This is a genomic window from Asticcacaulis taihuensis (assembly GCF_900100255.1).
GTDB classification, from domain to species: domain Bacteria; phylum Pseudomonadota; class Alphaproteobacteria; order Caulobacterales; family Caulobacteraceae; genus Asticcacaulis; species Asticcacaulis taihuensis.
Window position 1 is genome coordinate 173,015 of sequence record NZ_FMTS01000001.1, and the last position, 229,584, is coordinate 402,598.

Genomic DNA, 229,584 nt, shown 5'->3' on the forward strand with positions numbered 1-229,584 from the left:
TCCCGTCATCGATCATCAAGGCGATGGCTGATAACGAAATCCTGCAGATCGTCATTTTTGCCGTGTTTGTCGGCACGGCCATATCCATGCTGGAAAAGAAGTCGCCGCGCGTCATGGAACTGGCCGAGGAAGCCTCGGCCATCATGCTCAAGGTGACCGAGATCGTCATGAAGTTCGCACCCTTCGCCATCTTCGGCGCCCTGGCCAAGACGGTCAGTGAGCAGGGGCTACCGATCCTGGTCACCTACGCCAAGTTCATGGCGGGATTTTACGGCGCGATGGGCGTTCTGTGGGCGCTGCTGATTGTGATTGGTTTCCTGTTCCTTGGCGGCCGGATGCTGCGCGTTCTGGGTGTTATCCGCGAACCGACCCTGCTGGCCTTCTCGACCGCCAGTTCCGAGGCCGCGTATCCCAAATTGCTGGCCGGCCTGCCCACGGTCGGGATCTCACGCAAGATCGTGTCGTTCGTCCTGCCGCTGGGCTATTCCTTCAATCTCGACGGCTCGATGATCTATTGCACCTTCGCCACACTGTTCATTGCTCAGGCATACGGCGTGCATTTCACTACGGCGCAGATCATCATGATGCTGTTCCTCCTGCTGATCACTTCCAAGGGCATTGCCGGTGTGCCGCGCGCCTCGCTGGTGGTCATCATGGCGACCCTGGCCTATTTCGGCCTGCCCGCGGAATGGATTGCCCTGGTTCTGGGCGTCGATCACCTGCTCGATATGGGGCGCTCGGCCACCAATGTTCTGGGCAACAGTGTCGCTTCAGCCGTCATTGCCAAGTGGGAAAAGCAACTGGATGTCGAGGAACCGTTAAGGCTTTAAGTGCTCTTGTCAAAATGGGGTTCCGGCGGGGGCGCGGCCGTAAAGCGGTAAAGCGGCTTGTTCAGATTTCTGGGCGTCAGGCTGTCGCGGTCCACCCATTGTGTCGCCTGCATCTGCCACTTGCCGAACCCGTCTTTTCCGATATCCGCCTTAAAGTAATAGGCGAAACTGTCATAGGGATTTGAACTGTTGGGCCCTTCATTGTGCCAGCAGGTGGCGGTGAAATGCGTGGCGTCCTGCCAGACCATGCCGGTGCAATGGGCGGGAAAAATCACCACATCGCGGATATGCGGCCAGTCGGCCAGGGCGAGCGAGCCCTGTGTCAGGTCGGCACGGTCGAAGCCTGAGGCCAGCACGCGCCCGTCGGGGGAGGCTGAGGCTTCTTCACGGACGATATATTTATCGCTGTTGGGCAACACCAGATAGGTGTTTTCCGAATTGGCGAAATGACAGGTCACGCCGGCCACCGGATAGAGCGCACCATCCTTTCCGCGCAGCTTCATGACACCGGTCAGGAAGTAGCGCTGGCAGCCCTTCGGGTCATTCATGTAGGTGGTGACGGCTTCACCCTTGTGGAAGATCGTCAGTTCGCGGTCATGGCGCAGGGCCAGGCCGGGATTGGCGGCAATCAGCGCCGCCTCAACCGCCATGGTACGCTTTTCCTGTTCCGATCCCTCGAAGGTGGGATCGATGCCTTCGGCCCGCTGAGGTGTGGCCCTGTGGCAGCCGGCCAGAGTGAAGATAAGGACGAATGACAGAACAAGACGCAAACAAACCTCCCGGATTGCGTCGCAAACCTGAACGGAATTTTGCAAAAAATCAGGCTGGAACTCGCAGGCGGGGAGGTTGAAGCCCATAATCATAAAATTCCCACACGAGCCACATTTCCCCGACATAAAAGTTGACCTCGCCCGCAATCATGCCATAAGGGCACATCTTTTGGCGCCCGTGCCTTCGCAGGGGCGCTTTGTCGCTATTATTAACCGCCCGTGCGGGCCTGACGCGAGGTCAGGGGCCAAACCGGCATAAGGTAACTGATCGATGCAAGTCGTTGAAAAACTGAATGAAGGCCTGAGCCGCGTCCTCGAAGTCACCATCGCCAAGGGCGATCTGACACAAAAGCTGGACGCCAAGATCGCGGAAATCACCCCCAAGATGAACATCAAGGGCTTCCGTCCGGGCAAGGTGCCGCAGGCCCACGTCCGCAAGATGTACGGCAAGGAACTTATGGGCGAAATCATTCAGGAAACCCTGAACGCCACGACCGAGCAGGCGATGAAGGATGCCAATATCCGTCCCGCCAGCCAGCCGGAATTGAAGCCGATCGGCGATATCGAAGGTGTCATCGAAGGCAAGTCGGACCTGGCCTATGAAATCGCCGTCGAAATGATGCCGATCTTCACGCCGATCGAGCCGGCCTCGATTGAACTGACCCGCCCGGTCTATGAGCCGACCGACGCCGATATCGACGAGGCCCTGAAGACCGTTGTCGCTGGTTCGAAGCAGTTCGAAGCCAAGACCGGCAAGTCGGTCAAGGCCACCGATGGTGACAAGCTGATCATCGATTTCGTCGGCAAGCTGGGCGATGAAGTGTTTGAAGGCGGTTCGGCCGAAGGCGCGGAACTGATTATCGGTTCGGGCCAGTTCATTCCGGGCTTCGAAGAGCAACTGATCGGCGCCAAGAAGGGCGAAGTGAAGACGCTCAACGTCACCTTCCCGGAAAACTATGGCGCGAAGAACCTGGCCGGCAAGGCCGCGACCTTCGAGACCACCGTCCAGGACATCCTGGCGCCGAAGGAAGGCGAAGCCGATGACGAGCTGGCCAAGAGCCTCGGCCTCGAAAGCCTGCAAGCCCTGAAGGACATCCTGAAGACGCAACTGCAACAGCAGTACGGCCAGGCGTCGCGCTTCAAGATGAAGCGTGCCCTGCTGGACGTGCTTGACGAAAAACACAGCTTCGAACTGCCGAAGCGTATGCTGGAAGCCGAATTCAACGGCATCTGGCAACAGGTCGAACAGGACAAGGCCAATGGCCAGCTCGCCGAGGAAGATGCCGGCAAGTCCGAGCAGGAACTGAAGGACGAGTACATGAAGATCGCCGAACGCCGGGTGCGTCTGGGCCTCGTGCTCGCCGAAATCGGCACCCGCCAGAATGTCCAGGTCACCGACCAGGAAGTCAACCAGGCGATCATGCAGGAAGCCCGTAACTACCCGGGCCAGGAGCGCCAGGTGTTCGAGTTCTACACCAAGAACCCCGGCGCGGCCGCTCAGATCCGCGCGCCGATCTACGAAGAAAAGGTCTGTGACCTGATCTTCTCGCTGGCCAAGGTTACCGACACGCCGATCAGCAAGGAAGACCTGTTGAAGGAAGAGGAAGAAGCGTAAGCTTTTTCTTTGAAAGTGAATTGAGAAGAGGCTCCGTAAGGGGCCTCTTTTTTTGTGTCTAGCCTCTGGTCAGGCACGTAATCTGTGAGATAAAGATACGGTGCCGGACTCAGCTGGCTTCAGGGGGAAACTTCCATGCGTAAGACACTTATCGCGCTCGTATGCGGCGCCATGCTCATTGCCATGCCGGCTATCTGCCAGGCCCAGGCGGCCGAACCGGCGCCGTCTGCGGAAAAAGTCGCTCTGGTGAAACGGTATTTCAATGCCATTCATTTCGAACAGATGATGACGGGCATCGTCAACCAGATAACGCCGGCCATGATGGCTCAGGTCCGTAAGTCGCATCCGGAACTGACCGATACGGAATTCCAGGCGGCGACCGACGCCATTACGGAAAGCACTGGCGATTTCATCAAGAAGATGACCGATGCCTCGATACCGGTTTATGCCGATATCTTTACGGTCGAGGAATTGACCAAGATGGATGAGTTTTATGAAACACCTGTTGGTCAGTCGATCATGGCCAAGGTGCCGGAAGCGTCGCAAAAACTCATGCCGACCGTTATGGCCCTGATGCCCGATTTCCAGGCCGATGTACAAAAGCGCCTGTGCGCCAAGATCGACTGCTCGGCTAAAAAGGCCAATAAGCCGGCCTGATATAATCCACTTTGATTTTTGATACCCGGCTGCGACATGCTGTCTTCCCCAAAAGGAGGACAACATGTCGACAGCCAGACAAACCACCAACAATCCCAGCGCCGATAAGCGCGCGGCGCCGACGGATACAGCCCATCGTTCGCAATGCGACGATCCGGCGGAAGACGATAACATCCAAGAAGGGCGCCTGCCCAAATCGCAATCCGGGCGTCCGCACAGGCAGGGGCAGGGCGTGGATGAGACGGGGAGGGACAGCAAGGCGCCGCACAGCCCGTCCTGACCCGTTAATCGCCACTTGAAATCCTGTGGGTAAATTGCCAAGTTGAGTCACGGCTGGGACGCATCCACTTACGGTTAAGAACTTTAGCCCTATATCTGCGGTCAGCTTCGATATTTATTCCAGATAAGGATTCGTGATGCGCGACCCCGTAGACCACCTGACCATGAACCTTGTGCCCATGGTCGTCGAGCAATCCAGCCGGGGAGAGCGTTCCTACGACATCTTCTCGCGTATGCTGAAAGAACGCATCATCTTCCTGACCGGCCCGTTTGAAGACGGCATGGCCAGCCTGATCTGCGCCCAACTCCTGTTCCTTGAGTCGGAAAACCCGAAGAAGGAAATCTCGATGTACATCAATTCGCCCGGTGGTCAGGTGACCTCTGCCCTGGCGATCTATGACACGATGCAATACATCAAGTCGCCGGTTTCAACCGTCTGCATGGGCATGGCCGCTTCGGCCGGTTCGCTCATCTTGCAGGCCGGTGAGGCTGGCCAGCGTATCTCGCTGCCTAATTCGAAGATCATGGTCCACCAGCCATCGGGTGGTGCGCGTGGCATGGCTTCGGATATTGAGATCCAGGCTGAGGACATGCGCAAGACCAAGAAGCTGCTCAACGAAATCTACGTCAAGCACACGGGCCAATCCTACGACACCATCGAAAAGACCCTGGACCGCGACCGTTATATGACGGCCGAGGAAGCCAAGGAATTCGGCCTGATCGACCACGTTTATGAAAAGCGTGCCGATGCCGAAAAGGAAGCGTCGTAAGTCTTTCGGCTTTTGAAATGCAAGTGGGCGTCCGGAGCGATTCGGGCGCCCGCTTTTTTATGGCCTTTGTTTGAAAACGCGGTAGTGCCCCTGGCGCGCCGCCGCCAGCATCTCAGTATCGCCCGCGGTATCGCCATAGGCCGCTTCAAGATCGAGCGCCTCGCCGAAGGCTTCGCGCAGGCGGCACATCTTTTCCATGCCCCGGCAGTTCAGCCCGGTCAGTTCAGGCATCAAAGTACCACGTTCGGAGAATTTCAGCCGCGTGCCGATGACGCGATCAGCGCCGATCAGGCGACCAAAGGGGGCGACCAACAATTCCGGGGACGCGGTGACGATAACGCGGGTGCGGTCGGGCAGGTCATGGGCTTGCCAGGCCGCCAGCGCATCTGGCCGAAACAGTCTCTTGCCGGTCTTGGTGACGAATGCCTTCACCAGAATTTCAAGCTCTCTTTGAGAAATGTCACCTAACAGGCTGTATAATAAGCGCGCTTTCAAGGCGCCGCGATCTCTCGTCTTCACGTAGTCGATAAGCATGTTCGGCTTGAACGCAAGGGTGCTTGCTATCTGCAAGTTACCTCTGGTGGCTTGCAGAAAGGCGATAAAGCTGTCGGTATATGTCAGGGTGCCGTCAAAATCGAAGGCGATTATTTTTTTCGGATCGGGCGTGGCCTTTACGTCGCGCTTTGCGGAACTTACGGTTTTTCCTGCGATTTTTTTCAACATGGACGGCAAAAACTTTCAAAGACTGCCAGCACGGCTTTCAATATCTATCGCTTATCCCATATAAAGATAGTTAAGCGAGGCGTAGCGGGTGTTGGCCGGTTGAGGCGTGGTCTAAACTGTGCATAAATGCGTATCGATACGTTGGATATAAGGGGTATCTGTGCCAAAATCAGCCTTTGTTAAGGGCTGCGGCTATAGGATACCCTGTAATTTGGGCCGGCGACTCATGTTATGCGAGTCGTTCAGCACCGGCCACTTGAGGTGAAGAAGCATATGACCAAAGCCGCGACGGGCGACAGCAAAAGCACTCTGTATTGTTCTTTCTGCGGAAAGAGCCAGCATGAAGTGCGCAAACTTATTGCCGGCCCCACCGTGTTTATCTGCGATGAATGCGTTGAGCTGTGCATGGACATTATCCGCGAAGAGCACAAGATCGCCTTCGTGAAATCGAAGGACGGCGTGCCGACGCCGAAGGAAATCCGCGAAGTGCTCGATGATTATGTCATCGGCCAGAGCCAGGCGAAGAAGGTTCTGTCGGTCGCGGTCCACAATCACTACAAGCGCCTGAACCACGCCCAAAAGGGCAATGATGTCGAACTGGCGAAGTCCAACATCATGCTGATTGGCCCGACTGGTTCCGGCAAGACCCTGCTGGCCCAGACCCTGGCCCGCATTATCGATGTGCCGTTCACCATGGCCGATGCCACCACCCTGACCGAAGCCGGTTATGTCGGTGAGGACGTCGAAAACATCATCCTGAAGCTGCTCCAGGCCGCCGATTATAATGTCGAACGCGCCCAGCGCGGCATCGTCTATATCGATGAAGTCGACAAGATTTCGCGTAAAAGCGACAATCCCTCGATCACCCGAGACGTGTCGGGCGAAGGCGTCCAGCAGGCGCTGCTCAAGATTATGGAAGGCACGGTCGCTTCCGTGCCGCCGCAGGGCGGCCGCAAGCATCCTCAGCAGGAATTCCTGCAGGTGGATACGACCAACATCCTGTTCATCTGCGGCGGCGCTTTCGCCGGCCTGGAAAAGATCATTTCCGGCCGCGGCAAGGGCACCTCGATCGGCTTCGGCGCTTCGGTGAAAGACCCGGAAGATCGCCGCACCGGCGAAATCCTGCGCAATGTCGAGCCGGATGACCTGATGAAGTTCGGCCTGATCCCGGAATTTATCGGCCGTCTGCCGGTTCTGGCGACGCTGGAAGACCTCGACGAGGTGACCCTCGTCAAGATTTTGACCGAGCCGAAGAACGCCCTGATCAAGCAGTATCAGCGCCTGTTCGAGATGGAAAACGTCACGCTGAACTTCACCGAGGAAGCCCTGCTGGGTGTCGCCCGTCGTGCCATCCAGCGCAAGACCGGCGCGCGCGGTCTCCGCTCGATCCTCGAAGGCATCCTGCTGGAGACCATGTACGAGTTGCCAACCATGCAGGGCGTCGAGGAAGTGGTCATTAATGGTGAAGTCATTGAAGAACGCGCCCAGCCGCTTCTGATCTATGCTGAAAAACGCAGTGGTGGAGCCGCTTAAGGCTCGTTTTCAATGTGCAATTAAAAGCGCGGCTCTGGAAACGGAGCCGCGCTTTTAATTTATCATCCCACTATCGTGGCACGGTCCATGACGCTGCCTTGAATCTGCGATAATCTATCCCACATTCACTTCAAGGCGCCTGATCGGGGCGGCGAGGGGACTTATCCCCCGCATATTCCCGCAAATGACGCGTTTTATTTTAAGACTCGGTTGAGCATGAGAGCCTGGGGTTTAGACTAAGGCATCCGGCGGCATTGAGTCTGTGAAGGAGTACCCATGCTAGATGTATTGACCATCCCTGTGCTGCCATTGCGCGATATCGTGGTGTTCCCGCACATGGTCGTGCCCTTGTTTGTCGGCCGTGAGAAATCCGTGCAGGCGCTGGACGAGGTCATGAAGGGCGACAAGCAGATCCTGCTCGCCACGCAAAAAAATTCCGGTGATGATGATCCCGATGTCGACGCCATCTATGAAATCGGTGTGCTGGCCAATGTGCTGCAACTGCTGAAGCTGCCGGACGGCACCGTCAAGGTGCTGGTCGAGGGCAAGACCCGTGCGCGCATCAAGCGCTTCGTCTCGACCGATGCCTATTACGAAGCCGAAGCCTATCCGCTGGAGGCGCAACTGGCCGAAGGTCCGGATGCCGAGGCGCTGCAACGCGCCGTGGCCGAGCAGTTCGAGAACTATATCAAGCTCAACAAGAAGATTCCGCCAGAATCGCTTAACGCCATCGCCGAAATCACCGATGCCGATATTCTCGCCGATTCCATTGCCGCGCACCTGGTCGTCAAGATCCAGGACAAGCAGGCCCTGCTGGAACAACTTTCGGTCAGCAAGCGACTGGAAAAGATCTATGCCCTGATGGAAGGCGAAATCTCCGTCCTTCAGGTCGAGAAGAAAATTCGTTCGCGCGTCAAGCGCCAGATGGAGAAGACCCAGCGCGAATATTACCTGAATGAGCAGATGAAGGCCATTCAGCGTGAACTCGGCGAACAGGACGAGGGCAAGGACGAACTGGCCGATCTCGAAAAGAAGATCAAGGGCACCAAGCTTTCCAAGGAAGCCCGCACCAAGGCCATGGCCGAGCTGAACAAGCTGCGCCACATGAGCCCGATGTCGGCCGAAAGCACGGTCGTGCGCAACTATCTCGACTGGCTGCTGTCGATCCCCTGGGGCGCCGCCAAGCCGAAGGCCATCGACCTGCAAAAGGCCGAGGATATTCTCGAAGCCGATCACTACGGCCTGGAAAAGGTCAAGGAACGTATCCTTGAGCACTTGGCTGTGCAGGCGCGCATGGGCACGCTGAAGGGACCGATCCTGTGTCTCGTCGGCCCTCCGGGTGTCGGCAAGACCTCGCTCGGAAAGTCGATTGCCAAGGCGACCGGTCGTGAGTTTGTGCGCATCAGCCTGGGCGGTGTGCGTGATGAATCGGAGATCCGCGGTCACCGCCGGACCTATATCGGCTCCATGCCTGGCAAGATCATCCAGAACATGAAGAAGGTGAAGTCCACCAATGCCTTCTTCCTGCTCGATGAAATCGACAAGATGGGCAATGACTGGCGCGGCGACCCCGCTTCGGCCCTGCTTGAAGTGTTGGATCCGGCGCAGAACTCGACCTTTGCCGACCATTATCTCGAAGTCGATTACGACCTCTCCAAGATTATGTTCGTCACGACCGCTAACTCACTGAACATGCCGCAGCCACTGCTGGACCGGATGGAGATCATCCGTATCCCTGGCTATACCGAGGACGAAAAGGTCGAGATCGCCAAGCGCCACGTCCTGCCGAACCTGATGAAGGAGCATGGCCTGACAGCGGCGGAGTTCGTGGTGCCGGAAACAGCGATCCGTGACCTGATCCGCTACTACACACGGGAAGCCGGTGTGCGGTCTCTGGAACGCGAGCTGGGCAATCTGGCGCGCAAGACTATCCGTGATCTTGCCAAAAAAGACGAAAATGGTGAAAAGGTCGCATCGATCACCATCGATGACGACCGCCTTGCAAAGTACGCCGGCGTCAAGAAGTTCCATTATGGTGCCACGGACGAGGTCGATCAGGTCGGTATCGTTACCGGCCTGGCTTGGACGGAATTTGGCGGGGATATCCTCACCATCGAGGCCATCAAGATGCCGGGCAAGGGCCTGATGAAGGTCACTGGCAATCTGAAAGACGTCATGAAGGAATCCGTTTCGGCGGCCAATTCCTACGTCAAGGCGCTGGCGCCGAAGTTCGGCATCCTGCCGCCGGTCTTCGACAAGACCGATGTCCACGTCCACGTTCCGGAAGGCGCCACGCCCAAGGATGGCCCGTCGGCCGGTGTCGCCATGGCGGTGGCCATGGTGTCGGTCCTGACCGGCATCCCGGTACGGAAGGATCTGGCCATGACAGGTGAAATCACCCTGCGCGGTCGTGTCCTGCCGATCGGTGGCCTGAAGGAAAAGCTGCTGGCGGCCCTGCGCTCCGGCATAAAGACCGTGCTGATTCCGAAGGAAAACGAGAAGGATCTGATCGATCTGCCGGCCAATGTAAAATCCGGCCTGGAGATCATTCCGGTATCTTTGGTGGAGGAGGCGCTCAAGCACGCGCTGACCAAGCCGCTTACTCCAGTGGAATGGATCGAGCCGGTGATCGCCGCCACGGCGGTTACGCCGCCGGCGGATGATACGGATGCCGCCACGGCGCATTGACGGTCGCTCACGAACCTGGAAAGACACCCTGCCGGCATTTGTCGGCAGGGTTTTCTTTTGATTGGGATGAGCCGATTTGCCCAGGGCAGGGCGCTCCGAATGCCTAAAGAATCAGTTCCCTTATCCACAAGGCATTTGCGTTAATTTCCGCGAAAAAACTGTACTGCCTGGTCTTATTTTCTCCCACAGGCTGGGGATAGGTCTTCAAAAGGGCGTGAAAACGCTCAAACCCTTTAAAAAACACGGTTTGCACCGCAATAAACGGCATTTATTGCTTTGACGGGCGTACGTTTTTGTAGTCTCTATCGGCTTCACCCGTTAACGACTCACGGTTTGAGCCGGCAGCGTTAGAGGGTAAGCTTAGCAACTGACCCCAAGACGGGTAAGGGAGAGAGATTTATGACGAAAGCTGAACTCGTGGCCGCCATCGCCGATCAGGCCGGTCTGACCAAGGATCAAGCCAAGAAGGCGCTCGACGCTTTCACTGACAGTGTTGTGGCCGCCCTGAAGAAGAATGACGATGTGCGCCTCGTGGGCTTCGGCACCTTCCTCGCCGTCAAGCGCGAAGCCGGCACCGCCCGCAATCCGCGCACCGGCGAAACCGTCCAGCGTCCGGCTTCGGTCACGGCGCGTTTCCGCGTCGGTGAGGGCCTCAAGGGCGCCCTGAACGGCTAATGCCTGCGGTCCCTTGCAGGGACCGTTCGCTCGATATTTAAGAGGCGTTTTCGTATTTGGTGAATTAAATCATCGGATGCGGAAACGCCTCTTGACTTATGGGGGCAGGCTTGGCACATCGGGCGCTTCCTGGAAGGGGCGATTAGCTCAGCTGGCAGAGCGGCTCGTTTACACCGAGTAGGTCGGCGGTTCGATCCCGTCATCGCCCACCAGGCTTTCCCGCACATATGTGGTTTTAAGGCTCGGCGCCGCCTTTGTGCTCATTCTGGGCGGCCTGCCAAATTTCCCTGGCAGCGTCCAGGTTCATCCAGGCTATGCCCAGACCAACGATCAGATCCGGCCAGGCGGAGGGCCACACCAGGGTCATGACGCCGGCGCCCATAATGGCAATATTGGCAACCGCATCGTTTCTGGCCGACAGAAACGCTGCCTTGGTCAGACTGCCTTTATGATGGCGAAACTTCGCCAGCAGGTAGGCGCAGCCCAGATTGACCACCAAGGCGCCCAGGCCGGTGGCTGACAGCAGCCACGGCGCAGGTGGCGTGAAGGTCTGGAACTTGCTCCATGCCGTCCAGAGAAATGCCGCCGCAGGAAAGAGCAGAACCAGGGCCAGCACCATTCCAGTGCGCGCACGCAAACGGGCGGACCATCCCAGGGCCAGGGCAATCAGGAAATTGACCGAAGCGTCCTCGAAGAAATCAGCGCTGTCGGCAAACAGCGAGACAGAGCCAATTTTCTGCGCCATGAAGAATTCAATGACGAAATAGGCCAGGTTGGCGATCGCCACGATTATAACGGCCATCCTGACAGCCTTGGTCTGCGCGTCATCCATTCCCGTGATCCGCATATTCAATCCCGGCAGGTGGCCGGATGGTTCCAGCAATGTCAAGATTTGAGGGTGGACAACGGTAACAAGCTGGGGTGAATATTTATCGCATAATAAATATTATGGGAAATATAGTGATATATATGGCTAATCGAGCTTCATCCTAAGCCCTTACGCCATCCTTATGCGGCGGCCGAGCCTTAAACACATACACTTTATCTGCAAGCCAATAGCCTTAAACTGCCAGCGCTGATCCGCGCCACGTTTTGCGTTTGTATGGAGTTTTATCATGGCCACCACGATCTCAGCTCACTTTGAACCGACCACCGACAATTTTGGTCGCCTGACGCTCAAGGCACATCGTAACGTCAAGGCGTTGCCACAGAATCTTCTGATCGTCCTGGCATTTTTCAGCGTGCTTATTCTGGCATTGACCGGTCTGGCTCTGGCTGACAGCGCCATGTTCGAGCCTCATCAGTCCGGCGTGACCTATTATGGGGGCGTTCCGCTCGATTACGACTGATCATTCACTTAAAGTGAAACCTTAACTTCCATCTGGTCGTAGGCAGGCTCGACGCCCGCCGGCAGGATCGCCCTCAGCGCTTCGTAATCCATATCCTGATGCAAGTTGGTGAGTATGGCGCGCTCAGGGTTGACGCGCGCAATCCACTCCAGCGTTTTCTCCAGATGGGAGTGCGTCGGATGCGGCTTGTATCGCAGCGCGTCGACAATCCAAACCTTCAAACCCTTCAAGATTTCAAAGCTTTCTTCAGGCAAATCCGACACATCACTGGAATAGGCTATATCGCTAATCCGGTAACCAACAGACCGGATGGGGCCGTGAGCCTGGTCGAAGGTGATGACCGGTAAATCCCCCCCCTCACCAGAAATTGACCACACCTGACCATGCGCCGGCAGGCGCCGTGGCTCACAAACCGGCGGATAGCCCAGATTTCCTTCAAAAACATAGCCGAAACGCCGGGTAAGGGTCGCGTAGGTCGCCTCATCCATATAACCGTCGATCGGTCGGTTGCGAGCAAAGGTAAAGGCGCGCATGTCGTCCAGGCCATGCGTCTGATCGGCATGATCGTGCGTCCACAGGATGGTGTCGATATGTGGCACGCTGGCGCGGATCATCTGTTCGCGGAAATCCGGCGCCGTATCGATCACTACTGAAGTCAGACCATCCCCCTCCGAAAGCCCAAACCAGGCCGAACAGCGCGAGCGTTTGTTTTTCGGGTTCGCTGGGTCACAGGCACCCCAATAACCATCCACACGCGGCACACCAGTCGAGCAACCCGATCCCAATATCCTGACTGTCAGGGTTTTGGCCATCAGCGGGGTATCCGATCGAACAGGCTGAAGAAGGCATCATGCGTCCGCGCCCTCACCTCATCAAGGCTCCAGCCACGGATTTCTCCCAGCTTGTCATAGATATGCGTTACGAAGGCCGGCTCATTCCGGCGGCCGCGCATGGGAATGGGCGCCAGGTAAGGGCAATCGGTTTCGATGATGATTTTATCGGCCGGCATATCACGGATTATATCACGGACATCCTGCGCCTGTTTGAATGTGGCGATGCCGGAGACGGAGAACCAGGCACCCATTTCCGCGCAGATTTTAGCCAGTTCCGCGCCGCTGGTATAGCAGTGCAGCAGCAGCTTGAACGGCCCTTCGGCATGAGCTTCCACCAGGATCTGCCCCATCACATCATCGGCTTCGCGTGTATGGACTACCAGCGGCAGGCCGCTTTCGCGCGCGGCGGCGATATGGACTTTAAAAACCTGCGCCTGTATGTCGCGCGGGCTGAAATCGTAATGGAAATCCAGGCCGCATTCGCCGATACCGACCACTTTCGGGCGCTCAGCCAGGTCCAGAAGAGTTCGTACACTCAGGGCCGGATTTTCCCGCGCCTCGTGCGGATGCGTGCCGACCGTCGCCCAGATATCTTCATTATCCGCAGCGACCTTATAAACGGTGTCAAAATTGGACACGCGATCGCAAATATTGACCATCAGGTCCACGCCGGCCACGCGGGCGCGATCGATCACTTCCGCCTGGTCCTCGGCGAACTGCGGGGCGTGCAGATTGACGTGTGAATCTATAAATCGATAGTCGGTCACTACTGATATATTACCTTAGGAAAGCGTCGCCAATTCATTGTAAACAGACCAAAAATAATCCCCACGATCCAGGTTGACGGCCTCAACCTCGCCGACCGCCTGATTGAGACGCGACCACAGTTGCGAATAATTTTGCCCCTTTTGCGGCGTCTCCGTGCTGAGAGCCCGTTCGTGCAGGCGATCGGTCAGGCACATCATGAAGGTGGCGAACTTGCGCGCGCCATCGTTTTTTGCCGAAGACGATTTGAACATGGCGGCGGCCTGCATCAGCTCAGAACGTGGCGGCAGCGGCTTTTCCAGCAGTTTGCCGGCGAAGGCATCCATTTCCAGCGCCCCCTCCTCCATCAGGCTCAACGCCCGGCCCGGCGCGCCATGCGCCAGCCGGACCAGCCGCCCGATAGCCTCTTCATCGATATCGGCACGCTTGCGCAGAAACGCCTCTACCGCCTGATCGGTCCACGGGAGAAAGGTCAGTCTGCGGCAGCGCGAGCGAATAGTCGGCAGCAAACGCCCCGGCGAGTGCGAGATCAGGAAGAGAATACCCTTATGCGGCGGTTCTTCAAGAATCTTCAATAAGGCATTGGCTGAATTGACATTCAGATCATCAACCGAGTCGATAATGCAGACCCGATAGGCCGAACGCGACGGGGCTTTCGAGAAGAATTCACCAATCTCACGCACCGCATCAACGCTGATATTCTTCTTCAGTTTGCTCTCGCCCATCTCGCGTTCGAGGACCAGCAGGTCAGGATGCGAGCCGGCGGTAATCAGCCGCACATCGGCATCATCCGGCGACATGCCGAGCGTCCCGAAGCGTGGATCGCGGTCGTGTCCCATCAGGAAGCGGGCACAGCGGAAGGCAAAGCTCGCCTTGCCCAAGCCCTGCGGCCCGCACAGCAGCCAGGCGTGGTGCAGACGATTTTTCTGGTAGGCCGAGGCAAACGCCTGATCCGGTCCTTCGGCCTGCTCGAAGGCAAAACTCTCGCGTGGATGCGTTAGTGTCAGAGGTTCTGGCATCAGGCACCCCGCAATTCCGGAAAGCTCGTCTGAACCAGAGCCCAGATATCGGCAGCAATCGGTTCAATACCGCGGTCGGCGTCGATCACCCCATAACGGTCCGGCATCTGGCCGGCGCGCGCCAGAAAGCCGGCGCGCAGGCGTTCATGAAAGCTCAAGCCCTTCGACTCAAAGCGGTTTTCGGCATCGCCACGGGCGTCTGCGCGCTTCAAACCGGCCTCGACCGGCATGTCCATAACAACCACCAGATCCGGCTGGGTGGGGCCGACCACGACTTCATCCACCTGCTCAATAAAGGCCGGCGCCACCCCGCCGCCGGCGCCCTGATAGGCGCGCGACGAATCAGCGAAGCGGTCACAGACCACCCAGGCGCCGCGCTGCAGGGCCGGACGGATGACCTTTTCCAGATGATCGGCGCGGGCAGCATACATCATCAAAAGTTCGCTGACCGGCGACCAGCGCGTGGCGTCACCGCGCACCAGCAGGTCACGCAGGGCTTCCGCCCCAGGAGATCCGCCGGGCTCACGCGTCTGCACAACTTCGAGGCCCAGAGCGCGCAGTTTCGCCACCAGGGCCTTGACCTGTGTGGACTTGCCGGCGCCCTCACCGCCTTCAAAGGTGATGAAGCGCCCGCTATGATGGGGGGGATGTTCGGATGATGTGTTCACGCAGGCAGATAGACCGTCTTTTGGCGCAATTCTCAAGTCCAAAAAGCGGCAAGACGCCCTTAATCGTCATGAACCAGTATCGCCCCGGTAAAGCCGGCGCTGATGGCTTCCTGACGGCGCCTTTCGGCCGCCGCCGCGCCCTTGAAGGGGCCAGTATAGACGATATAGAGGCTGTCGCGTGTATCGATGCGGGCATCGGCCAGCCGATCCTGCGCGCGCTGGGCATTGTCGCGCTGTGAATAGGCCCCGACCTGCACGATATAGCGCTGATTGTCATCCGCTGCCTGTGACGGCGCGGCAGCATAGACCGGCGCCGGTCCGAGGCGCTCGGCAGGACCAAGCCAGGTGATCCTGACGCGGGCCGTGCCGGACGTATAGACGCCCAGGGCCTTGGCGGCGCCGCGCGACAGGTCCATGACGCGCCCCTCGACGAACGGCCCGCGATCATTGACCCGGACGCGGATCGTCTTGCCATTATCGAGATTGGTGACCTCGGCGATGCTCGGCAGCGGAAAGGTCTTGTGGGCCGCGGTTATGGCGTCGGGCGAGAAATATTCACCGTCGGCCGTAGTGGCGTTGGGAGATTCGCCGCCATACCATGAGGCAATGCCGGTTTCGGTGTGGCCGGCGTCAGGAATGCGCGGATAATAGGTCTTGCCGCGCACCGTATAGGGCCGCGAGGTGCCGGAATTATATTGCGGCTCACGGGCGATCCTTGGTCCCTCGCCGGACACATTGGGGCGCGTGGTGGCGCAGGCGGCCAATAGCAGCATGAATACAAGGGGTAACAGCCTTGTACTTAATGTGCGGAATGAGCTTTCTCGCTCGAACATGGGCCTGATCTCGGCTGGGATACGATTACAGATATCACTCTGCACCCAATTTGCGAAATCTTGGTTAAGGTGCATTAGGCATATGGATTGGGAATGCGAAAAAATCGCTGGAAGGACTTGGCACATCTGTGGAAGCCTGTGATTGTGCCGTTTCCCGTGCGGACAGGCGGCCGATTGGTCAAGGCAGTGTCTTGAAACCGGAGCGTAAGCGAACGGTTCGGCGAAGCCAAAACCGCCATCGCCCAAAGGGCGATATCCGTAGATTTTTCGATAAAATGACGCGTCAGGACTTGGCACAAGTTCGGAAGCCCGCGACTGCGCCGTTCCCTCGTGCGGACAGGTGGCCGAGTGGTTTAAGGCAGCGTCTTGAAACCGGAGCGTAAGCGAACGGTTCGGCGAAGCCAAAACCGCCATCTGCCGAAGGACGATATCCTGTCGATTTTTCAATAAAATGACACTTCAGGACTTGGCACGACTTCGGAAGCCCGTTGCAAGCGCCGTTCTCTCGTGCGGACAGGTGGCCGAGTGGTTTAAGGCAGTGTCTTGAAACCGGAGCGTAAGCGAACGGTTCGGCGAAGCCAAAACCGCCATCGTCCGAAGGACGATATCCTGTCGATTTTTCAATAAAATGGCATCTCAGGACTTGGCACAACTCCGGAAGCCCGTTACAAGCGCCGTTCTCTCGTGCGGACAGGTGGCCGAGTGGTTTAAGGCAGCGGTCTTGAAAACCGCCGTAGGTGGAAGCCTACCGTGGGTTCGAATCCCACCTTGTCCGCCATTACTAAAAAAGCCGGCCCTCTTGGGCTGGCTTTTTTAGTAATGCAGGTGGGGACTTGAGCCCACGGATAAAGCGGGTTCGAAAACCGAGCGAAGCGAAGGTTTCGGCGTAGCGAAGCGCAGCCAATCCCACCTTGTCCGCCAATTTTCCATTAAAATACAGACGGGTAATAGAGTCGCCCTTCGGGGCAGCGGTCGGTGACCACAAGTTTGTAGCGGATTTTCAGCGGCCGATTAGATACTTACTCGGTCATCAGGTTGGGCTTAATGAATTCGCGGATGATCTTTTTGAGATCGATGCCAATGCCAGCGACATTTGGCTCAAGTATTAACGTATCAAATGCCCTATCAAATGGCTTTGCCTTAATTTCACGAGCAACCTTGAAGTCAGATAACTCTTTTTTAGCTTTAATATCTTTAAAACTGACACTGATGAGATTGACTACACCAGTCTCAGTTTTGCAAAATTTTTTCAGTGGAAGCAAAATTAGCTTCATATTGTCGCTATAGTTGCCACGAACATTACTATCAAATTTGAATTCCGGACCATCGGAAGATTCTCTAAATTTGGCCAGGTGTTCATTTGTGATCAAGATAGCCGGGAGAACGTCCTCACCTTCGAGACCATTGACTTTGTGCCAAGAGAAAACCTCGTTGCTAAAATGGCCGAGGTCGGTGCCGCGAAGCACCACCGATCCAGATCGTGATGACAAGTCTGCTATTCGATTGAAGTTGTTCTCAAGCGCTCGAGCTAAAGGTTCGTCCCATCCATAATCGAGAAGATAGATATAGTAGTCCCGCTGTATATTCCCCGGCAGATCTTCAAGCGAATGAATGTGTAATCCCATGCGTCAGACTCAGCTATATAGTTGCAACAATGTCAGCAATGGCTCCCGATAGGGTCTTGTCGCCAAGGCATAGTCTCCGAGCGGAAGGAAGACGCCCCTTACGCTGTCAATGTTAGTTTAACGACGAACGCCCTACCCCACCACCAGCGGGCGTCTCATCGACAACTTCCTGACCGTATGCGTCTTGGAGATCATCACCAGGCTTTCTGTGGTCAGGAACACTTCCCCGCGCGCGGTGGTTTCCTTCTGCACACCGCGCAGTAAGGCCCCATGCGTCACGCCGGTGGCGATAAAGACCGCGTCCGAACTGACCAGGTCATTCAGTGTATATTTGCGGTCAAAATCCGTCAGGCCCAGACGCGCGGCGCGTTCTTTCTCGTCGCCATTGCGGAAGACCAGACGCCCCTGAAACTGCCCGCCGACGCATTTCAGCGCGGCGCACGCCAGAACGCCTTCGGGCGCGCCGCCCTGCCCCAGATAGATGTCTATACCCGTTTCCGGCTGGGCGGTATGAATGACGCCGGCGACATCGCCATCGGTGATCAGGTGGACGCGGGCGCCGGCCTTGCGCAAGCTCGTGATGATACCGTCATGGCGCGGGCGATCGAGCACACAGGCGACGATTTCCGACACATCCACCCCCTTCGCCCTGGCCAGCGAACGGACATTTTCTTCCGGCGTCCAGTCGAGGTCGACCACGCCTTCGGCATAGCCCGGCCCGATGGCCAGCTTGTCCATATAGGTATCCGGCGCGTGCAGCAGCCCGCCGCGCGGCGCAAAGGCGATGACGGCCAGGGCATTGGCCATGGCCTTGGCGGCCAGGGTGGTGCCTTCCAGCGGATCGAGGGCGATATCGATGGCCGGGCCTTTGCCGGTGCCGACCGTTTCGCCAATGTAGAGCATGGGGGCTTCATCGCGCTCGCCCTCGCCGATGACGATGCGGCCGTCCATCTCGATGGAATTGAGCGCGGTGCGCATGGCGTCGACGGCGGCCTGATCAGCGGCTTTTTCATCGCCGCGGCCGATCTGGGCGAAGCAGGCGATGGCGGCTTCTTCGGCGACGCGGACGATATCAAGGCTCAGGTCAAAGTCCGTGGCATGGCCGCGCCGGGTGTCCTTGGCGAAATCAGCGGTTTCTGGCATTGCGTTTCTTCTGTAAACGGGGCCGGCCCGTAAAGCCGGCCATTATATTGTTATTTTATGACGGGCGGCGGCGCGGCGCGCTTGCGCAGGTCTTCAGCCAGGGCATTGATCTGCGCCGGCGTGGTGGTCTGGGCCTCGATCGGCGCCGTGTGGGCCGGATCGATACGGCCGCGTGCATCCGCCGCGAAAGTCTCCGGCACGGTGTCGTCCCAGACCAAGGCGTCAGTTTCGGTTTTGAGTTGCTGCCGCTTGGCCAGGGTATCGGTCACGGCCGCCTGAAACTCTGCGGGTGTGGTGATATTTGTGGGCGGCACGGGAAATTCCGACCATTTCGGCATGGAATTGATATCGGCCTGAGGCGTCGTCTCAGTGGCCGTCTGCGCCAGCAGGTGAGTCGGGGCCAGAAGCAGGGCAAGCATGGCCAGCGGAGCGGACATATGATGCGCAGATGTGAATTTCAAAGGGATGCTCTCCGCTCTGGCGCCTGAATAACAGCCGATATGGCAACACAATTTGGGCGTGTCCGAAATCTGGCGCAAAATACCGGCAGGAGCATGGCCAAGACAAGCGAAATATAAATTTAGTTGTCTTGACGGGAGCCTTGCGGCACGGCCAGTCTGTATCCGGATGACTGATTGGGGACGCCGCCTATGACCAAGACACCGCGCAAGACCGCTGCCTCTGCTCCTTCGCCAGAAAAGCCGGCAGCAAAGACCAGCGCCAAAACGCGCCCGGCCGCCAAAAAAACCGCGGCGCCCAAGGCAAAGGCGGCTGCCAAGCCGAAATCTGCGCCAAAACCGGAGCCGGTCAGAACGCCCGACCCCGCCCCTAAGCCTGCGGAAATACCTGCGGCACCGCCTTTCGATTCGGAAACCCTTCGCAGGATGGAGGAACTGTCGGTCAATATCGCCAAGGCGGCCATGACCGCCCAAAGCGCCCTGGCCAAGACGGTCTTTGCCCAGCCGGAGGCCACGGGTGCGACGGCTGATCCGTTCCAGGTCGGGCCGGCCATGACCGAGGTGATGGGGGCGCTGGCGGCGAAACCCGACAAGCTGGTGGAGGCGCAGAGCGAACTCCTGACCGGTTATATGGAATTGTGGGGCAAGGTGACCCGCCGTACGCTCGGCACGGAGGCGGCGCCTGGCAAGCCGGCGGACAAACGCTTCGCCGATCCGCACTGGCAGGAACACGTCATGTTCGACATGATGAAGCAGTCCTACCTGCTGTCCTCGAACTGGATCAATAAGCTGATCTCCAGCGCCGAGGGCGTCGATCCTATGGTCAAGCGCCGGGCGGAGTTTTTCACCAAGCTGCTGACCGATGCCATGTCACCGGCCAACTTCCTGTTCTCCAACCCCGCAGCGCTGAAGACCCTGGTCGAGACCAGCGGTGAAAGCCTGGTCAAGGGCATGGAGCGTTTTGCCGATGACCTGGCGCGTGGCGATGGCAAGCTGAAGATCAGCCAGGCGGATACGGACAGTTTCGTGGTGGGGCGCAATGTGGCCACCACGCCGGGCAAGGTGATCTATCGCGGTAAATATTTCGAACTGCTGCAATACAGCCCGACCACGGAACAGGTGCGCGAAATCCCCCTGCTCATTTTCCCGCCGTGGATCAACAAGTTCTATATCCTCGACCTCCAGGCCAAGAATTCACTGATCAAGTGGCTGGTGGACCAGGGCTTTTCGGTCTTCCTGGTCGCCTGGGTCAATCCCGACGCCTCGATGAAGGATACCACCTTCGAGGACTATATGTTCGGCGGCATCTATGAAGCCGTACAAAAGGTCATCGAGCAGACCGGCGCGCCGTCGGTCAATGCGGTCGGTTACTGCATCGGCGGCACCCTGCTTGGCTGCGCCCTCGCCCATATGGCCGCCACCGGCGACAAGACGATTTCCGCCGCCACATTCTTCACCGCCCAACATGATTTCTCCGAAGCCGGAGACCTCTTGCTGTTTACAAGTGAAAGCTGGCTGAAGGAGCTGGAACGGCAGATGGATGCGGCCGGCGGGGTGCTGCCCGGTTCGGCCATGGCCGATACCTTCAATTCCTTGCGCGCCAATGACCTGATCTGGTCGTTCTTCGTGAATAACTACCTGCTGGGCAAGGAACTGACGCCGTTCGATCTTCTGTGTTGGAACGCGGATCAGACGCGGATGCCCAAGGCGCTGCATATGTTTTACTTGCGCAAGTTCTATGGCGAGAACGCCCTGACCAATGGCAAGCTGACCCTGGCCGGTGTCGATATCGACCTGAAAAAGGTGACCATACCGATCTACGAACAGGCCGGGCGTGAAGACCACATCGCGCCGCCCGGGTCGGTCTACAAGGGTTCCAAACTGTTCGGCGGACCGGTCACCTTCATGCTGGCCGGTTCAGGTCATATCGCCGGCGTGGTCAATCATCCGGACGCCAATAAATACATGCACTGGCTCAATGACGCCCATCCCGATACGCTGGAGGACTGGATCGAGGGGGCGGTTGAACATGCCGGTTCCTGGTGGCCACACTGGGCCGCCTGGCTGAATGAGCGTTCCGGCAAGATGATTGACGCCCGCGATCCGGTCAAAGGCAAGTTCAAGCCACTGATGGATGCGCCGGGCAGTTATGTTCTGGTCAAGTCGTGATGTTTCGCCTGTGGCGCTAAATGATAACCGTATACGCCGTTCTGGTGTGTGCCGCGAAAATTTCCTTGATTTTGAACGCCAGAAATCAATATTGATTTTGGTATGCCTGCCGTAATTTAGCAAAATAATTCAGTGGTTAATAAAGGTATTTGCAGGTCACGGATCAATTGCATCAATGCGTGATTTTCAATTATCAATATTGATTTTCATCTGTTTCATCCACGAAAATGGAAAGGCCGCTCACCATACAGGCGAGCGGCCTAAAATCCCTGTTTGAGCGAGGGCCTCAGGTCCGAAGGATAATGGTTTCGACGATCGGACGGCGCCCCCATATAGCCTGAGCTGCCTTCTTGACGATCCGAGCCACGACAATCTCGACGCTTTCGTCCTCATCGCGCGCCTCAACCGGCATGGCCTTGATCGCTTTTTCCACGCTCTGGCAAATGGCTTCCAATTGGTCAGAGATGACGTCGTCATCCTCATAGGCCAGGCCAAGTCCCCTCACCTCGACAATCGAGGCCAGGCGGTTCTTGCTATCGAGCGCGAAGGCGACAAACATCATGCCATTATGGGCGGCGTGGCGGCGTTCGCGCAGGGCATCGGAGGCTTCCGGCACCAGATGGCCGCCATCGACGAACAGCCGGCCCGACGGCACTTCGTCGACAATCTCGGCCAGTCCAGGCGCCAGGCGTACCATCTCGCCATTATGCGGCGTGATCTGTTCATCCGCCCCGCATTCCGCAGCCAGGGCTGCATGTTTCAGCAGGTGTCGGCGCTCACCGTGGGTTGGCACGGCGATACGCGGGCGCGCGAGGGCATACATTTCCTTGAGTTCGTCACGGCACGGGTGGCCGGAGACGTGGATGCCGGGATGGTCGCGCTCGGTGTGTATCTCGACACCCAGGTCCGACAGGCGGTTTTGCAGGCTGCGGATAGAAATCTCATTGCCGGGAATGACGCGCGAGGAAAAGACGCAGGCGTCGCCTTCCTTGAGCTTGACCAGCGGGTGATTCCCGTCTGCGATGCGCGACAAGGCCGCGCGCGGCTCACCTTGCGAACCCGTGCAGAGATAGAGCACCTCATTGGCTTTCAGGTGCTGAGCCTCACCTTCAGTCACCGGTTCGGGGATGCCGGCCAGCAAGCCAACATGGCGGGCCGCGGCGGTAATGCGGTGCATCGAACGGCCAACCAGACAGACCTTGCGCCCGGCTTCCATGGCGGCGCGCATGACGGAATCGACCCGCGCCACATTCGAGGCGAAACAGGCGACGGCGACTCGCTTCTTAAGGCTTTTGATAACGCGGGTCAGTTCGACGCGCACATCGTCCTCGGAACCGGCGCGGCCCTCGACGAAAACATTGGTCGAGTCGCAGACCATGGCCAGCAGGCCCTCGTCGCCCAGTTTGCGGATGGCGGGAATATCGGTGGCGGCACCGGTGATGGGGGCTTCATCGAACTTCCAGTCACCGGTATGGAAAACCGTGCCGAGATCCGTGCGGATAGCCAGGCCGTTCGGCTCAGCGATAGAATGGGTTAGCGTAATATAATCAATGTCAAACGGCCCCAACTTGACATTACCATTCAACGGCACCTCGGTCAGGTCGCAATCATCGACGCCGGCTTCACGCAGCTTTTCGCGCACCAGATAGGCGGTGAAAGGTGTGGCGAAGACAGGCGCCTTGATCTTGTCCCACAGCCAGCCCAGCGCGCCGATATGGTCTTCATGCGCGTGCGTCAGGACGATGCCCAGGATGGTCTCGCCAATCAGGAATTCCGGATCAGGCACGATCACCTCGATGCCAGGCGTCGTCAGGTCGCCGAAGGTGACGCCGACATCGACAATGATCCACTGGCGGTTATCGGCGGGACCAAACCCGTACAGGTTCAGGTTCATGCCGATTTCGTTCGAACCGCCCAACGGGAGGAACACCAGTTCGTTTTGCTTCTTTTTCATTTACAGCCAATCAGGATGCGGCGCGTGCCAGCGTCCGCTTATAGATTTCGAGCAGCCCGCGCAGCGTCAGGTCGTGGTCAAAATGGTCGATGCTGTCTGTAGCACCTTCAAACAGAGAAGCCACCCCACCGGTGGCGATAACCGTCATCTTTTGCCCATATTCGGCTGTGATAGACGCGATCATGTATTCGATCAGGCCGATATAGCCCCAGAAAATGCCGGACTGCATGGCGCTGACCGTATCCTTGCCTATCCTTTTGGCCGGCTTCTCGATGGCAATGCGCGGCAGCTTGGCGGCCGCCTGGTGCAGCGCCTGGAGTGACAGATTGATGCCGGGAGCGATGGCACCGCCTTCATAGCCGCCATCCGCCGCCACGACATCGAAGGTCGTCGCCGTACCGGAATCGATGATGATCAGCGGCCCGTCATAGGCGATATGGCCGCCGACGGCATTGACCAGACGATCGGCGCCGGCTTCGCGCGGCTTGTCGATGCGGATATCGATGGCGAGATGGGTATTTTCACCAATAACATAAGGGTGGCGGTTGAAATATCGATGGGCCAGCTTGCGCAGATTGAAAAGCGACTGCGGCACGACCGAGGAAATAATGCAGTCATCAATCGATTTGAAATCCAGCCCCTGCATCTGCATCAACTGGTATAGCCAGGCGGCATATTCATCAGCGGTCCTGGTGCTTTCCGTGGCCACCCGCCACTGCGCAATCCAATCCGTGCCATTGTGAATGGCAAACAGGGTATTGGTATTGCCTTGCTCAATGGCCAGGAGCATTAAATCACATCCCCGTAGGTGATATCGCCGCCGGTCACCGTATGGACCTGACCGTCCGCTGCTTCGATCTGCAGGCCGCCAAAATCATCCAGTCCGATGATGCGGCCGGACAGCGATACGCCGTCCTGTGTGACGCTGACAAGACGATCGCGGCCATAGGCGCGCTTCAGCCAGGCTTTGGCGATATCGCTAAAATCCTTGCTGCGCCAGAGGTCAAGCACGCCATCCAGATGGCCGTTCAGCTTGTGCAGCAGCGCCACGGCGTCGAGGTTCTTGGCCTCGGGGCTGATTTCCTTCAGGGCCACCGTCAGGTAACCTTCCAGGATCGGCGCCACCCGCAGGTTCATGCCGATGCCGATGACGACGCCGAGATGATCCGGCTTGTCGGTGGCTTCGGTCTGCACCAGGATGCCGCACAGCTTGCGGCCGCGATGCAGGATATCGTTGGGCCACTTGATCCGCATGGCCTGATCCGTATCGGGTATGATCGGCCGCAGCATTTCGTACACCGCCAGGGCGGTTACGAAGGACAGTTGCGGCACCCGGCGCACATCGATTTCCATGACTTCCCAGCGGGAGGCCATGAAATTGCCCTTGGTGCCAACCCAGCTCTTGCCGTGACGGCCGGTTCCCTTGGTCTGCTCCTTCGCCAGTATCCAGCCGGGTCCGGACCGCCCGGCCCGCAGACGGGCAAGGCTCAGTTCCTGAGTAGACGGTAGTGAATCGAATATCTCGAAATCGGCCAATGATTCAGCCTAACTGCCGAAGCCCTGCGCTGCCGACTGGGCCAGCGGATAGACATAGACCAGGAAAACGATCACGACCGGGAAGGAGAAGGCCGCCGCCGCATAGGCGATCCAGCGGGTTTCCAGCGGGGATTTGTCCATGTCGCCGGCCGGCACATCGAACCACATCAGTTTAAGGATACGCAGGTAGTAGAAGGCGGCCACGACCGAAGCAACGAGACCCGCCGCTGCGAATTGCCAGAGTCCCGAAGTGATGGCGGCGCCGAAAACAAAGTACTTCGCCCAGAACCCGCTGAACGGCGGCATCCCCAGAACCGACAGACACAGGATCGTCAGGACGATCGTCATCGGCATATTGGTTTTCGAAAGGCCCGCCAGACTGTCGATACGGGTCACGGGCTCGCCCTTGCGGCTGAGCGCCATCTGGACGGTGAAGAGGCCGAGCGTATCAACCATGTAGAGGACGAAGAAGATCAGCAGGGCTGGAATTCCGACCGCACCAGCAGCAATGGCCAGAAGGGCATAGCCCATATTGGCGATCGACGAGTAGGCCAGCAGTCGCTTGATGTCCTTCTGCATCAGGCCACCCAGAGCGCCGATGACGAAGGACAGCACAGCCAGGACCAGCACCACCTGGCGCCATTGGTCCGCCTGCGCCGCGAAACCGGTTTGCAGGACGCGGGCGAACAGCACCATGGCGGCGAATTTCGGCGCACCGGCGAAGAAGGCCACGATCGGGGTCGGGGCGCCTTCATAGACGTCCGGCGTCCACATATGGAAGGGCGCGGCGGATACCTTGAAGGCCAGCCCGCAGATCACGAAGACCAGGCCGAAGATCAGGCCGACATTGAGGTTGGTCGTGGCCGATTGCGCGATGTCATGGAAGTTCATTGAACCGGCGAAACCATAGACCAGTGAAGCGCCATAAAGCAGCAGGCCGGACGACAGGGCGCCGAGGACGAAATACTTCAGGCCGGCTTCCGACGATTTGGCGTCATCACGACGGAAGGCCGCAAGCACATAAAGCGCCAGGGATTGCAGTTCGAGACCGACATAGAGCGAGATCAGATCACCGGCGGAAACCATAAGGCTCATGCCCAGCGCCGCCAGCAGGATCAGGATCGGCAGTTCGAAGCGACCGGCGCCGACACGATCAAAATAGCCCTGCCCCAGCACGATGATGAAGACGGCGGCGATATAGATAGCGACCTTGGCGAATAGCGCCACGCCATCGACGATGAAGGAGCCACCGAAAGCCGCCCCCTGATGCCCGAAGGCGGCGGCGAAGGCGGCGGCAATCAGGGCAACGCCGCACAGGGCGCTGACTGAGATCATGCCCTTGTCACCGCGGAAGGCACCAAAAACCAGGATCAGCAGGGAACTGACCGCGAGGATCGTTTCCGGAAGTCCCAGGTGAAGAGCGAGATTGAAATCCATAATGTGTCTCGTCCTTTATCCGCCAATGACCGTCTGATAGGTCGCAACGACCGCATCAACGCTGGCAGTGGTAATGTCAAAAACGAAGGCCGGATAAACGCCCAGCGCAATCGTGCCCAGGATCAGCGGCGTGAAGATGATAATCTCGCGCACCGACAGGTCCGGGTATTTCTTGAGTTCGGCATTATGCACCTCCCCGAACATCACGCGCTTGTAAAGCGTCAGCGCGTAGACGGCCGAGAAGATCACGCCGGTGGTCGCCACAAAGGCCACCCAGGTGCCCCACTTGTAGGCGCCGGTCATGGTGGTGATTTCACCGATGAAGCCGGAAGTGCCTGGCAGGCCGACATTGGCCATGGTGAACAGCAGGAACACGAAGGCATAGTGCGGCATCAGCTTGGTCAGGCCGCCGTAGAAGGCGATTTCACGCGTATGCCAGCGATCATAGACAACGCCGACACAGAGGAAGAGCGCGCCGGAAATGACACCGTGGCTGATCATCTGGTAGACCGCGCCCTGCACGCCCAGGGCGTTGCCGGCGAAGATACCCATGGTCACGAAGCCCATGTGGGCGACCGAGGAATAGGCGATCAGCTTCTTGATATCTGTCTGGCGGAAGGCGATCAGCGAGGTCACGACGATGGCGATGACCGACAGGACCATGACCAGCGGCGCGAACATTTCGGACGCATACGGGAACATCGGCAGGTTGAAGCGGATGAAACCGTAGCCGCCGAGCTTCAGCAGGATACCGGCCAGCATGACGGAGCCAGCGGTCGGCGCCTGAACGTGGGCGTCGGGTAGCCAGGTGTGGACCGGCCACATCGGCATCTTGACCGCGAACGAGGCGAAGAAGGCGAACCACAGGAAGGGCTGGACCTCACGGGCAAAGGCAAAGTGCGACAGGGTCGGAATATCTGCGGTGCCGGCCGTGCTGACCATATACAGCATGGCCGCCAGCATCAGAACGGAGCCCAGGAGCGTATAGAGGAAGAACTTGTAGGAGGCGTAGATACGGTCCTTACCGCCCCAGATCCCGATGATGAGGAACATCGGCACCAGTCCACCTTCAAAGAAGATGTAGAAGAGGAACAGGTCAAGCGAGGTGAAGACGCCGATGACCAGGGTTTCGAGCAGCAGGAAGGCGATCATGTATTCGGTGATGCGTTCCTTGATCGAGTCCCACGACGCCAGGATACACAAGGGCATCAGGAAGGCGGTCAGGAGGACGAACAGGATCGAAATGCCATCAACGCCCATATGGTAGGAGATCGGCCCAAACCACTGATAATGTTCTTCAAACTGATAGCCGGGTGTGGCGCGGTTGAAGCCCGCGACCATCACGACGGACAGGACGAGCGTAATCAGCGTGGTCCACAGGCTGATCCATTTGGCGTTCTTGGCGATGACAGCCTCATCGTCTTTACGCGCCATGGCGCGCAGGATCATGATCACCACGGCCCCGAACAGGGGGAAGAAGGTAGTGAGGCTGAGCAGGTTGGGGATAGCGGGTATCATTTTAAAATCCATCTCCCCTTAGTGGACCAGCCAGAAGACATAGGTCAGCAGACCCACGACACCGAGGAACATAGCGAACGCATAGTGATAGACATAACCGGTCTGGGTCTTGACCAGATTCTTGGCCGACTTCAACGCCGTCCAGGCGGCGCCGTTCGGCCCCAGATTATCGATGATCTTTATATCGAGCACCTTCCAGAAGAAATCGCCCAGGATCTTGGTGAGTTTCACGAAGGTCGCCTGGTAGACCTCATCGAAATACCACTTGTGATACAGGAAGTTGTAGACCGGGCCATCCTTGGCGGCCATCTGCTTCGGCAGGTTCGGCCGGGCGATATAGTAGTACCAGGCCAGAAGCATACCGAGCAGGGTCACGGCCAGCGGTGCCAGCTTGACCCACATCTCTTCGATTTCGTGGGCTTCGTGCATGATGTGGTTGGTCGGGCCGGTAAAGATGGCATGGCCCCAGAACTCTTGAGCGTGCTCACCGATGAAGTACGGCGCGAAGCCGACACCAGCGAAAACCGCACCGACCGCCAGGAGGCAGATCGGAACCAGCATGACCCACGGACTTTCATGCGGCTTATGATCATGACCATGACCGTGATGATCATCGTGACCGTGGTCATCGTGCGCCGGCTCGGAGGCATCATGACCATCGATCACTTCATGATGGTGATCATGGCCATGAGCCTCATTGTGCTCCCAATGCTTCTTGCCATGGAAGGTCATGGCGATCAGACGCCACGAATAGAAGGAGGTCAGCAGAGCGGCAGCGATGCCCATGCAGAAGGCGAACATGCCCTGCGGGGTGTTATGTGCAGCCCAGGCGGACTCGATGATGGCGTCCTTCGAGAAGAAGCCGGCGAAACCGAATTGGGTCTCCGGGATGCCAAGGCCGGTGATGGCGATGGTGCCGATGGTCATGACACCGTAGGTGATCGGCAGATATTTCCACAGACCGCCCATCTTGCGCATGTCCTGCTCGTGGTGCATCCCGTGGATCACCGAACCGGCGCCCAGGAACAGCAGGGCCTTGAAGAAGGCGTGCGTGAAAAGGTGGAACATGGCGGCCTGATAGGCCCCTACCCCCGCCGCGAAGAACATGTAGCCGAGCTGCGAACAGGTCGAATAGGCGATAACGCGCTTGATGTCGTTCTGCGTGAAACCGATCGAAGCGGCGAAGATGGCCGTGATAGCGCCGATATATGCGACGATCATCTTGGCGACCGGGGCGTACTCGAACAGCGGTGATAGCAGACACACCATATAGACACCGGCGGTGACCATGGTGGCGGCGTGGATCAGGGCCGAAACCGGCGTCGGACCTTCCATGGCGTCCGGCAGCCAGGTGTGCAGGAAGAACTGCGCCGACTTGCCCATGGCGCCGATGAACAGCAGGAAGGCGGCAAGGTCGAGCGCCGAGAACGACTGGCCGAGGAATTCCCAGGTCTGGCCCTGGTGGGCCGCGATCATCGGGAACAGTTCATGGAAGTTGATCGTGCCGAACTGCCAGTAGACCGTCATGATGCCGAGCGCGAAACCGAAGTCACCGACGCGGTTGACGACGAACGCCTTGATGGCCGCCGAGGAAGCGCTTTCCTTCTGGAACCAGAAGCCGATCAGCAGGTAGGAAGCCAGGCCGACCCCTTCCCAGCCGAAGAACAACTGCATGAAGTCGGCGGCGGTCACCAGCATCAGCATGGCGAAGGTGAACAGAGACAGATAGGCGAAGAAGCGCGGGCGCGATGGGTCTTCGCTCATATAGCCCCAGCTATAGAGGTGAACCAGCGAAGACACCGAGGTCACCACGATCAGCATGGTCGATGACAGGGCGTCTATGCGGATTGACCAGGCCGAATGGAAGGTGCCGATATTGATGAACGGCAGGACGGTGACGGTGAAATCTTCCATCCCTCCCCAGGTGTGCTGGATGAAGGTGAACCAGCTCAGGGCACAGGCCACGAAGAGCAAACCGGTGGTGATGGCCTGCGACGGGATATTGCCCAGCCAGCGGCCGAAGCCGCCGACAATGGCCGCGCCGACGATGGGCGCGAATACCGCAAGTGTCACCACAGTGGACATATCGGAAAGCATGATGCTGCTTATCCTTTCATCATGCTGGCGTCATCGACGGCGATATCGCCGCGATTACGGAAGAAGGTAACGAGGATGGCGAGACCGACGGCGGCTTCGGCCGCGGCGACGGTCAGGACGAACATGGCCATGATCTGCCCCTGCACATTATGCAGATACGACGAGAAGGCCACGAAATTGATGTTGGTCGACAGCAGGATCAGCTCTAGCGACATCAGGATGATGATGATGTTGCGGCGATTGAGGAAAATCCCCAGCACACCGATGGTGAACAGGATAGCCGAAACCGTGAGATAATGGACGAGATCTATAGTCATTCCGAAATACCTTCTCCGGTTTTGACAGGCACGATTTCGACCGCATCCTTGCGGCGGCGCGTGACCTGGCTGAAAATATCCTGACGCTTGACGTTCGGGCGAGTACGCAGCGTCAGCACGATGGCGCCCACCATGGCGACCAGAAGCACAAATCCGGCGGCTTCGAACAGATAGATATAGGTGGAATAGAGCGCGTGGCCGATCATCTTGATGTTCGGTTCGGCGGCTGTTGCCACCAGAGGCTGATTGCCGGCGGCGGCGCCCTTGGTCGCCACGGCGATGCTGATGGCGACCAGTTCGCCCATCAGCACAAGCCCAACCACAAGCCCGATCGGCAGGTAATTGGCGAATCCCTGACGCAGTTTCACGAAGTCCACATCCAGCATCATGACGACGAAGAGGAACAGGACGGCCACGGCGCCGACATAGACGACGACCAGTAGCATGGCAAGGAACTCGGCGCCCAGCAGAATGAACAGGCCGGCCGACGAGAAGAAGGCCAGGATGAGGTACAGCACGCTGTGTACCGGGTTCTTGGCGGTGATGACCATCAGGCCGGAAGCCAGGGTCACCAGGGCCAGAAGATAAAAGGCGATAGCGATTACAGTCATGTCTCTCTTTGCCTCTTAACGATACGGCGCGTCGAGTTCGAGCGCTTTGGCGATTTCGCGTTCCCAGCGGTCGCCGTTGGCCAGAAGCCGTTGCTTGTCGTACAGGAGTTCTTCGCGGGTGTCGGTCGAGAATTCAAAATTCGGTCCTTCGACGATGGCGTCGACCGGGCAGGCTTCCTGGCACAGGCCGCAATAGATGCACTTCACCATGTCGATGTCGTAGCGAGTGGTGCGGCGGCTGCCGTCGGCGCGTGGTTCGGCCTCGATGGTGATGGCCTGGGCCGGGCAGATGGCTTCGCACAGCTTGCAGGCGATGCAGCGTTCTTCGCCGTTTTCATAGCGGCGCAGGGCGTGTTCGCCGCGAAAGCGCGGGCTGAGAGGCCCCTTCTCGAACGGATAGTTGATCGTGGCCTTGTGCTTGAACATGTATTTCACGGCCAGGCCGGTGGCCCCGACGAAATCGAGAAGCAAGGCGCCCTTAATGCCTGAAACGAGACGGGAAATCATAAGGCACCTCCATATACGCGGTAACCGGCGATAATAATGACAGCAACCAGTGACAGCGGCAGGAAGACCTTCCAGCCCAGGCGCATCAACTGGTCATAGCGATAGCGCGGCACGATGGCCTTGGCGATGGCGAACATCAGGAACCAGAACACCACCTTGACGATGAAGGTCAGCAGGCTGATCAGGATATACGGCAGGCCGTCGTGTGCCAGCGGCAGCGGCACTGGGAATTCCCAGCCGCCGAAGAACAGGATCGAGATCATGGCGCACATCAGTACGATGTTGGCATATTCGCCGATCATGAACAAAAGATACGGCGTCGACGAATATTCGACCTGATAGCCGGCCACCAGTTCCGACTCCGCGTCCGGCAGGTCGAACGGCGGGCGGTTGGTTTCGGCCAGGGCCGAGATATAGAACATCACCATCATACCGAACATGACCGGCAGCTTGATGATGCCGAGGCCTAGCTGCCCGCCGCCGCCGAAGACGTTCCAGTTCCAGATTCCGCCGCCTTGGTGGGTGACGATGTCGGACAGGTTCATCGAACCGGTCAGCAGGATGACGGTGACGATGATGAAGCCGATCGAGACTTCATAGGACACCATCTGCGCCGCCGAGCGCAGGCCGCCGAGGAAGGGATATTTGGAGTTCGATGCCCAGCCACCCATGATGATGCCGTAGACGCCGAGCGACGAAATGCCGAGCAGGTACAGTATGCCGACATTGATGTTCATGACCACCCAGCCCGGCGCGAACGGAATGACCGCCCAGGCCAGGAAGGCAATGACGAAGGTCAGTAGCGGCGCCAGCAGGAAGATCGCCTTGTCGGCGCCGGCCGGAATGATGACTTCCTTGAACAGGAACTTGAAGAAGTCGGCGAAGGACTGCATCAGACCGAACGGCCCAACGACATTGGGCCCCTTGCGCATCTGCACGCCAGCCCACACCTTGCGGTCGCCCCACAGCAGGAAGGCCAGGGACACCATGACGCCCATGATGACCGCCAGGGTCTCCCCTACCGTAATAATCGTCCAGCCCCAGCCAGATGCCCAGAAATTATCCATCATCATATAGTCCTTACTCAGCCGCCACGCTCAGCGGCGCCTTGCGGGCCGCGGAACATTCCGCCATGGCCACGGAGGCGCGGGCGATGGGGTTGGTCAGATAAAAATCGGTAATGTGCGAAACGAACGGACGGTCGCTGATTTCGCCCTTCGCGCCGATCGCTTTCACATCGAAAGCCTTCGGTGCCGGGCGGACATCGATGCGACCAAAGACCGGATGATCGGTTATCAGCTTTTCACGCAGGGCGTTCAGATTGTCATACGGCAGGGTGTGCCCGACATAACCCGACAGCGCACGAATAATCGCCCAGTCTTCCTTAGCCTCCCCCTTCGGGAAGACGCAGCGCTCAGCGATCTGCACGCGGCCTTCCAGATTGGTATAGATGCCTGACTTCTCTGTATAGGCGGCGCCCGGCAGGATGACATCGGCGGCCGCGGCCCCGGCGTCGCCATGTGAGCCAATATAGACGACGAAGGTCTTGTCGAGATTGCGCGTGTCGATTTCATCGGCGCCCAGCAGGACCAGCAGGTCGACCCCGCCGTTCAGCATGGCCGTCGCGTCCTGGGCCTCGCCCACCGGCACGAAGCCGAGATCCAGGCCGGCGACACGCGAGGCGGCGGTATGAACGATGTTGAAACCATTCCAGCCGTCCTTCACCACATCATAATCGTCGGCGATGATGGCGATTTCCTTGAGGATGGCCGCACCATCAGCCCCCGAAAGCACATTGGTGCCCACCAGAATGGCCGGCTTCTGGGCGTTTTTCAGCACATCGCGGAAGGCGTGCTTCTTGAGGTCTTTCAGCGCCTTCGGACCGGCGCCGATATGGGCATAGTCATAGGTCAGGTCGACCGGCTGGCCGATCACAGCTACCTGCACCTTGCCCTTGAGCCACGACTTGCGGATACGGGCATTGATCAGGGAGGCTTCGGCGCGCAGGTCGGTGCCGATCAGCAGGATCGCGTCGGCCTCTTCCAAGCCGGCGATGCCGGTATTGAACAGCCAGGATTCGCGCGGCGTCGATTGCGTCACTGGACCGATCTTGGCGCCTTCCTGACGGCAGTCGAGATTAGTGACACCCAGGCCGTAGAACAGGTCTTTCGTCGCCTTCATGGCCTCGGCATCGATCAGATCACCGGCGATGACGCCGATCCTGGAGGTGTCAGTCGCTTTTATTTTGCCAGCGACTGTTGAAAGCGCTTCATCCCACGACACGGCAACCAGCTTGCCGCCCTTGCGCACAAAGGGCTTGTCAAGGCGCTGGCGCGACAGACCATCGACCGCATAGCGCGATTTGTCGGTCAGCCACTCCTCGTTGATCTCTTCCTTGAGACGCGGCAGGGCGCGCAGAACGGCCGGACCACGGTTGTCGATGCGGATATGGGCGCCCAGGGCGTCATGCACGTCGATGGTCTCGGTCTTGGTCAGTTCCCACGGACGGTAGTTGAACGACCATGGGCGGTGCGTCAGGGCGCCGACCGGACACAGGTCATTGACATTGCCGGACAGTTCCGATGACACCGACTGTTCGAGATAGGAGGTGATCTCGGCGTTTTCACCACGCGAAATCATGCCCATCTCGGTGACACCGGCCACTTCCGTGGTGAAACGGACGCAGCGCGTGCACTGGATACAGCGCGTCATGAAGGTCTTGATCGTTGGACCGAGGTTCTTTTCCTCGACGGCGCGCTTGTTTTCATCGTAGCGCGAAGATCCCTTGCCATATGCAACTGACTGGTCCTGCAGGTCGCATTCGCCGCCCTGGTCGCAGATCGGGCAATCGAGCGGGTGATTGATCAGCAGGAACTCCATCACGCCTTCGCGGGCCTTCTTGACCATCGGCGTATTGGTGAAAATTTCCTGACCTTCGGCCGCCGGCAGGGCGCACGACGCCTGCGGCTTCGGCGGTCCCGGCTTGACCTCGACGAGGCACATGCGGCAGTTGCCGGCGATCGACAGGCGCTCGTGATAGCAGAAACGGGGAATTTCCTCGCCCGCCAGTTCCGCCACCTGCAGCACGGTCATGCCGGGGTCGAACTCGACCTCCACACCATTGACTTTTGCCTTAGCCATGCCTGTTATACCTCAACAATTGATAATAAATCACGGAATTTAATCAGGTTCTTTAGAACCATGACTTGTTGCCCGCGACATAGTCTTCGTAAAAACTCTGGTCGGATTTGACCAGATAGATGATGGTCTCGATAAAGGCGACCAGCCCCATGATGAGCGGCGGGATACCGATCAGGATCCACCCGATCGTGCCGCACACCAACATGATGATCCCGGCGGTCGTCTTGCCGAGATAGAACTTATGCACCCCGAACATGCCGAGGAAGAAGGCCAGAAGCGCCGCCACATACTTGTTGCGCTCGCCCATCGCCGTCATGATGACATAGATGCTGACCGCCGTGTCGCCCGACGCCTCGAAATCGACCGTGGAGCCGGCCGGGACAAAGACCGTATCGCCCATCAGATCGCTGACGCTGAAGGTGTAGCGCTTGCCGTCATCACCGCTGATGAGGCCCGTCGATCCGTTGAATGAGAGTACCTTGCCCCGCATAAGCCCCTACTCCGCTGCCATCGTATGGCCGGCAAAATTGCTCTTGCGCGACCGGTAAAGCGCGATGCGTTCCTCGATTTCCGGACGGAAGTGGCGGATCAGGCCCTGGATCGGCCAGGCCGCCGCGTCACCGAGGGCGCAGATGGTATGGCCTTCGATCTGGGTGGTCACTTCCAGCAGGGTGTCGATTTCCGACGGATCGGCATCGCCCTTCACCATGCGCTCCATGACGCGCCACATCCAGCCGGTGCCTTCGCGGCACGGCGTACACTGGCCGCAGGATTCGTGCTTGTAGAAATAGCTCAGGCGGGCAATGGCGCGGATCAGGTCGGTCGACTTGTCCATAACAATGACCGCCGCCGTCCCTAAGCCCGACTTCAGGTTGCGCAGGGTGTCGAAATCCATCGGCAGGTTTTCACACTGCTCGGCCGTGATCATCGGCACCGAAGACCCGCCGGGGATGACGGCCTTCAGGTTGTCCCAGCCGCCACGAATGCCGCCGCAGTGATCCTCGATCAACTGGCGGAATGGGATCGACATGGCCTCTTCGATATTGCAAGGCTTGTTGACGTGGCCGGAGACACAGAACAGCTTGGTGCCGGTATTATTCGGCGCCCCGAACGAGGCAAACCAGGCCGCGCCACGGCGCAGGATGGTGCCGACCACGGCGATCGATTCGACGTTGTTGACGGTCGTCGGGCAGCCATAAAGACCGGAACCGGCCGGGAACGGCGGCTTCAGGCGCGGCTGGCCCTTCTTGCCTTCCAGCGATTCCAGCAGGGCCGTTTCCTCGCCGCAGATATAGGCGCCGGCGCCATGGTGGATATAGACGTCGAAATCCCAGCCATGGATGTTGTTCTTGCCGATCAGCTTCGCCTCGTAAGCCTGCTTCACGGCGGCTTCCATGCGCTCGCGTTCCTGCACATATTCACCGCGCAGGTAGATGTAACAGGCATGGGCCTGCATGGCGAAGGAAGCGATCAGGCAGCCTTCGATCAGCAGGTGCGGATCATGGCGCATGATCTCGCGGTCCTTGCAGGTGCCGGGCTCGGATTCGTCGGCATTAACCACCAGGTAATGCGGGCGATCCTTGACTTCCTTCGGCATGAAGGACCACTTCAGGCCGGTTGAGAAACCGGCGCCACCGCGGCCACGCAGGCCGGAATTCTTGACATTGGTGATGATCCACTCAGCGCCATACGAAAGAATATCCTTGGTCGCGTTCCAGCAGCCGCGCTGCTTTGCGCCCTCCAGGCCCCAGTCATGGAAACCGTAGAGATTGGTGAAAATGCGGTCTTTATCTTCGAGAATGCCAACCATGATTACGCTTTCACCTCAGGTTTGGGCGCTTCTGTACCGGGCGCATTCGGAATCTTGATCTTCTTCGCGGCCGAGCCGTCATAAAGCTTTGGATCGGTAAGCGACGTCACGCCGCCCAGCGGTTCGGACGTGTGGCGGCCGTTATAGGGGCCCGGCTTCGGCGATTTACCGGCGGCAAAATCGTCGATGATCTGGGCCAGGTTTTCAGGCGTCAGGTCTTCGTAATAGTAGTCGTTGATCTGGGCCATCGGGGCATTGCAGCAGGCACCCAGGCACTCGACTTCCTGCCAGGTGAACTTGCCGTCGGCCGACAGCTTGTCCTTGGGTCCGATCTTGTCCTTGCACACCTTGATCAGGGCGTCGGAGCCACGCAGCATACAGGGCGTGGTACCGCAAACCTGGATCAGGGCGGCCGAACCGACCGGCTCCAACATGAACATGGTGTAGAAGGTAGCGACTTCGAAGACGCGGATCTGCGGCATCCCCAGCAGCTTGGCAATGGCGGTGATGGCGGGTTCGGAAACCCAGCCTTCCTGCTTCTGCACCAGCCACAGAATCGGGATCACCGCGCTCTGGCGGCGGCTTTCAGGATATTTGGCAATCCACCAGTTGGCCTTTTCCAGCGTTTCCGCTGAGAAGGTGAAACTGGCCGGTTGCTCCTTGGCGAGACGACGAACGGACATCAGGCCCCTCTACACGAATAAACAGGCAGCGCTTTACACCCGCAGCCCAGGAATGACAGTTTAATTTTTAACGGTTTCACAGAAATCACTGCGTCACCCCATCAGCGACGGCACGGGCCTTTGCGCGGGCGCCATCAATACGCGCGCCGATCTCCCTGATGTGCGGCAGGAACCGCGCCAGCCGGCGGAAAACAAACACGGACAGATAGAGCGCGTACAGATACGGCGACGAGGTGAGTTCCGGGTGGAAACGGTAGATGTAGTAGCGGATCGCCACCATCACGACAGCGAATGGCAACCAGATCGAACCGTACCGGATCACTTCGTCACGCAGGAAACCCGACGAGCCGCCTGGATGATAAGGCCAGGCACTCTTGCTCATCAGCCAGCGCACCAGGATGACGGCCGATATGATCACCACCACGAACAGCAGCGGGAAAAACGCCCACATGGCCGGATGGGCGTGGAAAAGAGCGGCTTGCTGAGCCTGTTGTGCGGCGTATGCGTTCATTTCTGCATGGCCTCATAACGAGCGTTACGCGCCGCGCGCACACGGTTTTGCGCCGCCGCAACCATGGGCAGCCGGCGGGCGCCCAGCAAACCGACCACCGCGATCCCCAGAAGGACAAAGCGGGCCGTATCGCTTTCCAGTTCGGGCCTGAACTGGACAAGCAGCGTAAACCCCAGGACGCAAACCAGCATGGGGATGACCGGCAGGAACAGATAAAGGAGCATGTCCATGACATATCCTCTGGCGCCACCGGGATGGTAGGGCCAGCTTGGACGCGACATGAACAGGCTCAAGGCCAGCATGGCGACCAGCAATCCTGCGGCGATCAGTACGCCGGTCAGCGGGGCATCGCTCATCGGTCGATTTCCCCGAAGACGATGTCGAGCGAACCCAGGATGGCGGAGACGTCGGCCAGCAGGTGGCCGCGATTCAGCCAGTCCATGGCCTGGAGGTGGGGGAAGCCCGGCGCGCGGATCTTGCAACGGTAAGGCTTGTTGGTACCGTCGGAGACCAGGTAAACGCCAAATTCGCCTTTCGGCGCTTCGACGCAGGCATAGACCTCGCCTTCCGGCGTCTTGAAGCCTTCGGTATAGAGCTTGAAGTGATGGATCAGAGCTTCCATCGAATTCTTCATTTCGGCGCGGCGCGGCGGCGTCACCTTGTGGTCGGTCGAAAGAACCGGACCAGGCGTTACCTTAAGCTTGTCAATGCATTGCAGCATGATCTTCACAGACTGGCGCATCTCTTCGACGCGGCAGAGATAACGATCCCAGCAATCACCGTTCTTGCCGAGCGGAATATCGAATTCCAGCTCGTCATAGCACTCGTAGGGCTGCGACTTGCGCAGATCCCAGGCCACGCCCGAACCGCGCAACATGACGCCGGTAAAGCCCCAGTCGAACGCCTGCTCTTTCGACACCACGCCGATATCGACATTGCGCTGTTTGAAGATGCGGTTTTCGGTGATCAGGGTTTCGATATCGTCGAGCGCCGGCAGATATTCCTTGTTGCACCAGTCGGCAATATCCTCAATCAGTTCCGGCGGCAGATCCTGGTGGACGCCGCCCGGACGGAAATAGTTGGCGTGCAGGCGGGCGCCGCAGGCCCGCTCATAAAACACCATTAGCTTTTCACGATGCTCGAAACCCCAGATTGGTGGCGTCAGCGCGCCGACGTCCATGGCCTGGGTCGTGGTGTTCATGATGTGCGACAGGATGCGGCCGATTTCGGAATAGAGAACGCGGATCAACTGGCCGCGCTTCGGCACTTCAAGACCCAGCAGCTTTTCGATGGCCAGGCAGAAAGCGTGTTCCTGGTTCATCGGCGCCACGTAATCGAGGCGGTCGAAATAGGGCACGTTTTGCAGATAGGTACGCGATTCCATCAGCTTTTCGGTGCCGCGATGCAGCAGGCCGATATGGGGATCGACGCGTTCGACCATTTCACCGTCAAGATCGAGCACAAGGCGCAGCACACCGTGCGCCGCGGGATGCTGCGGGCCGAAATTGATCGTGAACTTGCGATCATCATCGCCCTTGTTCACAAAAGGCTCTACACCGTCTGCCATGAAATCAAACCCTTATCCGTAACTCTTAATGCCAGGCCAGAGCCTAGACCTTCGCCTTCTCGTCGCCCGGCAGCACATATTGCGCACCTTCCCACGGCGACAGGAAGTCGAACTTGCGATATTCCTGAGTGAGCTTTACCGGCTCATAGATCACGCGTTTCTGTTCTTCGTCGTAACGCACCTCGACATGGCCCGTCATCGGGAAGTCCTTGCGCAGCGGATGGCCCTGGAAGCCATAATCCGTCAGCAAACGGCGCAGGTCGGGGTGATTCGAGAACAACATGCCGTACATGTCGAAGGCTTCGCGCTCATACCAGTCGGCATTCGGATAGACCGAACGGATCGACGGCACCGGCAGCACCTCGTCCGTCTGCAACTTGACGCGCAGACGGATGTTCTGCGTCAGCGACAGCAGATGGTAGACCACATCGAAACGCAGCGCCCGCTTGGGATAGTCAGCGCCGCAGACATCGATCAACTGGTGGAAGCGGTAAGGCGCCTGCTTCAGCTTCGCCATGATCTCGACGATTCGTTCACGATCGACCGTGAGGGTCAGCTCACCAAATGCGATAACCGATTCGACAATGGCTTCCTTGAAATCAGCCTGGGCCTTTTCCGCGAGCGCCTGTAGTTTTTCCAAAGACATATGTGCCCCTCCCCTTAGCGACGGATGCTGCCGGTACGGCGGATCTTCTTCTGCAATTGCAGAAGACCGTACAGAAGCGCCTCGGCCGAAGGCGGACAACCGGGAACATAGACATCCACCGGCACGATGCGATCGCAGCCCCGCACCACGCTGTAGCTGTAATGATAATAGCCGCCGCCATTGGCGCAGGAACCCATGGAGAGCACATAGCGCGGATCGGGCATCTGGTCATAGACCTTGCGCAGCGCCGGGGCCATCTTGTTGGTCAGGGTGCCGGCCACGATCATCAGGTCGGACTGGCGCGGTGAGGCGCGCGGGGCCATGCCGAATCGTTCCATGTCATAGCGCGGCATGGACGCCTGCATCATTTCGACGGCGCAGCACGCCAAGCCGAAGGTCATCCACATCAGCGAGCCGGTACGGGCCCAGGTGATGACATCGTCAGCCGAGGCCACCAGGAAGCCCTTCTGATCCAGTTCCGCCGAGACCTGCTCGAAGAACTTGTCATGGACCGCGGGATCATAGCCTTCAACCGAAGACCGACCAGCAGATCCGGCAGGAATGATTACTCCCATTCCAGGGCTCCTTTTTTCCACACATATATATAGCCGAGACCCAGTTCGACCAGGAAGGTTACCATCGACCAGAAGGCGACGTGCATTCCGCCATTGGGCATGTCGAACAACGACACCGCCCACGGGAACAGGAACGAGGCTTCCAGATCGAAGATGATGAAGAGGATGGACACCAGATAGAACCGGACGTCGAATTTCTGGCGGGCCGAATCGAACGCATTGAAGCCGCATTCATAGGCCGACAGCTTTTCGGTATCCGGCGCCTTGGGCGCGATCACCAGCGCGCCGATCATGAAGCCAAGGCCCAGAACGGTGGCTACGCCTATAAAGATGATGACGGGAAGATATTGCAGTAGAAATGCGTTCATCAGGTCACCTAACCCCTCACTATTAAACACGGGCCGCATGTCAGGCGCTTTTAGCAGGCGCATTTGGCAAGCGCATCCGGCCACGATATTAACTATCGCCCCAGACTCAGTCAGTAGGCTATTAGACCACTCTGCTCAAAGCTTCAAACCATTGCGGTGCGAAAAAATCACCTTTTGCCCAGTTTCTTTCACTTTTTCGCCTCCTTACACGTACAATGAAAATCAGTCGCACTTAACGATCTTCAAGTCATAAAGTTATCCAGTGATTTGGCTCAGGCGTGACCATTTTTTTCTGTTTTACGTGTTGACACCCCCTTGCCCGCCGAACTACTAAGCGCACCTCTTCGAGCGATGGCGGTGAAGCTGTCACGGTGAAGATACAAGGGAATGCGGGTGTAGCTCAGTTGGTTAGAGTGTCGGCCTGTCACGCCGAAGGTCGCGGGTTCGAGCCCCGTCACTCGCGCCACCCCTGCTTTGGATTTAAGCAACGGGTGGCACCGCATTTTCTCTGTCTTCAATATTTTCCGGAAATTCTCCTTTGGTCGGCGCAACCCACAATGCGCGGCCTGTGAATGACTGCGCTTTTGTTGTTGACACCCCGTCCCACCCGAACTACTAAGCGCGTCTTCTCAACGGACAACTTCATTGCACGTCGGGATTAGGGAATGCGGGTGTAGCTCAGTTGGTTAGAGTGTCGGCCTGTCACGCCGAAGGTCGCGGGTTCGAGCCCCGTCACTCGCGCCACCCCTGCTTTGGTTAAGCAACGGGTGGCACCGCATTTTCCCTGCTTTTTACTCTCCACGTTATCGTGCTTTTCACACGCCGTGGCGCGTTTGCGCCATGTCCGTTTTGCCTGCACACAAGGCGGTGTCGGACATAATTAAGCCCTCTTTATTTCCAAATTTGCGACACCACTGAAACGCGGATTGCTGATCCGAAGCAATTGGTGTGCGCCAAATGGCGTTTGCCACCTTTTCGACGGTAAAAATAAAGGTTAAGAGGTGAGCCTGGGTTTCACGAACGACATATATGAAGGCCGCGGGATTACCGGACAGTTTCCAATAGCGGGCCTCACCTCCATCCACTCTATATAAAGCATCCCAGGGAAGCTTATCCAAATGCGCAAACACAAACTACTGACCGCAACCGCCCTCACCCTGAGCCTGGGCCTTGTTGCCCTTGCGGGGGCAGGCGGTCAGGCTTTTGCCGCCACCACGATTTCCACGGCCACCACGACACCGGTCAAGACCTCCGTGACGGGCGATCTTACGGTATCAACGACCGGATCAATCGCCGTGACCTCGGGTAATGCCATAACGGTTGATTCGAATAATTCGGTCACGCTCAACGGCAAGATCGACATGCTGAAGTCGGCCGATGGCTCGACCGGCATCCTGGTTGATGGCGGCCATACGGGCAATCTGACGATTGGCGCAAATATTACCGTGACCGACGCGTATATAGGGCAGGACACCAATGTTGACGCAAATGGAAAGCCGGCACCGGATGGCATTCTAGAAGCGCCTTTCTCCGATAATAATACCCGATATGGCATTCATTCAACCGGCACTACGCCTTTCATTGGCAATGTATCCGTCACCAGTGCCAGCACTATCACGGTTGACGGCATAAATTCATACGGAATTCGTTTTGAGAACAAAGTCCAGGGTGATTTCACCATGGGCGGCACCATTACCATGAATGGTGACAACAGTGCTGCGATTTCCCTGGAAAACGGTGCCACAGGCAATGTCTATCTGAGTGGTAAGGCCACAAGCAATGGTAAGGATTCCAGCATTGTAAAGCTGGCGGGTGATTTTGGCGGCAATGTCATCATAGACGGCACCTATACGTCTTCATCCTATGCCACGGTAAACAGCCTGTCGGCCGATGCCCTCAAGGTCGTTCTGGCCACGCCGGCCGATCTTTATCAGTCCGGCCCGCTTGTTAGTATCGAAGGTAATCTGGCACATGGCCTCCTGATCGGCTCGACCATAACAGTCGATACCACCGACGCCAATAAGAGTAATACCGACCAGGACGGCAACGGCATCGTGGATGCCAACCAGCAGACCGCCAACCTGACAAACTATGGTGCCGCACCAGCGCTTCGTATCGGCTCCGCCACGAGCGATATCACGCTGGGTGGCCTTGTCTTCAATTCGTCGGCCCTGCCCGCCAATAAACCGGCGATCAATTACGGCCTGTGGGTGCGCGGCAGCATTTCCGGTTTGGGTGTTTATCAGGATGTCGACAATGTCGCCGTTCAACTGGGCGGTACCGGCCACGCGGTGAATATCGCCAACGGCATAGGAATCGCCGGCACGGTGTCTTCGACAGCCTATGGCGGTGACGCCACAGCGCTGTCGGTCCAGAGCGGTCTGACGACGCCCCTGCTTGATGTCGCGGGTGTGATTCGCGGCACGGCCTCTTCGGCCACGACACTGGCCAGCACCGATGCCGACGGCACCAAGCATTACACGACGGTGGGCGACACAACCGCCCGCGGCGTTGACATCCTGGCCGGCGCCAGCCTGCCCATCATTAATGTCAAGGCCGGCGGTGGCATCTATGCAGCAGCCACAGGCTCGACCGAACATGCCGTCGCTATCCGTGACCTTTCCGGCACCCTGACGGAAATCAATAACAACAATATCATCAGCGCCTCTATCTCACCTACAGACGACAATGTCGACGGCACCGCCGATGCGCTGGTCAACCGTCCCATCGCCATCGATGTCCGCGCCAATACGTCCGGCGTGACCATCACACAGACGGATACCGCCCCCACGGACAGCGACGCCGACAAGGCTATTCCCATGCCCTATATCCTGGGCGATATACTGCTGGGATCTGGCAACGATTCGATCACCTCGAATGGCGGGTTGATTTCCGGCAATATCGATTTCGGCGCCGGTGCCAACACCTTCAAGCTGGATGGCACTGCCACCTACCTTGGGAAGATGAGCGGTTCCGGCACCGTGGCGCTGGATATTGCCAAGGGCGCGCTCTACCTGGCGCCTGGCTCAGCGCTCAGCCTGACCAATCTTCATGTGGGGGCGGAAAGCACACTGGCCCTGACCCTGGATACCGATCACCCGATCGTGCCGATCTTCACCAACAGCGGTGACGCTGTTTTTGACGACGGCGCGTCGATAAGTCTCGCACTGAATAAACTGATCGTCGCGCCCACCGTCTTCACGGTGATGACCGCGTCGAACATTGATCTGGGCACGCTCGATTCGGCCAATTTGGATGGCAAGATTCCTTATCTCTATCATGCCGACCTGACGACGAATGCCGGCGACACCACGCTCTATGCCAATTTCCGCCTGAAGAACCAGGAAGAGGCCCAGTATTCGGACAACCAGTACGCCGCCCTCTCCCCCGTGCTTTCAGCCGTGTCGCAGGATACGGCGGCCACCAGCATCCTAATGTCACAACTGACGAAGGCAGGCTTCGACCAGATCTACAACCAGTATCTGCCGGATTATTCGGGTGAAAACCTGCTCAGCCTCGCCACGGGTGCGGCGTCGCTGAACCGGACCCTCAGCAGCCTGACACTTGTGCCGGATAATAACGAAGGCCAGTGGTGGCTTCAGGAGTACGGCTACCAGGTCAAGCGCAAGTATGGCGAGACGGCCGGCTTCAAATCTACCGGTTTCAGCTTTGCCGGCGGCCGCGAACGCGAAGTCTATGGCAACCAGATGCTCGGCCTGTATCTGGCCTACACCTCTGGATCACCGCTCGATACCTTCGCCATTGCCGGCGAAAAAATGGTCAATTCCGACGTGACCCTGGGTGGCTACTGGCGTATCCGTACCGGCGGGCTGAAGGCATGGGCCCACGTCGGCGCCGGCTATACGTCTTTCGAGACCACGCGGAACATCCTGGCGACCAACGGCACCACCAATATCAACCACATTGCGGCTGCCAAGTGGAGCGGTTACTCCTACAGCGGCGGCGCTGGCGCTTCGTATGAAGTCAAGGCCGGCCGGCTCAGCTTCACCCCGCAACTGCTGACGGACTACTATGCGCTTCGGGAAGAGGCTCACGATGAAACCGGCGGCGGCGATTACTATGACCTGTCCATCGCCGATCGTGACAGCCATCTGATGACGGCAAGTGCGCTGTTCAATGTCAGCTACAACAAGTTCTTCGCCAAGCCGGAAATCTGGTTCGGCTACAAGCAAAACGTATCGGCGCAGATCGCCGACACCATCGCCAACTTCAAAGGCGCCACGCCCTTCACTCTGACTGGCGGCGATATCGAAGGCGGCGGCCCGGTTGCCGGCTTCCGTATTTCGGCCGACAACCAGTACAGCTATTTCTCGCTGGAAGGCGAATACGAAAAGAAGGACGATTACACCAACTATTCGGTCTCGCTGCGGACACGCTTCCAGTTCTGATCGGGCATAAATTGCAAAATGAAAGCCGTCGCGGATATTCGCGGCGGCTTTTCTTATACGGGCTTGCCATTTCTAGCGTTTTGAGCACATTCAGACCTGACTGGAGACGCGCAATGGCTGAAGAGATCGCACATGTGTCTGATACCGCCTTCTGGGTCGCCTGGTATCGCTGGCTGGAAACCCAGCGCAAGGATGCCCTCTTCCACGATCCGCTCGCAGGCAAGCTGGTCGGCGAGCGCGGCAGGCAACTGGCGCGCCATATGGGCATCGAACGCGCCATGGCCTGGTCGATGGCGCTGCGGACGCACATCATCGACAACTATATTGTCGAAGCCATTGCCGTCGGTGTCGACTGTGTTGTCAATCTCGGCGCGGGACTGGATACGCGCCCCTATCGGCTGGCACTGCCGCCAGACTTGCTGTGGATCGAAGTCGATTTCGCCAACATCGTCACCTTCAAGAACGAAACCCTTGCCACTGATCAGCCGCTTTGCCGGCTTGAACGTATCGCCTGCGATTTGTCACAAGATGCAGGCCGCGAGGCCCTGCTGGCAGATGTGAATACCCGCGGGCGCAATATACTGGTCCTGACCGAAGGCGTCATACCCTACCTGACGAATGAGGCGGTGGCCGCCCTGGCGAAAAATCTGCATGAACAGAGCCACATAAACCATTGGATCACCGATTATTTTTCTCCCTTCTTCCTGAGGCTGGCTGCGCGCGGTGCTATCGTCAAGCAGTTGCAGAAAAACGCCCCCTTCCGTTTCAATCCGGGCCCCGCTCCCGATGACTGGCCGCGTTTCTTTGCCACTAATGGATGGCAGATAGAGGCCATGCGCTTTATCGGTGAGGAAGGCCGCAAGCTGAGCCGCGATCTCCCCGCGAACTGGTTTATGCGCATGATGATGCGTTACGCCAGCGAAGACCGCCTGCGTCCTTACCGCCGGATGAACGGTTATGCCCTGCTGAAAAAGGGCCATGAAATGGTGCCGATAGATATTTAAGTATTCGCCAAAAATATCTGATTTTGTGGAAAAAATAATCACAAGGTCGCAATTTATTAACGTCCAGTTAAGGGAATAAGCCTTAACTATATTAGCATTTTATCCGACCGGTATTCTCGCCGTCGTTACTCATACAGATTGCAATGGTATGGCCTGAATAAGGCGCAGCCATACCTGGTATGGCCAATGAGCAGCATATTACTAATTTCAATTTTCATTAAGCTGCGGTATGCCTGTCCTATAGCTGTGTAAACAGCAGAAAACAGGGAGACAAAACGAATGGCACAATTTTCACGTCGCACGCTGATGGGCGCAGGTATGGGAACGCTGGGGCTGGCGCTCGCCGGGTGCGCGCTCGCCAAGGGAGAACCAGCGGCAGCTTCCGTGGGCTTCGTCACGGTCGATGGCATCCATTTCAAGCTGAATGGCGAAACCTACCGCTATGTCGGCGCCAACATCTGGTACGGCGCGTATCTGGGATCTGCGGCCAATTTTGGTGACCGCGCCCGCCTCATTAAGGAACTGGACGATCTCAAGGCTTTAGGCGTCACCAACCTGCGTGTGCTGGGATCTTCCGAACTGTCGCCGCTGATCAATTCGCTTGACCCCGCCTTTTCCAACAAGCCCGGCGACTATAATGCCGACCTGTTGACCGGTCTTGATTTCCTGCTGGCGGAAATGGCCAAACGCGACATGAAGGCCGTCCTTTACCTGACCAACTTCTGGGAATGGTCGGGTGGTATGGTCACCTATCAATACTGGACCAATGGCGGCACCTACATCAACATGAATGACCCGGCTCATCCCTGGCCGGCATTCGCCGATTTTTCTGCGCAGTTCTATGCCAGTGGCGCCGCAAAGGATGCCTATTACGCCTATATCAAAATGCTGCTCGGCCGGACCAATTCGATCACCGGCAAGGCCTACAAAGACGATGCCACGGTCATGGCCTGGCAGTTATCGAACGAGCCGCGCCCCGGCGGCAGTGAAGCCGCCATCAAGGCACATATCGAAGATTATTACGGCTGGATAAGCGAAAGCGCGGCCCTCATCCGCTCCCTGGCGCCGAACCATCTCGTTTCCCTTGGCCACGAGGGGCTTATGGGCGCCAACGGCAGTGAGGACATTGTCATCAAGGCGCACGAACATATCGATTACCTGACGGCGCATATCTGGCCACAAAACTGGAGCTGGGTCGACAAGGACGATCTCGGTGGCAGTTTCGATGCCGGCGCCGCCAAGGTCCAGGCCTATATCGACGCCCATATCGCTATCGCCAAAAAGATCAACAAGCCCCTGGTTTTCGAAGAGTTCGGCTTCCCGCGTGATAATATCAGCTATGATGCTGGCACCCCCACCACCTACAAGGACCGCTTCTATGGCCTGATCTACAAGGCCGTGGAAGACGCTATCGCCCACAACACGCCCGTGGCTGGTTCCAATTTCTGGGCCTGGGGTGGCGCTGGCCGAGCCCTGCATCCGGATCACCACATGCTACGCGGCGAAACCGCCTATGTCGGCGACCCGCCCCACGAACCGCAGGGCTGGTACAGCGTCTTCAACACCGACACCTCGACGCAAAACCTGATCAGGGCCCATGCCGCCAATCTGCGTAACATCAAGAGCGCGTCATAACCAATTGCAATAAATATAAAAATGGCCGCGCCACGTTAATAGGGGAGAACGCGGCGCGGCCAAGGTTTATCAGAAGAGGCCGTTCTGATAATCCGTGAATGTCTGTTTGCCAGCATATGCCGGAAGCGCCTTCGCCACACCGGCGAAAAGGCCTGCACTTTATAGTGGCCTCATGTAGATATGAATCCGTACGGATCAGTCTTGTTGAATGCCCTATAGTCGGTTACGGGTGTTGCCGGAAGATACGCTTCTCGCATCACAGAGTTGCAATATATGGAACAGATACGGCTGGACTTCGACGACCTGAAAGCGTTTTTCGTTGTGGCGGAAACCGGCAGCTTCGCCCGTGCGGCCGAGCGCCTGGAAACATCGAAATCGATTATTTCGCGGCGTGTCGCGCGGCTTGAGACTACACTTTCGGCGCGCCTGCTTCACAGAACAGCGCGCGGCACCCACCTTACGGAGGGCGGCGCGCTGTATTACGAGCAGGCCCGGCAGGCCATGTCGCAGCTTGAATTTGCCGGCGAAAACCTGGCGGAGTCGAACGCCGACCTCTCCGGCCCCATCAGGCTCACCGGGCCTGTGTTTTTCGGCCATGAATACCTCGAACCGGTCCTGGCGGAATTCGCCAGGCAGTATCCTAAGATCGAACTGGATGTCGACTTCAGTGATGACAAGCTCGACCTGCACAGCGAGGGCCTCGATATCGCTGTCCGCGCCGGTCAGTTGAATGATTCCAATCTGACGGTCCGCCGCCTGTGCCAGTCCGGCCGCGTCGTTGTGGCCAGCCCCGCCTACCTGGCGCAAATGCCGCCACTGCAAAGCCCTGCGGACCTCGATCAGCACATTATCCTGCATTACAACGGCACCCACACCCAGGATCTCTGGCGTTTTCACCACAACGGCCGAACGCACTCCCTCAAGGTCAGGCCGCATCTGCGTTCAAACAGCCCTGGTATGCTGCTGTCGGCCGTCAAGGCGGGGGTCGGCATCATGGTCATGCCTGTCTATGTCGCCGGCGCCGCGATACAGTCGGGCGAAGTGGAGGAGGTGCTGGCCGATTATGACTGGGGCCTAACCGAAATCAGCCTGATCCTGCCGCACGGCAAAAACACCACGCGCCGTGTCCGGAGCCTGGTCGATTTTCTGCTTCTGAAATTTCACAATAAATTCAGCTAAGCGAAGGGGCTTGACAGTCATCTCAAGGCTTGCGACTTTGAAACTGCGGTAATCCTTGCCGCTATAAATGGGGGGAAATCTCATGTCTTTTTCAAACCCTTTACGGGTGAAAGCAATTGTGCGTGGCGCTATCCTGCTGGCGCTTGGCCTGTCAGTAACCGGCTGCGCCACCATCACACGCGGTACGCATGATGTGTTTGTCGTTGAAACCGATCCAATCGGCGCCAGTGTCACGACAACCAATGGCTTTACCTGCAAAGCCACGCCTTGCAGTCTCAAGATGTCGCGGAAATCTGATTTCGACGTCACGATAAGCAAGCCTGGCTACAAGACCTGGACAGGTCACGTCACCAACAAGGTGGCTGGTGGTGGCGGCGCGGCCATGGCTGGCAATGTGCTTGTCGGCGGTATCATCGGCGCTGTGGTTGATGGCAATAACGGTTCCATGCTCGATCTCGTGCCCAACCCGCTGGTTGTCAAGCTTGAAGCCGGTGAAGATGCACCCGCTTCGGGCAGTGCAACCGGGGTTGGAAACTAAAGGAGTACCGTCTTCGGTCAACGGGCCGAAGGCGGCTTTACCTGCGCACCCGGCGGCTGCGGCTGTTCTATCGCGCCCGCCTCGCCCGAAGCCCCGCCGATACCCGGCACCACGGCAACCTGGTAATCCGGCGGGGTCCGAAACCATTTCGGGTCTTGTCTGGACATTGACAGATCAACCACCTCAAAAAGGGCGTCACGCCGCCCCTTTTGCGTCATTTGCAGAATGATATTATCGCTGCTGGCGCAGACCATGCCTGACTGGTTCAGATAGCCGGAAAATTCAATCAACCGGCATGGATGCCCCCTCACAAATGACGCACCGACCACCTTGAGCATCGCTTGTCGCGCCAGAACTGACAGATCGAGCGGCAGCGGAACAATGCCCTCCGCCCGACCGAGCGGAAAGACCAGGGCCAGCCGGTTCTGACCCGTTGCAGTCAGGCTGATCAGCACGCCCTTTTCCCGATCGGCAATATAGGACTGCGGCACGCCGCCCGCCGTCAGATCGACACGCGTTTTCATGCCTGACTGGCGGATATTCAAGGGCGTCGCAAATCCGGCCACCTTTACCTTGGCGTACAGGTCAGCGTGCGTTCCCGCGTCAGGCCCGGAGATCGCCTGCGCCTGAACCGCTGGCACCAAGGTCAGCGTGAAACCTGCCATTGCCGCTGCGAACCAGGGCCTCAGGGCTTTTGTCATATTCCGACTCCCAACACACGGTGACTTATGGCAAGATTCGGCAATGAAACCTATCCTGAGCCCGGCACCTCCACCTGCAAAAGACGGCTTTGTCGTGATAGATGCCCGCGGACATCGCTGCCCGGTTCCGACCCTGAAGCTCCGTCGAAAAATGGAGGCATTGCAAGACGAGGCCGGCTTTATTCTGTGGGCAAATGACCCAATGGCACAGATCGACGTTCCTCATTTCTGCAATCAGAACAATTATGTACTGATTTCAACCGAAGTAGTGGATGAGGCATGGCTTTTCACGATTGCGCGCGCCGGACGGTAGCCCGATGTGTTACAATAATGTTTACTGTTCCTCTTTAAGAATCGCGTACCCTGAATGACACCGCCCGTCCGCCGCACCCGCTCAACAGGAGCTGATATCTTGACCCTCCAGGCGCGTTTGCTGCTGATAAGCCGTGATGACGCCTGGTTACAGGCGATGGGTGACGAACTGGATCGCCTGGGTTTGCGCACCCTCAGCGCGACGGAGGTCGAAGCGGGCTGCGTGGCCCTGAGCGACATGCCAATTGAAGCGGTCATTATCCATGAAACCGGCAGCAACGAACGGCCGGATGCCGTAAGTCCACTGCGCGCCGCCGCCTGGCCGCGCCGGATTCCCGTGATCATGATGCGCAATGACGACCAGCATCAGGTTCCGGATGGCTGGGACATGGTGCTGACGCGTGATGCCCATCCGCAGCAGATACTGGTCAGCGTCGAGCACCTGGTCCGCGCCTGTGTCGCCGAAGAGGAATATGACACCCGTCGAGAAACTTTTAACGTTGACCTGCAACCCCTTGATGTCATTCTGCAAAATCAAGAACCGCTTGCCGTGCTTTCGATCGGCCAGCCGGAACCGGAATACCTAGCCATCACACACAGCCTGCGTGAACAGGGCGTGGAGGTCACCGCGGCCCTGTCGTCCTACAGCGCCTTTGACTACCTGCACGACAAGACCTTCGACGCCGTTCTGTTGTGGGGGGGCGCGCAGCCGGCTGAATCCCTGTCGATCGCCGCCGGAATGCGCCGCAATACGCGGCTTTACCACACACCGGTCCTTCTGCGCCTGAACAGGCTGATCGAGCTTGATGTGGGCGACGCCTTCATGCGCGGCGTCAACGACATCGCCAATCCTAAGGCGCACATTGCCGAGGTGACGGATCGTCTGGTACGTCTGGCCCGCACGCACCGCCGCCAGTTGACCATCCGCAGGACGCTTGAGGCCATGCGCCATAATGCGCAGATGGATAAGGGCACGGGCCTTTTTGGCCGCGACCTGTTTGCCGCCCATCTGGCCCGCCTGTCAAAAGCGGCTGGAGAGCGTCATCGCACGCTCAGCATCTGCGTGCTGAAGATCGCTGAAACCCCCGAAGTCACCCGCGCGCGTTCGCGCGGAATGCTCGATAAGGCCGTGCCGCAAATCGGCTCCATGGTGGCGCGCCTGGTGCGCGCCGAAGATACGGCGGGCCGACTTTCAAATGATGTTTTCGCCATCGCCCTGCCTGCCACCTCGGCCATTTCCGCCCATAATGTCGGCGAACGGATATCCGCGGTCGTCAGTTGTACCGCCTTCGATTCCGGCCAGGGAAAGCCGCCCTATGTCGTGGAGTTCATCGTTGGCGCCGCACAAATTCAGCCCGGCGAACCGGCGGCCGAGGCCCTGATGCGCGCCGCCGCCAAGGTCGGAAATCCGAACCGAGAAGCAGTTTAGGCTTCCGCGGCGAGCCGGGCCAGGTCCTTCATGATCCGCTCGGCCGCCGCCAATCGCTCGGCTGCGTCCGGCCACTCTCCCTTGACAAGCAGTTTCTGATCCGGCCGCAGTTTCCAGTCATTCGGCCGGGACTGGATATGCCTGATAAGTCCCATCGGGTTATTGAAGCTGTCATTACGGAAGGTGATGACCGCACCCTTGGGGCCGACATCCAGCTTTGAAACGTTAGATTCCCGACACAAACCCTTGATTCCGACCACTTTTAATAGCTGTTCCGCTTCTTCAGGTATCGGGCCAAACCGGTCGATCAGTTCCGACGCCAGGGCCTCGCGGTCGGCCAGCTTTTCGGCCTCCGATACCCGGCGATAGAGCGACAGCCGGATATTGAGCTCCGGAATATAGCTTTCGGGAATCATCACCGCAGCACCGGCATTGATCTGTGGCGACCAGCTTCGCGCATCCGTCAGGCTGTCGGCACTGCGTTCGCGCAGTTCCGCCACGGCGTCTTCCAGCATCTGCTGATAGAGCTCCACGCCGATTTCGCGGATATGACCCGATTGCTCATGACCGAGCAGATTGCCGCCGCCACGGATATCGAGATCGTGGCTGGCAAGCTGGAATCCGGCTCCGAGATTATCCAGTGACTGCAATACCTTGAGGCGCTTTTCTGAAGCCACACTTAAGGTCTTGTGCTGCGGCGTCGTCAGATAGGCATAGGCGCGGGTCTTGGAACGCCCCACACGGCCACGTATCTGATAAAGCTGCGCCAGGCCGAACATGTCGGCGCGATGCACGATCAGCGTATTGGCGGTCGGCACATCCAGACCGGATTCCACAATGGTGGTGGAGAGCAGCACGTCGTACTGCCCCTCGTAAAAGGCCGTCATCACGTCTTCCAGCGCCGTCGGCGCCAGTTGTCCGTGACCGATGACGAACTTCACTTCCGGCACCTGGACGCGCAGGAAATCGGCCACGTCGGGCAGATCGCTGAGGCGCGGCACCACATAATATACCTGGCCGCCGCGATACTTTTCCCGCAGCAGGGCTTCACGCAATGCCACCGGATCGTAAGGCAGCACATAGGTACGCACGGCAATGCGGTCGACCGGCGGCGTGGCGATGATCGACATGTCACGGATGCCGGAAAGTGCCATTTGCAGGGTGCGCGGTATCGGCGTGGCTGAAAGCGCCAGCATGTGGACATCGGCGCGGAAGGTCTTAAGTTTTTCCTTGTGCTTGACGCCGAAATGCTGCTCTTCATCAACAATTACAAGGCCCAGATCGCTGAACTTTACCTGATCCGAGAGAAGTGCGTGGGTGCCGATCACCACTTCGATCTCGCCCTTTTTCAGGCTTTCGCGGGTTTCGTCCGCCTCCTTGCGACTCACCAGGCGCGAAAGCTGGCGCACGCGGATCGGCCAGCCCTGGAAGCGCTGGGTGAAGGTCTTGAAATGCTGCCGCGCAAGCAGGGTCGTCGGGCAGACAATCGCCACCTGCTGGCCGGACATGGCCACCACGAAAGCCGCACGCAAGGCCACCTCGGTCTTGCCGAACCCAACATCGCCGCAGATAAGCCGGTCCATCGGCTGGCCCTTGCCAAGATCTTCCAGCACATCGGCGATAGCGTTAAGCTGGTCGTCGGTCTCCTCATACGGAAACTGGGCGCAGAACTCATCGTAAAGTCCCGCAGGCGGATCGATGGTCTGGCCCTGCTTCATGGCCCGCGCGGCGGCAAGCTGGATCAGGCCGTCGGCCATCTCGCGCAGACGTTCCTTTGCCCTGGCCTTGCGCGCCTGCCAACTGGCCGAACCCAGTCGATCGAGTTGCGCGCTGTCGCTGTCCGCGCCATAGCGCGTCAGCAGGTCTATATTCTCAACCGGCAGGTAAAGCTTGGCATCATTGGCATATTGCAGGTCCAGGCAATCATGCGGCGCGCCGGCCACATCGAGCGTCTTCAGGCCCTCGTAACGTCCGATACCGTGTTCGATATGGACAACCAGATCGCCTGGCGAAAGGGCTGATGCTTCAGCCAAAAAATTCTGCGCTCTGCGTCGTTTACGCGGACGTGCTAACCTGTCGCCTAAAATATCCGTCTCGGAAATTACCGCCAGGGACTCGGTTTCGAAACCATGATCGAGTGGCAGGACCGCGCGCTGGATCGGCTTGACCTTGGTGCCGGCCACGCCAAAACTTTGCGCATCGGCCCAATCGGTTGCCAGACGCAGGGAGGTTAACCCATGATCGGCCAGCATGACGCCCAGACGGTCGGACGACCCATCGGTCCAGGACGCGAACAAAACGCGCTTTCCCTGTTTGGCCAGGGCCTTTGCGTGATCCGTAACCGCAGTGAAGAGATTGGTCGAATCGAGCAGGCGTTCCTGACCGAAGTTACGGCCCGGACGTCCGCCCAGATCGATGGTGTCGGCGCCTTCCCGCTGGAAGGGCTCAAAGCGCCGCACACGCTGACTGGCCAGGGCGGCCTTCCAATGCGTTTCGTCGAGATAGAGCCGCGCAGGCGGCAGGGCACGGTAGGCGGAACCGCCCTTCTCCTTTGTCGCTTCCGCGCGCAGCTCATAGGCATCCTGAACGCTTGCGGCGCGCTCGGCAAAGGCGTTTTCCGCCAACGCATCCAGCATCAGCAAGGTGCTGGGCGGCAGATAATCGAACACGCTGTCCAGGCCATCATAAAACAGCGGCAACAGGTGCTCTATCCCCTGTCGGCGGATGCCGGAAGACAGGGCGGTATACAGCGGATCGTCGCCCGCCGCACCGAAGGTTTCGAGATAATGCTGACGAAATCGGCTGATGCTGGCCTCGTCCATGCGGACTTCTGAAACCGCTGTAAAATCCAGACCGGTGATCTGTTTCAGCGAACGCTGGCTTTCCGTATCAAAGCTGCGAATCGATTCCAGCGTATCGCCAAAGAAGTCGAGCCGAACCGGCTCCTCATGACTGGGCGAAAAAACATCAAGCAGGCCGCCGCGCACGGCGAACTCGCCTTTTTCCGACACGGTCGAAACGCGATTATAGCCATGCTTGAGAAAATAGGCTTCGAGATCGTGGATATCGATTGTCTGGCCAGGCCTGAGCGACAGCCGCCCTTCCCTGATAACGCTGAGGGGTGGCACCTTCTGCATCATGGCCGCAGCCGTCGTCAGGAGCAGGACCGGGGCGGCTGGTGGCTTGGTCTTGTATTCCGCCAGCCGTGACAGGGCATACATACGCTGGGCGATAATGCCAGGCGTCGGGCTCATGCGATCATAAGGCAGGCAGTCCCAGGCCGGAAAACTTAATATCTCAAGGCCGGGTGCGAAAAATTTCAGCGCCTCGATAACCCCGCTCATGCGCGCGAAATCCCGCGCCACGAAGACACTCAAACCTTCGCCACGCGCCAGATCAGCCGTGATCAGGCTGTCAAATCCTTCCGGCGCGCCGCTTAAGGTCAGCGGCGCTTCAGAACGCGAAATCTGGGACAAATCGGCCATGCGCTGTTAAATCTTTGTGTAAGCTGTCTTATAATAGACATTGAGTTTATTCATGATTGCCGATTGAAACTCTTTTGGCGTCGGATCACGTTCAATAATCCAACCGTAGAGGTCCTGGTCCGGCACTTCGAGCAGGATTTCAAAAATATCCAGGTCTTCGTCACTCATTTCCGGCAGCATGTCGTCGGCGAAGTTACCCAGGATGATGTCTGCTTCCTTGAAACCCCGGCGCCAGGCCCGAAAGGACAGCTTTCTGAGGCGCGCTTCCCGCATTTCCGATTCTGTCACAGTAAACGCTCCTCAAACCTAAAGTGGCCCTTCTCATAAAGCATTTTTGGTGCTTGATAAGCCCATGCGACCAGAAATTTTGTTTCCCTACTATGCGCCGGTGACCAGCCTGAAGGGCGTCGGCCCCAAGCTGGCGCCTGCCTTGAGCGCGCATGTCGGTGAGCATGTTCGTGACCTGGCCTTTTTCCTGCCATCCGGTCTAATAAAAAGGCCATTGCTAACGCTGGCTGAAGCAAGGATTGGTGAAATCCAGACCGTGCGGGTCAGAATCGGTGGCTATCCGCCGTCCCCCGACAAGGCGCCCCAGCGCATCGACGTGTTTGACGAGACTGGCCGCCTGCAACTGGTCTACTTCCATCGCATACGCGGCTTCGAGGCCCAGCATCCGGTTGGCGCTGAGCGTCTGATCAGCGGACGGATCGAAAAATTCGGCCAGCACCTCCAGATGTCCCATCCGGACTATATCGTCGATGAAGCCCGCGCCGAGGAAATTCCCGCCTGCGAACCGATCTATCCGGCCACGCTGGATCTGTCGTCACGCATGATCCGTAAGTTCATCCAGACCGCATTGACCACCCTTCCCGATCTACCGGAATGGCAGGATAAAGCTATATTAGACAAATATATATGGCCGACATTTAACCAGGCACTAAAAGCCGCGCACATACCGCAAAGCGAACTTGATTTTTCGCCAGATTCCAAAACCCGGCAACGCCTGGCCTATGATGAAGCCCTGGCGCATCAACTCGCGCTCAAGAGCCGGAAACTTCACCGTCAGAATACACCGGCGCGGGTGGTTGATTTTCATCGTCTCTCCGATCGGGCGCTTGCCGCCCTGCCTTTCGCCCTGACCGGTGCCCAAGTGCGCGCCCTACAGGATATCCGTGCGGACCTGCGCTCCGGCCACCGCATGAACCGGCTGGTGCAGGGCGATGTCGGCGCCGGCAAGACGCTGGTTGCGCTCCTGGCTATGATCGACCTCGCTGAAGGCGGCTTCCAGAGTGTGCTCATGGCGCCGACCGAAATCCTTGCCCGTCAGCACTATGAAAAAAGCCTGCCAATCCTGAATGATATCGGCATTACCTCAATCATTATGACAGGCCGCGACAAGGGGCGGCTGCGCGAGGAAAAGCGGGCTGTCGTCGCCAGCGGCGAAGCCATGATTGTCTTTGGCACCCATGCGGTTTTCCAGGAAGGGGTCGATTTTCAATCCCTGCAACTGGCGGTCATTGACGAACAGCATCGTTTTGGCGTTGGTCAGCGACAGAGGCTGTTTTCCAAAGGCGATTCCGTCCATTACCTGTCCATGTCGGCCACCCCGATCCCCCGAACATTGGCCCTGACGCAGTATGGCGAGGCCGATCTCAGCATTCTCGATGAAAAGCCCGCCGGCCGCCAGCCGATCCATACGGCGGTCCTGCCGCGGCAACGCCTGCCCGATGTCATTGCCCGCCTGCGCAGCGCCATCGAATCCGGTTCGCAAGCCTATTGGATTTGCCCGCTGGTCGAGGATACTGCCGAATCGGACCTGATCGCTGTCGAACTTCGCCACCGCGAACTGGCTGAAGACCTTGGCATGGAAATCGGCCTGGTTCACGGTCGTATGCCTTCCGAAGAGAAAGACGCCGTCATCAGCCGCTTTGCCGCCGGCGACATCCGCATTCTGTGCGCCACCACGGTGGTGGAGGTCGGCATCGATGTGCCGACGGCATCGATCATCATCATTGAACAGGCCGAGCGTTTCGGTCTGGCGCAGCTCCACCAGTTACGCGGTCGGGTCGGACGGGGCCGCGACAAGAGCGCCTGTATCCTGCTCTACGATACGCCGCTGTCCAAAAATGCCCAGGCCCGGCTGGAACTGCTGCGCGACACCGAGGATGGTTTCAAAATCGCCGAAATGGACTGGAAACTGCGCGGCGAAGGCGACATTCTGGGCGCCAAACAGTCCGGCTTTCCCGATTATCACTTCGTCGATCCGGTGGCCCATACTGGTTTGATCGCTATGGCAGCCCGCGATGCGGTCTATATTCTGCAACACATGGAGTCCCTGCCAGAGATGCGCCGCAGGGCGATTGACGTTCTGCGGCAATTGTTCGACTGGCGCGCCGAAACCCCCGACAAGCAGGATTAAACTGGCGGCGGCGTAGCCTCAAAGAGCTGCCAGCGCGTTTGAATATCCGCCTGAAGATCACCATAGAAAAGATTGTAAGAATTGACCTTTCTTTGATCTTCCCACGTCCCGTCATCCTTGAAGGACGGCGATTTCGGCTTATCGACAAATAACAAGCCCCCCAGACAATGCGCCGAAATCTTGCGAACGCTCAGGGCCGGTTCTGTGCCCCATTCCAGTCCCGTCGCATTGGTCGCGCCCTGGGAATGACGTGCATCCACCTCGTCATCGGTGGCAGTCCCATTCAGGGGATTAACGCAGACCCCTTTGCGCGAGCCCATGGGCTGCAAGGTTTCCCCCTGCCAATAGACGGCCTTTTGCAAAACCTGCAAGGCCACATCCGGCCGGCCCGAATTGATACTGACATAGCTGACAATGCAGCCGACCTGGCGGCGTGACAGGCAGGCCGGTGTCGGGGCAGTCACACCAAACTGGCTTTCCGGCACAAGCGTCTCCAGAAAATAGGCCGTAACCAGTTGCGACTTTAGTTCAGGATCGTTCGCCACCACATCGCGGACGAGACGCGACGCCAGAACACCGCCTTGTTCCAGGCCGACAATGACGAAACCGCGACCACCCCGGCGCACCTTGAGGAATTCGGTAAAGGCCGCGCTCACATCACGATAGGCAAACTGACGCGCCTCACGCGAATCTTCCTTCAGGTTCAACTGGGTAAACAGGCTGCCCTGCCGGTATTTCGGCGCATAGACATTGCCCATGATGGCGAAGGGGGCGGCATAGTTCGGCAGTTGCACGCGCTGCACCTCGGCCTTGATGGCATTGCTCGTGGTCGAGCCCAGCCACTGATCGCCGCCATTATAGCTGGTGCCATGAACGAAAAAGACATCCACCTTGCGTGGATCGGCATAGTAATGGGCCGGATTGAGATACCAGCCATCCCCCTTGGTATAGTCTGGCGCGGCCGGCGGATGATATATCTGGAAGGGAATCTTGGGATCGAGATAGTTGCGATGAATGTCGTTCTGCAAATACAGGAAGGCCAGCGCCAGAAAGCCGCCGACAAGAAGGCCGATCAACAGGCTGAGCCTGCGTTTCTGTAAAATCTGTTTCCACATTCCATTATGAACTTAAGAGGAGACGCTTTCAAAACAAAGGCCGCATCCGCCCGTCCGGTTCACTTTTTGTGACCCCGGATAACAGATCAATCTTTGGCCGGCTTATAAAGCGCGTTGGGCCAGCGCTTATGCACCCAGAACCATTCCTCTGGATTATCGCGCACCGCCTGTTCGATAAAAGCGCTTATCTTGCGAACAGTTGTTTCAATATCCTGAGCCTTGTGCCCGGTGTCATCTACTTCAATCGGCTCATGCACCGTGACATGAAAACGCGCCTTATGCAGCCGACGGATCGTCAGGGGTTGCAAGACCGTACCGAAACGCTGGGCCAGCCGCGTCGGACCAGGTGCTGTTTCGGCGATATGCCCGAAGAAGGGCGTCGGCACACCGCGGTTGAACTTCTGGTCGTTCATCAGGCCGACCGATTCGCCTTTTTGCAGGGCGATTAGTAATTCCTTGGCGCCATCCCCGCCCTTGGGCGCAAACATGGTCACGCCATAGGCCGCGCGCCCGGCCCGGATGCGGGCATCAACATAAGGGTTATTGGCGGCACGGTAGGTGATCATATAGGGCACTTTCGCCGCCAGGATCGCCGCGTTCATGACCTCCCAGTTCGACAGATGGCCGGAAATGAATATCACCGGCTTACCGCTGGCAGCGATGGCTTCCAACCGTTCGAAGCCTTCAATTTCGATACGCGATGGATCACGGACGATCCGGTCCATGATGGCAAATTCGCCGGCCATGGTGCGGCCGGTATTTTCCCATTGCCGCGTGATCAGGCGCTTGCGCTCCGCTTTGTCCATCTCAGGAAAAGCCAGTTCCAGATTACGCCTTACTGTCTTCTGCACCGGAGTCAGCGGCCCCAGGGTCTTGAGCAGCCAGCCCCCGAAATCCGAGGCCGTATCCACCGGCAAGGCGCGGGTAAAGGCCGCAAAGGCGTCGTAAAGCAGGGCCTCCAGGCGCCAGACAATATCCTGCATGAAGGCGGGCTTGTCCGTCATCAGGCCGCGTCCTTCACGGCTTTCTGCGCCGAAAGAATCTTGCGCAGGCGGTTCAGCCGCGCTTCCGCCGCCAGATGGCTGCTGTAAAGGCCATCCCACCCGCCAGTAAAATGCGCGCGAAAAATGAAATACCGAAGGAAAACGAATGGATACTCGAAGGGCAGCCGCAACCAGATCGCCCAGGCCGGCTTTTTCAACACCTTGGCTTGAAGATTGGTATAGGAATCGAGCTTGGCGCGGATATGTTCGTAAGAACGCGCCGAAAAATGCATGACCGCGCCATGCAACTGCCCCACCGGTTCTGCCTTGGTATCAACCGTATCGTGGACCAGGCTCTCACGGAAGCGCACAACGCGCCGGTCATACAGCCTTACATAGTTATGGTAATCCGCCCACAGGCGCGGCTTTGTCTTGCCGGGATAGACATTCCTGATTCTGAACCTGTAGGCGTTGAGTTTGGGGCCAGCGGCCATCAGCGCCCTGATTTCGTTAAAAAGCGCCGGCGTGACGATTTCGTCGGCATCCAGATTGAGAATCCAGTCGTATGACGCACAGTCTTCACTGTATCGCTTTTGCGGTCCGTAACCTGGCCAGTCGTGATGGATGACGCGGGCGCCGAGCTTTTCGGCAACCGCCACCGTATCGTCGGTCGACCCGCTGTCAATGACCACCACTTCGCTCACCAGCCCCTGAACCGCACGGATACAATCACCAATACGGTCGCCTTCGTTTCGGGCGATAATACAGCAGCTTAAGGGTGTTGGTTCAATTGCGTCCATGCTACCTCTTGTGCCCAAGACCTCCAGAACAGGCAAGCCTTCCTTTTCCCCATGACAGAAAAACACGCCCCAGCCGCACCGGTTATCCTCTGGTTTCGCTTTGATCTGCGATTGCACGATCACGCTGGCGTTCTTGCGGCGCTTGAAAGCGGCCGGCCTGTTCTGCCCCTATATATATGGGATGAAGATGTGGCGACACGCCCCATGGGTGCAGCCTCAAAATGGTGGCTGCACCGATCGCTGGAAGCCCTGGATGCGGACCTTCGGAAACAAGGTTCGCGGCTGATTATCGAGCGCGGCAACAGTCAGATTATTCTGGCATCTCTTTCCAGAGAATTCGGCGTAAAAACAATATACTGTTCGAAGACTTTTGATCCGAAAAATGAACAATATGATGAGGAACTGGCGGACGAACTGGCGGCGGCGGGCCTCGAATTGAAGCGGCTGAACACCACGCTTCTGTCTTCTCCCGGAGCCCTCAGCACGCAGGGCGGCACACCTTTTCGCGTCTTCACCCCTTTCTATAAAGCCCTTCTGGCATCCGGCGCCTGCGATATCGCCCCCTTGCCCAGTCTGCCGGAAACTCTCTGGCCAAAGCCTGCGGAATGGCCAGCCTCGCTGACCGTTGCCGATCTGGGGCTTCAACCGAAGTTCACGCCTTCCGGAAAAGACTGGTCAAAGGGCTTCAGCCGCTTCAGGCCCGGAGAGGCGGGCGCGCGTGGCGCGCTCAGGCATTTTCTTAAAAACCATCTACAATCCTATGAAATAAATCGGGATCGCCCGGATCTGGATATAACATCCCACCTGTCCCCCCATTTGCGATTCGGCGAAATCAGCCCACAACGGATACTGTTTGAAACTGAAAGAGCCGCCGATGCGGATCATCGTTTGCAGGCCGGCGCCGCCAAGTTTCGTGCCGAACTCGCCTGGCGGGAATTCTCCTATAGCTTGCTCACCCAGCAACCCCGCCTGCATGAAATCAATTTCCGTCGTGACTTTGATCGGTTCGACTGGCGGCAGGACGACAGACAATTTCGTGCCTGGTGTCGTGGCGAAACCGGTTACGAACTGGTCGATGCCGGTATGAGAGAACTCTGGCAGACTGGCTACATGCACAATCGCGTGCGCATGGTGGCGGCATCCTTTCTCGTCAAACACCTGCTGATCGACTGGCGTCGCGGCGAGCAGTGGTTCTGGGACTGCCTTCTGGATGCAGATCCAGCAAATAACCCGGCGAGTTGGCAATGGGTTGCCGGTTCCGGCGCCGACGCCGCCCCTTACTTCCGCATTTTCAATCCGATCACCCAGGCTGAGAAATTTGATCCCAAAGGTGACTATCGTGGCCGCTATATACAGGGCTATACACATCTTTGCACAGGCACAAATAACAGCAGGAAACAGGCAGAACTGTTTGATAAACAGGACAAGGCCTCAAATTACCCACAACCGATTGTCGACCATGCGCAGGCCCGCGACCGTGCTCTGGAAACTTACAAGAATCGCGCAGCCTATGAGGAGTACCAGTCATGACCACACAGATTGAACCGCAGGATTTGGCGAAACTGGTGGATGACGGTGCTGTCAAAATTCTGGATGGGAGTTGGGCGCTGGATGGTACCGACATGCGGGCGCTTTACAGGGCCAATCATATTCCCGGTGCGCAATTCTTTGATCTGGATGCCATCGCCGATCACAGCACGCCCTTGCCTCACATGGCGCCCTCACCTGACCAGTTTGCTGCGGCTGTCGGACAGATGGGCATTTCGGAAACCGACCATGTCGTTATTTATGACCGGCAGGGCCTTTTCTCTGCCGCGCGGGTCTGGTGGACTTTCAGGCTGATGGGGCACGAAAAAGTGCAGGTTCTGCGTGGTGGACTGCCGGCGTGGCAGGCGGGTGGCTTCCCCGTCACGAACCAGGTTTCCGCTCCCATTCCAACCACTTATGCAACCAGGCATATTGTGGAAAATATTATAAATATAAGCGACTTACAGAGTGCAATTAAAACTAATGACAGCCTGATCCTGGATGCGCGGCCAAAGGCTCGTTTTGAAAGCACAGCCCCCGAACCGCGCGCTGGTCTGCGCTCAGGCCACATGCCAGGCAGCCGCAGCCTGCCGTTTGGCGAACTCGTGAGCGACGGCGCACTGAAACCACGAAATGAACTGGAGATAATTTTCCACTCCTATGGCGTCAGCGATGCTAAGCCAATTGTCACGACATGCGGTTCCGGTGTCACCGCGGCCATCATCAGTATGGCCCTGTTTGAGGCGGGCCATACCTCTGCGCGACTCTATGATGGTTCATGGGCGGAATGGGGCCAGGAAGGCCTGGATACGCCGATCGTGATTGGGCCTTGAAGACCGGCGCCTGAACAGGGCGTGGCGACTCCGACAGGGCTCGAACCTGTAACCGTCCGCTTAGAAGGCGGATGCTCTATCCAGTTGAGCTACGGAGCCTCAAAAGCAGGAATGCGCTAGTGCGTCCAGCTTTGTCTGCGGCCGAAAGCAAAATTGTCGGCATAGGCCTTTATGATCTTCGGCGGCGCTTCCGGTTCGATCAGGCGGAAGGGAATGCCATGATGCTCGGCAAAGGCCATGGCCTGGTCCTTGGTCTCGAAGGTCAGGCGCACCTGGGCATCGGTATCGGCAGATGACGACCAGCCCATCAGCGGATCAGGCGTGCGGGCGGATTTCGGTTCAAACTCCAGTATCCAGTCATGGGTCTTGCCACGGCCGGATTGCATGGCGGTCTTGGCGGGTTTGAAAATACGCGCGAACATCGTTGTCTCCTGGATACGCTAGGATTCGCTCATCCTTACGTATCTGTCTGTTACTACCAAACGCAGCCAGCGGTAAAGAGGAAAGGCAAGACATTTAAAAAGCCGACCCCAGAAGGAGCCGGCTTTTTAAATGGTCGGGGCGAGAGGATTCGAACCTCCGGCCTCCTGCTCCCGAAGCAGGCGCGCTACCAGGCTGCGCTACGCCCCGACTAAATCTAACTCACCAACACAGGCCCCTTGCATGGCACCGATGTGCTGGTCGGGGCGAGAGGATTCGAACCTCCGACCTGCTGCACCCAAAACAGCTGCGCTACCAGGCTGCGCTACACCCCGTTGCCCTGCCAATAACCAAGGTCACCGGCCGAGAGGCGCGCTTCATGCCATTTTCACCAGAGCTCCGCAAGCCCTCCAGACATGAAAAAACGCCAAGTTGCTGACTTTTATTGATTTCACCTTATAGCCCAAGGAAAAAGGCGTGGATAACCGAAACCTCATCCCCCTGGACGGCAATAAAAAACGCGAACAGCCTGAACTGTCCGCGCCTCTTTGAATACGATTCATGACGACAGCTTAGACAAATGCCCTGGGATGAACCTCGGTAACCACAAGTCCCTTAGGCCCCTCGCCGAAGCGCACCATGATGGTATCGCCCTGCTGGACATCTTCCAAGCCGTAGCGGCGCAAGGTCTCGATATGGATAAAGATATCGGTGGGATCATCGCCGCGCACCACAAAGCCATAGCCCTTGGTGCGGTTGAACCACTTGATAGTCGCAGCCTCAAGATCGCCCACGCGCACACTGTCATTGACAGCGCGCGAAGCCCGCGGCGCCTGAATATCCGAACGGATGGGTGAAGACGCACCTTCAGCTACGGCTTCCAGATTATCGATCTCGATAACCTGCCAGCCCTTGGCCCGCTTGGCGATCTTGCAGGTGATCCTGGCGCCTTCATGCGCGCTGTCACGCCCCATGTCGCGCAGGCTCGAAATGTGAAGCAGGACATCGCGCATACTGGTCAGCGTCGAATCCTGCGGAACAATGAAGCCATATCCCTTCGCGGCATCAAACCATTTCACATGACCTGAAATCGTTACTAATTCGTCGGCTTCGGTTTTGCTGTTGTAATCAAACAAACTCATCTATCCTCACCCATGTCGCCATGAACTTATCAAGTGACACTCATTATAATAACACGGATATCTCAATTTGGGAGGCAAAAAAGAGAATATATTCGTATGAATTGAGAAAATACGCCAAAAAATCGCTTTAGGCGAGTGTAATTGTGATCACGCGAGCGGCTGAGACCGTTACCAATTGGTAATTATCTGTGGATAAGTCGAAAGGTGGCCATCAACCCAGGGCAAAAGGTTACCGATAAGGGGAAAATCTGGCCGCTTGAATGGCAGTCCCTAGGGGAGTCGAACCCCTCTTTTCAGGTTGAAAACCTGACGTCCTAACCGATAGACGAAGGGACCGCGTTCAAGAGGTGCGCTAGGTAACCGTTCTTATTTCGGGATGCAAGCGCTATTTTCATTTTTTTCCTGTGCAGGCATACAGTCCGGCTGTCAGGCCAGGGCGATGTCCTCGATTTCAAGCTGAACCCCTCGCCGGCCCATATAGTCATCGGCCTTTAGCCTTCCCACCACATGGATCAGCCCGACCGGGCGCAAAAGCGCGTCACCGATCGCCGTGCCCTCGGCGCGCCACATGATGCCTTTCAGCTTTGCGCCGCCGTCATCGCTCAACTCAAAACGGATATGCCCGCCCTTCATGGCCTGGGCAAAACCGACACGGATGCCGGCGAAAGCCAGCACCGGCTCGGGGTTGCCCTGGCCGAAAGGCGCCAACAGGTCAAAGCGGTCATAGAGCGCGCGCGATGCCGCCTTCACGCTCAAAATGGCATCGATCTCAACAGCCTCGATCTGGTCGGCCTCCGACACGTGGGTCGTCACATAGTCATTGATGAAACGACGAAGCTCACCGATCCGCTCACGCTCCACGCTCAGGCCCGCCGCCATGGCATGGCCGCCGCCGGAAAGCAGAATGCCGGTCTCGAAAGCCGCGCCAACCGCTTCGCCGAGATTAACACCCGCCTGCGAACGACCAGAGCCCTTCCCCATGCCGCTGACCGGATCAATGCCTATAATAATGACTGGCTTATGCCAACGTTCGCGCAACCGCCCGGCCACGATGCCAATCACGCCGGGATGCCAGTCTTCGCGGGCGATGACAATGACCGGATCGTCGCTCGGCCAAAGCCCCTGCGCTTCCGCCGTCTGCATAGCCTGGTCAAGCACCTCAGCCTCGATATCCCGACGCGTGCGATTCAGTTCATCCAACTCGTGCGCGAGAGCAGCGGCTTCTTCGACATCGTCAGTCGACAACAGCCGGACGCCGAGGTCCGAGCGCCCGACCCGACCGCCGGCATTGATCCGCGGGCCGATAACAAAGCCGGAATGGAAGGTGCTCATCAGATTGACCGCCGCGCTCTTGTCGCCGGCCACCTCCATAAGCGCCTTGATGCCGGCATTCTTTAGTTGCGACATCACCTTCAGCCCTTGTGCAGCCAGGGCGCGGTTGAAACCGGTCAGGGCGGTGACATCGCAAATGGCGCCCAGGGCCGACAGGTCCAGCCACTGGCGCAGATCGGGTTTCGGCCGGTCATCGAAAAGGCCGCGTTTTTCGGCCTCACGGTTCAGGCCGGCCAGAACCACGAAAACCACGCCCGCCGCCGCCAGATTCCCCTGCGCCGATGTGCAGCCCGGCCGGTTCGGATTAACGACGGCCAGGGCGTGCGGCGGTTCTTCGCGCATCAGGTGGTGATCAATCACCACGACATCGAGACCGATACTGGCGGCATAATCGAGCGCCCTGTGCGCCATGGCGCCGCAATCGACTGTCACAACCAGATCCGTGCCCTGGCGCTTGAGCGTATCAAAGGCGGCATTGGAAGGCCCGTATCCTTCCGTCACCCGATCGGGCACATAGACCTCAAGTTCATGCCCCATATGGCGGAACCAGCGCACCAGTTGCGCCGCGCTGGTGGCACCATCGACATCATAATCAGCGAAAATGCTGATTTTTGCCTTGCACTCAAGGGCATCAAGCATGGCGCTGACCGCCTTATCCATGTCCATGAAACAGGACGGTTCCGGGAATAGCGCCTTGAGCGTCGGGAAGATGAAGTCCTGCAGGCCCTCCGGCGTCACGCCGCGCCCGGCGGCGAAACGCGCCAGAGGCTCAACGAAATCGGTCTCCGCCACATTCATCAGACCCAGGCGATGGGTAAGCTCGCGCAGGATCTCTGGCGAAACGCCCTTGGCTGCGATACGCTCCCGCCAGGCGCGACCGCTCAACGACGTCGTGACACCGAGATAAGGCGGGACATTGTGAGCGGGCTTCAGCGAGGAATGGGCATCCATATCGAGTCATCTCTTTGATAAGACCAGCAGACTAACAGACAAGGCCACGCGGGCAATGACGCAATCAACCGCACGGTCACGAAAGCGAGAACACGCGGGGATAAGTCAGGCGCCGGTTGGCAAATCCCGCGGCCTGCCATAGGTTATTGGCAGAATCGCACAATCAGGGGGCATAGGGTGGCATCAGACACAGAAACCGACCGGGTCGGATTTGGCCGGATGCTGGCCTTCATCGGACCCTGCGTGCCCTTTGCCGCACTGGGCCTGCCGCTGGTTGCCACCCTGCCGGAATATTACGGCACGCAGTTACAACTCGGCGCCGTGGTCGGCACCGTATTTTTTATCGTGCGCTGCTTCGATATCCTCGTCGATCCAGTCCTTGGCCATTGGATGGACCGCACGCGCACCAGACTCGGCCGTTTCAAGCTATGGATGCTGATCTGCCTGCCGATCCTGTTCGTCAGCACCGGCTTTATCTTCCTGGCGCAAAAGGGAGTCGGGCCTGTCTATCTCGGCCTGTGGCTGTTCGTTCTCTATGTCGGCTTTTCCATCGCGGCCCTGAGCCAGGCCAGTTGGGGCACGGTCCTTTCCACTGATTATAACGAACGCTCGCGCATCTTCGCCTGGTGGCAGGTCGGCAATATCGTCGGCATCCTGGCGGCGGCGGTCATTCCGGTCATCGTTCAGAAACTCGGCTATAGTTATATTTTCGGCGTCCAGTTGATGGGGGGCTTCATCATGCTCACCCTGCCGGTCAGCATCGGCATTGCTCTGTGGCTGGTCCCGGAAAAAATCTCCAATACAAACACGCATGACCTGAAGCTCAGCCATTATTTCGACATGTGGAAACGCCCAAATGTGCGCAGCATTCTCTATGCTGACCTGTTCATGGGACTGGCGCCGGGCGTGATGGCCGCCCTCTTCTTCTACTTCTTTGAGGAGACCAAGGGCCTGACGCGCTTTGAGTGCAGCGTCGCCATGCTGCTTTACTTCGTAGCCGGCATCATTGGCGCGCCCATCTGGGTCATTGCCTCCAAGAAAATGAGCAAGCACAAGGCATTGATCCTGTCATCCCTGATCTTCGCCGTGCTTTACGGCGCCATGTATTTCGCGCCCAAGGGCAATTTCATTATCTGCGCCGCCATGACGTTCGCCAACGGAATCCCCTATGCCGCTTCGCTGCTGCTGACCCGCGCCCTGATGGCCGACATCGGCGATGAGGTCATGCTGGAAACCGGCCATGACCACAAGGGCACCCTGATGGCGATCCTATCGGCCACCACCAAGGTCGGTTACGCCATCTCGGCCCTGACCATCACCATATTGGGTACGCTGCACTTCAATGTGAAATCCCCCAAGGACAGCCCGCCCGATGCCTTGATGTGGGTCGAAATCTTCTTTATCGGTCTGCCGGTCATCTTCCTGATCCTGGGCGCCGTCTCCATGCTGCGCTACAATCTGACGCCGGCACGCCACGCCGAAATCATGTCGCAACTGAAAGCAAAGGACATATTGTGACTAAAGGTATCGAAGGTCTGCTGGAGGTCATGCGCCGGCTGCGCGATCCGCAGACCGGCTGCCCGTGGGACAAGGAACAGACCTTCGACACCATCGCGCCCTACACGATCGAGGAATCGTACGAGGTAGCCGATGCCATCCAGCGCAATGACCTGCGCGACCTGAAGGAAGAACTGGGCGACCTGTTGTTCCAGGTGGTCTTCCACGCTCGCATTGCCGAGGAAATGGGCCTGTTTACTTTCGATGATGTGGCCGCCGGTATGAGTGAAAAGCTGATCCGTCGCCACCCGCACGTTTTCGGCGATGCCGGCGACCGCACGGCCGATGAGCAGAACGCCGCTTGGGAAGTTATCAAGGCCGAGGAACGCAAGGCCAAGGAAAAGCACGGCCTACTTGATGATGTGCCGGTCGGCCTGCCCGCCCTTACCCGCGCCGCCAAACTGACCAAACGCGCCGCGCGGGTCGGTTTCGACTGGCCGAGCGTCCATGAAGTGCTCGACAAGCTTGACGAAGAGACCGAGGAACTGAAGGCGGAGATCGTCAGGGGCGATGTACAGAAATCGCACGAGGAACTGGGGGACATCCTGTTCGTCCTGGCCAATCTGGCGCGCAAGCTGGATGTCGAGCCAGAAAACGCCCTGCGCATGACTAATGCCAAGTTCGTCCGGCGGTTTGAGGTCATTGAGGCCGAACTGGCGAAGATCGGAAAGACGCCGGATCAGTCGGATCTCGCGGAAATGGACGCCCTGTGGAATGCCGCAAAGCTGGCCGAGCGTGAAAATTCCTGAGAGCTTCGGCGGAAAGCCCCCAATAAGGCAAGTGCGCAAACGGCTGCGTAACACGCTGATGAGCGTGCTGTTCTGCGGCGGGCTGTTTGTGGCCTATTACCAGTTGACCGGCCGGACACCGATCCCGCCCGATACACATATCACCTATGAGCAAAAGGATCGGTTCCGACTGGATATCGATGCGAGTGGCCAGGTTATCCTGGCGGATCAAACCGGCACCTGCCATTATCAAATTTCGCAATTCGCGCTGCGCCGCAGTCTGCGAGCCTTTCATCGCGTCGAGTGGTTTGACCGCAATATACTGGCCTATGGCAATGCCCGCTCACAGTGTCTGTTGAGCCTGACAGAAGGTCATCGAAAGGCCGCCATCCAACACGATTGCGAAACGCAAGCGTCTGAAATATTCGCACCTGTTCAGTCACTTGAGGTAACGACGCGCTTCAGGGAGGTCTTGCAGGGCGATGAAGTGACATTGCGCGACTACAAGGTGACACGTGGCGCAGACCAGTTGCCTTCAAAATAAAGCCAATAACTTGCCATTCGCACTTAATGCACCTGCCGACCGCCCTCAGTTTCAATCCACAAGTCATTTTCCCACGCTCTTGCGAATCAAAAGATTAACGCGCATCACTTGCGAATTGCCCGTGAATTATGGTGCCGCGTATGAAAAAGCCCGCCAAAGCGCCCCTGTCCAAAAGCGCCCGGAAACCCGCCAAATCCATTAGCAAGGCTGCTGTTCAAAAAGCGCATCGGTCACTGTGTCCGATCAATCTGACGCTTGAAGCGGTGGGCGATCGCTGGTCCATGCTGATCGTGCGCGATCTGATGTTGCGCGGGCATAGCAGCTATCAGGGCTTCCTGCGCGCGGAAGAGAAGATCGCCACCAATATCCTGGCGGATCGCCTTCTGAAGCTTGAACAAAACGGCCTGATCAGCAAATCGGCCGATCCAGCGGACAAGCGCCGGTTTATCTATGCCCTGACCGAACGCGGCGCTGACCTCGCGCCCATCCTGGTCGAACTGGCGCTCTATGGCCTGAAATACGAGCCAATGGCCAATATGGCCAAGGAAGTCATTCTGGATATGCAGAAGAACAAGCAGATCTTCGCCCAGCGTCTGACCCGCAACTTCACGCCAAAGCTTAAGGAAAAGCCGGTCAAAAAGAAGGAAGACCCGGTCGAGGAAACCCTCAGCCTGTTCTAAGGTTTTGGACATTACCAAGCGCTGGAAGCATCTGCCAACGATAGCGGTAGCGTGCGGTTATCCTGAATATCAGTGTAATCTGTGGATCGTAAAAAAGGCCGCAACGCGAGTTCCGGAGCCGGAAAAAAGCATCCACAGATTACGCGGATGTTCCTGTACATCTTTCGCTACCGCTATCGTCGGCATTTCCTTCAGGCGCGCCTGAGCTACTCCATCGCCGCCAACTGGTCGTGCTCCATCTCTTCCTGCGACAGCTTCTTTTTCGGTGCAGCAATCAGCAGCAGAAGCGGCATGGACAGCAGGCATAGGATGAACATCAGCCAGAAATTATCGACATAGGCGATCATGCTGGCCTGGCGATTGACCTCGGCATTAAGCGCCTCCAATCCAAGCTGGCTCTGGCCGTAACTGCTGCCCATTAGCGGCCCATTTCCGCCATTCAGGCTATCCACAATACCGGCATGGGCCTTCTGCGTATTGGCCACCTGCAACGCCTGCACCATGGCGATACCGATGCTGGAACCGATATTGCGCACAAGACTGTAGATAGCTGTCCCTTCCGGCCGCAGGTTGGGCGCAAGCGTAGCGAAGGTAGCGGCCGATAGCGGCACGAACACCAGTCCCATGCCGATGCCCTGAATGATGCCAGGCCAGATGATGTCATGCTGCGACAACACGATCGTATAGGTACACATCCAGGCCAGCGAAATCGCCGTCAGGCCGAAACCGGCTGCCAGGATCAGGCGTAAATCGACCTTGCCGACCATTCGCCCGACGACGAGCATGGCGAGCATGGTGCCAAGACCACTGGGTGCCGTGACGATGCCGGCTGTCATGGCTGAATATTGCATCAACCCCTGCAACATGGAGGGCATCAACGCGCGCGTAGCAAACAACACCATGCCGACGATGAAGATGAACAGGAGGCCGGTGACGAAGTTGCGGTTATAGAGCAGCCGGTAATCCAGGAAGGTCTGGCCGGCCGGACGCGTGGCCGTATGGATGATAAAGCAGCCCAGGCTGATAAAGACGATAATTGCCTCGATCCAGGTTTCCGACGAGGAAAACCAGTCGTTCGACTGCCCGCGGTCAAGCAGCATCTGCAAGGCACCTATGGCCAGGCTGAGCGCGGTAAATCCGAAAACATCAAACCGGATACTGCGCTTGGCGATGGTGCGTGGAATATATTTCCAGATGCCGAAAAAAGCCGCCGCGCCAATCGGCACATTGATAAAAAAACACCAGCGCCAGTCATAGGCGTCTGTCAGCCAGCCGCCAAGCGTCGGGCCCAGGATCGGCCCGACCATGACGCCCATGCCCCAGACCGCCATGGCTGAACCGTGCTTTTCGCGCGGATTGATATCGAGCAGGGTCGACTGCGACAGCGGCACCAGCGCCGCGCCGAAAATGCCTTGCAGCAAACGCGCCAGCACGATTTCCGACAGGTTGCCGGCAATGCCGCACAGCATGGAGGCCACAGTGAAGCCGGCGATGGAGACCAGAAAAACGTTCTTCAGACCAAAGCGATCGCTTAGCCAGCCGGTCAGCGGCGTGGCAATGGCGGCGGCCACGATGAACGAGGTCAGCACCCAGGTAATCTGGTCGGATGAGGCGTTGAGACTGCCCTGCATATGCGGCAAGGCCACATTGGCGATGGTGCCGTCGATGGCCTGGATGATCGTCGCCAGCATGATCGAAATGGTGATCATGGTGCGGTTGATCGGCGCCCCGGACGCGGGAGCAGTAGACGCGGTACTCATCAGGAATTCTCTATAAGCGATTGTAACTCTTCCAGAACGGACGTGGCCACAGCTACTTTTTCGGGGGCGATCTTGCCGATCAGTTCGCGGCGCAGATCATCGGCTCTGGCGCGCACCTGTTCATAGATCGCCTGCCCTTCCGCCGTTACGACCAGCAATTTGACCCGTCGGTCGCTTTCCGACGGCAGGCGCTGCACCAGTCCGGCCTTTTCCAAGCGGTCGATGGTTGAGACCATGGTGGCGGCTTCGACCTGAACCAGTGAGGCCAGTTCCGCCTGTGACAGGGGCGCTTTCGCCTTGGCGATATAGGCAATGCTGAGCCAGCCGGCCTGGGAAACGCCCAGATCCTTCAGTCGGCGATCCAGCGCCAGCCGCCAGATTCGGGCGGTGGTGTGGAGGGCATTGGAAAATCGTTCTTCGACAGACATGATAAGGCGGCTAATAGTTAGATATCTAACTATCTACGCCTGAGTCACGAGCAATACAAGCCGGCAATTTCGTCAGGCCCCGATCATTTTCTCATAACGCCCATAGGCCTGGTCGCTGAGCTTGACGCGCAGATGGACGCGCCCCTCTTCGTCTTCATGGCGGCCAAGCACGCGGCCATGCTGATAGAGGAAGGCGATGACATCACCCTGATGCGGCTCCAGGGTTATGTCCAGTTCCTCACCTTCAGCATCGACCAGCAAGGCGACCTGATTGAGCAACGCCACCACGCCCTCCCCAGTGATGGCCGAAACCATCAGCGGCTTGTTATTGGCGCGATCGGTAATCGCGCGGGCATACAGGATATCCTTGGTCTCGTCATCCAGCAGGTCAATCTTGTTCCAGACCTCAACCATGCGCGAACGATCCAGGTCAGGCAGGATATGCGCCATCACCTGTTCAACGTCTTTTTTCTGCGCCTCGGTTTCCGGATTGGAGACATCGCGGACATGCAGGATCAGGTCGGCCTGCTCGACCTCTTCCAGAGTGGCCCGAAAGGCCGCCACCAGTTCGTGCGGCAGGTCTGAAATGAAACCGACCGTATCTGACAAAATCGCCGAACGACCATTCGGCAGCTTGAGCGACCGCAGGGTCGTATCCAGCGTGGCGAACAAGAGGTCCTTTGCAAAAACCTCTGATTTTGTGAGATTATTGAACAGGGTCGACTTGCCGGCATTGGTATAGCCGACCAGCGCCACGATGGGATAGGGCACCTTCTTGCGCTGGCTGCGATGCAGGCCACGCGTGCGGCGCACCTCTTCCAGTTCAGACTTCAACTGCTTGATCTTGTCGGCGATCATGCGCCTGTCGAGTTCGATCTGGGTTTCGCCCGGACCGCCAGTGGTGCCAGTAGCGCGCTGACGCTCCAGGTGAGTCCAGGTGCGGACCAGCCGCGACCGCTCATATTCCAGCCGCGCAAGTTCGACCTGAAGCTTGCCTTCACCGGTACGCGCCCGACGTCCAAAGATTTCGAGGATCAGGCCGGTACGATCAACCACCTTGACCTCAAGCTTTTTTTCGAGATTACGCTGCTGGATCGGCGTCAGAGACCCGTTGACGACGCACAGGGATGCTTCAGCTTCCTCACACAGCGCCTTGATTTCCAACACCTTTCCTTCGCCAAACAAGGTGGCGGGATTGAGCTTGCGCACCCGCACGCTCATTGTGCCAGCAATTTCCAGATCTAGCGCCATGGCAAGGCCCACGGCTTCTTCAAGACGTGACTCTTCGTAACGGCGCGGGGGCGGATTATCTCCGCCTCCGCGCACATGCACGTCTATATCAGGATCAACGACGACAGCGCGCACGATTTCCGGCGCGTTGTCATGAAAACGATCGCTCAAGCAACAAATCCCTGATGGATCTTAGTCGTCAAGGTCTTCTTCTTGCTCGTAAAGCTGGACGGGCGCGGCCGGCATGATGGTCGAGATCGCGTGCTTGTATACCAGTTGCGATTGGCCATCGCGGCGCAGGAGGACGCAGAAGTTATCGAACCAGCTCACAATGCCTTGGAGCTTGACGCCGTTGATCAGGAAGATGGTCAGGGGGGTTTTGGTTTTGCGGACACTGTTGAGGAACGTGTCTTGCAGATTTTGTTTCTTATCGTGGGACATTGTCGGCCCTTCTTGTTTAAAATTTGAGGGGCACAATACCCCTCACACAGACAATAAGTCTCTATTTATGCAAAGATTCCAGGTCTTTTCAACCATACGCCGATAAAATTATTTTACACACCTGCGGAAGCGCGGGCACGTTCGATATACACTTCCCTTAGCGCACAAGCGATTGGCCCCGGTTTGCCGTCACCAATCTTGTGATCATCAATGGCAATAATCGGCATGACCAGGCTGGTGGCGGCGGTGATGAAGACTTCCGATGCCGCCTTCGCCTCGGCAAGCGTGAAGCTTTCTTCCCGCAGTTCGATTCCACTTTCAGCAATTATCGGCAGCAGGTTAAGCCGCGTGACGCCCGCCAGAATATTGGCCGTCAGGCTGCGGGTTTTGATCACCCCGTCAACCACGATATATACATTGGTCGAGCCACCTTCGGTCACGAAGCCGTCGGCATCCACGAAAATGACCTCGCCCGCGCCCTGTTCTTTCGCCTTTTGTTTGGCCAGCACGTTGGGCAGCAGGCCCACCGTCTTGATATCGCAGCGCCCCCAGCGAATATCCGGCGCACTGATCGCCTTGATACCAGTGGCGGCCTTGCGGGCGGCGGTCTCACGGTCAACCGGTTTGGCGGTGATCACAATCGACGGACGAACATCAACCGGGAACACATGGTCGCGCGGCGCCACGCCTCGGCTGATCTGGAGATAAACCAGCCCTTCGCGGATTCGATTGCGGCGCACCACCTCGTTCAGCACCACAAGCAGCGACGTGCGCGGCATCGGCATGGCGATGTGCAGTTCCGACAGCGAGCGTTCCAGGCGATTCAGGTGACCGGCCAGATCGGCCAGCCGCCCATCGAAAACCGACCAGACCTCATAGACGGCATCCGCGAACTGGTAACCACGATCCTCAATGGAAACGGCGGCTTCACTGGTGCGTTCATAGACACCATTAACATAGGCAATTCTCGGCATTACGGCTTAGACCTCATCCTCGTCGGATCGAATATGGGCCAGGCCCAGGCTTTTCAGCTTGCGGTGCAGCGCCGAGCGTTCCATGCCGATAAAATTGGCCGTGCGCGAAATATTGCCGCCGAAACGTACAATCTGCGACGACAGATATTCCCGCTCGAAGACTTCACGGGCATCGCGCAAAGGCAGGGCAATGATGCGTTCCGGCCGGATAGCGCCGGCGGTCGCCGATTCCACAACTTCCGAAGGCAGCATGTGTGCGGTGATCGGCTCGTTCGGGTTGCCGGAGGCCAGGATCAGCAGGCGTTCGATATTGTTGCGCAACTGCCTGACATTGCCAGGCCACTCATGGACCTGGAGCGTCGCCATGGCGTCTTCACTGAGGATGCGCTTGGGCAGCCCCTGCGCCGCGCTGATGCGATCGATGAAATACTGTACCAATTCGGCGATGTCGCCGCGTCGTTCGCTTAAGCCCGGCACGCGTACCGGCACGACATTCAAGCGATGGAACAGGTCTTCGCGGAAACGCCCGGCGGCAATTTCGGAGGACAGGTCCTTCGAGGTGGAGGAAATTACCCGCACATCGACCTGCACATCCTGGGCGCCGCCGACGCGGGTAAAGCGCTGCTCGACCAGCACACGCAGGATGCGGCTCTGGCTTTCCGGCGGCATGTCCGCCACTTCATCGAGGAACAGGGTGCCGCCGTGGGCGCGCTCAAAGACACCGATCTTGCGCGGACGGCCGCCCTCACCTTCCTCGCCGAACAGTTCGACATCGAGACGTTCCGGCGTCATGCCGGCCGCTGAAATCGGCACGAACTCGCACTTGGCGCGCGGGCTGACCTCATGGATCATCCGCGCCACCAGTTCCTTGCCGGAACCGGCCGGCCCGGAAATCATGATACGAGAATTGGCCGGCGCCACCTTGGCGATGGTCGACCGCAGCAATTGCGCCGCCGCGGAATTTCCGATCAGTCCGTCCGGCACGACGGCTTGGCTGCGCAGGCGCTTGTTTTCTCGGCGCAGACTGGTCAGTTCAAGCGCTCTCTGAACAACCATGATCAGGCGCTCGGTTTTAAAGGGCTTTTCGATGAAATCGAAGGCGCCTTTCTTTATGGCGGTCACGGCGGTTTCGATATTGCCGTGGCCGGAAATCATGATGGCCGGAATATCGGGGTCCAGCTCATGAATCACACTGAGCAGTTCCAGACCATCCAGCCCGCCGCCCTGCATCCAGATATCAAGCACGCACAGGCTGGGCTTGCGCGCCTTGATGGCTCGCAGGGCCGAATTGGAATCGGCGGCCGTCCGCACCGAATAGCCTTCATCCTCCAGGATGCCCGCGATCAGTTCGCGGATATCGGCCTCGTCATCAACAACCAGAATATCAACGCCAGAAGAGACTTTCATCACTTACACCCTCATCATCTTGGGCCCGCTTGCCGGAGCCTCATTCGCAACCGGGCTTTGCCCCGCCTGCATACGCGGCAGACGCAGGACAGCCCGCGCGCCGCTTAAATGAACCGCGTCGTTGAGATAGAACTCGCCGCCGTGGTCTTCGAGAATACGCTTTACTATGGCCAGGCCGAGGCCCGTTCCCTTTTCCCGAGTGGTGACATAGGGTTCGGTCAACCGGTCGCGGTCCTTTTCCGGCAGGCCGATGCCGTCATCCTCAACCTCGATGACCAGTTCACCCTCCTGTTGTGACATCTCGACCCGAAGATGCCCGACAATCCCCTCCGCTGGATCCACCTCATCGGTGCCACGATCCCGCATCAGGCGTGAGGAAATCGCTTCACCGCCGTTTTTCAGCACATTGCCAAGCGCCTGGCTGAGCATCCGCCCATCGCAGACAACCCGCAATTCCGGCAAGGGCTCGACAATTTCAATACTGAGGTCCGGGCGCGCCACGCGCTGGGCGAAGACCGCTGCGCGCACCATTTCCGCTGCGTCTTCTTCGGAAAAATTCGGCGCCGGCATCCGGGCAAAAGACGAAAATTCATCGACCATGCGGCCGATATCGCCGACCTGCCGCACAATCGTATCGGTCAGGCGATCAAAGGTATCGACATCAGTTTCGATCTGAGGCCGGTACTTCTTGCGAATGCGCTCTGCCGAAAGCTGGATCGGCGTCAGCGGGTTCTTGATCTCATGGGCGATCCGCCGCGCCACGTCCTTCCAGGCGGCGTTGCGCTGGGCAGCGATCAGACGCGTGATGTCATCAAAGGTCAGGACCGCGCCACCGGTTTCCAGTGCCGAGATACGAACACGGACACGTCGGGTCTCCCCCTTGCGAACTAGGTCAACCTCCTGCTCCTCCACACGATGCACCGACGCTTTGTCGATAAGCTCAGCGATTTCAGGGGCTAATTCACGGATGTTAACACCCAACGCGTCTTCAGAGGGGATGCTCAGAAAATGGGCCGCATGGCGGTTGATGGCCGAGACATGTTCCAGCACATCGATGCCGACGATACCGGCGCTGATTTCCGACAGAACGGTTTCGATGAAGCGACGGCGGCTTTCTGCTTCCTCACCCGCCGATTTGAGCGCCGCCTGCTGGCTTTGCAGATCGGAGGTCATGCGGTTGAAAGCGCGCGATAATACGGCGATATCCTCGGATTGCTTGATGGTCATGACACGTGCATTCAGGTCGCCGCCGGCTACTTTGTCTGCCGCTTGTACCAGGCGGGCCACCGGCACGGCGATACTTTCCGCAGCCGATGTGCCGCCCCAGATAGCGCCGATCAGCACGAGCAGCACCGCCTCAAGATAGGCCATGAAGAAGATGCCCTGGGCGCGAATCTTCTTGTTGGTCGTCTCGCGGTAATCATTGATGGCCTGGTTGGCGCTTTGGATCTTGGCGTAGATTCCGGCCGGCAGAGGCTTGATACCGTAAAGCATGGCGCCGTTGTAATCATCGAGTGAGTAGAGCAGCCGGATGGCATCGGGGTTGCCATATGGATAGGCTTTCGGACCTGTGGCAGCCACATCCTGGATGACATCGGACGGCGGCGCCATATAGACCGGCGCGGTCGGCGATTCCGCCCGCGCCAGAACCTGCCCGGTTCGGTCGATGATATAGATCGCGGTCAGTTCGCCGCTTTCCTCCTCCAGAATCTTCTTCAATCCCAACGAAAAAGCCAGACGATCGGGGAAAAGCGCCCTTCCTTCCGGGCTTTCCACGCGAAGCTGTACCGTTTTCATGGCCGTGCCTGAGGTCCGCATAGCCTCCTTCAGGTAAACACCGGCAAGATCGTATCCATTCTCGACGGAGGTCTGGACCCGGTCGGAAAACCAGGTGTCAATGCCGCGATTGAGAAAGGTGAAGGACAGGGCCACAATGATGGCCGGGGTCACCGCCGCCAGCGAAAACAGAAACACAAAGCGCAGGTGCAAACGCGCGCCGGCATCCGCGCCCCGGCTGCGCGCGATGGTGATCACCCGGCGGACGACAATGAATATCAAACCCAGCAAAAGCGCCAGGTTGAGGAAAATCAGGATCAGCAGATAATCCGCCGTATTGCCGACCGGCCCCTTGACCGTGAGCCCTGTGCCAGGGCTGGCAATGATCAGCCAGACGATGAAAGCGGTCGTCAGCATGGACGCGCCATAACCCACCGCCAGGGCAAGCTTTTGCAAGCTCGTCGAGCGGAGCGTTTTCAGGCTGCGCACGAACATGTGCAACCATCGCCGTCTTGCCGATGCGTCCTTCAAGGCTATCGCTTTCGTCCACAATAGAGTGACATTTGCGCACTACTGTGTCCGAATATCAACAGCAATGTTGCAAATATCACAATTATTTAATGCTGAAATTCACGCAGCCATCAGGGCCCGAACCGCCGTTTCAATGGCGCCGGCATCCTCCATGCGACACAGGCGCGCCTTGTCCTGACGGCGGACCAGCGGGTCGGGATCGTGTGTCGAAGCTTCGACATAGGCGCCCAGGTGCTTCTTGAACATGCGCAGGCCCAAGCTATCGCCATAAAAAGCCATGGACGCCTGCATGTGCTCAACCAGCAGGTCCGCCCTTTCGCTCAAAGCCATAGTCGGCAGGGCCTCATCATTACTCAGCGCCTGGTTCAGATCGCGCGCGAGCCAGGGCCGTCCATAAATACCGCGCCCGATCATAACGCCATCCGCACCGGATTGCGCCAGCGCCGATCTTGCGCTCGCCAGATCGATAATATCGCCATTGACGATGACCGGGATGGCGACAGCCTGCTTCACCACGGCCACCGCTTGCCAGTTGGCCTCGCCCTTGTAGAACTGCTGGCGGGTGCGGCCATGAACTGTCAGGGCGGCAATGCCCAGTTTTTCCGCACGCACGGCCAGTTCGGCGGCATTGTGGTTGTCATCCCAGCCCAGGCGCATTTTTACCGTCACCGGCCTTGAGGTAGCCTGCAAGGCCGCCGTCATGATGCGTTCGGCCTGATCAAGATCGCGCATCAGGGCCGAGCCGCACAGCACGCCAGTGACTTCCTTTGCCGGGCAGCCGAAATTAAGATCGATGATATGCGCACCCGACTCTTCCGCCAGTTGGGCGCCGCGTGCGATATGCACCGGATCGCGGCCGACCAACTGAACTATTTTCAAACCGTCATGCTCCCCAAGCTGCGCCTTGCGCACAATATCGGGTCGGCCGCTCTCCAGATCCGCACAGGCCACCATTTCGGTCGCGGCATAGGGCGCGCCGAGCTTGTGCGCCATCTGGCGAAATGGCAGGTCAGACACGCCGGTCATGGGCGCGATCAGCACCCGCCCCGGCACACTCACATCGCCAATCTGAAGATTATTTGTGGTCATTGCGCTCCCATACACAGTTTCTGGCTGTTGCACCACTTCGGTTTCACGCTAAACAGGCCCCATGAACACGGACTCACGCCCCTTTCACGCCGTCATCGTCGCCGGTGGCTCTGGCAGCCGCTCCGGCGGCCGCAAACAATGGATGATCCTGGGCGGCCGCACCGTACTCGACTGGTCGATCGCCGCTTTCGAAGCCGCCGGTGCCGCGCAGATCGTCGTCGTCGTGCCTGCCGAGGATGTGACGCAAGCCCAGGCGGCCTATGGCGGGCGTGTGTGGATCGTGGCCGGCGGTGCCCAGCGCGCCGATTCAGTGGTCAATGGCCTGAAAGCCCTGGTGACTGATGGTGATGATATCGTCCTGGTTCATGACGCCGCGCGGCCGCTCCTGAAGCCGCATCATATCAATGCCTTGTTAGCCGAACTTAAGACGAAACCCGCGGCGATCCTGGCCCTGCCAGTGACGGATTCACTAAAACGTGGCGATCATAATCGCATCGTCGAGGCCCCGGCGCGTGACAATCTGTGGCGCGCGCAGACTCCCCAGGCTTTCCGTCTCAACGATATTATTCGCGCCTATGAACGCTGGCCCGCCGACCAGGTGCCGACGGACGAAGCCATGGTCGCGGCGCATTCCGGCATCAATGTCACGCTTGTGGAAGGTGATATGGCACTGCATAAGCTGACCTACCCTGCTGATTTTGCGCTTCTGGAAGCGTTAATAATGGCCGATAAGCCTCAGGAAAAAATTATGAAACAAATCAGAATTGGCCAGGGCTTCGATGCCCATCGCTGGGGCGAAGGCCAAAGCGTCTGGCTGTGCGGGGTGGAGATAGTGCACAACCAGACCCTGATCGGCCATAGTGACGCCGATGCCGGACTTCATGCCCTGACGGACGCCCTGCTGGGCGCCGCCGGCCTGGGCGATATCGGCGATCACTTCCCACCTACCGATCCGCAATGGAAAGGCGCGTCCTCCGACCGCTTCCTCAAACATGCCGTCGACCTGATCAGGCAGCGCGGCGGCGAGATCGTCAATGTCGACGTGACACTCATCTGCGAACGCCCCAAAATCAAACCACACCGGGAAGCCATGCGCGCCCGGATCGCCGAAATTATCGGCGTCGACATCGATCGTGTCAGCGTTAAGGCAACGACGACCGAGCAGATGGGCTTTACCGGTCGCGGTGAGGGTCTGGCCGCGCAGGCGGTTTGCAGCATAGAAATCTGAGGCAATCCTCTGTCATTGCTGGACTTTTTCATCTCATCCCCTTCGCCTGAGCTTTTCAATAAAACCCGTTGAATTGTTACGGGTTTTATTGCGAAGAATTCTCACGACCCTTGGCTATTGAAAAGGCATTTTTCACCGAATATATGACGGGGGTTCGCGTTTTCCTCCCTTAGAGCGGAATGGATTTTGATGAAATCAAAACCCCCGCTCTAAACTTCGTTTTGTCGCGCAATTTTATCCGAAAAGTGGCGTCCACTTTTCGGATTGCCCTTAGCCACCAAGAGGTATTTCCATGACCTTCGAACTCCCCCCTCTGCCCTATCCCGCCGATGCGCTTGAGCCGCACATGTCGGCCAATACCTTCAGCTATCACCACGCCAAACACCACAAGGCTTATGTCGACAACCTTAACAAGCTGATCGAAGGCACCGAATTTGCCGGCCTGTCACTGGTCGAGATCGTCAAGGCGTCGGAAGGCAAGAACCCCGGCGTGTTCAACAATTCCGCCCAGGTCTGGAACCACACCTTCTTCTGGTCGTCGATGAAGCCAAATGGCGGCGGCGCCCCCAACGGCAAGATCGCCGAAAAGATCAACGCTGATTTCGGTTCGTTCGACGCCTTTGTCGAGCAGTTCAAGACCGCCGGCGCCACGCAGTTCGGTTCAGGCTGGGCCTGGCTGGTGCTCGGCACCGATGGCAAGCTCAAAGTGACCAAGACCGGCAATGCCGAAACCCCGTTCACCAAGGGCGACAAGCCGTTGCTGACGCTCGACGTCTGGGAACACGCCTACTATCTCGATTACCAGAATCTGCGTCCGAAGTTTATCGAGACCTTCCTGACCTCCCTGGTCAACTGGGATTTCGCCAATGCCAATCTCGATGCCCCGCTGCATCCAGGCGTCTGATTTCCGCTTGTAATTCAGGCATAAAAGGCGATCCTTGCGGGTCGCCTTTTTCTTTGGAAAACTTATGAATTCGACTGCCCTTGCCGCCCGCCTGATCGACCTGCTGAAAGCACAGAAAAAGACCGTCACCACGGTCGAAAGCTGCACCGGCGGGCTGATTGCCGGCGCTATCACCGCCATTTCGGGCTCCTCCGAGGTGTTCGAGACCGGCTTTGTTACCTATTCCAATGCCGCAAAGACCGCGCTGGTCGGTGTGCCTGAAGCGCTTTTTCCCCTACATGGCGCCGTCAGTGAAGAGGTGGCTTCCGCCATGGCCGAAGGCGCCTTGAAAACCGCCGGCGCCGATATCGCCCTCAGCGTCACCGGCATTGCCGGCCCCACGGGTGGCAGCGCCGAAAAGCCGGTCGGTATGGTTTGCTTTGGCTTGAGCCACGGCGGAAAAACACTGACCCGCACCCGGCAGTTCGGCAATATTGGCCGCGACGCCGTCCGCGCGGAAAGCGTAGCCTATGCCCTGAAGTGGGCAATTGATGAACTCAGCGTTTAGGTCCGTAAAGCTGCCTGGCTCGTGCCTCGAAAATCGCCAGCAACTTCGATACTGCCAGATTAAAATTCGCTTTAAAAACAGCGTCGAGGATCGGATTTCTGATGTCGATATCGAGATCGAAAGCCACCTTCGTCCCCAGAGCTGACGGCGTAAAGGTCCAGCGTCCCTGAAGCTTGCGGAAGGGGCCGCGAATCAGGTCGAAATCGACCAGCAGGGCTTCCGCCGCGCGGGTCACCCGCGTCGAAAAGCGCTCGGTCAGCAGCTTGAATCCCACCGTCACATCGGCATCAAAACGGACAATATCCGCATCGACGGTCCGGTTATTGGCGCGCAAAGACTTGATCCACGGAATGAACTCCGGATAGCGCTCAACATCGCCAACCATTTCCCACAGTTGCGCCGGCGCATAGGGCAGGTCGCGCTCCAGACGCAGTTTGGTCATGGACTATTTCTTGGCTGCACGTGCCGCACGCAGACGCTCAAAGTCCTCACCGGCGTGGTGCGAAGAGCGGGTCAGCGGCGAAGACGACACCATCAGGAAGCCCTTGGCGCGGGCGATGGCTTCATACGCCTTGAACTCGTCAGGCGTCACGAAGCGATCAATGGCGGCGTGCTTGCGCGTCGGCTGGAGATATTGACCGATGGTGATGAAATCGATGCCGGCCGAACGCATATCATCCATAACCTGCATGACCTCTTCGCGCGTTTCGCCCAGGCCGACCATGATGCCGGACTTGGTGAACTGCTGCGGATCACGTTCTTTCACGCGTTCCAGCAGGCGCAAGCTATGGAAATAGCGCGCGCCGGGACGGATCTTGAGATAGTTGCGCGGCACGGTTTCCAGGTTGTGATTGAACACATCCGGTTTTGCGTCGATGACGATCTCGGCCGCGCCCTCTTTACGCAGGAAGTCCGGCGTCAGGATCTCGATGGTTGTCTTGGGCGATTGCGCACGAATCTGGCGGATCACCTCGGCGAAATGTTCGGCGCCGCCGTCCTTGAGGTCGTCACGGTCCACGCTGGTGATAACGACATGCGACAGCTTCATCAGCGCGACCGTCTCGCCCACACGGCGCGGCTCATCCGCATCCAGCGGCTGCGGCAGGCCGGTCTTGACGTTGCAGAAGGCGCAGGCGCGCGTACAGGTATCGCCCATGATCATGATGGTGGCGTGGTTCTTCGACCAGCACTCACCAATATTCGGGCAGGCGGCCTCTTCGCAGACCGTCACCAGCTTGGCATCGCGCACAATGCCGCGGGTCTCGTTATAGCCGGCGGAGCCCGGCGCTTTCACGCGTAGCCAGTCGGGTTTTTTCAGGATCGGCGAATCCGGCTTGTTCTGCTTTTCCGGGTGACGCAATTCACGCGGGCCGGCTTCAACACGATTTATCAGAGTGACCATGAGACTCAACGGGGATGCAGGGCACAGTTCGCCTCGCCCTAATTGGTCTTTTCACGTCATAATATCAAGTCAATTCCTGCTAATAGTGCGTTGCAAATGTCATAGCCGGTTCACGGAATCTCCCGTATAGATTGGGGAATGGGTGCGTTTCCTTGTCGAAAATCCGTGATATTGGCGCTGGCCCTCGGCGCCCTCATTGGCATGGCCGGCTGTTCAAAGTTCGGCGACCGGGACAGGCAGCCGGGTCATGCCTTTCTCGACAGCCAGATACCCGCTGGCCTCTCCCCGCAATACTACCCGCCGGAGGGCTTTGTATGGGGCGGTTATCGTGCCGGCTCCCTGCCGGAAGCGCGCTACGGCGTGGCGTCGCCGCCGATAAATCCCAGGGCACAGGTGCTGATCCTGGCCGATGCCGATTACCCGGCGGAGGTCTATTTCGAACTGATGCGGCAATGGCTCGACGCGGGTTATGGCGTCTGGCTGCTGGAAGCCCCTGGACAAGGCGGTTCAGGCCGGTATCTTTTGCAAAATCAGAGTGTTTTCATCAAAAGTTATCATGACGGCCAGCTTGTGGCGCGTGATTTCATCCGCGACATCATCAAGCCGTCTCCCGATAAGCCCGTATTCGTTATCGGCACCGGTTACAGCGCCATAACCGCCCTGTCGCTATCCACTGTAATGAAGGACGATAACCTGAAAGGCTTTATCGGCTACGATCCCTATCTCGGCGGTCCCATCGCCAGGGGTGAAACCTGGCACCGTGATGCCGTCCAATCCGGCTATTGGGGCACCATCGCGCAAAGCTGGCAAATGTCCAATCCCGACCTGCGGATGCGCCAGAAAAGCGATGGCTGGCAGAAGCAGATGCAGAAGGCGTATGCAGCTCTGAACGGTTTGCACCTGCCTCTCACCTCTCTCAAGAATGGCGCACAAGTCCTTATTATAGAACCAAAAACCGGTACTACCAGCCGAGCGAATACGGCCAGTGCCCTGTGCGCCTGCCTGTCTCGCTGCGCCCTTCAAGCCGGTGGCAATCCGGAAACCCTCGGGGCTGACGTAGATACCTTCATTCAGGCGCAACTGCCCGCCATTCACTGATCTGGATCAAGATCGGGATATTTCGCCAGCAGGGCGCGAGTCACCCCATTGGTCCAGCCGAAGCCGTCCTGCAAGGGATATTCTCCACCGCCGCCCGGCCGGCGCGCCTCGATGTCGTACTTTTCCAACATCTTGCCGGTATCACGATAGGTGAGATTGACCGTGCGGATAAAGCGCGAGGCCAGGTCGTGCGCCTGCTTGTCATAGCCATAATCGCTCAGCCCCTTGACGGCGATCCATTGCAGCGGCGCCCAGCCGTTCGGACTATCCCATTGCTGGCCGGTCGGGTTTTGCGTCGTGCGTAGCCCGCCCTGCGCCGTCAATTGCAGGCGCGTCAGCCGGGCCGTTGCCCTGGCCTCCGTGTCGCTCGCCAATCCGACAAACAGCGGGTACAGCATGGCGGCGGAGACCGTAAATGTCGGCCCGCCGGTGCCGAGATCATAGTCGGCAAAGCGGTGATCACGCCACAGATAGCGCGTGATCGCTTTTTTTCGCGCTTTCGCCCAGTTGTCGTACTGTGTGGCGCAGACAATATCCGCCAGCTTGCGGCAGCGATCAGCTATGATCGTTTCCTGCTTCCATAGCAGACTGTTGAGATCGACCGGCACGATATCCGTGGTGCGGATGCTCGACAGGTCCATCGGTTCCTTCAGCCAGCGTGAACTGAAATCCCAGCCGCTTTCCGCCGCGGCGCGCAAGTCCCGATAGACCTCGGCGGCCGGGCGATCGCTTTTGGCCGAGGTGGCCACATCCTCGGCATAGGATTCCTCGCGCGGCGTGTCACGGTCGTCCCAGTAGCGATTGAGCTGGCTGCCGTCCGGCATCACCACCACGCGCTGGCAGGGCTTGTATTTGATGGCGCAATAGCTGCCCGCCATCCAGAAATCGTGTTCGCGGCGCAGCGCGGCCAGTTCACGCGATTGTTTGCCCGGATCAGCGCTCGGCTTGATCTCCAGCATCAGGGCGAAAACCGGCGGCTGCGACCGGCTGAGATAATAGCTTCGCGCCCCATTGGGAATATGACCGTAACGCTCGATCAGGCTTTCAAAGTCGGTCAGCATGGATTGCGCCAGGGCGTCCTGACCATCCGCGTAAAGACCCAGCATCGTGAAATAGCTGTCCCAATAATAGATTTCACGGAACCGCCCGCCGGGCACAACATAGGCTTCCGGCAGCGAAAGCGCCGATGAGCCGGCCTGCGCCTCCAGGGCCGGACGCGCCAGTTGTGGCCACAGGCTGGCGATGTGCGCCTTCAGGGTCAGGCGTTCGCCCGAAAGCGGCGGCGAAGCCGGTTCCGCCGGTGGATCGAAATTGGCCACAACAAACGCCGTCAGCGCTTCCCGCGTCTGAGGTGGATGCGCCTCATAATCCGCCATAATATCGGCGGCGGGCCGTCTGGCCGTCATGTCGACAAAGGTCTTGCCGTCCGGAAACAGCTTCTGCGTTTGAACCTGAACGAATAACGGCCCGTAAAGATCTGCGGGCGAAGGTGTCTGCGCAAAGGTCGAGGGCGCCGTAAAGGCCAGCAAAAGGGGCAGGAAATATCGGTGCATCGGTGTCCTCCGTTGCCGCTCCCCTGCCCGCATTAAAGACAAACCAGGACCGTCATGGCAACCCCTCGGCATCTACGAAGATTTTCGTTGACTCAATACGAAGACCTTCGTATATCTTGTTCATGACCCAATCAGATACCCCCGCCCGCAAACCGACCGAATCCGAACTGGAAATCCTCCGCGCCCTTTGGAGCAAAGGCTCCGCCACGGTGCGCGAAGTCTTCGAGGTGCTTTCTCTGGAGCGTGAAATCGGCTATACAACCGTCCTGAAAACCATGCAGATCATGCTCGACAAGGGCCTGGTGTCGCGCACCGAAGACGGCAAGGCGCACATCTACGCCGCCGCCATGCGCGAGGAAGACATGCAGGGCCAGTTGCTGAAAGACCTGAGTGACAAACTGTTTTCGGGCTCCCCCGCCCTTCTGGCCATGCACGCCCTCTCCCTGCAACCGGCCAGCGATGAAGAGATTCAACTGATCAAGGCGCTCATTGAGCGCAAAAGAGGTGCGTGATGAATCCCCATATGGAAGCGCTCGGCTTTACCCTGGTTCATTTCTGCTGGCAGGCTGCGCTTATCGCCGCCGCCTATAAGCTGACAGAGCTTTTTCGGCCAAACCTGAGGCCACAGGCCCGCTATACGCTCGGATTGGCGGCGCTGCTGGCCATGACCCTGGCCGCCCTGGCGACCTATATCTATGAGGAAATCCGGCTTTACCAACCCCTGCCTGCCGGCGTGGCATTTGCGTCCCCCCTGCTTGACAGCGCTAAGGTTCAGAGCCTGTCGAACTGGCTGCCCTGGCTTGATGCCTTTTGGTTGATGGGCGTCCTGGCCCTGACCTTCCGCATAGCCAGCCGCCTGTGGCAGGTTCATGGCCTGAAAAGGCACGCCCAGGCCGCGCCGATCGTAGTCCAGGACCGTTTCAGCGCCCTGCTCCGTCGCTTCGGCCTGACCGGCAAGGTGCAGGTCCGCCTGCACCCGGCGATCACCGGACCGTTCGTGGTCGGCGCCTTCCGTTCGGTGGTCTATTTGCCCCTGTCGGCTGTCAGCTCGCTGTCGCCGGCGCAGCTTGACGCTGTCCTGTCGCACGAACTGGAGCATATCCGCCGCGCCGACTATCTGTGGAACCTGGTCCAGAACCTGATCGAGACCCTGTTCTTCTATCACCCCGCCGTCTGGTGGATCGGCGCTCGGTTGCGTGAACAGCGCGAACTTTGCTGTGACGATGCCGCCATCCGCACCTGCGATGATCCGATTACCTATGCCACCGCCCTGCTCAACCTCGAAGAACAGCGCCGCGGTATGCCGGCCAACCTCGCCCCGACCCACCTCGCCATGGCCCTAAATGGCCAGGGGCGCCACGAACTGCTGTCGCGCATTTCCCGCATCCTGGGTGAAACACCAGACTCCCGCCTGAAAGTGCGTCCGGTTGCCTTTGTCCTGTTGCCGGTCATGCTCCTGACGCTGACGGCTTTTGCCGCCGCCCCGGTCACCGAGGCCGCGCACAAGATATGCCCGGAAAAGACGGCAAAGGTCACCGCCACCGCCAACCTGGCCTTGGCCAGCCTGCAGGAAGCCATCACCGGGCATCCGGCGCCGGAACCACAGGTCTCGACTACCGTCGCGCCGGCTGATGTCAGCGTTCCGGATGTCAAGCTCAACTGGTCTTCCCAGTCTGAGTCAGACGATATCGATCCTGACGCCATAGCCGCCCAGGTCCGTGCCGAAGTCATGAAGGCCAAGGCCGATATCGCCAATGCCAAAGACCTCGATATTGATCCGCAGGCCCTGGCGGCCCAGGCCCGCGCCGATGCCATGCAGGCCAAGGCGGACATGGAGCGCCAAGGCATTGCCCATGATATCGATCCGGAGGCCATTGCCGCGCAGGTCCTGGCCGAAACTCAGCACGCCAAGGCCGATGCAGCTCGTGTCGCCTTGCTGAACCTCGACCCCGACGCCATCGCTGCCCAGGCTCGCGCCGCCGCCGTGGCCGCCAAGGCTCAAATGGCCGCGCAAAAAGCCGCCAGCAAGGCGGAATGGCCCCGTCAGAAAGCGGAAAACCAGAGACTGAAGGCTCCCAAGGCGCCGGTCGCACCGCTTCCGCCTGTATCACCTGTCCCGCCAGCGCCCATGATCGAATCGCCGGCCCCTCTGGCCGAACCGCCGGCGCCCCCTGAGCCGCCTGCCGCCCCCACCCTATCATCATGGCATATAATTTCGCCATCACAGTCACCTGCAAACAAAGCTTATAGGGTTTTGAAACCGACGATAACGGCTTATCCCATTGCGGTTCCAACGCCCGTCGTCGACACCACTTCAGCCCCGGTTATCGCACTGAATAAGCTGCCGAACGCTCGCCCGGCCGCCATTCCATCGCCCGATCCCAAGTCGGACGTCGTGGTAAATGTCCGAAGCCTCCAAAAGGTGAAGGTCGACACCACGCCCTGATAGGTTTCTTACCCGACAGCCCGTATCTTCCCCTTTGACCTGTTCAGTTTCCATCGGCTAGTATGGCGAACAGTGGCCATTCCGATCCGAGGAGAGGAATGGCGTGATAATCAGGGTCGCCGGACCTGCCGTGTTGGCGGCGGGCCGTGCCCCAGGGGAGCTTTCGTGCATGAAGCGCGCGTTTAAGGCCAGCGACACCCAAACCTCGCTGTTTGATGCCCTGATCGAGGCGCAGAACCGGTTCGGCGCCGGCAAGGTCATCATCGAGGACCAGGACCGCAAGCCGCTGACCTACGGCCTGTTCATTACCGGTGTTTTCGCTCTTTCACGCCTGTTGAAACGTTATCTGGGCAATGAAGACCGCATCGGCATGATGCTGCCGACCTCAACCGGTGGCGCCGTCTCCTTCTTTGCCCTTCATGCCCTCGGCAAGGTGCCGGTGATGATCAATTTCACCGCCGGTCAGGCCAATGTGAAGGCCGCCATCCAGACTGGACAGGTGAAGACCGTCTTATCCTCGCGCCGTTTCGTCGAAAATGCCAAGCTCGAAGACCTGATCGAGAGCATGAAGCCCTATGTGCGGGTCATCTATCTCGATGATATCCGCAAGGAGGTCTCGACGGTCGACAAGCTCTTCGCCGTCGCCGCCTCGAAGCTGCCGGGCCTGTTCGTCAAGAAGACGAAAGCCTCCGATATCGGCGTCATTCTGTTTACCTCCGGCAGTTTCGGCACACCGCGCGGCGTGGTCCTGACCCAGTCCAATCTGGTGTCCAATACCCGTCAGATCGAGGCCCATATAGAGCTGAAACCCGATTGGGTCGCCTTCAACCCCCTGCCGATCTTCCATTCCCTGGGCCTGACCGGCGGCGTGATCCTGCCCCTGCTGGCCGGCCTGCGCAGCTTTCAATACCCCTCGCCCCTGCATGTGAAGGTCATCCCCGAACTGCTGCGCGAATCGAAGGCATCCCTGCTGTTCTCGACCGATACCTTCGTCAACCAATATGCCCGGTCCGGCGAGCCGGAAGACTTCAAATCGCTGGAATTCATCGTCTGCGGCGCCGAGAAGGTGCGTGACGAAACCCACAATCTTTTCAAGACCCAGTTCGGCGGCATCCCCATCCTGGAAGGCTATGGCGTGACCGAATGCTCGCCGGTCGTGGCCGTCAATTTCCCCGACAACAACCATTACGGCACGGTCGGCGTCATGCTGCCCGAAATGGAGGCGCGCCTGGAGCCGGTCGAAGGGATTACCGGCGGTGGCCGCCTGTGGGTCAAAGGACCGAACATCATGGGCGGCTATATCAACATCGATCGCCCGGATGTGATCGAGGCGCCGAAGGACGGCTGGCACGATACCGGCGACATCGTCAATATCGACAGTGAAGGCTTCGTCACCATCCTCGGCCGCGCCAAACGCTTTGCCAAGATCGCCGGCGAGATGGTCTCGCTCACCGCTGTCGAGCGCATCGCCGAGGAGGTCTGGCCGGATAACCGCCACGCCGTGGTCGCCGTATCGGACGACAAGAAGGGCGAACGCCTGATCCTGATCACCGACAAGGGCGATGCTGACGTATCCCGCCTGACGAACTGGGCAAAGGAAAACGGCACGCCGGTCCTGGCCATTCCGAAAAAGATACTCAGGATCGAAACCGTGCCCGTGCTGGGTTCCGGCAAGACGGACTATGTGACCCTGCAAAAAATGGCCGAACTGGCGGCCTGATGTCGCATTGACAGCGGCAGCGCTTCATCTTATGGCGCAAATATGGCCCTGACCTTTTCCACAGGCAAGACGACACGCGATTCAGAAATTCGCTTCTGGACGCTGCTTGCCGTGGTCATGGCCCTGCTCACGCAGGTCCTGTTCCCGCCGCAGGTTATGGCCATGCCATCGGCGCATGGTGTGCAGATGGTGCTGTGTACGTCCGGCATGGATAGCCAGCCGATCGTTGACAAGGTGGTCGTTAAATCACCTGCCAAGAAGCCCGGGCTGGCCGGCCTGAAATGTGCGCAATGCGTACTGGCCTCCATTACGGCCATCACCACGCCGCCGCCTGTCTTCCAGCCGGCCGTCTACACCATATCCCACGCCGACTTCGCGCCTTCCAGCCGCCGCAGCCCCATCAAGGCCCGCGCCCCGCCTCGTCCACATTCCTGCGGCCCGCCGTCTCAAGCTTAAGCAGTCTCATCACGCACTGGGTCAACCGGGTGCGTCCTTATGCTTGCCTGAAACGGATAAATTCAAATGAAAACAAAATATTGTACAGCGCTCCTGACAGCGCTGATGAGCTGCGGGTCAATTCTGCCCCTGATCGCTCACGCCGAGACAGATGTGAGTGATGGTCCTAAGGAGGTCATCGTCGTTGGCCAGAAGAACGCCCCGATCACCGTCGTACCGCGCGGCCTGTCAGTCTCGCTCGGTCACGAACAGTTCGACGCCATCAACGCCATCAATGTCGAAGATCTGATGAAATACGCGCCGAACTTCTTCGTGCGCAAACGCTTTGTTGGCGATGACAATGCCGTGGTCGCCCTGCGCGGCGCCAATACGGTCCAGAGCGCCCGAACCCTCGTTCTCGTCGATGGCTATGTCGTCTCCAACTTCCTCGGCAACCGCTATGACTATCCGCCGAAATGGAATGTGGTCGGGCCTGCCGAAATTCGTCAGTTCGATATCGTCTATGGCCCCTATTCGGCGCGTTACGGCGGCAATTCGATGGGCGGCGTGGTCTCGATCACCACGGAAACTCCAAAGAAGAATGACATTTACGGCTCCGTGCAGGCATTCACCATGCCGTTCAGGGAATATGGTTTCGACCAGACCTTCAGCGGCTATTCGGTTGAAGGCGGGCTGGACTATAAGGCGAAAAACAGCGGCTGGTCGGCGCGCGCCTCGTTCCGTCATTTCGAGAATACCGGCCAGTCCATGACCTATAACCTGCTGGCCAAATCAACGGCGGCCGGCACCTATACCCCCGTGACTGGCGCCTATGCCGATGATCGCCTGGCCACGCCTGTCTTTGGCGCTGCCTCACCGGTGGATGTCACTCAGGATCAGGCGCGTCTGCGCGTCGGCTATGCCTGGGATAATGGCTGGAAGCTCGACGCCCTGGCCATGCTGTGGAAAACGCAGCAAAAACTACAAAATCCGGTCTCCTGGCTGGTCGATGCCAACGGCGATACCGTTCTGCCCACCGCCGCCGGCACCAAGGTCAGTTTCAATGGCGTCAACTATGTGGCCAAGGGCACCACATATTCCGGCATGGATCGCACTGAAGACCTGATGGGCCTGCGCCTCTCCGGTAACTGGAACGGCTGGGACGTATCGGCCAATCTATCGCATTACGATATCGGCAAGTGGGATGTCCGCACCTCGCTCGACATGGTCAGTCCCGCCGGCCAGCAGACGCTTTATGATCATCCCGGCTGGTGGACCTTCGACGGCACAATCGAGCAAAACTTCGGCCGTCACGATCTGGCTTTTGGCTTGACCACCAATCTCTACCAGACCGACGCCAGCACCTACAATACGACCCAATGGCGCACGGCCGCCGATCCGGTTTTTGCCTCGCGCACCCTGGGCAAGACGTCTATTGGCGGCATTTTTGCTGAAGATGCCATTGATTTGGGCCGCGCTGTCCTGACCCTCGGTGGTCGTTATGACGACTGGCGCGCTTTTGACGGTGGCATCAGCTCGGGCAGGCCGCTGCAATACTATCCCAAGCGCCATGCCAGCGCCTTTTCCCCCAAGGCCAGCCTACAGGGCGATATCGGTCCTTATGACCTGCAACTGAGCCTGGGCACAGCCACACGCTTCCCTACGGTCGGCGAACTCTTCCAGGGCAAGATCAATGCGGGCCAGACCACCATCGACCCCACCAGCTTCGATCCGAACCTCAAACCCGAGGTCTCACACGATATCAGCCTGATTGCCCGCCGGCACTTTGATCGCATTACCCTGACGGGCAGCCTGTTCAACCAGTCGATTGATGACGCCATCTTCAGCTATCAGGGTATCCTCGACGACGGCACGGTAGTCTCGCGTTACCAGAATATCGACCGTATGAACCAGTCTGGTGTCGAACTGATTTTCGAATCGCACGACCTGCTCATTGATGGCCTGACGATCGAAGCCAGCACCTCCTGGATGGATGCCCGCACCGAAAAGAATAGCACCGCCCCCGCTTCCGAAGGTGTCCAGTTCCCGCGCATTCCGAAGTGGCGCAGCAATGGCAATGTCCGCTACGCCCTGACGCCTAAGCTAAAACTCTCCGTCGGCTGGCGCTACGGCTCGCGGCCCAATTCCGACCTGTTCGGCCTGGTACGCGGCGATGCTTACGGTTACCAGACGGAATATTTTTTCCTTGATACCCGCCTGAGCTATGACCTGACAAAAACCACTCAGATCAGCTTCGGTATAGATAACGCTAATAACGATCAAGCCTATGTGTCGCATCCCCTGCCGCAACGCAGCTATATGCTGGAACTGAAATATCGGAACTAAGGCATGGAAAAAGCGAAACAAAATATTATTGACTATCGCATGTTCTGGCGCTGGCATTTCTATGCCGGGCTGGTGTGCATTCCGTTTGTCATCATCCTGTCGATCACCGGACCGATCTACCTGTTCAAGCCACAGATCGAGGCGGCGATCGATGCGAAGTACGATCACCTGCTGTTTGATGGCACGCCCCAATCGGCAGAAACCATGGTCAAAGCGGCGGTTGCAGCCGTGCCAGGTTCACGCTTCAAGGCGATCGAGGTGCGGCCGGATATCCATGATGCGGCGCGGGTCATTGTGCTGAAGAGCCATGATAAAATCCGTGTCTATGTCCACCCGAAAAGCCTGAAGATGTTGAAGCAAGTGCCTGAAAGTGCGCGCTTTATGGAGATCGTGAAGGATATTCACGGTGAACTGTTTGCCGGGCGCTTCGGGCAGGTGATTGTCGAACTGGCCGCCTCCTGGGCCATCGTCATGATCCTGACCGGGCTTTACCTGTGGTGGCCCAGAAATGCAAAAAGCGAAGCCAAAGGCGTCGCCGGCCTGCTCTATCCGCGTCTGAACATGGGCAAACGGATCTTCTGGCGCGATATCCACGCCGTTATCGGGATATACATCTCCGCTCTGGCGCTGTTTCTGCTCCTGACCGGCCTGCCCTGGACCTATGTCTGGGGCAATGCCTTCAAATCCGTGCGCGCCCTGGCCAATCCTGCGCCGGTCACACAAGCCTGGTCTCAGGGACGCGCCGATGAGAAAAGGGCCCTGAAGGCCGAAGGCACGGCTCCCGCCGATCTTGGTCGGCTGGATGCCCTGCTCGATACCGCCCGCGCGCTTAACCTGCCGGCACCGGTGACGCTCAGTGTTCCGGCGAAAGGTGCCAGCCTCTGGAAACTGGCCTCGGATACCGGCAACCGTCCGCAACGTGTGACCCTGATGATTGACCCTGCCATGTTGGAGGTCATTAGCAGCGAAGACTTTGCCGATAAGAAGCCGCTAGACCGGGCGGTCGGCTATGGCATCGCTGCCCACGAAGGTCAGTTGTTCGGTCCGCTCAACCAGGCGCTCGGCGTCCTCACGGCGCTCGGCCTGATGGCCCTGTGCGTCAGCGCCGTGGTCATGTGGTGGCAGCGGCGGCCGACTGACAGGCTTGGCGCGCCACAGCGTCTGCCCGATGAAAAGCTGGCGCCAGGCCTGGCCCTTATCATTATCGCATTAGGTATCTTCTTGCCGGTACTGGGGATCAGCCTGATCGTTGTTGGCTTGCTCGAATGGCTCATCCTGCGCCGCATACCCGCCGTGCGGGACTGGCTCGGCCTGAAAGCAGATCGGGCGTGGGATCTGTGACCCCACAAACCTTGCTTTATTCCAAAGAAAAACCCGGCCTTTTGGACCGGGTTTTTCTTTGGAATAGAGAAGACTAGGGGCCCAAGGAAACGTTCTTTGGCCCCAAACCCCATGAGTTTATAGATTGATCATCCGGCCATCGGCATCGAGCGACGCTTCGAGAATGGCTTCCGACATGGTCGGGTGCGGGAAGACGGTCCCCTGCAGGTCCTCTTCCGTCGCTTCCATGGTGATGGCCAGACAGAAGCCCTGCACCATTTCCGTGACATTGGCGCCGATCAGGTGGGCGCCCAGAAGCGCGCCGGTCTTCTTGTCGAAGATCACCTTGACGAAACCACCCGGTTCACCGGCGGCGATAGCCTTGCCGTTGGCCTTGAACGGGAAACGGCCGATCTTGACGTCCAGCCCCTTTTCCTTGGCGACCTGCTCGGTGATACCGACAGAAGCGACTTCCGGCGTGGCATACGTACAGCCGGGGATCGGCGGATTGAGATTGGAGAGCTTCTTGCCGGCCATATAGTCGGCGGCATGGACGGCTTCGTGGCTTGCCTTGTGGGCCAGCCAGGGCGGTCCGGCGCAGTCGCCGATGGCGTACAGGCCCTTGACGTTGGTCTTGCCGTGGCTGTCGTTCTTGATGTGACCGCGGTCCATCTCGACGCCCAGCTTTTCCAGGCCAAGGTTTTCGGTGTTGGCAACGATACCGACGGCGACGATGCAGCCTTCGGCTTCGAGTACTTCGGCTTTGCCGCCGACCTCGACCGAGACCTTTACGCCGGCACCGGACTTCTCGACCTTGGTCACCTTGGCGCCGATGCGGAACTTGAAGCCGCGCTTTTCAAAGGCCTTCTGGGCCTCGGCGGAAACTTCCTTGTCCTCGACCGGCAGGATGCGATCGAGCGCTTCGACCACTGTAACTTCCGCGCCCAACGATCTGTAAAAGCTGGCGAATTCGATACCGATAGCGCCGGAGCCGATGACGACCAGCGACTTCGGCATCCGATTGGGCGACAGGGCATTGCGATAGGTCCAGATGCGATCACCGTCCGAAACCGCACCGATAGCGGGGATTTCACGGGCGCGGGCGCCAACGGCCAGCATCACGTTCTTGGCTTCGACAACCTGCTCGCCGCCTTTGTTGAGCTTGACACGAACCTTCGGCGCATCCTTGCCCGGCTCCAGCGTGGCGAAGCCCTCGATCACGTCGATCTTGTTCTTCTTCATCAGGTAGCCTACGCCGCCATTGAGTTGCTTGGCCACCGCACGCGAGCGTTGGACAACCTTCTCGAAGTCGAAGCCGGGCTTTTCGCCGGTCAGGCCATAATCACCGAGGTGATTGATCTTGTCGAACACTTCCGCTGACTTCAGCAACGCCTTGGTGGGGATACAGCCCCAGTTCAGGCAGATGCCGCCCAGCAGTTCACGCTCGACGATGGCGACCTTCAGGCCGTTCTGCGAGGCACGGATCGCGCCTTCGTAACCGCCAGGTCCGGAGCCGATGACTACGAGATCATATGTCATTATTTTCAGCTCCTTACGCCAACATCTTGATAGGATCTTCGATCAGCGGCTTAAAGGCGCTGATGAATTTGGCGCCGATCGAGCCGTCAACCACGCGGTGATCGCAAGTCAGGGTGACCGACATGACGGTTGCCACGGCCAGTTGGCCGTTCTTGACAACCGGACGCTGTTCGCCGGCGCCGACCGACATGATGCAGCCTTGCGGCTCGTTCAGGATCGAGGTGAAGGTCTTGATACCGAACATGCCGAGGTTGGACACCGAGAAGGTGCCGCCCTGGAATTCTTCCGGTTTCAGCTTACGCTCACGCGCGCGTTGCGCCAGATCCTTCATTTCCCTCGATATCTGTGCCAGCGATTTGGTTTCGGCTTTGCGCACGATCGGGGTAATCAGACCGCCGTCGATCGCCACAGCCACGGCCACGTCGGCGTTATGGTGCAGGGCGATGCCTTCCGGTGTATAGCTGGCATTGGCTTCAGGCACTTGTTTAAGCGCCAAGGCTACTGCCTTGATAATCATGTCGTTTACCGAGACCTTCACGCCCTGCGATTCCAGCGCCGTATTGATTTTGGTACGGGCCGCCAGCAGGTTGTCGAGTTCGATATCGACGGTCAGCGGGAAGTGCGGGATGTCGCGGAACGACTCGGTCATGCGGCGGGCAATGACCTTGCGCATGTTGTCGAGCGGCACGAGGTCGTAGGAACCAGCCAGAATGCCCAGTTGCTCCAGCGATTGCACCTTGCGCGGTTCGGCCGCTGAGGTCGATGCCGCAGTAGGCGCGGCCTTGCCGGTGCCCGAAGCCAAAGCGGCTTCGATGTCGCGTTTGATCACGCGGCCATGCGGACCGGAACCGGCGATGACCTTCAGGTCGAGCTTGTTGATCTCGGCCAGGCGGCGGGCCAGCGGCGATGCGGCAACGCGGGCGCCAGAAGCGACCGGGGCCGGCGCGGCAGCAGTCTTGGGCGCCTCGGCTTTCGGGGCTTCGGCAGCCGCTGGTGCGGCTTTCGGCGCAGGCGCGGCGGCATCGCCTGACAGGCGAGCGATCGGGGTATTGACCTTCACGCCTTCGGTGCCGGCCTCGACAAGGATGGCTTCGATCGTGCCTTCATCGACGGCTTCGACTTCCATCGTCGCCTTGTCGGTTTCGATTTCCGCGATCACGTCGCCGGCGGAGACGGTGTCCCCCACCTTGACGTGCCACTTGGCCAGGATGCCCTCTTCCATCGTAGGCGAAAGGGCTGGCATCAGAATATCAGTCATCTGCGTTTCCCTTACTTGTACGAGACTTGTTTGACGGCGGCGATGATCTTCTCAACGCTGGGCACGGTCATGGCTTCGAGGTTGGCGGCGTAAGGCATCGGCACGTCTTCCTGGTGGACACGGGCCGGCGGGGCATCGAGATCGTCGAACGCCTCGGTTGTGACGCGAGCGGCCACTTCGGCGCCGATGCCGCAAGGGCCCCAGCCCTCTTCAACGGTGACCAAGCGGTTGGTCTTGCGGACCGAAGCAACGACGGTATCGGTATCGAGCGGACGCAGGGTGCGCAGGTTGACGACTTCGGCATCGATGCCCTCGGCGGCCAGTTGCTCGGCTGCTTTCAGGGCGAAACCGACCATGCGCGAGTGCGCGACGATGGTGACGTCCTTGCCTTCCTTCTGGATCTTGGCCTTGCCGATCGGCAGGACGAAGTCCTCGATTTCCGGAATGTCGAACTCGTTGCCGTACATCATTTCATGTTCAAGGAAGACGACCGGGTTCGGATCACGGATGGCGGCCTTGAGCAGGCCCTTGGCATCGGCGGCGTCATACGGCGCGATGACCTTCAGACCTGGCACATTGGCGTACCACGACGAATAGTCATGGCTGTGCTGGGCGGCGACGCGCGAGGCGGCGCCGTTCGGACCGCGGAAAACGATCGACGACTTGATCTGACCGCCCGACATATAGAGCGTCTTGGCCGAGGAATTGATAATGTGGTCAATGGCTTGCATGGCGAAGTTAAACGTCATGAACTCGATGATCGGCTTGAGACCGGCCATCGCGGCGCCCGAACCAATACCAGCAAAGCCCATTTCGGTGATCGGGGTATCGATGACGCGGCGATCGCCGAACTCTTCCAGCAGGTTGCGGGACACCTTGTAGGCGCCTTGATACTGGGCCACTTCCTCGCCCATCAGGAAAACCTTGTCGTCGCGGCGCATTTCCTCGGCGATGGCGTCGCGCAGGGCGTCACGGACGGTGATCTTGACGGTCGGCGTGCCTTCGGGCCAGTCTGGCTGAGAAATGGCGGGCAGCGATTCCACCGGCGCGGCGGCAGGCTTGGCAGTGGCCGGAACCGGAGCAGCGGCTTCAGCCTTGGCTTCGGGGGCTGCGGCCGCAGGCGCCGGCGCGGAAGCGCCACCTTCGAGGCGGGCGATCGGCGTATTGACCTTTACGCCTTCGGTGCCGGCATCGACCAGCAAGGCTTCGATCTTGCCTTCGTCAACGGCTTCGACTTCCATCGTCGCCTTGTCGGTTTCGATTTCGGCGATCACATCGCCGGCGGATACAGTGTCGCCAACCTTGACGAGCCACTTGGCGAGCGTGCCCTCTTCCATGGTTGGAGAGAGCGCGGGCATGAGAATATCAGTCATCTGGGGTTATGCCTCGAGGTAAACGTCGGTGTACAGTTCGGACGGATCGGGTTCCGGGCTCGTCTGGGCGAAATCGACCGCTTCCAGCACGATGGCCTTCACTTGATTGTCGATCGTCTTGATTTCGTCCTCGGCCACGCCGGCCTGTTGCAGCATGGTCTTGATGTGGTCGATCGGGTCGCGGGTCGCCTTGACCTCATCGACCTCGTCCTTGGAGCGGTACTTGGCCGGATCGGACATTGAGTGACCGCGGTAACGGTAGGTCTTCATTTCGAGGATATACGGTCCCTTGCCGGAGCGGGCGTGCTCGGCGGCGCGTTCGGCGGCGTCCTTAACTGCAAACACATCCATGCCGTCGACCGTCTCACCAGGAATGCCGAAAGAGGCGCCACGCTGCGACAGGTTGACCGTGGCGGAGGCGCGGGCCAGCGAGGTGCCCATGGCGTATTCGTTGTTCTCGATCACATAGACGACCGGCAGCTTCCACAACTGGGCCATATTGAAGGACTCGTAAACCTGGCCCTGGTTGGCCGCGCCATCACCGAAATAGGTGAAGGAGACATTGCCGTTCTGACGGTAAAAATCTGCAAAGGCCAGGCCGGTACCGAGGGACACCTGGGCGCCGACAATGCCGTGGCCACCGAAGAAGCCGGCCTCGATATCGAACATGTGCATCGAACCGCCCTTGCCCTTGGAAGAGCCGCCGATACGGCCGGTCAGTTCGGCCATGACTTCCCTGGGGTCCATGCCGGCGGCCAGCATATGGCCGTGGTCGCGGTAACCGGTGATGACCTGGTCGCCCTTTTCAGCGGCGGCGTACATGCCGACGGCGACGGCTTCCTGACCGATATAGAGGTGGCAGAAGCCACCAATCAGGCCCATGCCGTAGAGCTGGCCGGCGCGCTCTTCAAAGCGGCGGATCAGGACCATTTCACGGTAGTATTTCAGCAGGTCGTCTTTGGAGACATTGCTCAGCTTCTTGCCACTTTCGGTCTTGCTGTCTTTCTGGGCGGCACGCGCCATGGACATCTCCCATAACAAAAACTACGGCCGTTTTATCTCCGGCCTTGAAACATAGCAGTCCTTTGCACCCGCGCGGAAAGCCGGCGCAAAGCAAATCAAAGGCACACCTCCTTTATGAGAAGCCTGCCTTCGCGTAAAGGGCTAAAGAAGGATCAGGAGTTAGCGTTCTGAACGATCGGGCCGCGGATAACGTAGGCTTTCGGCTCAGAAAGGCCCAGCAATACGCGGGCACGCTCTTCAAGTAAATCTTTTGACAGATTATCCGTGCGCAAGTATTTGGCGCGCGCTTCAAGATCAGCACGTTCCGTCTTAAGCTGCGCAAGCTGCTGTTCCTTGATCACCATTTCGCGGTTACGCGATTCCTGGGAAAAGAAACCCTTATCACCCGTCAGGTACTGAACGCATACATAGGTCAGCACGAGTGTGATTATAGCTGTGGGTAAATACGGCCTCAGACGAAAAAACACTACTCAAGCCCCTTCTGGACTGCGGCAATACGTAATGGCCTTTTTTGAGCCTTCGCGGTTAACATAGTGTTACGAAACATGTCGGGACACACAGAAGAATTTATCACTGATGTCTTTTGAAAAATCAGACTTATCACGGCGTTTTTATCTTTATTGTCAAAATGTGAGCACTTGAGTTTGCACGGGCCGATGTCGGTGACAGAATGCGCCGCCGGACACGTACGCAGGATATGCGAAAAAGGGTTAATGAAGGCTGAGCGTTACATGGTCGAGTTATGGGGTTTGGGGCCCGCGGCCCCAAGACTTACCTTACTTCAATAAAAATCCCTCGCCCCGAAAAGGGCGAGGGTTTTTATTGAAATCAAGACAGGTTTTGTGGGGTCACGGACCCCACGCCCCGAACCTTAACAGCGGATAACGCCCACACCGGCATAAACCGCTTCGTCATCCAGTTGCGACTCGATGCGCAGGAGCTGGTTGTACTTCGCGGTCCTGTCCGAACGGGCCAGTGAGCCAGTCTTGATCTGACCACAGTTCATCGCCACGGCCAGGTCGGCAATGGTTGAATCCTCGGTTTCGCCCGAACGGTGCGACATGACCGAGGTATAGCCGGCACGATGCGCCATATCGACGGCGTCCATGGTTTCCGACAGGGTGCCGATCTGGTTGACCTTTACCAGAATCGAGTTGGCCATGCCCTCGACAATACCGGTTTCCAGACGATCCGGATTGGTGACGAAGAGATCGTCGCCCACGAGCTGGATACGGTCGCCCAGGCGGTCGGTCAGTTCTCTCCAGCCTTCGTAGTCGTCTTCCGACATGCCGTCCTCGATCGAGCAGATCGGGAACTTATTGGCCAGGTTTTCGAGATAGTCGACCATCTCGACCGGCGTCAGGACCTTGCCCTCGCCTTCCAGATGATACTTGCCGTCCTTGAAGAACTCGGTCGAAGCGACGTCCAGTGCCAGCCAGAAGTCCGAACCGGCCTTGTAGCCCGCCTGTTCGCCGGCCTTCATGATGAAGGTCAGCGCATCTTCGGCCGAGGCCAGGTTGGGGGCGAAGCCGCCCTCGTCGCCGACGTTCGTATTATGGCCGGCAGCCTTCAGGCCCTTCTTCAGCGAATGGAAGATTTCCGCGCCCATGCGCAGGGCTTCCGAGAACGACTCAGCACCGGCCGGCACGATCATGAATTCCTGGATGTCGATGGGGTTGTCGGCATGGGCACCACCATTGATGATGTTCATCAGCGGCACCGGCAGGACGCGGGCGGCCAGGCCGCCGACATACTTGTAAAGCGGCAGGCCGGACGATTGCGCGGCAGCGCGCGCCACGGCCAGCGACACGCCGAGGATGGCGTTGGCGCCGAGGCGCGACTTGTTCGGCGTGCCGTCGAGATTGATCAAGGCCTGGTCGAGGCGGCGCTGGTCGAGCGCCTCAAAGCCGGCGATGGCTTCGAAGATTTCGCCGTTTACGGCATCAACCGCCTTGCGGACACCCTTGCCGCCATAGCGCTTGGCATCGCCATCACGCATTTCCACCGCCTCGTGGGCGCCGGTCGAGGCGCCGGAAGGTACGGCCGCGCGGCCGAACGAGCCGTCATCGAGGGTGACATCGACTTCGACAGTGGGGTTGCCACGGGAGTCGAGGATTTCGCGGGCGACGACGTCGATAATTTCGGGCATGGGGAATCCTGCTATGTGAAACGGTCTGAAAGCAGGGCTGCATTAGCAAGGCCGGGCTCCGATGACAAGCGCCGCTCATGCGCCATTGGGAAATTACGGCGCGACCCGATAGCCATCCGATGCCGAAACCCACTGCATGACCTGGTCCTGATCCGGCTTAGGCACGCCGTCGAGCGTCCCCTTGGCGACCAGATTGCCGCCGGAGGGGATATATGCGGTGCAGATTTCGTGGCCCACCACGGATGCCATGCCCGAGGCAATCCGTGCCAGCACCGGCTGGGCCTGATCCGTGGGCACATCCGTGCCGTTGACCATCAGGCGGGCCCCAGAGATATTTTCCTCGCGGATCGTGCCGCAGACGGCACCATTCCGGATCTCGACATTGGTGTTCATCTCCAGGATGGCCGGTGGACTCTTTGAGATCAACACGGTCGCCTTGTTGGTGAAGCTGCCGTCGGCATTGAGATGATAGGTCGCCATCGAAGAACAGGTCTTGGCCACCGCGTCAGGCGCATAACACTGCGCCATGCCCTTCCCGGCCGGCGCCAGCGGTCCGACATAGGCGTTTGCAGGGGAAAAGGCGGCGACCGCCAGTAAAGCCAGGAACATGTAATAGTGCCTCATTTCGAAATAACAGACTAGCGGGTCGTCCGCGCATCGCAATAAGACGGCCATGCGTGTTCATTTTATGACGCATACGGTAACGACCGAGCCACATTGATCCCTTACCGAGTTGGACTGACACTGCATCCGCGAGGAGATTGTCATGAAAATTGCCACCTTCAATGTCAACGGCATCAATGGCCGGCTGCCGGTTCTGCTACACTGGCTGGCGGAGCGCAAACCCGATGTGGTCTGCCTCCAGGAACTGAAGGCGCCGGATGAGCGCTTTCCGGCGAAAGCCCTGGAGGATGCCGGTTATGGCGCTGTCTGGCACGGTCAGAAAAGCTGGAACGGCGTGGCGATCCTGGCGCGCGGCATGAAATTGGTTGAAACGCAGCGCGGCCTGCCGGGCGATCCGGATGATACCCATAGCCGTTATATCGAGGCGGCGGTGGATGGCATCCTGATCGGCTGTCTCTACCTGCCCAACGGCAATCCGATCGATACGCCGAAGTTTCCCTACAAGCTGCGCTGGTTCGAGCGCCTGGCGCAACATGCCAAAGGTTTGCTGGAAAGCGGCGCGCCCGTGGTGCTGGCGGGCGATTATAACGTCATGCCGACCGATCTGGATGTCTACAAGCCCGAACGCTGGCAGAATGACGCCCTCTTCAAGCCGGAGGTCCGCCAGGCTTTCCATGCCCTGGTGGCGCAGGGCTGGACCGATGCCTTGCGGCAAATGCATCCCGGCGAGCGCATCTACACCTTCTGGGACTATTTCCGCAACGCCTTCGCCCGCGACGCCGGGCTGCGGATAGACCACCTGCTTTTAAGCCCTGCCCTCGCCCCGCGCCTCATCCGGGCCGAGGTCGACAGCTTCGTGCGCGGCTGGGAAAAGGCCAGTGACCACGCACCGGCGTGGATCGAGCTGGCGCCGGTGAAATGAAAAAACGCGGCTTCGTTTCCGGAGCCGCGTCTAATTTCTGCTTTTTATTTTGCCGCCGTCTTTTACCTGACGGCTGAAGCTAAACCCTAAGGCTTAGTCCTTCTTCGGCGTAATGACCTGACGGCCCTTGTACATGCCGGTCTTCAGGTCGACATGGTGCGGACGGCGCAGCTCGCCGGTGTCCTTGTCTTCGGTGTAGGCATTGGCGCCCAGCGCATCATGCGAACGACGCATATTGCGGCGCGAGGGCGAAACTTTACGCTTGGGAACGGCCATTTCCGTGTCTCTCTTAAGGTCAAGGGCCTGGACCGCAAAGCCATCAGGCACAAAATAAGGTTGCGACGCACAGTATGTGAGTCAGAAGGCGGGCCTTATGCCTCATGTTCGATATGGGATCAAGGGATAATCGCCCGGAAATGGCGATTTTCACCCCGAAAGACCATTCGCGCGACTGGCTTCGGCCAGCAGATCGGTCTCCGGCCTGCCCTTGCGCATCTCACTTTCAATCTGCAACCTGGCCTGATCAAGCCCGGCCTTGTCAAAGGATTTCGGCGAAACCAGCCGCCGCCCGTCCGTCAGGATGACAATCCAGCCGTGATGAATGCGGCTGTCCGTGCGCTCGTGGTCATAGCTTTCCGGCGTGAGTTCGCGGATATCTTCGGCTTTTATATAATGTGTCTTGCGCCATGAGGTCAGGCTCAGCAGACGGATACGAATCTGGCCATCGGCCACCCGCCATTCCCGATGTCGGCCGATACAGGCCCAAAGGATAATTCCGGCCGCCAATGGCAGGGCCACCATATTGATCAGGATAAATCCGAACGGCGGCAGCTTGCCCGCCTCAATCAAGGCCCAGTCATGATAATCACTGCTGATCGCCGCCGCGGCCAAGGCAATCCCGACCAAGATATAAAGAAAACGCGGCAACAACCCCAGTTCGTCCTTGAGCGTCATGACAGTCTCCCCTTGCCGCCACTATAACGGCAAATGGCAGACTTGTCAGGCTTACAGTTCGATCAGTCTTCTATCTGGGCCGATGCCTCGATTTCGACCAGCCATTCCGGATTGATCAGGGCGCTGGTGCCGATAAAGCTGGAGGCCGGACGGATCTCGCCGAACAGTTCGCCGTGGGCTTTAGCTGCGTCCTTCCACAGGCTCATATCGGTGAGGAAAATGCGCGTGCGGATGATGTCGGAAGCCTTGCCGCCGGCCGCTTCCACCGCCTTGATGATGATTTCCAGCGCCGCCTTGGTCTGCTCGTAGGCGTCCGTACCTGCCACCTTGCCGTCGCGGATCGGCGCGGTGCCGGACACTTCGATACGGTTACCCGAACGGACAGCACGGGAAAAGCCAATTTCAGGCTCGAACGGCGAACCGGAAGAGATAAGCTGGCGTGACATAGGCAATTCCTTATACGAGCCGGCTGCGCACCTTGGCGGCGGCGATAAAGCTTGAGAACAAAGGATGCGGCGCAAACGGCCGCGACTTCAGTTCCGGGTGATACTGCACACCGATAAACCACGGATGATCCGGACGCTCAACGATTTCCGGCAGCAGGCCATCCGGTGACATACCGCTGAATTGCAAACCGCAAGCTTCCAGGCGCTCGATATAGTCGCGGTTCACTTCGTAGCGGTGGCGATGGCGCTCGGAAACGTCCGTACCGCCATAGATTTCAGCCACTTGGCTGCCTTCCTTCAACTTCGCGTCGAAGGCGCCCAGTCGCATGGTGCCGCCCAGATTGCCACCTGCGGCGCGCTGGGTCAGTTCGTTCCCGTTCAGCCATTCGGTCATCAGGCCGACCACCGGCTCATTGGTGTGGCCAAATTCGGTGGATGAGGCGTCCTTGATACCGGCCAAATGGCGCGCCGTTTCCAGCACCGCCATCTGCATCCCGAAACAGATGCCGAAATAGGGCACATTGTTCTCGCGGGCAAAGCGTGCCGCTTCGATCTTGCCGAGCGCACCGCGTTCGCCGAAACCGCCCGGCACCAGAATGGCATGGACGTTTTCCAGCCGTTCTATGACCGCTTCCGGCGCGCCCTCAAAGGTTTCCGATTCGACCCAGTCGATCTTGACCCGGACATTGTTGGCCATGCCACCGTGGTAAAGCGCCTCGATCAGCGATTTGTACGCGTCCTTCAGCACCGTATACTTGCCGACGACAGCGATGGAGACCTCGCCATCGGGATACTGGTAACGCTGCGTTATATCCTTCCACAGGCCGAGATCAGGCGCGGCCGCATCATCCATGCCGAAGACGTTCAGCACTTCGGTATCAAGCCCCTGCTTATGGTAGTCGATCGGCACGGCATAGATGTTCTCTGAATCCATCGCCTGAATGACGGCTGTTTCGCGCACGTTACAGAAAAGGCCGATCTTGCGGCGTTCCTCGGCCGGAATTTCCTGTTCGCAACGACACAGCAGGATATCGGGCTGAATACCGATCGAGCGCAATTCCTTGACCGAGTGCTGGGTCGGCTTGGTCTTCATCTCGCCGGCCGTCTTGACGAACGGTAGCAGGGTCAGGTGGATGAAGCAGCACTGGCGGCGCGGCAGTTCCTGGCCCAACTGGCGGATCGCTTCAAAGAACGGCAACCCTTCGATATCACCCACCGTGCCGCCGATTTCGACGAGAATAAAGTCGGCGTCGCCCTGGTCGGAAACAACAAACTGCTTGATCTGGTCGGTCACGTGCGGAACGACCTGAACGGTGGCGCCGAGATAGTCGCCGCGGCGTTCCTTTTCGATGATGTTGGAGTAGATGCGGCCGGTCGTGATATTGTCGCTCTTGCGGGCGTTAACGCCGGTGAAGCGCTCATAGTGGCCGAGGTCGAGGTCGGTTTCGGCGCCATCATCGGTAACGAAGACTTCGCCGTGCTGATAAGGGCTCATCGTGCCCGGATCGACGTTCAGATAAGGGTCCAGCTTGCGCAGGCGGACCTTGTAGCCCCGCGCCTGGAGCAGCGCCCCCAGGGCCGCCGACGCCAGACCCTTGCCAAGCGAGGAAACCACCCCGCCAGTGATGAAAACGAAACGGGCCATATCAGATAGTTACCATAAAATCAGAGATAACCCACGGAGGTTGCCCCCCGTGGGTCGGAAACAGGTTTTGAAAATCGGAGGCTTGCGCCCCAGGTCAGTTTACTTCGAAGCCGAAGAGGTAGCGGCGCCGGAAGGCGTTGTCGCGGAAGAGGCTGCCGGTGCCTTGACGCTTGCCGAAGACGAGGACGCCCAGATGCTTTCCTTGGCCTTCTCGACCTGCTTGGCCGAAACCGAAGCCGAGGCCGAAGAACTGGTGGGCAGCTTGAGCGGTGCCGGCAGGACGGCGGGCTTGCTGTTCAGGGCCGGTGCGGCCGGCGCCGTCGAAGAGGCAGCGGGCGCAGCCCCCGCCAGAGGCAGATCGCTCAGGGACGGCGCGGCCGAGGCGCTGGTCTGGGCCGCCGGTGCCGCAGGTTGGTTAGAGGTATTTACCGTCAGGCCGCTGGTGTCGACCTTGTCGACCGCTGAGGTCTGGCGGGTCGAAAAATTGCCGACAATGGTCAGGCCGATGGAATTGGCGAAGAAGACAAAGGCCAGAATCGCCGTCGCCCGGGTGAGCAGGTTGCCGGCACCGCGTGCTGACATGAAGCCGCCACCGCCACCGCCGCCCATGCCAAGCGCGCCGCCTTCGGAACGCTGAATGAGAATCAGGCCCGCCATGCTGACGCTAACGATGATTTGGATGGTCAAAAGAATGGCAAACAGCATGTCAGGTCTTTATATTCTCGATCACGGATACGCACCCGGCACCGGAGGTCCGGCGCGGGAAGTTGCACGCCCTTAGCATCCCTTTGCGCGGATGGCTATAGGGCAGGCGGCGATAACACAGCCAAAATATGGCGGACGCGGACGATTACAAGTCCTGCCAAACATAAACAGCGTGTATAACATCAGACCGGGGCGGAATCGGCGGCAGCTATAATGGGCATGAAGTCTTCAGCGGTCAAAGACGCACCGCCGACCAGGGCGCCGCTGACCCCCTCCAGAGCCAATACCTGCCCCGCATTAGTTGCCTTGACCGAACCGCCATAAAGCAGGTGCGGCGCGACATGCGCGCCAAAACGCTGGTCAAGATACCGGCGGATCAAGGCAAACGCCTCCAGTATCTGCGCGTCCGAGGCAATCAGACCGGTGCCGATGGCCCAGACCGGCTCATAGGACACCTGGAACTCCCGCCCCTTCAGCTCTTCCGGCAGGCTGTCGGCCAGTTGCCGTGACAAAACCGGTATGGTGAGCCCGCCCTGGCGCTGGTCGAGCGTCTCCCCGATGCAGATAATCGGCTCCAGTCCGGCCCGCAGCGCCGCCTGGACTTTCCGGGCCACCAGCGCGCAGGGTTCCAGATGGCCATGCCGGCGCTCGGAATGGCCGAGAATGACCATGGAGGCGCCGGCGTCCTTCAGCATGGCGGCGGAAATATCGCCGGTATAGGCGCCGGAATCGGCGTGGTGGCAATCCTGGCCGCCCAATATGATATCCGTTCCCTTCAGAATATCGGCCATGAGCGGCAAAAGGGTGGCGGGCGGAAAGAGGGCCACGCGCGCCGAGTGGCTCCGGCTTTGCGTGGCGATCACTTCGGCAACGGCAAGCGAGGCTTTCACCCCGTTCATTTTCCAGTTGCCCGCGATAAGATGTCGATGTGGCATTAACTCGTCTTATGCTGGTTTGTTTTTTTGTGGCCGCCTCACGGAAAACACCGTAGCCGCTTCTGGTGAGCGACTATACCGGTGACCAAAGACGAGGCGTGCGTAAAACATAGACTGCCAGCCGCCTGCAAGCCAAGCGAAACTTCAAGGCGGCAGCGCTAAGGTCTTTGGCAAAAAATCCTTGAAACGAATAAATTCCCTTTGTAACAGCCTTATTCGTGCCGTAAGACACAGCCACATATGGCGGCCCTGGGGCTGACCGCGACTTGCGCGCCCCTTTTCGGCCGCGTCCACAGGATAGATATAGCGATGATCACCCTCTTCCGAGAATTCACCAAGTCATGGGTTTTTAAAGGCTTGATGGTCCTGCTGGTCGCCTCCTTCGCCATTTTCGGCCTGCGTGATGTGTTCGGCAAGATGGGTGGCGATAAGGTCATCGAGGCCGGTGATCGTTCCGTTTCAGCCAATGAATTCAAGGCCAAGTTCGAACAGTACAAGCAAGGCTACTCCGAACAGAATCAGGGGCAAACCCTCAGCAATGACGAATTCGTCGAAAGCGGACAGCATCTCCAGATGCTGAACGAACTGGCTGACCAGACCGCCTTCGCCGCCTGGCTTGATTCGATCGGCGTGAAGCCCTCCGCCAAGATGATCGTCGCTGAAATCGCCAAGATCCCCGCCTTCTTCAACAGCGTGACCGGTCGCTTCGACAAGGACACCTATCGGATGATGCTGGCGCGCAACCAGATGACCGAGAAGCAACTCGAAGACGAGATCGCCGACCAGATCGCCAGCCAGCAGTATTTCACCGCCGCTGTCGCCGGCTTCAAGGCGCCACGTATCTACGCCGCCTCGCAGGCCGCCATGACCCTGCAAAACCGTGATGCCAGCATCTTCGTTGTCAACGAAAAGAACATCACGATGCCTGCCGCGCCGACCGACGCCGACATCACGGCCTTCTATAATTCGCGCCTTCAGCAATTGCAGATGCCGGAACTGCGCCAGGCTTCGGTTGTCCGTTTCGATCCGAATGACTACCTGAAATCGATCACCATTGATGAAGCCGCCGTCCGCAAGATGTACGACGACCGCCTGAAGACCCTGGTGACGCCGGAAACGCGTTCCTTTGTGCAGGTCACCACGCAGTCGGCCGGCGACGCCAACGCTATTTCCGACGCCATCAAAGGCGGCCAGACGCCGGAACAAGCCGCCAAGGCCCACAAGGGCCAGGTCATCACCTATGACCAGAAGCCCCAGACTGCCGTACCTGACGCCAAGATCGCTGCCGCCGCCTTCGGCCTGAAAACCGGCGAAGTGTCCGGCGCCATACAGGGCGAATTGGGCTATGCCGTCATCAGGATGGGCGATATCAAGACCGGCGCCACGCCTTCCTATGAAAGCGTCCACGCCAAACTGGCCCAGGACTATGTCAAGGAGCAGGCCGCCAACCGCGTCAACAAGGACTCAAACACCTTCTCCGACGCCATCCGCGCCGGCAAGGACTTCAACGCCACAGCAAAAGAACTGGGGCTGACCGTCGTCAAGCTCGAACCGATGACCGCGCAGGGGCAAACCAACAACCCGCAGGCCAACTACTCGAAATTCGCCCCGCTGGTAAAAGCCATCTATGACCTGCCCTCGGCCGGTTCGGCCTCGGACGTCGAGGAACTCGGCGAAGGCCAGTATTTCGCCGTCCGTCTCGACGCCGTGAAGCCCGCCGGCGCCCCGCCGCTGGAACAGATCAAGGGGGAACTGGCGCAGTACTGGATGGCCGAAAAGGTCGCCGGTCTCGTCCAGGCCAAGGCCGACGAAGCCCTGGCCCGCCTGAAGAAGGGCGAGTCCTTCGCCGCGGTCGCCGCCAGCCTAAATGCCCCGGTCAAGCCGCTCAATGGCCTGAACCGCGCCATGGTCCAGCAGTCCGGCCTGCCCCAGGCCCTGGCCGGCCGCATCTTCGGTGGTGAGGCGAACGAGAATTTCTCCGTGCCGCTCAACCAGGTCAATATCGCCGTCGGCCACATCGACGCCATTCACCAGGCCGATGCCCAGCAGGCCAACGCGATGTCGACCGCCATCCGCGGCCAGATGACGCAAAGCATTCAGCGCGATATCGCACTGACCACGCGCAACGATGCCCGCACGGTCGTCAAGACGCAGCTTTATCCGAACACCGCCGTCGTGGCGCTCGGCGTCACTCCGCCGGACCCCAAGACGATCAAGACCGAAAAGAAACTGAAGTGATCGGAGCGGCCGTGACTTTTGCCGCCAGCGAAGGCGCCTTTACCAAAGCCTATGAGGCCGGCAAGCCCTATATCGTTTGCCGCAAACTAATTGACGACCTGGAAACGCCGGTTTCGGCCTATCTCAAGCTATCGCGCAGCCGCCCCTACTCCTTCCTGTTTGAATCCGTCGAGGGCGGCGCCCTGTCAGGCCGCTATTCGATCATCACCCTGTCGCCCGATCTCGTCTGGCGCTGTTTCGGTGAAAAGGCCGAACGGGCCACCGGCGCCGATATCGCCAAAGCCATATATACGCCGGAAGAAAAGCCGACGCTGGAGTCTTTGCGCGCACTCGTCGCCGCCAATCGCATGGACATCCCCGAAGGTCTGCCGCCGATGGTTTCCGGCCTGTTCGGCGTCTTCGGCTATGACATGATCCGCCTGATGGAACCGCTTGGCGCCGCTAACCCGGACCCGCTGAACCTGCCGGACGCCTGCCTGGTCCGCCCGTCGGTGATCTGCGTCTTTGACAATGTGGCGCATGAAATCCTGCTGGCCAGCCCGGTCTGGCCGGATGACCGCAAGGCCCAGGACGCCTATAGCGCGGCCCTCGGTCGTCTTGATTCCGTCGAGGCCGATCTGCGCGTCCCGCTGGCTGCCCAGGCAACCGCCACCGACCATCACCAGGAACCGTTGATGTCGCCGACCTCGGCGCTCGATTACGGCCGCATGGTCGAGGCGTCCAAGACATATATCGCCGCCGGCGACATCTTCCAGGTCGTGCCGAGCCACCGTTTTGAGGCGCCATTCAACCTCGATCCGTTCTCGTTCTATCGTTCCTTACGCCGCCACAACCCCTCGCCCTATCTCTATTACCTGAATTTCGGCGACTTCCAGTTGGCCGGCTCCTCGCCGGAAATTCTGGTACGGGTGCGCGATGGCAAGCTGACCATCCGCCCGATCGCCGGCACCCGCCCGCGCGGCAAGACGCCGGAACAGGACAAGGCGCTGGAAGCCGAACTGCTGGCCGATCCGAAGGAACTCTCCGAACACCTGATGCTGCTCGATCTCGGCCGCAACGATGTCGGCCGCATCGCCAAGCCGGCCAGCGTGCGCGTCACCGAAAAGTTCGTCATCGAGCGCTACAGCCACGTCATGCACATCGTCTCCAATGTCGAGGGCGACGCGCCGGACGACATCGACGCGGTGGACGCTCTTCTGGCCGCCCTGCCCGCCGGCACGCTCTCCGGTGCGCCCAAGGTGCGCGCCATGGAGATCATCGACGAGCTGGAATCGGTCAAGCGCGGCGTCGTCTATGGCGGCGGCGTCGGTTATATCTCCAGCGGCGGCAGTGTCGATATCTGCATTGTCCTGCGCACAGCGCTCTTCAAGGACCGCATGATGTACGTCCAGGCCGGCGCCGGCGTCGTGGCCGACAGCGTACCCCAGACGGAATATGAGGAAACCTGCCACAAGGCCGGCGCGCTCATAAAGGCCGCCCAGGACGCCTGGCGCTATAATTATCAGCAGAACTGATCCCGAAAAAGTGTAAGGCACTTTTCGGGATTAATTGCGTGCAAAAAATTACCGCGCGGATTCGCTGCCGACCGGCACCGCCTCTTTCGGTGTGCCGGACAGCTCAAAATCGGCCTTGCCGGAGGGTATGGTAGGTTTGGCCACTGCGGCAGGCTTGCTGCTGGTGGGACTGAACGCCGGACTTTGGGTAAAGACGTAAGCCAGCAGGGTTGCGGCACCGATAAAGGCGCATCCGGCCAGCAAAGGCACGACACCTTGCAGGCGGTTACGGGCAGGCGACTGCAACAGATCCTGTGCAGCGTCCAGGCGCTCGTCAAGGCGTCCCTCTTTCTGCACCATCGCGGCAATGTCCCGAATCGTTTCCATGAGCGGAAGCTTAAGCATATTTACCACGCCACAAAAGACTTCTGACGTTTAGGCTTGGAAAGCCCTTCGCTTTTGCTTACATACGGCGGGAATATGGAGGGTGCCAATGATCCTGGTCATCGATAATTACGACAGCTTTACCTACAATCTCGTCCATTACCTCGCGGAACTGGGCGCGGAAACGCAGGTCTGGCGTAACGATGCCCTGAGCGTTCAGGATGCCCTGGCCCTGAAACCGCAAGCCATCCTCCTGTCTCCCGGCCCCTGCGCGCCTGACCAGGCCGGCATCTGCCTGCCGCTGCTGCGCGCCGCTCCGGAAGACATGCCGGTGCTCGGCGTCTGCCTCGGCCACCAGTCGATCGGCCAGGCCTATGGCGGCGACGTCATCCGCGCCAAGACCCTGATGCACGGCAAGACCAGCCTGATCCATCACAATAATACAGGCATTTTCAAAGACTTGCCCAATCCATTTACGGCAACGCGTTATCATTCGCTGGCGGTAAAGCGCGAGACCCTGCCTGCCGACCTGGAGGTCACTGCCTGGACCGAGGACGGTGAGATCATGGGTGTGCAGCACAAGACGCGCCCGATCCACGGCGTCCAGTTCCACCCGGAATCGATCGCCACCGAAGGTGGCCATCAGTTGCTGGCCAATTTCCTCAATCTGGCCGGCATCGAAAGCCAAAATCTCTATGTCTGACGCCTTCAAGCCCCTGCTGGCCAAACTCGCCGAAGGCCAAAATCTCAACGAAGACGACGCCGAGCAATTCTTTTCCGCCTGCCTGCGTGGCGAACCGACGCCGGCTCAGGTGGCCGCGGCCGTCACCGCCATCCGTATTCGCGGCGAGACGGTCGGTGAAATCGCCGCCTGCGCCCGCGCCATGCGCAAGGCCGCCATCCATCTGGAGCATCCGTATGATGTTATCGATGTCTGCGGCACCGGCGGCGACGGCCTGCACACACTGAATATCTCGACCGCCGTGGGATTCGTCGCGGCGGGCGGCGGGCTGAAAGTGGCCAAGCATGGCAACCGTGCCATTACCTCCAAGTCCGGCACCGCCGATGTGCTGGCGGCGCTGGGTGTCAATATCGACGCCACGCTGGAACAGCAGCGCCGTGCACTTGATGAGGCCGGCATCTGCTTCATGTTCGCGCAATCACATCATGGCGCCATGCGGCATGTCTCGCCGATCCGCCAGCAACTCGGCTTCCGCACCATCTTCAACCTGCTGGGGCCGCTCAGCAACCCGGCCGGCGCGAAGCGTCAGGTCGTTGGCGTCCCCTCACCGCGCTTTGTCGAGCCGATCGCCCAGGCCCTGGGCCAGTTGGGCGCCGTCAAGGCATGGTCGGTCCATGGTTCCGGCCTCGACGAACTGACCACCACGGGCGAAACCGATGTCGCCGAATGGCGCGATGGCTTCGTGCGTCTTTTCAAGATCACGCCGGAAGCCGTGGGCCTGCCCCGCGCAGCGCTCGCCGATATTACTGGCGGCGCGCCCGAACATAACGCCGCTGAACTGTCGGCTCTGCTGGACGGCAAGAAAAGTGCCTACCGCGATATCGTGATGCTCAACGCCGCCGCCGCTTTCCTGGTGGCCGATACGGTCGAGACCCTGCGCGAAGGCGTGGAAAAGGCCGCCGAAGTGATTGATAGCGGCAAAGCCCGCCGCGCACTTGATAGCTTGATCCAGATCACAGCGGCCGCGTACCCCTCATAACAGAAGTGTTTATGCCGCGTGATGACGCGGCGTGCTAGACAGGAACCACCTATGGCCGAAGGAGACGATATGCTGGATATTCTCGACAGGATCGCCACCTACAAGCGCGAAGATGTCGCCACGCGCCGCGTCAACACCACACTGGATGATCTCGAATCCCAGATCAAGGCCGTTGGCGCGCCTCGCGGCTTTGCCAAGGCCCTGGTCGCCAACAAGCAACCGAACGGTCTCTCCCTGATCGCCGAAATCAAGAAGGCCAGCCCGTCAAAGGGCCTGATCCGTGAGGATTTCGACCCCAACTTTCTGGCACAATGCTATGAAGCCGGCGGCGCCTCGTGCCTCTCAATCCTGACCGATAACCCCAGCTTTATGGGCCACGAATCACATTTCCAGTCGGCCCGTGCCGCTGTGTCCCTGCCCTGCATCCGCAAGGAATTCCTGGTCGATACCTGGCAGGTGACCGAATCGCGGGCCATCGGCGCCGATGCAATCCTCGTCATTATGGCGATGATCGATGATTCCCTCGCCGCCGACCTGATAGATACCGCCCATCATTACGGCATGGATGCGCTGGTCGAGGTCCACAATGCCGAGGAAATGACGCGCGCGCTTAAGCTGAACTCCAAGCTGATCGGCATAAACAACCGTAATCTCAGGGATTTCCATGTCGATCTGGCAGTCACCGAAGAACTGGCCCCGATGGTGTCGAAAGAGCATATCCTGGTGGCCGAAAGCGGTATCTTCACGCCGTTTGACGTCAAGCGCCTGGCCCGGACCGGCGCCACTGCCATGCTGGTCGGCGAAAGCCTTATGCGGCAGGGCGATGTGACGGCGGCGACAAAAAATCTCTTGTCGTTAGCTTGACATTAACAAGAACACATATAGAACATCAGGCATAGGTTCATGACTTGTTCCCGCAATACTGAGCGGGCCAAGCGATGCTTGAGGTTTTGCCATGCTGACGACCAAACAACGCGAACTCCTGATGTTCATTCATGAACGAATCAAGGAGACCGGCGTTTCGCCTTCCTTCGATGAGATGAAGGAAGCGCTCGATCTGGCATCCAAGTCAGGCATTCACCGCCTGATAACCGCCTTGGAAGAACGCGGTTTCATTCGTCGTCTGGCGCATCGGGCACGGGCGCTGGAAGTCATCAAGCTGCCGGATCAGGCCACCGCCTCAGCCCCGCCGCGTGGTCGCCAGGCTTTTGTGCCGCAGGTGGTGGAAGGCAGCAGACCCGCTCCTGAAGCCCCCAAAGCCGTCAATGACGACACACGCGAGCTGCCGCTGCTGGGCAAGATCGCCGCTGGCGTGCCAATCGAGGCCATGGGTCATGAACGCGACCGCCTGCATATTCCCGAATCCATGCTGGGCGCCGGCGAACATTATGTTCTTGAAATCGAAGGCGATTCCATGATCAATGCCGGCATTCTCAATGGCGACTATGTCGTCATCAAGAAAACCGACACGGCGCAATCTGGTGAGATCGTCGTGGCCCTGGTCGATGATGAAACCGCCACACTCAAGCGCCTGCGCAAGAAGGGGGCGTCGATTGCCCTTGAGGCCGCCAACCCCAATTACAAGACACAGATCTATAATGATGGCCAGGTCAAGGTTCAGGGCCGTCTCGTCGGGCTGATGCGCAAGTACCATTAGAAACCGCTGTCGCCTTCGGCCTCCGAAGGCCGCGACCAATAGCGATTGCCTCTGAGGGGCTGGGCGGCCTTGATCGCCCAGCCCCTTTCTGTACGCGTCAGTTCCAGGGCGCCCAGGGTGCGGAAATCACCGGCGCCGATATGATTGACGCTGCCGCATTCAATGGGCCAGCCACCGACTGGATTGCGCATGACTACCAGATCGCTGGCACGGCACAACTCAATGAGCCGCTCCGCTTTCGGCGGCCTGTTGCTGAACCAGAAGCCAATCCGGACCGGATTTTGCGGCAACGGCACACAGGCGTACCCCTTGCAGGCATAGTTTTCATCCCTAAAAGTGTCATCCATCGCTTTCAGGCCATAATGCTGCGTCCATTGCTCAAAACCATATTGCCGGACCCTGGAGCGCACCACATAGGCACTCTTTCCCACACGGATCGCAGCATTGCCACCTTCCGGATCGATCCACACATCCGGAGCCACGACTCGCGGCCACCACAGGATAGCCGTCGCCGCCAGCAGGCCGGCCCAGCGCGCCTTTCCACGCACCAGGCAAACCCACAGCAGGCCGATAAAGGCTATGCCCAGCACATAGGGCGGCGCGCTGGGCCAGTTGATCACAGCCTGCGGCAGGTCGGAAGTCAGGGCGGCGATGCGTTCGATCAGCCACAGGCCAAAACCCGCGACGCGCAAGGCTACGTACCCCAAGGGCGTGGCGCTGAAGACCGTCCCCAGCGCCAGGGCAGGCATGACCAGAAAAGCCGTCACCGGCGCCTCGAAGAGGTTGGACAACAGGCCATAGACCGAAAACCGGTTGAAATAGGCAATGGCAAAAGGCGTCGTCGCGGCCGTGGCGACCACCGAGGCCAGCAGGGACAGCCAGAGCCCACGAAACGCCGACTGGATCGCCTTCACCCACATCGGTACGCTGATCTCACCAACAGGGGGCTTGAGACCTTCCGCCAGGGCCAGCAGGGCCGCCGTGGCGCTGAAGGACATCTGGAAACCGGGCTGAATCACCGCTTCCGGCGTCAGACAAATGACCACGATCGCGGCGATCGCCAGCGCCCGCAGACTGAGGGCGCGCCTATCCAGCAGAATGGCGCCAAACGCCACGCAGGCAACCACCGCCGAGCGCACCGCCGGCGCCGGGGAGCCGGACAGGGCGAGATACAGCAGGATACAGATAATACTCAAACCCGCCGCCCATTTCTTGACCGGCACATGCAGGGCCAGCCACGGCACGCAGGCCATCAGCCCGCGTAAGGCGAAGAAGATAAAGCCGCCGACAATCGCCATATGGACGCCGGAAATCGACAAGATGTGCGCCAGTCCGGAATCGCGCATGTCCTGGATGAGGCTTTGCGGGATGAAGTTTTCATGTCCGGTGACCAGCGCCGCCGCGAAACCGCCAATGGCGCGACCGTTCTGCCAATCCGGTGCCGTGGTCTCAACCAGTCGCCCGGTAATCGCCCAGCGCAGGCGATTGAGCTTCATCACCAGGTCCAGCCGCCAGCCATGCGGCGGAGAGGAGATGATCCGCGGCACCCCCGGCACAAGCCCGACACCGCCGATGCCCTGATACCAGGCGCTGCGGGCGAAATCATAGCCATCCGGCATATTCGGCGGCGGCGGCGGATTGAGTATGGCGAAGGTCGATATGGCGTCTCCCGGCCTGATGCCTACCGCCTCCAGCGTGCCTGGCCGCAGTGAAACTCTCAGCCGCAAAGGCGTGTTTTCCGGACGTACGCCACGCATCGCAATGGGCGCCAGCAAAAGTCGTGACTGGTCCTCGCTCGGCGACACCACGTCGATCACATATGCCTGAAGCGTATAATTGCTCACTTCCGAGCTTAAAACCGGCGCTTTCACATGCTCGGTCCTCAGCTTGCAAACCACGGCGCCAAACGCGAAAGCCGTCAGGAGGATCAACACACTGACAAGGTGACCATTCGCGCCATACCGGCGCGCCATTGCCAGCGCGATCAGGCATATCACTGCCGGCAGCAGCACCCACCATAGGCCAGGCTCGAATGGCAGGTTGAGATAGATGGCCGCCCCCGCCCCCATGGCCACCGGCAGCCACAGGAACAGGCGTCCTGTTTGCAGGGCAATCACGGCCTCCGTCCGGTCTTTGAGGTAAAGAATCGCGGAATTCAAGCGGACAGATCTCTTAATGGCGACAAAGGGCTTGGGTTGCCGGCAAAGAGAGCTATAAGACGCTCACAAAATCGTCCCCCTGATGTACAAATGATCATGACCCAATCCAAACCGCAAGCTGTAGTGACACGTTTTGCCCCTTCGCCGACTGGCTACCTGCATATCGGCGGCGCGCGCACGGCCCTTTTCAATTGGCTGTACGCCAGACACACCGGCGGCAAGTTCCTGATCCGCATCGAGGATACCGACCGCGAGCGCTCGACCCGCGCGGCAGTGGACGCCATTTTCGAGGGCCTGGACTGGCTGGGCCTCAAGCCGGATGATACCGTCGTTTTCCAGCACGCGCGCGAAGGCCGCCACAAACAGGCGGTCGCCGAACTGGTGGCAAAAGGCCGCGCCTATGCCTGCTTCATGACGCAGGAAGAGACTGAAATCGCCCGTGAGGAAGCCCGTGAAGCCGGCCATGCCCTGCGTTCGCCGTGGCGCGACCGGACGCCCACGGATGCGGAACTCGAACAGCCGCACGTCATCCGCTTCAAGGGACCGCTGGCCGACACACTGGTGGTGCCCGACGCCGTGCAGGGCGATGTCACCTTTAATACGAAAGACATGGACGACCTGATCCTGCTGCGAACCGACGGCACCCCCACCTATAACCTCGCCGTTGTGGTCGATGATCATGACATGGGCATCACCCATGTCATTCGCGGCGATGATCACCTTAATAACGCCGCCCGCCAGAGCCTGATCTATATGGCGCTGGACTGGCCGGTGCCGACCTTCGCCCACATTCCCCTGATTCATGGCCCCGATGGCGCGAAGCTTTCCAAGCGCCACGGCGCGCAGGCGGTCGGCGATTACCAGGGTCTGGGTTACCTGCCTGAGGCCATGCGCAATTATCTGGCGCGGCTGGGCTGGTCGCATGGCGATGATGAAATCTTCGATGACGAACAGGCGATCGAGTGGTTTGATATTGCCGATATCAACCGCGCGCCGGCCCGGCTCGATTTCGCCAAGCTGGGCTCGGTCAATGCCCACTGGATTCGCGTCGCCGACGACCAGCGCCTGGTCGATCTCGTCGCCGCCGAGCTGGTCGCCACAGGCCACGCCGAAACACCCCAGACACGCGAGATTTTGTCCCGTACCATTCCCCTGGTAAAAGAACGCGCCCAAACCATCGTGCAATTGGCGGAAGCCGTTCACTTCGCTGTGGCGAAAGGACCGGTGCCTTTGGATGAAAAAACAAAAAAACTTCTGACTGAGGAAACAATATCACGGCTCAATCGTCTTCACGAAAATGTGTTGACCTGGAACGACTGGAACGCCGAATATATTGACGGACAATTGAAAAAATTCGTTGAAAATGAAGCTATTGGCTTTGGCAAGATCGGCCCTGTCCTGCGCGGCATTCTGTCGGCCGGCCACCCCGCGCCGGATATTTCAAAGCTTTTGGCCTCGATCGGGCGCGAAGAGACCCTTGTTCGCCTGACAGGGGGTCTTTTCATTTAGGATTACAGTTTGTAAAGCAGGCGCGACGCCGATTTAGGTGCGCCGCACACAGGACCGGCAAACGGTCTAAACCTTTTACCGAGGTAGCGTAATATGAGCCAGACTACTCCCGCCCAAATCAATTTCGAAGGCAAGGCCGTCGATCTGCCCGTGATGAAGGGCACGCTTGGCCCGGACGTCATCGACATCCGCAAGCTGTATGCCGAAACCGACGCCTTCACCTACGATCCGGGCTTCACTTCCACGGCTTCGTGCGAAAGCAAGATCACCTTCATCGATGGCGACAAGGGCGTATTGCTGCACCGCGGCTATCCGATCGGTCAACTGGCGGAAAAATCGTCATTCCTGGAAACCTGCTATCTGCTGCTGCATGGTGAATTGCCGACGGCCGCCGAATTCGAGCCTTTCGAGAATTCGATCACCCGCCACACCATGCTGCATGAGCAGTTCGACAAGTTCTTCTCCGGCTTCCGCCGCGACGCGCACCCGATGGCGATCATGACCGGCGCCGTCGGCGCCCTGTCGGCCTTCTATCACGACAGCCTGGATATCCACGATTTAAAGCAGCGCGAGATCTCGGCCCACCGCCTGATCGCCAAGATGCCGACCATCGCCGCCCGCGCCTACAAGTACAGCGTCGGCCAGCCGTTCGTGCATCCGCTCAACAAGCTCAGCTATTCGGAAAACTTCCTGCGCATGTGCTTCGCCGTTCCGGCCGAGGAATATGTGCCCAATCCGATCCTGACCAAGGCGATGGACCGCATCTTCATCCTCCACGCCGATCACGAGCAGAACGCCTCGACCTCGACCGTCCGCCTGGCCGGGTCTTCGGGCGCCAATCCGTTCGCCTGTATCGCCGCTGGCATTGCCTGCCTGTGGGGCCCGTCGCACGGGGGCGCCAACGAAGAGGCGCTCAACATGCTGAAGGAAATCGGCACGCCTGAGCGCATTCCGGAATTCATCGCCGGCGTCAAGGCCCGCAAGTACAAGCTGATGGGCTTCGGTCACCGCGTTTACAAGAACTACGATCCGCGCGCCACCGTCATGAAGCAGTCGGCCGATGAAGTGCTTGAAGCTGTCGGCGACAAGAACGATCCTCTGTTCCAGGTCGCCAAGGAACTGGAAAAGATCGCCCTGAATGATGAATTCTTCATCGAGCGCAAGCTGTATCCGAACGTCGATTTCTATTCCGGCATCACCCTGTCGGCCATGGGCTTCCCGACCACCATGTTCACCGTGCTGTTCGCCCTGGCGCGCACCGTGGGCTGGATCGCCCAGTGGAAGGAAATGATCGAGGATCCCGGTCAGAAGATCGGCCGTCCGCGCCAGCTTTACACTGGCGCCGGTCAACGCGATTATGTGTCGATTTCACAGCGTGGCTAACTAACGGGGCGTGGGGGCTGTGCTCCCACAAACCTTGTCTTATTCCAAATAAAAACCCGGTCTCTTGGACCGGGTTTTTATTTGGAAAGAGGAAGACTTGGGGGCCATAGGACCCAAACACCGTTAGTTAAGACCAAGGAACGCCAGCACCGCCCGCGCCGCCTTTTCCGCCGGCGGCTTCTGACCACGCCCCATAATATCAAGCGCGGCGAACTGTTCAGCTATCTGCTTGTCTCGTATAGCTTTATCGCCCAGCCGCTCATCTACAGCCTGAACCAGATTATCAACCGTTGCGTCGTTCTGGATAAACTCCGGCGCGATCCGTTTATCCGCCATGATATTGAACATGGTGACGTGCTTCAGCGTCGAGATGCGGCGGTAAATCCAGTAGGTCAGTGGCTCGACCCTGTAGGCGATCACCATCGGGCACCCGGCCAGGGCCAGTTCCGTCGAGACCGTGCCCGAGCAGGCCAGGGCCAGGGTGGCGGCTTTCATCGCCGAATGCTTGTCCGCCTCGCCATAGACCAGCAGCGGCTTGACCGGCCATTCCGATACACGGCGTTCGACCAGGTCACGGACCGTATCAGCCACCGGCATGACCAGCCTGAGATTTGGGTGCGCGGCACTCAAGCGGGCGATCGTCTCGGCAAAGAGCGGCGACAGGCGCTTAATTTCCGATGGCCGGCTGCCCAGCAAGACCAGCAACAACGGATCATCCCGCAAATCAATCCGCTTGCGAAATGCAATCGGGGCAGCGTCACTCAGGTCAATATTCAACGCCGGATTGCCAACCACAACGGTTTTCAGGCCCGCCGCCTCGAAAAACGGTGGGTCCATCGGATGCAAGGCAAGCAGCAAGTCCACCGATTGCGCCAGGGTTTTTGCCCGGCCAGGCCGCGCCGCCCAGACCTGCGGACCGACATATTTGATCAGCCTGACCTGCGGCATCACCTTGCGGATGGCATTGGCGACCCGCAGGGTAAAGCCCCAGGAATCGACCAGAATGACCACATCCGGCTTTTCGGCCTGCGCGTAAGCCACTGTTTCGCGGACACGTTTCATTACGCGTCCATAGGCTTTTACCGCCTCCAGCAGCCCCAGGATCGATAGCTCCGAAATATCGAACGGGCTGACGACGCCCTGCTCGGCCATGCGCGCGCCGCCGACGCCGAAGAAGGTCAAGCCGGCGTCCGGCGCCTGACGGCGCAGTTCAGCGATCAGGCCGGCACCCAGGGCGTCGCCGGACGCCTCGGCGGCCACCACCATGATACGCTTAGTGGTAATCGTGGCCATAAATGAAAACTCCCATCTCGGCAGCGCGGGCGTAGACGGCCGGTTTATTTACGATCAACAAGGCCTGGGCCTTAGCCACAATACCGCAGAGGCCAGCGGCAGCCGCGTCCTCGACCGTTTGCACGCCGATGGTCGGCATGTCCAGGCGCAAGTCCTGTATGGGCTTGGCCAGCTTGGCGAGCACTCCCTTGCGATTGGCAAGCGTCCCACGCAGAGCCGGGTTCAGCGTATGTATGCGGCCCAACAGGGCCTGGGTGCCTTCCTGCGCCTCGACGCCCAAAGTGATCCGCCCGGCCACCACGACCGCCTGGCCGATATCGAGCGCGCCGATGGCTGCCGCCACGCGCATGGCTTCCTGGGCATCCTCCATGGCTTCAGGTGATGGATCAGGCCCTGCTTGCAATCCGCAACCGATCAGCAGGTCCGGATTGGCCTCGTGGGCGCCCTCGATATGATAGCCCTGGCTGGCAATGACCTTGGCCACCTGGCGCAGCAGGGAATCGTCCCCGCCCCTGCCCGCCGATTGGATGCTTTGCAGGGCCTGGTCTTTCTGCATGGTGTCGAAGTCCGGGCGCTGGACGTAGCCGCACATGGTCACGGCCTTGCATTGCTCTGTGGCCAGAATCTCGAACAGCCGGGGGAAATCGCCCAGGCCTAGCGTGTGGCCGGGGTGGTCATTCAGTTCGGCATCGGAAAGGCCATCGATACGGATAACTGTATAGGGACGCCCGGTCTGTTTCAGATAGCGGGCGATTTCGACCGGCAAGGCGCCGCCGCCGGAGATCAGGGCAAGTTTGGTGTTGGGCATTGGCCTCTCATGTTACGGGGTTTGGGGCCTGTGGCCCCAAGCCTTTACTTTCTTTCTTCCCTTGCCCCCAATAGGGGGGCAAGGGAAGAAAGAATATAGAAGATTTGTGGGGTCACGGACCCCACGCCCCGTTACAGGACAGCGTCAATGATCCGACGGCAAACAGATCGGGCGCGTCGAATCTTCCCGGATAAACCGCACGATCTCCACTACCTGGTCAATATCGGAGAAGTTCTCCAGCACATCATCAAGGCGTTCCTGGAAGGTGCCTTCCTCGGCGAACATCATCCGGTAGGCCGTGCGCAGCGCCAAAATCAGCTCGCGCGAGAAGCCGCGACGTTTCAAACCAACCAGATTCAGTCCCTCAAGCCGCGCATGGTTACCCCAGACCGAGCCATATGGAATGACATCCTTTGTGACGATCGCCCCGCCGCCGATAAAGCTGTAGCGGCCGAGACGCGCAAACTGATGCACAGCGCACGAGCCGCCAAGAAAAACAAAATCACCGACCTGCACATGGCCGCCAATCGACGCCTGATTGGCCATGATGACATTATTTCCCAGGATGCAATCATGGGCGATCCCCGATCCGGCCATGAACATGCAGTCATTGCCGGCCACGGTTATGCCGCCGCCCTTTTCCGTGCCGGTGTGCATGATGACATGCTCACGCACCAGTACCCGATCACCCACAATCAGCTTCGTCGGTTCGCCCTTGTGCGCCAGATGCTGCGGCGCGCCGCCCAGGCAGGCAAACGGATGAATCATGCCGTCAGCGCCGATCTCGGTCACGCCGTCGATGACGACATGCGATTTCAATACGGTCCGGTCCCCGATCTTCACCTGCGGCCCAACAATGCAGTAGGGGCCGACCTGTACATCTGCACCTAGCTGCGCGCCGTCATGGATGATCGCGGTCGGATGTATCGTTACGCTCATTTCGGGCTCTCAACCACCATGGCGGCAAACTCGGCTTCGCAGACAATTTTATCGTTTACGTAGGCCTCGCCGCGGAATTTGAAGATATCACCGCGATGGCGCACGACCTCCACCGGCATACGCACCACGTCGCCCGGACGCACCGGACTGCGGAACTTTACACCATCCACCGACATAAAGAAGATGGTCTTGCCTTCAACATCTGCGTCCAAAGATTTCGACATCAGTACAGCGCCGGTCTGGCCCATGGCCTCGATCAGCAACACCCCAGGCATGACCGGGTTTTCCGGAAAATGACCGTTGAAGAACGGTTCGTTGAAGGTGACATTCTTGATGCCGACCATCGATTTGTTCTTCACCCAGTCTTCGCCGCGATCAATCAGCAGGAAGGGATAGCGATGCGGAATGCGCCTGAGGACTTCGGCGTAATCCACGCTGGCCTGAGTGTCAGTTGCCTCCGGCGCATCATCAGCGGTCGTGCTCATTAAAGTCTTACCCCTTGTCCTTCGTCATTGCGTTTTTTTCCAGCCAGACCATTTCGCGCAGGAATTGCCGCGATGGCCGGGCCGGAAATCCGGATACCATGGTGGCGGCCGGTACATCCTTGAATACACAGGCGCCGGCAGCGATCTTCGCGCCCGCGCCTATGGCTATATGGTCTATCACGCCGGCGCGGCCGCCGAACATGGCGCCGTCACCCACCTTTACCGATCCTGAAATGCCGGTATGGGCCGCCAGAATGCAGTTGCGTCCGATCTGGCAGTTGTGGCCGACCTGAACCATATTGTCGATCTTCGTCGCCTCGCCGATGACCGTATCGTCATAGGCGCCGCGATCAATACAGGTGCCGGAACCGACGCTGACATCGTCCTGCAGGATAACCCGCCCCAGTTGCGGCACATCAACCAGTCCCTTTGCGTCCCCGCTGACGCCAAACCCAGCTTCACCGATATGGCCGCCCGAAAGCACCTGAACCCGGTCGCCCAGCAGGGCACAATAGATCGTGCTGTGCGCCCCGATGCGGCAATCCCGACCGATACGGCAGCCGGGACCGATCACCGCATAGGCTTCAATCCGCGTACCGGCGCCGATTTCGACATCCTGGCCGATCACGACGCCAATGCCGATCGTGACGCCTACTTCCATCTTCACGCTTGGATGGATGGCGTCGGTGCCCTCATGCCGCCGCGGCCGATAAAGCTGGGTCGCCACACGCGCCCAGGCCGCCTGCGGACTGGCCGTCGCCAGAGCAATGCTGGCGGCCGGCACCTGATCGACGAAATCGTCGGTGACGAAAACAAATTCCGCCCCGGTCCGGTGAAGGTTCGTCAGATAGCGACGATCACTGAAAAAGGCGGCATGACCGATCCCTCCAAACGACAAAGGGGCGCAGGCTGTAATAAACCCGCTCCCCTTCTTTTCCGGCGCAGTCAGCCGGCTGGAGGTCAACGCCGCCACCTGATCCAGGTCTATTTTTGAACCGATATCAAAAAAACGCGGATCAGGCATGAACGGTGTTATCTCTTGGTTACTTCGTGGGGGCTGCTCCCGCCGCCGGCTGGTCAAGCTTGACGCGATCGAAAGCCGGCAGGGTCTCGCCCGAGGCATTCATCTTGGCAACAACGTCCGTGGTGATGTTCATCGCGGGGTTGGCATAGAGGAAGCTGGTTTGAGTCGCCGCACCATTCGTATTCGCAGTCATGTCATAATGCAACAGGGAGTCGGCCGAGAGAACCGTGGCGCAGCTCTTAGCGGTGACCACAGCGTTGATTTGCGGGATCATCTTCTGGAAGATGGCCTGCATCACTTCCTGCTGGGTATACTGCATTTCCTGGTTGCGCTGCTGCACCTTGGCCTGGAACTTCTGACGCTTCTCTTCCCAGGCCTGAGCCTTACCTTCCCAGGCGGTCTTGCCGGCCGGGGTGGCGGCGCTGGTCTTTTGCGAAGCGGCCAGGGCCTTGTATTCGTCCTCAATGGCCTTGCCCTCGGCGCCGAGTTCGGCATCGACCTGGCCCTTCAGTTGCACGAGGCGGTCAGAGGCGGACTTGCCCATGTTCGAGGTCGACATGGCGGTCTGCTCATCAAGGACGCACTGGCCGGGAACGGCAGCGCCGAAGGTCGGCGGCGTCGGGGCCGCAGGGGCTGCGGCCGGAGCGGCGGCCTGGGCCAGGACCTGAGTGCCGGCGCCAGCCATCAGGACGGCGGCGGAAGCGATAAGGAAGAGCGATGCTTTTTTCATAGTTTTGTTCATCTCTGGGTATTGGTTAGAATTGCGTGGATTGCGAGAAGCGGAAGGACTCGACCTTGTCATACGACTCTTTCGACAGAACCTGGCTCAGATCGAACTGGACCGGTCCCATCGGGGATTTCCAGCGGATGGTGATACCCGCCGAAGCCCTGAGAGACATATCATCGACGATATTGGTAAGCGGCTTACCAGTGGAGTCAATTTTTAGGCGATCGTCAACATTGCCGAGCGTACCTAAATCGAGAAATACAGCGGTTTTAAGGCCGTACTGATCAGGCAGGCCGTTGGGGATGCCCAGTTCGGTTGACAGGATACCGTAGGTCTGGCCGCCCAGCGCATAGCCGGTCGAGGTATCGCGCGGGCCCATGCCGGCATATTCGAAGCCGCGCATCGTATCGCCGCCCTTGAAGAAGCGGTCGTTGATGCGGATGGCGTCGCCACGCCACGGAATGATCGACCCGGCGGTGCCGGAGACATGCAGAACCATGTCCTTCTTGAAGCCGTGATACCAGTGGCCTTCCAGTTCCGAACTGACATATTTCACGTCGCCGCCCAGGCCGGCAAAATCCTGGCGCAAGGTGAACATCCAGCCACGCGTCGGCTGGATGTAGTCGTTGCGCAGGTCGAAGGCCAGCGAGTAACCGACACTGGAGGTCACGCCGGTGCCGCAGCTATAGAGAAGGCCGTTACAGGCGTCCGAAGAGGTATAGGTGATGTCGTCGCTGCGGTAGTTGTAGCGCAGGCGCAAAGACGAGAATCCATTCAGGCTGTAGCCCAGTCGCAGGCCGGCACCGTAGGAATCGGTCGAATAATCGACGCCGTTATAGTGGTAGGAGCTCTGGAACAGGTCGAAGCCCGCCGAAACGTCGCGGCCCATGAAGTGCGGCTCGGTGAACGAGAAGTCGATGGTCTTCTGGATCGAACCGGTCTGGACACGGGCGCGCACCTGCTGGCCGGTGCCGCGGAAGTTCTGCTGGGCGATCGAGATATCGAGGATGAATTTCTGGATCGACGAGAAGCCGGCGCCGAACGACAGTTCGCCGGTCGGCTGCTCCAGCACGGCCACTTCAATATTGGTCTTGCCCGGCACGGCTGACGGCTTTTCGGTGATCTTCACGCCGGTATCGTCCTGCTTGAAGAAGCCGAGGCCGCGCACATAGATCTTGGAGCGTTCCAGCAGCGCCTTGTTATAGGCGTCGCCTTCGGACACCAGCATCTGGCGGCGGATGACCTTGTCAAGCGTCTGGGTATTGCCGACGATATTGATCTTGTCGATATAGACGCGCGCGCCTTCATGGACATTGAAGACCAGGTTGACGTTATGCGTATTCGGATCGGCCTCTTCCGAAGGCCGGATATCGACGAAGGCGTAACCGGCCGCACCGGCGGCAAAGGTCAGGTCGTCGACGGCCTTTTCGACGCGGTCGCTTTCATAAAGCTGGCCCGGACGGATCGAAATGGCGTGCTGGAGGTTTTCCGCCTTCAGCTTGTCATTGTCGGTCTTGATGGTGATGCGGCCGAAATTGTACTTCTGGCCTTCATCGAGCGTGTAGGAAATGGCGAAGTCCTTGCGGTCCGGCGTCAGTTCGGCCACCGCCGAGATGACGCGGAAATCGTAATAGCCGCGATTGGTGTAGTACTTCCGCAACTGCTCGCGGTCATAATCCATCCGGTCGGGATCGTAATTGTCATTCGACGAGAAGAACTTCCACCACAGCGATTTCTGCGTGACCACAACCGACTTCAGGTCGTTATCCGAGAAAGCATGATTGCCGATGAAGTTGACGGTCGAAACGCCGGTCTTCGGGCCTTCATTGATCTCGAAGATCAGGTCGACGCGCTTTTGCGGCAGTTCGACGATCTTCGGCGTGACGGTGGCCGAGATACGGCCGCCCTTGCGGTAAAGCTCGATGATGCGCTGGACATCTTCCTGCACCTTGGCCTTGGTGAACACGCCGCGCGGACGGATCTGCACTTCATCGCGCAGCTTGTCCTTGGTCATGGCGTGGTTGCCCTCGAAGACCACCTGGTTGATGATCGGGCTTTCCACGACCGTCACGACCATTTCATTACCGTTCATGGCGATCTGGACATCGGAGAACAGGTCGGTGCGATAAAGCGTCTTGACGGCGGCGTCGATCAGTTGCGCATCGACGGTTACGCCCGGCTGGAACGGCAGGTAGGAAATGATGGTCTGCGAATCGATCCGCTCATTGCCGGCCACGACGATATGATCGACATAGGCGGTCTGTTCGGCAGCGGCCGGGGCCTGAGCTTCCTGCGGGGCGGCATCAGCAGCGGGCGCGGCATCGGCGGGCGCCGTTGCAGGAGCGGCATCCTGAGCCGGCGGCGTGGCGTCCTGGGCGTGCGCCCCCGTCGCCATAAGGCCCAGATGGGTCAGGGCCAGTACGCTGACGCCGAGAGTAAGGGAGCGGGTAAGGGTCATATGGCCTCTTGTAACCGTGGTCTTTGCGGCGCGAACGGCCGGCGAGAAAGCGAAGGGGTTGATCAGTCGTATCACGAGAACAGCCCCCCGATGAACTTGGTCAGTCCGATATTGTTAATGTCATTCCAGAAAGCGAATAGCATTAAGCCTAATACCAGCACTATGGCAATCCGGAAGGCCGCATTCTGGAATTCGGCCGAAATCGGCTTTTTGGTCACACCCTGCCAGAGGATAAAGGCCAGGTGGCCGCCATCAAGCGCGGGAATGGGCAAAAGGTTCAGGAATCCGACGCCGATCGAGATATAGGCCATGAGTTGCAGATAGGTGAGAGTCATGCCGGCGACGATTTGCCATAGGGGCGCCTTGACCTGGGCCGCCGCTATCGTCACGTCGCCCGTCGTCTTGGCCATCCCGACAATGCCGCCGATCTGATTGCCGCTCTCTTTTCCGGTGAAAATACGGCTAATATAGGTCAGATTTGTATCAAGCACCTGCCAGGTCTTGTTATTGCCAATGACCAGTGCCTGCCACGGATTTACCGGCCGGCTGATCACATTGCCACCAACGGAAATACCGATGACGCCGCCCTTGATCGTTTCGTTATCACGGCCCGGCATACTGAGCAGGGCCCGCTTGGGCGTCACGGTCAGGCTGAGAAGTTTATGGTCACGCTCCACCTCGATGCGCGTGGGCGTCTCGGCCCGCAAGGCGATCAGGGTGACAAAATCCTCATTGCTCCTGATTTCATGACCATCCACGCTGACGAAGGTATCGCCAACCTTCAGCCCCGCAGCCTCCCCGACATTTCCCGGCAAGAATGACAGAATCGTCGGGCGGCTGATCTGATCGCCCACCGTAAAGGTAATGAGGCTGAAAAGCGCGATCGCCAGCACGAAATTGGCGGCTGGCCCGGCCAGGATGATCAGGAACTTCTGCCACAACGGCTTGAAGTGATAATAGTCCTTCACCGCCTCCGCGCCTTCGCGTTCGGTTATGGCAATGCGCGAGGCCTCCAGTTCCTCCGGCGACGGCATCATGGAGGTGATGTTTTCATCGCCGGCAAACTTGACATAGCCGCCCAACGGCAGCGCGCTCAGGCACCACTCGACGCCCTGCTTATCCGTCCTGCGCAGGAGAATCTTGCCGAACCCGACCGAGAATCGCTCGATGCGGGTCTTGAACAGGCGCGCCACGCTGAAATGCCCCAGTTCGTGAAAGGTCACGATCAGGGAAATAATAACCAGGAACGGAACGATGTATGCGATGATACTCAGCAAAACGGTTTCCCCTGACGCGTTGCGACCACGACCCTACGCCGACAACCTGGCATTGGCGAAAAGTTCGCCCACCAGGCGCCGGATTTCTGAATCGATCTCCAGCGCACGTGTCATGGTCTCGTCGTTCGTATCACGACTTGCGTGATCTTTGGAAGGGATAGACGGCAATTGAGCCCGCATCATGGCGGATTCGACAAATTCGGCGATCTGCAAAAAGGCGATTTTACGGTCAAGGAATGCCTGCACGCAGACCTCGTTGGCGGCATTAAAGACAGTCGGCATCCCCTCCCCGGCTTCCAGAGCCTCGCGTGCCAGGCGCAGCATCGGAAAGGCCGTCAGGTCGGGTGCGCTGAAGGTCAGGACGCCACGCGCCGCTAGGTCCAGCTTCGGCGCCTGCCAGTCGATGCGTTTCGGCCAGCCCAGGCAGTAGGAAATCGGCACGCGCATGTCGGGCGACCCCAACTGCGCCAGCGATGACCCGTCCTTGTACTCGACCATCGAATGGATGACCGATTGCGGATGGACCAGCACATCGATCTGGCTGCCCGGCATGTCGAACAGATAGGCGGCCTCGATGAATTCCAGCCCCTTGTTGGCAAGCGTGGCGGAATCGATGGTGATCTTGGCGCCCATGCTCCAGTTCGGGTGTTTGAGCGCCTGCTCGACCGTCACTGCCTTCAGGTCTTCGCGTGAACGCCCCAGAAACGGTCCGCCGGAAGCGGTCAGGACCAGCTTCGATACCCGCCCCGGATCGTCCAGAACCTGGAAGATGGCGTTATGCTCGGAATCGACCGGCAGCACCTTGCCGCCGTGTGCCTCGACGCGCTCGATCAGTGCCCGGCCACAGCAGACCAGCGCCTCCTTGTTGGCCAGGGCCAGGATAGCGCCGGTGCCGGCCGCCGCCCAGGTCGGCTTCAGCCCGGCAATGCCGACGATCGCCGCCATGATCCAGTCGGCCTTTCGCCCGGCGGCTTCACAGACCGCCGACGCACCGCAGGCAATCTCAAGACCGGAATCGCCGATCAACGCCCTGAAGGCCGGCCATTGCGTCTCGTCGGCCAGAACCGTTATGGCCGGACGGTATTTCAGCGCCTGTTCGGCCAGAAGCGCCACATTACGCCCGCCAACCAGGGTTTCGATCACATAGTCTTTCCCCGCCACGCCCGTTTCATCAAGCAGGCGCAGGGTAGACACGCCGATCGAGCCGGTCGAGCCAAGAATGGATATGCGCCTTGTGGAAACAGAATTCATATTTCAGTGCCTAGCATGACCAGCAGACGTATACCCCCGATGGCGACAATGGCAAACATCAGACCGTCTACGCGATCGAGCAATCCGCCATGGCCAGGGATCAGCGTGCCGGCATCCTTGACGCCGAAGCGCCGCTTGAGTGCCGATTCCCACAGGTCGCCCGCCATGGTGGCCAGCGCCACCAGCAAACCGACGACTGAAGCCGAGGTGTCATGCTTGAAAAGGCCGGTAATATCCGACAGGGCGCCCGCCGTCAGCATCCCGGCGATTAATCCGCCGGCGAACCCGGCCCAGGTCTTGTTCGGTGAATAACGCGGCCACAGCTTCGGGCCGCCGAAGAACTTGCCGGCGGCAAAGGCGGCGCTGTCCGCCGCCCAGGCGATCAGGAAGGCGAAAAACACCCACTCCACGCCGCGCCTGCTTTGATGCAGCCACATAATGACGATGGCCGGCCAGCCAATATAAAGCGCACCATAGGCCGCATCCACCCAGCCGACATGCAGCCGATAGGCATAAAGCCCCGCACATAATGAACCAAAACACAGCATCAGGATAGACAGCAGGGGATGGCCCAGATAGCCGACGAACAACGCCGCGATGGCCGCTGCCGCCACAGCCACGGCGATCCGCCCTGATATATTGGGCGCCATCATCACCCCCCATTCGATGCACAGAAGCGCCACACCAATGCTGATCATAACCAGGAACGGCCGGTGATCCTTCAGCATGGTTATGCCGAGGACGACCGCTATCAGAACGAGGGCCGATACGACGCGAACCGCGAGTTCCCGCCCCTTGCTCTTCGGTTTTACATCAGGCTCGGCGGCACGGTCATCAGAAGGCTGGCTTGACATGTCCCGCTTCCACAGCGCCGAACCGGCGATCCCGGCGGGCGAATATATCCAGCGCCGCCTTCAGGGGTTCGTAGCCGTAATCGGGCCACAGGATGTCCTGGAACACAAACTCGGCATAGGCCGCTTCCCACAGCAGGAAATTCGACAAGCGATGCTCGCCGCTGGTCCGGATCAGCAGGTCGAGCGGCGGCAGGTCATGCGTCGACAGATATCCGCCAAAGGTCTCTGGCGTAATATCGTCCGGATTCAGATCGCCCGCCCTGACCTCGGTGGCGATGCGCTTCACCGCCTCGATGATATCGGCCTGGGCGCCGTAGTTCAGCGCCACCTGAAGGTAAAAGCGCGAATTATCCTTTGTCTTTTCATGCGCCTCATTGACCATGCCGACTATGTCCGCCGGCAAGCCCTCTTCCTGGCCGACGATCCGCACACAGACACCTTCGCGGCGCAGCCGTTCCAGGTCGGACTTGATGAAGGCGCGCAGCAAGCCCATCAGGTCATTGACCTCGGCTTCCGGCCGGCGCCAGTTTTCCGTCGAGAAGGCAAAGACCGTCATATGCGTCACGCCAAGATCGACGGCCGCGGTAATGGTGCGCTTCAGGGCATCCACGCCCGCCTTGTGCCCCATGGTGCGTATCTGGTTCTTGGCCTTCGCCCAACGGCCATTGCCGTCCATGATGACGGCGACATGGAGCGATTTTTGGGCCGGCGCCTTCACGTCATGACTCTTCTCACCCGTCTGTGGGTTTATGATGAGAGCATCCGTGGGGCCTAAAGGCATAAAGGCAACTTTCGTTTGGCACAGGCCGGGCTACAAGGCATCAGGTAAGCGAAACCGCTTAAACCTGCATGATCTCGGCTTCCTTGACCTTCAACAATTCATCGATACGCTTGATCGCCGCATCGGTAAAGCCCTGCACCTCGGTGCCGCCCTTCTTCTCTTCATCCTCGCTGATCTCCGAAGCCTTCTCCGCCTTTTTGAGATCATCCATGGCCTCGCGGCGGACATTACGCACGGCAACCTTCTGAGTTTCGGCGTACTTGCCGGCGATCTTGACCAGTTCCTTGCGGCGTTCCTCGGTCAGGGGGGGGATAGGAATGCGCAGGGTATTGCCATCGGTGATCGGGTTCAGGCCCAGGCCGGCATTGCGGATGGCCTTTTCAACGGCCGTGACCGTGCCGCGATCAAAGACATTGACGCTGATCATACGCGGCTCCGGCACCGAGACCGATGCGCAGGCATTGAGCGGCATTGACGAACCATAGGCATCGACCATTACCTGATCGAGCAGCGAAGCCGAGGCCCGGCCGGTGCGAAGACCGGAAAAGTCGTCCTTGAGAGCGTCGACCGCCTTTTCCATGCGGTCCTTGTAACGGTTGAGTTCAGGCTTTGCCATGACGGTATCTCGCTTATTGTGTGATGACGGTGTAGGTGCCCTTGCCGTGGATGACCTCATTCAGGGCGCCGGGCGTGCGGATGGAGAAGACCACGATCGGGATGGCGTTTTCACGCATCAGGCTGACGGCCGACGCATCCATCACTTTAAGGTCCTTTGACAAGACCTCAAGATAGTTGAGGTTTTGATAGCGTTCAGCCGTCTTGTCCTTCTTCGGGTCAGCGGTATAGACGCCATCAACCGACGTGCCCTTGAAGAGTGCATCGCAGTTCATTTCGGCGGCCCGCAGGGCAGCCGCGGTGTCGGTCGTGAAGTAAGGCGCGCCCGTACCGGCAGCGAAAATGACCACCCGGCCCTTTTCGAGGTGACGAATGGCGCGGCGGCGCACGAACGGCTCGCATACGGCATTCATCTGGATGGCGGACTGCACACGCGTGTCAATACCCTGCTTTTCCAGGGCATTCTGCATGGCCAGGGCGTTCATTACCGTAGCCAGCATTCCCATGTAATCGGCGCTGGAACGTTCCATGTCCCCGGCTGCCTTTGACAGGCCCCGGAAGATATTGCCCCCGCCGATCACCAGACACAGTTCCACCCCCAGGCGCGCAACAGCAGCGACCTCGGCGGCGACCGCCTTGACGGTATTCATGTCGATACCGAAGCCCTGGTCGCCCATCAGAACTTCGCCCGAAACCTTCAGCAAAATACGCTTGTAAGCCAGCGGTTCCGAAGCCTGAAGGGATTGGGATGTCATGGTCAGCTCCGGTGAATCAGTCGGCGTCATATATATGACGGCTTTAGCGCTTTAAGAACGCTTTGGATAGGCGGGCCAGCCGGCAGGACCGGACTTCCACGCATAATTGTCATAAAAAAGAGGCGCCGGCATGTCAAATGCCGACGCCTCCCAAAGCCCCGAATAGGAATGCTTTTAAGCGTTTATCAGACGCCGCCCGTCATAGAGGCGACTTCGGCCGCGAAATCATCAACCTTCTTTTCCACGCCTTCGCCCAGGGCGAGACGCGTGAAGGCAGTGATCTTTACAGGAGTGCCGAGGGTCTTGGCAGTTTCTTCAACCAGTTGCTCGACAGTCTGATCCGGGTTCATGACGAAGGCTTGCTTGTGCAGCACGACTTCTTCGTAGAATTTGCGGATACGGCCTTCGATCATCTTTTCGATGACCTGCAGCGGCTTGCCGGATTCCTTGGCCTGCTCGGTCAGGACAGCTTTTTCGCGTTCGACATGTTCCTGGTTCAGGTCCTCGACGTTCAGCGACAGAGGCTGGGTAGCGGCGACATGCATGGCGACCTTGCGGCCCATTTCCTTGAGCACTTCCGGATCACCGGCCGACTCGATGGCGACGAGCACGGCGATACGGCCGAGGTCCGGCGCGATCGCATTGTGGATGTAGGAGGCGACAACGCCTTCCGACACGCTGTGCTTGGCAAAACGACGCACGACCATGTTTTCACCGATCGTAGCGATCAGGTTGGTGATGTCGTCGGAAACGGCGGCCGCCACGTCTTCCACCGTGTTGGCGGCGATACCGGCCTGCCCGGCCTTGCGGGCCAGGGCCTGGAACAGATCGTTGCGGGCAACGAAGTCGGTTTCGGCGTTGACTTCGACAGCAGCGGCGGTCATGCCCTTGCCTTCGACCTTCGACGCGATGACGACCAGACCTTCCGCAGCGACGCGGTCAGCCTTCTTGGCGGCCTTGGAAAGGCCCTTGGCGCGCAGCCAGTCCAGGGACGCTTCGATGTCGCCGCCGTTTTCAGCCAGCGCCTTCTTGCAGTCCATCATGCCTACGCCCGACTTTTCGCGCAGTTCCTTGACCAGGGCAGCAGTGATTTCAGCCATGAAATCCTCCTAAGTTTGATGTTTCAGATTTCGCAACTTCATAGCCGCGATACATGTCAATTCAGCAACAGCTTAAAGCCAATTCGGGCTTTAAGCTGTCACATGTCTCGTAAGGCCGGGCGATTTACCGCGCCGGATTGGCCCCTATATAGGAAGCCTTAGGCTTCGCTGGAAGCCTGGGCGGCGTCATCGGCAACCAGGGCCGGCTCGATCGGATCGACCGAAGCACCCAGGTCGCGGCCCGAAGCCACCTGACCAGCGGCCAGACCATCCAGAACCGAATCAGCGATCAGGTCGCAATACAGTTGCAGGGCGCGGGCAGCGTCATCGTTACCCGGAACCGGATAGGTGATGCCGTCCGGATCGGAGTTCGAGTCGAGGATGGCGATCACAGGAATGTTCAGCTTGCGGGCTTCCTGGATGGCGATGCCTTCCTTGTTGGTGTCGATCACAAACATCAGGTCGGGAATGCCGCCCATGTCCTTGATGCCGCCCAGCGACAATTCAAGCTTTTCGCGCTCGCGGGTCAGGGTCAGCAGTTCCTTCTTGGAACGGCCGGCCGGATTGTTGTCGAGGACGTTTTCCAGTTCACGCAGACGCGCGATCGAACCTGAAATGGTGCGCCAGTTGGTCAGGGTGCCGCCGAGCCAGCGGTGGTTGACATAATACTGGGCCGAACGCTTGGCGGCGGCAGCCACCGGGCCTTGCGCCTGGCGCTTGGTGCCGACGAACAGGACGCGGCCACCCGCGGCGGCCACTTCACGCACCTTCAGCAGGGCCTGGTGGAACAGCGGCAGGGATTGCGACAGGTCGATGATGTGGATGTTGGAGCGCGAACCGAACAGGTAGCGTTCCATCTTGGGGTTCCAGCGGTGAGTCTGGTGACCAAAGTGCGCGCCGGCTTCAAGCAGGAGGCGCATGGAGATTTCTGGCATAGCCATAATGTAGTATCCTTCTTCCGATAATCCGCCGCAGATAGAAAAGCTTAAACAGACCCATGCCTGTTTCCGCCTCGGAACGCTATCAGCCCGATTCAGGGAAGATGGCGCGCATCTGCGTGTGAGATGGCCTGCACCTATTCACAATTTCAAAAAAAAGCAAGCCTCACCGGCAAGAAAAGTACGAATTGCAACCAAAGGATCAAATCCGACCTTGAGCCTCTATCACTGCGCTATTTAAAAAAGACCAAATTCAAGAATCAGGCATCCTCCAGTTCAATTATGCCCGACATATGCTTGAGTGCCCCCCGCAGATGCGCATCCAGATTATAACGCTGCGGCAGTTTGAACTCGATGACGCCTTCACCACCAAGATCGGCCGTCAGGCTGATCTCCCCCCCTTTGGGCGATTTGGACGCTTCCAGCTTTTCCTTGAGTTCAGCCATGTTGATCACATTGGCCAGAACATGCACCCTCAGGCCCATATCATCGGTCTTGAGCGTTTCGGACATGGGACCGGCATCATCGCCAAAGAAGCGCACCTCACCATCCCGGCCCTTGCTGCGCACCTTGAGAACGATCGAATTGCCCACTTCCAGGTGATCCCGGTTCTTGCGCAGGGACTCCGGCGGGAACAGCACCTCATATTCGCCACTGGGGTCGGACAGGGTGACGAAGGCAAACTTTTCACCCGATCCCTGTGCGGCCCGCTCCTGCTTGCGGCGGATAATACCCGCCATACGGAAAGCTTCGCGCCCTTCAGATGCCAGGGCCACCGCATCGGCATAGAGGGTGACATTCCGGCGCTTGAACACATCCAGCATGTCCTGCAACGGATGGCCCGACAGATAGAAACCAATGGCCGCCAGTTCCTCATCTAGCCGCGCTGGTCCCGATACCGTAGCGACATTCGGCAGACGCGGTCTTGATGACTCATTGGAGCCGAACAGGCTGACCTGGGACGCTGCCCGATCAGCCGCCATACTCTGCGCATAGGCCATAAGGATATCAGCCGCCGCCACAATTTGCCCGCGATTGGGATGAATAGAATCGAAGGCCCCTGCCCTGGCGAGGTTTTCCAGTGCCCGCTTGTTGACCGTCTTCGGGTCGATACGCTCCAGGAAGTCAAAGATGTCCGTAAACTTCCCGCCTTCCTCGCGCGCCTGAACCACGCTTTGCATGGCTTCAAAGCCCACATTTCGGATGGCCCCCAAGGCATAAAGCACCTCGCCATTCTCCACATCGAAATCGGCCATGGATCGGTTGATATCTGGGGGCCGGATCGTGACATTGAATCGCCGGGCGTCCTGATAGAAGACCGCCAGCTTGTCGGTATTGGTCATATCAAGGCTGAAGGTCGCGGCGAAGAACTCAACCGGATGATTGGCCTTTAGATAGCCCGTCTGGTAGGAAATAAAGGCATAGGCAGCGGCGTGGGATTTGTTGAAGCCATAGCCGGCGAACTTGTTGACGAGTTCGAAAATACTGTCCGACTGCTTTTCAGGTACGCCCTTTTCAGCCGCACCGGAAATGAACCTTGCTTTTTGCAAGTCCATTTCTTCCTTCTTCTTTTTACCCATAGCCCGGCGCAGCAGATCAGCTTCCCCAAGACTGTATCCCGAAAGAACCTGCGCGATCTGCATCACCTGTTCCTGGTAGATGATGACGCCGTAGGTTTCCTTCAACACCGGCTCAAGGCTTGGATGAAGCATGTCGATTTCCATCCGCCCGAATTTCCGATCGACATAGGTATCAATATTGTCCATCGGCCCCGGGCGATAGAGCGAGATAAGCGCCGTGATCTCCTCCAGCGAGCTACACTGCATCTTGCGCAGAGTGTCACGCATCCCCTGGCTTTCAAGCTGGAACACACCGATCGACTGGCCGGACGCCAACAGATCATAGGTCGGCTTGTCATCCAGCGGCAGGGTTGAATAATCAATATCGACGCCGCGCTTTTTCAGATAGTTCTGCGCCCGTTTGAGCGTGGTCAGGGTCTTCAGACCGAGGAAGTCGAACTTGACGAGGCCGGCGCTTTCCACCCACTTCATATTGAACTGGGTCGCCGGAATATCCGACCGCGAATCACGATACAGCGGCACCAGTTCGGTCAACGGCCGGTCCCCGATCACAATACCGGCGGCATGGGTCGACGCGTTACGGTAAAGCCCTTCTAGTCTCAGCGCCGTATCAAGCAATCGCCGGACCGCGTCATCATCGTCGCGCGCCTCCTTCAGGCGCGGCTCGATTTCGATCGCTTGAGCCAGGGTCGTCGGATTGGCCGGGTTGTTTGGCACCATCTTGCACAGACGATCCACCTGCCCCAGCGGCAACTGCATCACCCGTCCGGTATCACGCAAGACAGCGCGCGCCTGAAGCGTACCGAAGGTAATGATCTGCGCCACCCGGTCACGACCGTATTTTTCCTGCACATAGGAGATCACCTCTTCGCGGCGCTCCTGACAGAAGTCGACGTCGAAGTCCGGCATCGAAACCCGCTCCGGATTGAGGAAGCGCTCGAACAGCAAACCAAAGCGCAAGGGGTCCAGATCGGTAATCGCCAATGCCCAGGCTACAGCCGAGCCCGCACCGGAGCCCCGGCCCGGCCCGACCGGAATATCGTGCGCCTTGCCCCACTTAATAAAGTCCGAAACGATCAGGAAGTAGCCCGGAAAGCCCATCTGGATGATGATGCCGATTTCCCGTTCCAGACGCGCCCAATAGTCCTCCTCCGGCACGGCCAGCTTGACCTGTTTCAGGCGCATTTTCAGGCCCTCGCGCGCCTGATATGTCAATTCTTCCGCCTCGTTTCGTCCAGCGCCGGTGTCAAAGCGCGGCAGGATCGGATCGCGTTTGCTGACGAGAAAAGCGCAACGCCTGGCAATTTCCAATGTGTTGTCGCAGGCTTCCGGCAGATCGGAAAACAATTCCCGCATCATGGCCGCAGGCTTGAACCAATGCTCTTTTGTGACCTTGCGGCGGTCCTCCTGCCCCATATAGGCACCGTCGGAAATACACAGCAGGGCTTCATGCGCCGAAGCCAGATCCTGCGTGGCAAACTGCACATCGTTAGTGGCAACCAGCGGCACGTCATTGGCATAGGCATATTCCACCAGACCGACTTCCGCCACCCCGCCCTTGACACCGCCCTGAGGTGATCCGTCATGACGCTGCAATTCAATGTAAAAACGGTCTCCAAAGGCCGCCTGCATCATCCGAAGCGCTGCCACGGCTTCATCCGGTTTGCCCTGACGGAACAATACGTCCACCGGCCCATCAAAACCGCCCGAAAGCAGGATCAGCCCCTCGCTATGCTCGACTACCTGCTCCCAGCGCACATGCGGCTCTTCGGCGGCATCAGCATCAACATAGGCAATGGAAGACAGCTTTGTGAGGTTGAGATAGCCCGCTTCATTCTGGACAAACAGAACGACGGTCGGGATCTTGCCCCAGCGCTCTGATGGTGCGCCGCCAATTCCCTTTACCGGCAGCGAACAACCAATAATGGGCTGGACGCCCGTGTCCTTGCATACTTGAGAAAATTCGAGAGCGCCGAAGAGATTGCAGCGATCCGCGATTCCCACGGCCGGCATGTTCTGTTTATGGGCAAGCTTGCCCATATCATAAGCCTTGATGGCGCCTTCCAGTAGCGAATAGGCCGACTTGACGCGCAGGTGTATGAAATCTTCGCTCACGATGCGCTCCTATTGGGTGAACCCGGCCTGGTTCGCGCGACTCACGCCGCCAGCGACACCACATGACACATGAGGAAAACAAAACCCGTAACGGCGGCAAATGACAACATGTTATGCAGGGCGCTGACCATTTTTCCACATTCCTTTGCGTTCTATAAACGTTCTTTAATTCACGCTTTGTTCTTTATTCTTGTTTTGTTCCCCACGCAATAGGAATTCTGCTCCACAGGCGGAACAAAATTATAAGCTGTTGATTGATAAGTGGATTAAATTTCTGCGTGAACGTCGAAAGGCACTAACTGGCCATCGAGCAGCCTGACCACGCGGTCCATATGTTTCGCCAGTTCCAGGTTATGGGTAGCGATCACCGCCCCCACACCCTGCGCTTTGACGATGGCCTTGAGGGCGTCAAACACCTGCCCTGATGTCGCCGGGTCGAGATTGCCCGTCGGCTCATCGGCCAGCAGCAGGCGCGGCTTATTGGCCAATGCCCGTGCGATGGCCACGCGTTGCTGTTCGCCACCTGAAAGCTGCGCCGGCAGATGATCCAGCCGTTCAGCGAGCCCAAGGGCGGTTAGTAATTCCCTCGCCCGCGTCTCAGCTTCCTTCATCGGCCGCCCCAGGATGCGCTGCGGTACAGCGACATTGCCTACAGCCGTATATTCCGGCAGCAGGTGATGAAACTGATAGACGAAGCCGATCTTTTCCAGTCGCGCCTTCGTGCGCAAGCGCTCGTCCGCCGAATGGAAGTCCTCACCATCAATGGTGAGGCGGGCATTCGGCGCGGCTTCCAGCAGACCGGCGGCATGAAGCAGGGACGACTTGCCGGACCCCGACGGTCCGACTAGGCCGACCAGTTCACCGGGCATGACATCGAGATCGACGCCTTTCAGCACGGCCAGCTTGCGCCCATCCCCCAGCGCATAATCGCGGTGCAGACCCTTGAGCGACAGAACCGGACTACTCATAACGCAAAGCCTCCACGGGTTCGAGCTTGGAGGCCCAGAGGGCCGGGAAGAAGGTGGAAATACAGGCTGCCAGCAGAGAGGCGATGACCACAAACGCCACCTCCGACGGTTCCATCTTGGCCGGCACCGCGTCGAGATAATAGACATCGGCCGGGAACAGCTTGGTATGCAGCAGCCATTCCAGGAAATGCTGGATCGGCCCGATGAAGGTGCAAAACAGCACCCCCAGCAGCAGGCCCGCAGCCGTACCGGCAGCGCCGATGATCGTGCCCGTCATGAAGAATATCCGCGAGATTGCCGCCCGGTCGGCGCCCATGGTGCGCAGTATGGCGACGTCGCGCGTCTTGTTCTTCACCAGCATGACGATACCGGAAATGATGTTGAGCGTGGCGATGATGACGATGAAGAACAGGATAAACCGCATGGCCGTGCGCTCGACCTTGAGCGCGCCCCACAGCGAGGCGTTCTGCTCCTTCCAGTCGGAAATATAGGCCCCCTCGCCCGCTGCTTTGGTCAGGGCCGGACGATAGAGATCGATATCATAGGGCTTGTCGACCTTGATTTCGACCGTATCCCACTCGTCCTCGCGGTCGAAGAACAGTTGCGCCTGGGAGATCGGCATGTAGATGAAAGCCTTGTCGATATCGCTGACGCCGCTCTTGAAAATGCCGCCGACCGTGTATTCCTTGCGTCTTGGCGTAGCGCCGAAGGCGGTCGAACCACCTGGCGATACGAGCGTCACCTCGTCGCCAGCATTGAGCCCCAGTTCATTGGCCACGCCACTGCCGACCAGGATGACATCCCCGCCGTAATCGCCGACGCCAAACTGCGCCATGCCATCGGCTGGCCGGATGCTGTCGCTGATCAGCTTGGTGTGTTTGAGCGCTTCGGGGATGACGCCACGCATATAGGCCAGCCCCGTCTGGCCATGCGAATTCTGGATAAGACCCGGCGAATCCAGATAAGGATTTGCATCAACAACGCCTGGTATCGCCTTGATCCGCTTGAGCATATCGTCACGATGAGCAAAATCGTTGATTGGCTGCCCGGAAACATAGGCGTGACCGCTAAAGGCCAGGACACGCGACATCAACTCATCGCGGAAACCGTTCATGATCGACAGCACGCTGATCAGCGCCGTCACCGCCAGCATGATGCCGGTGAAGCTGATGATGGCGATGACCGCGATGCCGCCGTCCTTGCGCTTGGTGCGGAGATATTTCAGGGCGAGATCAAATTCCCAGCCTTTGAAATTGAACAGCGACAGCAACGATCCCATGCGATCTATGCCTTGGAAAGTTGCGCGAGACCGTCTTCAAACGGCACGGTCAGGCGCTCACCGGTGGCGCGGTTCTTCAGTTCGACCTGGCCGTCCGCCAGCCCTTTGGGGCCGATGATCAGTTGCCAGGGCACGCCAATCAGGTCCATGGCGGCGAACTTGGCGCCGGCACGCTCGTCGGTATCGTGGTAAAGCACGTCGCGTCCGGCCGATTGCAGGGCCTTGTATGCCTTCTCACAGGCGGCGTCGCAGGCTTCATCACCCTGACGCAGGTTTATGATCGCCACATCAAAAGGCGCGACGCTTTCCGGCCAGATGATGCCGGCCTCATCATGCGAGGCTTCGATGATCGCGCCCAGCAGACGCGACACGCCGACGCCATAGGAGCCCATATGGACGGTGATTTCGCCGTCGGGACCATTGACCACGGCCTTCATCGGTTTGGAATATTTCTCGCCGAAATAGAAGATGTGGCCGACTTCGATACCGCGCGCCGAGACCTGCTTGTCTTCCGGCACCTCGGCCTTGAAGCGTGCGTCGTCGTGCATTTCCTCGGTGGCGGCATAAAGCGCGGTGCGGCCCTCGAAGATATGTTCGAGATTGTCCCAGTCAACATCATTGCCGGGCGCCGGCATATTGATCAGGTCTTCATGGCAGAAGACGGCGCTCTCGCCGGTATCGGCCAGGATGATGAATTCGTGCGACAGGTCGCCGCCGATCGGACCTGTATCGGCACGCATCGGCACGGCCTTCAGACCCAGGCGCGAGAAGATATTCAGATAGGCCGTGAACATGCGGTTGTACGACTTACGCGCCGCCGCCTCGTCAACGTCGAACGAATAGGCGTCCTTCATCAGGAATTCGCGGCCGCGCATCACGCCAAAACGCGGGCGCTGTTCATCGCGGAATTTCCACTGGATATGGAAGAGGTTCAGCGGCAGATCCTTATAGGAACGCACCGTTCCGCGGAAAATTTCCGTGATCATTTCCTCATTGGTCGGCCCGTAGAGCATCTCGCGCTCGTGGCGGTCCTTGATGCGCAGCATTTCCTGGCCGTAATCTTCGTAACGGCCGGATTCACGCCACAGGTCAGCCAGTTGCAGGGTCGGCATCAACAGTTGAATCGAACCGGCCCGCGCCATTTCCTCTTCGACGATCTTCTCGATCTTCTTCAGCACCTTGAAGCCCAGCGGCAGCCAGGCATAGATGCCGGCGGCTTCCTGGCGGATCATACCGGTGCGCAGCATCAGGCGGTGCGAGACAATCTGGGCCTCGGCGGGGTTTTCTTTGAGAAGGGGCAGGAAAAAGCGCGACAGGCGCATGGTTGAGAATCCGTGTGTAACTTGAGTTGCGCGCACCCTAGACAGTTCGTCCTGGAGAGTGAAGCGCTTTTACACGGGATTATGGCGGATTCGCGTTACGCGCCGGGAATTGTCGGCAGCGGAATATGGACGAAGTACATGAAGACGATCACGAACACCCAAACCACCAGCGCCACGACGCTGTTAATTCTGACCTTCTTCCACAGGTTATGAGTGATCGGTGCGCCTGGATCATTGCCCTTGATAACCTCTGTGCCCTCCTCAACCGGCGTGCGGTTCCACAGGGGCAGAATGGCGAAAAAGGTCACCCACCAGATCATCAGATAGATGGCGGCCCAGCTAATCGGGTTCATTGGCGTTTCCTGTAATCCAGCCTAGATCAGTCCCAGGCCCTCTTCCACACCTAATACCAGATTGAGGTTTTGTACAGCGGCGCCGGAAGCGCCCTTGCCGAGGTTGTCAAACACAGCCACCAGGTTGGCCGTATCCTGGTCCGGATTGCCAAAGACATGGATCAACAATTGATTGGTATTGGCAAGTGACGCTCCATGCACCGCAACGGCCGCCGCACTTTCCTCAGCCGTGGCCACGCGCACGAAGGGTTCACCGAGATAATGGGCCGTCAGCAGGTTGCGCACCGCATCTATATCCGGCTCATCGGGCAGCGCCCACAAATGCAGCGGCACCTGAAGGATCAGACCTTGGGGAAAATTAGCGACGATCGGCGTAAAGACCGGGGGGCTTTCCAGACCGGAATAGAGGGTCATTTCCGGCAGGTGCTTGTGCGCCAGACCGGTGGCGTAAAGACGCTCATGTCCTTTGCCGTGATCGGGCGCGCCTTCAAATTCGGCAATCATTGATTTGCCGCCGCCGCTATAGCCCGTAAGTGATGTGGCGGTGATCGGGAAGAAGGACGGGATGATGCCGGCCTCGACCAGAGGGCGCGTCAGGGCAATGAAGCCCGTGGCATGACAGCCGGGATTGCTGATGCGCTTCGATGCCTTGATCGCGGCGCGCTGGTCGTCGCTCATTTCCGGAAAACCGTAGGTCCACTCCGGATCGGTGCGGAAGGCGGTCGAGGCGTCGATCACGCGGACGTCCGGATTTTCAACCATTGACACGGCTTCAATAGCGGCTTCATCCGGCAGGCAGAGGATCACCGCATCAGCCGAATTGAGCGCATCCTTGCGGGCGCCCGCATCCTTGCGTTTGTCGTCACTGAGGCGGATCAGTTCGATATCGCTGCGCTTTTCCAAACGCTCGCAGATCTGCAAACCGGTCGTACCAGCCTCGCCATCGATGAAAACCTTGTGGGACATAGGATGCTCCAGAAAAGGAAGTAAGAAACCCCACCACCATTACGCTCCGCAAAACTTCGTTTCGCTTTGCTAATGGTCCCCCTCCCCGACAAGCGGGGAGGATCAAGAAAGGAATACGCGCTCAAATCTTGTACCTCTCCGCTTGTCGGGGAGGGGGACCGCGCCGAAGGCGTGGTGGTGGGGCTTCTTACTTTGAAAACAAGCAAAGAAAAAGGCGTTCCGGTTTTCCGAAACGCCTTTTCCAAACACACAAGTGTGTCGATTAACGCTTCGAGAACTGGAAGCTCTTACGGGCCTTGGCGCGGCCGTACTTCTTACGCTCGACGACGCGCGAGTCGCGGGTCAGGAAGCCGGCGGCCTTCAGGGTCGGGCGCAGACCCGGCTCATAATAGGTCAGCGCCTTCGACAGGCCGTGACGGATCGCGCCGGCTTGACCCGACAGGCCCGAACCCTGGACCGAAACGAACACGTCGAACTGCGAAGCGCGGTCGGTCAGGTTGAGCGGCTGGGCAATCATCATGCGCAGGACGGGACGGGCGAAATACACTTCCTGTTCGCGGTCATTGATGATCCACTTGCCGGAACCCGGCTTGATCCAGACGCGGGCGATGGCGTTCTTGCGCTTGCCGGTGGCATAGGCGCGGCCGTATTTGTCGAGTTGCTGGACGCGGACAGGCGCGGCTTCAGGGGCCGACGACAGGGAAGCCAGGGCTTCCATACCTTGAGCGGGAGCTTGGATATCGGACATGATTAGACGCTCCGGACGTTCTTGCGGTTCAGCGACTTGAAGTCGACGACTTCCGGCTGCTGAGCTTCGTGGGGATGGGCGGCGCCGGCGTAGATACGCAGGTTGGTCATTTGACCACGGGCCAGCGGGCTTTCCTTCGGCATCATGCGCTCGACGGCCTTGGTCAGGACGCGCTCGGGATACTTGCCGTTCAGCAGTTGGCCAAGCGTGCGCTGCTTGACGCCGCCGGGGTGGCCGGTGTGCCAGTAGAAGATTTCGTTTTCCTTCTTGCCGGTCAGGTGGACCTTCTCGGCATTGATGACGACGATATAGTCGCCGGAATCAACGTGCGGCGTATAGGTGGGCAGGTGCTTGCCGCGAAGACGCATGGCGATGTACGAGGCCAGACGGCCGAGCACGGCGTCCTCGGCGTCGATCACGATCCACTTCTTCTCGACTTCTGCGGGCTTCAGCGCCGCGGTCGTGGAGGTCAACATGATAAAATCCTTAGGTTTCCATCCGGAAAGGATATCCGGGCGGAGAAGAGCGCGGGATATACGGGAGAGACCTCGACCTGTCAACGCATTATTTTTAACAAAAACACCAACAATCAATTGTTTTTAATGAGAAATTCGTTAAAGGTATTAAATTACCGCAACATTTTTCACTGTCACGAAACGGTAATACGGACATGGCAAGCCCTGAACATAGCTCATTTGTGAGGATCAGATGCAAATTTCCCGACGTCTCTTGCTTGGCGGCGCGCTCGCTACCTCTTCCGCTTTCGCTGGCCTTGGCTGCCGCGCTCTGGCCGCTGCCCGTGTCGAACCGGCCGCCGATCCCGGCTATCTCAGCGAAATCGAAGGCTATGGCCCGCTTCTGCCCGATCCGAAAGGCTTTATAGACCTGCCGGACGGCTTTTCCTACACGGCCTTCTCGGCCCTGGGCGAAACCATGGACGACGGTTTCAAAGTGCCGGGCCTGCACGATGGCATGGCCGCCTTCCCGCACACCTCGCCCGACAAGGTGGTGCTGGTGCGCAATCACGAGATCAAGCACAATATCACCGATATCGGTCCGCTCGGCGACCGCCACCAGTTGATCGACAAACTCGACCGCACGCGCGTCTATGACCATGACGCCAACGGCGCGCCTTTAAGTGGCGGCACCACCACCCTGGTCTACAATATCAAGACCCGGCAACTGGAAAGCCACTTCCTGTCACTGACCGGCACCTCGACCAACTGCGCCGGTGGTCCGACACCGTGGGGCTCGTGGCTGTCTTGCGAGGAAACCACCCAGAGCGCCGGAGACGGCGTCAAAAAGGACCACGGTTTCGTCTTTGAGGTGCCCTCCGGCTACAAGGGTCTTGCTGCGCCTGTGCCGATCAAGGCCATGGGCCGCTTCAACCACGAGGCCGTGGCCATCGATCCGCGCACGGGCATCGTCTACATGACCGAAGACATGTCCGACGGCGTATTTTACCGCTACCTGCCGAACGATCCGCGCTACCTCCACAAGGGCGGTCGCCTTCAGGCCCTGGCTTTCCGTGACGTGCCGCGCGCCGCCACAAGCAACAAGTACGCGCATCTGTGGAATGTCGGCGACCGCCATGGCGTCATCTGGATCGACCTGAAGGATGTCGAAAGCCCGGACGACAGCCTGCGCACGCAAGCCTATCTCAAAGGGGCCGCCCGCTTCTCACGCGGCGAAGGCATCCATTACGGTCATAATGAACTGTTCTTCGCCTGCACCTCCGGCGGCGCGAAAGCCTATGGCCAGTTGATGCGCTATATCCCCAGCCCTTACGAAGGCACCGACCGCGAAAAAGATCAGCCCGGCCAGATCGAACTGTTCGTCGAATCCGGTGACCTGCGCGTCATCGACTATGCCGACAACCTGACCGTGGCGCCCTGGGGCCACCTCTATGTCTGTGAGGACCGCTATTCCGACGTGCTGAACAACCACCTGCGCATCGTCACACCCGAAGGCAAGGTCACCACCTTCGCCCGCAATGTCGATGCTCAGCATTCGGAATGGGCCGGCGTGACCTTTTCGCCGGACGGCTCCACCCTGTTCGCCAATATCCAGACCAACAGCGTCACCGTGGCAATCACCGGCCCGTGGGAAAGGTTCAGCAACACCCAAGTCTAGCGAAACACCCGGTCCGCGCGCGCCACACTCCAGGTCAGCCAGACCGCCAGTGCAAGCACGCAGACCGCAACCACCTGATGCGCCAGTGCAAAGCCCAGCGTGACCACCGTAATCAGGGTGGTCACGCCCAGGGCCGCCTGAATCCAGGTCGCGGCTGCCAATGTGGCTGACAAGGATTTCAGGCCGTCGTCATTGATTTTTCGCGCCATCACCAGGGCATAGGCCGTAGAGAAGATCAGCAGCAGATAGGCGTTCATGCGGTGCATGAACTGCACCAGCCCCTGATCGTGGAGGAAGCTGTAGCCGACACCTTTCGCCCAGTCGACCGGCGGGAAAATATGCCCGTTCATCAGCGGCCAGTCATTATAAACCAGGCCGGCGCGATTACCGGCCACCAGGGCGCCCAGCATACATTGCGCGAACACGACTAGGAGCAGCAGCCAGGTCGCCGCTTTCCAGCCGTCCGGCGCGCCCCGACCGCGCGTTTGCCCTTCGAGCGCCTCAAGCCCGGTCCAGACAGAGCCGCACATCAGGATCAGCGCCAGCGACAAATGCGTCATCAGCCGTTCCGGCGCCACTTCTGTCCGGTACTGGAGGCCGGAATAGACCATCCACCAGCCGACAAAGCCCTGGACCGCGATCAGCCCGACCAGCACACCGCAGCGCCAGATCAGCCGCGCCGGTATCGCCTTCGCCAGCAAAAGGCCGATAAAGCCCACCAGGTAGACCAGCCCCAGCAAACGCGCCAGCAGGCGATGCGCCCATTCCCACCAGTAGATGCCCTTGAACTGCTCCAGGTTCATATGGGCGTTCATGATACGGTACTGCGGTATCTTCTGATATCCCTCAAAAGCGGCTTGCCAGTCGGCTTCGTTCATCGGCGGCAGGACACCTGTTACCGGCTTCCATTCGGTGATCGAAAGGCCGGACTCAGTGAGCCGGGTGGCGCCGCCGACGCAAACCAGGGCCAGAACCAGAAAGGCCGCCACAAACAGCCAGACCGCCACCAGGGGTGACTTGAGGGGAAGTCGCGCCATACGCTTCATTCAGATATCCAAGTTTTCGTCCGAACCAGATGCGCCGCTGTCGCCCATTACAAATCCTTGCCGTTCGGCTGAAGAGATTGTAACAAAGCTCTGGCGTCGCTTTGATTTTGCCCATACCGTAACAGGCAATTCAAGCGCTTCGCGCACGAAAAAGGCCGAACAATGGCCAAGAAAGGAAGCTCGCGCCCATGACGGCAGAGAACTATATCCTCGCCACCCTCGCCGGTTTCGTGGTCGGCTGGATCGCCAACGCCATGAGCAAAAGCCGTTTCAGCTTTCCCATCAATGTCTTCGTCGCCATTTTCGGCGCCGTTCTGCTCAATTTTTTCACCCAGAGCAGCGAAATGATCGGCGATCACTTTTTCTCGATTTTGATGATATCCTTCGCCGGCAGTTCGGTATTGCTTGGCCTGTTCCACCTCACCCGCATGATCGAGCGCCGTTAATGGCAAACCCGCTTGACCGGCTCAGCTTGCCCCAGCGCCGCGCCATCACCTGTTTAGGGATTCTCGTCTGGCTGGGCTTTTACGTCTGCGTGGTCGCAGCTCTGGCCGGCTTCCTGCATGGCGGCCAGATCACGGCTCTGATCTTCTATGCCCTGGCCGGCACGCTGTGGGGTGTGCCGATCATTCCGCTTATCTCCTGGTCAGAAAACTACAAAGGGAAAAAGAAGCGCAAATGAGCGAAGAGACGGCCAGACCGATATTGCCCGCCATTGGAAAGGGGCGGCTGGAAGCCTTCAGCGACGGCGTCATCGCCATCATCATCACCATCATGGTGCTGGAACTGCATACGCCCGAAGGCGTCGACCTGCACGCCCTGCTCGATGTCGGCCATACCTTCCTGCTCTATGCCTTAAGCTTCATCTATGTCGGCATCTACTGGAACAATCACCACCACCTGCTCCATGCCTGCCACAAGATAAATGGCGGCGCCCTGTGGGCCAACCTGCACCTGCTGTTCTGGCTGTCGCTGGTCCCCTTCACCACGCGCTGGATGGGCGAAAGCGATTTCGCCACGATCCCGACGGCAGCCTATGGTCTTTCCCTGCTGATGCCCTCCATCGCCTATTCCATACTGGTAAAGGTGCTGATCGCCGTAAACGGCAAGGACAGCGCGGTCGGACGCGCCATCGGCAGCGATGTAAAGGGATATGTCTCCACGGCCATCTACATACTAGGCATAGCCCTGACCTTATGGAACAGCTTTGCCGGTATCGCCTGCTATGTGATCGTGGCCCTGATCTGGCTGGTGCCCGACCGGCGGATCGAGCATTAATCCCCATTATGTTGTGCGGGTCTATGCTTTGGCCATGGAACAGACTGACATTACCCAGCGCCTGCGCAAACTCGCTTTGAATCTGCTTGATGCCTATGAGCAGATCGAAACACCGAACACCTTTGTTGAAGCCAACCGCGCGGCCAAGGCGCTGATCTCGATCGGCAAGGCGATTAAACTGGCCGGTGAAGAGGCGCCTGCGCCCAAACCGGTTGTGCCGCCAGTTGCACCTCCACGGAAGGCCACAGTGGCCTCCCCCTACCTTGAGGTCGAGCGCCAGGCCAGAGCGCTTATCGAGGCCGATAAAGCGCTCCGGGGCGGCGAATTGAGCGAAGCGGAGATTGACGCGCTGCTGGGGCCGCCCGATCCGCCTCCCTTCCCCTCTCCCTTTAAATAAGGGGAGAGGGTGGCCTGCAGGGCCGGGTGAGGGGATGGAATTTACAAGACATTGCGGTGTCGCTGCGCGACCCTTTCTCAGTGGGAGCGACAGGATTGGCTCCGCTACGCTTCGCTGAAAGCTCGCACGCTCGCTTTTCAAACAAGGCTCGAACCTGAGCGCAGGCCATTGAAATCAAAAGACCGCCCCAAAGGGCGGCCTTTCTATTTCAATGGTCGGAGCGACAGGATTCGAACCTGCGACCCCTTGACCCCCAGTCAAGTGCGCTACCAGGCTGCGCCACGCTCCGCCAAAACATAAGGAAAACAGCAAGTGTCGCCCCTAAGAGAGGCGGCTTATAGAGACGAACATCGCCTCCGGCAATCCCCAAAAGTCAGATTTCAGGGAAATTCCACCGGAAATTAACTGCGCTTCGCCCGGTCGATATGGCGCGCCAGGCTAGCCTGCGCCTCTTCCAGCGCATTGGCGATTTTCAGGAAACTGTCCCGCATCTCGGTCGACATCGCCGCCGGTGGCACAGACGCGCCACCAAAGACCGGCTGCTGCACGCCGGCGGCATTTTCAGCGGCGATTTCTTCCCGCGACACCAGCCCCTGCTCGGTCGCCACCACCTCATCGGCCGGGCCTGAATAGCGTTCGCCGGAGGGATTGAGAATGGCCTTCTGGCCTTCGTCCTTGAACAGCTTCTGCACGCCGCGAATGGTATAGCCGCGATCATAAAGCAGGGTTTTCACCCCGTGCAGCAGGTCAATATCCTGCGGCCGGTAGAAACGCCGCCCACCGGCGCGTTTGGTCGGACGGATAAAGGTGAACTTGGTTTCCCAGAAGCGCAGCACATGCTGCGGCACGCCCAAAGCATCGGCGGTCTCGGAAATGGTCCGTAAGGCGAGCGGCCCCTTGTTCACCGGTGCGCTACCTCGTTACTCGTGCGTGCCGGCGTCAACACGCGCCTTGACGATCTGCGAGGCACGGAACGAAATCACCTTGCGCGGATCGATGGCGGCGGGTTTGCCGGTCTTGGGATTGCGGCCGACGCGGGCGTTCTTTTCGCGCACCTGAAAGACGCCAAAGCCCGACAGCTTTACCGTATCGCCACGCTCCAATGCTTCAACGACCAGATCAAGCGTACGCTCGACAATCGCCGCGCACTCCTGCCGCGGCAGGCCCAACTCATTATGGACATCTTCAAAAAGTTCGGCTCGCGTCAAGGTCTGCGATTTCATGGTCTTTGCGCCCCTGCCTGAATGGTTTTAACCAAAGCAAGCACGCACAATGCCGCAATTATCGCTATCCGTCAAAGGGTTATAGCGAATTTGTGATTAAAAACGTGAATCCGGCATCAATGCGGAGAAAAAGAAGGGCGATCCACAGATTACACTCATTACACATACTTTTCAGTCTCTTACCGGCAAGGCCGGCATTAGCCGGATATAAGGCGCCGAGCGCTCCTTAATCTGTGCCATCTGTGTAATCTGTGGATAACCCTTAAATCCGGCTTACAACCGGATCGCCGCCGCGCCCCAGGTCAGGCCACCGCCGAGCGCCTCGATCAGCACCAGATCGCCCGGCTTTACGCGGCCGTCCTGCACACCGACGTACCATGCCAGCGGAATGCTGGCCGCCGAGGTATTGGCGTGCTGCGCCACGGTCGAAATGACCTTGTTTTCATCCAGGCCCAGCCTTTCGGCCACGCCATTGAGAATGCGCTGATTGGCCTGGTGCGGAATAAACCAGTCGATATCGGCGATTTCGAGATTGGCTTTTTCCACTGCCGCTTCAACGGCTTGCGATATCTTGTGAACCGCGTGCTTAAAGACCTGATTGCCCTGCATTCGGATCTTGCCGATGCGGTTTTCAGCCTCGAACGTACCGCCATCGACATAGAGCAGATCGACCTTTGAGCCATCGCAGCGCAGATCGAAACCGAGGATGCCGCGATCCGCCTTGCTCCCCTCGCCTTCGACCGGCTCAACCACAACCGCGCCGGCGCCATCGCCGAACAGGATGCAGGTGCCGCGGTCGCTGTAATCAAGCAACTGGCTCATCGCCTCAGCGCCGATCACCAGCACGCATTTCGACAGGCCACGCGCCACAAAACCATCCGCTACGCTTAAGGCGTAGACAAAGCCGGAGCACACCGCCTGAACGTCAAATGCCGGACAGGTCGGCGCGCCGAGCTTGTTCTGCACGATCGAGGCCGTGGAAGGAAACGGCATGTCCGGCGTGGTGGTGGCGACGATGATGAGGTCAACATCCGCCGCTGTCTTTCCGGCGGCGGTCAGGGCGACCTTGGCGGCCTCCACGGCGAGGTCCGAGGTCTTCATGCCGTCGTCGATCTTGTGACGCTGGCGAATACCGGTCCGTTCGGTAATCCAGGCATCAGAGGTATCCACCATCCGCGCCATATCATCATTGGTGATCACTTGTTCCGGCAGGAATCCGCCAACCCCGGTAACCGCCGATCTTAACACACGCATGTTCCTAGTTTACCTTATCGCCCGCGGCTATCGCGGCTGATGTTTCTTTCAGGCCCGCAGCCAGACTGGCTTCCACTGTCAGGCTTTGTGAAAACTGGGCCAGACTGTCAACAATATCACGCTCATAACCGCTCGCCGCCAGAGAAAGCCCGACCCGGATGGCGTTAGAGAAGGCGCGCGCATCCGCGCCGCCATGGCTCTTGATGACAATGCCCTTCAGGCCCAGAAGAGGGCCACCGTTGCTGGCGCCCGGATCGATGCGCTTCGCCATTGCCTTCAGCGCCGAACCGGCCAGCACGGCCCCCAGCATGGCCATCGGCCCCGATTTGAAGGCATCTTTCAGCAGATCCTTGATAAAACGCGCCGTACCCTCGGCGGTCTTCAGCGCCACATTGCCGGTAAAGCCATCGGTGACGGTGACATCAACCGTGCCGGCGCATAGGTCTGTGCCCTCGACGAAGCCGTAATAGTTCAGGCCGAGCGTATTTTCCCTGAGCAGCTTGTGGGCCTCACGGACCTCCTCATGGCCCTTGACATCTTCCGAACCGACATTGAGCAGACCGATGGACGGCTTTTTGACGCCATGCACGGCGCGGTGGAAGGCGGCCCCCATCAGGGCGAATTCGATCAACTGGCGGGCGTCAGAGGTGACATTGGCGCCGACATCAAGCACGGTGCCGAAGCCGGTTTTGTTCGGCCATGAGCAGCCGATGGCCGGGCGCTCCAGGTCGTCGGTCATCATCTTTAGGATCATCTTGGAGAGCGCCATCAGGGCGCCGGTATTGCCGGCAGAAATGACCGCCCGCGCCTCGCCGGATTTCACGGCATGAATGGCATTGGACAGGCTGGTATTGCGGCGGCGAATCGCCTGAGCCGGCTTTTCATCCATGGCCACGCATTGATCAGTATGGATGACAACCGATCGCGCTTTCAGCTTCGGCAACTTCGCCAGCTCGGCATTGATCCGCACTTCATCACCATGAAGCTGGAAAAAGACCGCCGGATGCTCATCGAGCAAAAGCGCCGCCCCGCACACCGTTACCGCCGGGCCGTGATCGCCGCCCATGGCATCAATGGCGATGACTACTGCATCTTTAGGAATAGCCGAATTCGACTGAGGTTCTGTTGCTGTCGACACGGAGCTATCTGACCTCACCTAAGCTTTTCTCACTCAAAGCACATACTCTGGAAACAAGCCGCGGACGATAGCGGCACTTTGCAACTATGCAAGCCCAATCATCTGCCAGGTGGTCCGTCATGTCGCTATTCATCGCGTTTCAACTGCGCCAGGACGGCAAATGGCGAAGGCTCCTTCACGACTTCCGGCTCTTCGAAAACAGCGCCAGGCTTGCGCTCAAAAGGATCATAGGCTTCGCCCAGCGCTTCGATAACATACTGGCCAAGATCGATTTGGCCGTTTTCGATCACGTCCGGTTCATCAAGATCATCCAGCGTGAATTCGCGGGCGCCGACCTCGGCAACCTCAGTGGTGACGCGCTGCTTTTCGATGCAGTCGATCTCCAACTCGCTTGAAATCTCATGGGTAAAAGGCTCCAGCGTCACACCGCATTCCTGAGTGACCTCGCCCGTGAGCGCCAGGCTGACACGCACAACCGGCTTTTCACCGGCTACGGAACGCGTCTCGACATGGGCGGCAAGGCTGTTCAGTTCGATCATGCCGAACGCCTTTGCAATCACATCGCGGCGCGCCTCGTCGGCAACCAGGTCGACTTTCAGCCCCTTGGCGGCCTGGTCGAAGCGGACACGATGCTCCCAAAGTCCGGTATCCTGCTGGTCACTCATTGCTCTTCTCCACTCATTACAAGGTCTGCCGAGTCTGCATCGCTTTCAAGCGCCGCCGGCGACGGAAAGGACAGCCGGCCTGCCAGTACGTCATCAACCTGAAAGGCATCACAGGCCGCCTGTGCATAGATGGCGAATGCCTGCGCCCGTTCAAGAACCGCCGCCGAAACCGCCTGCCCCCTTACCTCTCCGTCCGCTTCGTCATCGCCATAGTCCGAGCCGGCCATGATCGTGCGGGCCGTATAGTCGGCGGCTGCGGTCAGGCCGGCATTTTCGCGCCACAGATCGTCCCAGCGTTTCAGGCGCGTATAGATAACCTGGCCGAGCTTCTTCATCTTCTTTGGCACGCTGAGATCGCCGACGCCCTGTTCCCGCAGGGTCGAATCAAGCGCCAGCAGGAAGGAATCGAACAGGGCCTGCGCCGTTTCCTGCGCCTGATCATGGCGCGGATCGCCTGCCGGTAAAGATTTCAACCGCGTTACAACAAGCCCGACGTGAAAGGTCAGCAGTTCAAACCGGGACCCGATGGCGTCATCCACGCCGTAGTCGATATAGAAGACCGGCAACCGGGATTGCGTCACGCAGGCCAGGTAAAGCCGGTCGCCGGCCTGCTTTGCAGGGCGCGGTTTGAAGGCGGATTTCAGCTTGTCCAGAAGGCGTTGCATCACATATCTCTGGTTGGGTTGGCCCGATGAATATCCCTTTGGAAACAGGGATGATGTGTCGCCATTCAGGCGCTATATCCGGCGAAAAATTTGCTGTTCACGGCCATGTTTAAGCCTTAAGCTTGCCGTAAGCCTAAATTCCCTATAGGTCAAATGCGTTTCGTTTTCTAAACAGGATATTCATGCGCCTGCTCTCCTTCAAGACAAGCTCGGCTCTGGTTGCCGCGTCCGCCCTGGCCCTGCTGGGCACGGCCTGCGCCCCCACCATGACGCACCACGGCTATCTCGCGCATGAAGCCAAGCCTTCGGTGGACATCAAGGTCGGCGACAGCCAGGCCACTGTGCTCGACAAGCTGGGCGCACCGTCGCAAACCTCTGTCTACAAGCCGTCGGAATGGTATTATATCGACCAAGTGTCGATGAAGATGACCTACAAGCAGCCGCGCGTCACCGCCCGTTCGGTGACCGTCGTTGATTTCGACCCGAGCACACAGACGGTCGCAACCGTAAAGACCCTGTCCCTGGCCGATGGCCGCGTATTGACGCCGAATCCGAACAAGACCCCTACTCGCGGCCGTTCGCTGACCGCGCTTGAACAGGTGCTCGGCACTGTCGGCCACCAGCGCCTCGACAACAGCCAGGACACCAACCCCGGCAACAACCGCCGCCGCGATTAGGCCTTACGGATATTCTTAAACGAAAGCCCGCCAGATGTATGTCTGGCGGGCTTTTGCTTAAGAAAGTGATCCACAGATAAGCCAGATAAGCACAGATGATTTGAACGTGCCCGACGGTCCGCATCGATCTTGATACTTTGCCTGACGGTCGCTTTGCGATCATCGATTTTGCTTATCAGTACACAGACTTTTCCATTCCCACGGACTATCTGTGCTTATCTGGCTTATCTGCGGATCACTCTTCCTAAAAAAGCCCCCCGCCGTTTCCGGCGGGGGCCATTGCCTTAAGCACCGTGAGCGAGAACGGCCAGCATGAGCAAGGCCACAATATTGGTGATCTTAATCATCGGATTGACCGCCGGACCGGCCGTATCCTTGTAAGGATCGCCGACCGTATCGCCGGTCACCGAAGCCTTGTGCGCTTCGGAGCCCTTGAGGTGCTTCACGCCGTCCTTGTCGACAAAGCCGTCCTCGAAGGACTTCTTGGCATTGTCCCAGGCGCCGCCGCCAGAGGTCATCGAGATGGCGACGAAGATACCGGTCACGATAACGCCGAGCAGCATGGCCCCCAACGCTTCAAACGCCGGTACAGCGCCACCGATGAAGTAGACGATGGTGAACAGGATGATCGGCGACAGCACCGGCAGCAGCGACGGGATAACCATTTCCTTGATCGCCGCCTTAGTCAGCATGTCGACCGCCCGGCCGTAGTTGGGCTTGGACGTGCCGGCCATGATGCCGGGATCTTCGCGGAACTGCTTGCGCACCTCCTCCACCACGGCCTGGGCCGCGCGGCCAACAGCCGTCATGCCCATGCCACCGAAGAGATAGGGCAGCAGGCCGCCGATCAGCAGGCCGATAACGACCCACGGCGACGACAGCGAGAAGGTCAGGTTGCCCAGCCCCTGGAAGATGGCCGGGGCGTCCGGCAGACCGGCGAAGTATTTCAGGTCAGACGTATAGGCGGCGAACAAAACCAGGGCGCCAAGACCGGCCGAACCGATGGCATAGCCCTTGGTGACGGCCTTGGTGGTGTTGCCGACCGCATCGAGCGCGTCGGTAGTGTGGCGCACTTCCGGCGGCAAACCGGCCATTTCGGCGATGCCGCCGGCATTATCCGTCACCGGACCGAAGGCATCAAGCGCGACGATCATACCGGCCAGGGCCAGCATGGTGGTGGTGGCAATGGCGATGCCAAACAGGCCCGCGAGCAGATAGCAGCCGATAATGCCGGCCACGATGATCAGCGCAGGGATAGCTGTGGCTTCCATCGAAACCGCAAGACCCTGAATGACATTGGTGCCATGGCCCGTGACCGAAGCCTGGGCAATGGAGACGACCGGACGCTTGCCGGTGCCGGTATAGTATTCCGTCACCACGATAAAGCCCGCCGTCACGGCCAGGCCGACGAGACCACAATAGAACAGAGTCATGCCTGTAAAGTGGAAGGTGGTGCCCGCAGAGACATACTCAAACGGCGTATCGAAGCCGAGGCCGGGCAGATATTTAATAACCGCCGCCAGCGCCACGATCGACAAGAGACCGGTGGCGATCAGCCCCTTGTAGAGGGCGTTCATGATGTGGTTGTCCTTGCCCAGGCGGACAAAGAAGGTGCCAATGATAGAGGTGAGGATACAGACGCCGCAAATAACGAGCGGTAGCAGCATCATCATGCCGACATAAGGGGTTTCACCAAAGAAGATGGCCGCCAGAACCATGGTGGCGACCGTGGTCACCGCATAGGTCTCGAACAAATCGGCCGCCATGCCGGCGCAGTCACCGACATTATCCCCGACGTTATCGGCGATGGTGGCCGGATTGCGGGGATCGTCTTCAGGGATACCGGCTTCAACCTTGCCGACCATATCACCGCCGACATCCGCTCCCTTGGTGAAGATGCCGCCACCGAGACGGGCGAAGATCGAGATTAGCGACGCGCCAAAGCCCAGGGACACCAGGGCGTTGATCAGATCGCGGTCATGCGCCGTCTTGTGCAGCACTTCTGTCAGGTAGGCATAATAACCCGACACGCCGAGCAACGCCCCGCCGGCTACGAACAGGCCGGTGATGGCGCCGGCATTGAAGGCGAGCTTCAAGCCCTTGGCCAAACCGTCGGAAGCCGCCTGCGCGGTACGGACATTGGCCCGCACCGAAATCAGCATACCGGCATAACCGGCGGCGCCCGAAAGCACCGCACCGATCAGAAAGCCGATAGCTGACAAATAACCAAGAAAGATAAAGGCAAGTATGAAAATGACCACGCCGACCATGGCGATGGTGGTATACTGACGCTTGAGGTAGGCCGCGGCGCCTTCCTGAATCGCCGCGGCGATTTCCTGCATACGCGCATTGCCTGCATTGGCCTTCATCAGGCCAAGAGTCTGGACGACACCATACAGCAGGCCAAGTATGCCGGCCGCGATGGCCAGCATCAAAGCAATATTCATAATGTAACCCCTGTGTCTTTATATTTGAGGGGCGCACAATGACCGCCGCCCCATTTTCGGGAATCAAAAAGAAGACAAAATACAGTGCCTTACTTTTCGATTGGGATCGAGAGTGCCAAATGTTCACCTGAGTTTCAAGGCCATATGTTGCCGCAACCCATTATAATTCAAAGGCTTTCGCGCCACGAATGCTGCATTGCGGGCTTGCGAATACTTATAATCTGTAAATTCAGACTGTTATGAAAAACGCACCGCAACACAACCAGCGGGGGATATCCGTCAATACGGATGGCGCTTCGGGCTTTGCGACAGCACATCAATCGACTTAATGACGCCGGGGCCGGTAATTTTCGTCCATTCCCCCATCATCGCCTGCTTGAAGCGGGGCTCATCCAGCAGGTAATCCTTGCCGGACTGGGCAAAGGAGGTCCGCGACGCAGCGCGAACCAGGGCGTCGCGGAAATAGGGTTCCTTGTCGCGGAATTTCGCCTCGTCGGCCGTCATTGTCAGGTTGATGCGGATATTCAGGAAGATGTAATTGACGACCCGCCCGTCGACACTGATCGGGATGGCGACCGCGCCCAATTGCACCGAGGCATTGCCGGCCTTTTTCGCCTCTCCCCCTTCGCTGGCCAGGGCTGGCGGAGCAGACAGACACAGGCAGGCGGCGGCAGCGCCCAGCAAATAACGACGATCAGGTTTCATGCGTCGATACTGGCGCAGAATGGTTGACAACGCCTGAATGAAAAAGCCCTCCAGGATGCCGGAGGGCTTCATGATCAGTGATGATGGCGCTTGCCATCGTGCCAATGGCCGTCCTTGTCACGCCAGCCATAGGGATTATCGTTATCATTGCGCCAGGCTTCGCCATAGGCATAGGGCGGCGGCGTGGTGTGGCGGTAACGGTCATAATAGACGTGCTGATAGCGGTCCTGAGGTGGGCGCTCCTTGTAATAGACGACCGTATAGCCCGGAGGCGGCGGGGCCGGATCGTAATAGGCGCCCTGGTAGGAATAGTATTCGCCGTTATAGCATTTCACGCTCGACTTGCCGACATTATTGCCGATCACACCGCCGACGACCGCGCCGCCGACCGTGCCGAGACCACGTTCGTTCTTCGATATCTGACTGCCCACCAAGCCGCCAATAACCGCGCCGATAATGGTGCCGTTGGTCTGGGCTTCCTTCTTCTTGGCATAGCAATAGCCATCATATCCGCGCAGGTCACGATCCTGAGCCGAAGCCAGGCCGGGCATTATCAGGCCCGCCGCCAGGCTGATCACCAGCCCCATTTTCAGAGTCGTTTTCATTCGGAATACCCTCCTCAGATTATCGCCGACCTGTACGTGACGCCGGCCATGCTTGAAAGGGCTAGGCGGAAACCCGGCTTATCGCAATGCGGGCGCCCGCTGGTTTATGCGGGGATTTTGTAAGGTTTCTGAAAATGGCCATTCGCCGCGCCTAAAGCGGATGCGTAAAGCCCTTTTTCGTCACGTCCAGGCGTCGATTGTCGGACCACAACTCCGCCCCCGCCGGGGTGTCATCAGACAGACCGATGCAGGCGCCGATATCGTAAAAGCCGGCCAGTACGAGGGCCTTCGCGCCCATCTCGCTGGCCGTGCAGAGGATCTGGTAATCATCGCCGCCAGTGCATAGAGCCACCGGGCTGATACCCGAGGCGATAGCGGCACGGGCGGACAGCGATGTCGGCACGCGGTTGAGGTCCAGCCGGATCATCAGGTTGTTGGCACGGGCCAGATGGTCGGCATCAGCCAGCAGGCCATCGGAAATATCCATGGCGCTGCGGGCATGATCGCGGAGGACGGGGATCAGGTCAGTACGGATCTCCGGCAGGTGATAGGCGCTGATGACCTCATTGACATCCTCATGCGACAAACCGAGCAATTGCCCCTGCAGGGCTTTCAGGCCAAGATATCCCTGTCCGATATAGCCGCTGACAAGTACCCGGTCGCCCGGCTTGGCGCCGAGACGGGACAGGGTTTTTCCCGCCGGTGCCTTGCCAAACATCGTCATGGAGACCACCAGCGGCCCTTCGGTGGAGACCGTATCGCCGCCGAACAGGCTGAGGCCATAGCGGTCCTGGTCGATCTTCAGTCCACGCGCGAAATCGGCTTTTTCGGCATAGGTTGTGCCGCGCGGCCAGGCGGTCACAAGCTGGTAGCCGTAGGGCCTTGCCCCCTTGGCGACGATGTCCGACAGGTTAACGCGCATCAGCTTGCGCGCCACCAAATCGAGCGGATCATGCTCGAAAAAATGGACACCGCCGACCAGGGCATCGGTATTGACGACCAGATCGCAGATCGGATCACCGGCAATGACGGCGACATCATCGATCAGTCCCCTCGCCTCGCGGCTGAGGCCCGCCAGCGGCTTGAATAACTGGTCGATGATGGAAAACTCGTCGGGTTCGCTCATACCGCTCTCACCGCGATCAGAAGGCTGCCATTTTGCACGTCACAGGTGAAAATACGACAAAACTTTCCGTGACTTTCGCCTATCGGGCTTTTATTTGCGCACATCCGCCGCGATGCCATCGAGCGCAGCATTGACGAAACGCGCCTCGGTTTCGCCGTAGAAGGCGCGGGCGATCTCGACATATTCATTGATGATCACCTGGAGGCCGATATCGGTGCGGAACTTCAGCTCCCAGGTGCCGGCGCGCAATATGGCACGGACCGTCGGATCGAGGCGCTCTATACGCCAGCCCGAAGCCAGGCGGTTGATGATCAGCGGATCAATCGCCGACTGTTCCTTGACGATGGTGCGCGCGCCTTCGGCAAAGAAGGCTTCGTCAGCGGCCGCCAGCGGCTCGCCATCAAGATCACCATCGAAGCGATAGTCGGAAAATTCCTTGATGACCGTTTCAACACCAGCGCCCGTGATATCAAGCTGGTAAAGCGCCTGAACCAAGACCAGGCGCGCTACCGTGCGTGCGCGCTTTTCCTTGTTGGAGAGCGCTTTCGCGTCAGATTCATTGGCGTTGAGCTGGTCGATGACCGCCTTCAGGCTGGTCGGCTTTGGCGTGGCGGCGTCGCTCATTGGGTGCCATCCATCAGGCTTTTGCGCAAGGATATCATTGTCAGACAGACCTTGGCGACCGTGCCGCCCTTGTCACCTTCTGAGCGCCGGGCGCGCACCCATGCCTGGTCTTCGTCTTCCACGGTCAGGATGCCGTAGCCGATGGCCAGGCGCTGCTTGTAACTGAGGTCCATGAGACCACGGGCGGATTCATTGCAGACATAATCATAGTGGGTGGTATCACCGCGGATAACACAACCGAGCGCCACATAACCATCATAGGCGCGGCCGGCCGGACGATGAGCGGCGTCTTCAGCCATGGCGATGGCGGCCGGGATTTCAAACGCGCCCGGCACCGTGACCACATCATATTCCGCACCGAGGGCTTCAAGCGCGTCTTTGGCGCCGGCCAAAAGCTCGTCAGCAATATCGTCGTAGAAGCGGCTTTCAACGATCAGGATGCGAAGCGGGTTTTCAATGGTCAAAGCGAGTCGTCCTCAAAAGGAATAGTAGTCAGGCTGCATACGCCTTTCTGCGGTAACGAAAAAGCCAAATCTTGGCTAGGTAGAAAGGAAGGGAGTTATCCACAGATTGCACAGATTAGCACAGATTAAGAAAGGAAGAGGATTAAGAGGAGAAAATGGATATGTCTGCACTCCGCCATGAACAGTGAATGCGCGACGGCTTGTCTAAACTTTTGAGCGCTTCGCGCTCTTAAGAAAGGAACCTGGCTCTGACGATACATTCATGAGACAAATTACCTTAATCCTCTTCCTTTCTTAATCCGTGCTTATCTGGCTTATCTGTGGATTCAAACCTTTAAAGCGTCTGCCAGTCGATGATCGAGAGGCCATAGCCTTCCAGCGCTGCCGGCTTCGGGCGTGTACCGGACAGGGCGATCATGTCGCGTACACCGAGATCGAGCAGTATCTGCGCGCCAACGCCATAATCGCGCAGGCCGCGCGGGCTGTGATTCGCGCCGTCGTCGGAACCGAAACGGCCGGAAAGCACCTTCGGGTCGGGATCGCGCAGCAACACCATGACAGCCGGGCCATTGTGATCGGCCAGCGCCTGCATCGCCTTCTGCACATAGTTACTGCGGAAGGCCCCGCCTTGCCCGCCCAGCACATCCGAGGCGATATCGAGTTGGTGCATCCGCACCAGGGTCGGCTTGTTCGGCACCGGCTGGGCTTTCACAAGAGCCAAATGCTCGGCGCCATCCAGTTGATTGCGATAAACAAGCAAACGGAACTGACCGCCCCACTCGCTCTCAAACGGACGCTCCAGCACACGTTCGACAAAGCGTTCGGTGCGCCGGCGATAGGCGATCAGGTCGGCAATGGTGCCGATCTTCAGGCCATGCAACTGGGCAAAAGGCACCAGGTCCGGCAAGCGCGCCATGGTGCCGTCGTCATTGATGATCTCGCAGATCACACCGGCGGGATAGAGGCCCGCCATGCGCGAGATATCAACGGCGGCTTCCGTATGGCCAGCGCGGACCAGCACGCCGCCTTCACGTGCGACCAGCGGGAAGACATGGCCCGGCGAGACGATATCGCGGGAATCCTTAGTGGTGTCGATGGCGACAGCGATGGTATGGGCGCGGTCCTTCGGCGAAATGCCGGTGGAGATGCCGTCCTTGGCCTCGATCGATACGGTGAAAGCCGTGCCATTGCGGGCGCCATTGTCGTGCACCATCGGCGGCAGGCGCAGGGTCTTGGCGCGTTCGCCGGTGATCGACAGGCAGATCAGGCCGCGGGCAAAACGCGCCATGAAGTTGATGATGTCGGGCGTCGCCATTTGAGCCGGAATAACGACATCACCCTCATTCTCGCGGTCCTCGGCATCAATCAGGATATAGGGGCGGCCATTGCGGGCGTCTTCCAGGATATCCTCAATCGAGGAAATCGGGCTGTCATAGCTGTCAGCGCTCGCGCCGAGGTCATTGGTGATCTTGTTGAACGACATAGGGCTTACTCAGTTTCAAACCAGCGGGCGGCATAGCGCGCCAGGCGGTCAACCTCAAGGTTTACGCTGTCACCCACGCTTGTTTTCGACAAGGTTGTGTGCAGCCAGGTGTGGGGAATGATGTTGACGCCGAAGGTCTGTCCCTCGACTTCGTTGACGGTCAGCGAAATACCATCTAGCGCCACCGAGCCTTTCGGGGCGATAAAGCGGTGCAGTGGCGCCGGCGCCTCGAATGTCAGGCGGTAGCTGTCGCCGTCCTGTTTGACGCTGATCAGCTTCGCCAGTCCGTCGACATGGCCGGAAACGATATGGCCGCCCAGTTCATCGCCGATTTTCAGGGCGCGCTCGATATTGACCTTGGAGCCTTCCTGCCACTGGCCTAGATTGGTCAGGCTGAGCGTTTCGTTGGAAACGTCGAGGTCGTAGCTGCGGCCCTGTTTGGAAACCACTGTCAGGCAGCAGCCGGCGTGGCTGATCGAGGCGCCGATCTCGACATCGTCGAGGTCGAAATCGACATGCATGGTCAGGCGCACGCCGGCGTCCGACCTGATCAGGGTCTCGACTGTCCCCATGCTTGAAATAATGCCCGTAAACACTTGGTATTTTATCCTTAATCGCCGGTGTCTGGATCGGCGTTCCGCAAGGCGTTTATCCACAGATTGCACAGATTAACACAGATTAAAAAAGGAAGAGGATTAAGGGAATTCAGCTCCGAATTGTCTGGTCAGTGCAGGACGCTTAAAAGAGCGCGAAGCGCTCAAGGTAAGTAAATCGTCGCCCCCTCATTGTCTCCGATCAGAACGCAGACATGTCCATTTCTCCTCTTAAGCCTCTTCCTTTCTTAATCTGTGCTAATCTGTGCAATCTGTGGATAAATACCTTCCTTAACTTAATTCATAGGTTTCCCAGAGGTCGTCGCCGACCGACTGAACGCCCAGGCGCGTGAACCGCACCATGTGGCTAATATCGTCAATATTCAGGTGCCCGATCACCGGCCGGGCATCTCCGCCCAAGATGGTGGCCGAGCGGAACCATTCAAGGCGATCGATCAGGCTGGCGCGCAGAAATGCCGTGGCGATGACGCCGCCGCCTTCGACAAACAGCCGCCCTATCCCCGCCGCACTGATGGCTTCCAGCGCCGCTTCCAGGTCTACACGCTGGTGCTTCGACGGCACTTTTAGGGCCCGAACACCCAACGATTGCATTTCACCAGTGACCTCGGTGGTCGTCACGACATAGGTCGGGATAACCCGCGCCGTCTGGGCCAGTTTCGATGTCAAAGGCAGACGAGACCGTGAATCGAGCACGATCCGCGCCGGTTGATAGCCTTCATAATTCGGCAGGCGGACGGTGAGCTCCGGATCATCCTTCAGAACAGTTTCGATGCCGACGAGCACGGCGTCATGGCCGCCGCGCAATTCATGGACGACGCGTCGCGCCTCCTCGCCAGTGATCCATTTGCTCTGACCGGAGGCCGTAGCGATCCGGCCATCAAGCGTGGTGGCCAGCTTTAATGTGATTTGTGGGCGCATTACTCCGAACCTCGTTTAGAGGTTCGGCAAGGGCGACTGCCCGCCGCGCACGTTTGCGCGTAAGCCCGCGCGGCATCTGAGCGCACTAGAAAAAAGCTTAATTGCGAATGGCTTGCCATTTGCAATTAAGCATCATCGGATGGGGAGATATCCTGCTCGCCCAGCCCCTGCCTGATGTCCTTCGGATCTTCCGGCGCGTCATTGTCCAGCCCCTCGTCGCCCAGGAACTTGGCAAAATCCGAGGTCTCACGGAAATCCCGATAGACCGAGGCATAACGGACATAGGCCACCACATCGAGCGACTTGAGCGCATCCATCACCAGGCCGCCGACCGTATCCGACGGAATATCCGTCTCGCCCATGCTCTCCAGTTGCCGGACAATGCCGGACACCATGCGGTCCACCCGGTCCTGGTCCACCGGTCGCTTGCGAAGCGCAATTGAAATGGAGCGCTCCAGCTTTTCACGGTCAAAAGGCGTGCGCCGTCCGGAACGCTTGACCACCATCAGGTCGCGCAGTTGCACGCGTTCGAACGTGGTGAAACGTCCGCCGCACTCCGAGCACGACCGGCGGCGACGGATCGCCGCGCCGTCTTCCGACGGGCGACTATCCTTCACCTGGGTTTCAAGGTTTCCGCAAAAGGGACAACGCATTCAGGAGCCTTTAAGCGTAGATGGGGAAGTTCTTGGTCAGCATCAGCACCTGGGCGCGGACCTTTTCCTGCACGGCCAGATCAGGCTGGCCCCCATTGGCCGCCATGCCATCCACCACGTCGGCGATCAGATTGCCGATGGTGATGAACTCGGCCTCGCGGAAACCGCGCGTGGTGCCCGCGGGGGTGCCGAGACGGACGCCCGACGTGATGGTGAAGGGCTTGTCATCGAACGGAATGCCGTTCTTGTTGCAGGTGATAAAGGCCGCTTCCAGCGCCGCTTCGGTATCCTTGCCGTTCTGGCCCTTGGGGCGCAGATCGACCGACATGACATGGCTGTCGGTGCCACCAGTGACGATGGCGAGACCGCGCGAAACCAGGGTATCGGCAAGCGCCCGTGCATTGGCGACGACCTGCTTCGCATAGGTCTTGAATTCGGGCTGGAGGGCCTCACCGAAGGCTACGGCCTTGCCGGCGATGACGTGCATCAGCGGGCCGCCTTGCAGGCCTGGGAAGACCGACGAGTTGATCTTCTTGCCGATCGCTTCATCGTTCGACAGGATCAGGCCGCCGCGAGGACCGCGCAGGGTCTTGTGCGTGGTGGTGGTGACGACGTGGGCGTGCGGCAGCGGATCAGGGTAGACACCACCAGCGACCAGACCGGCATAGTGGGCCATGTCGACGAACAGGTAGGCGCCGACCGAATCGGCGATCTCGCGGAAGCGCTTGAAATCGATATGGCGCGGATAGTTGGAGGCGCCGGCGATGATCAGCTTCGGCTTGTGCTGCTGGGCCAGGTCATTGACCTGTTCCATATCGATCAGGTTGGTGTCGCGCGTTACGCCATAAGGCACGACATTGAACCACTTGCCCGACTGGTTGGCCGGGGAGCCGTGCGTCAGGTGACCGCCGCAGGCCAGGTCCATGCCCATATAGGTGTCGCCCGGCTGGAGCAGCGAGAAGAAGACGGCCTGGTTGGCCTGGGCGCCGGAATGCGGCTGGACGTTGGCGAAGGCGCAGTTGAATAGCTTTTTGGCGCGTTCGATGGCCAGACGCTCGACGTCATCGGCATATTCACAACCGCCGTAATAGCGGCGGCCGGGATAGCCTTCAGCATACTTGTTGGTGAGCACGGAGCCTTGAGCTTCCAGAACGGCCTTGGAGACGATGTTTTCCGAGGCGATCAGCTCGATCTGGTCCTGCTGGCGATGCAGTTCGCCCTTGATAGCCGCCATGACTTCGGAGTCTTGTGTGGCGAGGTCGTTGTTGAAGAAGCCTTGCGGTATGAATGAGCCGGCGTTCGCGGGTGCGTTCAAGGGAGCGATTCCTGTACTGGAGGAAGGATAAGGGGGATATGGGGAGCGTTTACGCTCATAGCCAGCACGAGGCAAGGTTTTTCCCCTCCTTCGCGGTTGCGAAATCGGCACGCATGTGGCAGTAATTGCAAGAAATCCGGACTCAAAGCATTTTGAGTGGCTATTTCTGGCGCCGATCCCCAGAACCTCCCCAATTTAAAGATATCATGATTTCCCTCACCACGCTTAAACGCGAGTGGCTGGCGAATCCGCGTAACGACCTGCTGTCCGGTACGGTTGTCGCGCTGGCGCTGATTCCCGAAGCCATCGCCTTTTCCATCATCGCCGGCGTCGATCCGGCGGTCGGGCTTTACGCCTCCTTCATCATCGCCATCACCATCGCCATCGTCGGCGGTCGACCGGCGATGATTTCGGCCGCTACGGGCTCCATGACCCTGGTCATGGCCGGTCTGGTCAAATCCCACGGACTCGATTACTTGCTGGCCGCCAGCCTATTGACCGGTGTCTTTCAGATCATCATCGGCGTGCTGAAACTCGGCAGCCTGATCCGCTTTGTATCGCGCTCGGTGATGACCGGCTTCGTCAATTCACTGGCCATACTGATCTTCCTGGCGCAGATGCCGCAACTGATCCATGTTACCTGGCCGACCTATGCCCTGGTGGCCGGCGGACTGGCAATTATCTACGGGTTTCCCTATGTCACCAAGGTGGTGCCCTCGCCGCTCGTCGCCATACTGGTCATCACCGGCCTGACCCTGTGGCTGCATCTCGATGTCAACACGGTCGGCGATATGGGCCATATGCCCACCACCCTGCCGCCCTTCCATCTGCCGCAGGTGCCGCTGACTTTGGAGACCTTCGTCACCATCGCGCCGCTTTCGGCGACGCTGGCCTTTGTTGGTCTGCTGGAATCGCTGATGACCGCCAATATTATCGATGACATGACCGATACACCGTCTGACAAGAACACCGAGACGCGTGGCCAAGGCATTGCCAATATCGTCGCATCGCTGTTCGGTGGCATGGCCGGCTGCGCCATGATCGGCCAGAGCGTGATCAATGTCACTTCCGGCGGCCGTGGGCGTCTTAGTACGCTTTGGGCCGGCCTGTTCTTGCTGCTCCTGATGCTGGCGCTCCGGCACTGGGTGGCGCAGATTCCCATGGCGGCGCTGGTGGCGGTGATGATCACGGTCAGCATCGGCACCTTCGACTGGCAGTCTATCCTGCGCCTGCGTACGGCGCCGAAGCAATCGAGCGCCGTTATGCTGGTGACGACGGTGGCGGTGGTCGCCACGGGCAATCTGTCGATTGGCGTGCTGCTGGGCGTCCTGATGAGCGTTATCTTCTTCGCGCTGAAGGTCAGTCGGCTTGTCTCAGTAGAATGCACGGAAACGGACGATGGCCGGACGCGGGTTTACACCGTGCATGGCCAGTTGTTCTTCGTGTCGGCCGATCTCTTCACCAGCGGTTTCGAGTTCCACGGTCATCCGGAAAAGGTGACGATCGATCTCAGCCAGGCGCGGGTGTGGGATATCACCGCGGTCGAGGCCATCGACAAGGCCGTCTTCCGTTATCGCAAGAGCGGCGCTGACGTGCAGGTCATCGGTATGAGCGAGGCGTGCAGCACCCTGGTGGAAAAGGTCGGGCAGTTCGACAAGACGTTTCTGCCGTCAGGCGCCATCGGTCACTAGACCAGGGTGCCACGGCCGGGGGGTGACGGTTTCTGTCCGCCCGGTCCATTTCCCTGGCCCAGCTTGTTCTTCAGCTTAAGCACGGCCAAGCGCTTGACGCCTTCCGGATCATTGACCGGCCCCATGGCCGTGGCCTCTTCCGCGGTATCGGCATCAATCGCCGTGACCTTCAGATAGGCGCCCTTCCGCTGCATCTCGATATAGATTTCGGACATGGACGGAGTGTGCCGCGACTCTGAGTTTGTGGCAAGCTTACGCCACAGCCGGCAGGCGGGCCACGTTGCACATGGTCCAGAGCTTGTCCATCGACTCGACCAGATGATCGATCATCTCGTCCGTATGGTCCGGCGACGGCGTGAAGCGCAGGCGCTCGGTGCCCTTCGGCACGGTCGGGTAGTTGATCGGCTGGACATAAATGCCGAAATCATTGAGCAGCATGTCCGAGACCATCTTGCAGTGCTTGGCGTTGCCGACCAGCACCGGCACGATGTGCGACTGCGTCGGGAAGGTGGCGATGCCGACCGCGCGCAGCTTCTTCAACAGGCTTTGGGCGCGCTCCTGATGAGCGACGCGCTTTTCATTGTGTTCCTTCAGGTACTTCACAGAAGCGGCGGCACCGGCCATCACGGCAGGCGGCAGCGAGGTGGTGAAGATAAAGCCAGATGCCCACAGGCGGATGGCATCGACCATGGCCGAGGTGCCGGCGATATAGCCGCCCATCATGCCGAACGCCTTGCCCAGCGTGCCTTCGATGATGTCGATTTCGCCCATAATGCCATCGCGTTCGGCAACCCCTGCCCCGCGTACGCCATAGAGGCCAACGGCATGGACTTCATCGATATAGGTCAGGGCGTTGTATTTCTTGGCCAGAGCCACGGTGCCGCGAACGTCCGAGATATCGCCATCCATCGAATAGACGGATTCGAAAGCGATCAGCTTCGGCGCATTGGCTGGCGCGGTCTTCAGCAGTTCTTCGAGGTGTTCGAGATCGTTATGGCGGAAAACATGGCGCTCGCCACGACCATTGCGGATACCCTGGATCATCGAGGCGTGGTTCAGTTCATCCGAAAAGATGATCAGGCCCGGCAGGATTTTATAAAGCGTCGTCAGGGTCGCTTCATTGGCGACATAGCCGGAGGTGAAGACCAGCGCGGCTTCCTTGTGGTGCAGGTCAGCCAGTTCGGCTTCGAGCTGGTTGTGATAGAAGGTGGTGCCGGAGATATTGCGCGTACCGCCCGAACCAGAGCCCACCGCATCGATGGCTTCGTGCATGGCGTCCATGACGACCGGATTTTGCCCCTGGCCGAGATAATCGTTCGAGCACCAGACGGTGACGTCCTGCTCGCTGCCGTCTTCCTTGATCCAGGTGGCGCGGGGAAACTGACCAGCGTGTCGCTTCAAATTGGCGAACACGCGATAGCGCCCTTCGGCGCGAACAGCTTCTACAGCGGCCTCGAAAGCGGCATTATAGTTCATATCACACTCCGACGGCGACATTTTCGCCGCGTATCCTGTTGACGAAATAGCGCTTCCGTCAGGACCGATCAAGTCATCCGGGGGTTAAAATAACCCACCGGAGATATTCAAAATGACATTGCGGCAAATTCGTTTCAAATTCCAGCGGTTTTGCTTAAACCTATCTGCGCACATTGTCGCAGCTAAAGTATGACTCATTCAAATACTTCCCCTCTCCCTGCGTAGCGGGGAGAGGACGACGAGCAAGGCGAAGCCGCAGATCGTCGGGTGAGGGGCTTATAACCGGCTGGGTATGCCCCTCACCCGATCGCCTTCGCTAAGCTCGGCTCTCGTCCTCTCCCCGCTACGCAGGGAGAGGGGAAACAGAAATTTATGGATTTTAGGAGTTTGCTTTGTCGAAAATCTGGATATGCCTGTTTCGCGGCATCAATGTCGGCGGCAATAACAAGCTACCGATGAAGGAGCTGACCAATGTCATGCTGTCAGCGGGCCTAACGGACGTGAAGACCTATATCGCCAGCGGCAATGTGGTTTTTCGCTCTGAGCGTGGTGAGCAAGAGATTGAAGCCTTGATCGGCGATCTGGTCGAAACAAACTTCGGCTTTCGCCCAGCGGTTTTCCTGATCACTCTGGCGCATCTGGAAAAGGCGCTGGCAGAAAATCCCTATCGAAACCACGAACATCAGGGCAAGGCGCAGCATGTGTTCTTCTTCAAGGCACCGCCGACCAAAGTAGATCATGACCTGCTGGACAGCCTGAAGGCCGACGGCGAAGCCTATGAAATCACGGACGAACTGATGTATCTCTATGCACCAGAAGGTATTGGCCGCTCAAAAATGGTCGAAAAGATCGGCCGCGCCATCAAAGCTGATATGACCGCCCGCAATCTGAATACGGTCGAGACCTTGCGGGATATGGCGGCGGAGTTGGAAGGGTAAGATGCGACACAATTCAGTTTGGATTAGAATATAATGCAATCAGATATGATTGAAGCCATTGGGATTGATGATAACGGTTCACTTTGGTTGAAGCCCATAACCACGAAATTTCCATACATTTACAGAGAAGCTATGGAGGTAAGCTGGGATGTTCAACATCAACGTTTATGCGGGCCCAAACCGCATAAATGGTCATATATCGACTGGTTTAAGCAGATTATCGCTGCTGCGCGCGAACAAGGTACATATCTGACATTTGCTCCCACAACTTCCTGGACAAACATTCACCCAGAGTTGCAACAGGAAATTTTAGCCGTGGCACTTAAGGATTCTCTACGATGACTTACCTTGCAGGACATCCCGGCAAGATTAGGAAAAGGTTGATCCACAGATTACACAGATTGCACAGATTAATTCGTGCAATTACCGGCTAATAGCCTATATCACGGCCAACAGTTTAAAGCGGCGCGAAGCGCCATCCTTAATCTGTGCAATCTGTGTAATCTGTGGATTCCCTTTCTTAAGAGTACGCCATGACCTTCAATCCGATCCTTGCCCCCTATCCGGCCGGCCGGCCCCGTCGTCTGCGCCAGAGCCCGTGGATACGCGACCTGGTGGCGGAAAATCGCCTGCACGTTTCCGACCTGATCTGGCCGATCTTCGTCCATGATCAGGACAAGGCGCGCGACGCGATCGGCTCGTTGCAGGGTGTCGATCGCCTGAGCATCGCCGAGGCGGTCAAGGAAGCCCGCGAAGCAAAGGCGCTCGGAATCAATGTCATAGCGCTGTTTCCTCACCTCAATGAGAAAATCCGTACATCGGATGCGAAGGCCGCCATCGATCCGGACGGCCTGATCGTCCAGACCTGCCGCGCCATCAAGGCGGCCGTACCGGATATCGGCCTGCTGGTCGATATCGCGCTCGATCCCTATACCGATCATGGCCATGACGGCCTGCTTGATGACGACGGCAGGATCGCCAATGACGCCACAGTCGAGATGCTGGTGCAGCAGTCGCTTACCCTGACAGCCGGCGGCGCCGATATCCTGGCGCCTTCCGATATGATGGACGGCCGCATCGGCGCGATCCGCAACGCGCTGGAAGCCGCCGGCCATCAGGACACGATGATCATGTCCTACGCTGCCAAATATGCCTCGGCCTTCTATGGCCCCTACCGTGATGCCATCGGCGTCAAGGCGCTGAAGGGCGACAAGAAGACCTACCAGATGGATTCGGCCAATACCGAGGAAGCCCTGCGCGAGGTCGCCATCGATATTTCTGAAGGCGCCGACATGGTGATGGTCAAGCCGGGCCTGCCCTATCTCGATATCGTCCAGCGCGTCTCGGAGACCTTCAAGGTTCCGACCTTCGTTTACCAGGTCAGTGGCGAATACGCGATGATCAAGGCGGCGGTCGAGAAAGGCTATATGGACCACGACCGCGGCGTGATGGAAACCCTGCTGGCCTTCAAGCGCGCCGGCGCTTCGGGTATCCTGACCTATTTCGCCAAGCACGTCGCCGAACTTCTGAAAGCCTGATCATGGAAATCTATAAAGACCTGCAAAAGGCGCTCAATGCCGGCACCTATGTGCGTCTGACCCTGGCCGATGGCGAGCATGAAGGCTTTGTCATTGCCCTCAGCCCGGCGCTGGTGCTGTTGCAGGCGATCCACGAATGGCAGGATGTCGGGGCGCTCGTTGCGCCGGTCGAAACGGTCGAGGCCGTCGAAATCTCCGATTACCACGACGACCAGATCAAGATCCTCGATTTCAACAGCGTCAAGCGCACCAAGCGCTATGGCTGGGTACGGCTCGGCGGCTGGCAGGACCTGTTCAAGTCGCTGCAGTTCAAGGAAAAGTTCGTTGTGGTTTCGGCCGAGGACGGCACCGAGGTTGGCCTCATCGATACGATCGAGGCCGATTGCGTGGTGATCAAGGCGATCGATCCCGGCGGCAACTGGCAGGCCGACGAGGTCGAATGGCCATTCGACGATATTACGCTGGTGCAGTTCGACGACAGCTATAGCCGCACCCTGCAACGCTATGTCGAAAAGCGGGCGTCACAACCGACCAGTCATTAGGATGTAACCGGATGGCGCGCGGTGGCGTATAGTCAGGCATGTCCCGATTTATCCGCTCGCTCTGCCTTGCCCTGATCCTGCCAGTTATGACCAGTTGCGCAAAGGCCGCGCCCGAAGCGCACCAGCCGGTCGTTGTTGAATTGTTCACCAGCCAGGGCTGTTCGTCATGCCCGCCGGCGAATGCCACCCTGAACCAGCTTGCCGACCGCAAGGATGTGCTGGCCCTCAGTTTTGGCGTAATTTACTGGGACTATCTCGGCTGGAAGGACACTTTCGCCAGCCCCGCCAATACCCGGCGGCAGTACGATTATGCAAAAGGTTTGCATCATGATGGCGTTTTCACGCCGCAGATGATCGTCAATGGCCGCAGGGATACGACCGGGCAGAGCCTGTCCATCGTTGCCCCCCTGATCGAGGCCGCGAAAAAAAACCCTCCGGGTCCGGCGATCCGGCTTGGCGGGGACAAGGTCACGATCGCTGCCGCCGGATCACAGCCCGCAACCGTCTGGCTGGTGCGTTACGATCCAAGGGTGGTGCAGGTGCCGGTCAATCGCGGCGAAAATGCCGGGCGTACCCTGCCGCATCGCAATGTGGTCCGCGAACTGATCCGTCTCGGTGCTTTTTCCGGCCAGACAGTCGATTTCACCTTGCCAAAAGCCAGCATGGCCGGACTGAAGACGGCGGTTCTTGTCCAATCCGGCACAGGCGGACCTGTTCTCTCCGCCGCAACAGACTAACCGCGGCGCGCCGCCTCGATCCTGGCGACATCGATCTTCTTCATGTCCATCATGGCGGCGAAAGCACGTTTGGCTTCATCGCCGCCGGCGGCCATGGCATCGGTCAGGACGCGCGGCGTGATCTGCCACGAAATCCCCCACCTGTCCTTGCACCACCCACAAGCGCTTTCCTGGCCGCCATTGCCGACAATGGCGTTCCAGTAACGGTCGGTTTCGGCCTGGTCATCCGTGGCGATCTGGAACGAAAAGGCTTCGCTGTGTTTGAATATAGGCCCGCCATTGAGCCCAATGCAGGCGACGCCGGCCACGGTAAATTCAACCGTCAGCACATCGCCGGCCTTACCGGAGGGATAGTCGCCCGGCGCCTTATGAACGGCCGTCACGGCGCTGTCAGGAAACACTTCGGCGTAAAAACGGGCCGCGGCTTCAGCGTCCTTGTCGTACCAGATGCAGATTGTGTTTTTAGCCATGGTTATTCCTCGCTGTTTCGTTGCGAGGGAGGTTAGGCTTATCGACGCCGCTTTTGAACTGACAACCGCGTGAAGCTATTTTGCCCGACGGGCTTCAAGACGGGCGTGCAGGCTGGAGGTATCCCAGCGCTGCCCGCCCATGGCCTGGACCTCGGAATAGAACTGATCGACCAGCGCCGCCACGGACAGATGCGCGCCATTGGCCCGCGCTTCGTCGAGCGCTATCCCCAGATCCTTGCGCATCCAGTCTACAGCAAAGCCGAAATCGTATTCGTCCTTCGCCATGGTGGCCCAGCGGTTCGACATCTGCCACGAGCCAGCCGCGCCGGCAGAAATGGCGTTGAAGACCAGGTCCGGATCGAGCCCGGCGCACTTGGTGAAATGCAGCGCCTCGGCCACGCCCTGAACCGCGCCGGCAATGGCGATCTGATTGGCCATCTTGGCCATCTGGCCCGCGCCAGCTTCGCCCAGACGGGTGATTGATTTGGTATAGGCTTTTGTCAGTTCGACCACCTCAGCGTAGCGTGCCTCATCGCCGCCAACCATCACCGACAACTGGCCAGTAACCGCGCCGGCCTGTCCGCCGGAGACCGGGGCGTCGTAAAAAGTGATGTGTTTTTCGGCACATACCGCCACAAGTTCACGTGACAGTTTCGCGGACGTCGTGGTATGATCGATGATCAGAGATCCCGGCTTCATGTGAGAAATCGCGTTCAGGACCGTCTGGCGGACATCCTCGTCACGGCCGACGCACATGATGAGGGCTTCAGCGCCCAAAAGCGCTGTGCCGAGCGTCGCTTCCGCATGCATTCCGTATTCTTTCGCCCAGTCGAGCGCCTTCTGGTGCGTGCGGTTGAAGCCGTTGACCTTGTGACCGGCCTTGACCAGATGGCCCGCCATCGGCGCGCCCATGATCCCCAGACCTGCGAAACACAACCTCATGACTTAAACTCCAATTTGTCCGTATTTGCCCTTGAAAAAGGTCAGGCCAGCTTGCACCGGGTCGCTTTCGAAATGCCGGACCTCACCGACGATGACCAGGTGATCGCCGACCAGGCGCGATTCATAAAGATCGCAGGCGAAATAACCGACGACATCCTTGAGTTTCAGCGGGTCATCGGCATGGGTCAGTTCCTCATCCGGTACGATATGGGCATTTTCCCGTGCGAACCGGCGCGACAGCGCTTCGTGGCCGGCGCTCAGTATATTGATGCCGAAGCGCTGCGCCTGGGCGTAAAGCGCATAGCGATGGGCCTTCAAATCAAGGCACCATTGCACCAGCGGCGGATCGAGCGATACCGAACTGAAGGAATTGGCCGTCAGCCCGACCACATGGCCATCGACATGATCCGGATCGGCGACGGTAATCACGCAGACGCCGGTGGCGAAACCGCCCATGGCGTGACGCAATGCCTTCCTGTCCATGCCCGTCCCGGTGTGTTTCAAATCCATGCGTATCGACGTAAATGACGCAGCCCGGCAAAGCAATCACCCGCCAGGGTTTTTTCCGCAAAAGTCGCCTCAAGCCGATCTCTAAACAGGCTGTTAACGTTAATCCGGCTAGGTTGAACCCGGTTTCTACGAGAGCAGTGATTCATGGCCAGCCGCGACGCCCCCGTCGTCATCAAGAAAGTCAAGAAGGTCTCGGGCGGCGGCCACCACGGCGGCGCGTGGAAGGTCGCTTACGCCGACTTCGTGACGGCCATGATGGCCTTCTTCCTGCTGATGTGGCTGATCAATACCACCTCACCCGAACAGAAGCGCGGCGTGGCGGACTATTTCGCCCCGGCCAATGTGTCGCAATCGACCTCCGGGTCCGGCGGCATCCTGGGCGGTCAGGCGCTCGGCAAGGACGGTGACAAGAACGAGGGCACCATGTCCTTCATCGAGCAGATGGCGCCCAAGCCGCCGGAAACCCAGGACAGCGACGGCACGGCCACCGAGACCAAGGGCGCCGGCGCCACGGCCGATACCGCGGACGAATCGGACGCCCAGCGCCGCGAGCAGCAATCCTTCCAGAGCGCGGCGGAATCCTTACGCCAAGCCCTGCAGGACATGCCGGAACTGGCTGAACTGTCGAAAAACATTCTTGTCGACCAGACGCCGGAAGGTCTGCGCATCCAGTTGATCGACCAGGAAGGCCGGTCGATGTTCAACGAAAACTCAACCCAGCCGAATGATCGCGCCAAGATTCTGCTGCGCGCCGTCGCCAAGGTCATCAACCAGTTGCCGAACCGCATCTCGATCACCGGGCATACCTCCGGCTCACCGGGACAGGCCGGGCAGAACCCGCGTGACTGGTCGCTTTCCAGCGCCCGCGCCGATGCCTCGCGCGCCATCCTGCAATCGGCCGGCGTCGATCAGGACCGCATCGCCATGGTCTCCGGCAAGGCGGCCAAGGAACCGCTCTACCCGGACGACCCGTCACTGGCAGGCAATCGCCGCATCGCTATCGTCCTGCTGAGAGAGGCGCCCGTCCTTCCTCAGTAAAGGTTTTTGCTGCAACAAACCGGCATTTGCGCTTGCCGATCAAGGCGTTTTAGGTTCAAACTGTAATGGCGGTATTGTCCGCGCAGGAACAGGATTTGTACGGCGTAAGATGAGCGAGCATTTCCCAGGCCGAAAGCTCAGATACTACCTGACCATTCCTGGTCCGTGCCCTTATCTGCCCGGCCAGGAAGAGCGCAAGGTCTTTGTCCACCTGCCGCCGCTCGAAGCCATCAGCGTAAATGACCAGCTTTCAGCCATCGGCTTTCGCCGGTCCCAGAATATCGCCTATCGCCCGGCCTGCCAGACCTGCCATGCCTGCCAGAGTGTACGCATTCCGGTTAAACGCTACGAACTGTCCAAATCCGACCGCCGGGTGGTCAAGGCCAACAGCGACCTCGTCAAGGCGTTCGTCGAGGCCGAGGCCAGCCGCGAGCAGTTCGATCTGTTACAGCGCTATCTCAAAGCGCGCCATCCCGATGGCGGCATGATGGATATGAGCTGGCCGGACCTGGTCGCCATGGTCGAGGATACGCTCGTCCGCACCCACATGATCGAATATCGACTGAACGGGCAACTTATCGCCTGTGTGCTGGTGGATGCGCTCAATGACGGCCTGTCACTGGTCTACAGTTTCTACGATCCGGACCTGATGTCGCGCAGCCTTGGCCGTTACATCATTCTCGATCATATCGACCAGGCCAGCCGCGCCGGCTATGATTATGTCTATCTCGGCTATTGGGTGAAAAACAGCCCGAAGATGGACTACAAGGCGCGCTATCGCCCGCTTGAGGGCCTGACGGATATGGGCTGGCGGGAGATCGATCCGGAGGCTTGACGCCTATACCTCCCCAACTGGCTTGGGGAGGGGGACCGACGCGCAAAGCGCGTTGGTGGTGGGGTCTCTTGCTTAATTTCCCGAACGAATGGTGATAAAGGAAGTAAGCAACCCCACCACCACATCTCACCGCTACGCGGTTCGTGCGGTCCCCCTCCCCATCATCAAAGATGGGGAGGTATAAGAATCAGAGTCGCAACTTCCGCAGGCCGCGCGGGGCGATGCGGCCAACGGCGGCGCGCTTGCCGACATAGTCCTTCACGTCCTTGAAGTCGCGCGCCTTGCCAGCGCCATCATACCATTGCGTACCGGCGGCCATGTCGAAAATGGCAATGTCCTTCACACCGCCATCCTTGTAGCCTTGCAGCTTGACGCCCTTGCCGCGCGCCATTTCCGGCAGTTCCGAGACCGGATAGACCAGCAGCTTGTTGTTTTCACCCAGCACCATTACATGATCACCGGTGACAGCCAGAGCGGCGAAGGCTTCCGTGCCATCCGCGTTAAGCACCTGCTTGCCGGCGCGCTTGTTGGCAAAGGCATCTTCTTCGTTCATGACGAAGCCATAGCCATTCTTGGAAACCATCAGGCGTTTCTGGCCCGGCTTCATCATGAAGACGGTGACGATCTTGGCCGTCTCTTCGATATCGAGCATCAGGCGCAGCGGCTCGCCATTGCCGCGTCCGGAAGGCAGCTTGTCACAGCCGAGCGACAGGAACCGGCCGTCGGAGGTCAGGATCAGCAGTTTGTCGGTGGTAAAGCCCGGTACCAGATGGGCCAACTCGTCGCCTTCCTTGAATTTCAGTTCGGACGGGTCCTCCACCTTGCCCTTGGCGGCGCGTATCCAGCCGCGCTGCGACAGGATGACGGTAATAGGCTCCTTGGGCAGATAGGATTCGATGGCGGCGACCTCGATGCCGACCGGTGCATCCATGAAGGTGGTGCGGCGCGCCGACAACAGCTTCTTGCGGACCTCACCCAGTTGCTGATCGATGCGCTTCCATTGCAGTTTTTCCGAATCCAGCAGGGCACGGATGCCGTCGCGTTCTTCCGAGAGTTTTTTGTGCTCCTCGGTGATGGTCATTTCTTCCAGTCGCGCCAACTGGCGCAGGCGGGTATCGAGGATATAGTCGGCCTGCACGTCCGTCAGGTTGAACCGCGCCATCAGGGTCTGTTTCGGCGTCTCGTCCTCGCGGATGATGCGGATCACCTCGTCGAGATTGAGGAAGGCGATCATCAGGCCATCAAGCAGGTGCAGGCGCTTTTCGATGCGATCCAGACGCCAGTTCGACATGCGGATCAGCACGACGCGGCGGTGATCCAGGAAGGCCACCAGGCAATCTTTCAGCCCCATGACGCGCGGCGTGCCCGTGGCGTCAAGCACGTTCATGTTGACGCCGAAACGCGTTTCAAGGTCGGAGATCTTGAACAGACTCTCCATCAGGACTTCGGGCTCGATATTACGCGACTTGGGCTCCAGGATCAGGCGGATTTCCTCGTCCGATTCATCGCGGACATCGCCCAGCAAAGGCGCCTTCTTGTTCTCGATCAGATCGGCCAGTTGTTCTATCAGGCGCGACTTCTGCACATAGTACGGGATCTCGCGCACGATGACGCGCCAGCCGCCGCGGCCGAGATCCTCGACCTCATAGCGCGCGCGGGTACGGATCGAACCCCGGCCGGTCTTGTAGGATTCGAGGATCGAAGCCTTCGATTCGACGCAGATGCCGCCGGTCGGAAAATCCGGACCGGGGATGAACTCCATCAGTTCTTCGGTGGTGGTGTCCGGCTTGGTCAGCAACTTGCGGCAGGCGTCGATCAGTTCGCCGGCATTGTGCGGCGGGATGGAGGTGGCCATGCCCACCGCAATCCCGGTGGCGCCATTGGCCAGCAGGTTGGGGAAACCGGCCGGTAGGACGACGGGCTCCTCGTCCTGATCGTCATACGTGGCGCGGAAATCGACCGCATCCTCATTGATGCCTTCCAGCAGCAGGGTGGCGGCGATCGTCAGGCGGCATTCGGTGTAACGCATGGCGGCGGCGTTATCGCCATCGATATTCCCGAAATTGCCCTGGCCTTCGACCAGTTGATAACGCTGGGCGAAATCCTGCGCCAGGCGGACGAGCGCGTCATAGATCGACTGGTCGCCATGGGGGTGGAAATTACCCATGACCTCACCGACCACCTTGGCGCATTTGCGCGCCGCCGCCTCGGGCGTCAGGCGCATATTGCTCATAGCGTACATGATGCGGCGGTGGACCGGCTTCATGCCGTCGCGCACATCGGGCAGCGCCCGGTGCATGATGGTGGAAAGGGCATAGGCCAGATAACGCTTCGAGAGCGCGTCGCTCATCGGCTCGTCAATTACACGCCCGCCGGCGTCATCGGGAATCACATCAGTACTCATGCGGGCAGGCTAAAGGCTGCAAGGAGTCAAGACAAGACCCTGCGCACCGACACCTTAACTTGTTCACGGTTTAATCCGGTCTATCCGGCGCGCCCAATGAGGTTTCGGCCGGCATCCTTGGCGGCATAAAGCGCCTGGTCGGCCTCGCGGTAAAGCTGGTCCATCGTCTCACCATGCCGCCACTGAGCGACCCCGGCGGAAAAGGTATAGCGCAGGACCACGCCATTCAGCGATATCCGCTGGTCCCACACATGGGCCTGTAACCGCTCGACGATCGCACAGGCTTGCGACATGTCGGCGCCCGGCATGAGGATCAGGAACTCTTCGCCGCCGACGCGCCCCAGAATATCACGCCCCCGCAGGCCCGCCGAGGCCGAGGTGGCGAAATGGACCAGTACCTGATCGCCGGCATCATGTCCAAAACGGTCGTTGATGGATTTGAAATGATCGAGGTCTATCAGGACCGCGCAGAAGGTTTCATGCGTACCGTTGGCGCGTTCCACCAGTTTCTGGAAGCGCTTCATGGTGGCGCCGCGATTGTAAAGCCCCGTCAGGTGGTCGGTTTCGGCGGCGGTGATGGCGGCGTCCCTATCGGTGGCCAGGCGGAATTCGCGCCGCTTGACCGAGGTGATGTCAGCCACGGAAAGGATCAGCCAGCCATCCGGCAGGGTCGCCTCGCTGATCCACAGCCAGCGGCCATCGATCATATCGACCTCAAATTCGCGCACCGGCTGGCTGCGACGCTTGAGATGAGCCGCCGCCAGCCAGGCGTCGATATCATCGGTTTCGATCCTCGGGCCGTGCCCGGTCTGCCAGCAATGCCGCATCAGGCTGTCGAAGGTTTGCGCCCCCGGCTGCATGTCGTAAAGCGTCCGGAACCCTTCGGTCGCCAGGCGAATAGTGTCATCCGGCGCGAAGACCGCCATGCCCCGACCGCTGATCAGCAACCCCTGGGCGATGCGGACGATCATGTCCGGCGTCGGCGCCAGGAGCGGTTCTTCTGAAGACGGATTTTCTGTATCTTGACGACGGGACATTCGGAACGGCAGGCGGTTACCAGACATGGCAGCAGCCTAATGTAGCGGTGTTATTTTCGGATTAAGACGGGTCGAAAATTTACACAAGGGCAGCTTTTGCCCTTTCAGAACAGGGCGTCGACTTCGCTTTGCAGGCTCTTCGGCGCCAGCGCCCGGCCATGAATGTGGGAATCCATCTCCAGCACCAGGGCCTTCATGTCGCGCAGACGCTCGCCCAGATCGGTCAGTGCCGCTTCATCTTCCAGATTGGAGCTCATCAGGATGTCGATCGAGGAACTGAAGGTGGTCAGGGCACGGTCGCAGACCTCATCAAAATTGCGGCGGGTATCGGAGGGCGCGCGGTGATAGGCGGCGATGACGACATCCTTCATCTCAAAGCCGGATTTTTCGAAGTGCTCGACATAGCCGCGCCTCTTCCAGTCGGCGAGTTCCTCGGCCATGTCCGGCATGTCCAAACCCATTTCGAACAGCATGATGGCTTCGTTGAACAGATTCAGGTAGTCGGTCGCCAGTCCGGTGGCCGGATTGACATTGGCGGCTAACAGATCCTGCTCACTGTATGGCAACATACGCTCTTGACGACTCCCAGATTCGTAACAGGGTTATGGCATGAAATCCGTTACCAAACCGTTCGGTCGTTTTTAAGGACGCGACTGAGTCGAGGCAACCCCTCAGGACGCCAGGCTGTCCTTCAGACGTAAACGTATATCCGGCAGCGGCTTATTATGCGGGTGGAAAACGTGGCGCTCGAGGAAGAAACCCGTCAGTTCGAGACCACGGACCACGTCGCCTTCCGCCAGCCCGCCCTGGCTCGACAGCATGAAGCCCGGCAGACGCAGCAGCTTTTCCTTGTAGGGTTCGCCCGCCGTGCGCCCGACCGCCCTGCCCGATTTCGGACTCACATAGATCAGATCATCGTGATCGCCGCTGACCGCGCAGGCGCTGAGATCAAGGCCGAAACCGAGCGCTTCCAGCAGGCCGGCTTCATAGCGGACATAGACGGCGGGCCAGATATCCGGGAAGGCGAAAAGACCGATCAGACCCGACAGGGCATGATAGGCGCCGGGCTGGCTGTCGCGTTCCGGCAGAACGGCCTGAGTCATGGCGCAGGCGCATTGCAGGCCCAGCAGGCCCAGAGGTTCGTCGAACAGGTCCGGTGACGGGCCGGCGGCTTCAAGGGTGGCCGCGCCCAGTTGATCGGTATGGCGGGCGCGATAGGCGAAGGCGACGTGGGAACCGGCCTGCAGCAATGGCTTGATCCGCCGCGACGCCCCGCCGGCGATATGGGCGGCATAGACACCGTGGCTTTCGGTCAGGACATGGACAATGGCACCGGTTTCGCCATGCGACCGGGCACCGAGGACAATGGCTTCGTCTTCAAATTCCATGATCGTTCTTAAGAAGGTTTATCCACAGATTGCACAGATTGACACAGATTAAGGGAAGAAATCTGTTCCACCCTGGACTTCATCGACATCATTTTTGAGCGTCGAAGGCGCCCATAAGAAGACTTTCAAAACACATACAGCGCCATCTCGCCTTACTTAATCTGTGTTAATCTGTGTAATCTGTGGATTCAAAAATCCTTACAGGCCAATTGCGCAGAACCCGTCAGGATTCATACTCCAGACCAAACTGCGCGTAGAGCGCGCGATCCTCGCTCCACTTTTCCTCGACCTGGACATGCAGGAAGAGATGAACCTGGCGGTCGAGCAGCTTTCCCAGTTCCTCACGCGATTTCATGCCGATCCATTTCAGGGTCTGGCCATTCTTGCCGAGCACGATCGAGCGCTGGCTGTCGCGCTCAACGAAAATGGTCTGCTCGATCCGCGCCGAGCCATCCGGCTTGTCCTCGAACTTGGTCGTGACCACGGCCGCGGCATAGGGCAGTTCTTCGTGGACGCGCAGAAACAGCTTTTCGCGGGTGATTTCGGCGGCCAGGATACGCACCGGCGCATCGGCGGCCTGATCGGCCGGATAGAGCCACGGGCCTTCCGGCATCTTCTTTTCCAGCAAGGCGCGCAGATCCTTGACGCCATGTCCCTTCTCGGCCGAGATCATCAGCACGTCCTCGAAGACGCCGGTCTTGTAGAGATCATCGGCGATAGCCAGCAGGTTTTCGCTCTTCATCAGGTCGATCTTGTTCAGCGCCAGGATCGCCTTGGCGTTATTATCCTGCAAGCCTTTGACGATCATATCGACATCCTCGACCGCCTTGTGATCGGCGCCGGTGGCCTTGGTGTCGGCATTCGGATGCTTGACCGCCAGTTGCGCGGCGGCATCGACCAGCAGGACGATGCAATCGGCGTCCTCGGCGCCGCTCCAGGCCGATTTGACCATGGCGCGATCCAGGCGGCGACGCGGCTTGAAGATGCCCGGCGTATCGACCAGGATCATCTGGCAATCGTCATGCAAGGCGATGCCGCGCACCGGAAAGCGCGTCGTCTGCACCTTCTGGGTGACGATGGACACCTTGGTGCCGACAAGCTGGTTGACAAGCGTCGACTTGCCGGCGTTCGGGGCACCGATGATGGCGACAAAGCCGCAGCGGGTGGTGGATTCGGTCAATTCAGTTTTTCTCGTTCGATAAGGCCAAGCGCGGCGGCCTTTTCGGCCTCCTGTCGGGATTTGCCGCTGGCCGATTGCGGGGGCAGGTCGTCGATGCGGACCTCGATGGTGAAGACAGGCGCGTGGTCGGGGCCCTTGCGGCTGACCAGCGTATAGACCGGTGCGCCCATGCCGTGCGCCACCGCCCATTCCTGCAGATAAGACTTCGGATTAGAGCGCGAGACATTGCCGCTCTCCTTTACCGCCTTGACCCACAGGGGCTTGAAGCAGCGCAGGACCGCCTCATAGCCGCCATCGATATAGACGGCGGCCATCAGAGCTTCGCAGGCGTCACCCAATATAGTCGGATTGCTGCGGCCGCCGCTCTTGGTCTCGCCGGCGGCCAGGCGAATGGCCGGCCCCAGATCGATCTGGCGGGCGACATCGGCGCAGGTTTCGCGGCTGACCAGGGTGTGGAAGCGGCGCGACAGTTCGCCTTCGGTGGCCTCCGGCAGGGCTTCCATCAGGGTCTCGGCGGTCATCAGGCCGAGCACGCGATCGCCGAGAAACTCCAGGCGTTCGTTATCGGCCATCTTGCGCGCGCCTTCGGCTACCGAGGCGTGGGTCAAGGCCAGTTCGAGCAGTTCCGGGTCATGAAAGCGATAGCCGAGCTTGTCCTGCAAGGCGTCAATGGCCTTCAGACGCAGGTTCGACTCTTTCGATGGGGACACACGGACATTCATGTGCCTGCGTTTACATCAAGCCATGACCAAAGGCAAAGGATTGCATATCTATCATGCGTTCAGCGGCCACCAAAACGCATCTGGAAGCCGACCTTGTTCTGGTTAAAACCGCATCCTGTGTAAAAGTCGCGGACATGCGGCTCAGGGCGGCTGGTCATCAGCATCAGCTTGTAGCAACCGGCAGCCTCGGCACACCGGGCGGCTTCCGCCAGAAGCTCTCGGCCAATACCCCGTCGGCGGTAGCCATCATGGGTCACGACATTCTCGACCAGCGCATAGGGCGCGCCGCCGCGTGTCAGGTTGGGGAGGATGACTAAGGTTACCGATCCGACCACATGGCCGTCGACGATGGCCACCAGAACGGACAACCCTGCCCGTTTCTGCATTTCAGTGAAAATCCGTGCCGCTGCATCGTCCGGCAGGCGCGGATCGGAAGGGTTCAGTTGCGCGTAAAGCGTGAGCAGACCGCCCAGGTCAGACGGCAGCGCCTCGCATATCTGAACAGCCATACCGCTTAGTGCAGGGGCTTGAAGAATCGGTTCCAGTGAAAGTTCAGCCAGGTCCACGGCTTCCAGAGTGAGGAGCCTTCCTTCCACGACATCAGGATCAGCACGGCGCGGCCTTCGAGGTTTTCGGCCGGGACGAAGCCGACACCGGGCTCGTAAGGATCATCGGGAGAGAAGCGGCTATCGAGCGAGTTGTCGCGATTATCGCCCATCATGAAGTAGTTACCGGCCGGAACGACGAATTCACCGGTATCATCGGCGCGGCCATCCTTGACGATATCCTGCATCAGGTGGGTGCGGCCGTCCGGCAGGGTTTCACGGTAGGCGGTGGCATAACGCGCCTCAAAGCCCTTGGCGTCAACCGGCCCAAGCTCGGTATTCGGCACGGCCACGCCATTCACATAAAGCTGGTCCTGCTTCATCTGGACGGTATCGCCCGGCAGACCGATCACGCGCTTGATGTAATCGATCTTGGTATTGCTCGGCAGCTTGAAGACCACAATATCGCCACGCTTCGGCGCATGGTTCATGATGCGGCCCTTGATGAACGGCAGGGCAATCGGGAAGGAATATTTCGAGATTCCGTAATCCCACTTGGAGACGATGATGTAATCGCCTTCGTAGAGGTTCGGCTCCATCGAGGCCGAGGGGATGGTGAACGGCTGGAACAGGAAGGTGCGCAGGATCATCACCAGGATCAGGGCGACAGCCACGACGCTGAAGATTTCCTTGGCTTCATCGACTGCGACCTGCTTGGCGTCGCGCGTATCGGCTTCTTCAGGCTCTTCCTTCGGGGCGTTATCGACGGTAGCGGCGGTTTCGTGGTCGATCTGCTCCGCCGCATTGGCCGCGGCGGCAATCGCCTCATTCGCTGTGTCGTCGTGCTTCGCCATAAGGATAGCCCCCAAATGCTTTCAGTCTGTCGGTGTGTCACCTAACCACAGATTATGGCAAGCACAAGGCTCTTTTCCCGGCTGACATTAAACCTTGTTCAGAATCAATAAGCTTCGATGATCGCGTAGGCCGTGGCGTAAGGGGCTTCATCGCTCAGACTGAGATGGATATGAGCCGTCCGGCCTTCCGGCACCAGGCCACGCAGCACCTCCGCCGCGCCGCCATGCAGTATGACATGCGGCTTGCCCAGTGCGCCGGACACCACTTCTATATCGACGAACAGGAAACCGCGCACGCCGGTGCCGAACGCCTTGGCGACAGCCTCCTTGGCGGCGAAGCGTTTGGCGAAACTTAAGCCCGGTTTGGCGGCGGCGCGGGCATGTTGCTGCTCGGCCAGGGTATAGATGCGATCAAGGAAGCGGTCCTCGAACCGCTCCATCGAGGATTCGATGCGCCGGGCATCGCAGAGATCGACACCTATGCCCAGTATCACTCGACAACGCCCTTGTGGTGCAGGTCAATCAGTTCGCGCATCCGTCGCAGGGCGGATTCCAGCCCAACAAAGATCGCCTCGCCGATCAGGAAATGGCCGATGTTCAGTTCGCGGACATGGGGAATACGCGCGATGAAAGGCACGGTGTCGTAATCGATGCCATGACCGGCGTGGACCTCGATGCCAAGCTCATGCGCCTGCTGAACCGCCGCTTGCAAACGGTTCAGTTCGTTGTGAAAAATGACATCTTCCTGTTCACGGAAAGCATCACACAAGGCGCCGGTATGAAACTCGACGACCGGCGCCCTCACCTTTGCCGCCACCTCAATCTGGGCCGGATCGGTGGCGATGAACAGAGAAGACCGGATACCGGCGGCGTTGAATTTCGCCACGGCGGCACCAACCATATCGATCTGCCCGACCACATCCAGGCCGCCTTCGGTGGTGCGTTCCTGGCGGCGCTCCGGCACCAGGCAGGCCGCATGGGGCTTCATCTTTAGCGCCAGTCCGACCATCTCATCGGTCACCGCCATCTCGAAATTGAGCGGCTTGCCGAAGGTGTCGCAGACCTCCTTCAGGGCCTTGACGTCCTTATCCAGGATATGACGGCGGTCTTCGCGCAGGTGCGCCGTGATGCCGTCCACGCCTGATTTCAGCGCCAGTTGCGCCGCCCGCACCGGGTCGGGCGCATGACCGCCACGCGCATTACGCACGGTGGCGACATGATCGACATTCAAACCCAGGCGAATCCGGTCGTGCATGATGTTTACGCCTTGGCGAGGCGACGGCTGCCGGGGTCCTGGACCGGTATGGCGGCCAGTTCGGGCGGCAGGTTATCAGCCGGATAGGCCGGCACTTCCAGCGAGGCCAGGGCGATCAGCGGCACGCCGACATCCGCCTTGCCGCCGGAGCGATCGACGATACAGGCGGCAGCCACGACATCGCCACCGGCGGCCTTGATGGCGGCGATACACTCGCGCGACGACAGGCCGGTGGTAACGATATCCTCGACCATGACCACCTTCTGGCCCGGCTCGACATGGAACCCACGGCGCAGCTTGAACTCGCCGCCTTCGCGCTCGACATACATCGAGGGCACTTTCAAATGGCGGGCGGTTTCATAGCCGGGGATGATGCCGCCGACGGCTGGCGAAATGGCGACATCGACTTGACCTACCTGCGCCGTGATCTTTTCAGCCAGCGCCTTGCACAGGCGTTCGCAACGATCGGCATTCATGAAGACGAGGTTCTTTTGCAGGAACATCGGGCTGTGCAGGCCGGATGACAGGACAAAGTGGCCTTCGCGCAGGGCATTGGCGGCGCGGAACTCGTTGATTACGTCTTCACTGGTCATGTGGCGGGACTCCTTTACTGGCTGCCGCCTTTTATCGCGTTCACCGGCGATTTGAAACCACGAATGATGACGAATTGTGAGCGCCCTATCCCCTCACCCGGTCCACACTTTCGATCATCGGCGAGGTGCGCAGGGCCGCCGAGATATTGGTGATGTGGCGGGCGTCCAGCACCTCGATATCAAAATCGACATCGAGGAAGTCCATCGGCTTGTTGGAGATGCTGATATTGATGATATTGCCCTTGGCCTCACCGATCAGGGTGCAGGCCTGGCCGAGCACGCCCGGCTTGTTCTGCATATTGACCCGCAGACGCGCTACGGACAGCGTGTTCTTCTCGGCGTTCAGGGTCCAGTGCAGGTCGATCCAGCGGTCCTTTTCGCCGTCCATTTCCTCCAGCGCTTCGAGGTTTTCGCACTCGATGGAATGGACATGAACGCCATCATCCTCAACGATGCCGACGATGCGGTCACCCGGCACCGGATAGCAGCATTTCGAGAAGATGACCGTCTGCGATTCACGCAATGCCGAGCCGCGCACAAAGGCCGCGCCGCCGGCGCCATCCCTGATGCGCGTCAGGGTATCGGTGGTCAGCATCATCGGCAGCTTCAGGCCGGGGAAGATGGCTTCCAGCACCTTGGCCGGGAATATCTTGCCGCGGCCGACCAGTTCAAACAGATCGTCCTCGCTGGTGACATTGAAGCGCTCGAAAGCCGGGCGCCAGCTTATGTCTTTCAGCGCCTTTTCGACCTGGGCGGCGGCGCGTTCCACGGCCGTGCGCCCCAGCTTGATGAAATCGCCCGCCTCGCGCTGGCGCAGGTGGCGGCGGATGGCCGAGCGCGCCTTGCCGGTGACAGTGAGTGAGAACCAGTCCTGGTTGACGCGCGATTCAAGCCCGGTCAGGATTTCGACTTGATCGCCGTTTTGCAGCACCGTGCGCAGTGGCTTGTGTTCGCCATTGATCAGGCAGCCGATCGCCGTTTCGCCCACCTGGGTATGGACCGCGAAGGCGAAATCGAGCGGCATGGCGCCGCGCGGCAGCGAAATCAGGCGGCCCTTTGGCGAGAAGACGAACACCTGATCGAGATACATCTCCATCTTGGCGTGTTCGACCCAGTCTTCGCTGTCGCCGCCGTTCTCGACGATATTAACGATATTACGCAGAGAATTCATCGGGTTGCGGCCGCCATCGCGCGTCGCCGCTTCTTCGTCGAAGCCATAGGCCTGATTCTTGTAGCCCCAATGCGCCGCCACGCCCTCTTCAGCCACGCGGTCCATTTCCTCGGTGCGGATCTGAAGTTCGATGCGCGTGCCCTTGTGGCCGACCACGGTGGTGTGCAGGGACTTGTAGTTGTTCGACTTCGGGGTCGAGATGAAATCCTTGAAGCGTTCCTGGACGCACGGCCAGGCGCGATGGATGATGCCGAGCGCGCGGTAGCATTCCTCGACGCTATTCACCACCACGCGGAACGCATAGATATCCGACAGTTGCGCAAAGCCGACCGACTTCCTTTGCAGCTTCTTCCAGATCGAATAGGGCGATTTCTCGCGCCCCATGACCTTGGCGGAAATGCCCTGCTTTTCCAGCTTGGCGGCCACATCGCGGGCGATGGCGGCGATGGTGGCGCCCTTCTCAGCGCGCATCTCTTCCAGGCGGTGGATGATCGCCTGATGGGCCAGCGGATTTATGAAGGAAAAGGCCAGGTCTTCCAGTTCGGTGGCGAAACGGTTGCAGCCGATGGAACGGGCCAGCGGGGCGTAGACTTCCAGGGTTTCGCGGCTGATACGCTCGCGCTTTTCCGGTGCCACGAAATGCAGGGTGCGCATATTGTGCAGGCGGTCGGCCAGCTTGACCAGCAGGACGCGGATATCCTTGGAAATGGCCAGGATGAACTTGCGCAGGTTTTCCGACGACTTGGTATATTCCGATTGCAACTCAAGCCGGGTCAGCTTGGTGACCCCCTCGACCATGCTGGCGACATCCTCGCCAAACTTCGCCGCGATTTCCTCACGCGTGGCCGGCGTATCCTCGATGGTATCGTGCAAAAGCGCGGTGGCGATGGCGGCGGCGTCGAGCTTGTAGTCGGTCAGGATGCCGGCTACCTCGATCGGGTGGGCGAAATACGGATCGCCCGAGGCGCGAAGCTGCGCGCCGTGCATCTTCATGGCGTAGACATAGGCACGGTTAAGCATGGCCTCATCGACCGTAGGGTCATAGGCGGCCACGCGGTCGATCAGTTCGATCTGGCGCAGGAATTTCTGGCGATTGGGCACCGGCGCGGGCGGCTCCGGCATAACACCAGGCACAGGCACGCTCACAGGCGCAATCGCACCTTGCTTAGCCTTGTCCAGTACCTGTTCACTTTCCGCCGACATTCTTCACTGATACTCCACGCTATGCCCCTTAATCTAAACGGATCAGGGGTTAAAAAGTCTCTCACAAGTGCGGATTTACACAAGCAAAAAAGGCTCAGGGATAACCCCGAGCCTTTTAAATAATAAGTTAGGGAGCGAAATCTAGTAGCGCTCTTCCTGGCCGCCATCGCGGTCGGATTGCAGGGCGCGGATCAGTTCAGATTCCGACATTTGCTGGTGCGACGGATCGGCCAGCAGGGCCAGGGTTTCGGCCTCTTCCTCGGCCTCGGTACGCTCATCGACGCGTTGCAGCGAAGCGATCAGGCTTTCGGTCAGGGTGCCCGGCTCCAATACGCCATCGGCGATTTCACGCAGGGAAACCACCGGGTTCTTGTCGTTGTCGCGGTCAACCAGGATCGACGAGCCCGACGAGATGGCGCGGGCGCGGTGCGCGGCCAGCAGAACGAGGTTGAAACGGTTGTCGATCTTTTCGACGCAATCTTCGACGGTAACGCGAGCCATCCGGCACCTCAAGGAAAAGTAAGGTCTTCGCTTGGCCGGCGCGAAGCTTGGCGGCCATAGGGCGAGGACAAAAGAGTCATGAACCGGTGCCATTAGCGCGTGTCGGGCGAAAAGACAAGGAAATCATGTAATTTGTTGGCCACTCATTGACGGCGACCGCGCATCATGACATTAACCTCGCCATGATCACGTCCAAAGCCATTCCCGCGCGCCTTATTGGCACCCTGCTCGCTTAATCGCGGCCAGGTGTTTTCCTCGCGTCTTTTTTTGGCTTTCTCCCCGTTTCGGGTTTCGATCATGTCCCTTCTTCTGCTACACACCGCGCGAATTCGCACCAGCTTGCAGGTTTGCGCCCACCTGTAAGCCGAGCGTCGCGCGTCACCATTTACGCCAGATTTATGAAAAGTAAGGGTTTTCACCCATGATGCTGTCCAATCCCGAAACCAAGTACCGCCCGTTCTCCCTGGGCATCGACATGCGCGACCGGACCTGGCCCGACAAGGTTACCACAAAGGCACCGCGCTGGCTTTCCACCGACCTTCGTGACGGCAACCAGGCGCTGGCCGATCCGATGGACGTCGAAAAGAAGCTGATGTTCTTCAACCTGCTGGTCAAGGTGGGCCTGAAGGAGATTGAGGTCGGCTTCCCCTCTGCCTCGCAGACCGAATTCGATTTCGTGCGCAAGCTGATCGAGGAAAACCTGATCCCCGACGACGTCACCATCCAGGTGCTGACACAATCGCGCGAAGACCTGATCAAACGCTCTTTCGAGGCTCTGCGAGGCGCGAAAAAGGCGATCGTTCACCTGTATAATGCCACCTCCCCCCTCTTCCGCCGTGTCGTTTTCGACATGGACAAGCCGGAAGTGCTGGCCCTGGCGCGCAAGGGTATGGGACTTCTGGTATCGGAAGCCGCCGCCCAGCCGCAGACCGAATGGGGCTTCGAGTACAGCCCGGAAACCTTCACCGCCACCGAACCGGAATTCGCCCTGGAAGTCTGCAATGCCGTGATCGACGTGGTGAAGCCGACGCCGGAACGCCCGCTGATCCTCAACCTGCCAGCCACGGTCGAGGTTGCCGGCCCGCACACCTATGCCGACCAAATCGAATGGTTCTGCCGCCATATCTCGAAGCGCGACAGCGTGGTCATCAGCCTGCATCCGCATAATGACCGCGGCACCGGCACCGCCGCCGCCGAACTGGCTTTGCTGGCCGGCGCCGACCGCATCGAGGGCTGCCTGTTCGGTAACGGTGAGCGCACCGGCAATGTCGATCTCGTCACCCTGGCGCTCAATCTTTATACGCAGGGCGTTTCGCCGGAACTCGACTTCTCCAATATGCGCGAGGTCGTGAATACGGTCGTTCACTGCAACAATATCCCCGTCCATCCGCGTCACCCCTATGCCGGCGAACTGGTCTTCACCGCCTTTTCCGGTTCGCACCAGGATGCCATCAAGAAGGGCTTCGCGGCGCACGAAAAGCGCAATGACAGCTATTGGGAAATGCCTTACCTGCCGATCGACCCGGCCGATCTTGGCGAAAGCTACGAGGCGGTGATCCGCGTCAATTCTCAGTCTGGCAAGGGCGGCATCGCCTGGGTGCTGGAACAGGGTCACGGCCTGAAGCTGCCGCGCAAGTTCCAGGTCGATTTCTCGCGCAAGGTCCAGGACATCACCGACGCCTCGGCAAAGGAGGTCAGCGGCAGCGACATCTGGGACGCCTTCCAGTCCGCCTATCACCTGACTGGCCCGCAGAAATACGAGCTGATCGAATACGAACATGCCGGCCCGGTGCGTTCGGACGCGAAGCGGACCTTTGTCGGACGAATTATAAAGGACGGAATCGAGACCTCGGTGGTGGGACACGGCAATGGCCTGATTTCCTCGGCCGTCCGTGGGCTGAACGCCCATTATGACCTGGGACTTGAGGTCGTCGACTATGCCGAGCACGCCCTTCATGCCGGCGCGGAAAGCCAGGCCGTCGCCTATGTCGAATGCAAGGCCGGCGACCGCACCATTTTCGGCGTCGGCATCGATCATGATGTTGCCACGGCCAGTATAAAGGCGGTACTCTCCGCTGCAAACGCTCTTTAAGAGGTAGTGAATGTCCGCTCGTCCGCTCGCCCTGATCTGTCTCGCCCTTGGGCTTACGATGGGTTCGGCGCGGGCGGCCGTGCCGGTTTACCGGCTGGAGGTCGTCAAGACCTACCCGCACGATACCAAAGCCTTCACCGAGGGCCTCTATTATCGTGACGGATCGCTCTATGAGAGCACCGGCCGCAATGGCCAGTCCTATATTCGCCAGGTGGCGCTCGATACCGGCAAGGTCATCCGCCAGACGACAATCGATAACAAATATTTCGGCGAAGGCATCGCGCCCTGGGGCGATCATATTGTCAGCCTGACCTGGACCGGCGGCGCCGGCTTTGTCTGGTCCGGCAAGGATTTCAAGCTGAAGCGCAGCTTCTTCTACACCGGAGAAGGCTGGGGCCTGACCGGCAACGAAAAGAACCTGATCATGAGCGACGGCACCTCGACCATCCGCTTCCTTGATCCGGTAACGCTTAAAGTCGTTCGTACCATTGCCGTAAAGCTTGACGGACGCGATATCGACCAACTCAATGAACTGGAGTGGGTCGACGGCGAAATCTACGCCAATATCTGGCGCAGCCGCTATATTGTTCGCATCGATCCGCAAACCGGCAACATCACTGGCATTATACAATTGAACAGCCTGCCGGAAACCCAGGACACCAGTCTGGAGGTTGATGCCGTGGCCAATGGCATTGCCTATGATGCCAAGGCAAAACGGCTTTTCGTTACCGGCAAGCTGTGGCCCAACCTCTACGAAGTAAAACTGGTGCCTAAATAGGCTGCCTTGCCTCTGGCCCTGAACGCGGTTAGGTTAATGGCAGGGGGCGCAGATGGGGCATAGTCACGAAACACTGAGCGAGGATTTCATGCGCATCCTGCATGAAACCGAAACGCGCGTACGCCATTCCGCTCACGCCCACTGGGCGGCCACCAACCGCATGGATAATCTCAACCGCATCACCACGCTTTCGACCCTGATTGGCGGATTCATGGTTTCGGTGCTTGCCGCCCTGCCGGTACTTTACAAGGATTTCTACACGCCGCACAGCGACGTGCTGAACGCCGGCCTCTTCGTAATCGGCGGCGCGGTGTCGGTTATTTCGGTGATGCAGGCGGTCCAGCGCTGGGGGGAACGTTCGCAAAGCCATTTCAACGCCGCCAGCGCCTATTCGTCCCTGCGGCGCAAGCTGGAAATTCTGCGCCTGAACCTGCCCGGCAGTTCGGCCCAGTTGAGCGTAATCCTTGAAGACCTGCGTCAACTGGGCGAGATTGCGCCGCCGGTCCCCGAAGGTTTGTGGCGCAAGGCGGTCAGAGCGGCTAAGGGGTAATTATTCCCACTCGATGGTGCCGGGGGGCTTCGAGGTCACGTCGTAAACAACCCGATTGACACCACGAACCTCGTTGACGATGCGGGTGGCGCACCGGCCCAGCACCGGCCACGGGAACTCGTAGAAGTCCGCCGTCATGCCATCGGATGAGGTGACGGCACGCAGGGCCAGAACGTCCTCATAGGTGCGGGCATCACCCATGACGCCGACCGTCTTGACTGGCAAGAGCACCGCGAAAGCCTGCCAGATGTCGTTATAGAGCCCGGCCTTGCGGATTTCATCGAGATAGATGGCGTCGGCGTCCTGGAGCGTCTTGACCTTCTCCGGCGTCACCTCGCCAGGGATGCGGATAGCCAGGCCCGGTCCGGGGAACGGGTGGCGGCTGACAAAGGCGTTGTCCAGCCCCAGTTCGCGGCCGAGCGCCCGCACTTCATCCTTGAACAGTTCACGCAGCGGCTCGACGAGCTTCAGCTTCATGTAGTCGGGCAAGCCGCCAACATTGTGGTGCGATTTGATGACGGTCGACGGGCCGCCGTGCGGCGAGATGCTTTCGACTACGTCCGGATAGAGCGTGCCTTGAGCGAGGAATTCAGCGCCGTCAATCTTGCCGGCCTCTTCATCAAACACATCAATGAACAGCTTGCCGATGGTCTTGCGCTTGGTTTCCGGGTCGCTGATGCCGGCCAGGGCGCCCAAAAACTTGTCTTGCGCCTGCACATGGACGAGCGGGATGTGATAGTGGTTGCGGAAGAGCGAGACGACCTGCTCGCCTTCGTTCTTGCGCAGCAGGCCGGTATCGACGAAGACGCAGGTCAGTTGCTCGCCGATCGCTTCGTGGATCAGGATGGCGGCGACCGAAGAGTCGACACCGCCCGAAAGGCCGCAGATCACCTTGCCGGTGCCGACCTGGGCGCGGATCTTGGCGACCATTTCCTCGCGGAAGGCGGCCATCGACCAGTCGCCCGAAAAGCCGGCGATCTCGAACAGGAAGTTGCGGATCATGTCGGTGCCGCGCTTCGTATGCACGACTTCCGGGTGGAACTGGACGGCGTAGAATTTGCGCTTCTCATCGGCGATGGCGGCGTAGGGCGCACCTTCCGAGGTGGCGATGACCTCGAACCCTTCAGGAATGGCGGTGACGCGGTCGCCGTGGCTCATCCACACGGTCTCGACCGGATCGAGCCCCTTGAAAATCGGCGACCGGCCCTTGACGGTGATTTCGGCGCGACCGAATTCGCGGTCATGGCCACTTTCGACCTTGCCGCCCAGCAGTTCGCACATCAGTTGTTCACCGTAGCAGATGCCGAAGACCGGCACGCCGATCTCGAAGAGGTGCGCGTCGATGCGCGGCCCGGCGTCGATGACGCTATGCGGCGAACCCGACAGGATCACCGCCTTTGGGCGCAAGGAGTCGATCTTGTCGGCGGCCTTGGTGAAGGGATGGATTTCGCAATAGACGCCGCATTCGCGGACGCGGCGAGCGATCAACTGGGTAACTTGCGATCCGAAATCTATAATGAGAAGGGTTTCGTGATGAGACATTCGAGCTTCCTTGGTGGCGAGCCAGTGTGCGGCTGGCTAGTCTTAAGGCATCCACAGATTACACAGATTACACAGATTAAGATGAGCGCTGCGCGCTCGATAACAGAGAAGGTAAGGCGCCTAAACCAACCTATATGCCACTGAAAAATCTGTGTAATCTGTGTAATCTGTGGACAGCCTTCCTTATTGAATACGTGTATAGGCGGCGATAAAGAAGCCGTCTGTTTGAGTTTTATGAGACGTCAGGGACAGGCGATGGCCCTTGGCCAGTTTAGTCAGGCGTGCCGCATGATCGATAAACAGGCTGCTGTTTTCCAGCAGGGTGTGGATCGGCAGGGCGTCGTAATTGGGATGGGCAGCCTCAAAGGCATCGGCGGTCCGGGCGTTCTCGTCATCCAGCACCGAACAGGTAACATAGACCAGCCGGCCACCAACCTTTACGCATTGCGCGGCACGGTCGAGAATCTGGGTTTGCAGGGTGTGCAGGTCGGCCACCTTGGCCTCATTCAGGCGGTGCGCCTCTTCCGGATGACGGCGCCAGGTGCCAGAGCCCGAACAGGGCGCATCGACCAGAACCAGGTCGGCGCCTTTCAGCAGTTCCAGTTGCGCCGTGTCGTCCGGATCGAAAAAGTGCATGAAATGCGCCGAGGCGCCGGCGCGGATCAGACGCGGCTCAATGGCCTTCAGGCGCTTCTCCACGACGTCACAGGCATATATTTCGCCGTTGCCGTCCATCATTTGCGCCAGAGCCAGAGTCTTGCCGCCGCCACCGGCGCAAAAATCGACCACCTTGGAAGCCCCCGGCAGAAGCCCGGCGCCGGCGATGAAGGCCGCCAATTGTGAGCCTTCGTCCTGAATCTCGATCTGGCCGGACTGATAGATATCGAGCTTGGCCAGATTGGGCGGTGGCTCGGCAGCCAGGCGAATGCCATATTTCGAGAAAGGCGTGGGTTGAGGTGCAAGCCCCTCCGCTTCCAACGCGGCAATCATGGCGTCACGCGTCGTCTTTGCGCTGTTGACGCGCAGGTCTATGGGTGCGCGCGGCAGCATCAGAGCCGTGGCCTCGGCGGTCCAGTCCTTACCGAACTGATGCTCGAAGCGCGACACAACAAATTCCGGCAGGCCGGTGGTGACCCAGGCCGGTGCCTCGCCTTCCCCGGCCACCAGGCGCTCGCGTTCCTGTGCGGTCAAAGGCTTGGGCGCATAGCCCCCGCCGCTGAACAGGGCATCGATCTCTTCGATCGGCAGGCCGTCGATCAGAGACAGCGACGCCAGGACCAGCGCCCGGCCCTGCCCCGGTGATTTTTCGCCCAGTTCCATGGCCCACAGCAAACGCTGCCGGCCACGCAGGCAGCGATAGACGCGATCGGCAATGGCGCGGCGGTCCTTAGAGCCGGCATAGCGGTTGACCTGCCCCCACTGTTTCAGCACGGCCTCGGCAGTCGCACGCGTCCCCGAAAGCTGGTCGAGGATATCGGCGGCGGCTTGAAGACGGGCAGCGGGAGTCAAATCAGATCCTTAAATGAATAAACCAAAGAGGCACATCAGAATGCCGGTGAGAGACGCGATCCACACCAGCGAACGGACGCCAACGACACCGAACGCATAGAGCGGAATATAGAAGATCCGGGCCGCCAGATAGATATCAGCGCCCCAGCGAGAGAGTTCCGATGACTTGCCGGCGAAGGCCAGCGCCACCACGAGCACCGCGAAAACAACGAAGGTTTCCTTGAAATTGGCGAAGGCGCGGTTGAGACGTCCGGCCAGGGGGCCAATGTCAAACTCCGTATCGCGAGGGCCGGCATTCCATTTGGCATAACCCTGACGCGACATGGCGGCAATCGGCGGCAGTCCGACTTGAATGAGGCCAAGGACCGCCGCCCAGACCAGTATCCAAAGTTCGTAAGTCATACGCTTGTCCCTTCAGCTACTGGTCCGGTTCTATTGGCGATAGTTGGGGGCTTCCCGCGTGATCATGACATCGTGGACGTGGCTTTCGCGCAGGCCCGCGCCGGTGATCTTGACGAAGCGCGCACGCTGCTGGAATTCCGGCACGGTATGCGCCCCGACGTAGCCCATCGAAGCACGCAGGCCGCCGACCAGTTGGTGAATAACCGGCGAGATCGGCCCCTTGTACGGCACCTGCCCCTCGATACCTTCCGGCACCAGCTTCATGGTGTCGCGTACTTCCTTCTGGAAATAGCGATCGGCTGAACCGGAGGCCATGGCGCCGACGGAGCCCATGCCGCGATACGACTTGTAGGACCGGCCCTGATAGAGGATGACCTCGCCCGGTGCTTCCTCAGTGCCGGCAAACATGGAACCCAGCATGGCGGTGGAAGCCCCGGCGGCAATGGCCTTGGCCAGATCGCCGGAGAGCTTGATGCCGCCATCGGCGATGATCGGCACGCCCGTGCCCTCGGCGGCGCGGACGCTGTCGATAATGGCGGTGAGTTGCGGCACGCCAACACCGGCCACCATGCGCGTGGTGCAGATAGAGCCCGGTCCGATCCCGACCTTGACGGCATCAGCGCCGGCATCGATCAGGGCGCGTGTAGCGTCATAGGTGGCGACATTGCCTGCGATGATCTGAACCTTGTTGGTTTCCTTGCGCAGGCGCTCGACCGCCTGCGAAACCAGGATGCTGTGGCCATGGGCGGTATCGATGACCACCACGTCGGCCCCGGCCTCGACCAGCGCCATGGAACGCTCGAAACCGGCATCACCGACGGTGGAGGCCCCACCGACCAGCAGACGACCGGCACCATCCTTGGCGGCCAGCGGATAGGCCTGGCTTTTTTCCATGTCCTTGACGGTGATCAGGCCAACCGCGCGATAGGCTTCGTCGACCACGATAATGCGTTCGATGCGATGTTTGGCCATCAGGCCGCGGGCCTTGTCCTGGTCGATGCCCTCGCGGACAGTGATCAGGTTATCCTTCGTCATCACCTCGGCGGCGGTTTTCGACCCTTCGCCTTCGAAACGGATATCGCGGTTGGTCAGGATGCCGACCAGCCTGTTGGTTTCACGCTCGACCACCGGGAAGCCGGAAATATGCTTGCGGGCGATGATATCGCGCACCTCGGCCAGCTTGGTATCCGGGTGAATGACGATCGGATTGATGACCATGCCCGATTCAAACCGCTTCACATTGCGGATTTCTTCGGCCTGTTCTTCATTGGTCAGGTTGCGGTGGACAATACCCATGCCGCCGGCCTGGGCCATGGCCACGGCCAGGCGCGCCTCGGTGACCGTATCCATCGCTGACGAGACCAGCGGGATATTCAGTGACAGTTCGCGGGTGAATTTGGTTTTCGTATCGACCTGAGTGGGCACCACGTCCGAGGGACCGGGCTCCAGCAAAACGTCGTCGAAGGTTAAGCCTTCGCGTATTTCCATAAGGAACTCTCCATTTTGCGGGTTGTTCCTATGGGAATCGGACGGCCACGTAAAGCCCTATTCAGCGAAATAATTGTTTCAATCGGTGAACAGTTATCACAGTCCCTCACCCGCGGTCGCTTTCAGGCCGATGATCGAGCTCAGGAGCATGACCAGAAACAGCACGCGCAAAGGCGTGACCGCTTCGTGGAACAGGAAGATACCGAGCACCGCCGCGCCTAAAGCGCCAATGCCGACCCAGACGGCATAGGCCGTGCCGATCGGCAGGGTATTGGCGGCCTTCGCCAGCAGGAACATGCTGAGCGCCAGGGTCACGAGCGTAAAGATAGACGGGATGGGCTTGGTGAAACCGGCGCTGTATTTCAGGCCAATGGCCCAGCAGACCTCAAGCAAACCAGCGATGATGAGATAGATCCACGGCAAAGGCAGCAAGGACGGCATGACGTCTATCCCTTGTAACCCAGGGCGACGATATAGATTTCTGTCGATCCGGCGCGGCTGGACTTCGGCTTGAAGTGCTTGACTGTCTCGAAGGCCAGTTTGAGCCGCAGCAGCAATTGTTCAGTTTCACCGCCCTGGAAAGCCTTGGCGACGAAGGCGCCGCCCGGCTTAAGGTTATCGAGCGCGAAATCACCGGCCAGTTCCAGGAGCCCCATGATCTTCAGGTGGTCGGTCTGTTTGTGGCCAACTGTATTATGCGCCAGGTCGGAAAGGACGACATCGGGCTTGCCACCCATTAGTTCCATCAGTTTCAGACCGATGGCGGGATCGGTAAAATCGGCTTCCAGCAGGTCTGCGCCCGGCACCGGATCGACCGGCAGCAAATCCACGCCGACAACATGAGAGGCGCCGCGCTTGATCGCTACCTGCACCCAGCCGCCCGGTGCGCAGCCGAGATCGACCACGCGCACGCCTTTTTTCAAGAAGTGAAAGCGCTCATCCAGTTCGATCAGCTTGAAGGCGGCACGCGAGCGCCAACCCTCGGCCTTGGCCTTCTGTACATAGGGGTCGTTCAGTTGCCGTTCCAGCCACTTGGCCGAGGATTGCGTGCGAAAACGCGCCGTCTTGACCGCCGTGTGCCCCTTATGGCGGCCGGACAGGTTGCCGCCTTCCGGCGGCTTGACCATACGGCGGCGGGGTTCATCTTTGGTTGGATCGTCGGAATTGTCGTTCATGGCGGCGTCTATACTGGTTTTTGGCCGGATTGCGGAAACTATTTTTTCCTTATGCCCGGTGCTGCTAGGGTATTGGCCAAATCAAGGAGCCTTCATGCGTCACATCCTCGCCCTGCTTGCTATTGCCAGCCTTGCCGCCGCCTGTTCGCCTGCGCCGCAGAAAGACACGGCGGCCACGCAAGTCTCGGCGAGCGCCGAAATGTCTGAAAGCAGCCGGTCATCGATAGCTATTACCGCCGCTATCAGCGACGCGGCTACATCCTCCAGCGACGGCACCTGCATTTCCGAGATCGGCAAGGCGGCCTCGGATCGCCTGGTCGAGCGGTGCATCATGGTCTCCCCGGCCACGCACCCGCCCTGCAATGCCGCCAATAGCTGCCAGATGATCCAGGGTGAAATCGACCGGTCCTGCGCCATGTACGGCCCGGAAGAAAAGAAACCGGCGGAATGCACCAGGTAGGAATTATTTTGCAATTGCCTGGCTGACCTCCTATGTCAGGGCCACGATTTTTCTCAAGGAGACACTTCATGTCCACCGATCCTGAAAATACCCTGATCCTGACGCTCGATACCGGTCCGGTCACCATCAAGCTGCGCCCCGACCTGGCGCCGAACCACGTTGCGCGCATCAAGGAACTGGCCCGCGAAGGCTTCTATGACGGCATCGTCTTCCACCGCGTCATCCCCGGTTTCATGGCCCAGGGCGGTGACCCGCAAGGCCAGGGCTTTGGCGGTTCCGGCAAGAAGCTGAAGGCCGAATTCAATGCCGAGCCCCACGTCCGCGGTGTCTGCTCGATGGCTCGTTCGCAAAATCCGGATTCGGCCGACAGCCAGTTTTTCATCTGCTTCGATGACGCCCGCTTCCTCGACAAGCAATATACGGTCTGGGGCGAAGTCACCGAAGGCATGGAAAATGTCGACGCCCTCCCCAACGGCGAGCCGCCGCGCAATCCGGGCAAGATCGTTAGCATGAAGGTTCAGGCGGACCTTCAGTCCTAGGGCGCGTCGCGGCCGACGTCGCTTAAAAGTGCATGGTAAAAATGGTTTTAAGTCTTCGATTTAAAGCCATCTTAAGACCTGTGGCGCAGGATACTCAACCCAGGCGGCAATATGTCCGCCAACCAGTAGAGTATCCTGCAAGGGTTTTAGTATGAGTAAGCGTTCGCGTTTTGCGGTTACGGTTGACCGCGAGAATATGATCCTAATCATCCGCTTTCACAGCGTGCGCAACGATCAGGAGGCCGGCCCCGACCTGATCGACCTGCTGGCTACCGTCGAAACGCCCTGGCTTTTCAACGCCATCTTCGACTTCCGCCGATATGAAGCCGACCTGTCGCGCGATTACCTGAAATTCCTGACCGAAAAATGGGCGGCCTTTACGCGGGGCCGAGACCAGAACCGCAGCATGGCGCTGGTGGGCGGCGACTCCGACCTTACTTTCAATCTGAAAGCCATGCTCGATGTCATGCCTGACCGCCGGATCGCCATTTTCGACACCTTTGATGAAGGTCTGGATTGGATCAAGACGGGCGAGACCCGTCGGGCGGCTTAGCGTCAATCAAACCTTAAGGCGGACGTGGTAACCTGGGTAAAATAATTCGGCAGCCTTCACCATGAGCCTTCGCGCCCGCGTTACCTTTTCCATTGATGAAGCCAGCCGGACGCTTGTTTTTCGCTATATTGGCGACCTGACGGGCGACCGGCTATATGCTCAGATTATCAATTATATTCAAACCATTGAAGCGCCATGGCTTTATGATTTCCTGGTCGATGCCCGGCGTTTTGAAGGCGTCATCCAATCCAGCGACACTGAAACCTTCGGCCGCTGGTGGGCTGATCTGGCGCAGGGGCGTGATACCGGCCGCCGCATTGCTGTCGTTTCCAGCGACCCGCTGATCCACGCGCGCAAAGGCTTGCGAGATGCAATCTTTCCGCATCGAACTTCCGGCGTTTTTGATACCATGGACGAAGCCCAGGAATGGCTGGCCACCGCTTCACCGCAGGCCGCAGCATGACCCGTGCGCGAGTCACGCTCACAGTGGACCGCAACGCCCGGATTATCTTTGTCCGCTATATCGGCGAAGTCGACGGCCAGACCATTACGGAAAGCAGTATCAGTCAGTTCTCGGATGTCGAAAATGTGTGGGAATATGACGCCATTTTCGACCTGCGCCGCTTCGACGGCGTGCTCCTCAGTCCGGAAGTCCAGGAACTGGGCGAGCGCTGGCGCGAACTGGTCAGCGGCCGGGATGCGGGCCGCCGTTCGGCCATCATCACCAGCGATCCATTCCTGATTGCCCGGCTGCCGGTCACGCGCCAGCGCTTTCCGGGCCGGACCATCGAAATATTCGCCACCTTCGACGAGGGCCTGGAATGGATCAAATCCGGCAAATTGTCTTGACCTGACGCGCTTTTGCGGCTTGAGACAGCCGCATGTTAATTTCCGAATTCGATTTCGACCTGCCCGAGAACCGCATTGCCCTGCGTCCAACCGAACCGCGAGAGGCCGCCCGCCTGCTGCGTGTCGATGAGCATGGCGCCCTGACCGACAGCCATATCGGCGATATAGCCGATTTCCTGAAGAGCGGCGATCTGCTGGTCGTCAATGATACGCGGGTGTTGCCGACCCAACTCGACGGCCAGCGCCTACGCGACGATAGCGTGGTTATGATCGAGGCCACTCTGGTCAAAAGCACCGGCGCTTCGCAGTGGCAGGCTTTCCTGAAACCGGGCCGAAAGGTGAAAGCCGGAGATCAATTGCTGTTTAAAAGCGATGCTACGGAACTGAAGGCCGTCGTTTCCGCCAAGGATGACAACGGCCTCTACACGCTCGACTTCCAGCATGGCCCGCAGGAATTGCTTGAACGGCTGCACCTGGTCGGCGGGATGCCGCTGCCACCCTATATTCGCTCAAAACGCCACGAGGATGAACAGGACAAGAGCGACTACCAGACCATTTTCGCCCGTGACGAAGGCTCTGTGGCCGCGCCAACCGCCGGCCTGCACTTCACTCCAGCCCTACTGGAAAAGCTGGCGGCCAAAGGCATAGCCATTGAGCGGATCACCCTGCATGTCGGCGCCGGCACCTTCCTGCCGGTAAAGGTCGAGGATACCGATGACCACGTCATGCACGCCGAATTCGGCATCATTACACCGGAAAGCGCTGCGCGGATCAACGCCGCGCGCGCGGCGGGCGGACGGATTATCTGCGTCGGCACCACGTCGCTGCGCCTGCTGGAATCCGCTTGCGATTCACAAGGCGCAATCCACCCCTTCGCCGCCGAAACCGCCATCTTTATTACGCCGGGCGTCACGATCCGCTCGTGCGACCTGCTGATGACCAATTTCCACCTGCCGAAATCGACCCTGTTCATGCTGGTCTGCGCCCTGGCCGGCACCGAGGTCATGAAAAGAGCCTATGCCCACGCCATTGAGACCGGTTACCGCTTTTTCTCCTATGGCGACGCCTGTTTGCTGAGTAATACGTCCCGATGACCTACCCCTTCCAGATCACCGCCCACCAGGGACAGGCCCGCACCGGCGTCCTCAAGACACCGCGCGGAGATATACCGACGCCGATCTTCATGCCGGTCGGCACGGCCGCCACGGTCAAGGCCCTGACGCTCGACATGGTGAAACAGGCCCACGCGAAGATTATTCTCGGCAATACCTATCACCTGATGCTGCGCCCAACGGCGGAGCGCGTAGCGCGTCTGGGCGGCCTGCATAAATTCATGGGCTGGAACGGACCGATCCTGACAGACAGCGGCGGCTTCCAGGTGATGAGCCTGTCCAAAATTTCCAAGGTCAAGGAGGACGCCGTCACCTTCCAAAGCCATATTGACGGCTCGCGGCACATCCTGTCGCCGGAACGCTCGATCGAGATACAGGCTGATCTGCTGGGCTCGGATATCGTTATGCAACTTGACGAATGCGTTTCCTGGCCCGCCGAGGAAAAGCGCGCCCGCGAAGCTTTGCAGCTTTCCGCGCGCTGGGGCCTGCGATCGAAGCAGGCATTTGGCACCCGCGATACACAGGCACTGTTCGGCATCCAGCAAGGCTCAACCTTTGAACACCTGCGCCGGGAATCAACCGAACGTCTGCTCGATATCGGTTTCGATGGTTACGCTATCGGCGGCCTGGCGGTCGGCGAAGGCCACGAGGCCATGTGCGAGACGCTGGATTACAGCGCACCGCTGCTGCCCTGGGATCGGCCGCGCTACCTGATGGGGGTCGGCAAGCCGATCGACCTTCTTGAAGGCGTGGCGCGCGGCGTCGATATGTTCGACTGCGTCCTGCCGACGCGTTCGGGCCGCCACGGCCAGGTCTGGACCTGGGATGGCCCGCTCAATATGAAGAATGCCCGTTTCGCCGAAGACAACACACCGCTGGATGCTGAAAGCGATTGTCCGGCCAGCCGGGATTATTCAAAAGCCTATCTGCATCACCTCGTCAAATCGGAAGAAATCCTGGGTCAGATGCTGCTCAGTTGGCACAACATCGCCTTCTTCCAGGCCCTGATGATTCGCATTCGTGCCGCCATTACGGCCGGCACATTTGATGCCCTGCGCGCCGATCTGCTCTCCCGATGGAAAACGAAAGACGCTTGAAGCTGTTGCGCTTAGCGGCGCTTTTTCGGCTTTGCCGGTACGGGAATCGGCTTGGGAACGGTTTTGCCCCCGGCATAGGTATCAGTATAGACACGCGGCACGAACCATGACGGCGCCGCCGGCGGCGCGCAGTTCTTGTTCATGCCTACGCCCTTGAGATAGGCGCGGCGCACCTTACCGGCCTGGATGGCCGTATCCATTTCCTTCTGGTGGCGCTGCGCACCGGTCATCTGGCGCACCAGCCCGCGGAACGGAATGATGCTGCGCGTGGCGTTGCGCACGGACCCACGCGCCACATCACCGGCGGCCTCTCCCCCCCGTTCCCGAAGGCTTTTCGTATCTTCCGGCGGTGGCGGTTCGTCGAAATCGGCGCCCAGCAGGCTGTCGAGCTTGGTGACCTCGGAAGCAATGGCTTCACAGTTATCCAGTCCGGTCAGGTCATAGGGCTTGGTCACGGCCTGGGTCAGGATTTCCGGAATATCCTTGCGGCGCAGGTTCAGGTCTTCGAGCGGCGCCATGACCGCATCGCCCCAGCTATTACTCTGGTCATCCGTGGAGGAACGCACGGCCTGTGTTTCCTCGGCCGGTCTGTGCTTGGGCTTCTCCACTACGACGCCACTGGCGTCATAATGGGGTTTCGAGGCGCAGCCTGATAACAAAGCCCCTCCCGCCAGTACCATAAGGGCGCACGTTCGGAGCTTCATATTCACAGTACTGGCAGCCTTCACCAACATCCCCCTCATACCTTCAGTCCAGAAACGCCATCGGCGCCTGTGTCCTGTGTAGACCCGTTATAGCTTATTCTGCACATAAAAAAACAATACATAAGAAAAAGCGTCTTTTTTCAACGCCTCGCGCTTGCGAAATTAAATAGTCCACTCTATGAAGAGCCCCAGTTGATCCGCTCTTTCCAAAAACGGGTCAAGTCTGACTTATCTTCATGAGCGCGTAGCTCAGCCGGCTAGAGCATCTGACTTTTAATCAGAGGGTCCTGGGTTCGAGTCCCAGCGCGCTCACCAAGTCTTTCTAGGATTTGCGTGACAATTTCATGGCGATAAGCAGCGTAACACGGGCCTCATATATCGCCCGTGCAATATGAACCGGGCCTGAACCGGTTCGATTCGGCCAATTTTTCCACTAGTCATTTTTCAGGGCAACGGCCCTTAGTTGGCCATCCGGCTCTTCGGCTTATAGCGCCCGTTCTCGAATCGCTCGAAAATCAACTGCGTCTGCGGATGGGTAAAAGGCTGGCCGGTGTCATCGGCGCACAGATTGCCTTCGGACGCGTAGGCGACGTAACAGCTCTCGCCGTTGGTGGCCAGCAGATGATAAAACGGCTGGTCCTTCTGCGGACGCACACTTTCCGGGATCGCCTGCCACCATTCTTCCGTATTGGAAAATTCCGGATCGACGTCAAAAACGACGCCGCGGAACTCAAACAGATTGTGCTTGACCACCTGACCGATATCGAATTTCGCTGATCGTTGCTCTTGCATGAAACGACTTCCTTGCCCCCATTCCCTGCCAGCATAATGGACCGAACACGGCGGATAACGCACCGCCCTTCTCCACGCGGTTGTGGCTTCAAATTATTTTCAATAACGGCGATTATGGTTGGGTAATTTACGGCCTGAGCCGATTTTGGGTTGGCATGTCCGGACACAGACCATAAAGTATGGGGGAAAGTTTGCCTGTCAGGTTGCGAAAACCTGGCCTCTGACATGGTGTCGGACCGGCAACCGTCCATAAGCGGGGTATGAGCCATGTACCGGGCTCCCTCAAACGATCACCGGCGGGGCAAGTCGTCGGGCGGTCCGCGCAACGCATCAGGTGGATTGACTGTCCGCGGCGAAGCTGCGGTGGTCTATGCCGCGCTCGACCTCGGCACAAATAACTGCCGCCTGATGATCGCCACCTTCGCCAATTCCCAGTTTCGCATCGTCGAAGCATTTTCGCGTATTGTCCGGCTCGGCGAGGGCCTGTCCCATTCCGGCCAGCTCCATGAGCGCGCCATGGATCGCGCCCTGAAAGCGCTGAAAATATGCGCCGAAAAGATCGAAAAACGCGGCGCCGTTCGCATCCGCGCGGTGGCGACGCAAGCCTGCCGCATCGCCCGCAACGGCCGCGAATTCATTGCCCGCGTTGAGCGCGAAACCGGCCTGAAACTGACCATCATCTCGCCGGAGGAAGAGGCGCACCTGTCGGTGATGGGCTGTGCCTCGCTGCTCGACCCGCGCGAGGTCAGCCCTGTGGCGCGCGCCGCCCTGGTTATGGATGTCGGTGGCGGCTCGACGGAACTGAGCTGGGTGGAACTGGCGGATGAGGCTCCAGCCCCGGCCACCTCCTTATCAGACGCCCAGTCGCTGGCGCAAAATAATGCGCTCAAAGTGGCTCGCCGGATGCCTCGGCCACGCTATTGGATCTCGATTCCCGTCGGGGTGGTCAATCTGGCCGAACGCTTTCCAGAGCCTGTTTCCGGCCATACGGCGGCCTGGTTCGAAGCCATGGTCGAGGATGTCAGCCGGACAGTTCGCCACTTCACCGATCCGGAGACCCTGCGCCCGCATTTCGACCGGGGGGAAGCCTATATCGTTGGTACGTCCGGCGCGATTACATCCCTTGCCGGGATGCATCTGGGGCTGGAGCGCTACGACCGTTCACGCGTCGACGGTTTGTGGATGAGCCATGCGCACGTGCAATCCGTCATCACCCGTCTGCTGGATATCGGACATGCCGGGCGCGAACAGGAACCCTGTATCGGCAAGGATCGCGCCGACCTGGTTCTGGCCGGCGCCGCCATACTGGAAGCTATCCAGCGTTTGTGGCCGTGTCAAAGGCTGCGCGTGGCTGATCGCGGTCTGCGTGAAGGGCTGCTGCTTTCCATGGCGAAGAAAAAAGCTCGTCGGCGCCGCCGGCGTGGTGCGCGGACTGTCGGGCAAACCTCGGCACTGCCTGTGGCGGAATAAAAAAAAGCGCCGGTCCTTGTGGCCAGCGCTCTTTTTTTTATTACCTGCCTGCCGGTGCCGCCGGCGTTGGCGTGGCTTCGGCCGTGACCGGCGCGGCGTTCAGTATCTTGGCGGGTACGGTGACGTCGCAATCGGAGAAATTATCGCCCTTGTCCTTGCGCGTGGCGTCAAGCACCGCCTGGAACTGCGGCGAGGTCGTATCCATGACCTCGACCTGCGGCCGCTCAGCTTCCGGGATATCGGCCAGCACACGCACCGTATTCATCTTGTCCGGATTGACCGGCGGCTCGCCGATCTTCAGCTTGCGCACCACATCCAGGCCGGTGAGTATCGTACCGAAGGCGGTATATTTTTTCTCCAGCGACGAATTGGCACCACGCATCAGGAAGAACTGGCTGTTGCCCGAATCGGGGTCATAGCTGTGGGCCATACCGACCGTGCCCTGGCAGAACAGGCCCCAGGCATTGACCTTGCCGTCATTGGAAATGGCCATCAGTTCATTGACCTGGCTCTGGACCGGCATGGCGCCGACAAAACCGATCAGCGAACCCTTGGGCCGCGTGGCTACCGTGAACGGGAAGCTCGAATCGTGACGGACGGTGAACTCCGCCTTGACGTTCGGCAGGGTGGAATCGCCAGTGCCGTCGCCCTTCGGGTCGCCGGTCTGGGCCATGAAGTCTTCGATGACGCGATGGAAGGTCAGGCCGTCATAAAAGTGCTGGCGGGTCAGGGTGAGCAGACGCTCGACGTGGTTCGGCGCCAGAGACGGATACATTTCGAGGATGACCTGGCCCTTGGTGGTATCGATCACCAGGGTGTTATTGGGGTCCGCCATCCGGTAACCCGGATCAAGCGCAAATGCGGAAGTCGCCATCAAAGCCGCTATCGCCCCCGCCAGAAGCGCACTTTTTTTCACCAATGACATCATTCTTCCTGTCTAATTTCAACGAGCGACCTTAGGAGCGACCTTGGCCAGCAGGCGTTCCGCCACACTGGGGGCCACAAACGGCGCGATACTGCCGCCCAATTGGGCTATTTCTTTGACCAAACGCGACGCGACGGCCTGATGGCGCGGATCGGCCATCAAAAAAACCGTCTCTATATCCCGGTTAAGCTGCTGGTTCATCGCCGTCATCTGGAATTCGTACTCGAAATCCGCCACAGCGCGCAAGCCGCGAATGATGACGCCGGCCCCGACCTCCTGAGCAAAGTGCATCAACAGGCTATCGAAAGGTAGCACCTCAACGCGGTCACCGAGCGGCGCCACCTGTTCGCGCACCATTTCGACCCGCTCGTCGATGGTGAACATCGGCGCCTTGCCAATATTGCGCGCCACGCCGATCACCAGCTTATCGACCAGCTTGACCGCCCGGCCGATAATATCGCTGTGGCCATTGGTGATCGGGTCAAAAGTCCCCGGATAAAGACCGGTCCTGTGGTCGGTTGTCATGCGGCGCCCCTTGCTGCGGCTGAGTTCAGGTCGCGTCCGTGACCGATGCGGTTTCGTCAGTTGTATCCGCATCGTCCTCGCCCGACTCCACAATCCGCTCGACCGAGACGACCTTCTGGCCTTCTGAGGTGCGGAAAATGGTGACGCCCTGGGTATTGCGGCTGGCGACGCGCACCGTCGTCACATTGGTACGGATCAGTTGCCCGCCCGATGTCACCAGCAGCAATCCATCCGTAGCATCGATCGGGAAGGAGGCAATGAGCTTGCCGCCGCGCTTGCTGAGATCGATGGCAACGATCCCCTGCCCGCCCCGGCCGGTGCGGCGGTAGTCGTAGGAGGATGACCGCTTGCCGAAACCGATATCCGAAACCGTCAGGATAAATTCCTCACCCGCCGCCAGTTCGGCGATGCGTTCCGGCGACAGGCTGGCTTCTTCGCCGCCCTCCTCGCCGTCGTCATCCACCGTCGCTTCTTCGCCCTCTTCCATATTGGCCGCCGCGCGTTGCTGGGCTGCATATTTCAGGTAGGCAGCGCGTTCGGCCGGCGTGGCGTCAACGCGTTTCAGGATCGCCATGGAGATGACCGTATCCTCACCCAGTAGGCGCACGCCGCGCACACCGGTCGAATCCCGGCCCTTGAAGACACGCACTTCGTCAACCGCGAAGCGGATCGACCGGCCGCCGGAGGTGGACAGCAGAACGTCCTGATCCTCATTACAGACGGCCACGCCGACAATGGCGTCGCCCTCTTCCAGCTTCATGGCGATCTTGCCGGCACGATTGACATTGACGAAATCGCTCAGCTTGTTGCGGCGGATATCGCCCGACCGCGTGGCGAAGATGATGTCCTGGCGTTCCCAGGCGGCTTCATCCTCCGGCAGAGCCAGGATATTGGTGATGGTTTCGCCGCCATCGAGCGGCAGCAGATTGACGAACGCCTTGCCCTTGGACTGCGGATTACCGAGCGGAAGGCGCCAGACCTTCAGCTTGTAAACCTTGCCGGTCGAGGAGAAGAACAGCATGGGCTGGTGCGTGGTGGCCGAATAGACACCCGTAATGGCGTCCTCGTCCTTCATGGCCATGCCGGAGCGGCCCTTGCCGCCGCGGTGCTGCTCACGATAGGCCGCCAGCGCCGTGCGCTTGACGTAACCGGAGTGGGTCACCGTGACCACCATGTCCTCACGCGGGATGAGGTCTTCATCTTCAATGTCGCCTTCACCATCGACGATCGTCGTGCGGCGCGGAACGGCATAATGGGCTTTCACCTCGCTCAGTTCCTCGCGCACAATCGCCAGTATGCGCTCGCGGGAGCCAAGAATTTCGAGATAGTTGGCGATGGCGGCGGCCAAAGTCTTGATCTCGTCGCCGATTTCATCACGACCGAGACCGGTCAGACGCGACAGGGTCAGGGCCAGGATGGCGCGCGCCTGTTCGTCGGTCAGGCGGACCTGGCGGTCTTCGAGCACGATCGAGCGCGGATCAGCGATCAGATCGATCATTGGCGCCATGTCACCGGACGGCCAGGTGCGCGAGGTCAGGCGTTGGCGGGCTTCCGATGGATCGGCCGACGAGCGGATGATGTGGATCACTTCATCGATATTGGCGACGGCGATCGACAGACCGACCAGGGTATGGCCACGATCCCGCGCCTTGCCCAATTCGAAGCGCGTACGACGGACCACCACTTCTTCGCGGAATTCGAGGAATAGTTCGAGCAGCTTGCGCAGGCCCATCTGCTGCGGACGGCCATGATTCAGCGCCAGCATATTGACGCCGAAGCTCGATTGCAGTGCCGTATAGCGATAAAGCTGGTTCAAGATGACATCGCCCGAAGCTTCGCGCTTCAGTTCGACAACGACACGCATCCCCTGGCGGTCGCTTTCATCGCGGATGTCGGAAATGCCTTCGATCCGCTTTTCACGCACCATGTCGGCGATATATTCGATCAGGGTCGCTTTATTGACCTGATACGGAATCTCAGTGATGACGATGGCTTCACGGTCCTTGCGGATCGTCTCGACGCTGGCCTTGCCGCGCGTGACGACCGAGCCGCGCCCGGTCATCAGGGCCTGGCGCGCCCCGGAACGGCCGAGGATTTCACCGCCGGTCGGGTAATCCGGCCCCGGCACGATATCGAGCAGTTCTTCCAGGGTGACGTTCGGATTATCCAGCAGGGCCAGGCAGGCATCGATCACTTCGCCGAGATTGTGCGGCGGGATATTGGTCGCCATACCGACGGCGATGCCGCCGGCGCCATTGACCAGCAGGTTGGGAATCCGCGACGGCAGGACCGAGGGCTCGTCTTCCTTGCCGTCATAGTTGGGCTGGAAGTCGACTGTATCCTTGTCGATATCGGCCAGCAGCGACATGGCCGGCTTGGAGAGGCGGGATTCGGTATAACGCATGGCGGCCGGGGCATCGCCATCGACCGAGCCGAAATTACCCTGACCATCGACCAGCAGCAGCCCCATCGAGAAGGGCTGGGCCATACGGACCAACGAATTGTAGATCGCCAGGTCGCCGTGCGGGTGATACTTACCCATCACGTCACCGACGATACGCGAGCATTTCACATAGGATTTTTCGGGCGTGTGCCCTTCCTTATGCATCGAATACATGATGCGGCGGTGGACGGGTTTCAGGCCGTCACGGGCGTCCGGCAGGGCGCGCGACACGATGACGCTCATGGCGTAATCGAGATAGGAACGCTTCAGTTCGTCTTCGATCGTAATGAAGCTGATGCCGGCCGGCGGTTGGCCGCCAAAACCGTTGCGGGGATCTTCGTCTTCAGGCCCCAAAACGTCGCCAGATGTCGTGTCGTTCATGAATTCAATGTCTTGTATGCATCCGCGCCGTCCATCGGGCGGCGCGGATTGTTAAAACGCGTAGAGATACAGTTCTGATTTAGAACGGAATTTCGTCATCCAGGTCGAAGTTCTGCGGCGCGCCGGAAGGGGCCGCCTTCGGACCGGAAGATGCGGGTGCGCCGCCGTAAGAGTCCTCATACTGGTCATAACCGCCGCCGGAAGAGGCGCCGCCGCTGTCGCCACGGCCGCCCAGAAGGGTCAGGTTGCCATTGAAGCGCTGCAGGACGACCTCGGTCGAATATTTCTCGACGCCGTTCTGGTCGGTCCATTTGCGCGTTTGCAGACTTCCTTCGACATAGACCGAGGAGCCCTTGCGCAGATATTGTTCGGCGATCTTGGCCAGGTTGTCATTGAAGATGACGACGCGGTGCCATTCGGTCTTTTCCTTGCGCTCACCCGTCGCCTTGTCGCGCCACTGCTCGGACGTAGCGATCGTCAGGTTGGCGATCCGGTCGCCAGAGGGCATGTTGCGAATTTCGGGATCCTTGCCGAGATTGCCGATCAGAATGACCTTGTTGACACTGCCTGCCATCGTAATTTTCCTTTTTTGCCTGAGCGCTTTCCACGCTCTTTTGTTCCATGACGAATCGGTTCGCCGTCAGGGCGCCGAATAGTTAACACTAGAACCTTATGCCGCTCATGGGAAGGCCCGCGACGGCTTTGCCGCCGCTTCTCGCTGCCTCTTCCACAGATAGTTACTTCTTCGCGTCCGAAGGCATTTGCGGCAGGTTTTTCGGGATATCGACCGTCACTTTTTCACCGGTCGGCGCCTCTTCCTGAACCACCGATCCCGGCGCCACCAGACGGCCATCGGGCGCCTTGACCAGGAGCGGGAAAGCCGGTCCTTCATAGTGCTGCGAATAGCGCACTTCGCGCCCGCTGGCGAAGAGGAAGGTGCCATTATAGGCGCCAATCGTCTGCTCACCAGCCGTGCGGGTCGCCATCAGATCCATGCGGGCATTATAGAGCCGGACAGCGCAGTGTTCGAGATCCGGTTCGCTCTTGGACAGTTCGTTGAATTTCAGGCCGCCCGCCTTGGGATAGCCGATATAGTAACAGGCACCGGCCACCTCCGGCGCCTTAACGCGCTTCTGGCATCCGGCAAGGCCGGTCATTGCCGCGGCACCGATCAGGCCCGCCAGCAGAATTGTCTTGATTTTCATGGGTTATCCTTCCTGATCCGCCCCTTAATCCGGCATCGGATTTAACCACGTTTAACCGGAAAAAACCAAGGAAATCCATGAAAAAAGGCGGGACAAATGCCCGCCCTTATATTGCTTCAACGCCTCTCAGCGCACCATCGGCACCGAACAGCCCTGCCCCTGGTCGACGAGCGGACGGAAGGTGGCGTTGTCATCCGATTGTTCGACGCGCCGCGGCACCAGACGCAGGGTTTTACTGCCCCAGCGGCCGTATGACGCCTGGCCGGGTGATACGCAGCGCGTATCGAAGAGAAGGATGGCGCACTGACCAAGCGTAATATTATCCGCCAGCTTGTTCCAGGAATTGCTGCTGTAGCGCAGGCAGGAAGCCGTAGGACCAGCGGCCGTTGCCGTGGGCGGCACGATTTCGGCGCCCTGGGCCGGATCGGCCGGCTGGGCGGCCTCGGCGCTGCCCGGCGCGCCGGGCACTGGCACAAGCGAAGCCGTGGGCGCGGCCACCTGGTTGCCGTTGTCGTCGATGCCGACATCAAGCTGCTGGGCGGCGACACCATTCTTCTTGGCGCATTCGGCCAGGGTGACGTCGCCGACATAGGCGCCATTGACATAACAGCGCAGCGGTTTCTTGGTGTCGAGCGAGGGCGCCGGATCGGCCACCTTGAAGGTCAGGCCGGTCGGCTGATCATTCATCTTTTCGTCATCCTTGTGGCCGCGCGAAATGCCCATCGCCAGTATGATGCCGACAATAATTGCCACCGCCGCCCCGATGCCGATGGCGATCCAGCGCTTTTGATCCTTGGCCATGAACTCCCCTCATTGACGCAAACACGCGTCCTGACTGCTAACCATGATACGATTGACGCGAAAAGATGGCAACCGAATGACGGCCGGCAATCTGTTGCATTATGAGGAAGGTAAAAGCCCTGTTCCGCGCGCTGCTGTCAAGCGCCGGTTGGGCTAGCCGCCGCCCGTCAGGCGATTCAGCGCTGCTTGGTAGTTGGCGATCTGGTCGGTCATATATTGCGGCACCGCACCGCCGGTCTTGCCTTTTTTACTGTTTTCGCTCTCCTGCGGGTCACCGTAACGCAGATAGGTATAGGCTTTCTGGACATTTTTCAGCGTGTCCTGCAAGGAGGCGATCGCCTTGGCGATATTGGAGTCGGAATTCAGGTTCAACGAAGTGTCGAACTCCAGCCCCATCGTTTTCTGGGACTTGAGATAATTACTCGACGATGCATCCATCGTCTTGTCAGCATCATTGGTGATCATGCCGGATGCCAGCCCAAGTCCCGCCAGGGCGTCCTTGCCCGCCGGTCCGCTGACGATTTCCATCTGGCTCGATTTGTTCGCCGGCTTGATATCCAGCCGGTCGATCTGCTTGCCGGTGACCTTGGTAACATCCGCCGTCAGCTTGTAGCCGGAAGCGCGGGTGATTTTGGTGGCCAGGCTTTCCAGCGTGTCATTGGCCTCGATAGTGATGGTCTTCTTTACGCCGGTCTTGGGATCGACCAGGTAAAACTGGTCGCCGGTGCGCACACTGGTGCCCGAAGTAATCAGTTTGGAATCGGTGGTTTCGATCTTGCCGAGCGGCAGGCCGAGACGATCGAGCACACTGCCGGAATTGGCCGATACCGCGATGGCATTGGGCGTCACCATGCCGTTCGTGCCGGTATAACGGGTCTGGTATTCCACGGCACCCGTGTCGATATTGAGGCGCGCCAGATAGGCGTCATTGCCATTGATCTTGGTCGTGCCGTCGATCGCGCCATTGGTCTGGCCGGAAATCCACGCCTTGCCATTGGCAAACTGCACCTTGGCGTCTTTTTCAGTACCTGTGCCACCATAGAAGGCGATGCGGTCATTGGAGGTGACGGACATGTCCGCATCCACCGACAGGGCGAAGGCATCATAGGAGCCGGCATATTGCGCGGTTTCGTTGCCGGTGGCGCTCAGGAGGTTGCCAGACCCCGACGATCCGCCCAGATAGACCTTGCCGTTATAGATATCCATGCCGCTGATCGTGCCGCCGCCAATGCCGCCCAGGTCGCGCGAAGCCGACTGGGTGGCCGTATATTTGGTCGTGGTCACGCCCTTGGCGTCGGTCGTCGTGGTCGAGCCCAGGTCGAAGGTTTTCAGGACGGCATTGCCGTTTTCCACGCCGGCGACATAGAGCGTATTACCGTCTGCCTTGAGCTGAGACACCGTATCGCTCTGCGCCGTCCCGGTCTGGACGGTGAATTTGTAGTCGCCCGTAGCAGAAAAGCCCATGACATAGCCGTCATAGCCGCCCTTTGTCGTACCACTGGCGCCCTGCATCAAACCTTGAGTCTTACCGCCGACATAGACGGAGCCGTCATCGCCGAAGGTCACCGAGGTCGCTTCGTCGGCGCCGCTCGCGCCGCGCCTTTGCGTCCACTGCTCAACGCCAGCGGCATCGTAGACCGTAACGAAACTGTCTGCAGTCGTGTTATCGGCGCCGTTCAGGCTGGTCGTTGTGGTCGAGCTGCTGGTGGCCGTATGCGTGCCGCTGCCATAGGTTGTCACCTTCGTGGTGGCGACGTCCAGCGCGCCGGTCACCGAGCCGGTCACAGCCACCTTGCCATCGGCCGAGACCGCCAGGGCAAGGCCCGAGGCCGTATCGCTGGCACCCAGGGTGCGCGTGAAGACGATCTTGCCGGCGGAGTCGTACTTGATCAGGGCCACATCCTGGGTGCCCTTGATCGTCTGGTCGTCGGTCGTATTATCAACATTGGCCAGCACATAGAGCGACCCATCCGGCCCGGCGGCGGTCTGCAGGGCGTTGGCGATGGTGTCGTCGGATGAGCCGTTGGCGTCCACATTGGCCACGGAATCGGGCAGGACGGTCTGGCCGGATTCGCCGGCCGTCCAGTATTGCGCCCCGACCTTGGAGATCGCCGCCGCCGGCTGTTCGGTCGTGCTGGAACTGTCGGTCTGGAATTTCAGGATCTGCGAGGTGACGCTGTTGGTCGTGGTTGAGGTGCCGTCCGCCGCCTTTTTGGTGGTGGTGATCGTCGGGTCGCCGGTGGTCTGCACCACATAGACCGAATCCTGCAATGCCGGCGCGCTCATGGTGAGCGCCTCGGTCGTCACCCCCTTGATTTGCAACCCGAACGTATCCTGGCCGGCAGACAATGTGACCGTCTTGCCGTTGATTGTCGTCGTCGTCGGCACGGCCGGCGTGCGGTTAACCACGAACTTGGTCTGGAGCCCCTGCTCTTTCAGCTTGCTGTTGATGTAGCTGACCACGTTCGACATGCTGCGGGTCTGCGTACCCATTTCCGCCAGGTCGATATTGACGGCAAACGGCGTCGCCGTGCCGATCTTCTTGACGCTCATGGTAAACTTGACGTCGCCCTCGAACGCCTTGACGGCGGTCGAGGGCGAGCCGGTCTGGATCGCCGGGCCGGTATACAGGGTATCGGTCCGCGCCGTGCCGACCGTGCCCTTGAGTTCACTGGTCAGGGTGCCTTCGGTCAGGGACAGGTGATCGTATTTCGTATCGGACAGATAACTGCCGACCTCGGTCATGCCTGCGGCAAAACGGCGCTGGACCGCCGCCAGGGTCAGGGCGGATATCTTGGAATCCTGCGCCTTGCTGGCCAGCCCTTCCAGGGCATTCAAGCCCTGATACAGCGTGAAGAGTTTGGTATAGTCAGGCGAGGCGCCGGCTACATTGGAGGTGACGGCATTGGGATCGATAAACCGGCGCCCACCCAGAACCTTCGTGACCAGATCGTCTTCCGACATCATGCCGGAGCTGCCCGTCCAGGGCGCTGATGGCGCTGCCGCCTGGCCCGTGGGGGAATTGGTTTTCGTACTGGCGGAGCTGGTCGACGACGAACCAGACGATGACGCATCCGTCGTCGCAATGCCCATCTTGGCATTGTAATAATTGGTCAGCAATGAGGCATCGAAGGAGATGGTCACAACAGGTCCGACGGCGAATGACAGGTATCAGCGCTCAGTATCGACCCATAATCCTTAAGAGTCGTAAACACTTGAGATTAATGCGCCGGAAGTCCTGATAAAATAACGCCCAGACGGTCGCGCCAAACTGAAAAAGGCGAGCCCGAAGCCCGCCTTTTCACAGATATCCGGATACCTGCCGCCCTATTTGAACAGCGACAGGATCTGCTGCGGTGACTGGTTGGCGATCGACAGCGCCTGGGTGCCGAGTTGCTGCTGAACCTGAAGCGCCTGGAGGCGTGAACTTTCCTTGGCCATGTCGGCATCCACCAGATTGCCGATACCGCCGGTGATCGAATCCTGCAGTTTCGAGACGAAACTCAAATGGCCCTCGATCTGCTTGGCCTGCGAGCCCAGCGCGCCCAGATTGGCATTGAGATTATCGATCGATGTATCGAGTTGGCTGAGGAGCAGCGATGCGCCGGTGGCCGAGGAAATATCGCTGCCAGCGGAAAGCGTGATGATCGGCCCGCCCAGCGCCATGGTGCGAACACTCAGCGTGATGACCGAATTGGCGTCAGCATTGGCGATGAACTGGATGGCGTTGGACAGCGAACCGTCGATGATGTTGGAGCCGTTGAAAGTGGCGTTTTCCACCACGTGGGTAATCTGGCCGAGAATGGCCTTGTAATCGCTACTGAGCGCATTGCGCGACGTGGTGTCGATCGATGTGTCCATCGCGCCGACAACTTTTTCGCGCAACTGATTCAGCAGATCGGAGACCGATTCACCGGCCGCCAGCGACACATCCGCGATGGAAGACGCCCGGTTAAGGCTGTCGGTCACGGCGTTCAGGCCACCCAGGTCCGCGCGTTGCCCCTGAGCGATGGCGTAGACTGATGCATTGTCCTTGGCAGAGGAGACCGCCAGGCCTGTGCTGATCTTCTGCTGCGCATCCTCAAGGCTTTTGTTGGTTACATTGAGATTCTGCAAGGCAATCATCGCGGAGGAGTTCGTATGAACGCTCACTGTCATGGCCTAAATACCTTCTATAAAAACGCCGACTCAGCAGAGTCTTAACTTTTATGGTAAGCAAATGGTTAACAAGCGCAAACGACTTTTACCGCGCATTAGGGAATGCACGGTGGATAAATACAGATATTGACCTGAAAGCCCGGTTTAGACGTCCGTCTTTATGACCGAACCCGCCTGGTAATTCGAAGATTCTCTCATCTTGGCAAGCTCCTGACGCGGCAGAACGCGAACCACTTCGCCGGTATAGCGATCGATGGCCTTGTAGACCCAATCGCCCGTGTCCGGGTCCTTGTCGACCGTCAGCCGCAGCATGTAGGCCGGTGTCTGCCCCTGGCTGCTTCCCTTGGAAAGGTCGGCACCCGTTTCATTCTTCGATTGCTCCGAACCATTGCCGGCGGCAATCTCAACAGGCACGTCAGGCGCAGGTTTTACATGAGATACGTCAGGAACCTGCGGGAAACTGAGGATATTATTGATCATCTTCGCAACTCGCCTGCGCTCTTACACATCAGGCGCCCTCCGATAGAATGGGTGAAAAGAAAAAGGGAGACGAGCCTGTGGCCCGCCTCCCGATTTCAAGAGGCTTTGGACCGATTAACGGAACAGGCTCAGGACAGTCGAGGTCGACTGGTTGGCAATGGACAGGGCCTGAATGCCGAGTTGCTGCTTTGTTTGCAGAGCTTGCAGTTTGGCGCTTTCCTTGGCCAGGTCAGCATCGACCAGGTTGCCGATACCGGCAGTGATCGAGTCTTGCAGCTTGCCGACGAACTCCAGGTGGTTATCAACCGCCTTGGACGACGTACCCAGCTTGGCGAGAGCCGCCGAAACCGAGTTGATCGAGCTGTCGAGCGTGCTGAGCAGGGCGCCGGCCGACGACGCGGTCGAGAACGACGCGTTGCTGGCGAGGGTCACGATGCTGCCGCCGAGCGACAGGTTCTGAGCGGCAACCGTCAGGACGCTGGAACCATCGGCATTGGCAAGAGCCGTAACCGAGCCCTGGCTACCGTCAACGAGATTGATACCGTTGAAGGAGGCGTTGGTCAGGGTCTTGGTGATCTGATCGCGGATGGATTCGAAGTCGGCCTTGAGGGCGCTGCGGCTGGTGGAGTCCAGCGAAGTGTCGGAAGCGGCCAGGGCCTTTTCCTTCAACTGGGTCAGCATGTCCGAAACGGATTCGCCGGCGGACGAAGCAACGTCCACAACCGAAGTCGCACGGGACAGGGAGTCCTTGACAGCGTCGAGCGACGAAACGGTCGAACGCTGGCTTTGGGCGATGGCGAAAGCGGCGCCGTCGTCCTTGGCACTGCCAACCTTCAAACCGGTATTGATGCGGTTTTGGGTCGTTTGCAGGTCGGTGTTGGTTTTATTGAGGTTTTGCAGGGCAATCATAGCCCCGACATTGGTATTGACGCTATTCACGGGCATCGGTCTAGTCTTTCTTCTAGAAGTGAACCGGCGACGTTTTGTCTGCCGGCGGCATTTTGCCTAAGGTCGAGACTGCAAGAAAAGGGCCACAACGGCCAAATTTCGAAAAATACGCAACGAACTGATTTATTTGATTTTAATGGCACATTAAGGATATTTTTGCCGGGCAGTTTTTGCCGGGGAGCGGCAATATTTGCCGAGATCGGCAGCTTTTGCCCACAAACTTGCGCTCTTCGCCTCCCCCTTCAAAATGGGGACAACGGAAAATAAGCCGGGGCGGACGCGGCCCGCCCCGGCATAAGGGTTACTTGAACAGGCTGAGCACCGTTTGCGGCGCCTGATTGGCGATGGATAGCGCCTGCACGCCCAATTGCTGCTTTGTCTGCAACGATTGGAGTTTCGCGCTTTCTTTCGCCAGGTCAGCGTCCACAAGGTTGCCGATACCTGCCGTAACCGAGTCTTGCAGATTACCAATGAAGGTCATGTGCGCCTCCAGAGCCTTGGAAGACGTACCCAGTTTCGCCAGGGCCGCCGAGACATTGTTGATCGAGTCATCAATCGTCGTCAGCAGGGCGCCCGCGGAAGAAGCAGTGGCAAACGCAGCCGTCGTTGCCAACGTCACGATCGTGCCGCCGAGGCTCAGATTTTGCCCGGCGACGGTCAGTCGTGAATTGCCGTCGGCGTTCGCCAGGGCCTCAAGGCCCGGCAGAGACCCATCAATCAGGTTGATGCCGTTGAACTTGGCATTCGACATGGTCTTGGTGATCTGATCACGCAAGGCAGCGAAATCCGTGTTCAGGGCTTCCCGGCTGGTGGTATCCAACGACGTGTCGGAAGCTGCGAGTGCCTTCTCCTTCATCTGGGTGAGCATATCCGAAATGCTTTCACCCGCCGACATGGCCACATCCACGGAGGATGTCGCCCGGTTCAGCGAGTCTTTTACCGCATCCAGGGAGGCAACGGTGGATCGCTGGCTTTGAGCGATAGCGAAGGTCGCACCGTCATCCTTGGCTGAGCCCACCTTCAAACCGGTGTTGATCCGGTTCTGGGTGGTAGACAGTTCGGAATTCGTCTTGTTCAGGTTTTGCAGCGCAATCATTGCGCCAACATTGGTGTTCACCGAGTTGTTCAACATCGGATTTCCTTTCCATTCTGGTCGGGGGATTTAAACGGCTTTTGCCGCACAGCTATTTTAGCCGGTAATGCACACAGCAAGCCGGAGGCCAGGGAAAGGGTGGGCAAATTTTAATTTAATTCGTTGAAATTAAATAATATTATTTAGTTGCCACATGCCGAATCAACCCGCTAAAAACGGCACCCCGGCAAAAGCTTCCGTAAATCCCGACCGGGCGGCAATTTTAACCGGCCGTTAGCCATATTCGCCGGCATTTTCTGGCCAATCCTTCCATTGGAACACATTTTGCTCACAAAAATATGACCCTGTGAATTTCCCGTTTACCAAAACGATTTTGAAACCATTTACCGATTAGCCTAGTCTTTCCCGGCAAATGACGGCGAGATTCGCTATCGATTTTTTACACCCCTGAGCGCAGGACGGCGGCGCGCCTGGGGCTCTCTACTGGTTTGTAAGCTTATGACCGCAACACATGAAAACCCGGCCATTCTGACACGGCGCTCAACCCTCGGCTTGATGCTGGCCGCACTGGCGGGCAATGCCGCCGCCCCCTCCCTGATCCGGACCGTGGAACAAGTGGCTGCCCCGGCAACACCGGTAAAAAAGACGCTGGGACCGCCCCTGCTCGAATGGCCCAGCCTGACAGCGCTTGGCCAGGCGATGGTCGACAAAAAACTGACACCAGGCTTGAGCCTCAGCGTCATGGCTGCCGGCGTGCTGCTCTATTCCAAAGGGTTCGGCCTGGCCAATATAGAAAGCAATGCCGCCGCCACGCCGCAGACCGGATTTCGCGTGGCCTCGATCACCAAGCAGTTCACGGCCGCCGCCATTCTGCTCCTCGCCGAAGGCGGCCTTCTGACTCTTGATGATCCGTTGTCGAAATTCCTGCCAGCGGTGCCGCGCGGTGAAAACATCACCCTGCGCCAGCTCCTCAGCCACACCTCCGGTATGGGGGACTATATCAACGGGCAGCTCAGCAGCATCCTGACCGAGGCCCAGACCCGAGACTATACGGCCGACGAACTCATCAAAATCATCACCGCCCGCCAGCCCTTCTACCGCGCCCAGCCCGGCGCCACCTGGCTTTACAGCAACAGCGCCTTCACCCTTCTGGGCATTGTTGTGGAAAAGTTGTCCGGCATGGCCTTTGCCGACTTCTGCGCCCAGCATCTGTTTGCACCGGCCGGGCTGAGCCAAACGGTGATCGACAAAACCTGCACCACCACGGCCATCTGCAACGGCTATCGCCCCAACTTCCGGGCACCGACGAAATATGACCTGGCCATGCCTATTTCCCCGAGTTTCGCGGGCGGCGCCGGCGCCATCCGCTCCACCACGGAAGATCTGTGCCTGTGGCATCTGGCCCTGCTGAGCGGCAAGGTACTGAAGCCGGAAAGCGTGGAGGCCATGCTTACCCCCACCCTGCTCAGGAACGGCAAGCCTGCCTATGAACGCCAGGGCGCCGATCCGCTGGAATATGGACTGGGCCAGGGGCTCGGCACCATGAAGAGCCTGAAACTGGCAGCGCATGGCGGTCGTATCAACGGCTTCACCGGCCATCTGCGCAGCTTTACGGACAGCAAGTTGACCGTTGCTATTCTCTATAACAGTGATGGTGGCGGCGCACCCGGTTTCGCAGCGGCCCAAAAGGGTCTAAAAACCGAGGCCAGCCGCCTCGGCATCGAACATCTCGGCCTGGTCTGACCGCCTTATGATCGGCGATAGGACTGATCCGTATCCTGATTGTCAGCGTTCAGGCGTTCTTCCGAGCCATCGACGTAGAGATTTATCGATCCGTCGGCGGCCGTCTCGACGCGGTTGACTATCGCCGGCCCGCCAAAGCGATCGCGCATGTTTTCGTCATTGATGCGATGTTCCGGCTGGGGTGTGCTCTGGAAACGGAAATCGTTCGACAGGTAAATTTCCTCGCCGGTGTTGTTGTCGAAGATATGGTAAGTCGTCTCGGCCATTTGAATGCTCCTTCAGTAGGATCACTCTGCCACGACCTGGTATAAAAACAAGATACGGAAATTACATTGAAAGCCGGCAGCACGGCACCAGAGGTCAGGCTGCGCGCAGGAGGCGGACACCCTCACCTTCAGGCTCAAGCCTTAATGACGGGATGGCGGTCAGCATGGGCCTGAGCTGGGCCAGGGAGGCTGGCTTGACCATGTAGCCCGCCGCGCCCAGGGCCTTTGCCCTGGCCTGGTCCTGGTCATAGGTGGAGCCGGTACACATCACCACGGCTATATGCTTCAATGTCGCGTTCCTACGCACCGCCTCCAGAAGCTCGAAACCATCCATGCCGGGCATATTGATATCGAGTAAAAGCAGATCGACCGCCTCTCCAAGAATTATGGCCTGCTCCAGCATTTCCAGCGCCTCTCTTGCGCCATGGGCGACCTTGAGATTGAACTGCATCCTGTCCCGGACCTGAAGGAAAACACGGGCCAGTTCGATATCCGCCTTCCGGTCGTCGATCAGGAGCACATTCGCCAGCGGCGCGGCTGGCTGATCAGTCTTCAAGGCGTCGGTGCTCATATCATATGTCCTTCGCATCCTGCGGCGCTCAATGCGAACAACACAAATCGTAATGCGCCTTTCAGGTCACATTATACGTCGGTCATGTTCGCACTTCTCTATTAGGCAAATTACCGACGCATGTCTTAAGGCTTGGTCAACCCGCCGCCGCCAGGGTGCCCGAAAGTTGATTTTGACACTCTCATATGTGCGTGAGAAGCTGTTGTTATGGGTCTCTATTTCTCACATATCGACACGCTGGTTGGCGTAGCGACGGCCACCGTGGACGAAGACGGCGCCCTGCTTGAGTTCACTTTCCTGAATGGCGAGATGTCCAACCCTTTTTCCCGCCCCGACCAGGCGGAACACGCGCCGGTGAGGCTCAAAGAGGTAACCCGGCAGGTGCATGAATTCTTCGATCGCAAACGCACCGTTTTCACCCTGGACCTGAAACCGCGGGGCACTGACTTTCAGCTTAAGGTATGGAAGGCCCTGTGCAACATCCCCTTCGGAGAAACCTGGTCATACCAGCGGATTGCCGCTGCCACGGGCGACATCAATGCCACCCAGGCTGTCGGCGGCGCCAATAACAAAAACCCGATTGCTCTTATCATCCCCTGCCACCGTGTCATCGGCAAGAACGGCGCCCTGACGGGCTATGGCGGCGGCCTCCCGCTCAAGCAGAAACTGCTCGATTTCGAGACCCCGCTCCTCTTCTGATTGAGGAGGTTTTGCCACAGTCCTGCGGCATTGATACACCTTGCGATATTTCCGATAGGCTTAAGGGATCTCTGTGGAATATGATGGAGAGAAGCCGGCCAAAGCGCTACGAACCGGCAATACGGAGCCTCCCATGATTGCTCATCAAACGCCTGTCCGTCTGCTGATCCTGGCCCTGACGTCCATGGTTCTGCTGTCCGCCTGTAATCAGGAGCCCGGCGATTCCGCACCGAGCGAAGTACCGGCTTCCGCCCCGATGGACAGCAGTGCCTCCTCCTGAGTGTGACATTTTAACGGTCGCCAGACGCCCCGATTTGGCTTAAGACATGGATTTTCATTCAGAGGCAGATCACATGACGAAGGCCATCTTGCTATTCTCTGCTGCCACGCTGATCTTAAACGGCTGCGATTCCAAGGCGGATAATGATGATGCGCCGGACGTCGTGATGGCGGCACCTCATGTCTATACCGACGCGGAAAAGACCGCCATCCAGGCCACCTTCCCCGCCCCCTACAATACCGCCGACCTGGCCGCCGGCGAAAAGCAGTTCACCAAATGCCGCGCCTGCCACACAATCGGACCCGACAAGATGAACCTGGTGGGGCCGCATCTGTATGGTGTCTTCGGCCGCAAATCGGGAACCGAACCGGGCTACACCTTCACCGAAGCCATGACAGCCCATAATGTCACCTGGGATTTCGACACGCTGGATACCTACCTTGCCGCGCCCCAGTCGGTCGTCAAGGGTACGAAGATGAGCTATCAGGGCATCCAGAATGAAACCGACCGCCGCAATCTGATTGCCTGGCTCAAGCTGGAAACGACGCCCTATGCGGCGCCGGCAGCGGCTTCTGAATCGACCTCAAGCGCCGACTAGAACGTCTTCCACAGGCTGACAACGACCGCATGGACGGCCGGGACATTACGGCCGGCCACGGTTTGCCGCAGGCCGAGTTGCAGGCTGGTCTGCTGCTGGGGGCCGAAACAGCGCACCACGCTCAGTTCTGTATTGGCCCATTGCGCATATCCCCAGGCGGCCTTGTCGGTACGGCCGGCGAAAACCTGCGCCATGACCATCCATTTCGGTGACGGCTTCACCCCCAGAGTCGCATCGACACGCCATTCATTGGCTTCATATTGGCGCAGATGACGCGCTGCCTGAAGATCGACAAACGCATCCTTGCCCAGCAGTCTAAAATTCCGGCCGGCATAGGCGCGCAGGTCGTAATCGGTCCCGCCCTTCGACGTCTGGTCGTAATCAGTGCGCCGTCCTTTGCCGAAACCTTCGAGCGTGGCGCCCAACGCAAAGACGAAATCATCGGTACGTTTCAAGGTCCAGCGTCCTCCGGCTTCAATCGAACTCAGACCGGAAAAGCGTTCCGAACCAGTGGCATAGTCACGGTAATTGACCTTGGCTGTCAGGGTCAGGTGCTCGGTGACACCATGATCGACAAACAGCGACAGGTTGTTTTGCGTCCACTTATTCAGCGCGATCGTCTTGTCCCCGGAGGCATCGAAACCCTGATCCGCACTGCCAGGTTCATAGGTTATGATCGCCTGTGTCTCGCCCTTCATCTGCGGCCAGGCGCCTGCTTGCGCGACAGACGGCAATACCAGACACACCGCAAGCACGGCCAGCCGCAACCACATTTTCATGGATTTCCCCCAAACGGACCAAGTGTCCGCTTCGGCATCAAATCAAAAAATGGTTAATGAGGCAATATGCGACTTTAAAGCGATCAGGCAGGCCGAACGAACACCCGGCCCTCGTAAATACGTTCTATGATGACGCGATCACTGGCCGCCAGTTTCATCTGGCTCGATTCCCCCAGCACGGCCGGCCATTCGACGCCATCAAACACCACGCGGCCGGTGCGTTCGCCGCCTGACACCAGCTCAAAGCCGCTGAGCACCTCGGCCTCCTTGCCGACCATGCGCCTGTGCGGGTCGTTCACGTCCGGGCTGTGGCTGCTGACCTTGAGGAATTTCGGCGTCAGCAGTCCCATGACCAGACTCAGGACCGCGAAAGTCAGGGCCTGAAGGAACAGGCCGAACGGCAGGCCCGTCAGACAGATCACCGCCACCACGCCAGCCGCGGCGGCCGCCCACAGCAGCCATTGTGTGCCCAGAAACATTTCAATGCCGAGCAGAAGAAGACCGAAGACGAACCAGAACCAGAAGGCGTTCATCGACATCGGCCCCATCAGAAGAATGGCATTCATATCCATGTAAACCTCCTACGCCTTCTTCGCCGGCGCCTTCGTATCCGGTCCGACCGATTTGATCAGTTCGGCCACGCCGCCGACCATGCCAGCCAGGGACGACATATCGGCCGGCATGATTAGGGTCTTGGTATTGTTCGACTCGGCGAAACGGCCGAAGGCTTCGACATATTTCTGCGCCACGAAATAGTTGATGGCGTTGACATCGCCTTTGGCAATAGCCTGGGACACGACATCCGTGGCGCGGGCTTCCGCCTCGGCGGAGCGCTCGCGGGCCTCGGCGTCACGGAAGGCTGCCTCCTTGCGGCCCTCGGCTTCCAGCACGGCGGATTGCTTCGATCCTTCGGCGCGGGCAATCGCGGCCTGCTTTTCGCCATCCGCTTCGATGATCAGGGCACGACGTTCGCGTTCGGCCTTCATCTGGCGCGCCATCGAATCCGTTATGTCATGTGGCGGCTTCAAGTCCTTGATTTCAATGCGATTTACCTTTACACCCCACGGGCTGGTGGCATGGTCGATTACATTCAGCAGACGCGAATTGATGGCGTCGCGTTGGGAAAGCACCTCGTCCAGTTCCATGGCGCCAACGACCGTCCGCAGGTTCGTCATGGCCAGTTGGGTGATGGCGTTGTCAAGATTATCGACGCGATAGGCGGCCAGCGCGGCATCGATCACCTGGGTGAAGACGATGCCGTCGACCTTGACGTTGACATTGTCCTTGGTAATGACGTCCTGCTGCGGCACATCGAAGACGCGTTCCATCATATTGACCTTGCGCCCGATCGCCTCAACGAACGGCGTCAGGAAGGCGATGCCCGGCTTGAGCGTGCGCGTATAGCGGCCAAAGTTCTCGATGGTGAATTCGTACCCCTGGGGCACGATCTTCACGATGCTGAACAGCATCATGACGCCGAGCACGATGACGACAAAGGTCAAGGGTCCGAAAATGGAAATGGATTGCAGCAATTGGGCCTCCCCCGAAATCACACCACCAATATGGGGTATGTAATGGCCATTATACAGGGGGTTCCGGCCAGGCCCTAGCCAAATCGGCGTGAAAGCGGTTTAAGCCACTTCCGCCTTTGCGTCCGGCTGGTCTTCCTTGAGGCGCAGCAGCCCGGCCACCGTATCGATCAGCGTATCCATGATGATCGGCTTCGGGATATGCGCATCCATGCCGGCGGCATAACAGGCTTCGACCTGATCGTGCATGGCATCGGCGGTCAGGGCAACGATCGGCACATGCTGGCCTTCGGGTTCCTGCGACCGGAAGATACGCGTGGCCTCCAGGCCGCCCAGGCGTGGCATGTTGAGGTCCATCAGGACCAGATCATAGCGCGACATGTCGAGATCAAGCGCTTCCTGGCCATCGACCGCCTCGGTAATGATAAAGCCGAAGGGCTCGAGGAACAGGCGCGCCACCTTGCGGTTGACCGGGTGATCGTCGACCAGAAGGATATGCATCCCCGGCAGGTCGGCATTGTCATCGTGCTTGGGCATGGATTTCATTTCCGGCTGCTCCGATTCGGGCACGGCCATAACCTCGCCGGCTTCAAAAGTCATAACGAACACCGAGCCGATGCCCTCTTCGCTGGTGACGCTCAGGGAGCCGCCCATCAATTCCGCCAGGCGGCGGCTGATGTTGAGGCCCAGGCCGGTGCCGCCATATTTACGGGTGGTGACCGCATCCGCCTGGGTAAAGGCCTCAAACAGCTTGTCGAGTGTGGCCTTGCTCATGCCTATGCCCGTATCGCGGACCTCGACACGCACCCGATACCCGCCCTCTTCGCGCGGCGTGGCCGAGGCCAGGATGCGCACCGTACCCTTTTCGGTGAACTTCAGAGCATTGGAAACGAGGTTGGACAGGCACTGATAAACACGCAGCACATCAAAGGTCATCGGCGCCCTGGCGTTTTCGTCCAGTTCATAACGCAGCATCACGTCCTTGCCGTCGAGCAGCGAACCGTAGGTATTGATAACGCGCTCGATCATGTCCTTGAGCGTTGTAGGTGTTGGCGCCAACTCGATCTTGCCGGCTTCGATGCGCGACATGTCAAGCACATCATTGAGCAATACCAGCAGGGTCTGGCCGGAATCGACGAGGATATCGACCTGTTCGCGCTGGCTTTCGGTGAGGTCGTTTTTCTTGAGTGCCTGCGCCATGCCAAGCACGCCATTCAGCGGCGTGCGCAGTTCGTGGCTCATGACGGCGAGGAAGCGCGACTTGGCGGCATTTGCGGCTTCGGCATGTTCGTGCGCGTCACGCAGGTGCCACTGCATCCGGCGCATCCGGAAGACCCACAAAGCGCCGCCAACCAGAATCACCAGCAACAGTAAGGCGATCAGACCGGCCGCGCCGAGCAGCAGGTTGCGCATCTGCACCTGCTTGACCAGCAGGCGGCTTTCGGCTGTTTTGCCGTCCAGTTCCTTGCGCAGCGCCTTGTACATACCCTGTACTGAGTCCACGCGAGATTTTTCGTAATAGGCAGCCTGAGTGCGAGTCCATTCGTCCAGCGCATCAAAAGCTTCATTGCCACGGCCATCAGCACGCAGCATATAAGCCTGCAGACGCTTATCGAACGACGAATCAGGCGGGCTCATGCTTTCAGGTAAGGCCCGCAATTTGGCTAAGTAAAAACGAGCCTTCGTTGTGTCGGTTCCATCAGCATAGGCACGCGCGAGCAGGCGCATTTTCCACACATCCAGCACATTATTGATGATGCCTTTGTTAACATATGACTCAGCCAGGCACTCTCTGACCGCGGCATATTTTTGCGCCTGATCCTCAATAGTGGCGCACAGAAACTCATCCCAAGTCTTCAGGTCTTCAACATTATACTTGTTAACGTAGTCGGTATGCAGCTTTTGAAACTGCTCGGCGACCGGCATATCGTTTTCGTGCGCCGCCCATAAGGCCAGATCGTAGACCATATCGAGCTTTTGGGAGAAAAAGGCATTCTTTTGCGATAATTTCGCCATGGCCAGCATATTGTTGGCATAGGCGTCATAATCACCGACAGCGCCAAGCGAGAAAGCAGTAACCTGATATGCCGCCTCCAGCACGGGTTCGGCATCAGGGCCTTCCGCCTTGAGGTGTACGATAAGCTTGTCACCCAGATCGATAGCGTCTGCCCACTGCTCGAAATGTTGCAGGTAACGTATCCGTTCGATCATGACGATGCTTTGCAGCGCCTGATTGGGCGTCGTCAGATAAGCGCTC

At 59.0% G+C, this 229,584-nt stretch carries 224 protein-coding genes, 10 tRNA genes and 1 other annotated feature (2 of these 235 only partly in view); of the genes, 77 read left to right on the forward strand and 157 right to left on the reverse strand.

The genetic code is table 11. The annotated features are described in order from the left end of the window. On the forward strand, positions 1–830 hold the 3' portion of the coding sequence (locus tag BLO49_RS00760; RefSeq protein WP_090642999.1) for a dicarboxylate/amino acid:cation symporter. 409 nt of this gene lie to the left of the window's left edge; the window shows 830 of its 1,239 coding nt (coding positions 410–1,239); its start codon lies beyond the left edge, outside the window; it ends in the stop codon at positions 828–830. Here BLO49_RS00760 and BLO49_RS00765 read toward each other — a convergent pair. Beyond that, positions 827–1,600 (reverse strand): hypothetical protein, encoded by a 774-nt coding sequence (locus tag BLO49_RS00765; protein ID WP_090643002.1) that lies wholly within the window; start codon positions 1,598–1,600, stop codon positions 827–829. The two genes, BLO49_RS00760 and BLO49_RS00765, sit on opposite strands and share 4 nt — an antisense overlap. A gap of 271 nt (positions 1,601–1,871) precedes the next feature. Between BLO49_RS00765 and tig the strand changes: the two genes are divergently transcribed. The 4 genes from tig (at position 1,872) to BLO49_RS00785 (ending at position 4,921) form a co-directional block, all read left to right on the forward strand. After that, complete coding sequence (tig, locus tag BLO49_RS00770) at positions 1,872–3,215, forward strand: trigger factor (protein WP_090643004.1); 1,344 nt, start codon at positions 1,872–1,874, stop codon at positions 3,213–3,215. Between the two features lie 135 nt (positions 3,216–3,350). After that, positions 3,351–3,872 (forward strand): DUF2059 domain-containing protein, encoded by a 522-nt coding sequence (locus BLO49_RS00775; RefSeq protein ID WP_090643007.1) that lies wholly within the window; start codon positions 3,351–3,353, stop codon positions 3,870–3,872. A gap of 64 nt (positions 3,873–3,936) precedes the next feature. Then, a complete protein-coding gene (locus BLO49_RS00780) occupies positions 3,937–4,152 on the forward strand; it encodes a hypothetical protein (protein WP_090643010.1) in 216 nt (71 codons plus the stop codon). A gap of 136 nt (positions 4,153–4,288) precedes the next feature. Further along, a complete protein-coding gene (locus BLO49_RS00785) occupies positions 4,289–4,921 on the forward strand; it encodes an ATP-dependent Clp protease proteolytic subunit (protein WP_090643012.1) in 633 nt (210 codons plus the stop codon). Positions 4,922–4,978: 57 nt separating this feature from the next. On the opposite strand, the gene BLO49_RS00790 is transcribed toward BLO49_RS00785, so the two are convergent. Then, positions 4,979–5,644 carry an HAD-IB family hydrolase gene (locus BLO49_RS00790; RefSeq protein WP_090643016.1) on the reverse strand — a complete coding sequence of 222 codons (666 nt, stop codon included), beginning with the start codon at positions 5,642–5,644 and terminating at the stop codon, positions 4,979–4,981. Between the two features lie 273 nt (positions 5,645–5,917). Between BLO49_RS00790 and clpX the strand changes: the two genes are divergently transcribed. The 4 genes from clpX (at position 5,918) to BLO49_RS00810 (ending at position 10,752) form a co-directional block, all read left to right on the forward strand. Further along, positions 5,918–7,177 carry an ATP-dependent Clp protease ATP-binding subunit ClpX gene (clpX, locus tag BLO49_RS00795; RefSeq protein ID WP_090645917.1) on the forward strand — a complete coding sequence of 420 codons (1,260 nt, stop codon included), beginning with the start codon at positions 5,918–5,920 and terminating at the stop codon, positions 7,175–7,177. A gap of 276 nt (positions 7,178–7,453) precedes the next feature. Next, positions 7,454–9,865: an endopeptidase La gene (gene lon, locus BLO49_RS00800; protein ID WP_090643018.1), complete on the forward strand. Its 2,412-nt coding sequence runs from the start codon at positions 7,454–7,456 to the stop codon at positions 9,863–9,865. 399 nt (positions 9,866–10,264) lie between these two features. After that, the gene (locus tag BLO49_RS00805) at positions 10,265–10,540 is read left to right on the forward strand and encodes an HU family DNA-binding protein (protein WP_090643021.1); all 276 of its coding nucleotides are present in this window, start codon (positions 10,265–10,267) and stop codon (positions 10,538–10,540) included. Positions 10,541–10,676: 136 nt separating this feature from the next. Beyond that, positions 10,677–10,752 (forward strand) — tRNA-Val (locus BLO49_RS00810). 23 nt (positions 10,753–10,775) lie between these two features. Here BLO49_RS00810 and BLO49_RS00815 read toward each other — a convergent pair. Beyond that, positions 10,776–11,387 (reverse strand): cation efflux transmembrane domain-containing protein, encoded by a 612-nt coding sequence (locus BLO49_RS00815; protein WP_245678811.1) that lies wholly within the window; start codon positions 11,385–11,387, stop codon positions 10,776–10,778. Between the two features lie 268 nt (positions 11,388–11,655). Between BLO49_RS00815 and BLO49_RS00820 the strand changes: the two genes are divergently transcribed. Then, complete coding sequence (locus BLO49_RS00820) at positions 11,656–11,889, forward strand: hypothetical protein (protein WP_090643025.1); 234 nt, start codon at positions 11,656–11,658, stop codon at positions 11,887–11,889. An 8-nt stretch (positions 11,890–11,897) separates the two neighbouring features. Here BLO49_RS00820 and BLO49_RS00825 read toward each other — a convergent pair whose 3' ends face one another. The 5 genes from BLO49_RS00825 to BLO49_RS00845 are packed head-to-tail and all read right to left on the reverse strand — an operon-like array spanning position 11,898 to position 15,947. After that, positions 11,898–12,701: an MBL fold metallo-hydrolase gene (locus tag BLO49_RS00825; protein ID WP_090643027.1), complete on the reverse strand. Its 804-nt coding sequence runs from the start codon at positions 12,699–12,701 to the stop codon at positions 11,898–11,900. Further along, positions 12,701–13,489 carry a TatD family hydrolase gene (locus BLO49_RS00830; protein ID WP_090643031.1) on the reverse strand — a complete coding sequence of 263 codons (789 nt, stop codon included), beginning with the start codon at positions 13,487–13,489 and terminating at the stop codon, positions 12,701–12,703. Before BLO49_RS00830 ends, BLO49_RS00825 begins: the two co-directional genes overlap by 1 nt. 15 nt (positions 13,490–13,504) lie before the next feature. Then, positions 13,505–14,506 (reverse strand): DNA polymerase III subunit delta', encoded by a 1,002-nt coding sequence (locus BLO49_RS00835; protein ID WP_090643033.1) that lies wholly within the window; start codon positions 14,504–14,506, stop codon positions 13,505–13,507. Then, positions 14,506–15,174 (reverse strand): dTMP kinase, encoded by a 669-nt coding sequence (gene tmk / locus BLO49_RS00840; RefSeq protein ID WP_090643036.1) that lies wholly within the window; start codon positions 15,172–15,174, stop codon positions 14,506–14,508. The genes BLO49_RS00835 and tmk overlap by 1 nt, the downstream gene beginning before the upstream one ends. 59 nt (positions 15,175–15,233) lie before the next feature. Further along, positions 15,234–15,947 (reverse strand): SPOR domain-containing protein, encoded by a 714-nt coding sequence (locus tag BLO49_RS00845; protein WP_245678812.1) that lies wholly within the window; start codon positions 15,945–15,947, stop codon positions 15,234–15,236. A 748-nt stretch (positions 15,948–16,695) separates the two neighbouring features. Here BLO49_RS00845 and BLO49_RS00850 point away from each other — a divergent pair. Next, positions 16,696–16,785 (forward strand) — tRNA-Ser (locus BLO49_RS00850). A 241-nt stretch (positions 16,786–17,026) separates the two neighbouring features. Here the strand turns inward: BLO49_RS00850 and BLO49_RS00855 are convergent. From BLO49_RS00855 to BLO49_RS00865, 3 genes are all read right to left on the reverse strand, one after another. Beyond that, positions 17,027–17,632, reverse strand: a complete 606-nt coding sequence (locus BLO49_RS00855; protein ID WP_090643039.1) for a hypothetical protein — start codon at positions 17,630–17,632, stop codon at positions 17,027–17,029. Between the two features lie 132 nt (positions 17,633–17,764). Next, on the reverse strand, positions 17,765–18,775 hold the full coding sequence (gene glpX, locus BLO49_RS00860; protein ID WP_090643042.1) for a class II fructose-bisphosphatase: 1,011 nt from the start codon (positions 18,773–18,775) through the stop codon (positions 17,765–17,767). Between the two features lie 50 nt (positions 18,776–18,825). Further along, the gene (locus BLO49_RS00865) at positions 18,826–19,212 is read right to left on the reverse strand and encodes a hypothetical protein (RefSeq protein WP_090643044.1); all 387 of its coding nucleotides are present in this window, start codon (positions 19,210–19,212) and stop codon (positions 18,826–18,828) included. A gap of 213 nt (positions 19,213–19,425) precedes the next feature. On the opposite strand from BLO49_RS00865, the gene phaC reads away from it, so the two are divergent. Further along, a complete protein-coding gene (gene phaC / locus BLO49_RS00870) occupies positions 19,426–21,402 on the forward strand; it encodes a class I poly(R)-hydroxyalkanoic acid synthase (RefSeq protein WP_090643047.1) in 1,977 nt (658 codons plus the stop codon). A 286-nt stretch (positions 21,403–21,688) separates the two neighbouring features. On the opposite strand, the gene BLO49_RS00875 is transcribed toward phaC, so the two are convergent. The 20 genes from BLO49_RS00875 to BLO49_RS00970 form a co-directional block, all read right to left on the reverse strand. Further along, positions 21,689–23,356 carry a ribonuclease J gene (locus BLO49_RS00875; RefSeq protein WP_090643049.1) on the reverse strand — a complete coding sequence of 556 codons (1,668 nt, stop codon included), beginning with the start codon at positions 23,354–23,356 and terminating at the stop codon, positions 21,689–21,691. 10 nt (positions 23,357–23,366) lie between these two features. Next, positions 23,367–24,146 (reverse strand): type III pantothenate kinase, encoded by a 780-nt coding sequence (locus BLO49_RS00880; RefSeq protein WP_090643052.1) that lies wholly within the window; start codon positions 24,144–24,146, stop codon positions 23,367–23,369. Next, entirely contained in the window at positions 24,146–24,892 is a 747-nt protein-coding gene (locus BLO49_RS00885; protein WP_090643054.1) for a biotin--[acetyl-CoA-carboxylase] ligase, read from the reverse strand. The genes BLO49_RS00880 and BLO49_RS00885 overlap by 1 nt, the downstream gene beginning before the upstream one ends. A 9-nt stretch (positions 24,893–24,901) precedes the next feature. After that, positions 24,902–26,329, reverse strand: coding sequence for an NADH-quinone oxidoreductase subunit NuoN (nuoN, locus tag BLO49_RS00890; RefSeq protein ID WP_090643057.1), 1,428 nt, complete (start codon positions 26,327–26,329; stop codon positions 24,902–24,904). A 15-nt stretch (positions 26,330–26,344) separates the two neighbouring features. Beyond that, positions 26,345–27,847, reverse strand: coding sequence for an NADH-quinone oxidoreductase subunit M (locus BLO49_RS00895; RefSeq protein ID WP_170828154.1), 1,503 nt, complete (start codon positions 27,845–27,847; stop codon positions 26,345–26,347). Positions 27,848–27,865: 18 nt separating this feature from the next. Further along, on the reverse strand, positions 27,866–29,932 hold the full coding sequence (nuoL, locus tag BLO49_RS00900; protein ID WP_090645927.1) for an NADH-quinone oxidoreductase subunit L: 2,067 nt from the start codon (positions 29,930–29,932) through the stop codon (positions 27,866–27,868). Positions 29,933–29,952: 20 nt separating this feature from the next. Continuing rightward, positions 29,953–30,261, reverse strand: a complete 309-nt coding sequence (gene nuoK, locus BLO49_RS00905) for an NADH-quinone oxidoreductase subunit NuoK (RefSeq protein ID WP_090643059.1) — start codon at positions 30,259–30,261, stop codon at positions 29,953–29,955. Further along, the gene (locus tag BLO49_RS00910; RefSeq protein ID WP_090643062.1) at positions 30,258–30,872 is read right to left on the reverse strand and encodes an NADH-quinone oxidoreductase subunit J; all 615 of its coding nucleotides are present in this window, start codon (positions 30,870–30,872) and stop codon (positions 30,258–30,260) included. Before BLO49_RS00910 ends, nuoK begins: the two co-directional genes overlap by 4 nt. A gap of 15 nt (positions 30,873–30,887) precedes the next feature. Then, the gene (gene nuoI, locus BLO49_RS00915) at positions 30,888–31,379 is read right to left on the reverse strand and encodes an NADH-quinone oxidoreductase subunit NuoI (protein WP_090643065.1); all 492 of its coding nucleotides are present in this window, start codon (positions 31,377–31,379) and stop codon (positions 30,888–30,890) included. Then, the gene (gene nuoH / locus BLO49_RS00920) at positions 31,376–32,446 is read right to left on the reverse strand and encodes an NADH-quinone oxidoreductase subunit NuoH (protein ID WP_090645929.1); all 1,071 of its coding nucleotides are present in this window, start codon (positions 32,444–32,446) and stop codon (positions 31,376–31,378) included. The genes nuoI and nuoH overlap by 4 nt, the downstream gene beginning before the upstream one ends. 13 nt (positions 32,447–32,459) lie before the next feature. Continuing rightward, positions 32,460–34,520 (reverse strand): NADH-quinone oxidoreductase subunit NuoG, encoded by a 2,061-nt coding sequence (nuoG, locus tag BLO49_RS00925; protein ID WP_090643067.1) that lies wholly within the window; start codon positions 34,518–34,520, stop codon positions 32,460–32,462. Positions 34,521–34,572: 52 nt separating this feature from the next. Next, a complete protein-coding gene (locus BLO49_RS00930; RefSeq protein ID WP_090643071.1) occupies positions 34,573–35,010 on the reverse strand; it encodes an NINE protein in 438 nt (145 codons plus the stop codon). Positions 35,011–35,016: 6 nt separating this feature from the next. Next, complete coding sequence (gene nuoF / locus BLO49_RS00935; RefSeq protein WP_090643072.1) at positions 35,017–36,330, reverse strand: NADH-quinone oxidoreductase subunit NuoF; 1,314 nt, start codon at positions 36,328–36,330, stop codon at positions 35,017–35,019. Positions 36,331–36,332: 2 nt separating this feature from the next. Next, positions 36,333–37,013 (reverse strand): NADH-quinone oxidoreductase subunit NuoE, encoded by a 681-nt coding sequence (gene nuoE / locus BLO49_RS00940; RefSeq protein ID WP_090643075.1) that lies wholly within the window; start codon positions 37,011–37,013, stop codon positions 36,333–36,335. An 85-nt stretch (positions 37,014–37,098) separates the two neighbouring features. Then, positions 37,099–37,524: a hypothetical protein gene (locus BLO49_RS00945; protein ID WP_090643077.1), complete on the reverse strand. Its 426-nt coding sequence runs from the start codon at positions 37,522–37,524 to the stop codon at positions 37,099–37,101. Then, complete coding sequence (locus BLO49_RS00950) at positions 37,521–37,880, reverse strand: hypothetical protein (RefSeq protein WP_090643080.1); 360 nt, start codon at positions 37,878–37,880, stop codon at positions 37,521–37,523. Before BLO49_RS00950 ends, BLO49_RS00945 begins: the two co-directional genes overlap by 4 nt. Further along, complete coding sequence (locus tag BLO49_RS00955; RefSeq protein WP_090643084.1) at positions 37,877–39,091, reverse strand: NADH-quinone oxidoreductase subunit D; 1,215 nt, start codon at positions 39,089–39,091, stop codon at positions 37,877–37,879. Before BLO49_RS00955 ends, BLO49_RS00950 begins: the two co-directional genes overlap by 4 nt. A 43-nt stretch (positions 39,092–39,134) precedes the next feature. Then, positions 39,135–39,737, reverse strand: a complete 603-nt coding sequence (locus tag BLO49_RS00960) for an NADH-quinone oxidoreductase subunit C (protein ID WP_090643087.1) — start codon at positions 39,735–39,737, stop codon at positions 39,135–39,137. A gap of 14 nt (positions 39,738–39,751) precedes the next feature. Next, positions 39,752–40,312: a NuoB/complex I 20 kDa subunit family protein gene (locus BLO49_RS00965; RefSeq protein WP_090643089.1), complete on the reverse strand. Its 561-nt coding sequence runs from the start codon at positions 40,310–40,312 to the stop codon at positions 39,752–39,754. Next, a complete protein-coding gene (locus tag BLO49_RS00970) occupies positions 40,303–40,680 on the reverse strand; it encodes an NADH-quinone oxidoreductase subunit A (protein WP_090643092.1) in 378 nt (125 codons plus the stop codon). Before BLO49_RS00970 ends, BLO49_RS00965 begins: the two co-directional genes overlap by 10 nt. 389 nt (positions 40,681–41,069) lie before the next feature. Here BLO49_RS00970 and BLO49_RS00975 point away from each other — a divergent pair. After that, positions 41,070–41,146 (forward strand) — tRNA-Asp (locus BLO49_RS00975). Positions 41,147–41,347: 201 nt separating this feature from the next. Continuing rightward, positions 41,348–41,424: transfer RNA gene (locus BLO49_RS00980), tRNA-Asp, on the forward strand. Positions 41,425–41,495: 71 nt separating this feature from the next. Here the strand turns inward: BLO49_RS00980 and BLO49_RS00985 are convergent. Continuing rightward, a complete protein-coding gene (locus BLO49_RS00985; protein ID WP_090643094.1) occupies positions 41,496–41,798 on the reverse strand; it encodes a hypothetical protein in 303 nt (100 codons plus the stop codon). On the opposite strand from BLO49_RS00985, the gene BLO49_RS00990 reads away from it, so the two are divergent. The 5 genes from BLO49_RS00990 (at position 41,799) to BLO49_RS01010 (ending at position 49,445) form a co-directional block, all read left to right on the forward strand. Continuing rightward, positions 41,799–45,089: an autotransporter outer membrane beta-barrel domain-containing protein gene (locus tag BLO49_RS00990; protein WP_090643097.1), complete on the forward strand. Its 3,291-nt coding sequence runs from the start codon at positions 41,799–41,801 to the stop codon at positions 45,087–45,089. Positions 45,090–45,202: 113 nt separating this feature from the next. Continuing rightward, on the forward strand, positions 45,203–46,093 hold the full coding sequence (locus BLO49_RS00995) for a class I SAM-dependent methyltransferase (protein ID WP_090643099.1): 891 nt from the start codon (positions 45,203–45,205) through the stop codon (positions 46,091–46,093). 279 nt (positions 46,094–46,372) lie between these two features. After that, positions 46,373–47,728 carry a glycoside hydrolase 5 family protein gene (locus BLO49_RS01000; RefSeq protein WP_090643102.1) on the forward strand — a complete coding sequence of 452 codons (1,356 nt, stop codon included), beginning with the start codon at positions 46,373–46,375 and terminating at the stop codon, positions 47,726–47,728. 273 nt (positions 47,729–48,001) lie between these two features. Continuing rightward, positions 48,002–48,907: a LysR family transcriptional regulator gene (locus BLO49_RS01005; protein WP_090643105.1), complete on the forward strand. Its 906-nt coding sequence runs from the start codon at positions 48,002–48,004 to the stop codon at positions 48,905–48,907. 82 nt (positions 48,908–48,989) lie between these two features. Next, positions 48,990–49,445 carry a PEGA domain-containing protein gene (locus BLO49_RS01010; RefSeq protein WP_090643107.1) on the forward strand — a complete coding sequence of 152 codons (456 nt, stop codon included), beginning with the start codon at positions 48,990–48,992 and terminating at the stop codon, positions 49,443–49,445. Between the two features lie 17 nt (positions 49,446–49,462). Here the strand turns inward: BLO49_RS01010 and BLO49_RS01015 are convergent, their stop codons facing one another. Then, the gene (locus tag BLO49_RS01015; protein ID WP_181444849.1) at positions 49,463–50,146 is read right to left on the reverse strand and encodes a hypothetical protein; all 684 of its coding nucleotides are present in this window, start codon (positions 50,144–50,146) and stop codon (positions 49,463–49,465) included. A 43-nt stretch (positions 50,147–50,189) separates the two neighbouring features. Between BLO49_RS01015 and BLO49_RS01020 the strand changes: the two genes are divergently transcribed. Together BLO49_RS01020 and BLO49_RS01025 are read left to right on the forward strand one after the other, a co-directional pair. Then, on the forward strand, positions 50,190–50,459 hold the full coding sequence (locus tag BLO49_RS01020; RefSeq protein ID WP_090643110.1) for a sulfurtransferase TusA family protein: 270 nt from the start codon (positions 50,190–50,192) through the stop codon (positions 50,457–50,459). Between the two features lie 99 nt (positions 50,460–50,558). Continuing rightward, positions 50,559–51,887 (forward strand): GGDEF domain-containing protein, encoded by a 1,329-nt coding sequence (locus tag BLO49_RS01025; protein ID WP_245678813.1) that lies wholly within the window; start codon positions 50,559–50,561, stop codon positions 51,885–51,887. Here BLO49_RS01025 and mfd read toward each other — a convergent pair. Beyond that, positions 51,884–55,372, reverse strand: a complete 3,489-nt coding sequence (gene mfd / locus BLO49_RS01030; protein WP_090643113.1) for a transcription-repair coupling factor — start codon at positions 55,370–55,372, stop codon at positions 51,884–51,886. The genes BLO49_RS01025 and mfd overlap by 4 nt on opposite strands. A 6-nt stretch (positions 55,373–55,378) precedes the next feature. Further along, positions 55,379–55,660, reverse strand: coding sequence for an FAD assembly factor SdhE (locus BLO49_RS01035; RefSeq protein ID WP_245678814.1), 282 nt, complete (start codon positions 55,658–55,660; stop codon positions 55,379–55,381). A 64-nt stretch (positions 55,661–55,724) separates the two neighbouring features. Here BLO49_RS01035 and recG point away from each other — a divergent pair, with 64 nt between their 5' ends. Further along, positions 55,725–57,791 (forward strand): ATP-dependent DNA helicase RecG, encoded by a 2,067-nt coding sequence (gene recG / locus BLO49_RS01040; RefSeq protein WP_090643118.1) that lies wholly within the window; start codon positions 55,725–55,727, stop codon positions 57,789–57,791. On the opposite strand, the gene BLO49_RS01045 is transcribed toward recG, so the two are convergent. The 3 genes from BLO49_RS01045 to BLO49_RS01055 form a co-directional block, all read right to left on the reverse strand. Next, entirely contained in the window at positions 57,788–58,867 is a 1,080-nt protein-coding gene (locus BLO49_RS01045; protein ID WP_245678815.1) for a DUF3089 domain-containing protein, read from the reverse strand. The genes recG and BLO49_RS01045 overlap by 4 nt on opposite strands. Positions 58,868–58,992: 125 nt before the next feature. Continuing rightward, positions 58,993–59,910: a lysophospholipid acyltransferase family protein gene (locus tag BLO49_RS01050; RefSeq protein ID WP_090643123.1), complete on the reverse strand. Its 918-nt coding sequence runs from the start codon at positions 59,908–59,910 to the stop codon at positions 58,993–58,995. Next, a complete protein-coding gene (locus tag BLO49_RS01055; protein ID WP_090643125.1) occupies positions 59,910–60,689 on the reverse strand; it encodes a glycosyltransferase family 2 protein in 780 nt (259 codons plus the stop codon). Before BLO49_RS01055 ends, BLO49_RS01050 begins: the two co-directional genes overlap by 1 nt. A gap of 51 nt (positions 60,690–60,740) precedes the next feature. On the opposite strand from BLO49_RS01055, the gene BLO49_RS01060 reads away from it, so the two are divergent. After that, positions 60,741–62,219, forward strand: a complete 1,479-nt coding sequence (locus BLO49_RS01060) for a cryptochrome/photolyase family protein (RefSeq protein WP_090643128.1) — start codon at positions 60,741–60,743, stop codon at positions 62,217–62,219. Then, complete coding sequence (gene sseA, locus BLO49_RS01065) at positions 62,216–63,049, forward strand: 3-mercaptopyruvate sulfurtransferase (RefSeq protein WP_090643130.1); 834 nt, start codon at positions 62,216–62,218, stop codon at positions 63,047–63,049. Before BLO49_RS01060 ends, sseA begins: the two co-directional genes overlap by 4 nt. Positions 63,050–63,071: 22 nt before the next feature. Here sseA and BLO49_RS01070 read toward each other — a convergent pair. The 7 genes from BLO49_RS01070 to recJ all read right to left on the reverse strand — a co-directional run bounded on the left by BLO49_RS01070 (position 63,072) and on the right by recJ (position 66,894). Further along, positions 63,072–63,148: transfer RNA gene (locus tag BLO49_RS01070), tRNA-Arg, on the reverse strand. A 17-nt stretch (positions 63,149–63,165) separates the two neighbouring features. Next, positions 63,166–63,471 carry an ETC complex I subunit gene (locus tag BLO49_RS01075; protein ID WP_090643132.1) on the reverse strand — a complete coding sequence of 102 codons (306 nt, stop codon included), beginning with the start codon at positions 63,469–63,471 and terminating at the stop codon, positions 63,166–63,168. 131 nt (positions 63,472–63,602) lie between these two features. After that, positions 63,603–63,679, reverse strand: a tRNA-Pro gene (locus tag BLO49_RS01080). A gap of 48 nt (positions 63,680–63,727) precedes the next feature. Further along, positions 63,728–63,804: transfer RNA gene (locus BLO49_RS01085), tRNA-Pro, on the reverse strand. A 237-nt stretch (positions 63,805–64,041) separates the two neighbouring features. Next, positions 64,042–64,611 (reverse strand): cold-shock protein, encoded by a 570-nt coding sequence (locus tag BLO49_RS01090; RefSeq protein WP_090643135.1) that lies wholly within the window; start codon positions 64,609–64,611, stop codon positions 64,042–64,044. Positions 64,612–64,872: 261 nt separating this feature from the next. Continuing rightward, positions 64,873–64,947 (reverse strand) — tRNA-Glu (locus BLO49_RS01095). A gap of 90 nt (positions 64,948–65,037) precedes the next feature. Beyond that, complete coding sequence (gene recJ, locus BLO49_RS01100; protein WP_090643137.1) at positions 65,038–66,894, reverse strand: single-stranded-DNA-specific exonuclease RecJ; 1,857 nt, start codon at positions 66,892–66,894, stop codon at positions 65,038–65,040. A gap of 177 nt (positions 66,895–67,071) precedes the next feature. On the opposite strand from recJ, the gene BLO49_RS01105 reads away from it, so the two are divergent. From BLO49_RS01105 to BLO49_RS01120, 4 genes are all read left to right on the forward strand, one after another. Continuing rightward, positions 67,072–68,412 (forward strand): MFS transporter, encoded by a 1,341-nt coding sequence (locus BLO49_RS01105; RefSeq protein WP_245678816.1) that lies wholly within the window; start codon positions 67,072–67,074, stop codon positions 68,410–68,412. Beyond that, positions 68,409–69,200, forward strand: coding sequence for a nucleoside triphosphate pyrophosphohydrolase (gene mazG, locus BLO49_RS01110; RefSeq protein ID WP_090643143.1), 792 nt, complete (start codon positions 68,409–68,411; stop codon positions 69,198–69,200). Before BLO49_RS01105 ends, mazG begins: the two co-directional genes overlap by 4 nt. Before the next feature lie 31 nt (positions 69,201–69,231). After that, the gene (locus BLO49_RS01115; RefSeq protein WP_139159592.1) at positions 69,232–69,723 is read left to right on the forward strand and encodes a hypothetical protein; all 492 of its coding nucleotides are present in this window, start codon (positions 69,232–69,234) and stop codon (positions 69,721–69,723) included. Between the two features lie 140 nt (positions 69,724–69,863). After that, a complete protein-coding gene (locus BLO49_RS01120; RefSeq protein ID WP_090645934.1) occupies positions 69,864–70,403 on the forward strand; it encodes a winged helix-turn-helix transcriptional regulator in 540 nt (179 codons plus the stop codon). Positions 70,404–70,609: 206 nt separating this feature from the next. Here the strand turns inward: BLO49_RS01120 and BLO49_RS01125 are convergent, their stop codons facing one another. The 8 genes from BLO49_RS01125 to dusB all read right to left on the reverse strand — a co-directional run bounded on the left by BLO49_RS01125 (position 70,610) and on the right by dusB (position 80,039). Beyond that, a complete protein-coding gene (locus BLO49_RS01125) occupies positions 70,610–72,163 on the reverse strand; it encodes a DHA2 family efflux MFS transporter permease subunit (RefSeq protein ID WP_090643148.1) in 1,554 nt (517 codons plus the stop codon). After that, entirely contained in the window at positions 72,163–72,591 is a 429-nt protein-coding gene (locus tag BLO49_RS01130; protein ID WP_090643150.1) for a MarR family winged helix-turn-helix transcriptional regulator, read from the reverse strand. The genes BLO49_RS01125 and BLO49_RS01130 overlap by 1 nt, the downstream gene beginning before the upstream one ends. Positions 72,592–72,663: 72 nt before the next feature. Next, complete coding sequence (gene hflX / locus BLO49_RS01135) at positions 72,664–73,992, reverse strand: GTPase HflX (RefSeq protein ID WP_090643153.1); 1,329 nt, start codon at positions 73,990–73,992, stop codon at positions 72,664–72,666. 21 nt (positions 73,993–74,013) lie between these two features. Further along, positions 74,014–74,262 (reverse strand): RNA chaperone Hfq, encoded by a 249-nt coding sequence (gene hfq, locus BLO49_RS01140; RefSeq protein WP_018080169.1) that lies wholly within the window; start codon positions 74,260–74,262, stop codon positions 74,014–74,016. A 113-nt stretch (positions 74,263–74,375) separates the two neighbouring features. Next, positions 74,376–75,236, reverse strand: coding sequence for a D-amino-acid transaminase (locus BLO49_RS01145; protein ID WP_090643155.1), 861 nt, complete (start codon positions 75,234–75,236; stop codon positions 74,376–74,378). A gap of 6 nt (positions 75,237–75,242) precedes the next feature. Beyond that, a complete protein-coding gene (ntrX, locus tag BLO49_RS01150; protein ID WP_090643158.1) occupies positions 75,243–76,643 on the reverse strand; it encodes a nitrogen assimilation response regulator NtrX in 1,401 nt (466 codons plus the stop codon). A 3-nt stretch (positions 76,644–76,646) separates the two neighbouring features. Further along, the gene (locus BLO49_RS01155; protein WP_090643160.1) at positions 76,647–78,914 is read right to left on the reverse strand and encodes a sensor histidine kinase NtrY-like; all 2,268 of its coding nucleotides are present in this window, start codon (positions 78,912–78,914) and stop codon (positions 76,647–76,649) included. A 135-nt stretch (positions 78,915–79,049) separates the two neighbouring features. Beyond that, a complete protein-coding gene (dusB, locus tag BLO49_RS01160) occupies positions 79,050–80,039 on the reverse strand; it encodes a tRNA dihydrouridine synthase DusB (RefSeq protein ID WP_090643163.1) in 990 nt (329 codons plus the stop codon). A 61-nt stretch (positions 80,040–80,100) separates the two neighbouring features. On the opposite strand from dusB, the gene BLO49_RS01165 reads away from it, so the two are divergent. The 3 genes from BLO49_RS01165 to BLO49_RS01175 all read left to right on the forward strand — a co-directional run bounded on the left by BLO49_RS01165 (position 80,101) and on the right by BLO49_RS01175 (position 82,718). Further along, a complete protein-coding gene (locus tag BLO49_RS01165) occupies positions 80,101–81,267 on the forward strand; it encodes a bifunctional 2-C-methyl-D-erythritol 4-phosphate cytidylyltransferase/2-C-methyl-D-erythritol 2,4-cyclodiphosphate synthase (protein ID WP_090643165.1) in 1,167 nt (388 codons plus the stop codon). A gap of 292 nt (positions 81,268–81,559) precedes the next feature. After that, positions 81,560–82,171: a superoxide dismutase gene (locus tag BLO49_RS01170; RefSeq protein ID WP_090643167.1), complete on the forward strand. Its 612-nt coding sequence runs from the start codon at positions 81,560–81,562 to the stop codon at positions 82,169–82,171. A 64-nt stretch (positions 82,172–82,235) separates the two neighbouring features. Beyond that, complete coding sequence (locus BLO49_RS01175) at positions 82,236–82,718, forward strand: CinA family protein (RefSeq protein ID WP_090645937.1); 483 nt, start codon at positions 82,236–82,238, stop codon at positions 82,716–82,718. Here BLO49_RS01175 and BLO49_RS01180 read toward each other — a convergent pair. Further along, the gene (locus BLO49_RS01180; protein WP_090643170.1) at positions 82,708–83,160 is read right to left on the reverse strand and encodes a type II toxin-antitoxin system RatA family toxin; all 453 of its coding nucleotides are present in this window, start codon (positions 83,158–83,160) and stop codon (positions 82,708–82,710) included. The two genes, BLO49_RS01175 and BLO49_RS01180, sit on opposite strands and share 11 nt — an antisense overlap. 3 nt (positions 83,161–83,163) lie before the next feature. Then, a complete protein-coding gene (gene lipA, locus BLO49_RS01185; protein ID WP_090643173.1) occupies positions 83,164–84,120 on the reverse strand; it encodes a lipoyl synthase in 957 nt (318 codons plus the stop codon). A gap of 138 nt (positions 84,121–84,258) precedes the next feature. Here lipA and BLO49_RS01190 point away from each other — a divergent pair, with 138 nt between their 5' ends. Further along, a complete protein-coding gene (locus BLO49_RS01190) occupies positions 84,259–85,218 on the forward strand; it encodes a serine aminopeptidase domain-containing protein (RefSeq protein WP_139159593.1) in 960 nt (319 codons plus the stop codon). Here the strand turns inward: BLO49_RS01190 and treF are convergent. Beyond that, complete coding sequence (treF, locus tag BLO49_RS01195) at positions 85,212–86,771, reverse strand: alpha,alpha-trehalase TreF (protein ID WP_090643178.1); 1,560 nt, start codon at positions 86,769–86,771, stop codon at positions 85,212–85,214. The genes BLO49_RS01190 and treF overlap by 7 nt on opposite strands. A 122-nt stretch (positions 86,772–86,893) precedes the next feature. Here treF and BLO49_RS01200 point away from each other — a divergent pair, with 122 nt between their 5' ends. The 6 genes from BLO49_RS01200 to BLO49_RS01225 all read left to right on the forward strand — a co-directional run bounded on the left by BLO49_RS01200 (position 86,894) and on the right by BLO49_RS01225 (position 95,059). Then, positions 86,894–87,283: a BlaI/MecI/CopY family transcriptional regulator gene (locus BLO49_RS01200; protein WP_090643180.1), complete on the forward strand. Its 390-nt coding sequence runs from the start codon at positions 86,894–86,896 to the stop codon at positions 87,281–87,283. Then, positions 87,283–89,217 (forward strand): M56 family metallopeptidase, encoded by a 1,935-nt coding sequence (locus tag BLO49_RS18640; protein ID WP_090643182.1) that lies wholly within the window; start codon positions 87,283–87,285, stop codon positions 89,215–89,217. The genes BLO49_RS01200 and BLO49_RS18640 overlap by 1 nt, the downstream gene beginning before the upstream one ends. 169 nt (positions 89,218–89,386) lie before the next feature. Beyond that, positions 89,387–90,937 (forward strand): AMP-binding protein, encoded by a 1,551-nt coding sequence (locus BLO49_RS01210; RefSeq protein WP_090643185.1) that lies wholly within the window; start codon positions 89,387–89,389, stop codon positions 90,935–90,937. Positions 90,938–90,979: 42 nt separating this feature from the next. Beyond that, positions 90,980–91,393 (forward strand): hypothetical protein, encoded by a 414-nt coding sequence (locus tag BLO49_RS01215; RefSeq protein ID WP_090643188.1) that lies wholly within the window; start codon positions 90,980–90,982, stop codon positions 91,391–91,393. A gap of 66 nt (positions 91,394–91,459) precedes the next feature. Then, complete coding sequence (locus BLO49_RS01220; protein WP_090643190.1) at positions 91,460–93,718, forward strand: TonB-dependent receptor; 2,259 nt, start codon at positions 91,460–91,462, stop codon at positions 93,716–93,718. A 3-nt stretch (positions 93,719–93,721) separates the two neighbouring features. Beyond that, positions 93,722–95,059 (forward strand): PepSY-associated TM helix domain-containing protein, encoded by a 1,338-nt coding sequence (locus BLO49_RS01225; RefSeq protein WP_090643194.1) that lies wholly within the window; start codon positions 93,722–93,724, stop codon positions 95,057–95,059. 117 nt (positions 95,060–95,176) lie between these two features. On the opposite strand, the gene lpdA is transcribed toward BLO49_RS01225, so the two are convergent. The 7 genes from lpdA to BLO49_RS01260 form a co-directional block, all read right to left on the reverse strand. After that, positions 95,177–96,577 (reverse strand): dihydrolipoyl dehydrogenase, encoded by a 1,401-nt coding sequence (lpdA, locus tag BLO49_RS01230; RefSeq protein WP_090643197.1) that lies wholly within the window; start codon positions 96,575–96,577, stop codon positions 95,177–95,179. A gap of 13 nt (positions 96,578–96,590) precedes the next feature. Continuing rightward, positions 96,591–97,835: a dihydrolipoamide acetyltransferase family protein gene (locus tag BLO49_RS01235; protein ID WP_090643199.1), complete on the reverse strand. Its 1,245-nt coding sequence runs from the start codon at positions 97,833–97,835 to the stop codon at positions 96,591–96,593. Between the two features lie 11 nt (positions 97,836–97,846). Then, complete coding sequence (locus BLO49_RS01240; RefSeq protein WP_090643202.1) at positions 97,847–99,208, reverse strand: pyruvate dehydrogenase complex E1 component subunit beta; 1,362 nt, start codon at positions 99,206–99,208, stop codon at positions 97,847–97,849. 6 nt (positions 99,209–99,214) lie between these two features. Then, positions 99,215–100,231 (reverse strand): pyruvate dehydrogenase (acetyl-transferring) E1 component subunit alpha, encoded by a 1,017-nt coding sequence (pdhA, locus tag BLO49_RS01245; protein WP_090645940.1) that lies wholly within the window; start codon positions 100,229–100,231, stop codon positions 99,215–99,217. Between the two features lie 152 nt (positions 100,232–100,383). Next, a complete protein-coding gene (locus BLO49_RS01250) occupies positions 100,384–100,650 on the reverse strand; it encodes an FtsB family cell division protein (RefSeq protein WP_342670324.1) in 267 nt (88 codons plus the stop codon). Between the two features lie 452 nt (positions 100,651–101,102). Then, on the reverse strand, positions 101,103–102,380 hold the full coding sequence (gene eno, locus BLO49_RS01255) for a phosphopyruvate hydratase (RefSeq protein ID WP_090643207.1): 1,278 nt from the start codon (positions 102,378–102,380) through the stop codon (positions 101,103–101,105). 93 nt (positions 102,381–102,473) lie between these two features. Next, positions 102,474–102,989: a hypothetical protein gene (locus BLO49_RS01260; protein ID WP_090643210.1), complete on the reverse strand. Its 516-nt coding sequence runs from the start codon at positions 102,987–102,989 to the stop codon at positions 102,474–102,476. 157 nt (positions 102,990–103,146) lie between these two features. On the opposite strand from BLO49_RS01260, the gene xth reads away from it, so the two are divergent. After that, positions 103,147–103,926 (forward strand): exodeoxyribonuclease III, encoded by a 780-nt coding sequence (gene xth / locus BLO49_RS01265; RefSeq protein WP_090643213.1) that lies wholly within the window; start codon positions 103,147–103,149, stop codon positions 103,924–103,926. A 93-nt stretch (positions 103,927–104,019) separates the two neighbouring features. On the opposite strand, the gene rpmF is transcribed toward xth, so the two are convergent. The 6 genes from rpmF to tpiA all read right to left on the reverse strand — a co-directional run bounded on the left by rpmF (position 104,020) and on the right by tpiA (position 108,611). Further along, positions 104,020–104,202 (reverse strand): 50S ribosomal protein L32, encoded by a 183-nt coding sequence (gene rpmF, locus BLO49_RS01270; RefSeq protein WP_090643214.1) that lies wholly within the window; start codon positions 104,200–104,202, stop codon positions 104,020–104,022. Between the two features lie 150 nt (positions 104,203–104,352). Continuing rightward, positions 104,353–104,880, reverse strand: a complete 528-nt coding sequence (locus tag BLO49_RS01275) for a hypothetical protein (protein ID WP_090643217.1) — start codon at positions 104,878–104,880, stop codon at positions 104,353–104,355. 62 nt (positions 104,881–104,942) lie between these two features. Then, positions 104,943–105,326: a RidA family protein gene (locus BLO49_RS01280; RefSeq protein ID WP_090643219.1), complete on the reverse strand. Its 384-nt coding sequence runs from the start codon at positions 105,324–105,326 to the stop codon at positions 104,943–104,945. A 10-nt stretch (positions 105,327–105,336) separates the two neighbouring features. Further along, on the reverse strand, positions 105,337–106,971 hold the full coding sequence (locus BLO49_RS01285; RefSeq protein WP_090643222.1) for a CTP synthase: 1,635 nt from the start codon (positions 106,969–106,971) through the stop codon (positions 105,337–105,339). A 99-nt stretch (positions 106,972–107,070) separates the two neighbouring features. After that, positions 107,071–107,676 carry a preprotein translocase subunit SecG gene (gene secG / locus BLO49_RS01290; protein WP_090643224.1) on the reverse strand — a complete coding sequence of 202 codons (606 nt, stop codon included), beginning with the start codon at positions 107,674–107,676 and terminating at the stop codon, positions 107,071–107,073. 182 nt (positions 107,677–107,858) lie between these two features. Continuing rightward, a complete protein-coding gene (tpiA, locus tag BLO49_RS01295; RefSeq protein WP_090643226.1) occupies positions 107,859–108,611 on the reverse strand; it encodes a triose-phosphate isomerase in 753 nt (250 codons plus the stop codon). 309 nt (positions 108,612–108,920) lie between these two features. Here tpiA and BLO49_RS01300 point away from each other — a divergent pair, with 309 nt between their 5' ends. Further along, entirely contained in the window at positions 108,921–110,849 is a 1,929-nt protein-coding gene (locus BLO49_RS01300) for a peptidylprolyl isomerase (protein ID WP_170828155.1), read from the forward strand. An 11-nt stretch (positions 110,850–110,860) separates the two neighbouring features. After that, entirely contained in the window at positions 110,861–112,363 is a 1,503-nt protein-coding gene (trpE, locus tag BLO49_RS01305) for an anthranilate synthase component I (RefSeq protein WP_090645942.1), read from the forward strand. 48 nt (positions 112,364–112,411) lie between these two features. Here trpE and BLO49_RS01310 read toward each other — a convergent pair whose 3' ends face one another. Then, on the reverse strand, positions 112,412–112,729 hold the full coding sequence (locus tag BLO49_RS01310) for a hypothetical protein (RefSeq protein WP_139159595.1): 318 nt from the start codon (positions 112,727–112,729) through the stop codon (positions 112,412–112,414). Between the two features lie 106 nt (positions 112,730–112,835). On the opposite strand from BLO49_RS01310, the gene BLO49_RS01315 reads away from it, so the two are divergent. From BLO49_RS01315 to lexA, 4 genes are all read left to right on the forward strand, one after another. Continuing rightward, positions 112,836–113,429 (forward strand): anthranilate synthase component II, encoded by a 594-nt coding sequence (locus BLO49_RS01315; protein WP_090643233.1) that lies wholly within the window; start codon positions 112,836–112,838, stop codon positions 113,427–113,429. Beyond that, on the forward strand, positions 113,422–114,447 hold the full coding sequence (trpD, locus tag BLO49_RS01320; protein ID WP_090643237.1) for an anthranilate phosphoribosyltransferase: 1,026 nt from the start codon (positions 113,422–113,424) through the stop codon (positions 114,445–114,447). Before BLO49_RS01315 ends, trpD begins: the two co-directional genes overlap by 8 nt. Before the next feature lie 69 nt (positions 114,448–114,516). After that, positions 114,517–115,311, forward strand: coding sequence for an indole-3-glycerol phosphate synthase TrpC (trpC, locus tag BLO49_RS01325; RefSeq protein ID WP_090645945.1), 795 nt, complete (start codon positions 114,517–114,519; stop codon positions 115,309–115,311). Positions 115,312–115,402: 91 nt separating this feature from the next. Then, positions 115,403–116,104: a transcriptional repressor LexA gene (gene lexA, locus BLO49_RS01330; protein WP_090643239.1), complete on the forward strand. Its 702-nt coding sequence runs from the start codon at positions 115,403–115,405 to the stop codon at positions 116,102–116,104. Here the strand turns inward: lexA and BLO49_RS01335 are convergent. Further along, the gene (locus BLO49_RS01335) at positions 116,101–118,263 is read right to left on the reverse strand and encodes a ComEC/Rec2 family competence protein (protein WP_090643242.1); all 2,163 of its coding nucleotides are present in this window, start codon (positions 118,261–118,263) and stop codon (positions 116,101–116,103) included. The two genes, lexA and BLO49_RS01335, sit on opposite strands and share 4 nt — an antisense overlap. 96 nt (positions 118,264–118,359) lie before the next feature. On the opposite strand from BLO49_RS01335, the gene gltX reads away from it, so the two are divergent. Both gltX and gltA read left to right on the forward strand, forming a co-directional pair. Next, positions 118,360–119,772, forward strand: coding sequence for a glutamate--tRNA ligase (gltX, locus tag BLO49_RS01340; RefSeq protein WP_245678817.1), 1,413 nt, complete (start codon positions 118,360–118,362; stop codon positions 119,770–119,772). 93 nt (positions 119,773–119,865) lie between these two features. Then, a complete protein-coding gene (gltA, locus tag BLO49_RS01345) occupies positions 119,866–121,155 on the forward strand; it encodes a citrate synthase (protein ID WP_090643247.1) in 1,290 nt (429 codons plus the stop codon). A gap of 123 nt (positions 121,156–121,278) precedes the next feature. Here the strand turns inward: gltA and lpxB are convergent, their stop codons facing one another. The 23 genes from lpxB to rplM all read right to left on the reverse strand — a co-directional run bounded on the left by lpxB (position 121,279) and on the right by rplM (position 146,267). After that, complete coding sequence (gene lpxB, locus BLO49_RS01350; RefSeq protein ID WP_090643250.1) at positions 121,279–122,448, reverse strand: lipid-A-disaccharide synthase; 1,170 nt, start codon at positions 122,446–122,448, stop codon at positions 121,279–121,281. Beyond that, on the reverse strand, positions 122,429–123,256 hold the full coding sequence (locus BLO49_RS01355) for an LpxI family protein (RefSeq protein ID WP_090643252.1): 828 nt from the start codon (positions 123,254–123,256) through the stop codon (positions 122,429–122,431). Before BLO49_RS01355 ends, lpxB begins: the two co-directional genes overlap by 20 nt. A gap of 144 nt (positions 123,257–123,400) precedes the next feature. After that, positions 123,401–124,195: an acyl-ACP--UDP-N-acetylglucosamine O-acyltransferase gene (lpxA, locus tag BLO49_RS01360; protein ID WP_090643254.1), complete on the reverse strand. Its 795-nt coding sequence runs from the start codon at positions 124,193–124,195 to the stop codon at positions 123,401–123,403. Beyond that, on the reverse strand, positions 124,192–124,680 hold the full coding sequence (fabZ, locus tag BLO49_RS01365; protein WP_090643256.1) for a 3-hydroxyacyl-ACP dehydratase FabZ: 489 nt from the start codon (positions 124,678–124,680) through the stop codon (positions 124,192–124,194). Before fabZ ends, lpxA begins: the two co-directional genes overlap by 4 nt. 7 nt (positions 124,681–124,687) lie before the next feature. Continuing rightward, positions 124,688–125,704, reverse strand: coding sequence for a UDP-3-O-(3-hydroxymyristoyl)glucosamine N-acyltransferase (gene lpxD / locus BLO49_RS01370; RefSeq protein WP_090643259.1), 1,017 nt, complete (start codon positions 125,702–125,704; stop codon positions 124,688–124,690). A gap of 19 nt (positions 125,705–125,723) precedes the next feature. Further along, positions 125,724–126,434 (reverse strand): OmpH family outer membrane protein, encoded by a 711-nt coding sequence (locus BLO49_RS01375; protein ID WP_170828156.1) that lies wholly within the window; start codon positions 126,432–126,434, stop codon positions 125,724–125,726. A gap of 25 nt (positions 126,435–126,459) precedes the next feature. Next, on the reverse strand, positions 126,460–128,889 hold the full coding sequence (bamA, locus tag BLO49_RS01380; RefSeq protein WP_090643264.1) for an outer membrane protein assembly factor BamA: 2,430 nt from the start codon (positions 128,887–128,889) through the stop codon (positions 126,460–126,462). 71 nt (positions 128,890–128,960) lie between these two features. Beyond that, positions 128,961–130,166, reverse strand: a complete 1,206-nt coding sequence (locus tag BLO49_RS01385) for a M50 family metallopeptidase (RefSeq protein WP_090643266.1) — start codon at positions 130,164–130,166, stop codon at positions 128,961–128,963. Between the two features lie 33 nt (positions 130,167–130,199). After that, on the reverse strand, positions 130,200–131,417 hold the full coding sequence (dxr, locus tag BLO49_RS01390; RefSeq protein WP_090643269.1) for a 1-deoxy-D-xylulose-5-phosphate reductoisomerase: 1,218 nt from the start codon (positions 131,415–131,417) through the stop codon (positions 130,200–130,202). Beyond that, positions 131,414–132,271 carry a phosphatidate cytidylyltransferase gene (locus BLO49_RS01395; RefSeq protein ID WP_090643272.1) on the reverse strand — a complete coding sequence of 286 codons (858 nt, stop codon included), beginning with the start codon at positions 132,269–132,271 and terminating at the stop codon, positions 131,414–131,416. The genes dxr and BLO49_RS01395 overlap by 4 nt, the downstream gene beginning before the upstream one ends. Then, entirely contained in the window at positions 132,252–133,052 is an 801-nt protein-coding gene (gene uppS, locus BLO49_RS01400) for a polyprenyl diphosphate synthase (protein ID WP_090643275.1), read from the reverse strand. The genes BLO49_RS01395 and uppS overlap by 20 nt, the downstream gene beginning before the upstream one ends. Positions 133,053–133,110: 58 nt before the next feature. Next, positions 133,111–133,668 (reverse strand): ribosome recycling factor, encoded by a 558-nt coding sequence (gene frr / locus BLO49_RS01405; protein ID WP_090643278.1) that lies wholly within the window; start codon positions 133,666–133,668, stop codon positions 133,111–133,113. A gap of 13 nt (positions 133,669–133,681) precedes the next feature. Beyond that, a complete protein-coding gene (pyrH, locus tag BLO49_RS01410) occupies positions 133,682–134,422 on the reverse strand; it encodes a UMP kinase (RefSeq protein WP_090645948.1) in 741 nt (246 codons plus the stop codon). A gap of 185 nt (positions 134,423–134,607) precedes the next feature. After that, entirely contained in the window at positions 134,608–135,522 is a 915-nt protein-coding gene (tsf, locus tag BLO49_RS01415; RefSeq protein ID WP_090643280.1) for a translation elongation factor Ts, read from the reverse strand. Positions 135,523–135,680: 158 nt separating this feature from the next. Continuing rightward, the gene (gene rpsB / locus BLO49_RS01420) at positions 135,681–136,463 is read right to left on the reverse strand and encodes a 30S ribosomal protein S2 (RefSeq protein WP_090643283.1); all 783 of its coding nucleotides are present in this window, start codon (positions 136,461–136,463) and stop codon (positions 135,681–135,683) included. A gap of 257 nt (positions 136,464–136,720) precedes the next feature. Next, entirely contained in the window at positions 136,721–140,155 is a 3,435-nt protein-coding gene (dnaE, locus tag BLO49_RS01425) for a DNA polymerase III subunit alpha (RefSeq protein WP_090643284.1), read from the reverse strand. Positions 140,156–140,421: 266 nt separating this feature from the next. Next, a complete protein-coding gene (locus BLO49_RS01430; RefSeq protein WP_090643287.1) occupies positions 140,422–141,123 on the reverse strand; it encodes an ABC transporter ATP-binding protein in 702 nt (233 codons plus the stop codon). After that, positions 141,116–142,402 carry a lipoprotein-releasing ABC transporter permease subunit gene (locus tag BLO49_RS01435; RefSeq protein ID WP_090643289.1) on the reverse strand — a complete coding sequence of 429 codons (1,287 nt, stop codon included), beginning with the start codon at positions 142,400–142,402 and terminating at the stop codon, positions 141,116–141,118. Before BLO49_RS01435 ends, BLO49_RS01430 begins: the two co-directional genes overlap by 8 nt. Positions 142,403–142,407: 5 nt before the next feature. After that, a complete protein-coding gene (proS, locus tag BLO49_RS01440) occupies positions 142,408–143,724 on the reverse strand; it encodes a proline--tRNA ligase (RefSeq protein ID WP_090643292.1) in 1,317 nt (438 codons plus the stop codon). A gap of 95 nt (positions 143,725–143,819) precedes the next feature. Further along, positions 143,820–144,077, reverse strand: coding sequence for a DUF1467 family protein (locus tag BLO49_RS01445; RefSeq protein WP_090643294.1), 258 nt, complete (start codon positions 144,075–144,077; stop codon positions 143,820–143,822). Positions 144,078–144,098: 21 nt separating this feature from the next. Continuing rightward, positions 144,099–145,043, reverse strand: coding sequence for an N-acetyl-gamma-glutamyl-phosphate reductase (gene argC, locus BLO49_RS01450; RefSeq protein ID WP_090643296.1), 945 nt, complete (start codon positions 145,041–145,043; stop codon positions 144,099–144,101). Between the two features lie 262 nt (positions 145,044–145,305). Next, positions 145,306–145,791, reverse strand: a complete 486-nt coding sequence (gene rpsI, locus BLO49_RS01455; RefSeq protein ID WP_090643298.1) for a 30S ribosomal protein S9 — start codon at positions 145,789–145,791, stop codon at positions 145,306–145,308. Between the two features lie 2 nt (positions 145,792–145,793). Continuing rightward, entirely contained in the window at positions 145,794–146,267 is a 474-nt protein-coding gene (rplM, locus tag BLO49_RS01460; protein WP_090643301.1) for a 50S ribosomal protein L13, read from the reverse strand. A gap of 232 nt (positions 146,268–146,499) precedes the next feature. Between rplM and BLO49_RS01465 the strand changes: the two genes are divergently transcribed. Then, on the forward strand, positions 146,500–147,924 hold the full coding sequence (locus BLO49_RS01465; RefSeq protein ID WP_090643303.1) for an alkaline phosphatase PhoX: 1,425 nt from the start codon (positions 146,500–146,502) through the stop codon (positions 147,922–147,924). On the opposite strand, the gene BLO49_RS01470 is transcribed toward BLO49_RS01465, so the two are convergent. After that, on the reverse strand, positions 147,921–148,970 hold the full coding sequence (locus BLO49_RS01470; protein WP_415499851.1) for a COX15/CtaA family protein: 1,050 nt from the start codon (positions 148,968–148,970) through the stop codon (positions 147,921–147,923). The two genes, BLO49_RS01465 and BLO49_RS01470, sit on opposite strands and share 4 nt — an antisense overlap. 188 nt (positions 148,971–149,158) lie before the next feature. On the opposite strand from BLO49_RS01470, the gene BLO49_RS01475 reads away from it, so the two are divergent. Genes BLO49_RS01475 through BLO49_RS01490 form a run of 4 tightly spaced genes read left to right on the forward strand, consistent with a single transcriptional unit; the run spans position 149,159 to position 150,645 of the window. Next, positions 149,159–149,416, forward strand: a complete 258-nt coding sequence (locus BLO49_RS01475; RefSeq protein ID WP_090643306.1) for a transglycosylase — start codon at positions 149,159–149,161, stop codon at positions 149,414–149,416. Further along, positions 149,416–149,652, forward strand: a complete 237-nt coding sequence (locus BLO49_RS01480; RefSeq protein WP_090643309.1) for a DUF2842 domain-containing protein — start codon at positions 149,416–149,418, stop codon at positions 149,650–149,652. The genes BLO49_RS01475 and BLO49_RS01480 overlap by 1 nt, the downstream gene beginning before the upstream one ends. Then, positions 149,649–150,248, forward strand: coding sequence for a TMEM175 family protein (locus BLO49_RS01485; protein WP_220083683.1), 600 nt, complete (start codon positions 149,649–149,651; stop codon positions 150,246–150,248). Before BLO49_RS01480 ends, BLO49_RS01485 begins: the two co-directional genes overlap by 4 nt. A gap of 34 nt (positions 150,249–150,282) precedes the next feature. Continuing rightward, a complete protein-coding gene (locus BLO49_RS01490; protein ID WP_090643311.1) occupies positions 150,283–150,645 on the forward strand; it encodes a hypothetical protein in 363 nt (120 codons plus the stop codon). 212 nt (positions 150,646–150,857) lie between these two features. Here BLO49_RS01490 and BLO49_RS01495 read toward each other — a convergent pair. From BLO49_RS01495 to BLO49_RS01525, 7 genes are all read right to left on the reverse strand, one after another. Continuing rightward, positions 150,858–150,934: transfer RNA gene (locus tag BLO49_RS01495), tRNA-Pro, on the reverse strand. A gap of 112 nt (positions 150,935–151,046) precedes the next feature. After that, positions 151,047–151,550 carry a MerR family transcriptional regulator gene (locus BLO49_RS01500; RefSeq protein WP_090643314.1) on the reverse strand — a complete coding sequence of 168 codons (504 nt, stop codon included), beginning with the start codon at positions 151,548–151,550 and terminating at the stop codon, positions 151,047–151,049. Positions 151,551–151,565: 15 nt separating this feature from the next. Continuing rightward, on the reverse strand, positions 151,566–151,868 hold the full coding sequence (locus BLO49_RS01505; RefSeq protein ID WP_018080247.1) for an integration host factor subunit alpha: 303 nt from the start codon (positions 151,866–151,868) through the stop codon (positions 151,566–151,568). Positions 151,869–152,141: 273 nt separating this feature from the next. Next, complete coding sequence (locus tag BLO49_RS01510) at positions 152,142–153,122, reverse strand: beta-ketoacyl-ACP synthase III (protein ID WP_090643316.1); 981 nt, start codon at positions 153,120–153,122, stop codon at positions 152,142–152,144. A gap of 4 nt (positions 153,123–153,126) precedes the next feature. Beyond that, positions 153,127–154,224, reverse strand: coding sequence for a phosphate acyltransferase PlsX (plsX, locus tag BLO49_RS01515; protein WP_281187215.1), 1,098 nt, complete (start codon positions 154,222–154,224; stop codon positions 153,127–153,129). Between the two features lie 161 nt (positions 154,225–154,385). Further along, complete coding sequence (locus BLO49_RS01520; RefSeq protein WP_090643320.1) at positions 154,386–154,925, reverse strand: YceD family protein; 540 nt, start codon at positions 154,923–154,925, stop codon at positions 154,386–154,388. After that, positions 154,922–155,590 (reverse strand): ubiquinol-cytochrome C chaperone family protein, encoded by a 669-nt coding sequence (locus tag BLO49_RS01525; RefSeq protein WP_090643322.1) that lies wholly within the window; start codon positions 155,588–155,590, stop codon positions 154,922–154,924. Before BLO49_RS01525 ends, BLO49_RS01520 begins: the two co-directional genes overlap by 4 nt. A gap of 182 nt (positions 155,591–155,772) precedes the next feature. Here BLO49_RS01525 and bamE point away from each other — a divergent pair, with 182 nt between their 5' ends. Next, positions 155,773–156,267, forward strand: coding sequence for an outer membrane protein assembly factor BamE domain-containing protein (gene bamE / locus BLO49_RS01530; RefSeq protein WP_090643325.1), 495 nt, complete (start codon positions 155,773–155,775; stop codon positions 156,265–156,267). Between the two features lie 284 nt (positions 156,268–156,551). Here bamE and BLO49_RS01535 read toward each other — a convergent pair whose 3' ends face one another. The 11 genes from BLO49_RS01535 to glyA form a co-directional block, all read right to left on the reverse strand. Beyond that, positions 156,552–158,714, reverse strand: a complete 2,163-nt coding sequence (locus tag BLO49_RS01535) for a sodium-translocating pyrophosphatase (RefSeq protein WP_170828157.1) — start codon at positions 158,712–158,714, stop codon at positions 156,552–156,554. Positions 158,715–158,993: 279 nt separating this feature from the next. Next, complete coding sequence (locus BLO49_RS01540) at positions 158,994–159,524, reverse strand: hypothetical protein (RefSeq protein WP_139159596.1); 531 nt, start codon at positions 159,522–159,524, stop codon at positions 158,994–158,996. Continuing rightward, a complete protein-coding gene (locus tag BLO49_RS01545; RefSeq protein ID WP_245678819.1) occupies positions 159,494–160,024 on the reverse strand; it encodes a glycine zipper 2TM domain-containing protein in 531 nt (176 codons plus the stop codon). Before BLO49_RS01545 ends, BLO49_RS01540 begins: the two co-directional genes overlap by 31 nt. A gap of 151 nt (positions 160,025–160,175) precedes the next feature. Continuing rightward, entirely contained in the window at positions 160,176–161,150 is a 975-nt protein-coding gene (gene thiL, locus BLO49_RS01550; RefSeq protein ID WP_090643330.1) for a thiamine-phosphate kinase, read from the reverse strand. A 90-nt stretch (positions 161,151–161,240) separates the two neighbouring features. Continuing rightward, positions 161,241–161,774 carry a transcription antitermination factor NusB gene (nusB, locus tag BLO49_RS01555; protein ID WP_090643333.1) on the reverse strand — a complete coding sequence of 178 codons (534 nt, stop codon included), beginning with the start codon at positions 161,772–161,774 and terminating at the stop codon, positions 161,241–161,243. After that, a complete protein-coding gene (locus tag BLO49_RS01560; protein ID WP_090643339.1) occupies positions 161,771–162,238 on the reverse strand; it encodes a 6,7-dimethyl-8-ribityllumazine synthase in 468 nt (155 codons plus the stop codon). The genes nusB and BLO49_RS01560 overlap by 4 nt, the downstream gene beginning before the upstream one ends. A 334-nt stretch (positions 162,239–162,572) precedes the next feature. Continuing rightward, positions 162,573–163,721 (reverse strand): 3,4-dihydroxy-2-butanone-4-phosphate synthase, encoded by a 1,149-nt coding sequence (gene ribB, locus BLO49_RS01565; protein ID WP_090643341.1) that lies wholly within the window; start codon positions 163,719–163,721, stop codon positions 162,573–162,575. A gap of 5 nt (positions 163,722–163,726) precedes the next feature. Next, positions 163,727–164,317 (reverse strand): riboflavin synthase, encoded by a 591-nt coding sequence (locus BLO49_RS01570; protein ID WP_090643343.1) that lies wholly within the window; start codon positions 164,315–164,317, stop codon positions 163,727–163,729. A gap of 288 nt (positions 164,318–164,605) precedes the next feature. Continuing rightward, a complete protein-coding gene (locus tag BLO49_RS01575) occupies positions 164,606–165,253 on the reverse strand; it encodes a RibD family protein (RefSeq protein WP_090643346.1) in 648 nt (215 codons plus the stop codon). Between the two features lie 125 nt (positions 165,254–165,378). Further along, positions 165,379–165,906 (reverse strand): transcriptional regulator NrdR, encoded by a 528-nt coding sequence (nrdR, locus tag BLO49_RS01580; RefSeq protein ID WP_090643348.1) that lies wholly within the window; start codon positions 165,904–165,906, stop codon positions 165,379–165,381. 10 nt (positions 165,907–165,916) lie between these two features. Beyond that, positions 165,917–167,221 (reverse strand): serine hydroxymethyltransferase, encoded by a 1,305-nt coding sequence (glyA, locus tag BLO49_RS01585; RefSeq protein ID WP_090643351.1) that lies wholly within the window; start codon positions 167,219–167,221, stop codon positions 165,917–165,919. A 135-nt stretch (positions 167,222–167,356) separates the two neighbouring features. After that, positions 167,357–167,411 (forward strand) — a sequence feature (sul1 is cis-regulatory element that is thought to sense ions involved in sulfur or methionine metabolism; They are found in Alphaproteobacteria). 16 nt (positions 167,412–167,427) lie between these two features. Between glyA and BLO49_RS01590 the strand changes: the two genes are divergently transcribed. Then, positions 167,428–168,912 (forward strand): SulP family inorganic anion transporter, encoded by a 1,485-nt coding sequence (locus tag BLO49_RS01590; RefSeq protein ID WP_090643353.1) that lies wholly within the window; start codon positions 167,428–167,430, stop codon positions 168,910–168,912. On the opposite strand, the gene BLO49_RS01595 is transcribed toward BLO49_RS01590, so the two are convergent. Both BLO49_RS01595 and hemA read right to left on the reverse strand, forming a co-directional pair. Next, positions 168,909–169,127, reverse strand: coding sequence for a DUF6898 family protein (locus tag BLO49_RS01595; RefSeq protein WP_090643356.1), 219 nt, complete (start codon positions 169,125–169,127; stop codon positions 168,909–168,911). The genes BLO49_RS01590 and BLO49_RS01595 overlap by 4 nt on opposite strands. A 37-nt stretch (positions 169,128–169,164) precedes the next feature. Further along, a complete protein-coding gene (gene hemA, locus BLO49_RS01600) occupies positions 169,165–170,388 on the reverse strand; it encodes a 5-aminolevulinate synthase (RefSeq protein ID WP_090643359.1) in 1,224 nt (407 codons plus the stop codon). Between the two features lie 392 nt (positions 170,389–170,780). Here hemA and BLO49_RS01605 point away from each other — a divergent pair, with 392 nt between their 5' ends. From BLO49_RS01605 to BLO49_RS01620, 5 genes are all read left to right on the forward strand, one after another. Then, positions 170,781–171,326 (forward strand): DUF1697 domain-containing protein, encoded by a 546-nt coding sequence (locus BLO49_RS01605; RefSeq protein ID WP_090643362.1) that lies wholly within the window; start codon positions 170,781–170,783, stop codon positions 171,324–171,326. Positions 171,327–171,371: 45 nt separating this feature from the next. Beyond that, positions 171,372–171,668, forward strand: a complete 297-nt coding sequence (locus BLO49_RS18090) for a hypothetical protein (protein WP_139159597.1) — start codon at positions 171,372–171,374, stop codon at positions 171,666–171,668. 191 nt (positions 171,669–171,859) lie between these two features. Continuing rightward, positions 171,860–172,864, forward strand: coding sequence for a porphobilinogen synthase (hemB, locus tag BLO49_RS01610; RefSeq protein ID WP_090643365.1), 1,005 nt, complete (start codon positions 171,860–171,862; stop codon positions 172,862–172,864). A 2-nt stretch (positions 172,865–172,866) separates the two neighbouring features. Then, positions 172,867–173,406 (forward strand): hypothetical protein, encoded by a 540-nt coding sequence (locus BLO49_RS01615; RefSeq protein ID WP_090643367.1) that lies wholly within the window; start codon positions 172,867–172,869, stop codon positions 173,404–173,406. 38 nt (positions 173,407–173,444) lie between these two features. Then, positions 173,445–174,143 (forward strand): DUF1223 domain-containing protein, encoded by a 699-nt coding sequence (locus tag BLO49_RS01620; protein WP_220083684.1) that lies wholly within the window; start codon positions 173,445–173,447, stop codon positions 174,141–174,143. On the opposite strand, the gene BLO49_RS01625 is transcribed toward BLO49_RS01620, so the two are convergent. From BLO49_RS01625 to BLO49_RS01635, 3 genes are all read right to left on the reverse strand, one after another. After that, positions 174,140–174,613 carry a VOC family protein gene (locus tag BLO49_RS01625; RefSeq protein ID WP_090643370.1) on the reverse strand — a complete coding sequence of 158 codons (474 nt, stop codon included), beginning with the start codon at positions 174,611–174,613 and terminating at the stop codon, positions 174,140–174,142. The two genes, BLO49_RS01620 and BLO49_RS01625, sit on opposite strands and share 4 nt — an antisense overlap. 75 nt (positions 174,614–174,688) lie before the next feature. After that, the gene (locus BLO49_RS01630) at positions 174,689–175,555 is read right to left on the reverse strand and encodes an NAD(P)-dependent oxidoreductase (RefSeq protein WP_090643372.1); all 867 of its coding nucleotides are present in this window, start codon (positions 175,553–175,555) and stop codon (positions 174,689–174,691) included. Positions 175,556–175,558: 3 nt separating this feature from the next. Beyond that, positions 175,559–176,038, reverse strand: coding sequence for a flavin reductase family protein (locus tag BLO49_RS01635; RefSeq protein WP_090643374.1), 480 nt, complete (start codon positions 176,036–176,038; stop codon positions 175,559–175,561). A gap of 171 nt (positions 176,039–176,209) precedes the next feature. Between BLO49_RS01635 and BLO49_RS01640 the strand changes: the two genes are divergently transcribed. Both BLO49_RS01640 and BLO49_RS01645 read left to right on the forward strand, forming a co-directional pair. Next, positions 176,210–177,103, forward strand: a complete 894-nt coding sequence (locus BLO49_RS01640; protein ID WP_090643377.1) for a flagellar motor protein MotB — start codon at positions 176,210–176,212, stop codon at positions 177,101–177,103. Between the two features lie 109 nt (positions 177,104–177,212). Then, positions 177,213–177,938 (forward strand): arginyltransferase, encoded by a 726-nt coding sequence (locus BLO49_RS01645; protein ID WP_090643379.1) that lies wholly within the window; start codon positions 177,213–177,215, stop codon positions 177,936–177,938. Positions 177,939–178,125: 187 nt separating this feature from the next. Here BLO49_RS01645 and parC read toward each other — a convergent pair whose 3' ends face one another. The 14 genes from parC to BLO49_RS18300 form a co-directional block, all read right to left on the reverse strand. Further along, a complete protein-coding gene (gene parC / locus BLO49_RS01650; protein ID WP_090643382.1) occupies positions 178,126–180,342 on the reverse strand; it encodes a DNA topoisomerase IV subunit A in 2,217 nt (738 codons plus the stop codon). Positions 180,343–180,422: 80 nt separating this feature from the next. Next, complete coding sequence (locus BLO49_RS01655; protein WP_170828158.1) at positions 180,423–181,379, reverse strand: GGDEF domain-containing protein; 957 nt, start codon at positions 181,377–181,379, stop codon at positions 180,423–180,425. Between the two features lie 104 nt (positions 181,380–181,483). Beyond that, the gene (locus BLO49_RS01660; protein ID WP_090643387.1) at positions 181,484–181,948 is read right to left on the reverse strand and encodes a hypothetical protein; all 465 of its coding nucleotides are present in this window, start codon (positions 181,946–181,948) and stop codon (positions 181,484–181,486) included. A 102-nt stretch (positions 181,949–182,050) separates the two neighbouring features. Continuing rightward, a complete protein-coding gene (gene recO / locus BLO49_RS01665) occupies positions 182,051–182,767 on the reverse strand; it encodes a DNA repair protein RecO (protein ID WP_090643389.1) in 717 nt (238 codons plus the stop codon). 223 nt (positions 182,768–182,990) lie between these two features. After that, positions 182,991–183,947, reverse strand: a complete 957-nt coding sequence (gene era / locus BLO49_RS01670) for a GTPase Era (protein ID WP_090643392.1) — start codon at positions 183,945–183,947, stop codon at positions 182,991–182,993. Beyond that, a complete protein-coding gene (gene rnc, locus BLO49_RS01675; protein ID WP_090643394.1) occupies positions 183,944–184,669 on the reverse strand; it encodes a ribonuclease III in 726 nt (241 codons plus the stop codon). Before rnc ends, era begins: the two co-directional genes overlap by 4 nt. A gap of 59 nt (positions 184,670–184,728) precedes the next feature. Next, complete coding sequence (locus tag BLO49_RS01680; protein WP_090643397.1) at positions 184,729–185,178, reverse strand: GNAT family N-acetyltransferase; 450 nt, start codon at positions 185,176–185,178, stop codon at positions 184,729–184,731. A gap of 5 nt (positions 185,179–185,183) precedes the next feature. Beyond that, positions 185,184–186,068 (reverse strand): signal peptidase I, encoded by an 885-nt coding sequence (gene lepB / locus BLO49_RS01685; protein WP_090643400.1) that lies wholly within the window; start codon positions 186,066–186,068, stop codon positions 185,184–185,186. A gap of 104 nt (positions 186,069–186,172) precedes the next feature. After that, positions 186,173–186,562 carry a holo-ACP synthase gene (acpS, locus tag BLO49_RS01690; protein ID WP_090643402.1) on the reverse strand — a complete coding sequence of 130 codons (390 nt, stop codon included), beginning with the start codon at positions 186,560–186,562 and terminating at the stop codon, positions 186,173–186,175. Then, positions 186,559–187,323: a pyridoxine 5'-phosphate synthase gene (locus BLO49_RS01695; protein WP_090643405.1), complete on the reverse strand. Its 765-nt coding sequence runs from the start codon at positions 187,321–187,323 to the stop codon at positions 186,559–186,561. The genes acpS and BLO49_RS01695 overlap by 4 nt, the downstream gene beginning before the upstream one ends. A gap of 5 nt (positions 187,324–187,328) precedes the next feature. Then, entirely contained in the window at positions 187,329–187,916 is a 588-nt protein-coding gene (pyrE, locus tag BLO49_RS01700) for an orotate phosphoribosyltransferase (protein ID WP_090643408.1), read from the reverse strand. An 85-nt stretch (positions 187,917–188,001) separates the two neighbouring features. After that, positions 188,002–190,290 carry a RelA/SpoT family protein gene (locus BLO49_RS01705; protein WP_090643410.1) on the reverse strand — a complete coding sequence of 763 codons (2,289 nt, stop codon included), beginning with the start codon at positions 190,288–190,290 and terminating at the stop codon, positions 188,002–188,004. Positions 190,291–190,431: 141 nt separating this feature from the next. After that, positions 190,432–190,791, reverse strand: a complete 360-nt coding sequence (rpoZ, locus tag BLO49_RS01710) for a DNA-directed RNA polymerase subunit omega (protein WP_090643413.1) — start codon at positions 190,789–190,791, stop codon at positions 190,432–190,434. A gap of 143 nt (positions 190,792–190,934) precedes the next feature. Further along, complete coding sequence (locus BLO49_RS18300) at positions 190,935–191,090, reverse strand: hypothetical protein (protein ID WP_170828159.1); 156 nt, start codon at positions 191,088–191,090, stop codon at positions 190,935–190,937. A gap of 122 nt (positions 191,091–191,212) precedes the next feature. Between BLO49_RS18300 and leuA the strand changes: the two genes are divergently transcribed. Genes leuA through BLO49_RS01725 form a run of 3 tightly spaced genes read left to right on the forward strand, consistent with a single transcriptional unit; the run spans position 191,213 to position 194,211 of the window. Continuing rightward, positions 191,213–192,883, forward strand: coding sequence for a 2-isopropylmalate synthase (gene leuA / locus BLO49_RS01715; RefSeq protein ID WP_220083685.1), 1,671 nt, complete (start codon positions 191,213–191,215; stop codon positions 192,881–192,883). 10 nt (positions 192,884–192,893) lie between these two features. Next, positions 192,894–193,661, forward strand: coding sequence for a glutaminyl-peptide cyclotransferase (locus tag BLO49_RS01720; RefSeq protein ID WP_090643416.1), 768 nt, complete (start codon positions 192,894–192,896; stop codon positions 193,659–193,661). A gap of 52 nt (positions 193,662–193,713) precedes the next feature. Next, a complete protein-coding gene (locus BLO49_RS01725) occupies positions 193,714–194,211 on the forward strand; it encodes a hypothetical protein (protein ID WP_090643418.1) in 498 nt (165 codons plus the stop codon). Here the strand turns inward: BLO49_RS01725 and guaA are convergent, their stop codons facing one another. From guaA to BLO49_RS01755, 6 genes are all read right to left on the reverse strand, one after another. Continuing rightward, the gene (gene guaA / locus BLO49_RS01730) at positions 194,212–195,753 is read right to left on the reverse strand and encodes a glutamine-hydrolyzing GMP synthase (RefSeq protein WP_090643421.1); all 1,542 of its coding nucleotides are present in this window, start codon (positions 195,751–195,753) and stop codon (positions 194,212–194,214) included. A 183-nt stretch (positions 195,754–195,936) separates the two neighbouring features. Next, complete coding sequence (locus BLO49_RS01735; RefSeq protein ID WP_090643424.1) at positions 195,937–197,262, reverse strand: RsmB/NOP family class I SAM-dependent RNA methyltransferase; 1,326 nt, start codon at positions 197,260–197,262, stop codon at positions 195,937–195,939. 9 nt (positions 197,263–197,271) lie between these two features. Further along, positions 197,272–197,664, reverse strand: coding sequence for an MAPEG family protein (locus BLO49_RS01740; protein WP_090643426.1), 393 nt, complete (start codon positions 197,662–197,664; stop codon positions 197,272–197,274). Positions 197,665–197,694: 30 nt separating this feature from the next. Beyond that, entirely contained in the window at positions 197,695–199,152 is a 1,458-nt protein-coding gene (guaB, locus tag BLO49_RS01745) for an IMP dehydrogenase (protein ID WP_090643429.1), read from the reverse strand. Between the two features lie 96 nt (positions 199,153–199,248). Beyond that, positions 199,249–199,593, reverse strand: a complete 345-nt coding sequence (locus tag BLO49_RS01750) for a DMT family transporter (RefSeq protein ID WP_090643432.1) — start codon at positions 199,591–199,593, stop codon at positions 199,249–199,251. A gap of 5 nt (positions 199,594–199,598) precedes the next feature. Beyond that, positions 199,599–200,327 (reverse strand): RlmE family RNA methyltransferase, encoded by a 729-nt coding sequence (locus BLO49_RS01755; protein ID WP_245678820.1) that lies wholly within the window; start codon positions 200,325–200,327, stop codon positions 199,599–199,601. 94 nt (positions 200,328–200,421) lie between these two features. On the opposite strand from BLO49_RS01755, the gene BLO49_RS01760 reads away from it, so the two are divergent. The 7 genes from BLO49_RS01760 to tgt all read left to right on the forward strand — a co-directional run bounded on the left by BLO49_RS01760 (position 200,422) and on the right by tgt (position 204,937). Beyond that, positions 200,422–200,787: a hypothetical protein gene (locus BLO49_RS01760; RefSeq protein ID WP_090643434.1), complete on the forward strand. Its 366-nt coding sequence runs from the start codon at positions 200,422–200,424 to the stop codon at positions 200,785–200,787. A 68-nt stretch (positions 200,788–200,855) separates the two neighbouring features. Further along, a complete protein-coding gene (locus BLO49_RS01765; RefSeq protein ID WP_090643437.1) occupies positions 200,856–201,326 on the forward strand; it encodes a peptidylprolyl isomerase in 471 nt (156 codons plus the stop codon). A 151-nt stretch (positions 201,327–201,477) separates the two neighbouring features. After that, positions 201,478–201,879 (forward strand): hypothetical protein, encoded by a 402-nt coding sequence (locus BLO49_RS01770; RefSeq protein ID WP_090643439.1) that lies wholly within the window; start codon positions 201,478–201,480, stop codon positions 201,877–201,879. A gap of 61 nt (positions 201,880–201,940) precedes the next feature. Next, on the forward strand, positions 201,941–202,342 hold the full coding sequence (locus BLO49_RS01775; protein WP_090643442.1) for an STAS/SEC14 domain-containing protein: 402 nt from the start codon (positions 201,941–201,943) through the stop codon (positions 202,340–202,342). Further along, positions 202,339–202,728 carry a hypothetical protein gene (locus tag BLO49_RS01780; protein WP_090643444.1) on the forward strand — a complete coding sequence of 130 codons (390 nt, stop codon included), beginning with the start codon at positions 202,339–202,341 and terminating at the stop codon, positions 202,726–202,728. Before BLO49_RS01775 ends, BLO49_RS01780 begins: the two co-directional genes overlap by 4 nt. 32 nt (positions 202,729–202,760) lie before the next feature. Then, entirely contained in the window at positions 202,761–203,822 is a 1,062-nt protein-coding gene (gene queA / locus BLO49_RS01785; RefSeq protein WP_090643447.1) for a tRNA preQ1(34) S-adenosylmethionine ribosyltransferase-isomerase QueA, read from the forward strand. Beyond that, a complete protein-coding gene (gene tgt / locus BLO49_RS01790; protein ID WP_090643450.1) occupies positions 203,819–204,937 on the forward strand; it encodes a tRNA guanosine(34) transglycosylase Tgt in 1,119 nt (372 codons plus the stop codon). Before queA ends, tgt begins: the two co-directional genes overlap by 4 nt. A gap of 11 nt (positions 204,938–204,948) precedes the next feature. Here tgt and BLO49_RS01795 read toward each other — a convergent pair whose 3' ends face one another. Continuing rightward, entirely contained in the window at positions 204,949–205,617 is a 669-nt protein-coding gene (locus BLO49_RS01795; RefSeq protein ID WP_090643452.1) for a hypothetical protein, read from the reverse strand. 262 nt (positions 205,618–205,879) lie between these two features. On the opposite strand from BLO49_RS01795, the gene BLO49_RS01800 reads away from it, so the two are divergent. Then, positions 205,880–205,956: transfer RNA gene (locus BLO49_RS01800), tRNA-Lys, on the forward strand. A 144-nt stretch (positions 205,957–206,100) separates the two neighbouring features. Here the strand turns inward: BLO49_RS01800 and hspQ are convergent. Beyond that, positions 206,101–206,433, reverse strand: a complete 333-nt coding sequence (gene hspQ, locus BLO49_RS01805) for a heat shock protein HspQ (protein ID WP_090643455.1) — start codon at positions 206,431–206,433, stop codon at positions 206,101–206,103. A gap of 267 nt (positions 206,434–206,700) precedes the next feature. Here hspQ and BLO49_RS01810 point away from each other — a divergent pair, with 267 nt between their 5' ends. After that, a complete protein-coding gene (locus BLO49_RS01810; protein ID WP_090643457.1) occupies positions 206,701–207,903 on the forward strand; it encodes a Ppx/GppA phosphatase family protein in 1,203 nt (400 codons plus the stop codon). A 40-nt stretch (positions 207,904–207,943) separates the two neighbouring features. Here BLO49_RS01810 and BLO49_RS01815 read toward each other — a convergent pair whose 3' ends face one another. The 11 genes from BLO49_RS01815 to BLO49_RS01865 form a co-directional block, all read right to left on the reverse strand. Continuing rightward, positions 207,944–208,828: a peptidylprolyl isomerase gene (locus BLO49_RS01815; RefSeq protein WP_090643460.1), complete on the reverse strand. Its 885-nt coding sequence runs from the start codon at positions 208,826–208,828 to the stop codon at positions 207,944–207,946. A gap of 18 nt (positions 208,829–208,846) precedes the next feature. Continuing rightward, positions 208,847–209,353: a pantetheine-phosphate adenylyltransferase gene (coaD, locus tag BLO49_RS01820; RefSeq protein ID WP_090643463.1), complete on the reverse strand. Its 507-nt coding sequence runs from the start codon at positions 209,351–209,353 to the stop codon at positions 208,847–208,849. Between the two features lie 25 nt (positions 209,354–209,378). Then, a complete protein-coding gene (gene gyrA, locus BLO49_RS01825; protein ID WP_090643466.1) occupies positions 209,379–212,177 on the reverse strand; it encodes a DNA gyrase subunit A in 2,799 nt (932 codons plus the stop codon). Positions 212,178–212,256: 79 nt separating this feature from the next. After that, the gene (gene ssb / locus BLO49_RS01830; RefSeq protein WP_090643468.1) at positions 212,257–212,751 is read right to left on the reverse strand and encodes a single-stranded DNA-binding protein; all 495 of its coding nucleotides are present in this window, start codon (positions 212,749–212,751) and stop codon (positions 212,257–212,259) included. A 163-nt stretch (positions 212,752–212,914) separates the two neighbouring features. Beyond that, positions 212,915–213,382: a hypothetical protein gene (locus tag BLO49_RS01835; protein ID WP_090643471.1), complete on the reverse strand. Its 468-nt coding sequence runs from the start codon at positions 213,380–213,382 to the stop codon at positions 212,915–212,917. A 126-nt stretch (positions 213,383–213,508) separates the two neighbouring features. Next, entirely contained in the window at positions 213,509–214,183 is a 675-nt protein-coding gene (locus tag BLO49_RS01840) for a hypothetical protein (protein ID WP_090643473.1), read from the reverse strand. 153 nt (positions 214,184–214,336) lie between these two features. Beyond that, positions 214,337–217,327 (reverse strand): autotransporter outer membrane beta-barrel domain-containing protein, encoded by a 2,991-nt coding sequence (locus BLO49_RS01845; RefSeq protein ID WP_245678821.1) that lies wholly within the window; start codon positions 217,325–217,327, stop codon positions 214,337–214,339. Between the two features lie 183 nt (positions 217,328–217,510). Next, positions 217,511–218,341, reverse strand: a complete 831-nt coding sequence (locus BLO49_RS01850; RefSeq protein ID WP_090643478.1) for a flagellin — start codon at positions 218,339–218,341, stop codon at positions 217,511–217,513. Between the two features lie 144 nt (positions 218,342–218,485). Then, complete coding sequence (locus BLO49_RS01855; protein WP_090643481.1) at positions 218,486–218,821, reverse strand: flagellar biosynthesis protein FlaG; 336 nt, start codon at positions 218,819–218,821, stop codon at positions 218,486–218,488. 114 nt (positions 218,822–218,935) lie between these two features. Then, complete coding sequence (locus tag BLO49_RS01860) at positions 218,936–219,766, reverse strand: flagellin (protein ID WP_090643485.1); 831 nt, start codon at positions 219,764–219,766, stop codon at positions 218,936–218,938. 304 nt (positions 219,767–220,070) lie between these two features. Then, positions 220,071–220,901: a flagellin gene (locus BLO49_RS01865; RefSeq protein WP_090643487.1), complete on the reverse strand. Its 831-nt coding sequence runs from the start codon at positions 220,899–220,901 to the stop codon at positions 220,071–220,073. A gap of 459 nt (positions 220,902–221,360) precedes the next feature. On the opposite strand from BLO49_RS01865, the gene BLO49_RS01870 reads away from it, so the two are divergent. Further along, positions 221,361–222,605, forward strand: a complete 1,245-nt coding sequence (locus BLO49_RS01870; RefSeq protein WP_090643490.1) for a serine hydrolase domain-containing protein — start codon at positions 221,361–221,363, stop codon at positions 222,603–222,605. A gap of 5 nt (positions 222,606–222,610) precedes the next feature. Here the strand turns inward: BLO49_RS01870 and BLO49_RS01875 are convergent, their stop codons facing one another. Together BLO49_RS01875 and BLO49_RS01880 are read right to left on the reverse strand one after the other, a co-directional pair. After that, a complete protein-coding gene (locus tag BLO49_RS01875) occupies positions 222,611–222,871 on the reverse strand; it encodes a hypothetical protein (protein WP_090643493.1) in 261 nt (86 codons plus the stop codon). 94 nt (positions 222,872–222,965) lie between these two features. After that, complete coding sequence (locus BLO49_RS01880; RefSeq protein WP_170828160.1) at positions 222,966–223,442, reverse strand: response regulator; 477 nt, start codon at positions 223,440–223,442, stop codon at positions 222,966–222,968. A gap of 207 nt (positions 223,443–223,649) precedes the next feature. Here BLO49_RS01880 and BLO49_RS01885 point away from each other — a divergent pair, with 207 nt between their 5' ends. The 3 genes from BLO49_RS01885 (at position 223,650) to BLO49_RS01890 (ending at position 225,019) form a co-directional block, all read left to right on the forward strand. After that, positions 223,650–224,141, forward strand: a complete 492-nt coding sequence (locus tag BLO49_RS01885) for a methylated-DNA--[protein]-cysteine S-methyltransferase (RefSeq protein ID WP_090643497.1) — start codon at positions 223,650–223,652, stop codon at positions 224,139–224,141. A gap of 133 nt (positions 224,142–224,274) precedes the next feature. Next, positions 224,275–224,421, forward strand: coding sequence for a hypothetical protein (locus BLO49_RS18305; protein WP_170828161.1), 147 nt, complete (start codon positions 224,275–224,277; stop codon positions 224,419–224,421). A gap of 73 nt (positions 224,422–224,494) precedes the next feature. After that, positions 224,495–225,019 (forward strand): c-type cytochrome, encoded by a 525-nt coding sequence (locus BLO49_RS01890; protein ID WP_090643499.1) that lies wholly within the window; start codon positions 224,495–224,497, stop codon positions 225,017–225,019. On the opposite strand, the gene BLO49_RS01895 is transcribed toward BLO49_RS01890, so the two are convergent. The 4 genes from BLO49_RS01895 to BLO49_RS01910 all read right to left on the reverse strand — a co-directional run. Beyond that, positions 225,016–225,798, reverse strand: a complete 783-nt coding sequence (locus tag BLO49_RS01895) for a hypothetical protein (protein WP_090643502.1) — start codon at positions 225,796–225,798, stop codon at positions 225,016–225,018. The two genes, BLO49_RS01890 and BLO49_RS01895, sit on opposite strands and share 4 nt — an antisense overlap. An 83-nt stretch (positions 225,799–225,881) precedes the next feature. Next, positions 225,882–226,370 (reverse strand): NfeD family protein, encoded by a 489-nt coding sequence (locus BLO49_RS01900; protein ID WP_090643504.1) that lies wholly within the window; start codon positions 226,368–226,370, stop codon positions 225,882–225,884. A 9-nt stretch (positions 226,371–226,379) separates the two neighbouring features. Beyond that, entirely contained in the window at positions 226,380–227,270 is an 891-nt protein-coding gene (locus tag BLO49_RS01905) for an SPFH domain-containing protein (protein ID WP_090645969.1), read from the reverse strand. A gap of 159 nt (positions 227,271–227,429) precedes the next feature. After that, positions 227,430–229,584, reverse strand: partial view of an ATP-binding protein gene (locus BLO49_RS01910; RefSeq protein ID WP_245678822.1) — the 3' portion only. Its footprint extends 59 nt past the window's final position; 2,155 of the gene's 2,214 nt are visible here — the last part of the coding sequence; the start codon falls outside the window, past its right edge — the gene reads right to left on this strand; it ends in the stop codon at positions 227,430–227,432.

Coding starts and splice junctions, on each gene's coding strand:
- tig (WP_090643004.1), top strand. CDS start 1,872: ATGCAAGTCGTTGAAAAACTGAATGAAGGCCTGAGCCGCGTCCTCGAA.
- BLO49_RS00775 (WP_090643007.1), top strand. CDS start 3,351: ATGCGTAAGACACTTATCGCGCTCGTATGCGGCGCCATGCTCATTGCC.
- BLO49_RS00780 (WP_090643010.1), top strand. CDS start 3,937: ATGTCGACAGCCAGACAAACCACCAACAATCCCAGCGCCGATAAGCGC.
- BLO49_RS00785 (WP_090643012.1), top strand. CDS start 4,289: ATGCGCGACCCCGTAGACCACCTGACCATGAACCTTGTGCCCATGGTC.
- BLO49_RS00790 (WP_090643016.1), bottom strand. CDS start 5,644: ATGTTGAAAAAAATCGCAGGAAAAACCGTAAGTTCCGCAAAGCGCGAC.
- clpX (WP_090645917.1), top strand. CDS start 5,918: ATGACCAAAGCCGCGACGGGCGACAGCAAAAGCACTCTGTATTGTTCT.
- lon (WP_090643018.1), top strand. CDS start 7,454: ATGCTAGATGTATTGACCATCCCTGTGCTGCCATTGCGCGATATCGTG.
- BLO49_RS00805 (WP_090643021.1), top strand. CDS start 10,265: ATGACGAAAGCTGAACTCGTGGCCGCCATCGCCGATCAGGCCGGTCTG.
- BLO49_RS00815 (WP_245678811.1), bottom strand. CDS start 11,387: ATGCGGATCACGGGAATGGATGACGCGCAGACCAAGGCTGTCAGGATG.
- BLO49_RS00820 (WP_090643025.1), top strand. CDS start 11,656: ATGGCCACCACGATCTCAGCTCACTTTGAACCGACCACCGACAATTTT.
- BLO49_RS00825 (WP_090643027.1), bottom strand. CDS start 12,701: ATGGCCAAAACCCTGACAGTCAGGATATTGGGATCGGGTTGCTCGACT.
- BLO49_RS00835 (WP_090643033.1), bottom strand. CDS start 14,506: ATGCCAGAACCTCTGACACTAACGCATCCACGCGAGAGTTTTGCCTTC.
- BLO49_RS00845 (WP_245678812.1), bottom strand. CDS start 15,947: ATGCTGCTATTGGCCGCCTGCGCCACCACGCGCCCCAATGTGTCCGGC.
- BLO49_RS00855 (WP_090643039.1), bottom strand. CDS start 17,632: ATGGGATTACACATTCATTCGCTTGAAGATCTGCCGGGGAATATACAG.
- glpX (WP_090643042.1), bottom strand. CDS start 18,775: ATGCCAGAAACCGCTGATTTCGCCAAGGACACCCGGCGCGGCCATGCC.
- BLO49_RS00865 (WP_090643044.1), bottom strand. CDS start 19,212: ATGTCCGCTCCGCTGGCCATGCTTGCCCTGCTTCTGGCCCCGACTCAC.
- phaC (WP_090643047.1), top strand. CDS start 19,426: ATGACCAAGACACCGCGCAAGACCGCTGCCTCTGCTCCTTCGCCAGAA.
- BLO49_RS00875 (WP_090643049.1), bottom strand. CDS start 23,356: ATGAAAAAGAAGCAAAACGAACTGGTGTTCCTCCCGTTGGGCGGTTCG.
- BLO49_RS00880 (WP_090643052.1), bottom strand. CDS start 24,146: ATGCTCCTGGCCATTGAGCAAGGCAATACCAATACCCTGTTTGCCATT.
- nuoN (WP_090643057.1), bottom strand. CDS start 26,329: ATGGATTTCAATCTCGCTCTTCACCTGGGACTTCCGGAAACGATCCTC.
- BLO49_RS00895 (WP_170828154.1), bottom strand. CDS start 27,847: ATGATACCCGCTATCCCCAACCTGCTCAGCCTCACTACCTTCTTCCCC.
- nuoL (WP_090645927.1), bottom strand. CDS start 29,932: ATGTCCACTGTGGTGACACTTGCGGTATTCGCGCCCATCGTCGGCGCG.
- nuoK (WP_090643059.1), bottom strand. CDS start 30,261: ATGACTATAGATCTCGTCCATTATCTCACGGTTTCGGCTATCCTGTTC.
- BLO49_RS00910 (WP_090643062.1), bottom strand. CDS start 30,872: ATGACTGTAATCGCTATCGCCTTTTATCTTCTGGCCCTGGTGACCCTG.
- nuoI (WP_090643065.1), bottom strand. CDS start 31,379: ATGATTTCCCGTCTCGTTTCAGGCATTAAGGGCGCCTTGCTTCTCGAT.
- nuoH (WP_090645929.1), bottom strand. CDS start 32,446: ATGGATAATTTCTGGGCATCTGGCTGGGGCTGGACGATTATTACGGTA.
- nuoG (WP_090643067.1), bottom strand. CDS start 34,520: ATGGCTAAGGCAAAAGTCAATGGTGTGGAGGTCGAGTTCGACCCCGGC.
- BLO49_RS00930 (WP_090643071.1), bottom strand. CDS start 35,010: ATGCGGGGCAAGGTACTCTCATTCAACGGATCGACGGGCCTCATCAGC.
- nuoF (WP_090643072.1), bottom strand. CDS start 36,330: ATGGTTGGCATTCTCGAAGATAAAGACCGCATTTTCACCAATCTCTAC.
- nuoE (WP_090643075.1), bottom strand. CDS start 37,013: ATGTCCGTTCGTCGTCTCGCCAAGGAGCAACCGGCCAGTTTCACCTTC.
- BLO49_RS00945 (WP_090643077.1), bottom strand. CDS start 37,524: ATGAACGCATACGCCGCACAACAGGCTCAGCAAGCCGCTCTTTTCCAC.
- BLO49_RS00950 (WP_090643080.1), bottom strand. CDS start 37,880: ATGAGCGATGCCCCGCTGACCGGCGTACTGATCGCCGCAGGATTGCTG.
- BLO49_RS00955 (WP_090643084.1), bottom strand. CDS start 39,091: ATGGCAGACGGTGTAGAGCCTTTTGTGAACAAGGGCGATGATGATCGC.
- BLO49_RS00960 (WP_090643087.1), bottom strand. CDS start 39,737: ATGTCTTTGGAAAAACTACAGGCGCTCGCGGAAAAGGCCCAGGCTGAT.
- BLO49_RS00965 (WP_090643089.1), bottom strand. CDS start 40,312: ATGGGAGTAATCATTCCTGCCGGATCTGCTGGTCGGTCTTCGGTTGAA.
- BLO49_RS00970 (WP_090643092.1), bottom strand. CDS start 40,680: ATGAACGCATTTCTACTGCAATATCTTCCCGTCATCATCTTTATAGGC.
- BLO49_RS00990 (WP_090643097.1), top strand. CDS start 41,799: ATGCGCAAACACAAACTACTGACCGCAACCGCCCTCACCCTGAGCCTG.
- BLO49_RS00995 (WP_090643099.1), top strand. CDS start 45,203: ATGGCTGAAGAGATCGCACATGTGTCTGATACCGCCTTCTGGGTCGCC.
- BLO49_RS01000 (WP_090643102.1), top strand. CDS start 46,373: ATGGCACAATTTTCACGTCGCACGCTGATGGGCGCAGGTATGGGAACG.
- BLO49_RS01005 (WP_090643105.1), top strand. CDS start 48,002: ATGGAACAGATACGGCTGGACTTCGACGACCTGAAAGCGTTTTTCGTT.
- BLO49_RS01010 (WP_090643107.1), top strand. CDS start 48,990: ATGTCTTTTTCAAACCCTTTACGGGTGAAAGCAATTGTGCGTGGCGCT.
- BLO49_RS01015 (WP_181444849.1), bottom strand. CDS start 50,146: ATGACAAAAGCCCTGAGGCCCTGGTTCGCAGCGGCAATGGCAGGTTTC.
- BLO49_RS01020 (WP_090643110.1), top strand. CDS start 50,190: ATGAAACCTATCCTGAGCCCGGCACCTCCACCTGCAAAAGACGGCTTT.
- mfd (WP_090643113.1), bottom strand. CDS start 55,372: ATGGCCGATTTGTCCCAGATTTCGCGTTCTGAAGCGCCGCTGACCTTA.
- recG (WP_090643118.1), top strand. CDS start 55,725: ATGCGACCAGAAATTTTGTTTCCCTACTATGCGCCGGTGACCAGCCTG.
- BLO49_RS01050 (WP_090643123.1), bottom strand. CDS start 59,910: ATGACGGACAAGCCCGCCTTCATGCAGGATATTGTCTGGCGCCTGGAG.
- BLO49_RS01055 (WP_090643125.1), bottom strand. CDS start 60,689: ATGGACGCAATTGAACCAACACCCTTAAGCTGCTGTATTATCGCCCGA.
- BLO49_RS01060 (WP_090643128.1), top strand. CDS start 60,741: ATGACAGAAAAACACGCCCCAGCCGCACCGGTTATCCTCTGGTTTCGC.
- sseA (WP_090643130.1), top strand. CDS start 62,216: ATGACCACACAGATTGAACCGCAGGATTTGGCGAAACTGGTGGATGAC.
- BLO49_RS01075 (WP_090643132.1), bottom strand. CDS start 63,471: ATGTTCGCGCGTATTTTCAAACCCGCCAAGACCGCCATGCAATCCGGC.
- BLO49_RS01090 (WP_090643135.1), bottom strand. CDS start 64,611: ATGAGTTTGTTTGATTACAACAGCAAAACCGAAGCCGACGAATTAGTA.
- recJ (WP_090643137.1), bottom strand. CDS start 66,894: ATGGATGCCCATTCCTCGCTGAAGCCCGCTCACAATGTCCCGCCTTAT.
- BLO49_RS01120 (WP_090645934.1), top strand. CDS start 69,864: ATGAAAAAGCCCGCCAAAGCGCCCCTGTCCAAAAGCGCCCGGAAACCC.
- BLO49_RS01125 (WP_090643148.1), bottom strand. CDS start 72,163: ATGAGTACCGCGTCTACTGCTCCCGCGTCCGGGGCGCCGATCAACCGC.
- BLO49_RS01130 (WP_090643150.1), bottom strand. CDS start 72,591: ATGTCTGTCGAAGAACGATTTTCCAATGCCCTCCACACCACCGCCCGA.
- hfq (WP_018080169.1), bottom strand. CDS start 74,262: ATGTCCCACGATAAGAAACAAAATCTGCAAGACACGTTCCTCAACAGT.
- BLO49_RS01145 (WP_090643155.1), bottom strand. CDS start 75,236: ATGCCGAGAATTGCCTATGTTAATGGTGTCTATGAACGCACCAGTGAA.
- ntrX (WP_090643158.1), bottom strand. CDS start 76,643: ATGAAAGTCTCTTCTGGCGTTGATATTCTGGTTGTTGATGACGAGGCC.
- BLO49_RS01155 (WP_090643160.1), bottom strand. CDS start 78,914: ATGTTCGTGCGCAGCCTGAAAACGCTCCGCTCGACGAGCTTGCAAAAG.
- dusB (WP_090643163.1), bottom strand. CDS start 80,039: ATGACCACAAATAATCTTCAGATTGGCGATGTGAGTGTGCCGGGGCGG.
- BLO49_RS01165 (WP_090643165.1), top strand. CDS start 80,101: ATGAACACGGACTCACGCCCCTTTCACGCCGTCATCGTCGCCGGTGGC.
- BLO49_RS01170 (WP_090643167.1), top strand. CDS start 81,560: ATGACCTTCGAACTCCCCCCTCTGCCCTATCCCGCCGATGCGCTTGAG.
- BLO49_RS01175 (WP_090645937.1), top strand. CDS start 82,236: ATGAATTCGACTGCCCTTGCCGCCCGCCTGATCGACCTGCTGAAAGCA.
- BLO49_RS01180 (WP_090643170.1), bottom strand. CDS start 83,160: ATGACCAAACTGCGTCTGGAGCGCGACCTGCCCTATGCGCCGGCGCAA.
- lipA (WP_090643173.1), bottom strand. CDS start 84,120: ATGGTCACTCTGATAAATCGTGTTGAAGCCGGCCCGCGTGAATTGCGT.
- BLO49_RS01190 (WP_139159593.1), top strand. CDS start 84,259: ATGGGTGCGTTTCCTTGTCGAAAATCCGTGATATTGGCGCTGGCCCTC.
- treF (WP_090643178.1), bottom strand. CDS start 86,771: ATGCACCGATATTTCCTGCCCCTTTTGCTGGCCTTTACGGCGCCCTCG.
- BLO49_RS01200 (WP_090643180.1), top strand. CDS start 86,894: ATGACCCAATCAGATACCCCCGCCCGCAAACCGACCGAATCCGAACTG.
- BLO49_RS18640 (WP_090643182.1), top strand. CDS start 87,283: ATGAATCCCCATATGGAAGCGCTCGGCTTTACCCTGGTTCATTTCTGC.
- BLO49_RS01210 (WP_090643185.1), top strand. CDS start 89,387: ATGAAGCGCGCGTTTAAGGCCAGCGACACCCAAACCTCGCTGTTTGAT.
- BLO49_RS01215 (WP_090643188.1), top strand. CDS start 90,980: ATGGCCCTGACCTTTTCCACAGGCAAGACGACACGCGATTCAGAAATT.
- BLO49_RS01220 (WP_090643190.1), top strand. CDS start 91,460: ATGAAAACAAAATATTGTACAGCGCTCCTGACAGCGCTGATGAGCTGC.
- BLO49_RS01225 (WP_090643194.1), top strand. CDS start 93,722: ATGGAAAAAGCGAAACAAAATATTATTGACTATCGCATGTTCTGGCGC.
- lpdA (WP_090643197.1), bottom strand. CDS start 96,577: ATGACATATGATCTCGTAGTCATCGGCTCCGGACCTGGCGGTTACGAA.
- BLO49_RS01235 (WP_090643199.1), bottom strand. CDS start 97,835: ATGACTGATATTCTGATGCCAGCCCTTTCGCCTACGATGGAAGAGGGC.
- BLO49_RS01240 (WP_090643202.1), bottom strand. CDS start 99,208: ATGACTGATATTCTCATGCCCGCGCTCTCTCCAACCATGGAAGAGGGC.
- pdhA (WP_090645940.1), bottom strand. CDS start 100,231: ATGGCGCGTGCCGCCCAGAAAGACAGCAAGACCGAAAGTGGCAAGAAG.
- eno (WP_090643207.1), bottom strand. CDS start 102,380: ATGCCCGAAATTATCGACGTCGTCGCCCGCGAAATCCTCGACTCCCGT.
- BLO49_RS01260 (WP_090643210.1), bottom strand. CDS start 102,989: ATGTTCCTGGCTTTACTGGCGGTCGCCGCCTTTTCCCCTGCAAACGCC.
- xth (WP_090643213.1), top strand. CDS start 103,147: ATGAAAATTGCCACCTTCAATGTCAACGGCATCAATGGCCGGCTGCCG.
- rpmF (WP_090643214.1), bottom strand. CDS start 104,202: ATGGCCGTTCCCAAGCGTAAAGTTTCGCCCTCGCGCCGCAATATGCGT.
- BLO49_RS01275 (WP_090643217.1), bottom strand. CDS start 104,880: ATGACGCTCAAGGACGAACTGGGGTTGTTGCCGCGTTTTCTTTATATC.
- BLO49_RS01280 (WP_090643219.1), bottom strand. CDS start 105,326: ATGTCACGCCAGCTTATCTCTTCCGGTTCGCCGTTCGAGCCTGAAATT.
- BLO49_RS01285 (WP_090643222.1), bottom strand. CDS start 106,971: ATGGCCCGTTTCGTTTTCATCACTGGCGGGGTGGTTTCCTCGCTTGGC.
- secG (WP_090643224.1), bottom strand. CDS start 107,676: ATGCTGTTTGCCATTCTTTTGACCATCCAAATCATCGTTAGCGTCAGC.
- tpiA (WP_090643226.1), bottom strand. CDS start 108,611: ATGCCACATCGACATCTTATCGCGGGCAACTGGAAAATGAACGGGGTG.
- BLO49_RS01300 (WP_170828155.1), top strand. CDS start 108,921: ATGATCACCCTCTTCCGAGAATTCACCAAGTCATGGGTTTTTAAAGGC.
- BLO49_RS01310 (WP_139159595.1), bottom strand. CDS start 112,729: ATGGAAACGATTCGGGACATTGCCGCGATGGTGCAGAAAGAGGGACGC.
- BLO49_RS01315 (WP_090643233.1), top strand. CDS start 112,836: ATGATCCTGGTCATCGATAATTACGACAGCTTTACCTACAATCTCGTC.
- trpD (WP_090643237.1), top strand. CDS start 113,422: ATGTCTGACGCCTTCAAGCCCCTGCTGGCCAAACTCGCCGAAGGCCAA.
- trpC (WP_090645945.1), top strand. CDS start 114,517: ATGCTGGATATTCTCGACAGGATCGCCACCTACAAGCGCGAAGATGTC.
- lexA (WP_090643239.1), top strand. CDS start 115,403: ATGCTGACGACCAAACAACGCGAACTCCTGATGTTCATTCATGAACGA.
- gltX (WP_245678817.1), top strand. CDS start 118,360: ATGACCCAATCCAAACCGCAAGCTGTAGTGACACGTTTTGCCCCTTCG.
- gltA (WP_090643247.1), top strand. CDS start 119,866: ATGAGCCAGACTACTCCCGCCCAAATCAATTTCGAAGGCAAGGCCGTC.
- lpxB (WP_090643250.1), bottom strand. CDS start 122,448: ATGGCCACGATTACCACTAAGCGTATCATGGTGGTGGCCGCCGAGGCG.
- BLO49_RS01355 (WP_090643252.1), bottom strand. CDS start 123,256: ATGCCCAACACCAAACTTGCCCTGATCTCCGGCGGCGGCGCCTTGCCG.
- lpxA (WP_090643254.1), bottom strand. CDS start 124,195: ATGAGCGTAACGATACATCCGACCGCGATCATCCATGACGGCGCGCAG.
- fabZ (WP_090643256.1), bottom strand. CDS start 124,680: ATGAGCACGACCGCTGATGATGCGCCGGAGGCAACTGACACTCAGGCC.
- lpxD (WP_090643259.1), bottom strand. CDS start 125,704: ATGCCTGATCCGCGTTTTTTTGATATCGGTTCAAAAATAGACCTGGAT.
- BLO49_RS01375 (WP_170828156.1), bottom strand. CDS start 126,434: ATGAAAAAAGCATCGCTCTTCCTTATCGCTTCCGCCGCCGTCCTGATG.
- bamA (WP_090643264.1), bottom strand. CDS start 128,889: ATGACCCTTACCCGCTCCCTTACTCTCGGCGTCAGCGTACTGGCCCTG.
- dxr (WP_090643269.1), bottom strand. CDS start 131,417: ATGAATTCTGTTTCCACAAGGCGCATATCCATTCTTGGCTCGACCGGC.
- BLO49_RS01395 (WP_090643272.1), bottom strand. CDS start 132,271: ATGTCAAGCCAGCCTTCTGATGACCGTGCCGCCGAGCCTGATGTAAAA.
- uppS (WP_090643275.1), bottom strand. CDS start 133,052: ATGCCTTTAGGCCCCACGGATGCTCTCATCATAAACCCACAGACGGGT.
- frr (WP_090643278.1), bottom strand. CDS start 133,668: ATGGCAAAGCCTGAACTCAACCGTTACAAGGACCGCATGGAAAAGGCG.
- pyrH (WP_090645948.1), bottom strand. CDS start 134,422: ATGACATCCCAATCCCTTCAGGCTTCGGAACCGCTGGCTTACAAGCGT.
- tsf (WP_090643280.1), bottom strand. CDS start 135,522: ATGGCTGAAATCACTGCTGCCCTGGTCAAGGAACTGCGCGAAAAGTCG.
- rpsB (WP_090643283.1), bottom strand. CDS start 136,463: ATGGCTATGCCAGAAATCTCCATGCGCCTCCTGCTTGAAGCCGGCGCG.
- BLO49_RS01430 (WP_090643287.1), bottom strand. CDS start 141,123: ATGAGTAGTCCGGTTCTGTCGCTCAAGGGTCTGCACCGCGATTATGCG.
- BLO49_RS01435 (WP_090643289.1), bottom strand. CDS start 142,402: ATGGGATCGTTGCTGTCGCTGTTCAATTTCAAAGGCTGGGAATTTGAT.
- proS (WP_090643292.1), bottom strand. CDS start 143,724: ATGCGCCTGTCGCGCTTTTTCCTGCCCCTTCTCAAAGAAAACCCCGCC.
- BLO49_RS01445 (WP_090643294.1), bottom strand. CDS start 144,077: ATGAACCCGATTAGCTGGGCCGCCATCTATCTGATGATCTGGTGGGTG.
- argC (WP_090643296.1), bottom strand. CDS start 145,043: ATGTCCCACAAGGTTTTCATCGATGGCGAGGCTGGTACGACCGGTTTG.
- rpsI (WP_090643298.1), bottom strand. CDS start 145,791: ATGTCCGATATCCAAGCTCCCGCTCAAGGTATGGAAGCCCTGGCTTCC.
- rplM (WP_090643301.1), bottom strand. CDS start 146,267: ATGTTGACCTCCACGACCGCGGCGCTGAAGCCCGCAGAAGTCGAGAAG.
- BLO49_RS01465 (WP_090643303.1), top strand. CDS start 146,500: ATGCAAATTTCCCGACGTCTCTTGCTTGGCGGCGCGCTCGCTACCTCT.
- BLO49_RS01470 (WP_415499851.1), bottom strand. CDS start 148,970: ATGAAGCGTATGGCGCGACTTCCCCTCAAGTCACCCCTGGTGGCGGTC.
- BLO49_RS01475 (WP_090643306.1), top strand. CDS start 149,159: ATGACGGCAGAGAACTATATCCTCGCCACCCTCGCCGGTTTCGTGGTC.
- BLO49_RS01480 (WP_090643309.1), top strand. CDS start 149,416: ATGGCAAACCCGCTTGACCGGCTCAGCTTGCCCCAGCGCCGCGCCATC.
- BLO49_RS01485 (WP_220083683.1), top strand. CDS start 149,649: ATGAGCGAAGAGACGGCCAGACCGATATTGCCCGCCATTGGAAAGGGG.
- BLO49_RS01490 (WP_090643311.1), top strand. CDS start 150,283: ATGGAACAGACTGACATTACCCAGCGCCTGCGCAAACTCGCTTTGAAT.
- BLO49_RS01505 (WP_018080247.1), bottom strand. CDS start 151,868: ATGAAATCGCAGACCTTGACGCGAGCCGAACTTTTTGAAGATGTCCAT.
- BLO49_RS01510 (WP_090643316.1), bottom strand. CDS start 153,122: ATGCGTGTGTTAAGATCGGCGGTTACCGGGGTTGGCGGATTCCTGCCG.
- BLO49_RS01520 (WP_090643320.1), bottom strand. CDS start 154,925: ATGAGTGACCAGCAGGATACCGGACTTTGGGAGCATCGTGTCCGCTTC.
- BLO49_RS01525 (WP_090643322.1), bottom strand. CDS start 155,590: ATGCAACGCCTTCTGGACAAGCTGAAATCCGCCTTCAAACCGCGCCCT.
- bamE (WP_090643325.1), top strand. CDS start 155,773: ATGCGCCTGCTCTCCTTCAAGACAAGCTCGGCTCTGGTTGCCGCGTCC.
- BLO49_RS01535 (WP_170828157.1), bottom strand. CDS start 158,714: ATGAATATTGCTTTGATGCTGGCCATCGCGGCCGGCATACTTGGCCTG.
- BLO49_RS01545 (WP_245678819.1), bottom strand. CDS start 160,024: ATGAAAACGACTCTGAAAATGGGGCTGGTGATCAGCCTGGCGGCGGGC.
- thiL (WP_090643330.1), bottom strand. CDS start 161,150: ATGAGCGAACCCGACGAGTTTTCCATCATCGACCAGTTATTCAAGCCG.
- nusB (WP_090643333.1), bottom strand. CDS start 161,774: ATGAGCGACGCCGCCACGCCAAAGCCGACCAGCCTGAAGGCGGTCATC.
- ribB (WP_090643341.1), bottom strand. CDS start 163,721: ATGTCGTTCAACAAGATCACCAATGACCTCGGCGCGAGCGCTGACAGC.
- BLO49_RS01575 (WP_090643346.1), bottom strand. CDS start 165,253: ATGCGCCCACAAATCACATTAAAGCTGGCCACCACGCTTGATGGCCGG.
- nrdR (WP_090643348.1), bottom strand. CDS start 165,906: ATGCGTTGTCCCTTTTGCGGAAACCTTGAAACCCAGGTGAAGGATAGT.
- BLO49_RS01590 (WP_090643353.1), top strand. CDS start 167,428: ATGATTTCCCTCACCACGCTTAAACGCGAGTGGCTGGCGAATCCGCGT.
- BLO49_RS01595 (WP_090643356.1), bottom strand. CDS start 169,127: ATGTCCGAAATCTATATCGAGATGCAGCGGAAGGGCGCCTATCTGAAG.
- hemA (WP_090643359.1), bottom strand. CDS start 170,388: ATGAACTATAATGCCGCTTTCGAGGCCGCTGTAGAAGCTGTTCGCGCC.
- BLO49_RS18090 (WP_139159597.1), top strand. CDS start 171,372: ATGATTGAAGCCATTGGGATTGATGATAACGGTTCACTTTGGTTGAAG.
- hemB (WP_090643365.1), top strand. CDS start 171,860: ATGACCTTCAATCCGATCCTTGCCCCCTATCCGGCCGGCCGGCCCCGT.
- BLO49_RS01615 (WP_090643367.1), top strand. CDS start 172,867: ATGGAAATCTATAAAGACCTGCAAAAGGCGCTCAATGCCGGCACCTAT.
- BLO49_RS01620 (WP_220083684.1), top strand. CDS start 173,445: ATGTCCCGATTTATCCGCTCGCTCTGCCTTGCCCTGATCCTGCCAGTT.
- BLO49_RS01625 (WP_090643370.1), bottom strand. CDS start 174,613: ATGGCTAAAAACACAATCTGCATCTGGTACGACAAGGACGCTGAAGCC.
- BLO49_RS01630 (WP_090643372.1), bottom strand. CDS start 175,555: ATGAGGTTGTGTTTCGCAGGTCTGGGGATCATGGGCGCGCCGATGGCG.
- BLO49_RS01635 (WP_090643374.1), bottom strand. CDS start 176,038: ATGGACAGGAAGGCATTGCGTCACGCCATGGGCGGTTTCGCCACCGGC.
- BLO49_RS01640 (WP_090643377.1), top strand. CDS start 176,210: ATGGCCAGCCGCGACGCCCCCGTCGTCATCAAGAAAGTCAAGAAGGTC.
- BLO49_RS01645 (WP_090643379.1), top strand. CDS start 177,213: ATGAGCGAGCATTTCCCAGGCCGAAAGCTCAGATACTACCTGACCATT.
- parC (WP_090643382.1), bottom strand. CDS start 180,342: ATGAGTACTGATGTGATTCCCGATGACGCCGGCGGGCGTGTAATTGAC.
- BLO49_RS01655 (WP_170828158.1), bottom strand. CDS start 181,379: ATGTCCCGTCGTCAAGATACAGAAAATCCGTCTTCAGAAGAACCGCTC.
- BLO49_RS01660 (WP_090643387.1), bottom strand. CDS start 181,948: ATGTTGCCATACAGTGAGCAGGATCTGTTAGCCGCCAATGTCAATCCG.
- recO (WP_090643389.1), bottom strand. CDS start 182,767: ATGGAATTTGAAGACGAAGCCATTGTCCTCGGTGCCCGGTCGCATGGC.
- rnc (WP_090643394.1), bottom strand. CDS start 184,669: ATGAATGTCCGTGTGTCCCCATCGAAAGAGTCGAACCTGCGTCTGAAG.
- BLO49_RS01680 (WP_090643397.1), bottom strand. CDS start 185,178: ATGGCTGTTCAGATATGCGAGGCGCTGCCGTCTGACCTGGGCGGTCTG.
- lepB (WP_090643400.1), bottom strand. CDS start 186,068: ATGGCGAAGCACGACGACACAGCGAATGAGGCGATTGCCGCCGCGGCC.
- BLO49_RS01695 (WP_090643405.1), bottom strand. CDS start 187,323: ATGCACGACCGGATTCGCCTGGGTTTGAATGTCGATCATGTCGCCACC.
- pyrE (WP_090643408.1), bottom strand. CDS start 187,916: ATGACCAGTGAAGACGTAATCAACGAGTTCCGCGCCGCCAATGCCCTG.
- BLO49_RS01705 (WP_090643410.1), bottom strand. CDS start 190,290: ATGTCGGCGGAAAGTGAACAGGTACTGGACAAGGCTAAGCAAGGTGCG.
- rpoZ (WP_090643413.1), bottom strand. CDS start 190,791: ATGGCTCGCGTTACCGTCGAAGATTGCGTCGAAAAGATCGACAACCGT.
- BLO49_RS18300 (WP_170828159.1), bottom strand. CDS start 191,090: ATGATCGAAACCCGAAACGGGGAGAAAGCCAAAAAAAGACGCGAGGAA.
- leuA (WP_220083685.1), top strand. CDS start 191,213: ATGATGCTGTCCAATCCCGAAACCAAGTACCGCCCGTTCTCCCTGGGC.
- BLO49_RS01720 (WP_090643416.1), top strand. CDS start 192,894: ATGTCCGCTCGTCCGCTCGCCCTGATCTGTCTCGCCCTTGGGCTTACG.
- BLO49_RS01725 (WP_090643418.1), top strand. CDS start 193,714: ATGGGGCATAGTCACGAAACACTGAGCGAGGATTTCATGCGCATCCTG.
- guaA (WP_090643421.1), bottom strand. CDS start 195,753: ATGTCTCATCACGAAACCCTTCTCATTATAGATTTCGGATCGCAAGTT.
- BLO49_RS01740 (WP_090643426.1), bottom strand. CDS start 197,664: ATGACTTACGAACTTTGGATACTGGTCTGGGCGGCGGTCCTTGGCCTC.
- guaB (WP_090643429.1), bottom strand. CDS start 199,152: ATGGAAATACGCGAAGGCTTAACCTTCGACGACGTTTTGCTGGAGCCC.
- BLO49_RS01750 (WP_090643432.1), bottom strand. CDS start 199,593: ATGCCGTCCTTGCTGCCTTTGCCGTGGATCTATCTCATCATCGCTGGT.
- BLO49_RS01755 (WP_245678820.1), bottom strand. CDS start 200,327: ATGAACGACAATTCCGACGATCCAACCAAAGATGAACCCCGCCGCCGT.
- BLO49_RS01760 (WP_090643434.1), top strand. CDS start 200,422: ATGCGTCACATCCTCGCCCTGCTTGCTATTGCCAGCCTTGCCGCCGCC.
- BLO49_RS01765 (WP_090643437.1), top strand. CDS start 200,856: ATGTCCACCGATCCTGAAAATACCCTGATCCTGACGCTCGATACCGGT.
- BLO49_RS01770 (WP_090643439.1), top strand. CDS start 201,478: ATGAGTAAGCGTTCGCGTTTTGCGGTTACGGTTGACCGCGAGAATATG.
- BLO49_RS01775 (WP_090643442.1), top strand. CDS start 201,941: ATGAGCCTTCGCGCCCGCGTTACCTTTTCCATTGATGAAGCCAGCCGG.
- BLO49_RS01780 (WP_090643444.1), top strand. CDS start 202,339: ATGACCCGTGCGCGAGTCACGCTCACAGTGGACCGCAACGCCCGGATT.
- queA (WP_090643447.1), top strand. CDS start 202,761: ATGTTAATTTCCGAATTCGATTTCGACCTGCCCGAGAACCGCATTGCC.
- tgt (WP_090643450.1), top strand. CDS start 203,819: ATGACCTACCCCTTCCAGATCACCGCCCACCAGGGACAGGCCCGCACC.
- BLO49_RS01795 (WP_090643452.1), bottom strand. CDS start 205,617: ATGGTACTGGCGGGAGGGGCTTTGTTATCAGGCTGCGCCTCGAAACCC.
- hspQ (WP_090643455.1), bottom strand. CDS start 206,433: ATGCAAGAGCAACGATCAGCGAAATTCGATATCGGTCAGGTGGTCAAG.
- BLO49_RS01810 (WP_090643457.1), top strand. CDS start 206,701: ATGTACCGGGCTCCCTCAAACGATCACCGGCGGGGCAAGTCGTCGGGC.
- BLO49_RS01815 (WP_090643460.1), bottom strand. CDS start 208,828: ATGTCATTGGTGAAAAAAAGTGCGCTTCTGGCGGGGGCGATAGCGGCT.
- coaD (WP_090643463.1), bottom strand. CDS start 209,353: ATGACAACCGACCACAGGACCGGTCTTTATCCGGGGACTTTTGACCCG.
- gyrA (WP_090643466.1), bottom strand. CDS start 212,177: ATGAACGACACGACATCTGGCGACGTTTTGGGGCCTGAAGACGAAGAT.
- ssb (WP_090643468.1), bottom strand. CDS start 212,751: ATGGCAGGCAGTGTCAACAAGGTCATTCTGATCGGCAATCTCGGCAAG.
- BLO49_RS01835 (WP_090643471.1), bottom strand. CDS start 213,382: ATGAAAATCAAGACAATTCTGCTGGCGGGCCTGATCGGTGCCGCGGCA.
- BLO49_RS01840 (WP_090643473.1), bottom strand. CDS start 214,183: ATGGCCAAGGATCAAAAGCGCTGGATCGCCATCGGCATCGGGGCGGCG.
- BLO49_RS01850 (WP_090643478.1), bottom strand. CDS start 218,341: ATGACAGTGAGCGTTCATACGAACTCCTCCGCGATGATTGCCTTGCAG.
- BLO49_RS01855 (WP_090643481.1), bottom strand. CDS start 218,821: ATGATCAATAATATCCTCAGTTTCCCGCAGGTTCCTGACGTATCTCAT.
- BLO49_RS01860 (WP_090643485.1), bottom strand. CDS start 219,766: ATGCCCGTGAATAGCGTCAATACCAATGTCGGGGCTATGATTGCCCTG.
- BLO49_RS01865 (WP_090643487.1), bottom strand. CDS start 220,901: ATGTTGAACAACTCGGTGAACACCAATGTTGGCGCAATGATTGCGCTG.
- BLO49_RS01870 (WP_090643490.1), top strand. CDS start 221,361: ATGACCGCAACACATGAAAACCCGGCCATTCTGACACGGCGCTCAACC.
- BLO49_RS01875 (WP_090643493.1), bottom strand. CDS start 222,871: ATGGCCGAGACGACTTACCATATCTTCGACAACAACACCGGCGAGGAA.
- BLO49_RS01880 (WP_170828160.1), bottom strand. CDS start 223,442: ATGAGCACCGACGCCTTGAAGACTGATCAGCCAGCCGCGCCGCTGGCG.
- BLO49_RS01885 (WP_090643497.1), top strand. CDS start 223,650: ATGGGTCTCTATTTCTCACATATCGACACGCTGGTTGGCGTAGCGACG.
- BLO49_RS18305 (WP_170828161.1), top strand. CDS start 224,275: ATGATTGCTCATCAAACGCCTGTCCGTCTGCTGATCCTGGCCCTGACG.
- BLO49_RS01890 (WP_090643499.1), top strand. CDS start 224,495: ATGACGAAGGCCATCTTGCTATTCTCTGCTGCCACGCTGATCTTAAAC.
- BLO49_RS01895 (WP_090643502.1), bottom strand. CDS start 225,798: ATGAAAATGTGGTTGCGGCTGGCCGTGCTTGCGGTGTGTCTGGTATTG.
- BLO49_RS01900 (WP_090643504.1), bottom strand. CDS start 226,370: ATGGATATGAATGCCATTCTTCTGATGGGGCCGATGTCGATGAACGCC.
- BLO49_RS01905 (WP_090645969.1), bottom strand. CDS start 227,270: ATGATGCTGTTCAGCATCGTGAAGATCGTGCCCCAGGGGTACGAATTC.